Below are 230,686 nucleotides of genomic sequence, written 5' to 3'. Positions count from 1 at the left end.
TTAGGGGTAACGGGTCTTGGTTTTATTCCTATTCCACCAATTAATGCTACTATATTACATATACCAACCTTGATAGGCGCTCTCTTAGAAGGACCTAAAATTGGTATGGTTATAGGCTTCATTTTTGGTTGCTATAGCTTAGTTCAAAATATGATACAGCCAAATATAATGTCTTTTGTATTTTTAAACCCGATTGTGTCTGTATTACCACGTATGTTGATCGGACCTATTAGCTATTTAGTATATCGCTATTTAACATTTAAACGTGCTATTTGGCGAGTTATTATAGCTCTTTTTGTAGGTACTATGGTTCATACTATTTTAGTAATGTCCTTAATTTATATTATTTATGCTGAACCGTATGCAGCGGCTAAAGGGATTCCGATTGACCATGTTGCTAACATCGTAATTGGTGTAGCCGTGTTCCATGGTCCATTAGAAGCATTGGCGGCTGTAGTAGTAGGAACTCCCGTAGTAATGGCGTTACGGGCTAAACTTAAGAAAGCTTAATACATTTGAGACTAAGACTAGCCCTGACACTTTGTCGGGGCTTTTTAATATGACATATTGATACATGAGCAATTGTTGTTGTATTTTTGATAATGTGATAGAAAGGATGATTTTATGAAGAAATGGCGAATCTTGGGACTAAGAAGTTTATTAGCTATAGGCGTATTAACTAGTGCATTGTTGCTAGGCGGTTGTGGTTCTAATACTACAGAAACTAATAAAGAAGGATTGGCGGTAGTAACAACCGTGTATCCAGCGTATGATGTGGCTAAACAAGTTGGCGGCGACAAAGTTAATGTCACTATGTTGGTACCACCGGGGACAGAACCTCATGACTGGGAGCCAACTGTAAAAGACTTGAAGGCGGTCGGTAAAGCAAAGGTATTTATTTATAATGGAGCAGGCTTAGAGCCTACAGAAAAATTATTGGCTCCCGATATTATTAAAGATGCTAAGACTGTAGAATTGGCAGGGGCTGTAGAGGTACTTCCAATTACAACAACAGAATTAGACAGCACCGAGGAAGCACATGCGCATACACATAGTGACGAAGCCTCTCATAGCCACCAATCAGATAGTGTTCATCAAAATAGTGCAATGACTCATGAAGAAGGAGAACATGACCATCATCATGACGGGGTGGATCCACATATTTGGTTAAATCCTATGAATGTGGCTAAGGAAGTAGATTTAGTTGTACAAGCTTTTAGTGAAGCCGATCCAGCGAATAAAGCGTATTATGAAGCGAATGGTAAGGCCTATAAAGAAAAATTACTGGCATTAGATACGGCATATAAAGCGTTTGCCCAACAAGTGCCGAATAAGGAATTAGTAGTAACTCATGAAGCCTTTGGTTATTTAGCCAAGCAATATGGTTTTACTCAGCTCGGAATCATGGGCGTATCGCCAGATGCAGAACCAACCCCGGATCGTATGGCGGCTATTATTAGTTTTGTAAAAGTGCACAATGTGAAGGCTATATTTAGTGAGGCCTTAGTTAATCCAAAATTAGCCAATGCGATTGCGGCTGAGACAGGAGCTCAAGTATATATGCTAAATCCCGTGGAAGGCTTGACAGAAGAACAAATTCAAGGTGGTGAGAATTACATTTCTATTATGACTCAAAATTTAACCACCCTTCGTGACGCTTTGGGCATAAAATAAAGCGATATAAGAAGTCATAGATTATTATATTTTGAAATTACGGACGTAAGGCAATAGATAATTAGCACCGTTTAAAACCCTATAAAATAAGGGGATATCCATTTCTCAATGTCATGCTGGGTATTGATATTTATCATTAGAAACCTATTGCTCATCGGTAATTGACTATGATAAAATATGTGTAACAGGTAATAGTAATTTTAGGAGGTTGAAGCAAATGGCTAAACGTATTCGTACAATCAACACAGAATCTTTACAGAAAACCGCTAAAACTGGTGGCTGTGGCGAATGCCAAACTTCTTGCCAATCCGCTTGCAAAACAAGCTGTACTGTAGGCAACCAAGTTTGCAAACAAAAATAAGTTGTGAAGCACAATAGTGATGAGAAATGACCTAATTATTACCATGTAATGATTAGGTCTTATTCTCATATTGGGTTAAGAACTAATAGATGATGGAGTATAAATGCAAGGTTTTACCATATGGGAGAGAATTGGGGAAATATATTGTTGTTCCTATGTAATTCTTTCATATATGGTAGAACCTTTTTTTAAGACTAAAAATAAGAGGGATGTAGTATAATATAAATGTAGTAATAACTATTAAATATATGGAGGTACCATGTTAGAATTAAAACCAATGATTCACAAGTTCAAGATGAAGGATAAGTATTTCTGTCTTGATGTAAATAGTGGCATTATTCATGTAATCGACGAATTAACAGACCGCGTGCTAGATATTTATGATGGCACGAATCGAGCTGCGGTTCATGAAGCTCTTGATAGTGTAGAATCACCAGCAGAGCTTGACGAGTTGTTAGATGAAATCGATGGTTTAATCAAAGACGAAATGCTATATGCACCGATGTCGGAAGATTTCAAACTTGTAGCTGCTGAAAAGCCTATTGTAAAAGCCCTTTGTTTAAACATTGCTCATGATTGCAATTTAGCTTGTAAATATTGCTTTGCTAGCCAAGGGGACTATGGCGGTGTGAAACGTGAACTCATGAGTTTTGATGTAGCTAAACGAGCAGTTGACTTCTTAATTTCTATGAGTGGTCCTCGTCAACATTTAGAGATTGACTTCTTTGGTGGAGAACCTTTGATGAATTGGGACGTGGTTAAGCAAACCATTGAATATGCCGAAAAAGTGGGCGCTGAACACAATAAGATTTTCAAAATGACTATGACCACCAATGGTGTTCTGTTAACCCAAGAAAAGATCGATTACTTAAATGAACATAAATTAAGTATGGTGCTATCTATTGATGGTCGTGAAGAAGTTCATAATCATATGCGTCCAAGTGCTGGTGGTACAGATACTTATAAGACAGTGGCTAAAAATCTTATCAATGCGGTAAAACAACGGGATGGTTTAGAATATTATGCTCGTGGTACATATACGCATAATAATTTGGACTTTACTAAAGACGTCATTGCTATGTCTGACTTAGGCTTTGAACATTTATCTATGGAGCCAGTAGTAGGCCAAGAAGGCGAGTATGTACTTCGTGATGAAGATTTACCAGCGTTGATGGAAGAGTATGAAAAGCTTGCTGACTTATACTTGGAGCGTCAAAAAGAAGGTTGGGGAGAGAAGTTTAATTTCTTCCACTTCCGTATGGATTTATATCGTGGTCCTTGCATGGCTAAGCGTTTGCGCGGTTGTGGTGCTGGTCATGAATATATGGCTATTGTACCAAATGGGGATATTTATCCATGTCACCAATTTGTAGGCCGTGATGGGTATGTGTTAGGCAATGTTTTTGAAGGCCTTAAAAACTTTGATATTCCACGAGAATTCCGTAATACCCATGTATTCACTAAGCCGACTTGTGCCAAATGTTGGGCTAAGTTCTTCTGTTCTGGTGGCTGTCATGCCAATAATGAAACCTTTACGGGAACTATTCATGAGCCGTATGCATTAGGCTGTGAACTACAGAAAAAACGCATTGAATGCGCTATTATGATTCAAGCAGAATTGGATGAATTGCGTGAACAAGGCATTGTGCCAAAAGATGATCCAGCTTTCCAAGAACGAAAACAGCATAATTGGATGTAAAGAAAATCTTTGAATATAAGAATTTACAAGATTATATTCAGTAAGGATTATATTCAGTAAGTAGTTGGTCATTTGACACATATGATCACTATATAAAGTATACACAGATGTTATACATAAGTAGTAAAGGAACTAATTTATGAAGCGACAAGGTATACGATTTACAGGCATAGTACAGGGGGTTGGGTTTCGCCCCCTTATTGCCGTTATAGCACGAGAGTTACACTTAGTAGGTTTTGTATACAATGATGATGCAGGTGTGTATACAGAAGTACAAGGTAAGGAAGAAGCAGTAGACTTTTTTGTTGAGCAAGTACAAACGCGCAAAGGCCCTTTGGCTCGGATAGATAGTATAACTGTTACAGACTTATCATTAGGTGATGAAAACTTATTTGTTATTGCACCATCACCAGCGGGTAGACAGCCGGCTACCTTTATAGGCGCTGATACGGCTCCTTGTGAAGCTTGTAGACAAGAGTTACACGATCCTATGAATCGGCGTTATCGCTATAGTTTTATCAATTGCACTCATTGTGGGCCTCGTTATACTATTGTGGAAACAGTACCCTATGATCGTCAGTTTACGTCGATGAAAGGGTTCCCTCTTTGCAAAGCCTGTCAAACTGAGTATGAAACGGAAACAGATCGTCGATATCATGCAGAACCTAATGCTTGTCCCGTGTGTGGACCTCAATATAAGTTATATGAGGTAGTGAATGGTGAATGGCAATCTGTGAATAGCCGTCATAGTAATAGTGCGATTGACTCTGCTGTAGTTGATTGGTCTGATGTACAGTTAGATCCTTTAACTTTGGGGCGCGATTATGTAATGTCAGGTCATATTATTGCGTTTAAAGGTGTGGGTGGTTATCATCTTGTATGTGATGCAACAAATAGAGAGGCTGTACAACGTTTAAGAGAACGTAAAAGGAGACCCCATAAACCGTTGGCAGTTATGGTGGACTCTATAGCAACAGCACGGCAAATAGCACATCTCACGCCAGAAGAAGAAGCTTTATTACAATCGTCAGCACGGCCTATTGTGCTCTTACCACAGCGTCCAGAGGCTAATGTCGCTTGGTCTGTAGTGGCGCCCAATAATCACTATATTGGGATTATGCTGCCTTATGCGCCTGTTCATGAAGTATGGTTGCCACCTGGTGCAGTTTGGGCCATGACCAGTGGTAATCGCAGTGGTGAGCCAGTTATTTTTGAAGATGACGAGGCTAAGGAACAACTTATGAATGTGGTGGACTATTTCTTGGTTCACAATCGCCGAATTGTAGCGTCTGTAGATGATTCTGTGGTGGAAGTAGTGAAGGGGGAAACGTTACCAATACGACGCAGTCGTGGGTATGTTCCATTGTCGTTTAATGTGCGTTTGCCAGATCAAGGGGCCAATACTATACTGGCTATGGGTGGTGATTTGAAAAATGCCTTCGCTATGAACCGTGGTGAAGCGGTGCTTATGGGGCCACATATTGGCGATTTAGCCAATGAAGCCATGAATAATAGTTTAGTTCATACTATTGAACGCTATAAGGACTTATTTGGATTAACGCCTAAAGCAGTGGTGGCTGATTATCATCCCCAGTATTTTTCTAGTCAATATGGTAAATCTTATAGTGAAACACAAAGTATTCCGTTTATTCAGGTTCAGCATCATCATGCTCATGTTGCTGCTGTTATGGCTGAATATGGATTGCAAGAAGAGCCAGTGCTGGGGATTTGCTTTGATGGTACGGGCTATGGGCTAGATGGTACTGTTTGGGGTGGCGAATTTTTATTATGCCAAGGCGCTACTATGCAGCGCTTAGCTCATGTACATGGAGCCCCTTTACCTGGCGGTGAAGCGGCTGTAAAAGAGCCTTGGCGGCAAGCTTTATGGTATATTCGGGACACTTATGGCGATTCCATACCAACTTGGCTGGAGCCTTGGTTAGCTAAACTACCTGAAAATTGGCAATTATTGGATCAAATGATGACACATGGTATGCCTATGGTACAAGCCAGTAGCGCTGGTCGCTTATTTGATGCAGTAGGTTCTTTGCTTGGCCTAGGTAATGTACACACCTTTGATGGGCAGATTGCCCTTGGTTTAGAACAACTGGCCCATGGTGAACGTGGTAAGATTAAGGAATTTACTTTTGATGGTGAAATTCTTGATTTTAAACCCTTAGTACAAGATATTATAGGTCATCTGGGGGATGGTATTTCAAAACGAGTGCTGGCTGCATCGTTTCACAGAACCTTGGCTTATGGGATTACAGAAACTATGGAATATCTTTGTTCCTTATATAAAATTAAACAAGTTGTCTTATGTGGCGGGGTATTTCAAAACCGTCGCCTCATAGAAGAAATGATGAATATTAATCATGATCAAGTCATGTTATTGCCACGGCGAGTGCCACCTAATGACGGCGGCTTAGCATTGGGGCAGTTATGGCTCGGTCATCAACGGTTAGCGAATGACTATTAATTTGATAAAACGTAGATTCAATGAGCGTAGTTTGTTCCTAACAGATAGATTGGAGGAAAGCGTATGTGCTTAGCTGTACCAGCTCAACTCATTAAAGTAAATGAATTTATTGGCACTATTGAATTAACCGGGGTTACTCGAGATGTTAATCTAATGTTAGTGCCAGAAGCCAAAGTAGGAGACTATGTGTTAGTGCATGCTGGTTGTGCCGTGCAAGTAGTAGATGAAGAAGAAGCAAGAGCTACGATGGAAGCATTTAGGGAGTTGGAAGAACTTGAAGAAAATTACTTTGCAGGAAAAAACGCAGGTCGCTAAGGAACTGCTTAAAGAAATAGAAGCTTTACATACACCTGGTGAAACAGTCCGCTTTATGGAAGTATGTGGCACGCATACGGTGGCTATTTTCCGTGAAGGAATTCGTCAATTATTGCCTAAAGGTATTGAATTGGTTAGCGGTCCAGGCTGTCCAGTCTGCGTTACAGATCAAGTGTATATGGATAAAGCTTTAGCTTATGCGGTTATGGACGATGTGATTGTCGCTACTTTTGGAGACATGCTTAAAGTTCCTGGCTCGCATAGTAATTTATGGGAAGCAAAAAGTCAGGGTGCTCAGATACACATTATTTATAGCCCTCTTGAAATTATCGAGTTAGGTAAAGCTAATCCAGATAAGAAAATTGTATTTTTAGCGATTGGTTTTGAAACGACTATTGCTGTAATTGCTGCAGCAGTTAAAGCAGTGGCCTTATCAGGTCTTACGAATGTATTTTTCTTAGTATCTCATAAATTAGTACCACCCGCTTTGAGAGCCTTAGCGAATCAAAAAGAAGGGCATCTTGATGGGTTTATTCTACCAGGTCATGTGAGCGTTATTATTGGGGAAGAACCGTATAGTTTTATTCCCACTGAATGTCATATGCCATCTTGTATAGCTGGTTTTGATGGCCTTGAAATTTTAGCGGCTGTTCGTGATTTATTGGCACAACGTAAAAGTGGTCAATATTATGTAGGAAATCAATACAAATCAGTGGTTGCTAAGAAAGGAAACCCCGTGGCAGTAGCTCTTATGAATGAACTGTATGAAGTGATTGACGATACCTGGCGTGGTATTGGTACGATTCCTCAATCAGGCCTTAGGTTAAAAGGCGATTATGCTGCTCTTGATGCGGAGCGTGCTATACCACTTGGTCCTATTGAAAGTGGTGGTGTACCTAAAGGCTGTCAGTGTGGTCGCGTATTACAAGGCTTAATTCGCCCTGATGAATGTGGTCTATTTGGTAAATTATGTACTGCTGATCATCCTGTAGGTGCTTGTATGGTTTCTGTAGAAGGTAGTTGTGCAGCGTGGTATAAATATGGTCGTGCTAGTGGTGGTATGACTTGGGAAGAATAGGAGGCTATTAATGGAAGAAACAATTCGCTTAGTTCATGGTAATGGTGGTCGTTTTAGCCATGAATTAATGGAGCGATATATCATGCCTCATTTTAAAAATGATACATTAGCCAAGCTTCATGATGGTGCTCAGTTTGTTGTGCCGGCTGGTCGTATGGCTTTTACAACAGACTCTTATGTAGTGACACCACAATTTTTCCCTGGTGGCAATATTGGTAAATTGGCTGTTTGTGGTACTGTTAACGATTTAGCTATGAATGGAGCTAAGCCTTTATATCTTAGTTGTGGTCTTATTTTAGAAGAAGGGTTACCTGTTAAGACTTTAGATACCATTTTAGCTACTATGGCACAAATGGCTAAGGAAGCTGGTGTAACTATAGTTACTGGTGATACGAAGGTTGTTGAAAAAGGCGCTGTCGATGGATTATACATTAATACGGCCGGAGTTGGTATGATTCCAGACCATATTCACATTGATCCTGAGCGCGTTAAACCGGGCATGAAAATTATTGTATCAGGATCCATAGGTGATCATGCGATTGCTGTTATGGGGAGCCGTTATGAATTAGCTTTGCCTGAAACGATTAAAACAGATTGTGCGCCCCTTAATCATATGGTTATGGCTGTACTTGAAGCTGTAGGTGATAATGTAGCTGTTATGCGTGATCCAACACGAGGTGGTTTAGCCACGACTCTGTATGAAATTGCTGACCAAGGGCAAGTGGGAATACGTATTGATGAAGAAAAAGTGCCTATTCATGAAGAAGTTGTATCTGTGTGCAGTATTTTAGGATATGATCCGTTGTATTTGGCTAATGAAGGAAAAGCTGTTTTTGTAGTAGAGGCTGAAGCTGTTGAAACCGTACTTGATATCCTTCATAAGACTGAATATGGTCAAGAAGCTGTTTGCATTGGTGAAACATTAAGTAGTAACGTAGGCAAAGTAGGCCTTAAAACAGCTCTTGGTGGAGTGCGCTTGCTTGATCAGTTAGGTGAGGATCAGGTGCCTAGAATTTGTTAGCTAATTACGAAAGCAGATATAGTTAAAAAGTTTAACTTTAGCTTGATAGATCTTTACGTATTAAAAAAGTAAATAATACATAGAAAATAGTCGTAAAAAGAGTTTACGACTATTTTTTATGAATATACATTACACGATTCGTGTAATGTTAGACAGGGTGTATATGAAGACCTAATGAGTTGATAAAACCAATTAATATGCGCTTATTAAGAGCTTTAATTATCAGGTTTTATGAGTTTAATTTATTTATGTACACTACAAAAATACATCTGGGGGTAAAAAGTCTATTGGTAATTGACTATATTGAATTATTTAGTCTATGATAGTGGAGGAAGAGTATATGAAAATTTAGTTAATGAGATAATATACTCGCGTAGATTAAAAAATTAAAAACTTTATGTTACGAGGAAGGGATAGCTTAGTTTGGAGGGGATAGTAAAAGAGTTGGAAGGTAAAAATTTGTTTTATCTTTTTGTTGTGTGTCATGTATGAAGTTTTAGGATTAGGTTCAGTTTTGATTGTAATATTTAAATGAAAGTGTATTTACTTTTTATATTTAAAGTGAGGTAAAGGTATGAAGTCTAGTAAAGATAAACATATTTTATCTAAATTAATTGCTGCTACATTGATGGGGACTGTTGGATTATCTATGTATACTGTAGATGCTGTTGATACTTTGCAATATGTAAGTATTAATTCTACAAAAGAGGCGAATAAGGATAATTCTCAGGCTGGTGTTGAAGGCCAAGGTAGAGATGTAGTAATTATTGGTCCCAATACAATCGGTAATAATAATTTAAATTATAATGCTGTTATTGTAGGATCTAATAATACCGCAAAAAATTTGAATTATAAAAAGGAAACTAATGAAGTAACAGAAACGTTTGTTAATGGTCTAGCTATAGTAGGTAATAATAATTATGTAAAAGATGCCGCTTTGTTGGGTGATAAGAATATTGTTACGGGTACAAATGCGGTTGTTGTTGGTGATTTTAATAAGAATTACGGAGAACACGCAGTAAATATTGGCTATATGACAACAACTAATGGTGTAGACTCTATTGCTATAGGTCGTTTTGCTAAGGGGCCTACTACTTCAGCGATTGCAGTTGGTGCTTATAGTGAAACGCAGCAAGTGGGCTCTGTAGCACTTGGTAATGGAGCGATTGCAAAATCCAATGGTGTCGCTATTGGTTACAAGAGTATTGCGGATAGAACTGGTGGCGAAGTAGGGTATTTTTCTACGTATGATACAACGGATAGAGCTGCATTGGCAGAAAAAATTGGTAAAAAAGCTGATTATGACCGGATTGTTGCTACTATTCAAAAGCATGCTGATTTAGCGCAAAAAGAGAAAGAATATAATAACTATATTAGTGAACGACAAAAGAATCAGGATTTGCTAAATTCTGAGATGCAAAATTTATATAAATATGATAAAGATAAAGATAAATATCAAGCTAGCTTAGAAAAAATCAAAGAATATGGTCGTTTAGTTAATGAGCAAAGTGAAGGTGAAATTTCACTTAGACAAATTATATCTAAAACTAATAATCCTGATTATAAAGAATTAGATGATGCACGGAATGAATATTATAATTTATTTGCCCCTTATGCATCTATTATGGGGGCTGTTTCGGTTGGTAATCGAGAAGAAGGTATTTATCGTCAAATTACAGGTGTAGCCGCAGGCTCTGAAGATACTGACGCAGTCAATGTAGCACAATTAAAAGCTGCGCGTGTTGAAATAATAGCAGGTGAGAATATTAGTAGCGTTGAGAGTGATATTTCAAAAGGCTATACAGAATATAAAGTAAATGCAGTAGATACAAAGATTACTAATGTAGCTTTTGACAAAGATACTAACACCTTGTCAATTACTACTAATAATGATGAACAACCTTTTGCTGTTACGGATATTGCTTCGAAGGATGATGTTACAACGGCTGTAGGTAATTCATCGTGGACACTTGGTGTTGCAAAAGTTACTTCTATTACAACTGTTGGTGATGGTGAAGCAACTGCTGTTGGTACTCCTACAGAGATTAAAAATGGTAATACAGTAACGTTACGTGCAGAACGTGGTATTAAATTAAATCAAGATGGCACTAACATTGATATTGGTTTAAAATATATCGATGTTGATCCTGCTGTAGATGCGCAACCGCTAGCTATTTCTGATGCAAAAGCTTCTGGCGGTGGCACATTGGCTGTAGGTCAAAATAGCATTGCTGATGGTCACCAAGGTACAGCTGTTGGTCTTACTTCACATGCAGGGGAATATTCCTTGGCAGTAGGTGCTCATGCTGATGCAAGTGCTTTTCGTTCGATTGCATTAGGTTATAATACTCAAGCTGGTCAATATGGGGTAGCTACTGGTAGTCATGCAAAAGCAGTTGGAAATCAATCCGTTGCTATAGGTACTTTCACTGTGACTAATGGTACTAATTCTATTGGTATTGGTCTTAGTACTAAAAAAGATGGGGCTACTTCTGATGCTCCAGATCAATACTTACCTAAAACAAATAGCGAGAAAGCGATTGCGATTGGTGCAGGTTCTTATGTTGGCGAAAAAGCTACGAATTCAACAGTTATTGGGGTAGGCAATAAAATTATGGGCGGAACAACTAATACGTCTAATAATGCAGTACTTCTTGGTACCTTATCATCAATCACAGAAGGTCGATTTAGCTTATTATTGGGGAATATGGCAAGCATTAATAAATCTCAGAACGCTGTAGGTGTTGGTAGTCAATCGAATGTAGGTAACTCCCTTGCTGGTACAGCTGTAGGTTATTTAGCTACTGTTACAAATGCAGCGCAAGGTACTGCTGTTGGTGGCGGAAGTAAGGTAACTGCCGCTCAGGCTACAGCACTAGGTGGTAGTAGTGAAGTCTCCACGGTACAAGGCGTGGCAGTTGGTTATTCCTCTTATACAACTGGTGCACAAGGGGTATCGATTGGTTCTGAAACTAATACGACTGCTTCACGTGGGGTTGCATTAGGATATATGTCTAATGCGAATACTGAAAAAGGGATTGTTGGATATAATCCATTAACAAATACTGTCTTTGAAGGGGATACTGATGCGGCTCTTGCAGGTACTTTAGGTAAGGCTGAAGAATATAATGCTAAATCAAAAGTATATAATGAAAAATTACAAGTTTATTTAGAAAAAAATGCTGCATATGAAAAGAGCAAGACAGCTGCAAATAGAGAGGCTAGGGAGGCTGCGGCCATAGAATTTAATGCTGCTGATGCAGATTTAAAATCTCTTATATCAACTTACAAGAGTGGTTATGGTGCAGTATCTGTTGGTAAGGAAGGTTATACTCGACAAATTACCAATGTTGCTGCTGGTACAGCTGATAGCGATGCAGTGAATGTTATGCAATTAAAACAGCTTCGCGCAACCGGTATTAATTACTCTGGCGATGATACGACAGTTATTCACCGTGATTTAGGTGATGAGTTAACTATTGCTGGTGGGGCGGATGTATCCACTGCAGAAGCAAAAGCTAAGTTAACTACTGGCAATATTGGTGTGGTGGCTAATGATACTACTGATGGTTTAGAGCTTAAATTAGCTAAGGATATTAACTTGACTGCTGATGGTAGTGTGGCCTTTGGTACGGCTGCTACAGCACCAAAAGTAGATGTGTCTGGTTTAACTATTTCTGATCAGTTAAAATTCACTAATGCGGGCATTTTGGCAGGTAATCAGATAGTAGATAATATGAAGAGTGCTATTTCTGATAAAGCTGGGGACACATTCTCTGATAAGCTAGATGCAGCTCTTGCTACTAATGCTAATTCAGCAGTTAATGTAGGTGACTTAAATAGTGTAACTGATGAGCTAGCAGATAAAATTGGTGATGCCAATACAGCAGCAGAAAGTAAACTTGGCAAATTTACTGTAGGTACAGATGCAGCAGCACAAGAGAAGGGCATTGCCGTGGATAAAGATAATACACGTTTTGACATTTTAGGTGCTAATGAAAACATTACTACAGCAATAGAAGAACGTCAGGTTAAAATAGGTTTAGCTAATACATTAAATTTAACAGATGCTGGATCCATATCCTTTGGTAATGGCGCGAATGCACCAAAAGTAGATGCCACTGGTTTAACTATTTCTGATAAGCTAAAATTCACTACTGCTGGCATTTCAGCAGGTGACCAAACAATAGACAATGTGAAGAGTGCGATTGCTGGTAAAGATGGCGCTAAATTTACGGATAAATTGAATGCGGCTAATGAATCTAATCCTAATTCAGCAGTTAATGTAAGTGATCTCAAACAAACTGCTGAGGTCTTAGCAGGTCAGATTGGTGATATCAATACAGCTGCTAATAGCAAGTTAGAAAGCTTCGTAGTGGGGGCTGATAAAAATGCCACTGCTGCAGGTATTACAGTAGACAAAGGTACTGAAGGTAAAACAAATCGCTTTGATATTGTAGGAGCCAATGAAAATATTACAACAAAAGTTAATGATAACACGATTGAAGTGGGCTTAGCTAAGGATCTTACATTAACTGATGGTAGTATAACTACTACTACAAAAGATGGCATTACGACTAAAGTTGATGGCACAGGCGTAACAATTACACCAAGTAATGGTGATGCAACTAAAACTGTATCCTTAACTAATGAAGGCCTTAACAATGGTGGTAACAAAATTACCAATGTAGCAGATGGTGACGTAAGTGCTAATTCTAAAGATGCTGTAAATGGTAGCCAATTGCATGCTGTTAAAGAAGAGTTAAAGGGCGATATCAATAAGCTAGAAAGCAAATTGGGCGCAGCTGGTGATTTAACTAAAGTTGACCAGAATGGTAATCCAATTGATGACAGTAAACTGGTTACTGGCAATGATGGCAAGAATTACAACCCATCTGATGTTGATGAAAATGGCAACCCTAAAGATGGTGCTAAGCCTGTTGAGTCTACCTTAGGTTCTGGTGCTGGTACTAGTGGTCTAGGTCTAGATAATAAGGATAATAGTAAACCTATTACTGAACAAGAAGCTAAAGACATTGTTGGTGGCACGCCAGGTGCAGATGGACAACCAGGTAAAGATGGTCTATTAGACAAAATTGGCCCATCTTTGAGTAATTTAGCTACAATTAAAGACCTTCAAGCCGTAGCACAAGCTGGTCTTGACTTCGGTGGTGACACTGGTGATACAGCACATCGTGCATTAAGCCAAAAATTAACTGTTAATGGTGGCATTTCCAATGAAGAACAATTAACTGATAACAATATTGGTGTTGTTTCTAATGGTAAAGATACATTAACTGTTAAATTGGCTAAAGATATCAATCTTGGCAAAGATGGCAGTGTAACAACTGGTAATACAAGTATTAATAATGATGGTCTTACTGTAAAAGGTGAAGACGGCAACCCTGGCACTACTGTTGGTTCCGATGGTATGGTTGTTAATGGTGATGATGGCAAACCAGCTACAATTGTTGGTAAAGATGGCATTTCCACAAATGGCAAAGATGGTATCTCTGTTAATGGTGAAGATGGTTCTTCTACAACAATCAAGCCTGATGGTGTAACATCTAAAGATCCTAATGGCAATTCTACAGTTCTTGGCCCTAATGGCGTAGAAGTGAAGGATAAAGATGGCAATACTGTTGTAACAATTAATGACAAAGGTATTTCTAATAATAATGGCGGTCCAACTAACTTAAATGATGGTTTAAGTGTACCTGGTGGTTTAGTTGTTCTTCCTGGTGAACAAGTAAATGGTCAATACGTTCCAGGCACTGGCACAATTAGTGCTGAAGGTAATCGTATTCAAAATGTAGCACATGGCATTGAACCAAATGATGCTGTAAATGTAGGTCAATTAAGTGGTGTAAAACGTGATCTTAACAACCGTATGAATACGATTGGTGCTCACGCTGCTGCTATGGCTGCTTTACATCCAATGGAATACTTGGAAGAAGAAAAATTATCCATTGCGGCTGGTGTTGGTACATTCCAAAGCAAACAAGCTGTGGCAGTCGGTGCGTTCTACCGTCCAAATGATGATACAATGTTCAGTGTTGGTGGTTCTTTCGGTGGTAATGAAAACATGTTTAATGTTGGTGTTTCTTTACGTGTAGGTCAAGATAGTGACTATGCAAAAGGGGCACAGAATTATAAACAAGCTCCACTTAGTACGTTGACTGTTCTTGACGATAAAGTGAATACTCTTGAAAAAGAAAATGCTGCATTAAAAGATCAGTTAGAAGAACAACGCGAACAGATTAAATTGTTAATGGAACGTTTAGGTATGTAAATTAATCCATTTAGTTAAAACTATTATTTCATTCTAAAATAATAGGAATTTAGAGATTAAATGCAAAAAACGAAGAGAGTCACTCGATTTAAATCTAGTGACTCTCTTTTTATTATAAATTAACTAAAATTACGGATATTTAGATTATTCATTTCGTGGAAAAATAAATTTTAAAAATTTTTAATTGAAAATAAAGAAGTCCTGAAAATATTGAATTTAAAGCATTTTTTTAGATAGATGGTAGTGCGTTTTTGATAATTGAGAATTAAAATGATAAACGAAAAGTGGATTTTAAAATTAGTACATTTGACTTATGAATAATTAGTGATATACTTTATATCGTAAATAAAGATTATTCCAATTTAATCATCATTTAAAAACATGTTAACTAAAATGTACAAATTTAGTTGATAATAATATAAACGCTGATAATATAATAATTTTATAATAAAATGTAATTATATTATCAATTTATATTAGATGATGATTAAGTAGAAAAAGTGATGTGTGTCTGGTGAGGTGTGAAATGAAAGTGAAAAAGAATGTAAAAGTGACGTCTAAGTTTGTAGCAGCTATACTTGTTGGTGCAGTTAGTGCTGGTGTATATAGTGCTGATGCAGCCGGTTTAACTGGTTCCTATGTAGGTATTGGTATAGCGCCGACAGATGCTACAGTTGTCAAGAGTGGCAGTGAGTATAATGCTAAAGATATTGTTGGTTCTAGCAAACTTATTGACTATCGTCAAACAAAGCGTTTTAATAAAGATAAAGATGGCAATGAGATTTTAGAAGATTTTTCTCGCGTAGCAACTAACGACAATAAAAATGGTGAAGGTGTAGATGGTACAGCTACAGCTAATGATAGCAGAAAAGGGATTGGTACTACAGCTATTGGTTTTGGTACATATGCATCTCGTGGGTATGCTACAGCTATTGGTACTTATAGTAGTGCTATTAGTGGTAGTACTGCTGTTGGTTCTGGTTCATATGCAACTCAATATAGTGCAGCTTTGGGGCGTAATACGTATGCGAATAGTGCCGTTGCAGTAGGTGAAGCGGCTCGCGCTGCTGATGGCATAGCAATTGGTAAAGGTGCGTCTGCAGGGGTATTTTACCAATATATTCAAAACGATGGTACTCAAAACTATGGCGCTATTTTAAATAGTATTGCTATTGGTCCGGATGCGACTGCTGTAGGTGGTACTGCTATTGGTGCTAAAGCTCAAACTAATAGCTTATATGGTGTAGCTTTAGGTCAAGGTTCTAAAGTTTCATACAATGGCGTAGCTCTAGGTGTTAATGCTCAGGTTACTGCTAAAGGTAATGGTGGCATTGCCTTAGGTACATCTAGTGTAGCTAATCGTGGGGCGGGTACTATTGGCTATATGCCATTAGTTGATGGAGTTGAAGGCAAAATTGCAAAAAATGATACGGAATTAGCTACCTTTTTAGGAGCTAGTGATGACATTAAAAACTTCACTACTAAATACGCGGCTGAAATTTCAAAATATAATCAATTAAATAAAAAATACAGTGACATTAAATCACAGCAAGACGCACAAGAACAGATTATGATAGCCACTAAAGGCAATGATGATGCTGCTTATAAAGCTGCCAAAGCTGAATATGATAAATTAAGCAAAGAAGCTGTAGCAGCTACTAATGCACGTAATGCATGGACTGCTTCCCATCAAGATTTTACTCAAGCTATGGCAGAACAACAATCTGCATTAGCTGCTTTTAAAGCTACTGATGGTGCTGTTAGTGTTGGTTCCGATGCCTATGTTGATGCAAGAACTGGTAAAACAATCCAAAATACTCGCCAAATCATTAATGTAGCGGCTGGTACAGAAGATACCGATGCTGTTAACGTGGCACAATTAAAACATGTAGCTGATGAAACGGCTAAAAAAGTAAATATTGATGCAAGTAATATTACACCTGAGCAGGTTAATAATTGGCAGGTGGCATTAGGTATTAATCAAAATACAGTAGGTAATGTGGATGCGATTACTTTATCTGAAGGAGCTAATGTAAAAATTGATCCTACATATAATGATGATAAGTCTCGTGTTAATTATGAAATTTCTGTATCTGATGAAGCTATTAAAACAGCAGTAAAACCTGAATTGGATCAAAAGGCAAATCTTGATGGCTCTAATTTAACTCCAGACGCTATTACTAACTGGAAAGATCAATTAGGGGTAACAAATGTAACCAATGAAGTATCTGGTCTTAATAATCGAGTGGATGGTCTTGAAAGCAATGTATCTAACTTAAATAATCGCGTTAATAAACTTGATCAACGTGTAGATAAAGTGGGTGCTGGGGCTGCTGCTTTGGCTGGTTTACATCCATTGGAATTTAATCCAGATGATAAATTCTCTGCTGCAGTAGCTATGGGTAGCTATAAAGGTCAAGGGGCTGCTGCACTTGGTGGTTTCTACCGTCCAAATGCTGATACTATGTTCAGCGTATCTAGTACTATCGGTGATGATCCAATGTTCAATATTGGTTTATCTTTGAAGTTTGGTCAAAAAGGTGATGATATTTACCGCAATGCTAATGCAACAAATATTGGTGCATTAACATCTGAAGTAAATGCTTTGAAAGCTGAAAATAAAGGCTTGGCTGACCAAGTAGCTACACAAAAAGCTGAATTGGAAGAACAACGTGCGTTGATTCAACAATTAATGGCTAAAGTAGGTATGTAATTTTTTAAATAATAATAAAGTATAATATAGAGATTAATACTATAATAACTAAGAAGAGGTTCTTGCTAAATTAGCAGGAACCTCTTTTTTAGTAATATGTTTCAATAAATTTTCTTTTACTATGCTTTACTATTTATTATATTTTTTGATGTATAAATAATAGAATGATTTTTGATTTAATTAGATAAATGTTGAAAGTTAGATGTATTTTAATTATTGATTTATGAATAAATATATGATTAATTAGTTATTTTTTAGTAAAAAATGATTGATTTATTCAGTATGAAATTTTATCGATTGACTAAATTAATAAAAATGATAAACTTAAATTTGTTGCCATGAAGTATTCATTAAATAATGAACTTTAGGAGGATGATAGATATTCTAATGGTGTGACAGTTTTGTAATATATTAAATCTTTATTCTTAGTTGTTGGAATTAATGGAGGATTAATCAGCACATCAAAAGTATAAAGCAATAAATAACTAAACAAGAGTTGTATCATTTAATATTTTATATTTATTTTATTTTTATTAGAAGGCGGTATTATTTTATGGCTTTAAACAAAGAACGAAAAGCTCTTTCAAAGTTAGTTGCCACTTTATTAGTTGGCGGTATCGGCTCCACTTTATTTACTGTGCCAGTAGAGGCAGCTGTTGACGGTTCCTATACAGGTGTTAACTCTACAGCAGAGATTTACGGAAATACTAAAATTATTAAAAATGGTGATCAATATGCAACAGCCGATAGTGAGGCTAAAACATATATTGACTATAGATTAGATAGTAATAAACAAGCCACTCATAATATAAATGGTGAAGGTGCTACAGGTCACATGTCTACAGCGATTGGTTATGATGCAAGAGCAACCAATGATTTTACTACAGCAGTGGGCTCTAATTCATATGCCTATATGCGTAGTACATCTTTCGGAGCTAATTCATACTCTTCAGAGGATTCTGTTGCAATAGGCTTAGGTACTTATGCAGGTACAAAGTCTGTTACCTTAGGTAATGGCAGTCGCTCTCTATTTCAAAGTATTGCTATCGGCAACCGTGCTGTAGCAGGTAATTTTAAAGAGAGTATTGATTCCTCTAGTCCAACAGGTGGATCTAATGCGGCATCTATTGCTATTGGCAATAATACATTCTCTTATGGAGGGATTGTATTAGGACATAATGCAAGTACACTTCAACAAGGGATTGCCATTGGTACGCATGCTAATACAATTAGAAATGGTGTTGCTATTGGCTCCATATCAAGAACAAAGACCGCCGATGGTGTAGCTTTGGGCGGATATGCAACAGCCGATCGAGCAGCAAATGTCAGAGGCTATGTCCCATTTGTTTTTGAAGGGGAAAGCGCAACAACTACAGCTGAAGATAATAAAAAGTCTATCGAAGCTGTAGGGGAGAAGAATCCTGTATTTATGTCAAATAAATCAGCTGTCAGTGTAGGTAGTGACAATGAATATAATTCTACAGGCGGCATCATGACCGCAGGTATGCTTACACGTCAGATTACCTATGTAGCAGCTGGTTCAGCTGATACTGATGCGGTGAACGTAGCGCAGCTTAAATTAGTAGCCAATAAAGTGGCTGAAAATGAAGCGGCTATTGCCAATAATACATTGGAATATGTATCTATTAAGTCCACCGAAGCAGGAAACAAAACGAATGATGGCGCTCAGGGTGTAGACTCTATCGCTATTGGGCCAAATGCTACAGCTACACAGGAATTAGGTACGGCATTAGGCGCTAATACTGCAGCAACAGGTGTTAGCGCTACGGCCATTGGTGAATCTGCAAAGGCAGAAGACTTAGGTGCTACTGCATTAGGGGCTTTATCTGAAGCAACTGCATCGGGCTCTGCTGCATTAGGTAACAAGGCAAAAGCTAAAGGCATTGGTGCTACTGCTGTTGGTGTGGAAGCAGTAGCCACTGAGACAGGCGCTTTGGCAGTAGGAAATCTAGCCAAAGCGACAGTCCAAAATGCAACCGCTATTGGTATTCAATCTAATGCAGAAGGATTACAATCCGTAGCTCTCGGCGGACAAGCTAATAGCAAAGGTACACACTCTTTGGCATTTGGTTCTCAAAGCTTAGCAACAGGAATCCAAGATATTGTTATCGGTACTGCGGCTAAGACATTAGGTGCAGGAAACTCTATTGCCATTGGTACAAAGGCAATTACTTTAGATCAATCTTCTGTTGCTATTGGCCCATCAGCAAAAACTAATGTTTGGTACTCTGTAGCTCTTGGACAATCAGCTAATACTAATGGAGGTTTTGGTACTGCTGTAGGGGCTTATGCAGCAGCTGGTGGTGACTCTGGCGTAGCTTTAGGTAATCGCGCAGTAAGTCGTGGCTATCAAGCAGTTTCTCTAGGCTCATTTTCTAATAGCTATGGATATCGCGCGGTGTCTGTAGGCTCACAAGCATCTTCAAACGGAACGAGTGCTACTGCCCTTGGTGAACGTGCTGAGGCGCCAGCTCGAGAAGGGGTTGCCTTAGGTGGCTTCTCTGTAGCAAAAACAGAAGCTGGTGAACTAGGTTATAATCCATTAAGTGGCAAAGTTTTGGATTCTGCTAGTGATATTGCCGGTTTAACTGATGCAGAAAAAGCTAAAGTAAGTGAGCTAGCACCAAAGGTTGCTGCGCTTAAAGCTGATTATACTGCTAAAGAAACAGCTTATAATAGTCGCATAGCAGCATTAAATTCTGAGTTAACAACTGCAAGAAACTCTTTAGTAACGGCTACAACAGATGAGCTAAAAGCAGAGTTAAATCAAAAAATTACAGATTTAACTAAAGAACGTAGCAATTTAGAGTCAGCTATTAATTCGGCACGCAATGCTTATGTAAACAGTGATGATTTTACAGAGTACGCAAAACTAGTATCTGCTTGGGAAGCTACTAGTGGTGCTGTGTCTGTAGGCGATAGCGAGGCAGGTATTACCCGCCAAATTACAAATGTAGCGGCTGGTACTTTAGATACAGATGCAGTGAATGTAGCTCAGCTTAAACGAGTAAAAGAGGCTATTGATGAAGTAGGTAGCACTCATACTGAGATTAGAGTTAATGATACGGCAATAGAAGCAGGCGAGAATGGTGCTTATGGCGACTATGTTGATAGTAATGGTCTATCTGTTGGCGTTAAAGATGAGAATGGCAAAAAGATTTATGATATAAAACTTAGCAACAATATTACAGCCGGTACACCAGGTAAAGATGGCGAGCCAGGTCAAGCTGGTAGCATTGGTATTGTTGGGCCTGTAGGCGAAAATGGCGAAAATGGAATTGTTAAAATCGAAGTAAAACCAGGCACGCCAGGTGTTAATGGTCAAGATGGAGAGACAATCACTCGCATTGTTTACGAAACTGGTGAAACTGACGCTGAAGGTAATCCAGTTGTTACTGAAGTAGCTACTTTAGAAGATGGTCTAAAGTTTGCTGGCGATGATAATAAAGTAATTGCTAAGAAGCTTAACCAACAACTTGATATTAAAGGTGGTGCAACAACTACTACCGAAAATAATATTGCTGTTGTAGCAGATACTGATGCTGAAGGCAACACTACTGGTTTACATGTTAAATTGGCCAAAAATTTAACAGAACTTGAGAGCATTAATGTTGGTTCCACTAAAGGTGAAGATGGAACATACACTGGTGGTGTAACTATCAACAACAATGGCATTGACATGGGTGATACTAAGATTACCAATGTTAAACCAGGAGAGATTGCAGATGGTTCTAAAGACGCCGTAACAGGGGACCAAATCTTCGATCTTAAGACAGAAATTAACAATTCTGTAAGCGGTGCTAAAACTGAAGTTAAGTCTACCAACGGAACGGTAGACGTATCAAAAACAGTAGATACTACAGATAACCATGCTGTGTACGATTTATCCGTTAAAACAGATAAAGTAAATATGGCGTACAAAGCTAATGGTGCTGATGTTAAATCTGTCAGCTTAGCTAATGGTTTTGATTTTACAAATGGAACGAACACCACGGCTGTAGTTGAAGATAATGGCGTAGTTAAATACAACTTAAACAACAATATTACATTAGATAGTGTAACAGCTAATACAAGTGTAACTGTTGGCGGCAAAGTAACTATCAACAACAATGGCATCGACATGGGTGATACTAAGATTACCAATGTGAGACCAGGAGAGATTGCAGATGGTTCTAAAGACGCCGTAACAGGGGACCAAATTTTCGATCTTAAGACAGAAATTAACAATTCTGTAAGCGGTGCTAAAACCGAAGTTAAGTCTACCAATGGAACAGTAGACGTATCAAAAACAGTGGATACCATAGATAATCATGCTGTGTACGATTTATCCGTTAAAACAGATAAAGTAAATATGGCGTACAAAGCTAATGGTGCTGATGCTAAATCTGTAAGCTTAGCCAGTGGTTTTGATTTCACAAATGGAACGAACACCACGGCTGTAGTAGAAGATAATGGCGTAGTTAAATACAATTTAAACAACAATATTACATTAGATAGTGTAACAGCTAATACAAGTGTAACTGTTGGCGGTAAAGTAACTATCAACAACAATGGCATTGACATGGGCGATACTAAGATTACCAATGTTAAAGCAGGCGATATTAATGAAAAATCAACAGACGCTATAACAGGGAAACAAATCTACAGCCTTAAGACGATACTGGAGCAGAAGATTGACACTGCTGGTACTTGGGATTTACAAGTAAATGGTTCTAAGGTTAATACTATTACTAAAGGCTCTATTATTAATTTTGTAGGAGAGGGCGATGTAAGCGTAGTTGGTAAAGGTAATGATATTCAAGTTGATTTAAAGCAAGAAGTAAAGAATCAGATTAATAAAAATACTGAAAATATTAGTCTTATTGTAAATGAAAAAGGAAATCTTAATGTTCATGGTGATGCAGAAACTGGCGTTAAAGTTGAAGCTGTAGATGCTAATGATGCGAAAAAAGGCGTAAAAGTATCTCTTGGTGATAAAATCTCTATTGGTGGTCAAGCGGGTGTTGTAATTGGCCAACAAGAAGTAACTGCTAAAAATGCTGATGGCGCTGATGTTCTTCCTGCTGAAAAAGGAAATTACATTACAGGCCTTGATAATACAACTTGGAAGCCAGAAGAAAAAGGTATTGTAGAAGATCGTGCTGCTACTGAAGGTCAATTACGTGATGTGGCGGATAAGATCAATGGCATTGGTGAAGCAATTAGCAATGGGGGCCGCAATTTTGCTGGTGATAGTGGCTCTGCTACAGCTAAGTTAGGCCAAGTAATCAATGTGACTGGCGGTGCTAAGACAGATAACTTAACTACTGGCAATATTGGTGTTGTTGCTAAAGATAATAACTTATCCATTCAGTTGTCAAAAGATATTACTGGTTTAAACTTAGTAACAACAAAAGAGTTAACAGCTGAAAAGGCAACTATTGGCGACTTAAATGTAAACAATAGCATTACTGTTGGTAATGGTGATAATCAAACGATTATTAATAATGACGGCATTACCATTAAAGGTAAAGATGGTAAGGACGGCGTTAGCATTTCTGGCGAAGGTATCAATATGGGTGGCAATACAGTAAGCAATATTGGCGAAGCTGTTAATCCTGGTGATGCTATTAGCAAAGGACAATTTGATAGAGAATTGAATGATGTTGTAGGTGCTGTAAACAATGGCATGGGCCAAATGAATAACCGCATGGCTAAACTTGACAGCCGTATGAACAAAGTAGGCGCTGGTGCTGCTGCGCTTGCTGGTTTACATCCATTAGAATTCAATCCAGATGATAAATTCTCTGCTGCAGTAGCTATGGGTAGCTATAAAGGTCAAGGCGCTGCTGCACTTGGTGGTTTCTATCGTCCAAATGCTGACACTATGTTCAGCGTGTCCAGTACACTTGGGGATGAAACTATGTTCAACATTGGTTTATCCTTGAAGTTTGGTGACAAAGGTGATGACATTTATCGTAACCCTAATAACACATCCTTCCGTGAGTTAACTAATGAAGTAGCATCTTTAAAAGAACAAAATAAAGCATTGAATGATAAAATGGCTGAAAAGGAAAAATCATTCGAAGCAACCAATAAAGCATTAAATGATAAAGTAAGTGCACAACAGGCTGAATTAGAACAACAACGTGCATTGATTCAACAATTAATGGCTAAAGTTGGTATGTAAAATAACACAAATTTTATATTATAATAGTTTGTCGCTATTGATAATATAAAGTTAAGTAAAAAAGAGGAACTTGCTATATATGCGAGTTCCTCTTTTTTTGTCTTTAGTAATTGTTGAAATATCATGAATATTTAATACTTGCATTAAATAAATCTATACATAAAAATTTTGATTTAATTTAATTATTCAATTCGTGAAAAACATATGATTTAGTTATAAATTAATCATATATTTAATATGATAGTTAATAGTTCTTATTAATCTTTGTAAATATGAGCTTTTATGGAAAGTAAGAAAATTAAATTTATAAATAATCTTTATATTTGTGTAATTGTAACGCACAATAGGTTTTTATAAGTGTCCATTCTAGGTTGACCATTTTTAGAATTTGTACTATTATTAAGCAATGTTATATGAAAATTTCATTAATATATTATCTTGACTTATTAAATGGAAAGTCTCTAGAAGTTTAATTGGTGAAGAGTTAATTGTAATGGAATTTAAGTTAGTTAGTTTTTTAGAAGTGAGGGTAAAGTGATGAAGTGTAATAAAAATAAACAACTTTTATCTAAACTAGTTACTGCTACATTAGTAGGGACTGTAGGTTTATCGGCATTCGGTGTTCAGGCCGCTACGACAGCAACAAATACTGCCACAGCTGGCAAAGCAGCAAATACTGTTGATAGTACAACTGACAGTACACAATTAAAATATGTAAGTATTAATACTACTGAAAAAGCGTCAGGAACAAATTACGATAATGATGGTGCTACTGGTACAGATGCTATTGCTATTGGTGGAAAAGCTAAGGCAGAAGGTAAATCAACTGTAGCATTGGGCCATCAAAGTATGGCTAAACGAGGAAATGATATTGCCATTGGTGAACGTGCTGAAACCATGGGGATCCCAACTGATTTAAGTAAACCAGATAGTTATGGCGGTAGTGCTATTGCTATTGGGGTAGCAGCAAAAACCTTTCAATTAGCCAGCATTGCTATTGGTTCAGCATCTGTGGCAGGAGCCGGTAATACACTAGCTATTGGCCCAGCAGCCAAGGCTTATAGTGAATATGGTGTAGCACTTGGCTATACTACAGAAGCGGCTGGGCGTCGCTCTGTAGCGGTAGGTCATATGGCTAAAAGCCAAGCGTACTATGGTTTTGCTGGTGGTGATCGCAGTAAGGCTAACGGCTATGGTAGTATTGCCATTGGTTCAGAAGCAAATAGTACTGAAATGGGCACTATTGCTTTGGGGATGAACTCGAAGGCAAGTCTTATGGGCAGTGTAGCATTAGGTGAACTATCTGTTACCAATACAGCAGCTGGTATTTTAGGCTATAATCCAGCAACGAATGCAGCATTGGAATCACATAATGAAATTACAGGCTTATCTGAGGCAGATAAAACTAAATTGGCCGATTTAACCTCTAAAGTAGAACCATTAAAAGCAGATTATGTAACTAAAGAAGCAGCGTATCATGAAAATCTTACAAAGATTAATACACAGATAAAAAACTTAAAAGAGAGTCTAATAAAAACAGCACAAACTGATGAGCAGAAGCAAGAAATTAATAAAAGTTAGTGACTTAACTAAAGAAAGAAGTAAAGCTGAAGTGGATATTACTAAAGCGCGTAAAGCTTATTATGACAGCAAAGAGTTTAAAGAATATGCCGCTTTAGTGTCTACTTGGGAAGCTACTGAAGGGGCCATTGCCATTGGCGATACCGCAACAGGTATTACACGTCAAATCACTGGTGTAGCAGCCGGTACAGCTGACACAGATGCAGTGAATGTGGCACAGCTTAAAAATGCTCGTGTAAGTTTCGCTGATGCTAATACAAATGTTACAGTAGAAGATGTAACTGCTAATACACCAGATGCAGTGGGCACAGTATATAAACTTAGTGCAGAAAAAGCTGTAGTAGCAGCTAATTCTGAATCTTTAAAATTAACTACTAATTCAGACACAGATACTCTTACAACTACATATACATTAGATTTAGCAGATGGCATTAAAAATAAGATTGCTAATACAGCCGATACTTCTTTAAGTAATTTAACTCAAGAAGGGGAAGCAAAGCTTACAGCTCTTGCTAAGGACACTGCTGTAGAAGCTATTAAAGTGACAAGTGCTGATACAGTATTAGTTTCTGTTGCTCCTGATACAACGTCAGAAACTGGTGTAACAAATTATAAAGTAGGTCTTAGTGATGGCGTAAAAACTAAGCTAGATCGCGTAGAAACTGTAACTGTAGGCACTTCTGGCAATTTAATTTTAGATGATTCGAAAACTAATAGCTCTACAGGTAAAGAATTCCTTGTTGATTTAAATAAAAATTTAACTTTGACAGATGGTAGTCTTACATTAAGTAGTGTCGTAGAGGGCAATACAAAGACTGTAAAATTGACTAGCACCGGTTTAGATATGGGTGGTAATACAATTACTCATGTAGCACCTGGTCGCATTGCGGAGGATTCCACTGATGCCGTAAATGGCAGCCAATTACATGATATTGCCACTAAAGTTGACGCTATGACAGGTGATAAGGGTAGTATCTCTACTATTCAAGGGGATATTTCTAAAGTAAAAGATGATGTAGCTCAAGCAAAAGGCGATATTAATACTATCCAAGGTGATATTTATACTATTAATCAAAATTTAGATAATAAAGTGAACACTGACTTAGGTAATATTACAGCAGAGGGTAAGAATGTAGTTAAAGACTTAGCTCGTGAAGCAGTGACTGTTACAGCTGAAAAAGATAGCAAATACATTTCCGTACAACCAAAACCTAATGATGTAGCTTATAGCACTAACTATGAAGTGGCTTTTGATTATGAAGCACTAAAAACTGACTTAGGTGCTGGTGACACTGGCTTTGTGACAGGTAATACTTTACAAGATGCCATTGATAAAGCTGTAGAAGGTGTAGTAGCAGGTCAAGCAACTGATGACCATATTAAAGACTTAGCTAAAGATTCTGTAACACTTGTAGATGGCGCTAATACAACAGTTGAAGTTGTTAACGATGGTACTGATGGAGAAGCAAAAACTTATGCTGTGAATGTATCGGACGACGCTATCAAAGCGGCTGTTAAACCTGAGCTTGATAATAAGGCTAACATTGATGGATCTAATTTAGCATTATCTGATGAATCAGTAAGTAAACTTAAAGATCAATTAGGTGTAAATACTGTAGATGCTCAAGTTGGTGAAGTAACTGATCGTGTAAACAATTTAGAAAATGATGTTACAACCCTTAATGACAATGTAAACTCTGTTAATAATCGTGTAAATAAACTAGACAGACGTGTAGATAAAGTGGGCGCTTCGGCTGCTGCATTAGCTGCTTTACATCCGCTTCAATTTGATGAAAATGACAAATTTACAGTAGCTGCAGGTTTTGGTAATTATAAAGGTGAACAAGCTGTAGCTTTAGGTGGTTTCTACCAAGCTAATGAAGATTTACTTTTCAGCCTTGGTGGTACACTTGGTGACGAAAAAATGGTGAATGCTGGTGTGTCTGTTCGCTTTGGCCAAAAAGGTGAAGGCGTACGTGTAAATGCTCCAGACGCAGTTCGTCAGTTAAATTCCGAAGTGCAAGATCTTCGTGCTAAAAATTCTAATTTAGAAAGTACTGTGGCAGAGCAACAGAATCGTTTAGCAGCTCAAGATGCTGAACTTCAAGCACAACGTAAAGTTATTGAACAATTAGTAGCTAAAGTAGGTTTATAATTGTTTAATAATTTTTAAACAAAATATAACAACTTAATATAATACTATTAAGAGAAAACCTTCTATGATACAATATTGTACTATAGAAGGTTTTTTTGTTGATATTTGGCGAAAATTGAGTAAATTTTCTTCGTATCTTTTTATTTTAAGGACTATATATGAAAGCTGAAACTAAAATCAAAGTAATGGTTACTATATTAGCTGTAGTATTGCTAGGCAGTATTGAAGTATTTGTGCCTGGATTCTATGCTGATATGGTTGATTTATTAGGGACTGGTGATGTACAACACATAGCTGAAGTATTACAAAGTTATGGCGCTTGGGCTATTGTTATTAGCTTTATTCTTGATGTAATCATTAATATAGCAGGTTTTTTACCATCTATATTTTTCTCTACAGCAAATGGCTTGATTTTTGGTCTAATTCCGGGGATTATTATTTCCTGGTTAGCTGAAACGGTGGGCGTTATTATTAGTTTTATGATTATGCGTTATTTTTTGCGTGATTCTGCCGAAAAGTTAATTCAAAAGAGCCAATTTTTATTAAAAGTAGATGATTTCAGTAGTAATAATGGCTTAGCTGTTATGCTTTTTGCCCGGACCATTCCGTATTTTCCATCAGGGATTATTACAGCCTTAGGAGCTATTAGTCGTATCAGCCTTCGTGACTATGCCATTGCTAATTTAATTGGCAAGTTCCCATCTACTGCATTAGAGGTTGTGGTAGGGCATGATGCAGTAATGCTTCATGAGCATTTAGACCGATTGACAATAGTTATTGTGGGCGCCACTGTTGTGTATATTATTGCTTGGTTTGGTTATAAACGGTGGATGAAAAAGCGTGAACAAGGAAAATCTGAAAATAAAGAAAAGAAAGAAATTTCTTAATTGTGTAGCCAAGTATAGCATTTCATAGTAAAATAAATAATCATATTATCATAAGCGTGCTCTTAGGGGCACGCTTGTGTCATATAGTTAATAGTAGTGAAGTAGCATAGTAGGTTAAAGGAGAGAGTTACATGAGTTTTACATTTCAAATTCCTGAAAAAGCAATGTTAAAGGGTCCTAATTTCATTCGCAAAGTATTTGAACGAGGTGCAGGGATTCCTGGCTTTATTAGTTTTGGTATTGGTAATCCTGCATCAGAAGCGATTCCAGTGAAGGCCATTCAAGAAGCTTTTGACTATGTAGTAAATAATAATCCTATTGAATTACTACAATATGGGCCTATGGCAGGTGATGCAAAGTTAGCTCAGCAGACAGTAGACCGTTTAATTACCGTTAGACATATGCCCAGTGAAGGGCAACAGCTGCTTATTTCCATTGGTGCTGGTCAAGATTTAGGACTAGTACCGCGTACACTTTGTGAAGCTGGTGATGAAGTATATATGGATGCCTATACATTTACTAATGGCATTACGGCCGTTCGTAATGTAGGGGCTAAGGCAATTGGCATTCCAATGGATGATAAAGGTATGATTCCAGAAGCGTTAGCAGAACGGGCAAAATCAGGTAAGGGTCGTTATATTTATTTAATTCCTAATTTTCAAAATCCTACAGGCATTACTATGCCTTTGGAGCGGCGTAAAGAAATTTATGCAGTAGCGGCTAAATATAATTTATTCATCTATGAAGATGATCCATATGGGGAAATTAGTTTTACTGATTATAGTGTGCCTACTTTTAAAGAAATGGACACGGATAATCGTGTTATTTATGCAGGTTCGTATTCGAAAACCTTGTCTGCTGGCTTGCGCGTAGGCTTTTTATATGGTCCTAAACAAGCGATTGAAGCGATTCAAGCACTTAAAAATAATTCAGATGGACAAATGCCACTAGTTACACAGCGAGTTGTGTCTCGTTTATTAGATGTGCTTGATTATGATGCGCAAATTCAACATGTAGCTAAGGTTTATAAAGAAAAAGCGGACTTAATGATGGCGACATTCCGCGAACATGGTAGTGATAAAATTCACTTTGTAGAACCGACAGGTGGCATGTTCCTATGGATGACAATGCCTGAAGGGGTAGACTGTGATGCGTTCTTTGAAGCTTGTATGGAACATAAGGTAGGGATTGTACCAGGGGCGGCGTTTGCTGCTGACGGTGTGCCAGCAGGGCAATCTTTTCGTTTCAGTTTTACGTATCCATCCAAAGAAGATATCGTTAAAGGCATGACGATTGTAGGGCAATTGACAAAGGAATTTGTAAAATAATAAATTACTAAATAAAAGCAAATAATAAAAGTAAATAATACTACGGTAGATAAAAGTAAAATATATATGATTATGAGAGCGCAGGACATATGACCGAAGGTTATGATAGGCTTGCGCTCTATTATATTGAAAAAAGCCGATTAATATGCTAAACTTTAAAAGAAGATATATGTCTTCACTAATTATATATATGTAACAGCAATAGCTGATTGAAAGTAGGTGTTGATTATGGCATGTGGCAGTTCAGGTGGCTGCAGCGGTTGCTCGTCAGCTTCATCTTGCGGTAGTGCTCAACAAACCCCGCCAGATTTGACGGCAAAACTTAATGAATTAAGCAGTGTTAAACACGTTATTGGCGTAGTCAGTGGTAAAGGTGGCGTAGGTAAATCCTTAGTAACGTCTTTATTGGCCATTACTATGGCGCGTCGTGGTTTTAAAGTAGGGATTCTTGATGGCGATATTACAGGTCCATCAATTCCTAAAGTATTTGGTATTAAAGGCAAGGCTCATGTTGACGAATTGGGGATGTATCCGCTAACGTCAGAAGGTGGTATCGATGTAATGTCGGTTAACCTTTTATTAGAGAACGAAACTGATCCTGTATTATGGCGTGGTCCTATTGTGGGCAATGTGGTGAAACAGTTCTATACAGATGTAATCTGGAAAGACTTAGATTATCTATTTGTAGATATGCCACCAGGAACAGGTGATGTAGCCTTAACAGTATTCCAGTCTTTATCCTTGGATGGGATTGTAGTTGTAACTTCACCACAAGATTTGGTATCTATGATTGTAGAAAAAGCTGTAAAAATGGCTGAACTTATGCAGATTCCAATCATTGGGGTTGTAGAAAACTTCTCCTACTTCCATTGTCCAGATAATGGTAAAGATTATAAAATTTTTGGTGACAGTCATATTGACGATGTATTGAAACGATATGGTTTGTTATTATTAGGTCGTTTACCAATTGATCCAAACGTAGCAGCTCTTTGTGATGCCGGTAAGTTAGAAGAGATTGACAAAACGAACTTAGAATCCGTTGAATTGCCACAATAGGTAATTAATAGTCGGACTCTTATCACAGGTTGCTCATCTTTAAATTATGAAAGAAGAGTAGCCTGTGTTTTTTATATAACACATTATTCAAGTAACAAAGTTGTTATCAGAAAGAGGGCGTGTTCATGAAAAAGTATATGTCTTGGATTATTCCAATTGTGGTGGGGGTAGCCATATGGTTTTCTCCAGTACCAGAGGGATTAAAACCGCAAGCTTGGCATTTATTTGCTATTTTTGCAGGGACAATTTTAGGTTTTATTTTACAACCATTGCCAATTGGGGCCTTATCTATTATTAGTATTGTTGTTTCCGCAGTGACTAATACATTAAAAATTGGTGATGGCCTAGCAGGCTTTGCCAATACAGCCATTTGGTTGATTGTAGCAGCTTTTTTATTCTCCCGTGGCTTTATTAAGACTGGCTTAGGTAAGCGTATTGCGTATACTTTGATTACTGCAGTAGGTAGTAATTCTTTGAAATTATCTTATGCGTTAGTTATTAGTGATTTTATTTTATCACCAGCTACACCATCTAATACAGCTCGTGCGGGTGGTGTTATTTTCCCTATTACTAAATCGTTGGCATCGGCCTTTGGCTCTGAACCAGGTCCTACTGCTCGCAAAATTGGGGCCTTCTTAATCCAAACGATTTACCAAGGGAATACGATTACGTCGGCTATGTTTATGACCTCTATGGCAGGGAATACTTTAGTGGCGTCTTTAATTGCAGCATCCTTTGGGTATACTATTACTTGGGGTGACTGGGCTATGGCGGCTATTGTGCCAGGGCTTGTGGCCTTAATCGTTATGCCATTGGTTTTATACTTTATCTATCCACCAGAGTTAAAAGATACTCGTGAAATTCAAGCTCATATTGCTGAAGAATTAAAAGGCTTAGGGGCTATGAGTTTTGCAGAAAAAGTAATGCTTGGCGTATTTATTTTATCTTTGATTTTATGGGCCACTAGTCAATTTACTGGTTTAAATGCGACTACAGTAGCCTTATTAGGGGTAAGCATTCTTTTAATTTCTAAAGTATTGACTTGGTCTGATGTAACTGAAGAAAAAGGTGGCTGGGATACCTTAATTTGGATGGGGACTATGATGGCTTTAGCGTCTCAGCTTAATAAACTTGGTTTTATTCCATGGTTTGCGGATATGGTAGGTGCTGAAGTACAAGGTATTAGTTGGGTAGCAGCCTTCTTAATTTTGTTATTAGTGTATACTTATTCCCATTATATTTTCGCAAGTTTGACAGTACATATTACAGCTATGTATGTAGTATTTGTAGCGGTAGCTATTAGTGCTGGTACACCACCATACTTAGCTATGTTTGCATTTGCCTTTTTCTCCAACTTGTGTATGTCTTTGACACACTATGCGGCGGGACCATCGCCAATCTGCTTCAATGCAGGCTATATGACACAAAATACGTGGTGGCGTCTTGGTTTTATTGCATCGGTAGTAAACTTAATTATTTGGTTAGGTCTTGGTTCCGTTTGGTGGAAAGTATTAGGTCTTTGGTAGTATTAAGTTTGTCAGAGATGTATTAATTAGGTAGTGAATTGATAGTTACTTGAATTTTGAAAAGAGTATAAAAGAGTATAAACGAAGGCTTACTTCTTTGTTGATTGTAGTAGTATCACCGTTATTTACAATCCGTGGAAGGCAAGCCTTCTTTTTCGTTTTAATGGCAATTGTGCTATAATAGCTTTATAGTTGAACATATGAGGTGAACTATGAAAACAGTAGCAAGATTATTAGATTATATAGATAATAGCACATCGCCGTATCATACCGTGAAGGCGAGTGCTGATATTTTATTGGCTCATGGCTTTAAAGAATTACAATTAGAAGATATTTGGTCACTTAGTGAAGGTGACTATTTTATTAGAGTATATGATACAACGTTAATTGCGTTTCATCTTGGCAGTGATATGCGAGACTCTTTACGCATTGCATCGGCTCATACTGATTTTCCTGCTTTACGGGTGAAACCGAATCCTTTAGTGGAAACTAAAGGGTATGGCAAGTTAAATGTAGAAGCTTATGGTGGTTTGATATTAAATACTTGGTTAGATCGGCCTTTATCTATGGCTGGTGTAGTAGTGACACGGTCTAATGATCCATTTCACCCAGAATTACATTATATTGATATAGCTCGGCCTTTATTGACAATTCCTAATTTGGCTATTCATATGAATCGTGAGATTAATAATGGGGTTGCTTTAGATAAGCAACTTCATATGATGCCTCTTTTTATGATGTCAGAAGGAGCAGAACCTATTACTGTCAGTGGTGTAGACGGTAGTTCGGGAATAAATGCTGATGACGATTCAGCGGAAGCTGATGCATGGTTGCAATTTTTAAGCGAACAGGTGAAACGGCCTGTGGAAGATATTTTATCCTATGAATTGACCTTGTACCCTGTAGAAGGGGGCACTACCTTTGGGCGTTATGAAGAATTTATTAGTTCGCCACGTATTGATAATTTGACGTCCTGTATGGCTTGTTTAGAAGGGCTATTAGCCGCTCAGGTTAGCGATGCAGAGGGCTTACGCCTTATAGCCTTATTCGATAATGAGGAAGTAGGGAGTCGGACGAAGCAAGGTGGTGCTTCTACCGTATTAAGTCAAATTGTAGAGCGAATCTATATGGCTATGGGTTATACTAAGGAAGAATGCTATGCAGATATGGCTGGCGGCTTTATGATTTCAGCGGACGTAGCACATGGCTATCATCCTAATTATCCAGAAAAGAATGACCTTACTAATGTGCCTGTTCTTAATAAAGGATTAGTTTTGAAGGTCGCGGCTAGTCAGTCTTATGCTGGTGATGCCTGGGCTATGGCAACCGTAAAGGCTTTGTGTGAGACAAATCAAATTCCATATCAAATATATGTTAATCGTTCAAACATTCCTGGTGGATCTACAGTAGGTTCAATTTCATCTGCATTGATGGCTATGCGTACCATGGATGTGGGCGTTCCTATTTTGGCGATGCATTCGGCTCGTGAAACGATGGGGACTAATGACCAGGAAGCGTTGGAAAGCTTAATGAGAGCGTTTTTACGATAGGAGTCCTATGTTAACAGAGTATACAGTGCTTATTACAGACGCCCTAAATACGCCCTATGGTAAGCTCATTTTAATTATATTAATTTTTCTAGCTGGGCTAGGCATGTCATTAGTGCCAGAAACAGTGGCAACTATTTTGCCACGCTTAGCTGGGCACATTTATAAACGTATTTATTTTGCCATTGGTATGGCGGCCTCTATTATAGTAGTAGGGGTATTAGGATCTTGGATCTTAGGGCCGTATAGTATTGGTGGTGCAGCTTATATAATATGGGCTGTTTTATTAGTCGTCATGGCTTTACAAGCTTTTGAATGGGTTGCTTTTATTCATCCTTCACCACTGCGAGGGCGTGAAGAGCGACGTTTAGAACGACGTGGTACACCGTGGCAGCGGACGTTAGCCATAGTTCGTCAAGGCTTGTTAGTCGGTCTTTCATGGCGATATGATCGGTTGCCAATTTATATCTGGTTAGTTGCTACGATTGCGATTGCTGGTTGGAAATTGGCATCAATGTTAATCATATCCTTTATTATTGGATATTTAATCCCTGTATTTTGGTTGACGAATCGTTTAGAACGGCTAGCTAAATTAGTAACGCGACCTAATTACCGAACGGGTATTCTTTGGTTCAAGCGTTTAATGGGGATTGTTATGGTATTAGAAGCCTTGTATTTCATAGGCCTTTTAATTACCTATTACTAACAGGTTATCTCATGTATGTATTGTGTATACATGAAATATAAAGGTTGTATTCTGGAGGGAATACTTCTACAATGTAGAGAGGTAACAAAGTTGAGGAGGAAGTCTCATGAAAGAAATTAAATCTGTATTGGTTGCCAATCGTGGTGAAATTGCTATTCGCGTATTCCGTGCGTGCAATGAAATGGGAATTCGCACAGTAGCCATTTATTCAAAAGAGGATTCGCTTTCTTTGCACCGCAATCAAGCGGATGAAGCCTACTTAGTAGGACGTGGTAAAAAACCAGTTGATGCGTACTTAGATATTGAAGATATCATTCGCATTGCCCATGAACATGATGTTGATGCTATTCATCCTGGCTACGGCTTCTTGGCAGAGAATGCCCGTTTTGCTAAGCGATGTGAAGAAGAAGGGATTATTTTTATTGGTCCTCGCTTAGAGCATTTAGAAATGTTTGGGGATAAAGTAAATGCACGTATTCAGGCCAAACTAGCTGGTATTCCTATGATTCCAGGTAGTGATGGGCCTTTAAATAATTTTGAAGAACTCGAAGAGTTTGCTAAAACGCATGGTTTCCCATTAATGATTAAAGCTGTTAATGGTGGTGGCGGCCGTGGTATGCGTGCTGTTGAATCCATGGGTGAATTGCGTGAAGCTTATGATCGTGCTAAATCAGAAGCTAAGATGGCCTTTGGTGACGATGAAGTATATGTTGAAAAACTCATTGTTGAACCTAAACATATTGAAGTTCAAATTATGGGGGATAGTCATGGTAATGTAGTTCATTTGCATGAACGTGACTGTTCTGTACAACGACGCCATCAGAAAGTTGTTGAAATAGCACCAGCCTTTGCATTGCCACTTGAAACTCGTCAACGCATTTGTGATGCGGCTGTTAAAATTATGAAAAATGTTAAATACGTAGGGGCTGGTACGGTAGAATTCCTTGTTACTAATGATGGTAATTTCTACTTTATTGAAGTTAACCCTCGTATTCAGGTAGAACATACTATTACTGAGTTAATTACAGGTATCGACATTGTTCACACTCAAATTCGTGTAGCTGAAGGATATTCCTTATTTGATGAAGAAGTAGGCATTCCTACACAAGATAAAATTGAATGTAATGGTCAGGCTATTCAGTGTCGTATTACAACAGAAGATCCTAGCAATAACTTTATGCCTGATACTGGTAAATTAGTTGCTTATCGTTCAAGCGGCGGTTTTGGTATTCGTCTTGACGGTGGTAACGCCTTTACTGGTTCAGTTATTACGCCTTATTACGACTCCTTGTTAGTAAAAGCGTCTTCTTGGGCCTTAACACCAGAAGAGTCTATTCAAAAAATGCTACGTTGTTTACGTGAATTCCGTATCCGTGGTGTTAAAACAAATATTCACTTCTTGATTAATGTATTGGAAAGTCCAGAATTTATTGCAGGTACTTGCAATGTAAACTTTATTGATGAACATCCTGAATTGTTTGTCTTTAAACAAGTGCGTGACCGTGGTACTAAAATGTTGCGCTATATTGCTGATGTTACGGTTAATGGCTATCAAGGTTTGGGTCATCAAGATGTACCTGATTTTGAACCAATTCAGATGCCACCATTGCTTTCTATTAAACCACCAGCTGGGACAAAACAAAAATTTGATGAATTAGGACCAGAAGGTTTCTCTAAATGGTTGATGGAACAGAAACAAGTATATTTCACAGATACAACTTGGCGTGATGCGCATCAATCTTTATTTGCAACTCGATTGCGTACAGTCGATATGGCTCGTGTAGCTGGTGAAGCAGCTCGTGGGGTACCTAATCTATTCTCTTTAGAATGTTGGGGCGGTGCTACATTTGATGTAGCGTATCGTTTCTTACATGAAGATCCATGGGAACGACTTCGCATGTTCCGCAAAGAAGTACCAAATGTATTATTGCAAATGTTGCTTCGCGGTGCTAATGCAGTAGGTTATACTAGCTATCCAGACAATGTAGTGCGTCAATTTATTAAATTAGCAGCTGCTAATGGGGTTGATGTATTCCGTGTATTTGATAGCTTGAATAGCTTAGATAATATGCATGTAGCTATTGATGAAGTACGTAATCAGAATAAGATTGCGGAAGTTTCCTTATGCTATACAGGCGATATTTTAGATGCTAGTCGTCCAAAATATAATTTAGATTACTATGTGAAGATGGCAAAAGAAGTGGAAAAAGCGGGTGCTAATATCATTGCTATTAAAGATATGGCAGGCCTTTTAAAACCACAAGCTGCTTATAACTTAGTATCTGCGTTAAAAGATGCTGTTGATTTACCTATTCATTTACATACTCATGAAGGGGCGGGCAATGCCATTTATAGTTATGGTCGTGCTATTGATGCTGGTGTTGATGTAGTTGACGTAGCGTATTCTGCTTTTGCTAATGGTACAAGCCAACCTAGCATGAACTCTTTATATTATGGTTTATCTGGTCATGAACGTCAGCCTGAAATGGATGCAAACTATATGGAACACATGTCTCATTATTTTGCTTCCATCCGTCCATACTATAAAGGCGTAGATAAAACAAATCCATACCCTAGCACTGAAGTATATCAACATGAAATGCCAGGTGGTCAATTCTCTAACTTACAACAGCAATCTAAGAGTGTTGGTTTAGGTGATCGCTGGGATGAAGTTAAGACTGTATATCATCAAGTTAGCATGATGTTTGGTGATATTATCAAAGTAACACCATCCTCTAAAGTTGTAGGTGATATGACTTTATTCATGGTTCAAAATGATTTGACAGAAGAAGATATTTACAATAAAGGGGAAACATTAGACTTCCCACAATCCGTTGTAGAATTCTTCCAAGGATATTTAGGAGTTCCTTATCAAGGTTTCCCTGAAAAATTACAGAAAATCATTTTAAAAGGTAAGAAGCCATTGAAAGGTCGCCCAGGAGCTTCCTTAGAACCAGTTGATTTTGAAGATGTTCGTAAGAAATTGATTGATATGGGGTCTCCCGCTACTGATGAAGATGTTATTGCCTATTGCTTATATCCAAAAGTATATAGTGATTATGTAGAATTTAATGGTGATTATGATGACATTTCTGTACTAGATACACCAACATTCTTCTTTGGTATGCGCCGTGGTGAGTCTATTCATGTAACCATTGAAAAAGGTAAAATGTTGATTATTAAATTAATCCATGTTAGTGAAGTGGATGAAGATGGTAATCGTATTATTAGCTTTGAATTTAATGGTCAGCCACGTGATATTAAAGTGCGTGATAAACATGTTAAGACAACGGGTGTGGTACGTCATAAAGTGGATAAAACACAACCTGGTGAAGTGGGTGCTACTTTATCTGGCTCCGTTGTTAAGATTCTCGTTAAGAGTGGTCAAAGCGTCTTGAAGGGAGAACCTTTAATCGTAACAGAAGCAATGAAGATGGAAACTACCATTACTTCACCTATCGATGGTATCGTTGGCGAAGTATATGTGCGTGAAGGTAGTCGTATTGAAAGTGGCGATTGCTTGATTAAGATTCAAGACCGTTCTAACTCTTAATAGGTATATTTCAAATAATTGAATCATGTATGAATATATAACATCAATATTGTGGATATTGTGTTCATGCTAATTTAGAAGAGGTCCTAGGGCCTCTTCTTTTTATAGTTTTTATTTGACACTTGACTTAAAGTTAACTTCAAGGTGTAGTGTAAGTATATGAATAATATACCTTATGTATTTAGCTAATGTAAAAATGGAGGATATGAATGGCTATGAACACAAATAAAAAAGAATATACTAATATTAATGGACTTCCTATAACTGTTGCTACAACAGAAGGTGAACATGCAAAGTCTATGATATTCCCTATAGGGGAAGAAAATGTCGCCTTTGCTCAATATTTTGTTGGTACTAGTTATTTAGCACCTATTGAAACTAAGTCGTTGGGGATTTATAATGTGACCTTTGAGCCTAAATGTCGTAATGATTGGCATATTCATCATGGTGATAAAGGAGGCGGACAAATTTTAATTGGTGTAGGCGGTCGTAGTTTTTATCAAGCGTGGGGTGAAGAACCTCAAGAGATTTTAACAGGTACTGTGATTACCATTCCAGCGGGTGTAAAGCATTGGCATGGTGCTGATGGGGAACATTGGTTTTCTCATTTAGCTATTGAAGTGCCTGGTGAGAATACAAGTACAGAGTGGCTCGAACCAGTAAGTGACGAACAGTATTTGGCGGTAGTTAAGAAATAATTTATGTTAAATTGACTATAATTGACGGTTGAGGAAAAAGAAAATTACTGTTAACAAGACTAGTATCTAATTAAGATATTTATAAAAAGACTGTTACATAAAGTAACAGTCTTTTTTCTATGGACTTTGATAGTTCTTTTCGCCATTTCGTGTTACAATAGATTAGAAACCCTTTACCATATAAGGCGTTTTAAAAAATTAAGAATACAAGATATTGATAATTTGTGTATTTTTCTTCGGGGCATATAAAATGGCAAACTATTGATAGAAGGAGAGAACACATTAAAAGATAATACAATGTAGTGCAATGTAGTAATAGGTAGATGTGAGGAGTGTAAGTATGTTTTCATATGCAAAAAAACAATGGGCCTTAGGTCGTTCTATTTATGGTTATAAGAGCTGGCGTGAAAAGCGACGGATTACATTATTTGTAGGTCGCTCTTATAAAAATAAGAAGCAACTAACAGAATTAATAGAGTATTTTGATACCTATGCTCCATTACCTAATTTGTTATCACGGCATGAAGGTATTTATGAAGTGATTAATCGTGTGTTTTTATTTAAAAACTCTACGGCACAACAGCGCTTAGAAGCTATTAAAGAACACTTTGATATGTTACCTCAATATTTTCAGGCACAGGCTATTACTGAGATGTATAATCCTGATGTGAGCCATGCCATTACTATTTGGGAGAATGAGGAATTAAATTTAAAAAGTGAACTTTGGTTTCATACGGGTCAACGTAAAGAAGGTTTTTTAAGTTTATTTTTAAATTATGATGGCGAATGGGTGTATCATATTAATTTCCGCCTAGGTCATGGATTTAATGGTGAACCTTGTATTTGGATTGGTACAATTCAAGGGTCTCCAAATGGTTTAGAAAAAGCTAAAAAAATTACGAAAAAGATGCACAGTTATAGACCAAAGAATTTTATGTTCTTCTTGATGCGTCAACTTGCTACTAATATGGGAATTTCTTCCTTATATGCCATTTCTGATGAAGGTTTCTATACTAATAGCCATTTAATTCGAGGTAATCGTTCTAAAAAAGTTCAATTTGACCCATTTTGGGAAGAATTAGGCGGCGCAGTATGTCCGGAAGATAGTAAGTATTTTCGGATTCCACTAGCAGAAGAACGAAAAACCTATGAAACAGCTAAAACTCATAAACGCAATATGTATCGTAAGCGTTATGAAATGTTAGATCAATTTATCGATGAAATTGCTAATAATAGTAAAGCTTATGTTTTGTCAAAATAATAAGAAGTTAATATAACAATATAACCTAATTATAGGTTTTTATAGAGAAAAGAGGTGTACTCATGAGATGTCCGTATTGTAAGCATACAGAAAATAAAGTTACAGATTCTCGTGCTACTGATGATGATAATAGCATTCGTCGTCGCCGTGAATGTTTATCCTGTGGGCGTCGCTTCACCACATATGAAGTAATTGAAGATGTACCAATTATGGTGATTAAATCGAGTGGAAGTTATGAGATGTTTGATCGTAGTAAATTATTGAATGGTTTATTACGGTCTTGTAATAAACGAAACATCCCTCGTGAGACCTTAGAAAATGTAGTTAAAAATGTAGAGGATGCTATACGTAATCAATCAAAGCAGGAAATTAAATCTTCTGAAATTGGTGATTTAGTTCTTAAAGAATTAAAAGATATAGACGAAGTAGCCTATGTGCGTTTTGCATCGGTATATCGTAATTTTGAAGATGTGCAAGCCTTTGTTGCCGTGTTAAAAGATTTACGCAATCACGAGGAGTCCAAATGATAGATTTACATTGCGATACTATAATGATGCTCATTGACCATCCTGATAAAGGGGATTTAGCGCAGAATCCGTGGAAAATTGATATTCCAAGATTAAAAAAAGGTGGCTATACACTTCAAGATTTTGCACTCTTTGTAGAATTAGATCAAGAAGCAGATCCTTATGGCCGTTATGAAGCGATGCGTCAAATTTTTAACGAACAGATGACACGGTATGCTGATGATATTGTGCATGTTCGTTCTTATGATGAATTTGTGACAGCTCGTGAATCTGGTAAAATTAGTGCTTTATTATCAGTGGAAGAGGGCGGCGTTTTTGAGGGCTCTTTAGAGCGATTAAAAAAAGCGTATGATGATGGAGTTCGTTTAATCACTATTAGTTGGAATTTTCCTAATGGCTTATCCTATCCAAATGGTAAAGAGCATGAAGGTAAAGGGTTGACACCAAGAGGGATTGAATTTGTTCAGTATATGGAAGAACTGGGCATGATTGTGGATTGTTCACATCTAAATGATGCAGGCACATTTCAATTAGGTGAAATTCTTACTAAACCTTTTATTGCATCCCATTCTAATGCGCGAGCTTTGACGAACCACCCACGGAATTTAACGGATGATTTAATTCGTTTGATTGCTAATAAAGGTGGTGTAATTGGTCTTAATTTTGCACAAGCTTTTTTAGGAACGAACCGAGTTAGCCAAATTGCTGACATTGTTCGTCATGGTTTATATTTACGCAATATAGGCGGCTCTGATGTAGTTGCGTTGGGGACTGACTTTGATGGAATTCGGCCTGATACAGAAATTGCTGATGCCAGTGAAATGCCACGTTTACATGATGCCTTTCGGGCTGCTGGTCTTAGTGAGGCTGACACAGATAAAATTTTCAGTAAGAATGCAGAACGTCTATTGCAGACGATATTATAATAGGAGGCTAGTATGGAATTAGCAGGCGAAATTAATCCTTTAATTGCAGAACGGTTCACGGACCATTTAGATGTATTTGGTCAGACAATGGAACAAATGGAGATTATTCAGCTCATTGCAGAACGTTGTAAAACGGCATTAGCTTCTGGTAATAAAGTGTTGTTTTGTGGTAATGGTGGCTCTGCAGCAGATGCACAACATTTAGCGGCTGAATTGATTGGTCGTTTTCAAAAAGAACGTCGTTCTTTGGCGGCTATTGCCTTAACTACAGATACCTCAATTTTGACTGCTGTAGCGAATGACTATGGTTATGAAGAAGTATTTGCCCGTCAAGTTGAAGGCTTGGGACGAGCTGGTGATGTATTAATTGGTATTTCTACGTCTGGTAATAGTGGTAATGTAGTGCAGGCAGCTCTTAAAGCGCGTGATACAGGTATGCATACGATTGCTTTCACAGGTGAAGGGGGCGGCAAGCTTAAGGAGATTTGTGATATTACCTTGCCTATTCCGTCAAAAGTAACAGCTCGTATTCAAGAAATGCATATTTTGGTAGGCCATATAATCTGTGAGTTGGTGGAAGAAGAATATGATAAGTAAAACAATTAATGAGTTTTTGACACATAAATTGCCAGAACTTCGCATTGCCGTTATTGGTGATATTATGGTAGACCGCTATGTGTTTGGTGATGTAGGCCGAATTTCCCCGGAAGCACCAGTGCCTGTTAATCGCGTTACTGATGTAAAAGAAGTGTTGGGGGGGGCTGCTAATGTAGCTAATAATTTAGCTAATTTAGATTGCCATGTATTTCTTGGCGGTGTTGCCGGCACTGATAGTCATGGTGATTTACTGACACATTTACTAGAAACAGAACATATTAATCATGAAGGTGTTTTACGTCTTTCTAGCCGTCAAACTACTACTAAAATGCGGATTTTAGGTGGCCGTCAGCAAATGATGCGGTTAGATTTTGAAGAACCAGAGGCTGTGTCTGAGCAAGAGGCGAAGCAATTATTGGCTTGGTTAAGCGAATTATGTGAAATAGGCTTAGATGGGATTGTTATTTCTGACTATGGTAAAGGCGTTTGTACACCTGCTGTATTAAAGGCTGTCATCACTATGGCGAATGCTAAAGGTATTAAGACGATTGTAGATCCTAAGGGGAATGATTGGTCTAAATACAGTGGTGCTACTTTTATTACGCCGAATGTGAAGGAATTAAGTGAATATATAGGCCGTTCTTTAGATAATACAGATGAAGCCATTGTGACAGCTGCGAAAGAAACGCTTGCTCAAGTATCCTTTGATTATGTAGTAGCTACCCGTTCTGCAAAAGGCATTACTATTGTAAGCCAAGAAGGGAAAGTATGGCATAATCCAGCAACCCAACAAGACGTTTTTGACGTAAGTGGGGCTGGTGATACAGTAGTGGCTATGATTATAACAGCTATGGCGGCTGGGTTAACTGTGCGTGGTACTTTGCATGTAGCTAATGCAGCGGCAGGCGTAGTCGTCTCCAAAGTAGGAACATATCCCATTCATCGTCAAGAATTACTTGATTTGTGGGAGGCGATTCGCCATCGTCAGGCTGACCCGATTACGGCCTATAGCCGTGAAGAAATGGCGGCTAAAATTCGTCAATGGCAAAATGAAGGCCATACCGTGGTCTTTACCAATGGATGCTTTGATATTTTACACAGTGGACATCTTTCGTACTTGCGGGATGCCGCTCGTTTAGGGGACCATTTAGTGGTAGGACTTAATTCTGATGCCTCTGTGAAGCGCTTAAAAGGCTCGGCACGACCTATTAATTCTGAATCATCGCGAGCGGAGTTAATGGGGGCTTTAGGCTTTGTTGATGGAGTTGTTGTATTTGAAGAAGATACGCCGGCAGAACTATTACATGAATTACGGCCTAATATTTTGGTCAAAGGTGGCGACTATTCGGTAGATCAAGTGATTGGCTGTGAATTTGTGGATAAAGTTATTATTTTGCCATTCAAAGAGGGCTATTCCACTACAGGAATTATAGAGAAAATTAAGGCCTTAGTGCAGGAGGGATTATTATGATTATTGTTACTGGTGGCGCTGGTTTTATAGGCAGTAATATTGTAAAACAATTGAATGAACGAGGCCGTAATGATATTTTAATTGTAGATGACTTAACAGATGGTAGTAAAATCCGCAATTTACAAATGTTAGATTTCTATGATTATGTAGATTGTATAGACTTTGATGAAGCGGTGGCTGCCAACACATTTGATATTGGTCCTATTGAAGTTATTTTCCATGAAGGTGCTTGTGCAGATACTATGAATTATGATGGGCGCTATATGATGCACAATAACTTTGAAGGAACAAAGAATTTATTCCATTATTGCCAAGAACGACGTGTACCTTTTATTTATGCATCATCTGCTTCTACTTATGGTCATGGCACGCAGGGATTTACGGAAAAGCCAGAATGCGAAGAAGCATTGAATCCATATGCATATTCTAAATTGTTCTTTGATCGTTATTTGCGTCGCTTTGAGGGACAATTGCAATCTCAAGTAGTTGGGTTGCGCTATTTTAATGTATTTGGTCCAAATGAAAATCATAAAGGGAATATGGCTTCTTTAGTGCGCCAAATGTTTTATAAGCTTCGTGAAACAGGTGAAATCACTTTGTTTGAAGGTACTGATGGCTATGGTGATGGTGAACAAGTTCGCGATTTTATTTATGTAAAAGACGTTGTGAATGTTAATTTCTTCTTCTGGGAACACCCTGAAATTAGTGGTATTTTTAACTGTGGCACTGGTGAAGCTAAAAGCTTTAATCGCTTTATGAAAGCCGTCATTGCTTATAATGGTTCTGGCTCTCTACGCTATATACCATTCCCAGAAGTGTTGAAGGGGAAATATCAAAGCTATACAGAAGCAGATACAACTAAGCTTATGAGTGTTGGCTATGATAAAGGATTTACTAATTTAGAAGAGGCCGTAGCTGAATATTGTGAATTATTGGATAATAATGAAGGCTATGTTCGGTAATTATTAGATATAATCTATGTACGATAATTGTTAGGAAAGGGAGCCTATGCGTAAGGTTTTATTTTTAGATCGTGATGGCGTAATTAATGTTGATGTAAATTACTTATACCGAGTAGAAGATTTACAATTTGTTGCTGGTGCTCCAGAAGCTTTAGCAGCCGCTGTAAAAGCGGGTTATGACTTAATTGTTGTAACGAATCAAAGTGGTATTGCTCGTGGGTACTATACAGAAGCTGATATGAATAAATTACATGCAGAAATTAATCACCGCCTGAAAGCGCAGGGGGCTTCTATCCTTCATTTTTATTATTGTCCGCATCATGTAAAGGGGACTATAGCTACTTTTACTAAGGACTGTGATTGCCGTAAACCTAAGCCAGGCATGTTATTACAAGCTATGGCCGATTATGATATTGATGTAACGAAAAGTTTTATGGTCGGTGACAAGCCGTCTGATGTAGCTGCTGCTGAAGCAGCGGGGTTAACGGGTTACTTATTTGAAGGTACTAATTTAGAAGAATTTTTATTGCCTATTTTACAGCAGCGAGAAAATGTAACGAATGGGACGGTCAAATGAAAGATTATAAGCGCATTTTAATTGTAAAAATGAGTTCCCTTGGTGATGTTATTCATGCATTGCCCACTTTATATGCGATTCGTAAGAATTGGCCTGAGGCGCATATTACCTGGGCAGTGCATGAACAATTTAGTGGTCCTTTGCCAGGGAAGCCTTGGTTAGACGAGGTTCTATTTATTGATAAGAAAAAATTGAAATCCTTAGGGTATTTATGGTCTTTACGCAAAGTATTACATAGTTATCAGTTCGATATGTGTCTAGACTTACAATGTTTAGCTAAAAGTGCTATTGTAGCAGCCTTATCGGGTGCTAACGAAAAGTATGGATACTGGGAACTACGTGAAGGTAGTAAGCTTATTAATAAAGGGTTAGAGGGTCCTCATAAATATGGTCATGTTATTGAGCGTTATTTGGACACCGTGCGAGCCCTTGGCGGCACTGTGGCTGGGGTTGAGTTTCCTATTAAGGAATCTCCAGCAGCAGCTACTAGTTGTGAAGCAAAATTAAGTGAAGCGGGCCTTCCACACGGTCATGATTATGTAGTGATAGCACCTGGTGCACGTTGGTCTGTAAAAGAATGGCCCATTGATTCTTTTGGTGAGTTAGCAAAGCGATTGGTGGCAGCTAAGCAGTATGTAGTCTTAATTGGTGCTGAGAATGATAAAGAAAAGGCGCAAGCAATTAAAACGCAAGTTAGTAGTGAAGCTGTTATTGATATGACGGGACAAACGAATTTAGAAGAATTAATTGAACTTATTCGACGCTCCAAGTTATTTATTAGTGCTGATACAGGTCCTTTGCATATTGCCAATGCTTTGAAACGACCTTTGATAGGCTTATATGGTACAACTTCACCTGAGCGGACTGGTCCCTATGGTGGTGAGCATGTGCATTGCATTGTATCACCGACTTCAAAGGCAACGCCAGAAAATCCTCTTGTGGATGATCCAGCTTGCATGGCTCAAATTTCAATTGATCAAGTGTGGGATACAGCTAAAGCCCTACTTTAATAAAGGAGGTTTGTATGGAGTTAAATCATAAACGAATCGTAGTCACCTTCTTAATGCATTTAGGGGACGTTATTTTGACAACACCTTTTTTACACGTACTACGCCAAACAGCGCCAGATAGTCACATTACATTTGTAATGGACCGAAAATTAAAGGAAGTAATGCAATATAATCCCAATATTGACCGTATAGTATGTATTGATAAAAAAGGACGGGATAATAGTATTGCCGCTTTACAAAATATTGCTAAATATGTGCGCCAATCTGGAGGGCAACCAGATATTGTTATAAATCTTCACCCTAATGAACGGACTAGTTTCTTTGCTTGGGCTTTACGGGGGAAGATTACAACGGGAATGAGTCACTTTTTATTCCGTCCATTCATGGCAAAATATACACGGCTTGATCGTAAAACGAGGCATGCGGCTGATATGTATATTAATGTTCTTGAACAATTGGGAGTAAAGGATACCTCTAATAAAGGCTTAGAAATATATACTTGTCCTGAATGGGAACAGACAGTTGATGCGTTTTATCAGAAACATGGAATTTCTGAAGTAGATACTGTTATTGGTTTTAATGTAGGGAGTGCTGTGCCAGAGAAACGTTGGCCTCAAGAGCGTTTTGCTCAAGTGGCTGATTATTTCTGTGACAAAGGGTATAAAGTGATATTCTTTGGTGGCCCTATGGATGTAGATATGGTAGATTCTGTAGTCGTTCATATGCATCATAAACCTGTTGTGGCTACTGGACAGTTTAGTCTTGGTGAGCTTACAGCAGCTATTAAGCGTTGTAGCTTGTTTATAACCAATGATTCTGGACCAATGCATGTAGCGGTGAGCCAACATGTACCATTAGTAGCACTCTATGGGCCGTCTAATCCTAAATTTTATGGACCATATACGCAAAACTGTGTTGTCTTAGAATCTATGGATACCTATGAAGTAGGTAAGAGTATGAAACAGATTATAAAAGAAGGTAATTATAAAGGGGTTAGTGTTATTTCCACTCAGTCCGTCATTGAGGCAGCACAGTCGCTACTCTGTGAAACCGGGAATGAGGAAGCGTAATGGAGTATGTAATTTTCGATTTGGAATGGAATCAGCCCTTTGCGAATGATATTAGCTTTATGAAACGGACGGGTTTACCTGTATCAGGCGAAATTATTCAAATTGGTGCCGTTAAATTAGATGCTAATCTAGAGTTAATTGATACCTTTAGTATGCTTATCAAACCACAGTATCTAACGCGCATGCATAAGCATGTGGAAAAGTTGACTCATATTTCAGCTGCTGACTTAGCTTTGGGCGTTTCATTTGCGCAGGCCTATCGGAGTTTTGAAACTTGGTGTGGCTCTAATGCTGTCTTACTTACCTGGGGCTCTGACGATATTGTGATGTTACGGGAAAATTTGCGTCTCTTTGGTTTGCCTAGTCGCATTAAGCATACTTGGTATGACGCGCAATTAATTTTTGCCCATTTGCAACATGGTAATACACAGCAAGTTGCGTTAAGTAAAGCTTTAGAAGAGTTGGCTATTACCAAAGATGATTTACCAGCTCATGATGCATTAAATGATTCTATTTTTACTGGCCGCGTATGTAAAGCAATTCCTTTAGCTGAGGGCATTGCTCAATATGATGAGATTATTAAGCATACTTATTCACCAGCATACTTTCCCGAAGCCTTGAGTTTTTTTATTTATGAAAATTTTGCAGATAAGCGTACAGTATTACATGATAGCCGTGTACGTCATGCCCATTGTCCTCAGTGTCAAACCTTACTGGCTTTGGAAAAAATACAACGCCTTAGTGGTGATAAATTTATTAGTTTAGGTCGTTGTCGTAATCATGGCTTATTAGCTGTTCATTGGCGCATTGGTAAATATATGAAACGGGGTAATGTATTGCGGTATTATGTGACGAAGATGCTTACAGAAGCGCCAGAAAAATTGCAGACTTTATATGCAGAACGTACTGAGCAGAACCGTATTAAAGAGGAAGCCTATTTAGCACGTTTGTCAGCTCAAAAGAAAAAAGAAAGTAAATAAAAGTGGTCAATTACAATTATTTTGATAGTTGTTTATTATAGATATTAAATATTAGTTTATATACTAATTAGGAAGGGATGATACAATGGAACGTAAATATGCATGGCATGAATATACAGAGGCTGACACAAAAGCAATAGAAGCGTTGTGTCAAGATTATATGCGCTTTTTAGATATTGGTAAAACAGAGCGTGAATGTATTGATGAAACAATTCGTCAAGCAGAGGCGAAGGGTTATAAAAATTTAAAAGATTTACAAAAAGCAGGGCAGCCTATTAAAGCAGGCGATAAAATCTATGCGGTTCATATGAAAAAAATTATTGCCTTGTTTAATATTGGCAATGAATCTTTAGAACAAGGTTTTAATATTTTAGGCGCTCATATTGACTCTCCCCGTCTTGATGTAAAACAAAATCCTTTCTATGAAAATAGCAATTTAGCATTTTTTGACACTCATTATTATGGTGGTATTAAAAAATATCACTGGGTAGCTATGCCATTAGCTTTACATGGCGTAGTTGTCAAAAAAGATGGTACTGTTATTCCGTTAGCGATTGGTGAAAAAGATACGGATCCAGTATTTTGCATTACTGACTTATTGCCACATTTGGGGCAAGAACAGATGGAGAAAAAAGCTAATAAAGTTATTGAAGGGGAAAACTTGGATTTACTTATTGGCAGCCAACCTGTTAAAGGGGAATTGAAAGATGGGGTTACAAAATTTTTAAGTGATATTTTTGAAAAAGAATATGGTTTTACGGAAGAAGACTTATTATCTGCTGAATTAGAAATCGTACCAGCTGGTCGTGCTCGTGAAATGGGATTTGACCGTAGCATGATTCTAGCTTATGGACAAGATGATCGCGTTTGTGCTTATACTTCATTAGCCGCTATGTTAGAAGTAGACTCTGTAAAACGCACAACTTGTACGTTATTAGTGGATAAAGAAGAAATTGGTTCTGTTGGTGCTACGGGGATGCAATCTCGTTGGTTTGAAAATGTAGTGGCAGAATTATTAGCTATGGTTGGCCATAATTCACCATTGGCAGTTCGTCGCACTTTGGAGCGGAGTCGTATGCTATCTTCTGACGTAAGTGCTGGCTACGATCCTTTATATGCATCCGCTTTTGAAGCAAAGAATGCAGCCTTTCTTGGTAAGGGGGTAGTATTTAATAAATTCACTGGTGCGCGCGGTAAAGCTGGCTCTAATGATGCGAATGCGGAATATATGGGCTTTATTCGTCGTATTATGGATGATAATCAAGTTAATTTTCAAACAGCTGAACTTGGTAAAGTTGACCTCGGTGGCGGCGGTACGATTGCGTATATCATGGCTCTTTACGGTATGAATGTAATTGACTGTGGTGTGGCTGTATTAAGTATGCACGCGCCGTGGGAAGTAACAAGTAAAGCTGATGTGTATGAAGCTAAAAAATGCTATGTAGCCTTTTTACAGGCAGCAGGAGAGGAAGCGAGCCTATAATGACAGAAGCAAATAAAGAAAAGCGGACGGTACGAATTGATATTTTTGACATTGAAGAAGATAAAGCACAACAGTATTTAAAAGATCGTGAAGAATGTGCGACCGCCGCAGAGGATGTTATGGCAAAATATTGCCAAGAGGTAAAGCGTGAAACTCTCGATCCAGAAGAAGGGCAAGGGGTAGTCGGCTATTTTAAAACTGGTGAAATATTACTGACTGTTTTACTTGATCCTTTTGAAATTCCTGTTATGAAAATGGCTATCGAGCGTGGTAAACTAGAAGAATATGTGTTAGCGGCTAATGGCTTTACCTTAGAGAGCATCCAAGAGGTAATGAAGGAGGTAGTTAGCTAATGTTATTAGTAGAATATCCTACATGCACGACTTGTAAACGAGCAAAAAAATATTTAGAAAGTCATAACATTGAGTTTACGGCTCGGAATATTAAAGAAGAAAATCCTACTGTAGAAGAATTAGGTTTATGGCAGCCTAAAAGTGGCAAAGAGGTAAAGGCGTTTTTTAATACGTCTGGTCAAGTGTATCGCAGTGAAAATATTAAAGATCGTTTACCGGCTATGAATGAAGATGAGAAATTGGCTCTGTTAGCTACTAATGGTATGCTTGTGAAACGGCCTATTCTAGTATTGGAAGATACTGTACTAGTAGGCTTTAAAGAAGCTGAATGGGACGAAGCCTTGCGCCGTAATGGTTATTTAAAATAGTAGTAATATTTGTAGTGGTGTTATAACTGATAATTCATATCTAAATTGGTTATGGTAAAAATGTGAAATTTGCTTGTATTTCCTATTGAAATAGAATAGGAAACAAGCTATAATAAATGCAATATCCCGTGTAGGTGGATACATGTAGTATGGTAGAAGGGAGCATTTTATATGTGGAAAAAACGTGTAGTAGTGGCTGCTGCCACAGCTTTGATGGCTGTAGGTTTGCTTAGTGGCTGCGGTAGTGACAATGGTAGTGGTGCAGATAAGACGTACAAAGTGGGGGTTATTCAACTGGTAGAACATCCTGCTTTAGATGCGGCTAATAAGGGCTTTGTAGATGGATTAGCTTCTAAGGGCTATAAAGATAATGTCAAAATTGACCAACAAAATGCCCAAGCAGATCAATCTAATTTAAATAGTATTGCGCAACGCTTTGTATCAGATAAAGAAGATTTAGTTTTAGCGATTGCAACACCATCAGCACAGGCTATGGCAAATGCATCAAAAGATATTCCTATTTTAGGAACTGCTATTACTGATTATGTACAAGCTAAATTAGTAAATAGTAATGAAAAACCAGGTACTAATGTAAGTGGCACTACTGATATGAATCCGGTAGAACAACAAGTAGATTTAATTACTCGTGTATTACCAAATGCCAAAAAAGTAGGCTTAATTTACAGTGCTAGTGAAGTTAACTCACAATTACAAGCAGAACGTATGAAAGCTCATGCTAAAGCAAAAGGTCTTGAAGTAGTAGAAGCAACAGTTCAGAATGTAAATGATATTCAACAAGCTGCTCAGAATCTGGTTTCACAAGGGGTAGAAGCTATTTATATGCCAACTGATAATGTAGTGGCATCGGCTATGCCTAATTTAGTAAAAATTACTGATGAAGCTAAAATTCCTGTATTCCCAGGTGAAGATAATATTGTTAAAATTGGTGGTCTTGCAACTTATTCCGTTGATTACTATCAATTAGGCTTCCAAGCTGGCTTAATGGGGGCTAAAATCTTATCTGGCGAAGCCAAAGTAAGTGATATGCCAATTGAAAGTCAGAAAGAATTTAAACTTGTTATTAATGAAGACGTAGCTAAACGTCTTGGTATTACCCTTCCAGCTGATGTATTAGCGGAAGCAAGTAAATAATTCAAAAAGAAAAGGGCTTCGGCCTTTTTCTTTTTATAGATGGAGGAATATATGGAAAACCTAATTATTTCAACCTTAGGTCAGGGGTTATTATGGTCATTGTTGGCCATTGGTGTATTTATTACTTTTAGAGTATTGGATATTGCCGATTTAACAGTGGAAGGAAGTTTCCCTTTAGGGGCGGCCATTTCGGTAACTTTGATTGTAGCAGGCGTTAATCCTATTCTTTCGATTTTGGGCGCCGCCGTAGGAGGTATGTTAGCTGGTGTAGTGACTGGCTGGGTGCATACTAAATTAAAAATTCCCGCTCTATTGGCAGGGATTTTAACAATGATTGCTTTATATTCTGTCAACCTTCATGTAATGGGGAAAGCGAATGTTTCTTTATTGCGTATGAAGACGATTTATACCTATTTTGAATCTATGAATATTTCTGCCACTTGGGCACTAGCCCTTGTAGGTTTATTAATTGCCATTATTACAGGCATCTTCCTATTTTGGTTCTTTGGAACGGAAATTGGGGCTGCTATTCGTGCCACTGGGGTTAATCCACAAATGATTCGTGCTCAAGGTGTGAATACAGATTCAATGATTGTTCTAGGTTTGTTATTATCTAATGCCTTTGTAGCCGTAGCTGGTGCTTTAGTCGCACAGGGTAATGGGTATGCCGATGTCGGTATGGGCGTTGGTACGATTGTTATTGGCTTAGCCTCTGTTATCATTGGTGAGGTTCTTTTTGGCACAAAATCTTTCGTAAAAAATTTAGTGGCTGTAGTGCTTGGCTCTGTAGTATATCGTATTGTTATTGCTGTTGTATTATACTTAGGTATGCCACCAAATGACTTGAAATTATTTACTGCCGTGTTAGTTGCTATTGCTTTGTCTTTACCGACATTAAAGGCAAAATGGCAGAGTCGATAAGGAGGGCCTACCTATGTTAGAAGTGAAACAAATTGTAAAAACGTTCTTTAAGGGGACGGTTAATGAAAAAGTAGCCCTTCACGGAGTAGATTTGCGTTTAGAATCAGGTGATTTTGCTACTGTTATTGGTGGTAATGGGGCTGGTAAAAGTACCTTATTGAATTCGATTGCTGGTGTATTTCCTGTAGATTCTGGGTCCATTCATATTAATGATACAGATATTACTAAGATGCCTGAATATAAAAGAGCGGCTTTTATTGGTCGTGTATTCCAGGATCCCATGTTGGGGACTGCTGGTAATATGCAGATTGAAGAAAACTTGTTGTTAGCACTACGCCGTGGTAAACGAATGGGCTTGAAATGGGCTTTCGTGCCAAAAGAGCGCGAACTATTTAGAGAGCGTTTATCTTTATTGGGTTTAGGGTTAGAAGATCGTTTAACAGCTCGTATGGGGCTCTTAAGTGGTGGTCAACGTCAATCTATTACCTTGCTTATGGCTACCATGTTGCGCCCTGAGTTATTATTATTAGATGAACATACGGCAGCTCTTGATCCTAAGACAGCAGAAAATGTATTAAATCTTACTGATAAGTTAGTACAAGAGCATAACCTTACCACTCTTATGATTACTCATAATATGCGTGATGCTTTACGTTTTGGTAATCGATTAATTATGATGAATAATGGTCGAATTATCTTTGATGTACGAGGCGAAGAAAAGAAGAAATTGACGGTTCAAGATTTATTAGAACGCTTTGAAGTAGCCGGTGATACCGTGAGTGACCGCATGGTACTAGGGGCTAAATAGGATAGTCGATAGAATACTTGAATCAGATTCAAGTAGGTATTATCAGTTAAAGAGGATCGCAGAATTATATTCAAGTAGTAGAATTATATTCAAGTAATCCTTTACAAGTACTAGAATTATATTCAAGTAATCCTTTACAAGTACTAGTCTATATAGTATACTGATTGAGGTGCAAAGAGCACTATAACGCAAGCGAAGTATGCGAATCTCCAACGTTTACTTTGGCTTGACGAGGTTTTTATTTTTAGGAGGAAACAAAATGTTAACTACAGAAGCTAAACAAGCTATCATCAAAGAATTTGCTGTTCATGAAGGTGACACTGGGTCTCCAGAAGTACAAATTGCGATTTTAACTAACCGCATTTTATATCTTACTGAACATTTGAAGGAACACAAAAAAGATCATCACTCCCGTCGTGGTCTTTTAAAATTAGTTGGTCAACGTCGTAATATGCTTGACTACCTTCGTCGTAAAGATATTGAACGTTACCGTGCAATTCTTGAAAAATTAAACTTACGTAAATAATTGCGTAACTTAAAAGCGGCCTTGGCCGCTTTTTTTATATGTATTTTAGTATAGAGTAAGAAAAATAGAGACTTATTCTAATAAAAGTACGAAAAAGACTTTTATTTTATCCTATAATCCTTTACAATAAGATAGAATGTAAAAATTGTAGAAGAGTGATTCAGAGGAGGAATCGGAATGGAACAATTCCAAATGGACCTTGCAGGTCGTACCCTTACTATTGAAACAGGGGAACTTGCAAAACAAGCAGGCGGTGCAGCCTTAGTGCGTTATGGTGATACAGTAGTGTTAGTAACTGCTACAGCATCTAAAGAAGCAAAAGATATTGACTTCTTCCCATTGACCGTTGATTATGAAGAAAAAATGTATGCTGTAGGACGTATTCCTGGTGGCTTTGTAAAACGTGAAGGACGTCCGCCAGAAACGGCGATTCTTCATAGTCGTTTAATTGACCGTCCGATTCGCCCATTATTTGATAAAGGTTGCCGTAATGATGTACATGTATGTGCTACTGTACTGTCTGTAGACCAAGATAATGCCCCTGAAATTTGCGGCATGATTGGTGCTTCCGCAGCATTAGCGCTTTCTGATATTCCTTGGGCTGGCCCAATTGCCGGGGTTCGCATTGGCCGTGTTGGTGGCACTTTTGTGATTAACCCAACTGTAGCACAATTAGAAGCGAGTGATTTAAATGTAGTAGTTGCTGGTACTAAAGATGCTATTTTGATGGTTGAAGGTGGCGCTCAGGAAGTAGCTGAAGACGTATTGTTAGATGCTATCATGGCAGCTCATGAAGAAATTAAACGCATTGTAGCGTTCCAAGAAGAAATGGTAGCCGTAGCGGGCAAAGAAAAACGTGTATTGCCAACCCATGCGCTTAACGAAGAAATTTTAGCAGCTGTTAAAGAATATGCTCATGATGCATTAGATAAAGCTGTTCGTTGTGCTGATAAACAGCAACGTGATGCTCAACAAGATGAAGTATATGCTGATACAAAGGCTCATTTTGAAGAAATCTACCCAGACAATATGGCTGATGTTTCTATGGCTCTTGAAAAAATGACCAAAGAAATTGTGCGTCATATGATTACGGTAGAAAAAATTCGTCCTGATGGTCGTCAATTAGATGAAGTACGTCCAATTAGCGTTCGTGTTGGTGTATTGCCTCGGACTCATGGTTCTGGTTTATTTACTCGTGGCCAAACACAAGTACTTAATATCTGTACATTAGCTCCATTATCTGAAAAACAAACTATTGATGGTATTGGTATTGAAACAGAAAAACGCTACATTCATCATTATAATTTCCCATCTTATTCTGTAGGTGAAGCTCGTTCCTCTCGGGGGCCAGGTCGTCGTGAAATTGGTCATGGTGCTTTAGCGGAACGTGCTTTACTAGCTGTTTTACCAACAGAAGAAGAATTCCCATATGCTATGCGCTTAGTGTCTGAAGTATTGGAATCTAATGGTTCCAGCTCTATGGCGTCTGTATGTGGTAGTACCTTATCCTTAATGGATGCAGGGGTACCTATTAAAGCACCAGTAGCTGGTATTGCGATGGGTCTTGTTACACAAGGTGAACATTATACCATTTTGACAGATATTCAAGGCATGGAAGATGCTTTAGGGGATATGGACTTTAAAGTGGCTGGTACGGCAAAAGGTGTTACAGCTATCCAAATGGATATTAAAATTTCTGGTTTGTCCCGTGAAATCTTAAAAGAAGCATTAGAACAAGCTCATAAAGGTCGTATGCACATTATGGGTAAAATGTTAGCTGTTATTGAGGCTCCACGTGGCAATATGTCACCGTGGGCACCTCGCATTATTACAATGCATATTGATCCAGATAAGATTCGTGATGTTATTGGTCAAGGTGGTAAAGTAATTCGCAGCATTATTGAAGAAACGGGTGCCAAAATTGATATTGAAGATGATGGTACGATCTTTATTGCCGCTGTAGAAGAAGCATCTGCTAATAAAGCGATTGAAATTATTACTAATTTGACAAAAGAAGTAGAAGTAGGCGAAGTATACCTTGGTAAAGTAACACGCCTTATGAACTTTGGTGCTTTTGTTGAAGTATTACCTGGTAAAGAAGGGTTAGTACATATTTCTAAATTGGCTAAAGAGCGTGTAGAAAATGTAGAAGATGTTGTTAACGTAGGCGATGAAATTATGGTCAAAGTTATCGAAATTGATAAACAAGGTCGTATTAATTTGTCTCGTAAAGATTGTTTGAAATAAACTACCGATTGAAAGAGGAGTCGTTAGATGGATATACGTGGATTTGAAGTTGTCTCGCAGTATGATGATAAAGATATTGCATTACCTAGACGTAAAACAACGGAAAGTGCAGGGTATGATATTGAATGTGCCGAGGCTGTGACAATTAACCCTGGTGAAATGAAGTTAGTTGCTACAGGTCTTAAGGCCTTTATGAATTATGATGAATACTTGGCGATTCATATTCGTTCAAGTATGGCCATTAAGCGGCATCTCATGCTAGTAAATAGCACTGGGATTATTGACAGTGATTATTACAACAATGAAGAAAATGAAGGCCATATTTTAATTGCTCTTATTAATATGGGGCAAGAAGCAGTAAGTCTTGAAAAAGGTGAGCGAGTGGCGCAAGGTATTTTCTCTAAATATTTAATTACTAGTGATGATGATGCTACAGGTATTCGTACTGGTGGCATTGGTAGCACAGGTAATAATTAATTAAACAAATACTCCCAGAGTGAGTTCTGTTCTTATCTATTTTGCTTTATTGCATAAGTAATAAGAAATGAACATACTCTGAGGAGTATTTTTATTTTTCCTTTACCTTTGGTTGTAGTATGTTACAATAAATAGAGAATACCTTTCAATTTTGTAATTTTACAGTGTAGAGATTGTAAGTTTATTTAGTCGTAAATTGTTGTAAAATAGTGCTTGCGTTAACTTTTTATAACGTATAGGGCTTAGTAGGAGCGTATATATGAGTATACATAAAGAAAAACAAATATCTTCAGAAATGAAATTTGATGGGCGATTAATCAAAGTTACTTTTGATGTGGCGGAAGTAAATGGTAAAGAAGCCTGGCGTGAAGTTGTTCATCATCCGGGAGCCAGTGCCATTGTAGTTATTGATGAAAAAGGGCGCATTGTTATGGAACGTCAGTTCCGTTATGCGTTAGATTGTGGTTTATTAGAAATTCCTGCCGGTAAACTAGATAAAGGGGAAGATCCGCTGACTTGTGCTAAGCGTGAATTAGAAGAGGAAACAGGCTATAAAGCAGCAGAATGGATTTCTTTAGGACCTATTGCTACTAGCCCAGGTTTTTGTAATGAAATTATTCATTTGTTTATTGCTAAAGAGTTAAGCAAAGGGCAGACTCATTGGGATGAAGATGAGTATGTAGAGCTTGAATATTATACTTTAAACGAATTAATGGAAGCGATTCGTAACGAAGAAATTAAAGATGGCAAAACTTTGGCTGCTTTAGCATTAGCCATGCCCTATCTTAAATAACTGATAGTAGCAATAAGGCCTAATATTACATAATGTAAAGTAATAGAAAGTTGTAGTGACGTAAATAAGAATTGAGGCGTACTATGTTTAAACGAATAATTTTAATTGTCATGGACAGTGTTGGTATTGGTCACGCCGTAGATGCTAATTTATTTGGTGATGAAGGTGCTAATACTATTGGCCATATTGAAAAAGTCGGTGGGGTGTTACGTTGTCCTACGTTAAAACGTTTAGGTTTAGCAGAAATTTCTGATATTCAGCGTGATGAAGAACCCGTACAAGGGTTATTTGGTCGTCTTCATGAAAAGAGTAAAGGGAAAGATACGACTAGTGGTCATTGGGAATTATTAGGTCATCCTGTAGAGGTGCCATTTCCCACATTTTACGAAGGTTTTCCTAAGGAAGTGATGGATGCCTTTACGCGTGAAACCGGATATGGATATTTAGGTAATGAAGTGGCTTCTGGTACTGAAATTATAGAGCGTTTAGGAGCTGAGCATATAAAGACAGGCAAGCCTATTGTGTATACTTCAGCTGATTCAGTATTTCAAATTGCGGCACACGAAGATATTATTCCGTTAGAGGAGTTGTATCGCATTTGTAAGATTACTCGTGAAAAAGTATGTATTGGTGATTATTACGTGGGGCGTATTATTGCACGACCTTTTGTGGGTGAATTAGGTCATTTTAAGCGAACTGCTAATCGTCATGATTATAGTCGTATGCCAGAGAAAACCTTATATTGGGAAATTTTACAGCAGCATAAGCTACAAACTATTGGCGTTGGTAAAATTGGTGATATTTATGCTAATGTAGGTATTAGTGAATCCTATCCAACAAAATCGAATGCACATGGCATGAATGAAGCTGCTCGTTTATTAGGAGGTACTTTTAAAGAAGGCCTTATGATGATTAACTTAGTTGAGTTTGATAGCCTCTATGGCCATCGTCGTGATGTAATAGGCTATAAGCGCGCTTTGGAAGACTTTGATTACCAGTTAGGCGGTTTTATAGAATTATTACAGCCTGAGGATTTACTATTAATTACGGCAGATCATGGAAATGATCCTACATGGGCTGGCACAGATCATACTCGTGAATTAGTGCCCCTATTAGGTTATTGGAAGGGTTTACGTCGACCTGTTGCGTTAGGGGACCGTGATACTTTTGCTGATGTGGGGCAGACTATATTAGATAATTTTGGACTGGTTGGTCATATGGGCACAAGTTTTTTAGAATGTATTAAGGAGGCAAAATAGTATGAGTTGTACACATAATAAGAAAGAAATTCCTACGGATCCACAAGAAAGAGCACGCTATGATTGGGCAAAGCAGCAAACTGAAGTAGCTAAAGCACAAGGTATGGATAGTACAGAATTGCATGCTCTATTTAAATATATTATGGAGTTAGATGTAAACGCTGTGAGTCAATCTGGCACAGAGGAAGTGCATGCTGTATTTCGTCGCGCTTTAGGCCAAGCTACAACGGCGCTTGAAGCTGGTCAGCCAGTAGCTGTAGCGCTTAATTTATTCCGTTGCATTATGCATGGGGATTTGAAGAAATAATAAGAGTCGAAATGACAAAAGGAACTACGTCTCAGTTAATATTTGAGAGTAGTTCCTTTTTATATGCACAAATTAAAAAAAGCGCCGTAACTAGGTTACAACGCTTTTAGTGCCTTAGAATTATAAAGCATTCACTTTAGCAGCCAAGTTGGATTTTTTACGAGCTGCTGTGTTTTTATGAAGAACGCCTTTGGAGGCTGCTTTATCAATTACGCTAGTAGCTTGAACAAGTGCTTTTTTAGCATCTTCTACTGCGCCAGCTTCTACAGCTTCAACCGTTTTGCGTGTAGCTGTACGAATTTGAGATTTCACAGCGGAGTTTTTCGCACGACGTTCAGCGTCTGTTTTTACGCTTCTAATACTGGATTTGATATTTGGCAATTGAGTCACCTCCTTATGATTACAATAATATACCTGAATAATTATAGCATAGAGCGTATGGTTGTGCAATACCTTTGAAGGATTAGTTTTGTTATATATTTGTGATATAATAGTTTAAGATATAATAGACAGGAAAGTTTTCATACAGTATAGTTCCTATCCGTGAGAGGTGTTTTATGAAAAAATTAATGATTATAGATGGTAGTAGCTTGTTATACCGTGCTTTTTTTGCATTGCCACCCCTTAGCAATGCCCTAGGTGTACCAACGAATGCGGTGTATGGCTTTTTAACAATGCTTGTGAAATTATATAATGATTTACAACCTGATTATGTAGCGGTTGCCTTTGATAAAGGGAAAGAAACATTTCGTACAGAACTATATGCTGATTATAAAGGGAATCGGCCTAATGCGCCAGATGATTTACGTCCTCAATTTGGACTTATTCGTGAAGTACTAGAAGCTTTAGGAATTTCAGTTATCGAGCAAGAAGGCTATGAAGGGGACGATATTATTGGCTCCTTGAGTAAAAAATTAGGCAGTAAGGATACAGCTGTATATATTATTACTGGGGATCGGGATAGTTTACAACTTGTGGATGAGCATAGTACTGTGTATTTAACGAAAAAAGGGATTAGTGATATGCTCGAAGTGCGTCCTGATACAATGGCTGATGAATATGGTTATGGTCCAGAGCAAGTAATTGATATGAAAGCCCTTATGGGTGATAGTTCAGATAATATTCCAGGGGTGCCAGGTGTTGGTGAAAAAACGGCTCTTAAATTGCTAACTGAATATGGCACATTGGAAGGTGTGTATGAAAATATTGATGGCATTAAAGGTAAGTTAAAAGAAAAACTATCAGATAATAAAGAGCTGGCCTTTTTATCTCGTACATTAGCAACGATTAAAACTGACATGGATTTAGACTATACGCTAGAGGATTTTGTAACAGCGGCTCATGAAACAGAAATTGTGCCTTTGTTTGATCGATTAGGTTTTCATAATGTAACGCCACGTCTTATTAAAGCCATGGGGATTACAGCACCAGCACCATCTGATAGTGAGTCTTTATTTGCCGCTTTTGCAGATTCACCGATAGATACAAAAGAAACAGTGACTACTTTAGGGGAAACTGAAGTAAGTGCTGATTTTTATACAAATAAGGTATTAGCATTTCATTTAAAAACAGCTGGTAGCCATCCATTTAGAACGATTGATACAGTCTATGTAAGTAATGGTGAAGCAGTTGCTAAATTAGATGGTAGTACAGAAGCAATAAAAGAATTAGTGGCTTCTATGTTACAAAAGGCGGCTGGCATTGTAACGGAAGATGCTAAACTTCTTATGGAGGTAACGGGTGAAACGACACCAGGCCCGCTTGATTTATTTGATACATCTAAAGAGCCTCGAGTTTGGGATATAACCTTAATGGCCTATTTAGCAGATCCAACGCGCACTAACTATGGTATCTCTTATTTATGTGAACGTTTTGGTGCGCCTGTAGTACCTGCAAGTGGTGATGATGTAGAGTTTGTAGCTACTGTAAACGCTTTAGTCGATATGAAGTCCGTAGCTGTTGAAGTATTAACTGATAATGGCCTTTGGGATTTATATAAAACTATTGAATTGCCATTAATTCGTACATTATTGGTGATGGAAAAAAATGGCATTTATATTGACAAAGCGGCGTTAGAAGAAACGCAAGCACTCTTTGAAAAAGAAGCGGATGAACTTCGTGAGGCGATTTACAAAGAAGCGGGTGAAGAATTTAATATTAATTCACCTAAACAGCTAGGGGTTATTTTATTTGAAAAACTAAATTTGCCAGTTATTAAAAAGACAAAAACTGGATATTCTACCAATGCAGAAGTATTGGATTTATTGCGTAATGATCATCCTATTATTGAACTAATATTAAAATATCGTACAGTAGTTAAGTTGATTTCCACGTACTTAGAAGGCTTAAAACCACTGATTAATACTAAGACGGAACGTATTCATAGTACCTTTAATCAGATGGTTACAGCGACAGGTCGTTTAAGTAGTTCTGATCCTAATTTACAAAATATTCCTGTCCGTTCTGAAAAAGGCCGTGAAATTCGTGCGTTATTCTTGCCTGGTGAAGGCTATGACACTTTGGTAAGCGCTGACTACTCTCAAATTGAATTGCGAATCTTGGCCCATTTGTCAGAAGACCCTGCACTCATTAAAGCCTTTTTAGATGGTGAGGATATTCATCGTTTTACAGCCGCTGAAGTATTAGGCAAGTCTATTGAGGAGGTAACGCCTACAGAGCGTTCTCATGCAAAGGCTGTCAACTTTGGGATTATTTATGGTATCAGTGATTTTGGTCTATCCCGCGATTTAGGTATTACCCGAGGGGAAGCCAAAGAATATATTGACTTATATTTTAGTCGTTATCCAAAAGTTAAAGAATATATGGATGCTATGGTAGCGGAGGCTCATGAAACGGGGTCAGTACGTACTATGTTTGGCCGCGTACGAGCATTACCAGATATTAATAGTCGTAATTTTAATCGTTGTTCTTTTGCAGAACGTACTGCTATGAATACGCCTATTCAAGGTAGTGCAGCAGATATTATTAAATTGGCTATGAATCAAGTGGCACAGCGATTAGAAGCGGAGAAGCTCACATCTCGTTTACTTTTACAAGTACATGATGAATTAGTATTAGAAGTAGTAAAAGCAGAAGAAGCCATTGTAGAAACCTTATTAGCAGATATTATGGACAGCGTGGTAGAATTGGTTGTACCACTTATTGTGGATGTACATAGTGCTACGAATTGGGCGGATGTAAAATAATAGAGTAGATGTAAAATAATAGAGTATACGTGTTATAGATTATAAGCTAGTGAAAGAAGTAGGGTGATAGGATGCCAGAGTTACCAGAGGTAGAATTAATAAAGCGATATATTCACGAACATACAGCAGGTAAGACTGTGGCGTCCGTAGAGTCTTTGCTGCCCCGTATGTGGCGAAATTGTCCAGCGCCTATGGCAGAAGAACTTATAGTAGGACAGACCATTGAAGCAGTAAAACGGCGAGGTAAATATCTTATTATTACCTTTCAAAATACTTCTTTACAGCTTATTATTCATTTAAAGCTTACAGGGCGTTTAATCTTTAGACCTCAAGCTGAAATAGAACGATTTGATCGTATCTTATTTCATTTTACTGATGGCACTCTACTAGCCTATGGCGATGTGCGTACTTTAGGGGCTTTATATATTTTCGAATCCCCTAAGCAAATTGATTTAAAAGCTTATTTACATATGGGACTGGAGCCCTTGAGTCAATCCTTTACGAGTGGTAAACTATATGAGTTAACACGCCGTAGCAGTATGCCTATTAAACCTTTTCTATTAGGGCAACAGTATGTAGCGGGCATCGGCAATATTTATGCAGATGAAGCACTATTTTTAGCGCATGTATTACCTACACGGCCGGCAGATTCACTTACTGAAAAGGAAGTGAAAGCCTTACATCGGGCGTTACGAAAAGTATTGCGTGATAGTTTAGCGCGTGGTGGCACTAGTTTCAGAGATTATAAAAATGGTGCTGGTAATAAAGGACAAAATCAAGACTATTTGCTTGTGTATGGTCGTGGTGGCAAACCTTGTTTAGTTTGTAAACGACCATTACAAGATATGACATTACGTGGCCGCCATACTGTATTTTGTGGCCATTGTCAAAAATAAAATTAGTAGGTATAGTATATTTCTGTTAGTGAATATTTTTAGTATTAATTAGTATGACTGTCAGTACATAATATGACTTAGTATAGATATGGTGGCAGAATTATATAATAATTAATCTTCACAGTAGGAGATTGTATGTATAAAATTGGATTAACTGGTGGTATTGCATCTGGTAAGAGTACTGTTTCAGAATGGTTAGCCCAAAAAGGGGCGCCTATTATTGATGCTGATGTAGTGGCTCGTGAAGTCGTAGAACCTGGTACAGCTGGTTTAGCAGAATTAGTGGCTCATTTTGGCCCCAGCATATTACAAGGGGATGGCACCTTAGATCGGCCTAAATTAGGGGCTATTATATTTAATAATGAAGAGAAACGGCGTGAGTTAAATCAAATTTTACATCGCTATATTCATGAACGAATTGAAGAGTTAGCAAGTGAGTTTGCTAACGCGGGCCATGAAGCGGCTATTTATGATATTCCTTTACTTATTGAAACAAATTGGTATAAGGATATGGATGAAGTATGGCTAGTATCATTGGAGCCAGATGTGCAAAAAGATAGATTAATGGCTCGTAATGGATTTACGGAAGCTGAAGCGAAGGCTCGGATTGCTAGTCAGATGCCATTAGCTGATAAAAAGGCATATAGTCATGTAATAATTGATAATAATGGAACGTTAGAAGATTTAATGACTCAGCTAGCAGATTTATGGCAAGCGAAAGGTCATTTATTTGCTAAGGAGGATTCATGAGAGGCTCTACATTTTTTGCCTGGTGTATGGTCATTTTAGGAGGATATTACTTTTGGGTAGGTGAGCCATATTTAGCGCGCACCTATGCATATCCTTTAGAACATAGTGAACTTGTATACGCTGCAGCACAAGAAAATAAGGTGCCTTATTCCTTAGTGGCTGGTGTTATATTAGCAGAAAGTAAGTTTAATGAACATGCTGAATCAGCACCAGGTGCTTTAGGTTTAATGCAACTTATGCCAGAAACAGCCCATTGGATTGCTGAACAACGTAATGAAGCTAAATTAACAGATAGTGATATTCGCGAGCCGGCAACTAATATTAAGTTAGGGACATGGTATTTAGCGTATTTATTAGACGAGTTTAAAGGCAATAAAGTATTAGCGCTGGCTGCTTATAATGCAGGGCGTGGGCATGTGGAAGAGTGGATGACTCAATATGGTTGGAATTCTGATTTTGATACCATTGATGAAATTCCGTTCCCTGAAACGCGTGAATATGTGGCTACTGTGCTTAAGAATCAAGAGCATTATGAATCTCTTTATTCCGTGAAACGAGATTAGTATGCCATAGACTCTAATAGATATTTTTCATCTATTAAATCGTTAAGAAAGGACGTTCTCTTAATGGCTGATATAATAGCAGAGTGTAAAGATAGAATATATGATTTTTCATGGCTTCCTACTACTATTGGAGATTTCACATTAGTAGTGGATATAGCGGAAGATGAAGTCTTAGGTTTTCGTTTTTTTCACTATGAAAATCCTTTAGGCTGGCGTTGGGAAGCTGTATATGATAAAGAGGTCAATGATTTTACTGTTCATGTGGTTATGCCTTTATTTTCCTTTGTAGACATTAACTTTGTTTGCAACACTTGGGGTGAATTTGAGGCCGTATTACGTGAACGTGGGATAGACGGTATTACTAAGCGTTTGGTAGAACCGCAGCAAATGTTCACTTATGCGTATAAGCAAAAAGGCTTAGTTGATTGGGTCTATGATTCTGTATTACCTGAATCCATAGGCAGTTTTACTCGAGATATTGCGCCCAGTAATGGAATTTGTATGATTAATGGTTCTTTTATTATTGCTGAGTATTGTAAGTCTCAGGAGTCGTCGGGACTGCTCCTTTTCTATAATGTACTACGCGATGAATTCTTTGTAGAGTTGCGTCGTCATAATTATCCAGAAATTAATCACGATTTTGATGCGGTAACAATTCCAGAATTGGAAGAAAAATTGACAACACAATTAGAGCGTGTTTTAATCGACTTGGAAAATCGTTTGTAGTATTTGTGTTTTTGCAGTGTTCATGATATAATATACGTGATTTGATATAAGCTTTTTTAGAAGAGTGGGCCTTGGCTCACTCTTTACTTTATAGTAAAAACTCTATGCAAGTGATACGCATAGCCATGGATAACAAGTGTTACATCATATTAAAGGAGGCGATGACCATGAAAAGAGAAGCCGTCGAAGAGTTTGTGTCCTCTATTGTGGAAGGTATTGTAGAAGGTACTGATATGGAATTAGTAGATGTGGAATACGTTCGTGAACGAGATTGGTATTTGCGCGTTTACTTAGATAAGCCAGGCGGAGTTGACCTTGATGACTGTCAGCTAGTTAGTGAAAAGTTGAGCGAAGTACTGGACGCAAAAGATCCCATTAAAGAGAATTATTTGTTAGAAGTATCTTCTCCAGGACTTGATCGAGTGCTTAAAAAGGACAAAGATTTTGTACGCTATAATGGCGCCGATGTTGATGTACAACTATTTAAGCCAGTGGATGGGAAAAAACAATATACTGGTGCATTAGCTGGGTTTACGGATACGACAATTACCATTATGGTAGGTGAAACGTCGATTGAATTAGAACGTAGTGCGATTGCTCAGATTCGATTGCATTTTGAATTTTAAAACTAATAGGATATTGGAGGAATAATCAGTGAGTCAAGAATTAGTACAGGCAGTTATGGTGTTAACAAAGCAGAAGGGTGTTTCACCAGAAGTGGTGTTTGAGTCCTTAGAGGCATCATTATTGCAGGCTTATCGTAAAGAACCAGGCTCTAATCAGGAAGCATATGTAGAATTAAATCGTGAAACCGGTGAATATAAAGTATTTGCTAAGAAAACTGTAGTAGCTGAAGTAGCAGATCCTGAAAAAGAAATTGCTTTAGTTGAGGCACAACAAAAAGATATGCGCTTTGAAGTAGGCGATATTGTTGAAGTAGATGTGACGCCTAAAAACTTTGGTCGTAGCGCGGCTCATACAGCAAAACAAATGTTAATTCAACGTTTAAAAGAAGCAGAACGCAGCATTGTTTACGAAGAATATTTCAGCCGTGAAGGCGATATTATTACAGGTCTTGTTCAGCGCGTTGAAGGGCGTAATGTATTTGTCGACTTAGGTAAAACGGAAGCTATTTTACCACCAGCTGAACAAATTCCAACGGAAACATATAAAGCAGGCGATCGTATCAAATGCTATATTGTGGAAGTTAAGAAAACGACTAAAGGGCCACAGATTATGATTAGCCGTACACATCCTGGATTATTAAAGCGCTTATTTGAATTGGAAGTGCCTGAAATTTATGAGGGCGTTATTGAACTTAAATCAGTAGCTCGTGAGCCAGGAATGCGTTCTAAGATCGCTGTAGTGTCTCGTGATGAAACAATTGATGCTGTAGGCGCTTGTGTGGGTCCTAAAGGTCAGCGCGTTCAGAATATTGTGGATGAACTACATGATGAGAAAATTGATATTGTAAAATGGGATGAAGATCCAGCTATTTATATTGCAAACTCTTTAAGTCCGGCTAAGGTTATTTCTGTAGAGGTGGATGAAGAAGAGAAAACATCTCGCGTTGTAGTGCCTGATTATCAATTATCATTGGCCATTGGCAAAGCAGGGCAAAATGCTCGATTAGCAGCTAAATTGACTAATTGGAAGATTGATATTAAGAGTGAAACTCAAGCTGATACAGAAGAACCAAGTACAGCTGACTCCTCCGAATTTATCCTAACAGAGGATGGTGAGGCTTAATGAAGAAGAAATCACCACCAATGCGCATTTGTGTAGGTTGTGGCGAACTTCGAAATAAGAAAGACATGTTGCGCATTGTAGCATCTCCAGAAGGGGTTATCACTATCGACCGGACGGGGAAGGCCGCAGGTCGTGGCGCTTATATAGAGCCAAAGACAGACTGCTTTGAAACAGCCTATAAGGCTAAGCGCTTAGAGCGTTCTTTGAAACGTGCTGTTTCTGCAGATATATATGAAAATTTACGAGCTGAATTATTTCCAACTAAGGAATAAACGGGCTTATGGATAGTATTAAACTTAAAAACTTATTAGGCATGGCACAGAGGGCCGGTAAATTATTATCAGGCGACTTTGTAGCAGAAAAAGCTATCAAACGAGGGAATATCCCATTGGCTATATTAGCTTTAGATTGTGCAAAAAATAATGCTGAAAAATATAATTGGCTAGCTCAACAGCATAAGGTTCCTTTACGTGAGGTATTAACAAAGGCTGAATTAGGGCAAGCTATCGGAAAAGAACAACGAGCTATTGTTCTCGTTAATGACGCGGGATTTGCCAAAGCAATGCTCAAGGAAATAGATAATTGATTAAGGGGGCATGTAGATGTCAAAAAAAAGAATACGTGATTTAAGTAAAGAACTAAATGTAGAAAATAAACGAATTATAGATTTCTTAAGCCGCAATGGTTATGAATCAAAAACGCCAGCTAGTGGTTTAGATGAAGCCGGTGTAGCTTTAGTAGAAAAGCATTTTAAGAAAGCAGATACTTCTGTACCTAAAAAAGTAGAAGCTGCTACGAAAGTTGAAGCCCCTAAAGCTGAAGCACCTAAAACTAATTCAAAACCAGCTCATAAAACAGCAGAGCAGCCTAAGAAGCAGGATACTCATAAAGCTGCAGGTCATAAAACAGATGGTCAGAAACCAGAGAACCGTAAAGTAGCTGGTCAAACTCACAAAGGGTCTGAGCATAAGCAAGAGTCTCGCAATCAGAAACCAGCTAATAAAACTAATCAAGCTGGCCAACGTCAAGATAATCGCAATGACAATAAAGGGCAAGATCGCAATAATACTCGTCATGCGGATAAGAAGAACGAAACAAATAATCGCAATGACCGTAACGAACGTCCTAATGATCGGAAAAATAATCGTGATACCCGTGATAATCGCAATAATAAAGATGCTCGTAGCAATCGTGATGGCAATAATAACAATGATCGTCGCAATAAAAAAGATAAAAAGAATCGCAATGGTAACCGCCCGCAGTCTTTATTATCTACCTCTTTGGCAAAAAGCAAGAATCGCGTAAAACAGCGTAATGAACAAAATCGCCAACATAAAGAAGAAGAAAAACGTAAAGCAGAAGCAATGATTGCTACTCACATTGAAATTGGCCAAACATTAACAGTTAAAGAATTGGCTGAAACTATGGGCCGCGAAGTGAGTGAAATCATTAAAAAACTTATGCTTTTAGGTGTAATGGCGACAATCAATCAAGAAATTGATTTCGAAACGGCTGCTATTGTAGCAGAAGAGTTTGGTGTTAATGTTTCTGAAGCTGCACCAGAAGAAGATCCTACTGAAATTCGTGAAATTGAAGATTCTCCAGAAAGCTTACAACCTCGTCCAGCCGTTGTTACTATTATGGGTCATGTTGACCATGGTAAAACCTCCTTATTGGATGTAATCCGTCAGACTAATGTAACGGCTTCGGAAGCTGGTGGTATTACGCAGCATATCGGTGCGTATATGGTTCGCTATAAAGGGAATAAGATTACCTTCTTAGATACACCTGGCCATGAAGCATTTACAGCTATGCGTTTGCGTGGTGCTCAGTCAACAGATATTGCTGTATTAGTAGTAGCTGCCGATGATGGTGTTATGCCACAAACTATTGAAGCGATTAACCATGCTAAATCCGCTAATGTGCCTATTATTGTAGCGATTAATAAAATGGATAAACCAGGTGCTAACCCTGACCATGTAAAACAGCAATTAGCTGAACATGGTTTAATCCCAGAAGAATGGGGTGGCGATATCATAATGGTGCCTGTATCGGCTAAACAACGTCAAGGTATTGATGATTTATTAGAAAATATCTTGCTTGTTGCAGAAGTGATGGAATTAAAAGCTAATCCAAATCGTAATGCTCAAGGCGTGGTTATTGAAGCCAAGTTAGATAAAGGCCGTGGTCCTGTATGTACAGTATTAGTACAAAAAGGTAGCTTGCGTGTAGGTGACAATATCATTGCTGGCGTTGCTTATGGTAAAGTCCGTGCTATGACCAATGAACGAGGCGAAAAAGTTAAAGTAGCCCGCCCATCTATGCCAGTAGAAGTACTAGGTCTTTCTGATGTGCCACAAGCTGGTGAAATCATGGATGCCGTTGATGATAACGAAGCACGTACTATTGCAGAAAAACGTGTGGAAAAACAACGTATTGCTGAATTAGGGGCTACGCATAAAGTAACCTTAGATGATATTTTCAACCAAATTCAACAAGGTGAATTAAAAGATTTAAATATTATTATTAAAGCTGACGTACAAGGTTCTGTAGAAGCATTACGCCAGTCCTTAGAAGCTATTAAAAACCCAGAAGTGCGCATTGTTATTGTTCATGCGGCTGTAGGTGCTATTAATGAATCTGACGTAATGTTAGCTTCTGCTTCTAATGCAATTATTATTGGCTTTAATGTACGTCCAGATGCTGTGGTTCGTAAAGCCGCTGAGAAAGAAAGCGTAGATCTTCGTACATATCGCGTTATTTATGATGCTATTAATGACGTAGAAAGCGCTATGCGTGGTATGTTAACACCAGAATTTAAAGAAGTAATTCTTGGTCGTGCTGAAGTACGACAAGTAATTTCTACACCAAAAGCAATTGTTGCTGGTTCTTATATTACAGAAGGTAAGATTACGAATAAATCTGAAATTCGTTTAATTCGTGATGGTGTAGTTGTTCATGAAGGGGAAGTTGATTCCTTACGTCGCTTTAAAGATGAAGTAAAAGAAGTGAAGAGTGGTTTTGAATGTGGTATTTCCATTGAGCGTTACCGTGATATTAAAGAAGGCGACGTAATTGAAGCCTTCACAATGGAAGAAATTGCGCCACAGATTTAGGAGGCCTCAATGAGCGACGTACGTGTACGTAAATTACAAGAATTTATAAAACAAGAAGTGAGTAGCATGTTGATGCGTGGTCTTAAAGACCCACGCATCGGCTTTGTCACTGTTACTGATGTAGAAGTGACGGGGGACTTACGACAAGCAACTATTTATGTAAGTTTATTTGGTAAAGATGAAGAAAAAAAGGCTTCTTTGCAGGCTTTACGGCATGCAGCTGGTCATGTACGTAGCGAATTAGGTAAAGTATTACGTCTCCGCTATGTACCTGAAATTTCTTTTGATGCCGATACATCTTTAGATTATAGTATGCATATTGAGTCCTTGTTACAAGATATAAAAAAGGATGAAGACAATGGCAGCCATAACTAAAGAACAGTTAAAAGTTGCATTAGATGATGCACAGCATATTATTTTAACCGTTCATGTTCATCCAGATGGAGATGCTATTGGCTCCATGGTAGCCTTTTATGAAGCACTCACTAATGAAGGCAAAAACGTTACTATGGTAGTCGATGATATAGTGCCTGCTAAATACAGCTTTTTAGCACATAGCGATAAAATTAAGCAGCCTAAGGAAATGACTACTTGGGATGCAGATATGTTATTAGTGCTCGATGCCAGTACGTTTGAGCGTATTGGTGAAGTTGGTACTTATTGTAAAGCACCTATTTATAATATTGATCATCACATTTCTAATAGCCAATTTGCTGAGGCTTTATTCCTCTGTCCTGACTTTGCTGCTACTGGTGAAATTTTAGCTTATCTGTGTGATAGCTGGGGCTGGAAGATTACTGCGTCTATGGCCAATGCTTTATATATGGCGATTGCCACAGATTGTGGGTTCTTCCGCTTTAGTAACACTACGGAGCAAACCTTAAAAATGGGGGCTCTTTGCGTAGCTTGTGGGGCACAGCCTAATATTGTTTCAGAACATGTAGAAGTGACTACCATAGCGCGCATTGAAGTTATGAAAGAAGCCTTACAGACTATTCAGTTTTTTAAGGATGGAAAAGTCGCAGTTATTGCCCTTGATGAAGCATTAATGGCTAAAGTAGGGGATGATACAGATGGTTATGTTGATTTGATTCGTAATGTTGATACAGTTGATGTAGCTATTTTATTAAAAGCTGTAAATAAAAAAACGACACGGGTAAGTTTACGTGCCAAAGAAACTGATGTAAATGCTATTGCTAGCCAATTTGGTGGTGGTGGCCATGTAAAAGCTGCTGGCTGTACGATTCAGGCAGATATAGCTGGTGCGATAGCACAACTAATAGCGGTGATTCATTAATGGATGGCGTATTTCCGTTTTTGAAACCACCAGGGATCACGAGTCATGATGCTGTAGGCATTTGTCGACGTATTCTAAAAGAGCGTCGTATTGGTCATAGTGGGACATTAGATCCATTGGCCTATGGTGTATTACCTATTTTCGTAGGTAAAGCTACGCGTATTATAGAATATACTGAAAATGTAGCTAAAACCTATGTAGCAGAATGTCGCTTTGGTTATGGTACTGATACTGAAGATAGTACAGGCATACCTTTGCAGGAGGAAGTCGTGCCCAACGATGTGCCGTCTTGGCAAAGATTGGAAGATGTGATTCATTCTTTTATTGGTGAGAAAAGTCAGCAACCTTCAATATATTCGGCAATAAAAGTCAATGGTCGTCGTGCCTATGAATTGGCTCGTGAAGGGGTTGCGTTTACGCTGCCCAGTCGCACTATTACTATTTATGAATGCCAATTATTAGCCTATGCGTATCCTTATTTTACAATACGAGTAACTTGTTCGGCAGGTACTTATATTAGAGCTTTATTACGTGATATTACAACAGCCATAGGTATTCCAGGAACTATGACACAACTAGCTCGTACTGCTGTTGGTGCTTATACAATAGAGCAAGCTATTACAGCGGAGGAATTGCTAGAGCGTGGGGAGACCTGTGTTTTGCCTACAGAGTCGGCATTAAGTCATATGCCTATAGTTCAGGTATCTGAAGCTGGTTTATTAGCGTTAAAACAAGGCAAGCAATGGCCTTATGAAGCTATTGCCAATTTTGAAGGGGTAGCACAACAATTATATTGTGCCTATAGCTCAAATGGTTTCTTTGGTATAGTAGAGGGTACGGAAAGTACCTTAAAAGTAGTAAAAAATATTTTTTTATAGGAATTGATGTATGAAGATTTTAACGTCCTTTGCAGAGTTACAACAATTAAACACTAATATTGTCTATGCATTAGGTACCTTTGATGGCCTTCATCGTGGTCATCAATCGGTAATACAGCGTGCTGTAGCTGAAGCAAAGGCGGCGAAGGCTAGTACGGTAGTGGTGACCTTTGATCATCACCCTTTGCATATTTTAAATCCATCTCGTTGTCCGACCATGCTTTTACAGGCTGTGTTGAAAGGTGAAATTTTACACGACCTTGGTGTTGATTATGTATTGTGTTTGCCAATGACTAAAGAATTATTAGCTATACCGGCTGAGGAATTTGTAGTAGCCTTGACGGCTCATAATAATGTGATTGCTTTTGTAGTAGGACAAAATTTTACATTTGGTGCTGGCGGCAAAGGAACGCCTGCTTTAATTCAACAGTTATTACAAGATAGACCGATTGTTGTACACGCGCTGTCATTAGCACAATGCCAAGAAGTACAAGAACATGTATCCAGTACATTAATTCGACAAGCTGTTCGTAAAGGGGATTTAGCCTTTGCTAAAGCCTTATTGGGCAGACCCTACATGTTTCGTGGAGTAGTAATTGAAGGGGATCAGCGTGGGCGCACCTTAGGGTTTCCTACACTGAATTTCTTATTTCCTAAAGAACTTACCTTGCCACCTGATGGAGTATATGTGAATCGTGTATTTCTTGATGGTCAATGGTATGAAGGAGTAGGGAACTTAGGAGATAATCCAACCTTTGAAAATCAATATCACCGTTTTGAGGTTCATCTTTTTGATTTTAATCAAATGGTATATGGCCATGAAGCAACGGTTGAATTTTGGCAATTATTGCGTCCAGAACAGCGGTTTAATTCCTTAGATGAATTAATTGGTCAGATGAAGATTGATGAACAGCAGGCTAAGGAGTTCTTTAAAAATAAATAAAACGACTTCATTACTTATAAGGGTAATATTATTTCTGAAAGTAATGAAAAAGCAGTTAAGCGTCTGTTAAAGAATTGAATCTTTACAGGCGCTTTTGATTTTTATCATAAAAAAATCTTATAAAGTGCATAATAAAATATGTCCATTCTTTATACACAGTTGTATATTTTTAGTTGACATTTACCTATGATAAGAGTATGATAAAAACTACAATAATTTAAGGAGGTTATCATTATGGCTATACGTTTTTCAGATGCAGTTAATGCAATTAAGCACTCAGATACAGGAGATATTTTAAAGCTTATTGCGCAGCCAGATATGATTTCATTTGCTGGAGGGTTGCCAGCGGAAGAATCATTTCCAGCTGAAGAGATTAGAAAGGCTACGGAAATCGTCTTAAATGGTGATGCTGGTAAAGCCTTGCAGTATGGCCCTTCACTTGGTTATGAACCTCTTAGGGACAGTATTGCAAAGCGTATGAATCGCATTGTTAAAACTAATTTTACTAAAGACAATATTTTAATTACTTGTGGCTCGCAACAGGGATTAGATATGTTATGTCGCTTATTCTGCAATACAGGTGATACTGTACTTGTGGAAAAACCATCTTATTTAGGGGCTATTACCGCTTTTAATTTAAGTGGGGTTAATTATGTTGAAATTCCAGGCGATGGACAAGGTATGATTATTTCGGAGCTACGTAAAGCTTTGGAAACACATACGGTACGTTTAATTTATGTGGTAACAGATTTTCAGAACCCAACTGGCATTACTTGGTCGCGTGAACGACGGGAAGAATTCATGAAAGTTGTGGATGAATTTGAAGTACCCGTTATTGAAGATAATCCATATGGTGAACTTCGTTATGAAGGGGAGTATTTACCATCTCTTAATACCTTTGATACGAAGGGCTTAGTTTGTTCTTTGGGGACTTTTTCAAAAACGTTCGCTCCTGGTTTCCGCTTAGGCTGGATTGCGGGGAATCCATTATTTATTGAAAAGTGTGACTTGTTAAAACAAAATATGGATTTATCTACAGCACCATTTTCACAACGTATTTGCGAAGCTTGGTTACAAAATTTTGATTTTGATGCTCATGTACAAAGTATTATAAAATTATATCGCTCTCGTCGTGATGCTATGTTACAAGCCATTGATGAATTCTTTCCTAAGGAGGTCACTCACACCTATCCAGAAGGAGGCTTATTCATTTGGTGTACGTTGCCAGAGCATTTAAAATCCCGTGATATTTTACAGCAATGTATCGAGCGTAAAGTTGCCTTTGTTCCTGGGGAAGCTTTCTTTACATCAGAAGGTAATACGAATTTCTTCCGCTTAAATTATTCTTGTAATGATGAAGCGACTATTCGTGATGGTATTAAGCGAATTGCTGATGTTTTGAATGAGAATTTAAATAAATAGGTTTACCTTAAAGCTGTAGCAAATAATTGTTAATGACCTTTACAGAGTCCATGAGGATATGCGTAAGGGTCATTTTATTTTGCCTTGTTAGGAAATTCCCTCTTAATGCTACAAGAAAATTAGGGAATATGGTAAAATATAAGGGCATGAGAAGATACAAATGTTCTTCTCTATTAATGGTACCGTATAGCTATGTAGGAGCGAGGTAAGTATGAATTTACAAGAAGCACGTCAAAAAATTGATGCTATAGATAAAGAATTAGTTAAAACCTTTGAAGAACGTTTACAGGTTATTTTAGAGATTGCTCGTATAAAAGAAGCTGAAAATATTAGTATATATGAGCCTCAAAGAGAACAAGAAGTGTTGGCTAAGACATTAAGCTATGTAGAAGCTAGTGATCTAAAAGGATATGTTAATCAATTTGTAGAATCGATTTTAGATATTAGCAAAACTTGTCAGAAACAGCATATGCAACAACATATTTTCTTGATTGGTATGCCAGGCGCTGGTAAGACAACAGTAGGTAAAGCATTAGCTCAACATCAAGGAATGGAATTTTATGATTTGGATGCTGTTATCCAAGAAAAGACAGGTAAGTCCATTCAAAATATCATTATCTATGATGGCGAAGATGCTTTCCGTAAAGATGAATTTGAAGCCATTACTGATATTGTAAATCATAAGATGCCAGCTGTTATCGCTACTGGTGGTGGCACCGTATTATCTGAAGACACTGTTAATTTAATGCGTGAATCTGGCTTTGTAGTGTTTATTCATCGTGATGTAACTCAAATTCTTGATGATTTAGACATGGAAATTCGTCCTTTATTAAAAGAAAGCATTGAATATATTTTCCGTTTATATGAAGAGCGATATCCTTTATATGAGAAAGTTTGCCATGTAAAGGTACAAAATGCGAGTACAATTGCTGATTCCGTAGAGGAAATTGTAGCAGCATTGCCTAATGTGGTACGGTAATGGAAACAATTCGGGGCATTGTGCAACGATTAATTTATCACAATGAAACAAATTCCTATTGTGTATTTCTTATAGAAGATTATAATGAAGAACGAATCGTTTGTACTGCTAATTTAGAAGCTCCTAAAGAAGGGGACGATTTAGAATTAACCGGTCGTTATATTACCCATAAAAAATATGGTCGCCAATTTGAAACCAATACAATTGAACGACTAAAACCTGATACTTTGTATGGGGCCAAACAGTATTTAATTAACTTAGGTGTACGTGGCCTAGGCGAGAAGTCAATTGACAAGATTGTAGCGTATTTTGATGAAGCATTACTCGAGGTACTGCGAGCTGAGGATCCTGTAGAATTATTAGCTGTTCCTGGTTTGCGAAAAAGTGTAAAGGACGACTTGTATAATTCGTTGCGCGGCGAAGGTGTTTTGCAAGAAATTAATCGATTTTTAGAAGGGGCAGGCCTCAGTTCACGCTGGAGCCGTACATTGTATACTACCTATGGCGGTGCAGCCATACAAGTATTAGAAGATAATCCATTTAGATTAATGGATATTGATAGTACAATTTCTTTTTCTATGGCAGATACTTTACGATCAGCCCTTGATGTAGCACCTGATGATGAGCGACGAATTGAAGCTGCCGTTATCTATACGTTACGTAATATTAGTGATAATGGACATAGTTGTATGCCAGTAGATGAATTAATTGGCCTAGTCTTTGATATGTTAAGTGGTTATGCGGAAGAAACTGCTGCCCGCATTGAAGAATTGTTAGAGTATGGGCAAATTATTGGTGTAGAACATGAGGGATTACTGTATGTATATAGTCCTAATATTTATCATGCTGAGTCAGAAGCTGCCTATTTGACGCAACAATTAATGGCTGATGGGGCTGTTATTTCTTTGGACCTAACAAGTTTTATTGAGCAATTTGAGTTGCATAAGCAAATTCAATTAGGTGATGCTCAAAAAGAAGCTATTCAATTGGCGCTTCAAAATAAAATGGCACTGATTACGGGGGGGCCAGGTACAGGCAAAACGACGATTATACAGGCGCTTGTAGAAGCGTTTCAACAAACTTCGCAAAATCGTATTTTACTTTGTGCACCTACAGGGCGTGCGGCTAAGCGATTGACTGAGGCCACTGGATATGAAGCGACTACGATTCATCGCCTTTTAATGCCAGTTCAAGGAAGTGATTCTTATGATTTTACCAAGAATGAAGATAATTTGCTTGAAGCTGATGTAGTCATTGTAGATGAAGCATCTATGTTAAATGTACAGCTTTATTATTCTTTGCTAGCAGCTATTCCAGAGTCAGCGTATGTAATTATAGTTGGTGACGTAGATCAGTTGCCACCTATTGGCGCTGGCTTTGTATTACGTGATTTGTTGGATAGTGAAGTAATTCCTTATGTGCGATTAAATACTATATTTCGCCAAAAAGAAGGGAATCGGATAGTAACAAATGCACATGATATTAACCATGGAAAAATGCCTGAGTTGACATCAGCGGGCGAGTTTACTTTTATAGAAGTGCGCAGTGTGACAGATATGATGCACCGCCTTGTAAGTACTTATAAAGAATCCTTAGCTAGTACAGAAGATGAATTAGATGTGCAAATTATTTCCCCCATGAGACGTGGTGTAGCAGGGAGTGTAGCTATTTCCAAAAACATTCAAGAGGCTTTAAATAAAAAATCAACCTTGCGTAGTGAAGTTAAAATTAATGGTCAAGTGTATCGTGTGGGTGACAAAGTAATTCAAGTATTAAATAATTATGAGCTGGAAGTTTTTAATGGAGAAATAGGTGTTATTTTTGCTATTTCTAAGACAGAAGTATCTATTCGCTTTTTGGACAAAGAAGTAAAAGTGCCTATGGAAGATATGGTATCTTTTATGTTAGCCTATGCTATTACAGTACATAAAAGTCAAGGCAGTGAATATGGAACAGTAATTATTCCTTTTATTCCTACGTATCATCAAATGTTACAGCGAAACCTTTTATATACAGCTGTGACACGAGCACGTAATAAAGTAATTGTGATTGGTACAAAGGGGGCTATTCAAAAGGCTGTAGGGACTCAAAGCGGTATAGCTCGTTATAGTCTTTTTAAAGAGCGCTTGCAGGGAGTGATATAAGTGCAGTGGCGTGATTTTTTATATCCACCAACTTGTCCTAGTTGTGGTGTAGATGTGTGGCATGAGGGTGAGTGGTGTAAAATTTGTTTTGAAGAATTATATGATGTTCGTAAAGTTACAGATCTCGCTGGAGAGGATTTGGCGTATGCATATGTAATAGGACATTATGATAAGGGTCTTAAAAGTATATTACGAGATATAAAGTTTCAAGGAAAAAAGGAGCGAGCCATAGGGGCCGCTCCTTTTTTGTATTCATTTATGCTTGCCTTAGATGAGGACATATTGACTGCTGATTATGTAGTGCCTATACCTGTTAGTGACTCTAAGCGCCGAATAAGAGGATATAATCAAGTGGATATATTATTTAAGAAATGGGTTCAGGCAGTGTCTAAACAAATAACAAAGCCGCCATGTCATTGGCAATGGTTAGAGGCTTTACATAAAGTAGATTCTACACAGGCTATGTTTTCTTTAGGGCGAACTGAGCGCCATGAAAATATGAAACATGCTTTTACAGCTATACCAGAGGTAGAAAAATCAAAGTGTTTAAAAGATAAACGAATAATGATAGTTGATGATATATTTACAACAGGTGCTACCTTAGAAGCCGCTGCTAAAATATTAGTGACTGAATATGGGGCGGCAGAAGTTATGGGACTAGCCTTAGCAGGGGGGCATTAAAAAAGCAGTCTACTTTTGTAGACTGCTTATGTATGAATTGGATATTTATATGTTTGTATATACTTTAACCGATAATTTCAATGAAAGCTTTAACTAAATCAGGATCGAAATAGATGCCAGATCCGCTGAATAATTCTTGCTTCGCTGTTTTCTTACTTTTAGACCAGGACTCTGTAGATGGATTGATTGCAGAGTCATAATAATCAGCTATACCAATAATACGGGCCCCCAATGGAATATTACTACCGCAAAGATGTTTTGGAAAACCAGAACCATCCCAACGTTCATGGTGATAGCGAATATAAGGAATTATTGGTTGGCAACATGGATAGTTTTCAATCATGTTTGCCCCATTCGCAGGATGTTGACGATATTTAGACATTTCTTGCCGATTGAAGAATGGTGCTTTTTTTAAAACTGTAGAAGGCATCATAAGTAATCCCACGTCATGCAGTAATGCACCATGTCTAATTTGTTCTATTTCGTTGGCTGGTAGCCCTAGTTTAGCGGCAATACTGACAGAATAATTGGCTACATTGATGGAATGTGTATAAAGCTCATAGCTTTTCATGCGAATCATCTGAAGTAATTGGGCGCTAATGGCTTCTAAGCTATCTTGCTCCAATTCATATAAGCCTGATGGCTGCATTAAAGATAACATAAACATAATACTGAGTCCTTCCCTTTGTGTCCCCATTTAACAAGTAAACACATTATACAATATTATTGCACTTTTGGGTATAGGTCTATGTTGCTATCTAAGTATAGTTAGTTATGGCAAAGATGAAAGGATTTTGAGAAACTAAAAGAGAATACACTGAACAAGGGCTTTATAAAGATTGAATCCTTTAACTAACGAAAGTAGCAAGTGTAAAATATAAATTTGTCATATAATTTTTGTATAGACAAAGTAAAATTCTTTGCGTATAATTTCTTCATACGGGTCTGTGGTTGAAAGTCGAGGCCAGTCGCAGGCAAAACGATCCACGTAAGTAATGCAACGACATTATGAGCATGGTGCGGCTTAGATGTAAGACCTACCGATAAAATCGAGAGAAGTAGTAGTGGGGAGCGAGAGGCTTAGGAGCGAACCTTCCAGTAGGCGAGTGTGGGGGCAAAGACCAGGTCAGCCGTATATAAAAGACAGCTTTTTAGCTGTCTTTTATTTTTATGCAAATTTTTCTGAATTTTTATTCATTTACCTATTGACATGATTATACATTGTTATGTATAATCATGTCATACCAATTAGAGAAACTCAGATAAAGAGAGAGTTTGAACTTATTATTATACAGTAAAGAGTAGGAGATGGAGTTATGTTTACACAGAAGATGAAGAAACTTATGATTACCGGTATGGCAGTTTTGGCCATGGGGGCTTTAGTAGCAGGTTGTGGTAGTGATACAGCAAGCACACAAGCTGACAATGGCAAAAAAGTAATTAAAGTTGGGACTAATGCTACTTTCGTGCCATTTGAATTTAAAGATGAAAAATCACAGGATTTGACAGGCTTTGACATTGAGATGGTTAAAGCTATTGCAAAAAGAATGAATGCAGATGTGGAATTTAAAAATGTATCCTTTGATGCTTTGATTCCTAGTCTAGGTAATAAAGACATTGATATGGCTGCTTCTGGTATGACAATCACCAAAGCAAGAGCAGGTAAAGTATTGTTTGCTTCTCCATACTATGAATCTGGTATGGCTGTAGTGGTTAAAGGATCTTCGAATATTAATACACTACAAGATTTAGAAGGTAAAAATATTTCTGTTCAAATGGGGACTACCGGCGCTGATTTAGCGGCCAAAATTGCGAATACTACATTAAAACAGTTTGACCACAGTAGTGATGCTTTATTAGAATTAAATAAAGGCAGTGTTGATGCTGCTGTGTTAGATTTACCAGTAGCTCAATACTATGCATCTAAACACACTAATGAAGATGTAAAAGTAATTCCATATCCTAATACTAAAGAATATTTCGGTTTTGCTTTTGCTAAAGATAATAAAGAATTACAAGCTGCTGTAAATAAAGCCATTGCTGACATGAAACAAGATGGTGAATTAAATGCTATTTATCAAAAATGGTTTAAAACAGATGCACCTGCAGATATGCCAACAGAATGGTCTGGCAATTAATGATTGCAGTAAAGCTATAGGGGTTTCATTGTAAAATTAAAATAAATTTGATACCATAGTAACAGATAAACAGTACTATACTTAAGTCAGTTTTAGTGTAGTACTGTTTCTTTTATGAGTGGTATTTGTATACGTGTTAAAAAGATAGGTGGTAATCATATGAATTGGAAAAAAGGGTTAGCGATTGTAGGTACTGTGATGGCATTTAGTGCATTAGTTGTAGGTTGTGGAAGTGATACAGGTAGTAGTGATAAAAAAGTCATTACTTTTGCTGCAGAAACTACCTATCCGCCGTTTGAATTTGCTGAAGGTGAGACATATAAAGGCTTTGATGTAGATTTAAGTAATGCCTTGGCAAAAGAAATGGGCTATGAAGCAAAATTTGTGAGTATGGGCTTTGATGGATTAATTCCGGCTTTACAAAGTAAACAAATTGATGCTATTGCCTCTGGTTTAGTAGTAACGAAAGAACGGGAAGCGAAAGTTAATTTTACGAATCCGTATTATCACGTGAAATTAGTCATGGTAGTTCGTAATAATGAAACTAATATTAATGGTGAAGAGGATATTGCCGGCAAGCGAGTGGCAGCTCAAATTGGTACTACTGGGGCTATGTTAGCACAGAGTAAACCAGGAACTACGGTGAAAGAATTTGATGCGATTCCTAATATGTTACAAGACTTGAGTAATAATAGTGTTGATATTGTAATGTTAGATGAGCCTGTGGCTAAATACTATATTACTAAATTAAATATGAAAGACTTACGAATTGTGCCAGTAGGCTTGCAGGATCATACGATTGCTATTGCAGTTCGCAAAGAGGATAAGGAATTATTGGATAAAATGAATGCAGCGTTTGAAACATTAAAAGCTAATGGTGAATACGATAAGTTACAACAAAAATGGTTTGGCGATATTCAATAAAAGTGTCATTACTACATTTTAAATTATTATTGGATTACAGTGTAAGGAACTAATATATATGGAATATAAGGATTTATATGCAAAACGAGCAAAAGAGTTAGAGCGTTCAGCTATAGCTGCCTTAAAAGATGAAGCAGCCGGTATAGGGGATATATTATCGCTGGGCGAAGGGGTACCAGCGGCTGAATTATTTCCTACTCAAGCGCTAAGTCATGTTGCTAGTAAAGTTTTTGCTGAAGTTGGTCAAGATGTATTACAATATGGTGACACTAAGGGGTGGCTGGCTTTACGAGCAAAGCTCGTTGATATTATGAGTAAATATGGCGTTACTACATCACCAGCATGTATTCAAATTACTAGTGGTTCTATGCAATCCTTAGATATTGCGGCAAGATTATTATTAGATGTAGGTGATACTGTACTTGTAGAAGATCCTACCTTTATTGATGCTAAGAATTGTTTAGCTATGACAGGAGCTACTGTAAAAGGAATTCCTTGTGATTCACAAGGGATGAATCTAGGGCTATTAAAAGAAACTTTAGAAGCAGATAATTCTATTAAAGCTATTTATGTAATCCCTGATTATCAAAATCCTACTGGTCTTTGTTGGAGTGATGAGCGACGACAAGCTTTCATTGATTTAGTCAATGAATATAATATTATTATATTAGAAGATAATCCATACGGTGAGATTACTTATACTAATACTTATCGACGTGCTTTGGCAGCGTATGATAAAAAAGGGCAAGTCTTATTTATGGGCAGTTTGTCCAAGACATTAAGTCCTGGCCTACGAATTGGCTGGTTGAGTGGTGATGAAACACTCATTACTAATCTTAATTTAGTAAAAGAATGTTGTGATATTCATAGTTCATTGCCAGATCATGCCATTGCGGCAGAATTTATGAATATATATTCTTATGATGACCATGTTGCTTCTATGAATACAGTTTATAAAGAGCGGCGTAATACCTTAGTGGCTACCTTACAAGAGGAATTACCTGAATTTACCTTTACTGTACCAGAAGGAGGTTTTTTCTTGTGGCTAAAATTGCCAGCGACTATTAATGAATATGCTTTTTTTCAAGCGGCTATAAAAGAAAATGTGTTAGTTATTCCGGGGACGCCATTCTTTGTAAATTCACCTTCTGCAAGCTTTGTAAGACTTAATTTTACTGGTCTAGAACCGGAAAAATTACAAGAAGCTGTAAAACGATTAGGCAAAGCATATCAATCTATGATTAAATAACTATTGACATTGTATAAAAATACAATTATAATTACGTAAGCATAGAAATGAAATTCTATGCATTACTTGTTATTAATTTAAATAGAACTGTTAGGTTATTTATTTAGGATTGCAATTATTATGCATACAAAGGAAAGGGTTAATTATGAGTTTTGATTGGAGTTTAATTTGGGATAATATTCCCATATTATTACAAGGGGCCGTCATTACAATTCAGATTACAGTAATGGCTGTAGGTTGTGGCTTTTTTATTGGTATGATTGCTGCATTAGCTAATTTATCACGTTTTAAAGTTATTCGTATGCTAGTCAAATGCTATGTAGAATTATTCCGTGGAACACCATTATTAGTGCAAATTTTTATGATTTATTTTGCCTTGCCTATGGTAATCGGTCAATCTATCAATCCTTATGTAGCAGCTGTTACAGCATGTAGTATTAACTCTGGTGCGTATGTATCTGAAATTTTCCGTGCTGGTATTCAATCTATTGATAAAGGTCAAATGGAAGCTGGTCGCTCCTTAGGTTTAACTTGGGCCCAAACAATGCGGTATATTGTAATGCCACAAGCTTTTAAAGCAATTATTCCACCACTTGGTAATGAATTTATTGCTATGATGAAAGATACTTCCTTAGTATCTGTTATTGGTTTTGAAGAATTAACTCGTCGTGGTCAGCTTATCATTGCTCGTACCTATGGCTCTTTTGAGATTTGGACAGCTGTGGCAATCATTTACTTAGTAATGACATTGAGTATTTCACAGTTAGTAGCCTTCCTTGAAAGGAGATATAATATCAAATGATTAAGATGATAGATGTACATAAAAGCTTTGGCAAAAATGAAGTATTAAAAGGGATTAATCTTCATGTTGAGCGCGGAGAAGTGGTTGTTATTATCGGTCCTTCTGGATCTGGTAAAAGTACAGTATTACGCTGTATGAATTATTTAGAAGAACCTACGACTGGTGATGTTATTGTTGATGGCATGAATTTGAATAATAAAGAAAACATCAATCATGTACGCGCTGAAGTGGGGATGGTATTCCAACGCTTTAATTTATTCCCTCATATGACGGTTTTAGATAATATTACGCTCGCACCGCAAAAAATTCGTAATAGTTCTAAGGAGGAAGCAGAAGCCGTTGCTTTAGAATTGCTTGAAAAAGTAGGTCTAAAAGATAAAGCGCAAGCTTATCCAGAACAGCTATCTGGGGGACAACAACAACGTGTGGCTATTGCTCGTGCTTTAGCTATGAAACCTAAAGTTATGCTCTTTGATGAACCAACCTCGGCGCTTGATCCTGAAATGGTTAGTGAAGTACTAGATGTAATGAAGGAATTGGCTAACGAAGGTATGACAATGGTCGTAGTAACTCATGAAATGGGTTTTGCGAAAGAAGTAGGAACAGGTGTTCTTTTTGTTGATGAAGGTAAGATTTTAGAAGAAGGAACGCCAGTTGATGTATTTGAGCATCCAAAAAATGAGCGTACACAATTGTTTTTGTCTAAAATTTTATAAAGTATATGATGACGTCTTTCTTTTTGAAAGACGTCATTTTTAAAATTTATAAATAAAAGTTATTAAAATTTTTATTTTATGAATAAGATAAAGTGTGCGTATAAAAAGAATAAAGCGAACTTTTGGTTCACTGAATTAAGATGAATAAATAGTAATAATTTATAACTGTTTTGATTTAAAATTACATGTTAAATTGTTATTAGTATAGCCTATGAATTTTTGATTTGAAAATCTGAGGTTAGTCGCAAGAACCTTATAGTTTCAACATTTGTAGGACTTTATAAAATGATAAAGTCAAATTGAGAATCAACAAGATGTTTAATTTTGCATAATAGTGCCATAAATAATTGTATGTATACTTATAATGCATATACGGTATAATATCCTTGTTTTTTAACACTTACTATGCTAACATAGTTGAAGGGTACTATAGGTACTCTAATGCAGGGATTTTTTAGGAGGAATTTTTTATGCTCGGTAAAGTTAAGTGGTTCAGTGCAGAAAAAGGTTATGGATTTATTGAAAGAGAAGACGGTGGCGATGTATTCGTACATTTCTCCGCGATTCAAGAAGATGGTTTCAAATCCTTGAATGAAGGTCAAGAAGTAAACTTTGAAATCGTTGATGGTGAACGCGGCCCACAGGCTACGAATGTCACTAATGCATAAATAACTACACTGAAAGACCAGCCTAGGCTGGTCTTTTTTATTTTGCCTAAAAATCTATAGAGGTATGATAATTATTAATTATCATATAACAGACTTGTATATATACTGTAATTACAATTTGGATTTGGATATATTACTGAAAAATAAGAATTAAGCACAGCTAGATTTGTTTAATTTAAAAAAGTTGAAAAAAATTAAAAAATTTTTAAAAAATAAAAAGGACTTTTGTAACTCTCTGGAGAATTAGTATAATATAGACAAACAAGTTCTTAATTGGAACTTGGAAGAAAGGATGTTTGCATATGAAAGTAACAGTAAGAGGTAAGAATTTAGAAGTCACTACAGCACTTCGGGAATATTTAGAAAAACGTGTGGATAAACTTGCTCGTTATTTTGATGCACCATTTGATGTACAAGCCGTTCTTTCCGTAGAAAAAGAAAATCGAGTAGTTGAATTAACTTGTTTTGTAGAAGGTGTTGTACTTCGTGGTGTAGCATCGAACGCTGACATGTACGCAGCTATTGATTTGGTAGTAGATAAAATAGTTCGTCAAATTCACAAATATAAAACACGTCTAGCACGTCGCTTCAAGAAGGAAGCTGGTTTCAAACCAGATGCATATGTACCGGAAGTACCAGTACAAGAAGAAGAAATTGATGTAGTTCGTCGCAAACATTTTGCAGTACGACCTATGAATGTGGAAGAAGCGATTATGCAAATGAATTTAGTAGGTCATGACTTCTTTATGTTCTATAATGCAGAAACTGAAGTTATGAATGTTGTGTATCGTCGTAAAAACGGTTCCTATGGGTTGATTGAGCCTGAGAATTAGAGGCAACTCCAGAGGGAGATTAAACATAGGACGTTTATATAATTGAATAGTGTAAGCAAGGGCAGGTTGAGTATAACCTGTCCTTGCTTTTTTCTTGTTCATATTTAGCTGAAATTATGAATATTTTTATTTGTTACTTGACAAATGAGAATTTAAAACCTATTATATTAGTATGTTTTAAATTAAAACGCTATGAACAAAACAAGTACTTTTGATGAACTATACAGAGAGACGAGTCATGGCTGGAAGCTCGTTATAGTAGATTTAGGAGGAATGCCTTTGTGAGCGGGAGAGCTGAATGTAAGTAGGTTCTCACGGTTATCCACCGTTATGGGATTTGAGTGCAACTTTTGAGTTGCAAGCAGAGTGGAACCACGGGCCACCGTCTCTGTATAGGGGCGGATGGTCTTTTTTTGTTAATTTTTAGGAGGTGAATTATGATAGAACTAAGGCATATCAATAAAGAGTTCGTAGTTAAAAAGCAACGAGTTCAAGCCCTCCAAGACGTGTCATTAACGATTAATGATGGCGATATTTTTGGCATTATCGGTTTTAGTGGTGCTGGTAAGTCAACTTTATTGCGCATGGTTAATGCACTGGAAACTCCTACGAGTGGTGAAGTCCTTATTGATGATGTGAATATTAATTCATTGAGTCATAATGAGCTTCGACAAGTTCGTAAGGGAATTGGTATGGTGTTTCAGTCTTTTAACTTGCTAAATTCAAAGACAGTATATGACAATATTGCAATTCCATTACGATTAAATAAAGTAGCATCTGATGTTATTGATAAACGGGTTAAAGAATTATTGGAATTTGTTAATTTACCAGACAAAGCTAATGCATATCCAACTCAATTGTCAGGTGGGCAGAAACAGCGTGTAGGGATTGCTCGTGCATTAGCTACGAATCCATCCATTTTATTATGTGATGAAGCAACAAGTGCTTTGGATCCAGAAACTACAGAAGCTATTTTGGAATTGTTGAAGCGAATTAATAGAGAATTTAATATTACTGTTTTAGTAGTTACTCATGAAATTCATGTAATCAAAGAAATTTGTAATCGTGTTGCTGTTATGGAACATGGGCGCGTTGTTGAAACTGGCTCTGTACTCGATGTATTTAGTAAACCAAAAGAAAGTATTACTAAGCGTTTTGTGCAGACGGTTATTCCAGAGCGTATTCCAGATACGGTAGTGACTAGCTTACAGGCTGAAACAAGGCTGTATGAATTAATAAAGGTTCGTTTTTTAGGGGGTGCAGTCACTAAGAATGTAATTTATGAAATTAATAAAAATTTGTCAGTAGAAACGAATATTGTATTTGCTTCAGTCAATCAACTCCAAGATTCTGCATTGGGCATATTTATTTTACAGATCGTGGGCGCTGAAGATACGATTGCCACTGTGAAAAAATACATAACAGATAGTGGTTTAGAATGGGAGGCGGTGAATATATGATGCCAGATTTAGGTGTGCCTAATGAGCAAATAATCTTGGCCGCACAAGAAACCTTATATATGGTGTTTGTGTCTTTGATTATTGGTTCACTTATAGGTCTTATATTAGCGGTTGTATTAGTACTGACAAATAAAGACGGTATATTACGTCATGATTATGTATTTAACGTTATTAATACGATTGTTAATATTATCAGAAGTGTACCTTTCATCATTTTGATGGTATTTATTTTGCCACTTACAAAATTATTAGTAGGTACACGTATTGGTACTACAGCAGCTTTAGTGCCATTGGTGATTTTTATTGCGCCGTATCTAACACGTTTATTTGAAAACTCCTTATTAGATGTGGACAAAGGAATCATAGAAGCAGCTCAAGCTATGGGAGCCTCCCATTTTGAAATTGTATGGAATTTCATTTTGCCAGAGGCTAAAGCGTCTTTAATCTTGTCCGTGACTACTGGCACGATTGGCTTAATTGGAGCCACAGCTATGGCTGGTGCTATTGGCGCTGGTGGTATCGGTGATTTAGCGCTTACTTATGGGTATGAGCGATTGAACTTTCCTTTAATGTTATTTACGGTAGTAATTCTAGTTATTTTTGTGCAGATTATACAATCTGTAGGTAATCACTTTGCTTTTAAAATGAGAAACCATTAATTAAAAAATTATTTTGAGAAAGAGAAAGAAGGCATATTATGAGTATGAAACGTTTTAAAAAATTAGGAGCTTTAGCATTGTCAGTTGCGTTAGGGGCGGTATTGCTAGCTGGTTGTGGTAATGATTCAGGCTCGGCTGATAAAAAAGAATTAGTATTTAGTAAATCGCAAGGCCCTTATTCTGAATTATTTGAACAAGGGGTTCAGCCTATATTAGAAAAGAAAGGTTACAAAATTACAGCTCGTGACATGTCTGATTTAGTACAAGCTGATGTGGCCTTGAATGATGGTGAAGTTGATTTTAATGTAGAACAACACACAGCTTATATGGAAAACTTTAATAATAAACAAGGTGGTCATTTAGTGGCTTTAACAGCTATACCAACAGTACCAGCGGGTATTTATCCAGGCGCAAAAACTCAATTGAATCAAATTGCTAATGGTGATACTATTGCTGTGCCTAATGATGCATCCAATACAGCGCGGGCCTATGCATTATTACAAAAAGCAGGTCTTATTAAATTAGATCCAAGCAAAGATCTTTCGACGGTAACGAAAGCTGATATTGTTGACAATCCACACAATTTAAATTTTGTTGAAATGAAATCCTTAACAATTCCATCAGTTCGAACTGATTTTGCCTTCATTGTAATTACTGGTTCTATTGTGTATAATGCGAAAATTGATCCTGCTACAGCCTTAGTAAAAGAAGACATTTTACCACATCTTTTATTACAATTAGTAGTATTGGATAAATATAAAGATACACAATGGGCAAAAGACCTTAAAGAAGCTTATAACTCTCCAGAATTCAAAGAATATATGAAAACACATAATAATGGTTTATGGTATGTACCAGAAACTAAATAATAACTTGCAAGAATGCAATAAAAATAGCGACCTTCGGGTTGCTATTTTTTTGTTTTTTATAGACTTTGTGATATAATAAATTGAATATGTATATATGAGAATATACAGACTTAAGGAGTTGATTTATTTGTTCGGTTTTATACAACGTTTAATTGGTAATAACAGTGCTCGTGAAATAAAAAAAATGGGTGCTATTGTAGACGAAATTAATGGCTTAGAAGCTAGTTTAAGCAGTCTTAGTGATAGTTCGTTAGCAGGGAAAACGCAGGAATTTAAAAAGCGTTTAGCTGAAGGTGAAACACTAGATGATATTTTGCCAGAAGCGTTTGCAGTTGTTCGTGAAGCGTCAAAGCGCGTGCTAGGCATGCGCCATTTTGATGTACAGATTATTGGTGGTATCACTTTACATCGAGGCAATATTGCTGAAATGCGTACTGGTGAAGGTAAAACTTTGGTAGCCACTTTGCCTGTATATCTAAATGCATTAACTGGTAAAGGTGTTCACGTCGTTACAGTTAATGATTATTTAGCAACTCGTGACAGTGAGTGGATGGGTAAATTATATCGTGCGTTAGGCTTATCAGTAGGTTTAATTGTAGCTAATCTTGATTATAATCAACGTAAGATGGCTTATGCTGCAGATATTACCTACGGTACTAATAATGAATTTGGTTTTGACTATTTGCGTGATAATATGGTAATCCATGCTGAGCAAATGGTACAACGTCCATTGAATTATGCGATTGTCGACGAAGTAGACTCGATTCTTATTGACGAAGCCCGTACACCATTAATTATTTCTGGCCCAGGGGAACGTTCTACGGATAGTTACTATACCTTAGCTAAAGTAGTACCTCAATTAGTGGCTGGTGAAGACTATACTATTGATGAAAAGCAAAAAACAATTGCACCTACTGAATCTGGGATTGCTAAAGTTGAAAAATTGCTTAAAATTGAAAACTTGTATGATTCTGCTAATTTAGAGCTTAATCACTTATTAAATGCATCCTTACGTGCCTATGCAATGATGCATCGTGATAAAGACTATGTAGTGAAAGATGGTCAAGTTGTTATTGTTGACGAATTTACTGGTCGTTTGATGTTTGGGCGTCGTTATTCTGATGGCTTACATCAAGCTATTGAAGCTAAAGAAGGCCTCAAAGTTGAACGTGAAAGTCAAACTCTAGCGGCTATTACATTCCAGAACTATTTCCGTATGTATGAAAAATTGGCGGGTATGACAGGGACTGCTAAAACGGAAGAACAAGAGTTTAATAATATTTATGGTCTTGAAGTTTATGAAATTCCGCCAAATCGTCCTTTATTACGTAAAGATTTGCCAGACTTAATTTTTAAAACTAAAAAGGCAAAATATAAAGCGGTTGTAAAAGATGTAGTAGAACGCCATAAAAATGGACAACCAGTTTTGGTGGGTACAACTTCGATTACACAGTCTGAAGAATTAAGTGACATGTTACTTAAAAGTGGTGTACCGCATAATGTATTGAATGCTAAACACCATGAAAAAGAAGCTGAAATCGTTGCCAATGCAGGTCAACGTGGCATGGTAACAATTGCCACGAATATGGCTGGTCGTGGTACCGATATTTCCTTAGGAGAAGGCGTAGCCGACTTAGGGGGCTTACATATTTTAGGTACAGAACGTCATGAAAGTCGTCGTATTGATAATCAGCTACGCGGTCGGTCAGGACGTCAGGGGGACCCTGGCTCTAGTCAATTCTTCTTGTCTTTAGAAGATGATTTGATGCGTATTTTTGGTGCTGATAATATTTCTGGCATGATGGATAAATTGGGAATGGAAGAGGATGAACCAATTGAGCATTCCTTAATTACTAAATCCATTGAACGAGCTCAGAAAAAAGTGGAAAACCACAACTTTAACATTCGTAAATATATCCTTGAATATGATGATGTAATGAATCAGCAACGTGAAGTTCTCTATGATCAACGTCGTAAGATTTTAGGCAATGATTCCTTAAAAGAAACGATTTTAGACATGGTAGATTCTTTAGTTGTTAAAGCAATGGATCAATATGCGGATGAAAAATTGTATCCAGAAGAATGGGATTATGAAGGTTTACTCAAACATTTAGAGTTATTCTTCCTAGAACCTGGACAATTTACTGTGGCTGAAATGGAAGAATATGGCCGCGGTGAATTACAAGAAAAATTACTTTCTATTGCGCATGAAGAATATGAAAAACGAGAAAAACTTATTGGCGAAGCTAATATGCGTGAACTCGAAAAAGCTGTTATGCTAAAAGTTGTAGATAGCAAGTGGATGGAACATTTAGATTCTATGGATATGCTCCGCGAAGGGATTGGCCTTCGTGCATATGGCCAAAAGAACCCACTTGTGGAATACAAATTTGAAGCATATGACATGTTTGAAGCTATGATTGAAGCTATTCAAGAAGATACTATTATGTATCTCTATCGCATTCGCATTGAATTAAATGATGAAGTGATTGAAGAAGAAGCAACAGCAGATCCCCTGGCCAATGCGCAAACCCATCATGATGATGTGTTGGAACCACAAAATGTAGATTAGATAACGCAGAATGGTTCGTTGCCGGGAGAGTATTTTCGGCACGGCCATTTTCTGTTTTTATTGCTGTAAAATTAGAAAGAGGTGAATAAATTGTTAGAGGATTTAAAAGGCCCTATTGACAATTTAGAGGAGCGAATTTATGGAATGAGGGATTCACTTTAACATTGCTCAGAAAGAAGATAGAATTTTTACACTAGATGTTAAAATGAGTGATCCAGAATTTTGGAATGATCCGGACAAAGCGAAAGAAATTTCCCAAGAAGCCACACAGTTAAAAGATGTGGTAGAAGGCTATAAAGCACTTGTTGGTGAAATCGAAGATGTAAAATTAATGCTAGATATGGCAATCGAAGAGCAGGATACATCATTAGAAAGCGAATTAGCAGCTTCTATTGAGAAAATTCAAGAAGATGTAGAACGTCGTGAAGTATTATTGTTGTTAAGTGGTGAATATGATAAAAACAATGCCATTTTAACATTTCATGCTGGTGCTGGCGGTACAGAGGCACAGGATTGGGTGTCTATGCTGATTCGCATGTACTTGCGTTGGGCTGAGCAACATGGTTTTACTATTACGATGATGGATGAACAACCAGGTGATGAAGCTGGTATTAAGAGTGCGACCTTTCTTATTAAAGGCGAAAATGCTTTTGGCTATTTAAAATCTGAAAAAGGTGTTCATCGGTTAGTTCGTATTTCGCCATTTGATGCTAATGCACGTCGTCATACTTCATTCGGCGCTGTTGATGTTATGCCTGAAATTGATGATACAGTGGAAATTCAGTTGGATATGAAGGATGTCCGCGTTGATACATATCGTGCTAGCGGTGCAGGGGGACAGCATATTAATAAGACTGACTCAGCTATTCGTATGACTCATATTCCAACTGGCATTGTTGTACAGTGTCAAAGCGAACGCTCTCAGATTCAAAACCGTGAACAGGCTTTGAAGTTATTGCGCGCTAAATTATTTGAATTGGAATTAGAAAAACAAGCTGAATTAAAAGAACAAATTGGTGGTACCTATCAAGCTATTGAATGGGGGAGCCAAATTCGTTCCTATGTATTCCATCCCTATAATTTAGTAAAAGATCATCGTACGGGTGTGGAAACTGGGAATGTTCAGTCCGTTATGGATGGTAATTTAGATTCATTTATGGAAGGTTTCTTAAAAAAAGAAGCTAATTTAAAAGTTTAGGAGAGTTTAGACTTATGAAAAAGTTTATCGCTTTCATTGTTGTTGTTATAGTAGCTCTTGTTGTAGCGGCTCAATTTTTCTTACCTAGTTTTGTGGCTAAACAATTAGAGCGTGAAATTAGTAATAAATTAAATCCAGAAACGATTGCTTTACGCATTGAATCGTCACCAGCAATTACAATGCTAGGTGGCCATGTTGATACTATGCGTGGTGTGTTAGAAAATGTTAAGTTAGGCCACTTAAATTTTGCTGATATTCATATGGATGTAACCAATTTAGAGTTCAATCCAATTGCTTTGTTGATGAATCAAACTATGGAGATTAATCAATTAGGGAATGGGGAGATTGAAGGAACGGTAACAGCCAGTGATTTGCAGAATTTTATGGAGCAATCAGTTAAAGGTTTATCCATTAAAGATGTAGTAATCAATTCTAACGGTATCGAAGTTATTGGGTCCGTTGACATGGGTTTTGTTAAAGGGACAGCTAATATTAAAGGCTTATTAGAAATTAAAAATAATGCTCTTGTATTTTCACCACAGCGATTTGAAATCAATGGTGCTGGTATTGGCGGTTTAAATGCCTCTGTATTAAAACCAATTACTATTTATGATTTTGCAGAATTCCCAATTCCTGTAAAAGCGGATCGCATTGAAACAATGAATGATGAAATTCATTTATTTGTGAACCCTATAGCAAAGTAAGAAAGGTGTTATTGTGAAGGAAGCTATTAGAAAGAAAAGAAAACATTCGTTAATACTTATAGCCATTATTATTATTGGCTTACTGGCTGGTTTGTATTTAGTGCAGCAACGGCATCAAATTGAATCAGCTCAGCATCAGGTAGAAAACATTGTTGATTATGATGCAGCGCTACGAGCGGCTTCCTTTGAGAAACGCAGTACAGCTGAGGCCTTGCAAGCCTTAAAAGAAGCGGGCGTAACGGCTATGGCTATTTATGATCGCACTCTAGAGAAGGCCCGTGATGCTGGAGAAATTATTGTATATCAAGGGTTAGACGCTAATGCACTTCAGTTTTATGGTACACAACCCACTGCTGGATATACATATTTAGTAGCTGCTCATGGTAAAGAAGGGTATTTCAAAGAAATTCAAGATGATTTAGTGCAACGACTAGGTAAAGATAAAGTAACTATTTTATACTCTAATCGGGGGCCCGTCATCGCGTTAGCACAACCGTTTGAAGCCCTTATGGATATGAAATTAAGCATTTCACGCTTACAAGCTCAAGAGGTTAGTAATTTAGGCTTTAACGTTATTGTGAGACCAACTAATTTTAAGCATGTAACGCGGGATAATGTAGATCATGTATTTAGTCGTATTGATGGTATCCCCAATGTAACTGGCATGGTTTTTGTAGGCAAAGAAGCCTTAGGATATCCTGAGTTTATAGGTCTTACTAATGAATATTTACATAATTTAAGAATTCCTGTTGTTGGTATAGAGGCCGTAAATCAACTACAGTATGAAAATCAAGTCGGTTTTAATAATGACTTAGCTGTAGCCGATAACTACAGTATTGGACGTTTATATACGATTTCAAAAGAAGAACTTAAAAAATTAAGTCCTGAAGAAGTATCGCAGCGTTTCTTTATCAGTGATATTGAACGAAATATACGCTTTAATCTATTGCCAATCTATGAAGAAGGTAGCGATAACAAAACAGCGTTAGCAACTAGTATAACTTATATGAATTCGTTAAAAGAGAAATTAACGAATCGAGGTTTTACTTTTGGGCGTGCTTCTATTTATCCTGCCTATATGCCAAGCCCATTGGCAGTAGTATTAACGATGGCAGGTTCTGTGGCTTTGTTCACGTTTATGCTGAATTTATTCTACCCAATGCGTAAGTATAGTCAGTTAGTAGTTAACTTTACTTTATTGCTTATTACAGTCGTTTTATATGCTGTAACTGGGGGCACTTTAATTACTCAAATTTGGGCCTTAAGTGCAGCGATTTGTGCGCCTGTAGTTGCTATTATATTGATTATGGATTGTTGGGTACGTCGTGCTGAAGGCCCTATGGTAGGTTCATGGCGAGCTACTTTGGAAGCTGCTGTTTATTTGGTAGGGGCTGCTATTATAGCTGCTATAGGGGGCATATTAATTGCTGCTATGCTTGGCAACACACGGTTCTTTATGGAATTTTCTTTATTCCGTGGCGTAAAATTAGTGTTTGTTGCACCAATTATTTTAACAGCAATTGCTTATTTACAACGTTTTCCATTATGGCAAGGTCGCACAGTTGATTCTTGGCTTGAATGTCGTAGTTTTTTGCGTTCTTTCCTCACGCTAGATGTGAAACTATACATGATTATTGTGTTTGCGTTCTTGGGAATTGTAGGCTGGATATTTGTTGGTCGTAGTGGTCATACAGCAGGTGTACCAGTACCTAGTTTTGAAATTGCCTTGCGTCGTTTCTTAGAAAACACATTATATGCGCGTCCACGTGAAAAAGAATTTTTGATTGGTCATCCGGCACTTATGTTAGCATCTTTTGCGGTATTGCGCCGTTGGCCTATGGTATTCCATTTCCTTTGCACCATAGCAGGTGTTATTGGTATTGGTTCAATGGTGGAAACCTTCTGTCATTTGCGAACACCTGTGTTAATGTCAATCGCACGAGGTTATGATGGCTTATTTATAGGTGTTGTTGCTGGGGTAGTTGCTATTTTAGTATTCCGCTTTTTAGCATATACTATTGCCTGGGCCCGTCGTGGGGAGGTGTCTAATGACTAGACTTGTCATTTCTGGGTATTATGGCTTTGGTAATGCCGGTGATGAAGCTATGTTAGCTGCTATTCTAGAAGCTATTTTAGAAGTAGTGCCTGATGCTGATATTACGGTTATTTCAGGGAATCCTAAACAAACAGCAGCTAATCATGGCGTTAAAGCAGTAGGTCGCTTTGATATGTTTGGTATATTAAATGCCATTGGTCGTTGTGATTTACTCATCAGTGGTGGCGGTAGTCTGCTACAAGATGTAACTAGTAAGCGGAGTTTATACTATTATTTAAGTATCATTACGTTAGCAACTACTTTTGGGAAGCGCGTAATGTTATATGCCCAAGGTATTGGACCTTTACGGCGTAAACGAGCTCGTCGTATTGTAGGTCAAGTATTAAATAAAGTAACTATGATTACAGTTCGTGACGAGCGGTCAAAAGCTGAGTTACTTGATATGGGAGTTACGCAAGTTCCTATTGAAGTTACTGCTGATGCAGTATTAGCTATGCATCCTGTCGATTTAACTATTGGTAAACGCCTATTGAAACCGTATCAATTATCGGGAGTCCGTTATCGTGTAGGTGTATCAGTGCGTAATTGGAAACAATCCACTGCATATCGCAGTGAATTGGCGCAAGCCCTTGATCAGCTTCATGATGAATTAGGGGCGCAAGTTGTGTTCATTCCAATGCAACATCCTGCTGATACTAAAGAGGCATTGGCGATTAAAGCCCTTATGAAAAGTGAACCAGTTGTATTAGAGCGTATGTATAATACGACAGAGCTCCTTTCCCTTGAAGGCTGTATGGATGTATTGATAGGGGTGCGCTTGCATGCTTTAGTATTTGCTTCTCTCATGGAAAAGCCGGTAGTAGGTATTTCCTATGACCCTAAAATTACTAATTTCTTGCATATGATTGGTCAAGCGCCAGTAGGTACTCTTGATGAAATTAGGGCTGATACTATTTATGAAGCAACAGCTAATTTCTTAGAAAATACAGCGTTGCAACAGCAGGTAGTGCAACGAATTATTAAATTAAGGGAAGAATCTCTTAAAAATGCTCACATTGCTTTATCCCTCTTAGATTCGTAAAACTAGATTTTACTAAGATAAAGGGGTAGAATAAGAATTGATTCCTATCTTTTTTTGTATACGATTTTATATAATCTGTTTACTTATTTTCCAACTAGGAATGGAGGGTCTTTATGACAACATTAACAGCTGAACAAACTTCTTTAGTTCAGGAAAAAGCGACAGCGATTCGCGTAAGTATTTTAAAAGCTGTAACCGCTGCAAAATCAGGGCATCCAGGTGGTTCTTTATCGATTACAGACCTTATGTCGCTGTTGTATTTTGTAGAAATGAATGTAAATCCAGAGGACCCAAAAGATCCTAATCGTGACCGTTTTGTATTGTCTAAAGGGCATGCGGCACCAGCATTATATGCTACCTTGGCAGAGAAAGGCTTTTTCTCTAAAGATGAGCTTACCAATTTACGTAAGATAGATTGCATTTTGCAAGGTCATCCTGATATGAAACACACCCCGGGCGTTGACATGTCCACTGGCTCTTTGGGCCAAGGCATTAGTGCTGCCTGTGGTATGGCATTAGCTGGTCGAATCGACAAAAAAGATTATCGAGTATATGCTGTACTTGGTGATGGTGAATTGGAAGAAGGGCAAGTATGGGAAGCCGCTATGTTTGCCGGTCATTACAAATTAAATAATTTAACAGCTTTCGTTGATTTTAACGGACTTCAAATTGATGGTGATATTCGTGAAGTTATGTCTCCATTGCCAATCGGTTCAAAATTTGAAGCGTTTAATTGGAATGTAATTGAAGTAGATGGTCATAATTTAGATGAACTTCACAATGCCATTGAAGCTGCTAAGACTTGCACGGATAAACCTACTGTAGTCGTAATGAATACAGTTAAAGGTAAAGGTGTTAAAGAGATGGAAGGCCAAGCTGGTTGGCATGGTAAAGCACCATCCGCTGAAGAATGTGAAAAATTTGTAGCCGAACTTTTGGAGGTATAAGATGGGAAAAGCAACTCGTGAAGCATATGGTAATGCCTTAGTAGCAGTAGGGGCTACACATGAAAACGTAGTCGTATTAGATGCGGATTTATCTAAATCTACAAAGACTGATAATTTTAAAAAAGCATATCCTGATCGTTTCTTTAACGTAGGGATTGCAGAACAGAATTTAATTAGTGTTGGTGCTGGTTTAGCAGCAACTGGTAAAATTCCATTTGTATCTTCTTTCTCCATGTTTGCTACAGGTCGTGCTTTTGAACAGGTGCGTAATGCTGTATGCTATCCTAAATTAAATGTAAAAATTTGTGCTACTCATGCAGGGATTACTGTAGGTGAAGATGGTGCTACGCATCAAAGTTTAGAAGATATTGCTTGTATGCGTGCTATTCCTAATCTAACAGTTGTTGTGCCTGCTGATGAAGCTGAAACTACCGCTGTTGTAAAATGGGCTGCTGATTATGAAGGACCTGTATATGTTCGATTAGGTCGTGCTGGTGTGGATGATGTAACTCCTGAAGGTTATACGTTTACTCCAGGTAAAGCGGTAGAATTAGTATCTGGTACTGATGTTACTATTATTGCCTGTGGTGCTTTAGTAGGTCCTGCAGTACAAGCAGCAAAACAATTAGCTGATACTGGTGTAAAAGCTCGTGTATTAAATATGGCGTCTATTAAGCCGATTGATGCTGACGCTATTGTTAAAGCGGCTAAAGAAACAGGCGCTATTGTAACGGCAGAAGAGCATAATATTCTTGGTGGTTTAGGTGCTGCTGTAGCTGAAGTAGTTACTGAATTAGCGCCTGTGCCAGTAATTCGCGTAGGTACAAAAGATACTTTTGGTGAATCTGGTACGCCTAAAGAATTAATGGCAAAATATGGCCTAACAGCAGAACATATTATGGAAGCTGTTAAGACTGCAATTGAACGAAAATAGTAAAGGAAGTTATCAATGATTGAATTTAACCATGTCAACAAAGTGTACGACAATGGATCATTAGCTTTGGATGACGTATCTATACACATTGAGAAGGGTGAGTTTGTACTCATTTGTGGGCCTAGTGGTGCTGGGAAATCCACATTTATTAAACTATTGTCACATGAAGTAGTGCCTGATTCAGGAACGGTTGTCGTAAATGACATGGAAGTTTCTCATTTGAAAAAACGTAAAATTCCCTATTTACGTCGTCGCTTAGGCATTGTATTCCAAGATTTCCGTTTGTTACCGAATAAAACGGTATCTGAAAATATTGCCTTTGCGCTTGAAGTTATTGAAGAAAAACCAAAAGTTATTAAAGAACGTGTAGCTTCAGTTCTTGAGATGGTTGGGCTTAGTCATAAGGCGAATGATTTACCACAAGACCTAAGTGGTGGTGAACAACAACGCGTAGCTATTGCGCGAGCTATTGTTAATAAGCCATTAGTATTGATTGCTGACGAACCAACTGGTAACTTAGACCCTGCAACAAGTAAGGGAATTGTAGAATTATTTAAGACAATTAATAATTCAGGTACAACTATTGTTATGGTAACGCATGATATGGAAATGGTTAAGTATTTGAATAAGCGGGTTATTGCATTGGAAGATGGCCGCGTGACGAGTGATAGAATGCGAGGTGCTGAATTCAATGAAGCTTAGAACGTTTAGATACTTTGTGAAAGAAGCGCTTAAGTCTATGACCCGCAATGGTCTAATGACATTAGCGTCCATATCAACAGTGGCTTTATCGCTTTTTATCCTAGGTGTTTTTACATGCGGTGTAGTAAATTTAAACAACCTAGCATCTAATTTAGAAAGTCAAGTTGAAATCAGTATTTATATGAAAGACGGTTTGACTACTAATCAAGTTATGGAAGTTGGTAAAAAGTTAAAAGCCTTACCAAAAGTTAAAAATATTGAATTTGTCAATAAAGATGAAGCTATGAAACGCTTTAAAGAGCGCTTAGGAGATCAACAAGGTTTAGTAGAAGCGTTAGATGGTAACAATCCATTGCCATCGGCATATGTACTTACTTTCGAAGATCCAGAAGAAGTAAAAAATACAGCAAAATTAGTGTCTACTTTCCCAGAAGTTGAAAGTGCACATTATGGTCAGGATATTATTGAACAAATTTTCAAAATGACCCAAATTATTCGCATTGGTGGCATTGCTTTAATTGCCTTCTTGGCCGGTGCTACTTTGTTTATTATTTCCAATACGATTCGCTTAACAGTGTTCGCTCGTCGTAAAGAAATTGGCATTATGAAATATGTAGGGGCTACTAACTGGTTTATTCGTTGGCCATTTCTTATTGAAGGTATGCTCTTAGGGTTTATTGGTGGTGCAATCGCTACCGCTTGTGTATGGGAGTTCTATCATTTCATTACGGTGGAAGTAGAAAATTCCTTAGCCTTTTTACCATTAGTGCCTATGTTGCCATTCTTCTATGATTTAAGTGCTATTCTATTGGGCGTTGGTGTCTTAGTAGGGGCTATTGGTTCTACTATTTCGTTGAAACAATATATGAAAGTATAGTAAAGAAGGGTATGTATGGCAAATAATAAATTATCCATGCGTGTAGCAGCCGTTCTTTTAAGTACTACTGTATTAGCCTCAATTCCGTTTGGCACTATGAGAGCGGAAGATGAAGATTTAACTAATCAGCTAAGTGGCATTCAACAGCAAATGGAAGAAGCAAGTAACAAGAAAGCCAATGCAGAGATTACTATTATCAATGTATCTGAACAATTACATCAGATTCAGGTGGAATTAGATGAGGCAACAGCGAATTTAAAAAATTACGAACAGCAGCGCATGGCTGTAGAAAATGAAATTGTAAAAAATGAAAAACTATTAGCAGAAGCACAAGCTCGTTTAGCTACTCGTGAAGGAGTTTTTAATAAACGCGTTCGTGATATTTATATCAATGGGCGTCTTAGCTATTTAGAAGTTATTATTGGTGCTAAGGATTTTAGTGATTTTGCCAATCGTTTAGAAATGCTTAAACGCATTATTGATGCTGATATTAAATTAATTAGCAGTATTAAAACTGAGCGAGAAGAAATTGCTCAGCGTAAAGCTGAATTAGAGGCTGATCGTGCTAAAGTTGTTGAATTAGAAAATAAAGCACGGGAAGCTCAGGCTGTTATTCAGAAGAAAAAGGATGAACAGTCGGCTATTTTGGCCCAAGCACAAAATGATAAAGCTGTAGCAGAACAGATGCAAGCCGATTTACAAGCATCTTCAAATGCTATTAAAGCTATGTTACAGCAACGAGCGGCAGAACGTGCCGCAGCGGCAGCCGCGGCTGCACAAAGTAGTGGCGGTAGCAGTGGCGGCTATACATATGTACAAGGATCTGGTGTATTAAGTTGGCCTGTATCAGGGGTTATCACTTCTGATTTTGGTTGGCGTGAGCATCCTATTTTCGGTCGTCAAATCCTTCATTCCGGCATGGATATAGGTGTTGATGAAGGGACACCAGTACATGCTGCTGATGGTGGTTATGTAGAATACTCCGGGTGGATGGATGGTTATGGTTATGTTGTAGTTATTGATCATGGTAATGGTATGTCTACTTTATATGGTCATAATTCAGATTTAGCTGTATCCGAAGGCGAAACAGTAAGCAAAGGTTCTGTTATTGCCTATGCTGGTAGTACAGGGAACTCTACAGGACCTCATGTACATTTTGAAGTACGTATTAATGGTGATCCTGTAGATCCTCAAGGGTATTTATAAGATGAAAAATAATTTTCTTAAAGGTTGGTTGCCAGGCTCTTTAAAGTCTGGTATCCAATTTGCCATTAAATTTACAGTGGCTGGTCTTGTATTTTTGTGGCTTGTATTTTGGTATATTTCAGGGTCTCCAGCAGGGGCTATTAAATTCTTTTTTACCTATTTTGTAGCCAGTCATTTTTATATGGAGCCGGTAGCTAAAACGACCTTGTTTGAAGGTAGTCTGGCCGGTATGGTTGACTCCTTAGGGGAGCCTCATAGCCAATTCTTAAATGAAAAAGCCTTTAACGATATTTATATGCAAACGTCTGGCAGCTATAGTGGTGTCGGTATTGTGTTAGGTCAAGATAAAGAAGGGCTTATGAAGGTGGCTACGGCCATAGAAGGTCAGCCAGCAGCAACGGCGGGTATTAAATCAGGGGATATCATAGTGGCTATTGATGGGATTAAAACCAGTACCTTAGCCATGGAAGATGCCTCTAAAATGATTCGTGGTGAAGAAGGCACCCAAGTTGTACTAAGTGTAATGCGTGATAATGAAATTAAAGAGTTTACGATTACAAGACAACAAATTAGCCTTCCTACAGTAAAAGGTAAGATGTTAGACAATCATATTGGCTATATCCGAATCAGTCAGTTTGCTGAACCTACAGGTCCTGATTTTGCTAACATTTATAATGAATTAAAAGAAAAGGGCATGACTAAACTTGTCCTTGATTTGCGTGATAATCCTGGTGGATTATTAACGACGGCACAAGAAGTGTCGGACTATATTTTACCGGCTGGACCAATAGTAACGATTCAAGATCGGTCTGGTCGTATAGAATCTTATGATTCAAAAGGCTTAATGCCAACTATTCCTTTAGTTGTTTTAATTAATCAAGGTTCTGCTAGTGCTTCTGAAATTATTGCAGGGGCGGTGCAGGATGAAAAAGTAGGTACCATTGTAGGTACTAATAGTTATGGTAAAGGTACAGTTCAGACTGTATTAAGTATGTTAGGTGATGAAGGTATAAAAATTACCATTGCCAAATATCATACTCCAAATGACCGTGTTATTGATGGTACTGGTATTAAACCAGATGTAGAAGTAAGCCTTCCTGAAGGTGCTTCATCAGAAGCTGATGATACGCAACTTAAAAAGGCAATTGAGATTTTAATGACAAAATAATAGGTGGCGGTAGCTAACAGCAGTTACCGCCCATATTAGTATTAGTAAAGGATGAAAACTATGTTTATCGATCGTGCACGAATTTTTGTGAAAGCCGGTGACGGCGGCAACGGGATGAGTAGTTTCCGACGCGAAAAGTATGTTCCTAACGGCGGCCCAAACGGCGGCGATGGCGGTAAAGGAGCAGACATCATTTTAAAAGCAGACAGAAATATCAATACTCTTGTTGATTTTAGATATAAACGCCAATTTAAAGGGCCCGCTGGTGAAGGCGGGCAAAGCAGTAATAAATATGGTCGCGGTGCAGAGAATATGATTATTCCCGTGCCATTAGGAACTACTGTAAAAGACGAAGAAAGTGGCAAATTAATGGCAGATCTTATTGAAGATGGCCAGACTTATGTAGTGGCTAAAGGTGGTCGTGGTGGTCGTGGCAATGCTCATTTCCATACAAGTGCTAACCGAGCACCTACGTTTGCAGAAAAAGGTGAGCCTGGAGAGGAACGTTGGCTACAATTAGAATTGAAAGTATTAGCTGATGTAGGTTTGTTAGGCTATCCAAGTGTTGGTAAGTCTAGTATTATTCGTAAAGTATCCTCTGCTAAACCAGAAGTAGCAGCTTATCATTTTACTACATTAACACCTGTATTAGGTGTAGTATCTGTAGGAGAAGGTCATAGTTTTGTTATGGCTGATATTCCGGGCCTTATTGAAGGGGCTAGTGAAGGGGTCGGTTTAGGGCACTCTTTCTTACGCCATGTAGAACGAAGTAATATTTTAATTCATGTTCTAGATGTGTCTGGTATGGAAGGGCGTGATCCGATTGAAGATTTCCATACGATTAATGCAGAATTAGCTAAATATAGTGAAAAATTAAGTAAAAAGCCACAATTAATTGCACTAAATAAAATAGATATGTTACAAGATGAAGACACATTGCCTCGTGTAAGCGCCTATTTCACAGAAAAGGGTTATGAAGTTTTTCCAGTCAATGCATTGACTGGTGAAGGTTTACCAGATTTGGTTGCACGAGCTTGGTATTATGTAGAAAATTATGTACCAGAGCCAGAAGCTGTAGACGATACTGTTTTATACGAAGCAAAACCAGATACAGACTTTACGATTACTCGAGGTGATGATGCTTCCTTTATTATTAGTGGTGCTCGCATAGAAAAATTAGTTGCTATGACTAATTTAGATGATGAACAAGCACTTCGCCGTTTCCAAAAAATTTGGTCTTATATGGATTTAGATCGTCGCTTGAAAGAACGTGGCTGTAAAGATGGCGATGAAGTAGTCATTGGGGATCAACGTTTTACATTCCATGATTTATAAGGGTAGGAGATAGTATGACAGGGAAACAAAAACGATTTTTAAGAGCCTTAGCCAGTACGATGCCAGCTGTAGTTATGATTGGCAAGGGAGGCTTAGAAGATTCTGTGATTGATAGTGCTAGAGCAGCTATTACAGCACGAGAATTAATTAAGGTCAAAGTGCTGAATAATTCACCGGTAGATCCAGCAGAAACATTTGAAGATCTAGCAGATATGTTAGGTGCAGAATTAGTTCAAGTTATCGGTCATAATGGAGTTCTTTATAAGGCTAAAAAAGAACCTAAAATTATTTTGCCTCGTTAATGAGGCAGAAGGAGACGCCTATGAGTGAAAGAGAGCAAGTTGGAAATGTAGTAGGACGCCAAGAATTGGCGAATGCTAAGCGTATTGTTGTAAAAGTGGGGACCAGTACGCTTACCTATGCTAATGGTCGTTTGAATTTGAATCGTATTGAAGCTATTGTAAAGCAATTGGCAGATTTAGCCAATCAAGGCAAAGAAATGATTTTAGTCAGTTCTGGTGCAGTTGGGGCAGGCTTAGCACCCTTAGGTTTTAAAGAAAAACCTAAGGATATTGCTATGAAACAAGCAGCCGCTGCTGTCGGACAAGGCATTTTACTGCATATGTATGAAAAATTATTTCGCGAATATGGACATACAGTGGGCCAAATTTTATTAACACGTGAAGATAGTACTCATCGTTCTCGTTATGTTAATTTGCGGAATACTTTATTTTCACTTATCGACTTAGGGGTTATTCCTATTATTAATGAAAATGACGTAGTGGCTATTGATGAAGTTAAAATTGGTGATAATGATACTTTATCAGCTACTGTGGCCAGTATCGTAGAAGCTGATTTGTTGATTATATTGTCTGATATTGAAGGTCTATATACAGCGAATCCGCAAACTGATACGACAGCTACCTTGATTACTGAAGTAGCAACTATAACACCACATATTTATGAAATTGCTGGTGGAGCTGGTACAGCTCGAGGTACGGGTGGTATGTTTACTAAAATAGAGGCTGCTAATATTGCTGTTAATTCTGGGGTTCATATGGTCATTGCTTCTGGTGAACACAGTGACTCTATTCAAGTTGTGGCTAATGGTGGTTTACGGGGGACTCATTTTGTAGCGCGCCAAACAAAACCACATATGCGTAAACGTTGGGTAGCTTTTGGTTCTCGTCTTAAAGGATCAGTTACTGTAGATGCTGGTTGTGCTAAGGCGATTTTGAAAAATGGCTCAAGTTTGCTGCCAGTAGGGATTATTGCAGTGTCGGGTGAATTTTTTGAAGGGGAAACAATTAGTATTATGTATGATGGCGAAGAAATTGCCCGTGGGATGGTTAATTTTTCGTCACAAGATATTGAGCAGATTAAAGGCTGTAACTCTCACGAAATAGCAGAACGTTTACAGGTTCAAACAGCCCATGCAGAAGCTATTCATCGTGATAATTTAGTTATCCTCAGATAGGAGGTTCTTATGACCGATTATGCGACACTATTTGAAACCATGGGGCAGCAAGCTCGTATGGCATCAACTCAACTTCAAGTAGCTACAACAGAAACAAAAAACTCACTATTGGTATCCATTGCTGATATTTTAGAAGCTAATATAGCGGCTATATTAACAGCAAATGATGAAGATATGAAACAGGCTGACTCCTATGGTTTACCTGCTATGATGTTAGATCGTTTACGTCTTACCGAAGATAGAATTAAACAAATGGCCTTAGGCGTACGGCAATTAGTAGATTTATCGGACCCTATTGGTGAGGTTATAGAATCTAGTACACGACCTAATGGGATGGCTATTACTAAAGTTCGTGTCCCTTTAGGTGTAATTGCTATGCTTTATGAGGCACGCCCTAATGTAACGGTAGATGCAGCGGCTTTATCTTTAAAAACTGGCAATGCAGTTATTTTGCGTGGTGGTAAAGAAGCATTTAATTCCAATCAGTGCTTAGTAACTTTAATTCGTCAGGCATTAACAGAAAATAATCTGCCAGCAGATGCAGTACAATTAGTGACTGTAACTGATAGAGCAGCTGTTTCAGATTTATTAAAACAGCGAGAGTATATTGATGTCGTTATTCCACGTGGTGGGGCTGGACTTATCAAGCGCATTGTAGAAGAAAGCCGTATTCCTGTTATTGAAACGGGCAGTGGTGTTGTTCACGTTTATATTGATAAAGATTGTGACACTAATAAGATTGTACCAATTGTTATTAATGCAAAAGTACAAAGACCATCTGTGTGTAATTCTGCAGAAACACTACTTATTCATGAGGAAGTAGCACCTAAGCTCTTACCTGAAGTAGCGCAGGCTCTATTTGCTAAGCAAGTAGAATTACGTGGGGATGCTACTAGTCGTGCTATTGTGCCTGCTATTCACGAGGCTGATAGCGAGGCGTGGAGTACAGAGTACAATGATTTAATTATGAATGTTAAAGTCGTGTCAGATGTGGCCGAGGCTATTCATCATATTAATCAGTATGGCACTAAGCATTCTGAATGTATTATTACTGAAAACAAAACAACCGCACAAACTTTTTTACAACAGGTAGATGCTTCGACTGTATATGTGAATGTATCTACTCGCTTTACTGATGGTTTTGAATTTGGCTTGGGTGCAGAAATCGGCATCAGTACACAGAAGTTACATGCTCGTGGACCTATGGGCCTATTAGCTTTAACATCGTATAAATATTATGTTGAAGGGGATGGCCAAATTAGGTCATGAGTAAACAATGGTTTTATAAAGTGCAGGCCTATTGGCAGTACATGAAAAGTCCTAAAGGACGCTATGAGTGGCGCTCATATGGCATAGCACTTATATTGTGGATTATATTATCAATACTAGCTATGAGGATAATGGATAGTTTATGAAAGTGACAGGTAAGATTGGTATTATAGGAGGTACCTTTAATCCCATTCATTTAGGCCATTTAATGATTGCTGAAATGGCTCAAGAGGCGTATGAACTTGAGCGTGTAATTTTCGTTCCTGCGTATCATCCGCCTCATAAACATGATGATGTGATTGAAGCACATTACCGCTATGAAATGACAGCCGTTGCTGTTATGGATAATCCTAAATTTACCATCTCTGATGTTGAATTTAAACGAGAAGGTCCTTCGTACACCGTGGACACAATTAAATATTTTAAAGAATTATATGGTGATGACAAAGAATACTATTTTATTGCCGGGACAGATACCATTCAGGATTTACCCAATTGGAAATACATTCAAGAATTATTAGAACTTTGTCATTTTATAGGGGCAGTCAGACCAGATGGGTCAGCTGCTATTGAGCCAGTAATCCAGCATTTTGGCGAATTAGGGAAAGAACGAATTCACTTATTGGAAGTTCCTTTAATGCAATTGTCGGCTACTGATTTGAGGGCCCGTTTGCGTACAAAACGCAGTGTTCGCTATATGATTCCTAAAGCAGTAGTTCAATATATTGCAAAACATGACATTTATAAAAAGTGAGGCAAGATTTTACGCATGTATGAAGAAATAATCGAAGATTTAAAAAATTGTTTAAGTTCAAAACGTTTCGCTCATACCTTAGGTGTAGCACGAGCTGCTGTAGCTTTGGCCGAACGATATGGGGAAGATCCAGAGGAAGCTTATTTAGCAGGTTTATTACATGATTGTGCTAAAGAGATTCCCTTATCACAGATGCAAGCATTGGTAGATAATAGTGGCTTAACAATTGATGTAGATATGTATGTAAATGGGGCTTTATTACATGGTGTAAGTGGTGCTATTTTAGCACGCTCTCGCTATGGCGTGACCAGTACACATATTTTAGAAGCAATTCGTTATCATACAACGGGTCGTGTTGGTATGACAACCCTTGATATGATTATATTTTTAGCTGATTATATCGAAGAAACACGTAATTTTCCTGGCGTGGAAGAATTACGCTTAATTGCTTTTGAAGATTTAGAAAAAGCTGTACTAGCTGGTTATGATAATACGATTCGTCATTTGCTAGATCAAGGGCTAAGTATTTATTTTAAAACAATTTTAGGACGCAATGATATAGTACGTCGCATTAAAAGTCGATAGGATGAATTGTGATGGAACAAGAACAAAAAAGGCCTAAACGGCGCGTACGAAAAAAGAATAATGTCCGTTGGGGGCGAGTTATTATAGCTCTGCTTTTGGTTGCAGCCATAATAGGGGGGCTCATATTTGGCATTATGAAAGGATATGAAGCTGCTAAAGGTTATTTTACAGGGAGTGCTACTGAAACAACGAGTGTAAGTACAGAGGCGGCACCACCAGCGGATAATCCTAAAGAACCGACCGTTCCGTTAGAACAAAAATCTTTAGATAAACCTATGTATATTTTATTGGTTGGTAAAGATAGTTCCAATCCGGCACAAGGGGATGCATTATTTTTATTGTCTGTTAATGAACAACAGCGGAACATTGATGTTATAGGCATTCCTTCAAATACTAAAATTGATAGCCGTGATAAAAAGTCTGTAGCTATGATTAATACTATGTACAGCTCTGGTAATATTGAATTGACTAAAGCTGTAGTGGAAGATTTATTTCACATCCCTATTCCTTATTACATTGTTGTAGATGAGGCCGCTTTTAAAAAGACAATGGAAGTTATAGGCTCACAGGATATGTATGTGGAAAAAGAAATGGTTCATGTAGATAGTACGACTGGTAATGCTGATGTTAATTTAGCTCGTGGCTATCAAACATTGGATGCTGATAAAGCCTTGCAGTATGTGCGCTATGTAGATAGTGACAAAAATGCATTCAGTCGTACACAACGGCAAGAACGATTTTTGAAGCAGTTATTAGGTAGTCAAGAGGATACATTTACTATTTCGAGAATGTGGCATATTTGGCGTATTTGGAGTCACTTTACAAGTAATATAGCTACTTCTGATGCCATTAAATTAGTTATGAATTTAGGAAGTTTATCAGCAGAACAAATTCAATATTATATTTTGCCTGGTACAAAAGAAACAATTAATAATGAGATTTACTGGAATTATGATCCTGTAGAAGCGCAGCAGTTATTAGGTATAACCATGGGAAATACACCAATTGAAGGTGGTGGCGATGGCAGTACCGCTGATTCTAAAGGAAATAGTGAAAGTAAGGCGAAAGAAGGCTAATAATCGTAAGGTTAGAGCAGGATATATTGTAAGCGATAAAGGAGTATACATGAAAGAGAAACAAGAAATTAAACAAATTACCTTAGCATTAGCACAGGCTGGTTTTGATAAAAAGGGGACTGACATTGAAATTATGGATTTAGAAGGACTATCTAGTTTAGCGGACTATTTTGTTCTTGTTAGTGCTTCTAATGTAAAACAGGCCCAAAGTATTGCTGATGAAATTGAAGATAAAGGGGCCGAAGAAGGTGTTACCGTATTACACCGTGAAGGCTATCATGAAGGTGAATGGATTTTACTTGATTTTGGTGATATCATTTGCCACATTTTTGGTGGTACAGAAACGCGTACTTTCTATGGTTTAGAACAACTTTGGAACGATGCAACACGCGTAGAATTTGTAGGGGCTTAATATGGCAACACAATTATCAGAAAATACCTTAGCCACTTTAAAAGTGCTACGTGAAAGCGATCAAGGTGCTTTTTTAGACGGTGGTACAGGTAATACAAATGATGATATTTTATTGCATAAGGAGCAACAAACTGAACCAGTGGCTATTGGTGATGAAGTATCTGTCTTTTTGTATCGCGATCCTAAAGGTCGTTTGACAGCTAGCATGCGTTTACCTGCGATTAAAGAAGGTCAAATTGGCTATGTTGAAGTTATCAATACAACTCAATTTGGCTGTTTCGTAGAAGTAGGAACAGAACGTGGTATCTTTATGCCCCATGCAGAAATGCGTGGCCGACCACAATTAGGGGAAAAGGTTTGGGTCCGTTTATATACGGATAAATCAGGTCGTTTAGCAGTGTCAATGGATGTTGATGATGCGATGCGTCGTGCGGCTAAGCCAGCTATTGAAGCTACTGTAGGACAAATTGTGCGTGGTGCTATATATAACTTTACACCTGATGGGGCTTTCTTTATTACACCTGAACGGTGGATTGCCTTTTTGCATCGCAGTGAAATGACACGTCATTTAAAAGTTGGGGAATTGATTAAAGCACGGGTCACTTACAAACGAGATGATGGGCGAATTAATGTTTCTATGCGTCCCGTAAAAGAAACAGCCCTTACTATTGATGGGGATCGTCTATTACAGTATTTGTTACAACGTAATGGTCGCATGCCTTATAGTGATAAAACATCGGCTGAAATTATTAAAGAAAAATTTGGTTTTAGTAAAGCTGCTTTTAAGCGGGCAATAGGCCATTTAATGAAAGCCAATAAAGTGGTACAAGAAGATGGGTGGACTCTGTTGACGGAAACAGGTCGCCTAGCAGCAGAAGCAATTAGTGAAGTCGCAGATGGCTTAGAAGCGCCGAACGCGTCTATGCAGGTGAGTCAATCCACCAGTAAAACAAGTGAGGCGTAATAGAATTACGCCTTTCTTTGCTTTTCTGTAAATGTGTATGAGGGATTAATTATGAAAATTATTGTTGTAGGCGCTGGTAAAGTAGGCTATTCAGTAGCACAGCGTCTAGTGCAAGATGAACATGATGTATATATTATTGAAAAATCAGCTGAGCGTATTCGTAATTTAGAAAATAGCTTAGATGTTAGCTTAGTGCAAGGTAATGGTAGTAGTTTGCAACTGCTTAAAGAGATTGGCATGGATGATGTGGGCATGTTAATTGCCGTAACTGATTCCGATGAAGTGAATATGTTAGCTTGTTCAGTAGCTAAAATTGGGGGCATTCCTCGTACAATTGCGCGCGTTCGAGATAATGATTATCTAAAAGAAGAAAACCGTGAATTGCAAGAACAATTAGGGGTGGATTTATTTATTAATCCAGAAATGGTATCAGCCCAAGAAATTGTTCAAGTTTTGCAGACTCCAGCAGCGCTTGATGTAGAAGATTTTGCTAGTGGTGCTGTTCGTTTGATGGAATTTAAAATGCATGAAGATGTGCAGTATGTAGGCAAGCGATTACGAGATATTCGCTTTCCAGAAGGCGTTATTATTGTAGGTATCTTGCGTAATGGTGAAATGATTATACCTCATGGGGAAAGTCGTTTATTACTTATGGATAAAGTCTTTATTCTGGGAGCCCGTGAAGCTATTTTAAAAATTGCTGAAGATTTCCATGAAGATGCCATGTTAGAACAAACGAAACGCATTGTGTTAGTGGGAGCTGGTCTTATTGGCTGTAACTTAGCTATATTACTAGAAAAAGCAGGTTATATAGTAAAAGTTATAGAAAAGGATATGGAACGGTGTGAGCATTTAGCCGCTATGGTAGATAATGCCATGATTATCAATGGTGATGGCACTAATATGGAATTGTTAGAGGCTGAAGAAATTTCTGACTGTGATGCTATTATTTGTTTAACCGACGATGACAAACTAAATCTTTTAGTGGCTTTATTAGCAAAGCATCTGGGTGTGCCTAAGACTATTGTTCGTGTAGGTCGTCCTGAATATATTGTTCTTATGGAACAAGTGGGGATTGATATTGTATTTTCACCGCGTTTACTTACTTCGGGGGAAATTTTACGTATGGTTCGTAAAGGCGAAAATGTAGTGAGTATCTCTACCTTTGAAGGTTCAAAGGCCGAAGCGGTTGAAGTCGTATTAAGCCCCGTGTCACCTATTGTAAACTGTGCGTTAAAAGATTTAAAACTGCCAGGTAAAGCCTTAGTAGGTGCTATTGTGCGTGATGGTTCTACTATCGTGCCAACAGGGAATACGGTGCTTCGAGCAGAGGATCACATAGTATTCTTTACTTTACCGAATCATGTTAATAAATTGTTGACTTATTTAAAACCAATGTAGTAGAGGTGCTATATGCGTATACAAATTGTAATGCACTTAGTGGGGCAACTAATTCTAGTTGTAGCCGCCATTATGCTTGTGCCATTCTGCTATGGCTTGGTATTTGAAGAAATTTATGCATCTTTCTTGATAAGCTCTGTGTTGGCCGCTATTACGGGGGGACTACTTTATCGTTATGGTGAGTCCAGTTCAACTTACAGCTTGAGAGATGGCTTTCTAACTGTAAGTTCTATTTGGATATTTGTTTCTTTTTTTGCAGCCTTGCCTTTTTATTTTGGTGGGATTTTGCCTAACTTTGTTGATGCCTTATTTGAATCTGTATCAGGTATTACTGCTACAGGTGCTTCCGTAGTTTCTGATATCGACAGTTTGCCACCAAGTTACGTTCTTTGGCGCAGTTTGACACACTGGTTAGGCGGCATGGGGATTGTGGTTTTAGTCCTTGCATTTCTAAAGAATTTAGGAGCTGACTCGGCTCATTTGTTTAATGCAGAAGCCTCCGTTCCAAGACCGGGCGTTGTATTACCGCGAATTCGTTCTATGGCTTTTAAGTTATGGACTATTTATCTATTATTTACCGCTGTTTGCTTTATATCGCTTTGTTTGGCTGGTATGAGTTATTTTGATGCTGTAAATATGACTTTTACTACTATTGCTACCGGTGGATATACTCCGAATACAGGGGTGGCAGAGATTTATGCTGAAAATGGAATTATCAGAGGTTTATTGATGTTTTTTATGATTTTAGCAGGTGGTAATTTTACGGTATATTATGCTGTTTTTCAACGGGGATTGAAAGCAGTATGGCAAGATTTTGAGTATCGTATGTATTTACTTATTTTAGGAATTGGTATTTTTATTGTCACCTTAGCTTTATTTTTCGCTGGTGGTCAAAGTATTAATGACGCGATTAATAATGCTTCCTTTATGCTTGTATCTATGCAGACAGGTTCTGGCTTGGCTTTAGGTAATTATGATATTTGGCCACCATTAGCACAAATGATGTTATTTACAGCGACCTTTTTTGGTGGTTGTAGTGGATCTACAACGGGTGGTATTAAAATTATTCGAATTATTATTTTAATAAAAAGTGTGATTATCTATTTACGTAAAGCGATTCATCCAGATATTGTGCAATCCATTACCATTAATGGCAAGCGGATGCCACAAAAATGGGTGCAAATGACTCAGGAGTTCTTTTTCTTATATATGACAGTATTTGCTATTTCCGCCTTAGGTATTTCGGCTACAGGACTTAGTTTTGGTGAGTCTTTACAATGTGTAGCGGGCATTTTAGGCAATGTAGGGCTTGCTTTTGGTGCATTAGGACCAGAAGGCTCCTTTACTATATTGCATCCTATAGCTAAAGTCATTTGTATTGTAGATATGTTATTAGGTCGTTTGGAGTTATTTACTTTATTAGTATTATTGCATCCTGATTTTTGGCAGGGATATTTCTTAAAACGTCGTAAACGTAGTTATAAAGTATGGCAACCTACAGGGACTCATCGCCGTTTATAATTTTTACTATCATAGAAAGGAGCTTCTTGATGACACAAATAGTAAAACAACCATTAGGTCTGTATAAGGCGAATTGTTATGTGTTAAAAGAGGCGGGGCAGGCTATAGTTATTGATCCAGGGTTTCATGCACCCAAAGTATTGGACATGGTTGGTAATGATGAGTTATTGGCTATTGTACTAACTCATGGCCATTGTGATCATATATGTGCTGTTGATGGGGTACGACAAGTAAAGCCAGTACCAGTATATATGCATCCAGGAGATGACGAATTATTGCACACAAAGCGTCGCATGCCATCGGCGTATAAGGGATTATGTCAATCGCCTTATATACCACTTTCAGAAGGGAAATTAGAAATAGGACCATTTGAACTATCTATTTTTGAAACGCCAGGTCATAGTAAGGGCAGTGTAGTTATTCAATGGGAGAATCATATTTTTACAGGCGACACACTATTTAAAAATTCTGTAGGTGCTACGAATAACTATAATGGGGATGCTCAGGTGTTAGCTAAGTCTTTGCAACGAATTATGGGTTGGGATCCAAAGTTGATTATTCATCCCGGTCATGCAGAGGATACAACCTTAGAAATAGAGCTAATTCATAATCCCTACTTAAAAGCATAGGTTATATGTGTTTTTGATATAAAGAAAAATGTATAATACCTGTTGACAAAAATGTCTATATGAGGCATAATAACGTTCATAACATAGATACAAACGATGACCGAGATAAAGATATGCGTCACTGATACAGAGAATTGGCGGTTGGTGTGAGCCAATACACACGGATATGAAATACTCACTCGAGAGTTTCTTTTGCGACAGGTAGTAAAAGACGTCTAGCCCACGTTATGGGTGATAACCAAAGTATAATGTAGGGTGGTACCGCGTATTTAACGCCCCTATTCACAATTGTGAATGGGGGCGATTTTTTTCTCTATGAGTACAAGTTACATAAACCAACTTCAATAGTTATATTTTTGGTTACTAAAGTATAATGTAGGGTGGTACCGCGTTTTCACGCCCCTATTTGCAACTAGCAAGTAGGAGCGTTTTTTAGTAAAAGTTTTAATAGAATGGGGCTATATTTTTTTACTAAATATTGTCTTTCTACATTGTATATCTGTGTTGTGTTATGAGTTGTTAATTTATAATGTTATAGTTTTGCGAGAGAGGACGAGATGTATGAAAATGATGGGTATGAAACAAATGGGGCGGATGAGTAAGCGTATGATGCGCAATATGATTGGTCTTTCTTTAGTGACAGCCTTAGCAATTGGGGTAGCTGGCTGTGGTAGCTCTAGCGGAGGTTCTGGTAGTAGTGATGAAGCAAAAGTAGCTTTGCTGACGGTTACTTCTGGTGGGGCTGCTGCTTATGGTGAATCTGTAAAAAATGGGGCAGAGTTAGCCGTTGAAGAAATTAATAAAGATGCTAATAGCATTAAAATTAAACTTCAAGTGGAAGATACAAAAGGTGATAAGAATGAAGCAATTAATGCTATGAACAAAGTAATTCATAAGGATAATGTAGTGGCCGTTGTTGGTCCTATGCTATCTGGTGACATGTTTGCGGCAGGACCTATTGCCAATAAAAATAAAACCGTAGTATTTACTACAACTTCTACAGCCGAAGGGATTACAGAAATTGGCGATTATGCATTTAGAAATGCTGTGCCTGAATCAATTGCTGTAGCAGAAGCAATTAAACAGTCTCATGAAAAACTTGGTTTTAAAACAGCTGCTATTATGTATTCTAATAATAATGACCAAATGGTATCTGTTAATAAGACAGCAGAAGCGACTTTACAATCCTTAGGGGTACAAGTTGTCGATTCTGAAACATTTGCAGATAAAGATACAGATTTTTCAGCTCAATTAACTAAAATTCAGCGAGCTAATCCAGATATTGTCATCGTAGCTTCTTTGTACCAAGAAGGGATTTTAATTGTTAAAAAAATGCGCGAAATGGGTATGACTCAAAAAGTTATTGGTTCTAATGGCTTCAATACACCGGTATTTATTAAAGGTGCTGGCGCTGCTGCGGATGGGGCTATTGTAGGTACACCTTGGTTCCCTAATAAAGATGATCAAAAAGTTCGTGACTTTAGAGCCGCTTATAAAGCTAAATATGGTACGGAACCAGATCAATTTGCAGCCCAAGCTTATGATGGTATGTACATGGTAGAAAAAGCATTAAAAGATTCTGGTAGCACTACGGATCGTGAAAAGTTTAGAAATGCATTAGCCAATCTTAAAGATTTCATTGGTGTAACTGGTAAATTTGTATTTGATGAAAAACGCAATCCAAAAATGGAAGTGCAAGTATTGGAAGTTGTAAATGGTCAATATGATGCCCTTAAAGGTAAGTAGAATTTTTAAAATTTAAATCTTGTAGGTGCGGTGAACGATTCTAGTTCACCGCTACCTATTCTACCTATTATAGATGTATAGGAATTGAGAAAAAGGAGCGAAAGAGAGTGCTTATACAACAATTAATCAATGGCTTGACCCTCGGCAGCTCATATGCGGTTATAGCGTTGGGTTTAACCCTAGTTTTTGGGGTTTTAAATATTATTAATATGGCTCATGGTGGCATTTTTATGCTCGGAGCTTTTATTGGACTTTTACTGGTAACTGAATTTCATGTTAATATTTTTGTCGCTATTCTTGGTGCTATGCTTGGCGGTGCTGTTTTAGGGTATATACTCGAAGTATGTGCTTTACGACCTTTACGACGCAAAAAAGTATCTCATTTGGCACCTCTTATTAGCACTATAGGGGTGTCTATTTTTTTAGAAAGTATGGCCTTACTAATCTGGGGTCCACAGACACGTTCTTTCCCTACAGAATTTACTGGTAGTGTTATTGATTTTCAATTATTTAAAATTTCTACGGTTCAAATCATTAGTTTAGGAACGGCGATTTTATTGATGGTGGCCTTAAATATTTGGTTAAAACGCACTAAAATTGGTAAAGCAATTCGTGCCACGTCTTTAAGCACGGAAACAGCTTCTTTATTAGGTGTAAATACTAATTTTATTATTTCCTTAACGGTTATGGTAGCCTCTGCGTTAGGCGCTGCCGCAGGGGTATTAGTAGGTCTTACCTTTGATGCGATTGAACCTATGATGGGTGTCGTTATTGGCTTTAAAGGTCTAGCTGTACTGATTTTAGGTGGCTTAGGAAATATACCAGGGGCTATGGCAGGGGGCTTTATTTTAGGCCTTGCTGAAGTATTAACAGTTGCTTATGGTGATTCATCGTATCGAGATGCAGTCGCATTTGGTCTTATTATTGTATTATTATTCTGGCGTCCACAAGGGCTTTTTGGCGCTAAAGATAAAGGGGGTCGACCATAATGGATATTTTTAATCCCTATTATCTACAAATTTTTATGTTTATGATTATAAATGCTATTATGGGCATTTCAATTTATATTACATTGGCTACCGGACAGCTTAGTCTTGGCGCAGCAGGTTTTATGAGTGTAGGAGCTTATGTAGCGGCATTGTTAACATTAAAGCTATCTTTACCGATTAGTTTGGCTATTTTAATTGGAGGCCTATGTGCCATGTTAGTAGCCTTCGTTATTGGCTTACCAACTACACGTTTACAGGGTTTATATTTAGCGATTGCCACATTAGGGTTTGGTGAAGTAGTACGCGTTATTTTCCTTAATTTAGAAATTACTAATGGTGCTTTGGGCTTATCAGGTATTCCATCAATTGCACAAGAAATAACTGTCTTTTTTTATGAAATAGGACTTGATGGTATAGGCGATTTAGATGCACAAACATTAGGCAATATTGGTTTAGTCATTATATTGCTTGTTTTACTCGCTTTATTAATTTTCTTCTGTGTACGCATTAATAACAGCCGAATTGGTCGTGCATTTGCCGCCATTAAGGCGGATGCTCATGCAGCCGAATTGATGGGGATTAATGTAGTGTATTATAAAATGGCAGCCTTTATGATTGGCGCATTTATCGCTGGTATTGGTGGCGGTTTGTACGCGCATATTACATTCTTTATTAATCCTACTGATTTTAGCTATCACAAAGTAGTACAAATACTATTATATCCAGTCTTTGGCGGTTCAAATGTAGTGTGGGGTTCATTATTAGGTTCTTTTGTCTTAACCTTATTACCTGAAGTATTACGCTTTATGGCTGATTACCGAGATGTAATTTATGGTATTTTGTTAGTCGTGCTTATGGCTGTTCGCCCCGATGGTTTGATTACCGAACAAGTGGTTGATCGTATCGGTAGAAAATTTGGTTGGATTAAAGATTATCAACCAACTGGTGAGCAGCAGGTTTTAACAGAACGTTTTCAACGTATGAGGGCTGAACATTTAGAGCAGCCTAAAGAACATAAACGATAGGAGGATAGCCATGTTATTAGAACTAAATGACGTAAGTAAACGCTTTGGCGGTATTGCTGCTTTGACAGGCATATCCTTTGGTGTTGAACAAGGTGAAGTATATGGTGTAATTGGTCCTAATGGAGCCGGTAAAACAACCTTATTTAATTTAATTACTGGTGTATTTCCTGTATCAGACGGTGAAATTGTATTTGATGGTTTATCCATTGTTGGTATTAAGCCTCATCGTACGGTAGAAATGGGGATTGCGCGCACCTTTCAAAACATTCGGCTTTTTGGCAATATGACAGCTTTGGACACCGTATTTACTGGTATGCATTGTCGAACGGGTTCTGGCTTTTTAAGTAGTTTTTTACGAACTAAACGGCAGCGCATTGAAGAAGAACGCTGTCGTGGAATTGCCTATGAATTTCTTGAATTTGTAGGTTTAGCTGAAGATGCTAATACAGTGGCTACTTCTTTGCCCTATGGCAAACAGCGAAGACTTGAAATAGCGAGGGCTTTAGCAACACATCCGCAATTAATTTTGTTGGATGAACCTGCAGCGGGTATGAATGATAGTGAAACGGAATTATTGCGTCAATTGATTGGTAAAATTCGCGATTTAGGAATTACTGTTATTGTTATTGAACATGATATGTCATTAATGATGAATATTTGTGATCGATTAGTGGTGTTTAATTTTGGTAAAAAAATTGCAGAAGGAACGCCAGCTGAAATTCAAGCCAATCCATTAGTTATTGAAGCGTATTTAGGGAAGGAGGCATAAGATGCTAAAGTTAGAAGGTGTTGTAGCTGGTTATGGCAATATAACCGCTATAAAGAATATTAGCTTTGAAGTGCCTGAAGGTTCTATTGTTTCACTTATTGGTGCTAATGGGGCTGGTAAATCTACAACGATGCGTACCATTATGGGGTTATTAAATCCTTCTGAAGGGGCTATTACCTTTGATGGCGTGAATATCTGTTATAAGAAGACTCACGATATAGTAAAACAAGGGATTTCTTTAGTTCCAGAAGGCCGTCAAATATTGCAAGATATGTCTGTGTATGAAAACTTAGAAATGGGGGCTTATACACGCAAAGATAAGGAAATAGAGCAAGATATTAAAGCTGTGTTTCAAAGATTTCCTATTTTAGATGAACGCAGTTATCAGCTTGGTGGCACTTTGTCGGGCGGACAGCAGCAAATGCTGGCGATTGGTCGAGCCCTAATGGCACGGCCTAAGTTATTGCTATTGGATGAACCATCTATGGGACTCGCACCTTTAGTAGTTAATGATATTTTTAAAACCATAAAAGAGATTAATGAGGCTGGTACTACTGTGTTGTTGGTAGAACAGAATGCACGGCAAGCTTTAAAAATTTCTGACTATGCTTATGTATTAGAAACAGGTAAAATTGTGCTTCATGGTACTGCCCAAGAGATTGCTAATAATCCAAGAGTAATGGATGCTTATTTGGGCGGAAAATCTGAATAAGAGGGAATAGAATGTGGATGACTAGTGCAAATTAAAGATTTGAAATAAAATTTTAAATTTGCACTAGACAAAGTGGTTAGAAAAATGGTAGAATTATTTTCGTTGTTAAGGCTTATGTAAGTAGGAAAAAGAAGCTTAAAAATCTTTTAAAAAAGTTGCTTGACATTTACTGCTGAAACCCCTATAATAACAAAGTAACGTAAACGGCCCCGTGGTGTAGCGGTTAACATGTCGCCCTGTCACGGCGAAGATCGTCAGTTCAAATCTGATCGGGGTCGCCACGTTTGCCCCGGTAGCTCAGTCGGTAGAGCAAAGGACTGAAAATCCTTGTGTCGACAGTTCGATTCTGTCCTGGGGCACCATGTGTGCGGAAATAGCTCAGTGGTAGAGCACCGCCTTGCCAAGGCGGGGGTCGCGAGTTCGAATCTCGTTTTCCGCTCCACTTTTTTGGCGGCATAGCCAAGCGGTAAGGCAGAGGTCTGCAAAACCTTTATTCCCCAGTTCGATTCTGGGTGCCGCCTCCATATATATTCCACCCATGCCGGGGTGGCGGAACAGGCAGACGCAACGGACTTAAAATCCGTCGGTTGGAGACAACCGTACCGGTTCGATTCCGGTCCTCGGCACCATTTAGACTGAACATTCGTGTTCAGTCTATTTTTATTTTAAGAAGTTTTAATTCAAAAGAAGGAGTTTTAATCCTCCATAGCGAACTATATAAATGAAGAATTAATCATAGCCATAAAATGATTATTTTAGCAGCTAAGTCTTTAGCTGTTAGTTTTAAAAGGTAATTGCTAGGAATGGATTGCTTAGTAGCTGTAAGGCCTAGCTAAAGGAGGATTTTGTATGAACTTTGAACTTCGGGATGGTCACAAGTATATTGATGAAGTAAAAAAATTATTTGTCGATTATGTTCGGTCCCTTGGTGTAGCGGCCGATATAAAGGAATTTGAAGGATTAGAAGATAAGTACAAAGGGGAACGCGAAGCTTTATATATTGCCTTTGTAGACAATGTACCAGCTGGTTGTGTAGCATTACGTCATGTGAACTATGAAACAGCTGAAATGAAACGCTTGTATGTACGTCCAGAATTTCGTCGTACGGGCCTTGGTATGAATATTGCTCATATTATTGTAGAAGAAGCTAAAGAAAAAGGCTACAAGACTTTATTATTGGATAGTTTGCCTAGCATGGAAAGCGCTAAGGAATTATATAAAGCATTAGGTTTTAAGAGTACTGATAGAAACGTGAAAAAGCCTGTACGTACGGTTGTTCATTTATCCTTGCCATTGGCATAAAATTTTCAATCTGAAGTCTTGGTATATTCATTACTAGTGAGGGTTGTCTATAATTTGAAATAAAAAAGCGAAGTAGGCTGTTATAGCTTACTTCGCTTTTGTGGTTTATGGATCTACTGCTTCTGGATCATTCGTCAAAGGCTCTTGTCCCAATAAGGTTGTCAAATTATACTTGTCAAAGCGATAATTTGGATTGGAGAAGTCACGACTTCGATCATATCGATTGGAAGGCGCTTGTAGAATGCCTGATATAAAATCATAGAGTAAATCATTAGTAAAATATTTGTGTTCATGATCTCGTAGAATTGAAGTAGTTTCAGGGAAGGCCGCTTCATATTCTGGGGATACATATACCCAGAGCGGGATACGTGTCATATCAAAATCAAAAATATCTGGATTGTGAGAATGATGTAAACTTTCACCATGGTCGGAGAAATAAATCATAGCTTGTAAATTTAATTTGTTTTTACCATAGGTATAGATTTGCTGTAAGAGCCAATCTGTGTATAGTTGACTATTGGCATAGGCTTCTTTGCCACGAGGTACTTCGCCAACTTTCCATTTACTGAATTCATGCGGATAGCGATCATTATAATAAATGTGACTGCCCATAATATGAATTACAATAAAGTTATTTTTATAAGGCTCTATTTGATCAAGTAATGGTAATAATACGCCATCATATTTGTCAGAGAACATATATGCTTCATGGGCCCAGAGAGGGCGATCAGCTGTTTTAGCAATCAGTGAAATAGCCGTATCATATTCGCCATATACGCCTTGATTACTAAACCAACTTGTAAAGTAACCAGCTTTTTTAGCTACATCCAAAATGCTGGCTGATTCTAAAAATGGCTTATCGTCATATTGATTACGTTCTGTAAGTGCTCTTTCTAATGTAGGCACTGTTTGCACATATGAAGAATAGGCATTGCGGAAAAAGATAAAGTTAGGATTATTGGCAGCCATTTCACTTTGCCATGGGGTATCTTCATATTCGAAATTAGGATTGTATACTTTCATATAATTTTTTGAAGAAGATTCACCGATGACTAAGATTACGGTACCTGGTACTTTTTGCGCTGCTGTATCTGTATTTGTTAATTGTAACTCATTATATATGGCCTGATGTTTATCACTATATTGTTGTAATTCTTTCATATATGTGGCTACATCACACCAGTTTTTTACTATATCAGTTTGATAAAAGCCAAAGGGCAGATAGATAGCACAACTTAAACAAATAATACTTAAACCACCAAGGCGGAATTTACTCATCGCTTGACGGCGGGCAAGTTTACTCATGCCCTCATTTGACCAGTAGTAGAATAAAAATAGAAGAATGGCTCCTAAGGTCATAGCCATGAGGCCCCAGATTCCTCCAGCACTTTTTAAGAAACCAAATGCTTCTTCTGGATTCGTTTGATATAATGCCATAAGGGTTGCTGGCGTTAAACAATGCCAAGTCTTTATGTAGTAGCCAATCTGAATTATAGGTATTATAGAAAGGCTCCATTGTATTAGCGCTATAATAAGGCTTACCCTACGTCGATAGGGTAAGTGATAGGCTATAAAGTAATGGATTAAGCTAAGTCCCATAAAGAGCAAGGCGCCAAATAAGAAATCTGAAAAGAATTCATAAAAGTAAAATGGTTTTGTATACGACCAGTGATATAGTAGTGGATATGTAAGGGCCCAGCTAAAGCCCAATAGACCATGGCCTAAAAATACACGATGCCACAAGGTACTACGAATTAATTGCTGAAATAAAGCTAGACCTAAGATGGAAGGGATAGCCAGTAAAGTTATATCTTCCCAATCAAAACCCAAGGTAATAGGTTCGTAAATATAGTAAAAGACGGCAAAGATGAGGATACACCACAAGGCTGCCTGTAAGATGGCGTTGCGCCACCAAAAAGTAAGTGGTTTCATAGTCAAGTCCTTTGTAATATAATATCATCAATACGATAGCAGAATTAGGGCAAAATTACAAGGAGATAATAGGATTTTACCTATACTTTAGGTTGTTAAATAGTAAATTTCTATGATACAATGAGAAAAAGGTTATCGAGACTTCGTGATAGCAATAAGAGGGGCGTATAACCCCTCTTATTTGTTTGACTATAAGGTGAGGAGACAGGATGAAATCCTACGAATATAAGTTGGCTGTATTTGAAGGGCCTTTGGATTTATTACTCCATTTAATTGAAAAGCATAAAATAGATATATATGATATTCCTATTGTAGAAATTACTTCACAATACATGGCACAACTTGAATTATGGCAAACTTTTGATATTCAATATAGTAGTGAGTTCTTAGTCATGGCAGCGACTTTATTACAGATTAAATCTCGCATGCTATTGCCACGAACAGCCCCTTTAAATCCAGAGGAAACGGAAGATCCTCGTGATGAATTGGTGGCTAATTTATTAGAGTATAAACAAATTAAAGAGTTGACCGATGCATTGACTGCAAAGACAGAAATAAGTAGTCAAAGTTTTAGTCGTCCTGATGCGTTAAGTCAATGGGGACAAGAATCTGTATTTCGTTTTGATATTGCTCAATTATATACAATCTTTAAATCTTGCTATGAACGGGCACAAGAAGTAGTACCTGAACCGCCTAAGGTTAAAGTGGAAAAAGAAGCGTATAGTTTAGAGGAGATGATTGATTCCCTATTGTTACGAGCTAAACAAACACGTCGTTTTAGTTTTGTCGCATTGTTGGAAGAAACTACAGTAAGAGCTGCGAAAGTAACTATGTTTATTGCTGTACTCGAATTGCTGAAACGACAGATTTTTAGCATTAGTGCTCCTAATGAGGGAAATAATGATGGTTCTTTGCAAGATGTAACACTAATTAGTGAAGTTATTTAAGCCTTTGAATCAGTTTATGTATAAAGAAAGGTATGAAAATAGAGTATGACAGATGTGAATCAGCCTACGGAAGCGATGTTATTGGCCCATGTAGAGGCCGTTTTATTTTCAGCGGCCAAACCAGTACCACTCGCTCTTTTAAGTGAATTATTTAATCTCTCTGAAGATGAATTAGATCACTTATTACAACTCTATAATGAGCAATTAGTAAAGAATCAACGCGGGCTGCGACTTAAGATTAGCGGTGTAGGTGCTGAATTGGTAAGTGCACCTGAAAGTAGCGCTTATGTGAGTCAAATTCGACAGCGCGAAGATCGTTTGTCTCCAGCCGCAATGGAGACTTTAGCAGTGATTGCATTTAAGCAGCCTGTGACAAAGAGTGAAATAGAAGAAATACGTGGTGTAAATTGTGAAAAAGTGTTAAAACAGCTAGTCACGCGGGATTTAGTCATGGAATTAGGACGGAAGGAAAGTATAGGACGTCCTGTTATATATGGCACTACGGATACTTTCTTACGTAGTGTAGGGATTGAGTCTGTAGAGACATTGAAGCAAGAAGTAATTGAAGATATAGCAATTGAGCATAAGGAGGCGTAAAGATATACTGATGGAAACAGAACGTTTGCAAAAATATATTAGCCGTTGTGGATATGTATCCCGACGTAAAGCAGAAGAACTAATTGTAGCGGGCAAAGTGCAAGTTAATGGGCGCTTAGTTACAGAATTGGGTGTTAAAATTAATCCTGCCATTGATAGAGTAAAGATTGAAGGGCAGCGGATTGAACCTGAAGCATTGGAATACTATATTTTTAATAAACCAAAGGGAAGTATCACTTCAGTAGGTGACCCTCAAGGCCGAGCGACAGTTATGGATTATTTAAAAGATATAAAAACTCGAATTTATCCTGTAGGTCGACTTGATTATAATACAGAAGGCTTATTGCTTTTTACTAATGATGGGGCCCTAGCACAGGCTTTAATGCATCCTTCTCGAGGTATTACAAAGACTTATGAAGTTAAACTAAAAGGTCGAGTTCTGGATGAACATCTTGAGGCTTTGAGTAAAGGGATTACATTGGAAGATGGTATAACTTCGCCGGCAGATTTAGTTGATTATGGATTTGATGGCAAAACTAATACTACGACGGTAGAAATTACTATTCATGAAGGTCGTAATCGTCAAGTGCGTCGAATGTTTGAACATTTTAAATACAGTGTGTACAATTTAAAACGCATAGCTTATGGTGGTTTAACTCTATCTGGTTTAAAACGTGGTGCTTATCGCAAATTACAAGGCGAAGAAGTAAGACAACTAAAAGCTTTTTGCAAATTACCGTTTGGCAAGACTAGTAATAATGATGCAAATGGTAAACGTGTATTAACTAAAGACAATAAAAAGCAATTTGGTCGTAGTGGCGCTAATCGTGGCAGTCAACGCCATAGTAGAGGAGGCCGTTAATGAAACATATCCTTGTGATAGGTGCTGGCGCAGCAGGACTCATGGCGGCAACTATTGCAGCCCGTGAAGGAGCCAAAGTTACGCTTATTGAGAAGATGAATATGGTAGGCAAAAAAATGGGTATTACTGGCAAAGGGCGTTGTAATATTACTAATGATGCACCTATTGCTGATTTTATTGGTAAAACGCCTGGTAATGGCAAGTTTTTAATGAGTGCCTATCAACAATTTGATAATCGTGATTTATTGGATTTATTACATAGCTGGAAACTAGCAACTAAAGTAGAACGAGGTGGCCGAGTGTTTCCAGAGTCTGACTCAGCCTTAGAAGTACGCAATATGTTTATGCGTGTTTTTAAAGGGTATGGCGGTATACTTCATTTGAACGAAGCAGTAAAAAAAATAATCGTAGAAGCTGGTGAAGTAAAAGGTGTTGTAACCGATAAGGAGACTTATTATGGTGATGCTGTTATTTTAGCTACTGGTGGTTTATCCTATCCTTTGACAGGTTCTACTGGTGATGGTTATAAAATGGCAGAAGCGGTAGGTCATACGATTACAGATTTGCGACCATCTTTAGTGCCTCTAGAAACCAAAGAGCTATGGGTAAAGGATTTAATGGGTTTAAGTTTACGTAATGTTGAACTTTCTGTAGTAGCTAAAGACAAGGTGCAGAGTAAGCAATTTGGCGAAATGATGTTTACTCATTTCGGTATTACAGGCCCTATTGTGTTATCGTTGAGTCATACCGTAGGGAAGCTATTAAAGAAAAAGAATATAGGCACGATTTTGTTAGAGATTAATTTAAAACCAGCTTTGACAGTAGAACAATTAGATCAGCGTATACAACGTGATTTTGTAACCTATTCCAAGAAGCAATTAGCTAATGGTTTGAAAGATTTATTACCACAGCGGTTAATACCTGTCATAATAGAATTGGCGGAACTAGAATCAGATAAATTTATCAATCAAATCAGTCGGGAAGAACGGTTACGCTTAGTTCATGTTTTACAACATATGCCATTAACATTTAAACAAATGCGTCCGATTGCGGAAGCTATAGTAACGGCTGGTGGTATTTCCGTTAAAGAGTTTGTGCCTAAGACAATGGAGTCAAAGAAAATAAAAGGCTTATATGCAGCTGGCGAGGTATTAGATATTGATGCTTTTACAGGAGGCTATAATTTACAAGCCGCTTTTGCTACTGCGTATGTGGCGGCTCAACATGCTGTGTATAGTGATGAAATATAGTATTTTTAAGTCCATGCTTACTGCATGGCAAGGAGTTTTGCATTATGAGTAATAAGCGGATTGCTGTAGCTGTTGATGGACCTGCTGGGGCAGGCAAAAGTAGTATCTCTAAAGTAGTAGCAAAAAAATTAGGCTATTTATATATTGATACAGGTGCTATGTATCGCGCAGTTACTTGGGCAGTTTTACAGCAGGGAATTGATCCAACTGATGAAAGTGCTGTAACAACTTTGTTAGATAATTTAACTTTGCGTTTGGAACCAACTGTTGAGGCTTTTAAAGTATTTGTTAATGGCGAAGATGTGACTGATGCTATTCGCAGTCAAATGGTCAATAACTCTGTATCTCAAATTGCATCCATTAAAACGGTACGCCAATTTTTAGTGGCTCAGCAACGTGCTATGGCTGCTGGTGGTGGCGTTATTTTAGATGGTCGTGATATTGGTTCGGTTGTGTTGCCTCAGGCGGAATTAAAAATTTATTTGACAGCCTCAGTAGATGCGCGGGCTAAGCGTCGTTGGCTAGAAACTAAAGAGAAAGAATCTATTTCCTTAGAAACTATTAAAGCTAGTGTAATGGCGCGTGATGAGATGGATACCAATCGTAAAGAGTCTCCATTAGTTTGTGTACCAGAAGCGATTGTGGTGAATTCAGATAATTTAACTTTTGATGAAACTGTAGACCGTATGGTACAATTAATAACAGCAGCTGAACAGTAAAGGAGTATTGCTTTATGGATAAATTTTCAGAATGTTTATGGCGTTCTGCCTTTCAAATTGTATATGGTTGGATATACAAAACAGATGTAGTAGGGCGTGAGAATTTTCCTAAGGAAGGCCCTGTAATAGTAGCGCCAAATCATAAAAGCAATAATGATCCTTGTATTGTGGGGCATGCCTTGCCTAGACATGTAAGTTTCATGGCTAAGGAAGAATTATTTAAAAATCCTATATCCAATTTTCTTTGCCGCTGGTTAGGCGCTTTTCCGCTTAAACGGGGTGGTGTAGATAAAATCGCAATTCGACATGCTATGAATTTGCTAAAAGAAAATTTGGTATTAGGTATTTTTCCAGAAGGTACACGGCAAAAAAAAGATAAAATGTTAGGCCGTTTTCATGATGGTGTTGCTTCTATGGCTCTTCGCACGGGTGTACCAGTAGTGCCAGTAGCAATTATGGGCTCCTATGCAATACAACGGGGACAAGTAGCGGCTATAATTGGTAAGCCTATTCCTGTAGAAAAAGCAAAGCCCACAGCAGAAGCTATTGCTGCTTTAAATGAAGAAATTAAATCAGCCTTAGAAAGCCTAATGGAAGAGTATAGAGCTAGTCATCCTGACTTTAAACGATAAAGGAGACAAACGTGGAAATACGTATTGCAGAAAATTGTGGCTTTTGTTATGGTGTAAAGCGTGCTGTAAGCATGGCACAAGATACCTCAAACCATTTAGACCGTAGTTATACATTAGGTCCTATTATTCATAACCCTCAGGTAGTTGCCAATTTAGAAAATCATGGTGTATATGCTGTGGATTCCTTGGAAGAAATTCCTAAAGGCACTGTCATTATTCGTTCTCATGGGGTAGGGCCTGCTATTTATGATGAAGCTACTAATAAAGGCCTTCATGTAGTAGATGCTACTTGTCCGCATGTAAAAAAAGCGCAACAAGATGCTAAATCGGTAATTGACTCTGAAATGTCACTTGTTATTTTGGGCGAAAAAAAGCATCCTGAAGTAATTAGTATCAATTTATGGGCGCAAAACAAAGGCATAGTCATAGAATCGGAAGAAGAAGCTGAAATTCTGCCTTTCGTGGAAAATAGGGGTGTAGTTGTACAAACTACCTTTTCACAATTTAAATTTCAAAGTATAATAGATATATTAGAGAAAAAAACTCAAAATCTAAAGGTTTTCAAAACGATTTGCACAGCTACTCAAGAACGTCAAAATTCGGCAGTAGACTTGGCAAAAACGGTGGACCTTATGATTGTGGTAGGTGGTAAAAACAGCGGTAATACGAACAGATTAGCAGAGGTCTGTCGTGACGTTGGATGTACTACTTATCATATAGAGACCGCTGCTGAATTAGAACTGGCTTGGTTTAACGAAGTCAACACGGTAGGGGTTACAGCCGGTGCATCGACACCCGACTGGATAATTAAGGAGGTCATTGACACAATGAATGAATTTGAAGAATTGTTAGCCAAAGAAGCTGACTGGGCAGAAGACTTTAAGAAAGGCACTGTAGTAGAAGGTACTGTAGTAGAAGTTGACGACGACAAAGCGTACGTTTCCTTCGGTTATAAAACAGAAGCAACTTTGAACCGTACTGAAATCGCTTATCCAGCACCTGCCTCTGCAAAAGACGTGCTAAAAAATGGCGATCACATCAAAGCCGTAATCATGAACCACATCAAGGAAGATAATCCTATCTACTTGTCCATCACTCGTTTGGCTAAAGACGAAGATTGGCAGTATGTACAAGAAGCTCAGGAAAAAGACGAACCTATCATCTGTAAAGGTGTGGACGCAATTCCAGCTGGTCTTGTAGTAACTGTAAAATCCCTTCGTGGTTTTATTCCACTTTCCCAAGGGGATGTACACTTCGTTAAATCTCTTGATAGCTTAGTAGGTACTGAATTTGAAGCTAAGGTATTAGAAATCGACGAAAAGAAAAACCGTTTGGTTCTTTCCCGTCGTGCAGTATTAGAAGTAGCTCGTCAGGCTAAATTAGAAGAAGCCTTGAAAAATATTAATGTTGGCGACAACTATAAAGGTATTGTACGTAAAATTATGCCTTATGGTGCGTTCGTTGATATCGGTGGTATTGAAGGTTTGCTTCACATCTCCGATATTTCTTGGCACAAAATTAAACGCGTAGAAGACGTGTTATCCGTTGGTCAAGAAATTGAAGTTAAATTGCAATCCTTTGATGAAGAAAGCAACAAACTTTCCTTATCCTTAAAAGCATTAACTAAGAGCCCTTGGGATGTAGCTGAAGAAACTATCAACGTGGGTGATGTATTAACTGGTAAAGTTGTTCGTTTAGTAGCTTACGGTGCATTCGTAGCTGTTAACGACGACATCCAAGGTTTACTTCACATTTCTCAAATTACTAAACAACGTAATGCTAAAGTAGAAGACTACTTAACTCGTGGTCGTGAAGTAGAAGTTAAAGTTATTTCTCTTAACAAAGATGAAAAGAAATTGGGTTTAGCTTTAACTGAATTAATGGAACCAGTAGAATCTGCTGATTCTGACGCTGAATAATTTTAGCAATTAGCACATAGTGCTTTTATAAAGGAGCTGTAGGTGGAATTTCCACTTTACAGCTCCTTTTGTCTATTTTATGATGAAGTAAAGCAATTAGTTTGTTTTTTACGCTTATAGTGAAGGCTAAGTTCTTTATGGATTACGTTGAATATGTTACAATGTAAAGTGATATTTTATGTTTGATTGAGGTGACAATATGGCAAAACCATTAGTAGCAGTAGTAGGGCGTCCTAATGTGGGAAAATCTACGTTGTTTAACGCCATAGTAAATAAACGTATTTCCATTGTAGAGGATATTCCCGGTGTAACACGGGATAGAATTTATTTTGACGCAGAATGGCTAAATAGAGAATTTACTATGATTGATACAGGGGGAATAGAGTTTATTACCGCTGATAGTCATGAAATTCCTAAAATGATGCGTTTACAGGCACAATTGGCTATTGAAGAAGCTGATGTTATTCTATTTGTTGTAGATGGTAAACAAGGGGTAGTACCAGCAGACGAAGAAGTAGCCAATATTTTACGAGCCAGTGGCAAGCCTGTTATTCTAGTAGTTAATAAGATTGATAGTGTAACACAAGAAGCAAATATTTATGAGTTTTATAATTTAGGCATTGGTGATCCTATTGGCATTTCTGCAAAAAACTTAATGAATCTTGGGGATTTGCTAGATGATGTAGTTAAGCATTTTCCTGATGGTGCCACAGCAGTATCAGAAGAAGATACCATTCACGTTGCTTTGATTGGCCGACCAAATGTGGGTAAATCTTCTTTAACAAATGCCTTATTAGGGCAAGATCGTGTTATTGTAAGTGATGTAGCCGGTACTACACGAGACTCTATTGATACACATTGGACACATGATGGTCAGAAATTTATTTTGATTGATACAGCCGGTATGCGTCGTAAAGCAAAAATTGATGCACCAGTAGAGCGCTATAGTATTGTACGTTCTTTGCGCTCTGTTGATCGAGCTGACATTGTAGTGCTTGTACTCGATGGTGTAGATGGAGTGACTGAGCAAGATAAAAAAATTGCTGGTTATGCTCATGAAGCTGGTAAAGGTATTGTTATCGTAGTCAATAAATGGGATTTAGTTGAAAAAGATGATAAAACTACGATTCGCTATACTGAAGATATTTATGATGAAATGGGCTTTTTGCGTTATGCACCTATTTTATTTGCTTCAGCTTTGACTAAACAACGAATTCATCGCTTATCTGATTTGATTAAATTTGTATCAGAACAGCAGCATATGCGCATTTCTACAAGTGTGCTCAACCAAGTGTTATCTGATGCGCAAAATGTAAATCCTGTGCCATCTCGCAGTGGACGCTTGCCTAAGATTTATTATATGACGCAAGCTTCCGTAAAACCGCCAACATTTATATTATTTGTTAATGAACCAGAATTAATTCATTTCTCTTATATGCGATTCTTAGAAAATCGTCTTCGTGAATCCTTTGGTTTTGAAGGTACGCCAATTCGTTTAATTTTACGTGGCAAGAAGGGAAATGATGACGACTAATGTTTACAATGTATACGGTTTTATTGGCTTTAGTTGCCTATCTATTAGGCTCTATTCCTAGTGGGTTAATTATTGGTAAGTTATTTTTTAATACTGATGTGCGTCAGTATGGAAGTAAGAATATTGGTGCCACTAATACGTATCGCGTATTAGGCATGAAAGCAGCCTTACCGGTATTCCTTTGTGACGCGGCTAAAGGTATGGCAGGGGTAGCGATTTTTTCACCAGAGCCAAACTTAATGCTCTTAGGTGGTATTTTAGCAATGGTTGGTCATAATTGGTCTGTATTTTTGGGCTTTAAAGGAGGCCGTGGTGTAGCTACGGGATTAGGAGTACTTATTTTTTTAGTGCCTCTTATTTCTGCTATTTGTTTTGCTACCTGGGCCGTGATTGTCTACTTTACTAAGTATGTTTCACTAGGATCTATTGTAGGGGCTGCCTTGGTGCCTATACTTATGATTGTTTTTGGCGAACCATTTTGGTATATCATTTTTGGTGGCGTAGCCGCTTTATTTGTAATTTTACGACATCGTGAAAATATTTTACGGCTCTTGCGTGGTCAAGAACTAAAAGTAGAACGAACGGAGCGTGATGATTCCTAATGAAAATTGGTATTATAGGTTCTGGGAGTTGGGGGACAGCATTAGCGTGTAAAGCTGCTCAAGCAGGCAATGAAGCCTGGCTCTATTGTCGTCGTGAAGAACAAGTTCAAGCACTGCGAGCGACTCGTGAAAACGTGACCTATTTGAAAGGTGTTATGTTACCTGACTCTTTGCAGATAAGTTCTGATTTAGCAACGATTGCAAAAGATAGTGATATTTTACTGATTGTAACGCCTTCTATTTATGTACGGCACACATTAGAACAATTACACTCTTTTGTGAACAAGTCTACTACTGTGGTTATTTGTTCAAAAGGCATTGAACGAGAAACTGGTAAACGATTATCAGAAGTAGCTAAAGAGGTACTAAGTAGTATTACAGATCGACTAGCTATTTTATCGGGGCCTAATCATGCAGAAGAAATTGGCCGTGATTTGCCAGCTACCACCGTGGTGGCTGGTACTAGTAAAGAGACTGCGGAGTTTGTGCAAAAAGCTCTTAGCACCCATAATTTTAGAGTGTATGTTAACGAAGATATGACCGGTGTAGAATTAGCAGGTACCACTAAAAACATTATTGCGCTAGCTGCTGGGATTGCTGATGGTATGGCATTGGGTGACAATTGTAAATCGGCCTTACTTACACGAGGGCTTCACGAAATGACAAAATTTGGTGTTGCTTTAGGGGCAAGGCGCGAAACTTATGCGGGCTTAGCAGGGATGGGTGATTTAATTGCTACTTGTATGAGTCAACATAGTCGCAATCGCGCTGCCGGCCAAAAATTAGCTAATGGCGAAACTATGGATTACATTATGAATCATTCCAATATGGTTGTAGAAGGTTTTTTTGCAGTAAAAACGGTGTATGAAGTAGCCCAAGCGAAGCAATTAGATTTGCCAATTACAAGTGTTTTATATGAGGTGTTATATCATCAAAAAGCACCACAAGAGGCCTTAATGGATTTAATGGGACGAAATTTAAAAGATGAAATGTTCCTATAATTAATTTTTCACCGTACATGTACTTTTATTTTGTTATATAATATACTATAATTAAGAGACAAGTGTAGGCATAAAGAGGGAAGTATGAGAATTATTGCAGGTCGTGCCAAAGGCCATAGTTTAAAAGCACCTAAAGGGATGAATACACGTCCGACCCAAGATCGGGTTCGTGAAAGTATTTTTAATGTGTTAAGTAATTATGGTTTAGTCGATACGACAGTCCTTGATTTATTCTCTGGCACAGGTGCTTTTGGATTAGAAGCAGTAAGTCGTGGTGCCTCACTAGCCGTTTGCGTTGATAAACGGACAGCGCGTATTATTAAAGAAAATGTAGTTCATTGCCATTTTGAACAAGACGTGGAAATTTTACCAGTTACTATTGAAGTAGCAGGTAAACAATTAGCAGGTCGGCAATTTGACTATATCTTCTCAGATCCACCCTATGAGCAAGGTTTTGTAGGTGCTACGTTAGCTGTAGTAGTGAATCAACAATTACTAAAAGAAAATGGAATGCTTATTGTGGAGCATCATGAAAAGGAACCACTTGTGTTACCAGAAGGCTGGCATATACTGAAAGAGCAGCAATTTGGTTATACAAAGGTTACGTATTGTGTACCCTATGAGCTTGAAAGGAGCTAGTATAGTGCGTATTGGCATTTGTCCAGGGAGTTTTGACCCTGTCACAAATGGGCATGTCGATATTTTCGAACGAGCGAGTAAGCTTGTAGATACATTGATTGTAGCGGTTTTAGATAATCCTAATAAACATAGTTTATTCACGCAACAAGAGCGTGTGGAATTAATTAAAGCCTCTGTAGCCCATATACCAAATGTTGAGGTTGATTGTGCATCGGGATTATTAATTGATTATGCCAAGTCAAAGAATAGTTATATGATTATTCGGGGCTTGCGAGCGCTCAGTGATTTTGAATATGAGTTTCAGCGAGCTTTATTTTCAAAATATTTAGATGATGATATTGAAACTGTGTTTATTATGACAAATAATAAGTACTCTTTTGTTAGTTCAACAGGAATTCGTGAGTTAGCGAAATTTAATGGCTCTTTGGACGGTTTAGTTCCTGAAACAGTAAAAGAGGCTTTGAAAGCAAAGTTTGCAAATCGTAGTAAATAGTACTAATAGGAGTGGCGAGAATGAAAACAGAAAAACTTTTAGAAGATTTGGAAAATTTAATCGAAACCAGTGGTCGCATTCCTATGACCACCAAACGTGTTATTGAAGAAGAAGAAATTATGCGCGTACTAGACGCTATTAATGAGTCCTTGCCATTAGAGCTTGAAGAGTCTCGTCGCATTATGAACGAAAAAGACAAAATTTTGGCTGATGCACAACGTCAGGCAGATACTTTGATTGCACAAGCTAAAGATTACATTGCTAAATTGACAGAAGAAAGTGAATTAGTAAAGCAAGCGCAAACACAAGCAAACCAGATTATTATGTTAGCTAATCAATCCTCACAGGAATTGAAAGATAGCTCAATTCAATACGCTAGTGATGTAATGCGCTATGTAGAAAATAATTTAGAAAAAACATTAGAAAGCTTACGTCAAAATCGTGAAAGCTTAAAACAATCCAATCGAGAATAAGTAAATAAAGAGGCTCTCAGGAAGTAACCTTAGTATATAAGGTGTTTCCTGAGAGCCTTTTTGGTTTCTTATAGAATTATTCGTATAAATTTGTCCCTTCGTTGAGCTGTGGTTCTTTTGGATCAATGACCGCTGTTTTTTGATTTGTATAGATAACAAAACCCAGTGGCGAAGCAGGGGGCTTTTTAATAAATTTTATAGGCGCATAATCAACGGCCACTTTTGAAGACTCACGAGCTTTACTAAAATAAGCTGCATATTGAGCTGCTAAGGTAAGCATTTCATCAGTTGCCATAGTTCCTTCAATAGGCCGTAAAATAACATGACTGCCTTGAACTTGTAAGGTGTGGAACCAAATATCGGTAGGCTTGGCAAAACGATGGGTTAAATATTCATTTTGTTGATTATTACGACCTATAAATATTTCACCGCCATTGATAGGAAAGCGCATAAAATTATGTTTAGGTGCTTTGTAGCTAACAGGCTTCTTAGATTTTTTTAGTAAACCTGCTTGTTCGCATTCGTTATAAATTTCTTGTACTAACTCTTTACTATCGGCAATGGATAAGCTATATAAGACAGATTGAAGGTAATCTATGCGCTGTGCACTTTGATTTAATTGATATAAGCCACTTTGCATACGATTTTTTAATTTTGTATATTGTTTATAATAATGCTGTGCATTTTCAACAATTGTTAATTCTGGTTGTAAGGGAATCGTAATGGGCTCTACAGGTTCTACTAAAATATTATCCAAAGTAATTGTGGGCTTATATTGAGTATCTAAATAGGCATTAATCATTAATAAATCACCATATGATTTATATTCTTCGGCTTTATCACTAGCATCTAATTCCGCTTGAATCTTTGAATGGCGTAACTCTTCTTTTTTTATGGCCTGTTGCAAAGTTCGCTCTAACTCGTGAGTGGTTGTGTTAATACCTCCTTGTTTGACAACGGCTAATTCTAAAGGTTCTGATATAGAATCATAGGTAGTTTTTAATTGGCCACCTAGCGCCACTAAGTAAGTGAGGGGAATAGGGCTATAAAACTTCTTATGCTTTTCATTTTCATATTCTAATAATTGGGTTGCTATAGACAGATCGTTTTTTAGTGCAATTAAAGCCTGGCCTAATTCATTAATGGCTTCACTAGTTAAAGTGGTTAACTCTGTTTTTTCACTAAGATTAGCTTTATAACAAACTTCTTTTAATAAGGCTGGACCAAAGCCATTAAAAATGCGACGTACAGTTTCAGCTACTGTACCTTGACCAAAATTGTGCAATAACTCTAATATTTCGTTATCTTTAAACTCGAATAAACTACCACGTTCACTATTAGGGGGCAATTCATAAGGTAGTTTAGGGGCAATGGAACGTTCCCGATTCATTAATGGCGTTACATGGATTAAGGCTTCCAAAATAAGTCCATCTTGCACAAAGATACAATTTGAATATTTGCCCATTAATTCAATGTAAATTCGATTAGAAATAAGTGAGCCATCAAGGGCTAATTTATCAGCACTAACACGTAATATACGATCGCCATTAAGCTGTTCAATCGCAGTGATACGAGCGCCTTCTAAATGTTTGCGCAAGAACATGCATAAAGCAGTCGGTTCTTTTGGCAAATCTGTTATGCCATGACTTAAATAACAGGCAGGCATATTACCAGCCGTGATTACTAAATCTTGATTACCTTTACTTGTATTTACTTTAAGTACTAAAGTTGTTTTATCTATTTGCAATAGCCGCTGAATTTGGCCAGTAACAAGATGCTTGGCTAATTCTTTGGTTAAAACGGCTAAGGTTAAACCATCTAAATTCATAGTTAACTCCTTTGTAATATTCAATATAATAAGTATATCACATTTATAAACTATAGAAGGGAGTAGATTCCTTTACCCTGTGTAAGTAACGTGATAAAATGAAATAGAATATGAAGATTAAGACATATATGTGAAACAATATTATGTAGAAAGGATAACTGGTATTATGAATAGTATGACCGGTTTTGGTCGTGGCATTGGGGTTGATGAGAGTTTACAGATTACAATTGAAATAAAAAGTGTAAATTCACGATTTTTAGATCTTTATCTCAATATGCCATCAACCTTATATTTTTTAGAGAATACATTACGACGTCATATCAAAGAAACCCTTCAAAGAGGTAAAGTAGAAATTAATGTATCGCTTAAAAATACAAGTGATCGGGAGAAAGTTTTTACTGTAAATACAACGTTGGCTAATCAAATTCGAGATTTTTTAGTTGTCCAGGGTTTTTCACCAACTAAAGAACGAGTAGCCTTACGGGATATGATGAGTATTTCACAAGATTGGTTAGTTTTAGAAGATGTACCCTTTGAAGAGTCTAAATTAGAAGGCGCTGCTGTTAGCGCTTTAAATTTAGCGTTAAAGGGTCTTTGTGAAATGCGTGCTCTTGAAGGTAATAATTTACAAGTTGAAATTGAAAAACGAGTAAATACATTAGAGTCAGTATTGCAAGAAGTGACGGCTAACAAAGATATAGCTGTAAAAAAATACGAAGAGCGCTTATTACAGCGGATTCAAAACGTGCTAGATAAAACCGATGTAACGGTTAACATGGATCGTTTTCTGCAAGAAGTAGCCACTATGAGTGATAAAACAGATATTACAGAAGAAATTGTACGTTTTGGCTCTCATGTGGTACAATTAAGAAACACACTAAAAGAGAATCAACCGATTGGGCGTAAGTTAGATTTCTTATTACAAGAAATGAATCGAGAAGTAAATACAATGGGATCTAAAGGATCCGATTTAGCCATAACAGACCGTGTTGTAGTATTGAAATGTGAGTTAGAGAAAATTAGAGAGCAAATTCAAAATATAGAGTAGGTTGCAAGAGTAAGGAGTCACTAAGTATGAGTACAAAGCTTTTAAACATTGGATTTGGTAACATGGTTTCGGCAAATCGCCTAATTGCTATCATCAGTCCAGAGTCCGCGCCAATTAAACGAATGATTCAAGATGCGCGTGAAAAGAGTGTATTAGTAGATGCTACATATGGTCGTAAAACACGAGCTGTCTTAGTGATGGATAGTGGTCAGATTGTGTTATCAGCGATTCAACCAGAAACAGTAGCGCATCGTATTGTTCAAGCTACACCAGCTGAGTCTACGGAAGCGTAGGTGCTATTATGTCGGATAGAGGGATTTTGATTGTGTTATCTGGTCCTTCAGGGGCTGGTAAAGGGACTATTTGTGCCGAACTACGTAAACAAATGCCCAATCTTGTGTATTCAGTATCTATGACTACACGAGCACCACGCGTTGGTGAAGAAGAAGGGGTTAGTTATTTTTTTCGCAATAAGGAAACGTTTCAACAGCTTATCGAAGAAGATGCCTTCTTAGAATATGCTCAAGTATATGATAATTATTATGGCACGCCTAAGCAGCATGTAATGGATTTATTAAGCGAAGGCAAGAGCGTCATTTTAGAGATTGATATTCAAGGGGCTATGCAGGTAAAAGAGCGCTTTAGTGAAGCCGTGTTTATTTATATTGTACCGCCATCATTAGATATATTATCAAACCGTCTACGGGATCGTGGTACAGATGCTGCTGAGGTTATTGATAAGCGCCTTTCCAAAGCAAGCTCTGAATTAGCCTTAGCACATCGCTACGACTACATTGTGGTGAATGATATATTACCAGATGCAGTAGAAAAAGTGGCGTCCATTTTACGTGCTGAAGCTTGTAAAATTAAGCGAAATAAAGAAAAAATACAATATATTTATAAGCAATATGCGAAGTAAGGAGTAATGCGTTATGATGGTAAAACCTTTATTAAAGGATTTAGAAAAACATGTAGATAGTAAATATACATTGGTTACATTAGCAGCGAAGCGAGCTCGTGAATTAACCGATGGCGATGAAGCTATGGTTACCGGTCTTGATACAGATAAACCAGTATCAGTAGCGCTTCATGAAATTGCAGATGATAAAATTGGCTTTGCTCGTACTAAAGATGGTATTAAATAAAGCGTACGCTAAACGTGAACTATAATAGGTGTTGAGGATGAAAAATAAACACATAATCGTAGGTGTATCTGGTGGTATTGCTGCTTATAAAGCAGTAGAAGTAGTAAGTCGTCTTCGTAAATTAGGGGCAGAAGTAAAAGTTGTTATGACTGAAAATGCAACTAAATTTGTATCCCCTATGACATTTGGTGAAATTAGTGGACATCCAGTCGCTGTAAAGATGTTTGAAGATGTTCATGATTGGAATGTAGAGCACATTGCATTGGCTACTTGGGCTGATGCCTATGTAGTTGCACCTGCTACTGCTAATGTAATTGGTAAATTAGCATCTGGCATTGCTGATGATATGCTCACTACACAGCTTATGGCAACAAAAGCGCCTATCTTTTTATGCCCTGCTATGAATACTAATATGTATGAAAACCCTATTACGCAACGAAATATGAATACTTTACGAGAATTAGGCATGCATATTTTAGAAGCTGATAGTGGTCATTTAGCTTGTGGTGTAACGGGGAAAGGTCGTTTACCAGAACCAGCTCGCATTGTAGAGTGGTTATCTTTTCACATGATGAAAACTAATCTATTGTCTAATAAGACAGTAATCGTAACAGCTGGTGGTACACAAGAAGCTATCGATCCAGTGCGATATATTGGCAATCGTTCAAGCGGAAAAATGGGCTATGCTATAGCTGAACAAGCGGCCTTAGCTGGTGCTCGTACAATTTTAATTTCCGCGCCAACAAATTTGCCTGTGCCTTTTGGTGTAGAATTAGTTTCTGTTGATTCTGCTAGAGCTATGGAAGAAGCTGTAAATAGTCGCTATGAAGATTGTGATGCTGTTATTATGGCCGCTGCTGTAGCTGATTTTAGAGTCGAGAATATGGCTGACACAAAAATTAAGAAGATGGATACATTAGAACTTAAATTAGTCAAAAATCCAGACATTCTTAAAGGGCTAGGTGCGAATAAAACTCATCAAAAGTTAATTGGTTTTGCTGCGGAAACTCAAAATGTTATTGAATACGGCAAATCTAAGGTACTTAACAAAAATCTTGATATGTTAGTGGCCAATGATGTAAGTAAGCAAAATGCAGGCTTTAATGTTGACACTAATGAAGTTACCTTGATTTATCCAGGTGGTCAAGTTCGTCCATTGCCACTTATGACAAAAATTGATGTAGCTAAGCGAATTATTTCAGCCTTGGCAGAATTGTAATTCTATTGTATAATGAATCAGTGATATGAAGTATCACAATCAGTTTAATAATAACTTTTGTCTCATCAAGAGTAGTGGAGGGAAAGGCCCTGTGAAGCTACAGCAACCATTCATAATGAAAAGGTGCTAAGTCCGACGGTACTATGCCGAAAGATGGGGTTTGATTCCTCATCGTTTGGCTGATGAGGAATTTTTTTATGGAGGTATTGGGTAAATGGCTGAAAAACATGTTTTTTTCACATCAGAATCCGTAACAGAAGGTCATCCTGATAAAATTGCTGACCAAATTTCGGATGCTGTGCTTGATGCAATTCTTGCACAAGATCCAACGGCTCATGTTGCTTGCGAAACGCTCGTAACAACAGGTCAGGTTCATGTAGTAGGGGAAATTTCTACTAAATGTTATGTTGATATTAATCATATAGTGCGTGAAACTATTCGTGAAATTGGATATACTCGTGCTAAATATGGTTTTGATTGCGATACTTGTGGTGTTAATGTAGCGATTGATGAACAGTCCGTAGATATTGCTATGGGTGTTGATGATGCACTTGAAACTCGTGAAGGCGGAAGTGATAAATTTGATAAGATTGGTGCTGGTGACCAAGGTATGATGTTTGGTTACGCTACCAATGAAACAGAAGAATTTATGCCTATGCCAATCGCGTTGGCTCATCGTTTATCCCGTCAGTTAACTAAAGTTCGTAAAGATGGTACTTTACCATATCTTCGTCCCGATGGGAAAACTCAGGTAACTGTTGAATATGTAGATGGTGTGCCTAAGCGTATTGAAACTATCGTTATTTCTACACAACATGGTCCAGAAGTAACGCGTGAACAAATTGAAGCTGATTTAAAAGAATTAGTAATTAAACCAGTATTACCTGAAGGTTTTGTTGATGAAAATACTAAATTCTTTATTAATCCAACAGGCCGTTTTGTTATTGGTGGTCCTCAAGGGGATGCTGGTTTAACTGGTCGTAAAATTATTGTAGATACTTACGGTGGTATGGCTCGTCATGGGGGCGGTGCTTTCTCTGGTAAAGATCCTACAAAAGTTGACCGTAGTGCAGCGTATGCAGCTCGCTATGTAGCTAAAAACATTGTAGCAGCTGGCCTTGCTGATAAATGTGAAATTCAGATTGCTTACGCTATTGGCGTAGCAAAACCAGTATCCATTATGGTGGAAACTTTTGGCACTGCTAAAGTTGCGGAAGAAAAAATCGCGGAACTTGTTAAGAAACATTTTGACCTTCGTCCAGCAGGTATTATTGAAATGCTTGACTTGCTTCGTCCAATTTATCATCAAACAGCAGCATACGGTCACTTTGGTCGTACTGATGTTGATCTTCCTTGGGAACATACTGATAAAGCAGATATTCTTCGTAAAGAAGCAGGCTTATAATTAAAAATCGTCATACAAATAGGCATTCGACATTCTTAAGAATATTGTCGTTTCGTAATTTGTATGACGATTTTTTTATTGTATTCTAAGACTGTCTTTTATTTAAAAATATCGAAAAAAATGGTATAATAAAAAATACTGCAAAGGAGGGATAGTATGCGTGTAGCGGAGGTTATTATTAATCGCCCAGCAAAGAAAATGAATAGTCCATTCAGCTATGCTGTGCCGCCACAATTAGGCGAAATTGCCATTGGTACACGGGTAGCTGTCCCTTTAGGGCGAACAAAAGAAGAAGGTATACTTATTGGCTATCGTGAGTTAGATGAGATTCCTTCTTATGAAATCAAGCCTATTCAAGCAGTATTGGATAAAGAACCGTGGTTTACCCAGGAAATGCTAGCAACAGCAGAAAAATTAAGTAAATATTATTTATGCGCTTTATCGGAAGCGTTAAGTTTATTTACTATTGATAAGAAACAATTGAAAAGTTATGAACGGCCTAAAGAACAATGGCTAGTAGTGCAGCCCTGGTTTCAACCAGCGCATATTCCACTAAAACGGAAAAAGCAGCGAGAATTAGGTTTCTATTTACAAGAGTTAGGCACTGCATCGGTTCATAGCCTTCAAAAAGACGGTTTTACCTTACCGGTTATTAAACAAGTCATGATGTATGAAGGCATTACGGTAGAGGAGCGATATACTCAAACAAAGACAAAGTTTAATTCTTGTCCAATGAAAGAGTTATCCTTAACTGATGAGCAGCGCCAATGTTATGAACCGATTAAAACAGCGGTTACAAATTGTGTAGCTGATACTTTTTTATTACATGGTGTTACTGGTAGTGGCAAAACACAAATTTATATGAAAGCAGCCAGCGATTGCATTGCTATGGATCGTATTGCCATTGTACTGGTACCGGAAATTATGTTAACTAATCAAATTGTTACTCGGTTTGTAGAGGCATTTGGTGATGAAGTAGTGGTATTCCATAGTAAGTTAACGATTAGTGAGCGGTATAATAATTGGGAACGATTACGACGTAAAGATAGTCACATTATAATTGGTGCTCGGTCAGCTGTGTTTGCGCCTACTGAAGATATTGGGCTTATTATAGTAGATGAGGAGCATGATACATCATATAAACAAGAAGATATGGTCCGTTATCATGCTCGTGAAGTGGCTCAGTGGCGTTCTAAGGCCAATCATTGCCCTTTAATTTTAGGTTCGGCTACGCCATCTATTGAGTCGTATTATTTGGCTAAAGAGGGAATGTATAAGCTTTTAGAATTAAAGCATCGAATTTTTCACCAGCCATTACCTAAAGTACAGATTATTGATATGAAAGAAGAAATGATGTATGGCAATTATTCTGTATTTTCAGGAGCCATGAGTCATTTAATTCGTCAAACGCTAGCGAATAAAGAACAGATGATTGTTTTATTGAATCGTCGTGGGTATAGTACCTTTGTTATGTGTCGTGAATGTGGTGAACCGATTAAGTGTCCTCATTGTGATGTTGCTATGGTATATCACCAAAGTGGTGATGCGTTACGATGTCATTATTGTGAATATCATGAGCCTGTACCAAAAGTATGTCCTCATTGTGGTAGCCAGAAGATTAAATTCTTTGGTTCTGGCACACAAAAAGTAGAAGAAGAATTACAGCGTAATTTTCCAAAGGCTCGTATTGCCCGTTTAGATCAAGATGTCACCGCTAAAAAGGGCAATGGTGAACAAATTCTGGCTGATTTTGGTGCTGGGGCATACGATATTTTACTAGGTACTCAAATGGTGGCGAAAGGTCATGATTTTAAAGGTGTTACTGCCGTTGGCGTATTGACAGCGGACTCGGTATTAAATATTCCTTTATATAGTGCTTCAGAGCGAACCTTTGACTTATTAACACAGGTAGCAGGCCGTGCTGGACGAAGTACGGGGAAAGGGCAAGTAGTAATTCAAACCTATAATCCGCTACATTATGCTATAATAAAGAGTAAGGCTCATGATTATATTGGCTTTTATAATGAAGAAATACAGGCCCGTGAAATGCTCGGGTATCCACCGCTAGGCGCGATGATGCATTTTCGAATCCAGCATAAAGAGTCATCTAAAGCGATGGCCATTGCAGAAAAGATTGTTACTGCGTTGGAGCCTTTTGCAGTGCCAGGTGAGCTTGATATTATGGGGCCTTATGAAGAAGGTATCAAGAAAGTACGTGATTTATATCGTGTGGCTATTATGGTGCGAGGCAATAATTTAGAGTCCATAAAAGACTTTATATACAATTCATGGATTTTTACACAAGAAGGATTACATATTGATGTAGATCCTGTTTAATAGGAGGAAGTATGGCAGTTTTAGATATTGTAAAAGCGGGACATCCCGTATTAAAAAAAGTGGCAGAGCCAGTTGACTTTGTGAATAAAAAATTACGTCAATTATTAGATGATATGGCGGAAACTATGCGTGTTGCTGATGGTTGTGGTTTAGCAGCACCGCAAGTTAATGTTTCACAACGAATCATTGTAGTGGACGACGGTACTGGCTTACAAGAATTTATTAACCCAGAAATTGTTAAAGCCGATGGTGAGCAAATCGGTGTGGAAGGTTGTTTAAGTGTACCAGGGTATTTTGGTGATGTTAAACGTTATCAAGATATCGAAGTTCACTATATTGATCGTCATAATAAAAAGAAAAAATTAAAAGCGGAAGGCTTTTTAGCTCGAATTATTCAACATGAAATTGATCATTTAAATGGTATTTTATTCATAGAAAAAGTAGAAGCTGCTTATAAATTAAAAGATGAAAATGCAGTGGCTATGGCAGAAGCGGAAGCAGATATTGTAAAAGAATCAGCACAAGCATAGGAGGTATACATGGAGTCATTACGGGTTATTTTTATGGGAACCCCTGATTTTGCTGTACCTACTTTACAGGCTTTAATTGATGGCCCGCATAAAGTAGTCGGCGTTTTTTGCCAGCCAGATAAACAAAAAGGACGTGGCAAAAAAGTGCAAATGCCACCAGTTAAAGAGTGTGCTTTAGCAGCTGATGCACCTGTATATCAACCAGTTACGTTACGTGATGAAGAGTCTGAAACCTTATTGCGTTCGCTAGCACCTGATGTGGTAGTAGTAGTCGCTTATGGTAAAATTTTACCGCCATGGCTTATTCGTTTACCTAAATATGGATGCATTAATGTACATGCATCCTTATTACCAAAATATCGTGGTGCCGCACCGATCCATTGGGCTATTTTAAATGGCGATACGGAAACAGGCGTGACAATTATGCAAATGAATGATGGCCTAGATACAGGTGATATGCTTGAAATCATTCCGTTAGGGATAAAACCAGATGAAACAACGGGTGAATTATTTGACCGTATAGCACCTATGGGGGGCGAAGTCATTAACGAAGTGTTAGCAAAAGCTATAGCTGGCACTCTACAACCGGTTAAGCAGGACAATACATTGGCTACTTATGCTAATAAGATAACCAAAGACATGGGAGCCTTAGATTGGAATTGCAGCGCTGAGGAATTGGCTAATCAAATTAGAGGTCTTAGTCCAGCGCCAGGCTGTTTCACTTTTTTTGACGATGGTAAACGTATTAAAGTATGGCAAGCACATGTAGTTAAAGATACCACCTTACTATCCAATTTATTACCTAATGTAGCTACAACTATGCCAGGTACAATTGTAGCTGTAACAGAGAAAAGTTTCTTTGTAACTACTGGCAGTGGTGTATTAGAAATAGTAGAAGTACAGCCAGATAATAAGAAACGCATGAACGCTGGCGACTTTTGTCGTGGACATCAAGTAAAGGCAGGATTAACACTGAATGCGTAATCAACAAGAAAGCTTAGGACAATATCCTTTGTATTTTAAATTAACCTTTGCTGTATTTGTTATTCTCACTTTATTATGGGCAGTTTTAGGCTATTTATTATGGCCTGGGCTACATCGCTGGGGTGAACCTATAGCGATTACAGCAGAAATTCTTTTAGCTCTATTTCCTTTACTCTGTTGGATTATGTGGGGAAGTATGGCCTTAGCAGCAACGAGTCATTTACGAATTCATCCCATTTGGCTTCGTATTAGTAATCGTTGGCTCTATGCATTTTTTCCGTTTGTTTTATTAATCGGTAAAATTGTAGGTATCACTAAAGATAAGGCTAGTCAAGCACTAATTGATTTAATTAACCATTTAGTTGAGTTAAATTTGTATAAAGTACCAGCTGATCGAGTGCTACTATTAACGCCTCATTGTTTACAACAAAGTGATTGTGTGCATAAAGTAACAACGGATGTTCATAATTGTAAACGCTGTGGACGCTGTCAGGTAGGAACTTTACTTGATATTGCAGATACATATGGGTGTAAATTTGTAGTAGTTACTGGCGGCACTTTGGCAAGGCTTATGATTAAAAATATTAGACCTAAAGCCATTGTGGCCATTGCTTGTGAACGAGATTTAGTGAGTGGTATGAATGATGTATTTCCAATTCCTGTTATAGGTGTACTTAATGAGCGTCCTTGCGGACCTTGTTGTAATACACGGGTAGATACAGACCGAATTAAAGATGTAGTGGAGAAGTTAATTAATGGCTAACATGCAAACATCGAGGCAAACCTCGCAAGGACAAGTAAATATTCGCCGCTTAGCCGTACAAGCTTTATTAACGATTAATCGTGACGGAGCGTATGCCAATATTGTGTTGCAACAAATATTGGCCGAACAACACTTAGGAGATGTGGATCGCCGTTTTTTTACAGAACTTGTGTATGGTGTAGTTCGTCGAAAAAACTATTTAGATGCTATTATTGAAGGCTTAGCCAAAAGACCTTTACGCAAATTATCTTCGATTGTAGTTGAAATTTTACGATTAGGGCTTTATCAGCTTATTTATATGGATAAAGTACCTGATAGTGCTGCTGTCAATGAAAGTGTTAAGCTGGCTAAAAAAATGGCTAGAGGCCTTGATGGTTTTGTAAATGGTGTATTGCGCAATTTTATTCGTAATCGTGATAGCTTTAGCATTGATGAATTAGCTACAAGTGAAGTGGAGCGTTTAGCATTTATTTATAACCAGCCTCTTTGGCTATTAGAACATTGGCTAACTATTTATGGTGAAGAAAAAACCCTTGGTCTATGTGCTTGGTTTAACGAACGACCTAAACTGACCGCCCGCATCAATACTTTAAAGCTTTCCATTCCTGAAGCACTGAAGGCGATAGAAGAGGCTGGCTGGGAAGTAGAGCCAACGGGTAAACTGCCAGAAGCAGTACATATTACGCGCCATCATGGGTCTTTAGAAAACTCTTCATTAGTAAAAGATGGTATTTTAACCTTTTCTGATGAAGCTTCTATGGCCGTAGCCTATGTAGTGGATCCTAAGCCGGGTGAGCATATTCTTGATTGCTGTGCCGCTCCAGGGGGGAAAACAATGCATATGGCAGCTCGCATGAATAATGAGGGTCGTATTATAGCTGATGATATTCATGAGCATAAATTAGGGCTCATGGCTACAAATGCGAAACGATTAGGTGTTACTAACGCTGAGTTTAAATTGCAAGACGCCACAAAGCTACCTTCTGAGTGGCAAGAAACATTTGATAAAGTATTAGTAGATGCGCCTTGCTCAGGTCTAGGTATTTTACAGCGGAAGCTAGATATGCGTTGGCATAAAACAGCCGAGTCTTTACAATCATTACCGCTTTTACAGTTTGATATTTTAGAACAAGCTGCTAAAACAGTAAAGAACGGCGGTGTACTTGTATATTCAACTTGTACTATTAATGAAGCCGAAAACGAAGAGGTAGTTAATAAATTTTTAGCTACTCATAGTGAATTTGTCTTAGAAGATAGTGCTCCGTTTTTACCATTTCCTGTAACAGGTCCAATGATTACGTTATGGCCGCAACGAGATGAAATGGATGGCTTTTTTATAGCACGCCTACGTAAACAGGGTTAATACTTACAAAATTGATTACTTAAGGATATAATTATGATAGAATTATTAGGTAAGAACCTCACAGAATTACAAACCATAATTGTGGAAGCAGGATTTCCAAAGTTTCGTGCCAAGCAAATTATGGATTACATATATAAACGTTATGTTTTTGATTTCGAAGCGATGCAACAATTACCAAGCAATATGCGTGACTGGTTAGTAAAGGAGTGCGTAATTTCTATTCCAGAAGTGGTGACTGAAAAGACTGCGCCCGATGGTCTAACCAAAAAATTACTGTTAAAACTTTCAGATGGTAATCAAGTGGAAACAGTGTTAATGAAACAGCATTATGGTAATTCAGTTTGTGTATCTTCACAAGTAGGCTGTGCTATGGGTTGTGTGTTTTGCGCTTCTACCACAGGTGGCTTATACCGGAATTTAGAAACTCATGAAATTGTGGCACAAGTACTACTTTTTGGTGCTTTACTAAAAGAGCGGATTCACTCCATCGTAGTCATGGGAGCCGGCGAACCACTACAAAATTATACCAACACTATTAATGCACTTCGTCTGCTTCATGAAAAAGAAGCCTTTGATATTGGCTATCGTCGTATGACCTTATCTACTTGTGGTGTTGTAGAGAATATCTATTTGCTAGCTGATGAAGGTATTCCTATTACCTTAGCACTTAGTTTACATGCCCCAAATGATACTATTCGATGTGAAATTATGCCAATTGGTGCTCACTATAATTTAGAAGATGTATTGGCATCAGTAAAAACTTATTATGAAAAAACTGATCGTCGAGTTACATTTGAATATATATTAATTGATGGTATTAATTCATCTATTGAAAATGCACATGAATTAGGTGAATTGGTAAAAGATTTTCCAAATTGTAATGTTAATTTAATTCCTGTTAATGGGAATGAACATATTCAACTGTTTAAACCGTCACGACGCCAAATGGAAGCTTTTAAAAATATTGTAGCTTCTTATGGTGTAGCTGTAACTGTGCGTAAAGAAATGGGCGATGCTATTCAAGCTGCCTGTGGACAATTAAAAGTGCAACACGCTCAGAAACAGTCTGAATGATTGAAACATGTGTGAAGGAGGACCTATGAAAAGTATAGGCATGAGTAAAATTGGTTTAGTGCGTCAGCGCAATGAAGACCGATTTTATATTGGCGATTCCTTTTGTATAGTCACTGATGGAATGGGTGGCTATAAAGGTGGTGAAATCGCAAGTACCATGGTAGTCGATACTATATCGGCAGAATTACAGGCAGCAGACACTATTTCTGTAGACACGTTACGTCAAGCAGTGGCTAAAGCGAATATAGCTGTTTTTGATCGAGTACAAGCTACACCAGAATTAGAAGGAATGGGAACAACGGCTGTTGTAGCCTATGTAGTGGGGACTACTTTATATTGGGCTAATGTAGGCGATAGTCGGCTTTATGTTTTTCATGAGGGAGAACTTACACAAATAAGTATTGACCATTCGATGGTACAAGTTTTGTATGATGCTGGTGAATTAGCTGCTGACGATATGTTACAACATCCGCAACGCAATGTATTAACTCGTGCGGTTGGCGTAGGGGCAGTCGTCGATATAGATGGCGGTGAATATAAGTTAGCTCCAGGGGATAGAATTTTGTTGTGTTCTGATGGCCTCACTGGTTACATCGAGCAAAGTATAATTGAAGAAGCCTTCCGTAAGGAAGCAAAAGATGAACGTCTTATTGAGGACTTAATGACCTTAGTTTACGATCATGGGGCTCGAGATAATGTGACAATAGTGATAGGTACTGTTGACTAGGAGTGAGGTGAGAACATGAAAGAAACAGCAACAAAATTACAAGACTTAGTTCTTGATAATCGCTATAAAATAATTTCTAAAATTGGCGTTGGTGGCATGGCTGATGTATTTAAAGGGGAAGACTTATTATTAGGCCGTCCTGTAGCTATTAAAGTATTGCACCAAAACTTTGCTGGTGATGATGATTTCGTAGCCCGCTTCAAACGAGAGGCTCAAGCAGCTGGTAAACTAAGCCATCCTAATATTGTGAGCATGTACGATGTAGGATTTGATCAAGGATATCACTATATTGTCATGGAATACATTGAAGGGGAAACCTTAAAAGAATATATTACTCGACATGAACGATTGCCTATTGATAATGCAGTTAAATTTACAATCGCTATTGCTGAAGGGTTAGAACATGCCCATGCAATGGGAATTGTTCATTGTGATATAAAACCCCATAATGTATTAATAACTAAACAAGGTCGCATTAAGGTTACTGATTTTGGTATTGCCCGTGCTATGAATGCTGGCACAACTATGATGTATACAAATTCCATTATGGGATCTGCTCATTATTTATCACCCGAGCAAGCTAGTGGCAAGCCAGTTAATGGAAGCACTGATATCTATTCCTTAGGGGCTGTGCTTTATGAAATGCTAACAGGCCGAGTTCCTTATGAAGGTGAAACGCCGATTAGCGTTGCTTTAAAACATGTAAGAGAAAAATTAATATCCCCAACTCGTTATAATCCGAGTATTCCTACTTTATTAGAGTCAGCGGTTATTAAATCATTAGCGAAACGACCAGAGGATCGTTTTAATAATATATCTGAAATGATTTCAGCACTGCGCATGTCACAAGGCTTTGTAAGTAGTAATAGTGGTCGACGCGTACCGCATGACTTTGGTACTCAAGTTATGGTGCCTGTTAGTGAATCACCATATGGTGAATTAGAAGAGGATGATGTTTATTATGGAAACGAGCCAGTTAAAGAAAGTTGGCTTACTAAATTATCTCGCTTACCACAAAAATATATTTTGTTAGGGGCTTTTTTCGTCTTTTTATTAGCGTTTGCTTGGGCCTTTTTAAGTTTTGGTAATTTCTGGAGCAATGCTACTGTCGATGTACCAAATGTAGTGGGGAAACAAGTATCGGTAGCTAAACATATTTTAGAGGATAATCACCTACGTGTTTCTACAAGTGAAGTGTCTAATCCTGATGTTCCAGCAGGACAAGTTATTTCACAAAGCCCTGAAGCTGGCGAACAAGTTAAAGAACAGCGGACAGTTCATTTAGTAGTAAGTAAAGGTGTAGGCGATATTACTATGCCAGATATTACAGGGATGACCTTAGAACAAGCTAAGAGTCGTTTAAAAGGGCTAGGCTTAGTTGTAGGTAAGATAACAACAGCTTCTGAAGATGGCAAGGAAGATGGGGTCATTTTAATGCAATCACCACCGAGTGATTCAAAGGTGACTAAAGGAACCACTGTCGATGTTACTGTTAATCGAGTTAAAGTTCAAAAAATAGAATTACCTAATTTAGTAGGAATGACTATTAAAGAGGCTAAAGAAGCATTGACTGCTTTAGGCCTTACAGTAGGTCCAATTAGTGGAAGTAGTGAAGATACAGCAGTTGTAACACAACAAAATCCAGAATCGGGTAGTTCCTTAGATGCTAATACAGCCGTATCCTTAACTGGAGAAGTGAAGAAAAAGGCTGACCCAAAACCAAGTGATAGTTCCGTAACTAAGGGCACAGTAGATATTACAGTTCCATCTGGAAAAGCTAATCAATCCGTTCGTATTGTTGTAACCGATGATGCTGGCTCGAATACAGTCTTTGATGGAACAGCTCAACCGGGCGAACGAATTGTAAAAGATGTGTCGGGTACTGGAAAAGTTCAAATTCAAGTATATTTAAATGGCGCTTTAGTACAAGATCAAACATTATAGGAGGACTATGAATACAGGCATTGTCATTAAAAATATGAACGGTTATTTCTATGTACAGGATGAAGTGGGGAATGTTCATGAATGTAAAGTACGTGGTCGTTTAAAACAAGGACGTTACTCTTTATTAGTAGGTGATCGAGTAACATTTGACCCTGCTGGAACAATTGAAAAAATACTCCCACGTCATAATGAGTTGAAACGACCTCATGTAGCTAATTTAGATCAAGTAATTTTAGTAGTAGCAGCTCATGAGCCTGATATTAATGAATTATTACTTAATAAGCTAATTGTAATGATTGAGCATGCCGATATTCCGTTAGTACTTTGTATTAATAAATGTGACTTAAAAGATGAGAGTACCGCTGCTTTAGCGGCGGTATATCGTAAAATTGGTTATACTGTAATTCTTACTTCAACGCGAACAGGCGAAGGCCTTGAAGATTTAAAAGTGCAATTACATCATAAAGTAAGTGCTTTTGCAGGTCCTTCCGGTGTAGGTAAAAGTAGTTTACTTAATGGTATTGAACCGTCTTTTGCTTTTCAAACTGGGGAAGTGAGTGATAAAATAAAAAGAGGACGTCACACAACCCGTCATGCCTCTTTATATAGTTTAGACGGCGACTCTTTTATCATGGATACGCCTGGTTTTAGTGCTATTGACTTTAGCGATATATCTGAAGAACGTTTACCGTCTTTATATCCTGAATTCTTAGCTGCGGAAGAATCCTGTAAATTTAGCCCTTGCTACCATGAACATGAGCCTGTGTGTGGCGTAAAAGAAGCGTTAGAAAATGGTCAAATTAGTGCTGGCCGATATGAATCGTATTTAGTCATTCGCGAAGAAATTCGCAGTCAAAGGAAATGGTGAGAATATGGTAAAAATTGCACCTTCTATGTTATCCGCTGATTTTGCGCGTCTACAAGAAGAAATAAAAAGCATTGAATTAAGTGGAGCTGATTTATTACATATTGATATCATGGATGGACATTTTGTGCCAAATCTCACATTTGGTGCTCCCGTAATTAAGGCATTACGCAAACATACAGCATTGCCTTTTGATGTGCATTTAATGGTAACTAATCCTGCTGATTATGTTAAAGCCTTTGCTGATATTGGGACTGAATATTTTACATTTCATGCTGAGGCCACACCTCATATGCACCGCTTAGTACAGGAAATTAAATCCTATGGTATGAAAGCAGGGGTATCTTTAAATCCATCCACACCAGTAGCTGTATTGGAAGACATTGCTGGTGATTTAGATATGATTTTAATTATGAGCGTCAATCCTGGTTTTGGGGGACAATCATTTATTCCTCATGCAGTTCGCAAAATAAAAAAAGCAAAAGCTTTATTTGAGTATTTTGAAAACACAAATGCCGTTGTTGAAGTGGATGGCGGTGTTAATTTAGAAACGGCTCCTTTAGTTCGTGAAGCTGGTGCAGATATTTTAGTGGCTGGTTCAGCTGTCTTTGGGGCAACTGATAGAGCAGATATGATTCGTTCTTTACGCGGTTAGTGAGAAAAGCTCCTGATTTTCAGGGGCTTTTATTTTAGACGCAATGGGAAAGGTAATTCCATGAAAATTGGCACAGATATAATTGAAATTGCAAGAATTGCTAAGGCTGTAACTAAAGATAATTTTGCAAATCGTGTGTATACAGTAGAAGAATTAAAGTATGCAAATAGTCGTGGTAAGCAAGAAGCTGCGTCGTTGGCTGGGATGTATGCGGCAAAAGAAGCATTTGTTAAGGCCTTAGGAACAGGTTTTAGAGAAGGTTCTTGGCAAGATTTGGAAATACGCCGAGATAAACTAGGCGCTCCACATTTTATCTTGCAAGGTAAATTCAAAGATATATTTGAGGCTAGGGGATTTACTCAAATCGAAGTCACGATTAGTCATTGTCATACCTACGCAGTGGCTACAGTACTGTTGGTATAATTGCTTATCCAAGGGATGTATGCTTAAACAAATATAGTATATAAAAGATTGCTACAGGGTTAGAAAGGAGTTTTTATGCGTATTTTAGCCAAAGAAGAGGCTCAATTTATTGATCAATGGGCTCCCACAAAAGGTCATTTACCGTTAGCTGTGCTCATGGAAAATGCTGGACGTGGTGTGGCCGAAGCAATTGTAACTGCTTTTGAAGAAGTAGAAGGACCTTTAGAAGTCGTTATTGTAGCTGGTAAAGGTAATAATGGTGCTGATGGTTTAGTAGCGGCTCGCCAATTAGAAGAATGGGGGCACGAAGTTCGCATCGTTGTTCCTAATGATAATAAAGCAGGTTCCCCCTTATTTCAGGCACAACTGGCTACCATTGAAGCTTTAGAAATTCCTGTGCTCACCCTAGAGGACGGCGATGTTTTTGAAGCTGCTCATGTTATTGTTGATGGATTAGTTGGCACAGGCTTAAGTGGGGAATTACAAGAGCCTATTTTAGAATTATTGGATCGCATGGAAGCTCATGTTGATACATATCCAGATACTCTCTTAGTAGCGATTGATGTGCCATCAGGGCTTGATGCCAATACTGGTGCTGTCGCTACAGGAACGTTAGGCGTGGATATGACAGTTACCTTTGGGGCTCCTAAACAGGGAATGTGCCTGTATCCTGGAAAATCCTATTGTGGTGAAATTATTATCAAAGGTTTGGGCTTTGCGTGGGAAACTGCGCTCTTAGATGAGAGTAATGAATATTTTCCTACAGAATTGATTACAGCTGATTTAGTAGCTGCTTTATTGCCAGAACGCGAGCCAACAGCTCATAAAGGGACTAATGGTCATACTTTGATTATTGGTGGTTCAGATGGTATGATAGGGGCCCCATTACTAGCGGCAGAAGCTGCCATTTATACGGGCGCTGGTAAAGTAACTACAGTGGTTCCTTCTAATTGTTTGACTATGCTACAGACTAAAGTAATGCCTGAAGTTATGACCGGTTCTTTTGGCAATTTACTTCATTTACGCATGCATAGTGTGGATAAAGAAGCGGTTGTTATTGGCCCTGGCTTAGGCCGCAATGAAGAAACGACTACATTGGCTAAGAATTTTATGACAACCACAGCGGTTCCTCTCATAATTGATGCAGATGCTCTTTGGGCTTTAGGTCATATGGATATTATAGGGGCTGAATTTAGTAAGCGAGAGCGCCCTGTGATTATGACCCCTCATCCTGGTGAATTTGCTCGCCTTACAGGACTCACCATTGAAACGATAGAAGCTAACCGTATTGAAGCAGCACGTCAATTTGCTATAAAATACCAAGTCGTATTAGTTCTAAAAGGAGCTCCTACAGTTATAGCTTCACCAGATGGTTTAGTAGCTGTTAACAACAGTGGCAATGAAGGTATGGGCACTGGTGGTATGGGTGATGCGTTAACCGGTATTATTGCAAGTTTATTAGGTCAAGGCTTAGAAGAAGTAGAAGCCGCTATGGCCGGTGTATATCTTCATGGAGCTGCGGCTGATGTATTATATGAAGAGCGTCATCAAGGATTTACCCCGTCTGAAGTAAGTCGTCAGGTACCGTATGTAATGACAGCTTTAATGGAAGAAGAATAAGTCAGGTGAAGTATGCAATATTATATTAAACGTTGGCTTACGTATATTACACTCGTAATTGCTTTAGTTGTTGGCTCTTTAACAGTTAGTGGCTGTAATTTACAAGCTAATATTCCTAATTTAGGTCAAAGTGGTCATAGCACCGCATCAAGTCAAAGTGCTGACATATCAGGTACACTCGATGTATATACATTAGATATAGGGCAAGGGGATGCGCATTTAATTAAAGTAGGTGATGAGTATACCTTAATTGATACTGGTGAGGTTGATCATCGAGAGCGTTTAATTGCCTTATTAAAACAGTACAATGTAAAATCCTTAAAAAATGTAATTATTACTCATCCTCATGCGGATCATATGGGTGGTTTTTATGCCTTAATTAAAGCGGGGATTCCTATTAGTCACGTATATGATAATGGCATGGACGCTACTACATCCGTATATAAAACATATGTAAAGAATATTACTAATAAAAAAATTCCTCTTACAGCTCTATATAAAGGGGATACAGTTGATTTAGGCAATGGGGCAACCTTCACTGTATATGCGCCTACAAAAGGAGATTATATACTGGATAATAAAGGTCGATCTGATCCTAATGATAATAGCATTGTAGGTAAATTAGTGTTTGGCAAATTTTCTATGCTCTTTACTGGTGATGCCTCTCGAGCGGAAGAAAACCGTTTAACAAAAGAGGAAAATACTAAACTATCAAGCCGAGTTATTAAAGTAGGCCACCACGGTAGTGCTAGTTCATCACAAAAAGACTTTTTACGCTCTGTTCGACCAGAACTGGCTGTGATCTCGGTAGGCTTACATAATGATTATGGACATCCTACATCACAGGCCTTAAAACGTCTCAATTCTGAGAATATTTTAGTATACCGTACAGATACGCAAGGGACAATTCGCATTCATACAGATGGCAATACTTGGAATGTAACAACGGAACGATAAATCTTGTCAAGTAAAAACTAAAAGACTATTATTTAAAACATACGCTCCTATAGGAATGGTAAAACCCTTTTGAATCGGGCTTTACACGCTATAGGAGCGTATGTTTGCTTTGTGAACAGTCTATGAAAATCATGGGCTTTTCAAGAATCTTGGAAAACCTATGTTATAATAAACTAAACATGTCCATATGGTTTTCAGACTTTGTGTTGAACAATAGGGACTGTAAGAATATATGTGTTGTGTATGTAAATTACTTAGAAATCAAATAAGGGGTCTTTTTTACTATAAGGCCAGTGATAGGAGTGAGATTGTTGCGAAAACTATGGTTAGCCCTGTTGTTTACAGTAATAGCATTTCCCTTATGGGCTATGTCTGTACGCGCAGCGGATGTAACAGATGTTAATTGGGTGACACGAAATGATGCACCAATTCCTTTTGTACGGGTGGTTTTAAGTTTAACTGCGCCAGTAGAAGCTTCAGCTTCCATTGATAAAGCAGGGACAACAACAACAGTGCAATTAAAAAATGTAAAGTTAAAAACAAAAGAAACATCATTATCAATGGATCCAAAAATTGTATCCAAAGCTCAATTAAGCCAAAAGAGTAAACATGTTAATGTTGTTCTCAACACACCAACTGCTATTGATGTGGGAGATATTAAAGTCTTTTCCCTTAAAAAGGATAAGGTGAATAATAAACCAGATCGTATGGTTATTGATATTCAACAAAAAGGGGTTGCACCAAGAAGTGTATACTATGGTAGTACACCAAAAGTAACTACACCTAAAACAACAACCACAACAGTCAATACAGATAAGAAATCAAATAAAAAATCTAACCAAACTGCAAGCACTACGCAACCAGCTAAAGCGCCAACTGTTGTTGCTACGGCCAGTCAACCTAAGGCAATAACGATTGATTACAAAACAAGTGGTGGCATTGCAGGTAAAGTGATTACTATTGACCCTGGTCATGGTGGTAGTGACCCAGGTGCAATTGGTCCAACTGGTTTAATGGAAAAGAATGTTACCTTACCAATTTCTATGAAATTGAAAAAAGCCTTAGAAGCTAAAGGGGCAAAAGTTAACATGACTCGTACTACTGATGTCGATGTATACGGCCCTAATGCATCTGGTCCTGATGAATTACAGGCACGCGTTGATGTAGGTACAGCTAATAAATCTGATTTATTTATTAGTGTACATATTAATTCTTTCAGTAATCCAAATGTAGGTGGCATTTCAACTTATTATTATGATAAAACTCAGTATGATACGCGTTTAGCATCTCGTATTCAAGCTCAAATTGCTGATGAAACAGGCTTTGGTGGCGATCGTGGTATCCAACCAGGTAACTTATATGTGTTACGTCGCTCTTTAATGCCAGCTGCTTTAGTTGAATTAGGTTTTATCTCTAATCCTAAGGAAGAAGCTTTATTGAAATCCGATAAAGTACAACAAGAATTTGCTGATGAAATTGCCGATGGCATTGAAAACTATTTTAGGGGGTAATAATTATGTTTCATAATATAAAACTCGTATATACTACCCTCCTGGCAGTTATGCTATTTGTAATAGCTGGCTGTAGTTCAATTGCCACTGAATCAGCCGAGGGTTCTAAACAAGCTGTGACTACATCAAGTAGCCAAACTACAAATGACAAGGATGTTAAAGATTCCATGTCAAAAATGGTAGTTTATGTGCCTCGAGATGATGGTAAGGGTGTTCGCCCACAGACTATTACGGTAGATACAGAGAAGAAAACTTTAAAATATGCGATTTCTTTCTTGTTTGATGAAGATAGTCGTCAAAAATATCCTGTGTTTCCAAAGAAGGTAACAGTTAAAGATGTGGCAATTAAAGATGATGTAGCTCGTATTAACTTGTCTAAAGAATTCTTAGAAGGGGGCAAAGTAGATGGCTTATCTGCACAACTTCGCTTAGCCTCAATCGTAAATACGGCTACTAGTTTTGACTCTGTCAAAAAAGTTCTACTTCTCGTAGATGGTGAACGAATTGAAACCTATGGTGGCTATGATGTAAGTGAACCTATGAGTCGTATGGAACAACAAATTGTAAAATAAGAGTATCATACAACTCGTATATTTTAATCCTCACATAATTATGGACATATCGTTGGTTATGGTTTAAAAGTTTTTATAACTTTTGAATAACCAATGATGTGTCCTTTTTATCTGTTGTACGCTGAACCATTTTTTAAAGTATGCTATAATAATAACGATTCTATGAAATAGAAATATACTTATAAATACTTTTATAGTTAGGAGGGCGTTATGAAGGTTTCAGAAACAGGTGAATTTGGTTTTATTGATGCCATTAGTACAAATACCCTCTATGATACATCGTCGGTTATACAAGGCATCGGTGATGATTGTGCTGTTTATCGAGCCACGCCAGACTATGAGCAACTCATTACAACGGATATGATGGTTGAAGGCATACACTTTTCTGCTGAAACAACGAATCCCTTTGATGTAGGTTATCGCTTAGGGGCTGCTAATATTAGCGATATTGCAGCTATGGGGGGTGTACCTAAACAAGCCGTCATTGCAGTAGCCATTCCTCAGGCTACGGAACTAGCTTATATGGAGTCTATTTTTACAGGCCTAAAAGCTATCTGCAGTAAATATAAGGTAAATCTTATTGGTGGCGATACTGTAACAACGAAAGGTTCGTTAGCTTTGAATGTTACTGTAATTGGTGAAGTACCAAGCGGACAAGCTGTATTACGAAGTGGTGCTCAGGTAGGCGATATTGTGGTAGTTACAAATGAAATAGGTAGTAGTGCGGCCGGCTTAGCTGCTCTATTAGAGAAATGTGAAGGTTTTAATTTCTGTAAGAAAGCACATCAACAACCAGAGCCACAAATATATTGGGGTCAATGGTTACGCCAACAAGGAGTTACAGCACTAAATGATATTAGCGATGGCCTTAGCAGTGAACTTCATGAAATCGCTAAGGCTTCAAACGTATCAATTGAGATTGAAGCAGAATCAATTCCGCTTCATAAAGAAGTTATAACTTTGGCAGAGCAATTAAGTGTTGATCCTCTAAATTGGGCCTTATATGGAGGCGAAGATTTTCAATTAGTTGCTACTGTACCAGCTAAATTACGTCCTTTAATAGACGCTCAGGAGTCACTGCATTGTATTGGACTAGTTACCTCTAATAGTAGCAATAACGCAAATCATGTTATATTACGTACTGGCTCTAATACAACAATCTCTTTATACGCTAAAGGATATGATCATTTTAAACAACATCAATCAAAGGAGTAATGAAATATATGATAAATACGACTAAAGATACTCAAGTCCTACATTGTAATACTAATACTGTTAGCGATACGGAACAATTAGGGTATCAATTAGGTACTTTTTTAAAAACATATAATAAGCCCCTTTGTATTGCTTTAGTTGGTGATTTAGGTACGGGCAAAACTCATTTTTCACAAGGCGTAGCTCGTGGTTTTGGTGTAACTGATGAAGTAACAAGCCCAACCTTTGCATTAATGAATACATATGAAACAGAAGCCGGCACTTTATATCATTTTGATGTGTACCGTTTAGATGATGTGTATGAATTAGAAAATATTGGTTTTGGTGAATTTACTGAAGATACCTTAAGTTTGGTAGAATGGGCTGATAAATTCCCTGATGCATTGCCCTTAGAAGTATTATGGATTACCTTAATGGCGCAACCAGATGGCAGTAGAGAGAGCATTTGGCAGACATCAGAACTTACACAAGATGAACTTATAACAATAGGAGGACAATATGTATCTGGGCATTGAAACAAGCAGCGCTGTATCTAGCGTAGCACTCATGACTGAAGAAAAATTAGTCGGCGAGTTGACCATTCAAGCGGGTTTAACACATTCAGAGCAATTAGTACCTCATATTGAATTATTAATGAAACAATGTAGCGTCACAAAAGATGCCATTCAAGGGATTGCAGTAAGTATAGGACCTGGCTCTTTTACAGGATTACGAATTGGTTTAGGAACAGCTAAGGCGTTAGCCTATGCTTGGCAGGTACCTTTATTAGGTGTAATGACTATGGAAGTACTGGCTCATAACTTTTGGCAAGCTAATGGCTTATTAGCTGTTATGATTGATGCACAGAAAAAGAATGTATATGAAGGTTTATATCGTTGGCAAGAAGGGCATTTACAGTGTATTCAAGAACCAACTGTAAAAGTACGTGCAGAAGCCTTAGCAGAACTGGCTGAGCGTAACGAAATGGTAACTCTTGTGGGTGATGGTATTACTAAAGTAGCTAGTGCAATTTCTGAATATGGTTCACAACTTTTACTAAGCCCCTTGTCTTTGCGCATTCCTAGGGCTAGCAGTTTATTGCTTGCAGCTTTACCACGCTTTTTACAAGGTGCACCTGATGAAGCCAATGCTATAGCCCCTTATTATATTCGCCGTTCTGAAGCGGAAGTTGTTTGGGATGCTAAACATCCTGAATTAGCGGCTCAAATGAAAGGGCAAGAACCTACTGTAGTTGTTACTGAAGCAGCCTCTACATTGCATGATGAGGTGGATCATGCTTAGTTTACGGCTGGCTACATTAGACGATATAGAAGCTATTTTTGAAATCGAAAAAGCCTGCTTTTCTGTACCTTGGTCCTTAGACTCAATTACGACTGAACTAACGGAAACAGAACAACGTTTATATTTAGTAGCTGAAGAAGATAATCGAATTATTGGCTATGCTGGTGCTTGGCTTGTCTTAGATGAAGGTCAAATTACAAATATAGCCATTCATCCTGATTTTCGGCGCGAAGGATATGGCGCTATGCTTACGCGTAAACTCATAAAAGAATTATTTAAACGGGGCATGAATGAAATATTTTTAGAAGTGCGCATTTCTAATGTAGCAGCTCTTACAATGTATCGCCGTTTAGGTCTTACCGTTAAAGGGATTCGGAAGAATTATTATACCGAACCTATTGAAGATGCCTATATTATGTCTATTATAAGAGAGGAGGCCCTGGTGTGAACGATGTATATACCTTAGCCATCGAAAGTAGTTGTGATGAAACATCGGCGGCCGTATTAGTAAATGGTCGTCAGGTTTTATCGAATGTAATTTCTAGTCAAGTGCCCATTCATCAAAGATTTGGTGGCGTTGTGCCTGAAATTGCATCCCGTCATCATATAGAACAAGTTATTCCTGTAGTAGATCAAGCCTTATTAGATGCTAATGTGAAATTAGAAGATATGGATCATATTGGCGTTACCTATGGCCCGGGCTTAGTAGGCTCCTTATTAGTTGGCGTGGCTGCTGCTAAAGGCTTATCCTTTGCTACTGGCATTCCACTTATTGGGGTTCACCATATGGAAGGTCATATTTTTGCTAACTTTTTGGCTCATCCTGACTTAGAACCACCTTTTTTAAGTTTAGTTGTTTCTGGTGGCCATACTATGTTAGTCGTAGTTAAAGATTATGAAACGTTTGAAGTATTAGGCCAAACTCGTGATGATGCAGCAGGCGAAGCTTTTGATAAAATAGCTCGTGTTATGGGGTATCCGTATCCAGGAGGGCCACAAATTGAAAAAGTAGGTTCTACTGGAAACCCTTTTGCTATTGAATTTCCTAAAGCTTTACAAGAGAAGGGGAATTTTGAATTTAGTTTTAGTGGTTTAAAATCAGCGGTTCTTAATTATTTAAATAGTGCTAAACAAAAAGGGGAACCTATTAATGAAGCCGATGTAGCTGCCTCTTTTCAGCAAGCCATTATTGATGTGCTAGTTCATAAGACTTGTGAAGCTGCTCATGCCACGGGACAACTGAAAATTACCTTAGCTGGCGGTGTATCAGCTAATAAACATTTACAAGATGCCTTAGCTACTATGTGTGAACAAGAAGGCTTCACCTTTTATCGCCCAAGTGGTATTTTAGCCACAGATAATGCAGCAATGATTGGTTGTCGTGCCTATTATATGGCTAAGGCTGGCAAATTTAGTGATTTACATTTAAATGCCAAACCAGCTATACCGCTAGGTCAAGCATAAGGTATAAGCTATGAATGAAAAATCCATACTAGCAGAGCGATTACAACAATATACGGATTTATCAGAACCACAACAGCGCCTATTATTACAAGTGGCTCAATTATTACCATTTGGTGCTTCTTTGCCACAGCAAGAAGTTTGCATATTTACTGGCACTAACGATAAACAAATTTTAGTGTTAGGTTCCTTGAAAGACTGGCCGCAACAGCAGCTTGATGGTGAAACTATACTGTTAAACCCTTATGAAGTGAGTTTATGGCAAGAACTATTACAACAGGGACAACCGGTTAAAGGCTTTATGGAGCGTCATTATGGCCAATTAGCTCGATTATTGGCATTTCCTATTGTAGATAATGGGGGAAAATGTATTGCTGGGTTAGCTATCATTCACAATGGCTTAGAACCTCAAACAGATGCACTTTTATTAGCGGCTTCTGATGTCTTGGCAGAGACGACGTATATGGCCATGATTGTACCACAACAGAATCAAGATGATTTATATAAACCCTTATCGTATCAAGATGGCATTATTATCTTTGACGAGGCTGGAATCATTTTATATGCCAATGAAGCGGCTTCTCATTTAGTGGATTTATTAGGCTTTGATCGTCGTTTATTAGGAACTTCCATTTATGGTGGCGCTTTAAAAATGAGCTGGGTTAAACAAGCGATTCGTGAACACCGTGGGTCCATTGCCGAAGAAATTTATGGCGATATTATCGTAGAACAAACAATACTACCTATTACAGGTAGTAGTCGTACTAAACGAAGTTTTTTATTTTTAAAAGATAAAACAGCCTTACGCCGTAAGGAACAAGAATTATTGGTAAAAAATTCTGTTATAAAAGAAATACACCATCGAGTAAAAAATAATCTACAAACTGTGGCCGGCTTACTACGTATGGAAGCTCGTCGTTCTGACTCAGAGCAAGTGAAAAAAGCACTTCAAGAAGGGGTAAGTCGTATTGAAAGCATGGCCTTAGTCCATGAAGTAATTTCTCATTATGAAGAAGATTATATTGATTTACGAACTATTGCCGAAGAGCTCATTCGACTTTTAAAACGAGCTTTATTACAAGCTGATGATGTAATTAACTGTGAATATATAGGACCACCTATTTTATTGTCGTCTCATCGAGCGGGCTACATATCTCTCATTTTAAATGAACTAATTTCTAATAGCTTTGAACACGGCTTTGCTCTTGGTCGTTCTGCCTTATTAGCTAAACGAACTACCGCAATTACAGATGATATAAATAACTTAACTTCGCAAAATATACCAACTTTAGAAATACAAGGGAGCATACAGTCAGGTTTGATTACCCTAAGGGTTAGTGATAATGGACAGGGTTTACCTGCAGATTTTGACAGTATAGCTTCTAGTAGACTAGGCTTACAAATAATAAAAAATTTAGTCACTAATGAACTTGCTGGTACTTTTCAAATTGGACCAGGTGAGATTAAAGGTACTGTAGTTATAATTCAATTTCCAGAAGAGACTGAATTATAACGAAGCTTTAAAAGTGAGGTAATAGAAAAGTTAATAGTGAGTTAAAATTGAGGAGAATGTCATGAGAGTCCTTATTGTAGATGACGAATCTTTAATTCGTATGGATATACGCGATCAATTAGAAGCGGCAGGCTATGAAGTAATTGGGGAAGGTAAAAATGGGGTCGAAGCCCTTGCTAAAGCAAAAAGTTTAAAACCTGATGTGATTGTAATGGATGTTAAAATGCCAGAATTAGACGGCATTGAAGCGGCTCGACAAATTCGCCATAATCAGTGGGGACCGGTTGTACTACTAACAGCCTATAGTCAGCAAGATTTAGTCAAAAAAGCTGGCCAGTCGGGCGTATATGGCTATTTGATTAAGCCTGTGCGAGAAGATCAACTCATTCCTACTTTAGAAATGGCGTATCATCGGTATACCGAAGAGCAAACCTTAAAAACCAACATTGAGGCCTTAGAAAATACCTTAGAAGAAAGAAAATTAATTGCGAAAGCGACGGGAATTTTACAAAATCTTTATAAAATAAGTGAAGACGACGCCTATAAACGTTTGCGCTCTTTTAGTATGGATAAACACATAACAATTGTTGAAACTTGTCAAAAAATTATAGCCGCCGCTAAAAAGAGCAGTGTATAAGCACTGCTTTTTTTAGTGACAAAAAGTCAAAAAATCAAAAATAATACTTGCAATTATTTTCAATTCGGATATAATAATACTTGTAGTTAGCACTCGAGGTTAGTGAGTGCTAACAAAATAAAAATTTACAATCCATTAGTTCAAAGGAGAGATTGACAATGATGAAACCTTTAGGCGACCGTGTTATAATTCGTGTCCTTGAAAAAGAAGAAAAAACAAAAAGTGGCATCTTTTTACCAGATACAGCAAAAGAAAAACCTTCCGAAGGTGAAGTAGTAGCTGTTGGCGCTGGTAAAGTATATGACAATGGTCAACGTGTTGCTCCTGAAGTAGCTGTTGGTGACAAAGTAATGTTCTCCAAATATGCCGGTACAGAAGTTAAAATTGATGGTGTAGATCATCTAGTAATTAGCGAACGTGATATTTTAGCTATTTTATAATCTAGCAAGTAGCTACTATATATTCACTAATTTATATATTGAGGTTATGTAATTAACCTTAGGAGGTAATAGATTATGGCAAAAGAAATTCTTTTTAATGAAGACGCTCGTCGTGCTTTAGGCCGCGGCGTAGATGCATTAGCAAATGCAGTAAAAGTAACCTTAGGACCAAAAGGTCGTAATGTAGTATTAGATAAAAAATTTGGTGCACCTACTATCACTAATGACGGTGTTACTATTGCTCGTGATATTGAACTTGCTGATCCATTTGAAAATATGGGCGCACAACTTGTAAAAGAAGTTGCTACCAAAACAAATGACGTAGCTGGTGATGGTACAACTACAGCTACTGTATTAGCACAAGCTATGATTCAAGAAGGTATGCGCAATGTAGCAGCTGGTGCTAATCCAATGATCTTGAAAAAAGGTATTGAATTAGCTGTAAAAACTTTGGTAGAAGAAATTAAGAAAAAATCGATTAAAGTAAACGGTAAAGCTGATATTGCACAAGTAGCCTCTGTATCCGCTGGCGATTCTGAAATCGGTGGTCTTATTGCAGAAGCTATGGAAAAAGTTGGCAATGACGGCGTAATTACTGTTGAAGAATCTAAAGGTTTGCAAACAGATCTTTCTGTAGTAGAAGGTATGCAATTTGATCGTGGCTACATTTCTCCTTACATGGTAACTGATCCAGATAAAATGGAAGCTGTTATGAATGAACCATACATCTTGATTACAGATCGTAAAATCAGTGCTATTGCTGATATGTTACCAACACTTGAAAAAGTTGTAAAACAAGGTAAAGAATTATTGATTATTGCTGAAGATCTTGATGGTGAAGCATTAGCTACATTAGTAGTTAATAAATTGCGTGGTACTTTCAAAGCAGTAGCTGTTAAAGCTCCTGGTTTTGGTGACCGCCGTAAAGCAATGCTTGAAGATATTGCTATTTTAACTGGTGGTACTGTAATCACTGAAGATATGGGCCGTAAATTAGATAGCGTTGAATTAGAAGACCTTGGTACAGCTCGTCAAGTACGTGTAACTAAAGACGAAACTGTAATTATTGATGGTGCTGGCGATAATACAGCTATTAAACAGCGTGTAGGCCAAATTAAAGGTCAAATTGATGAAACAACATCTGAATTTGATAAAGAAAAATTACAAGAGCGTTTAGCAAAATTAGCTGGTGGTGTAGCTGTTATCGAAGTTGGTGCGGCTACTGAAGTTGAATTGAAAGATAAAAAACTTCGCATTGAAGATGCTTTAAATGCAACTCGTGCAGCTGTTGAAGAAGGTATTGTAGCTGGTGGTGGCACAACCTTAATTGACATCTTACCTGCTCTTGAAACTTTAAAAGAAGAAGGGGATGTACAAACTGGTATTAACCTTGTAAAACGCGCTGTTGAAGAACCACTTCGCCAGATTGCTTATAATGCTGGTTTAGAAGGTTCTGTTGTAGTTGAACGTGTTAAAAATACAGATTCTGGCGTAGGCTTCAATGCATTAACTGAAGAATATGTAGATATGGTTAAAGCTGGTATCGTTGACCCTGCTAAAGTGACTCGTTCTGCTCTTCAAAATGCAGCTTCTATTGCGTCCTTAGTATTGACTACAGAAAGCATTGTAGCTGATAAAGTAGAAGAAAATGCACCAGCAGCACCTGCTATGCCTCCAATGGGTGGCATGGGCGGTATGATGTAATCTAGATTATTTTATACCTAGTAATAGTTAGCTCAGCTAATATGTAATTATGCTGCTACATGGCATTTAATAAAATACCCACATCAATTGATGTGGGTATTTTTATTTTTTTCTATAGAATTGACGAACGCCAATAAAATTAAGTATAATCTTACATATACTTAAGATTCATTATTACAAAATAAAACAAGGGCTGACAATTATTACTAATTGCAAGGTCATTGAGTGAGGAGAAAGATTGATGAATGAGAAAAAATTACCCATTACAGCGGCCCGTTTAGAAGAAATTATTGCTGAATATCCGACACCATTTCATTTATATGATGCACAAGGAATTGTAAATAATATTCGTCGCTTTATTAAAGCCTTTAGTTGGGCTAAAGATTTTAAAGAGTATTTTGCCGTAAAGGCAACACCTAATCCATATATTATGCGTTTATTACAACGCGAAGGCGTAGGTGCAGACTGTTCTTCTATGGCAGAACTCGTATTGTGTGAAAAAGTTGGTATAATGGGGAATAATATCATCTTTTCATCCAATGATACACCGTATGAAGAGTATGCCAAAGCCATGGAATTAGGGGCCATTATTAATCTTGATGACATTACTCATGTCGCTTATTTAGAAGAACATGGTAGTTTACCTAACCGTTTAGCTTTCCGCTATAATCCAGGCTCTTTAAAGCATGGTGGTAATACAATTATTGGTCTTCCTGAAGAAGCTAAATATGGTATGATGGCAGATCAAATTATTGAAGCTATTAATTATTGCAAAACTCGTGGTGTATCCCGTTTTGGCTTACACACTATGGTAGTATCTAATGAATTAGATATCAAAGGGCTCATTGGCACAGCTGAGTTAATGTTTGATTTAGCTCTTCGTGTAAAAGAAGAAACAGGCATAGAAGTAGATTTCATTGATTTTGGTGGCGGTATTGGTGTAGCCTATCGACCAGAAGAAACACCAGTTGACTATGAAGCCTTGAGTGCAGGGATTAAAGAAGCCTATGACCGTATGATTATAGGTAATAATCATAGCCCTATTGCCTTGGCCTTTGAATGTGGCCGTATGGTAACAGGTCCTTATGGCTATTTAGTTACAACAGCCATTCACCATAAAAATATTTATAAAAACTATATAGGTTTAGATGCTTGTATGGCTAATTTAATGCGTCCTGCTTTATATGGTTCTTATCATCATATTACCGTAGTTGGTAAGGAAGATGCGCCCCTTAATCATGTATATGATGTAACAGGCTCACTTTGTGAAAATAATGACAAATTTGCCATTGATCGTAAATTACCGAAAATCGATAGAGGTGATCGCATTATAATTCATGATGCAGGTGCTCATGGACATTCTATGGGGTTTAATTATAATGGTAAACTAAAATCAGCTGAACTATTATTAAATGAAGATGGGTCCATTACTCAAATTCGTCGAGCTGAAACCTTGGATGATTTATTTGCAACATTAGATTTTACTGATTTATAAGGAAAAACTATCATTTCTAATGATAATATGTTATAATTAAAAGGTAATTTCAAAGTTTGCCCAAAAATCACTAGTTTAATAAAGCTAATGAGAGTCATATTTTTTGATAAAATTCAAAAAATTCGATAATATAAACAAATTCATAGTAAAATAGTAGAAATTAACTTGCACTGGATACAGTTAGATTGTATAATGTTTATTAGGAATAGATGTTGTAAGATTTGCTGTTTACCGAAGTGGTAGAATATTTTTGCTGTTAAAAGCGGTGTTTCACTTTGGTGGGATACCGCTTTTCTTATAAAATCTAACGAATACATAATATATAACTTAAAGACATAATTAAGAATAAAAGGAGTGACTGTACTGTGTCAGAATTACTTCGCGTAGAGAATCTACACGTGTCCGTTGAGGGCAAAGAAATCCTAAAAGGTATTGATTTAACTATTAATAAAGGTGAAATCCATGTTGTAATGGGTACTAATGGTGCTGGTAAATCCACATTAGCAAATGCTATTATGGGGAATCCTGTATATGAAGTAACCGAAGGTTCTATTACATTTGATGGTGAAGATATTACAGACGAAGCCGTAAATGATCGTGCTAAGGCTGGTATTTTTATGTCCTTCCAAAATCCAATTGCTATTCCTGGTATTACTGTAGAAAACTTTATTAGAACATCTAAAGCTACTGTAACCGGTGAAAATGTTCGTGCGTTAGCCTTCAAAAAAGAATTAAAAGAAAAAATGGATGAATTATCCTTTGATGCATCTTATGCACAACGTTATGTTAACGAAGGCTTTAGTGGCGGTGAACGCAAAAAGAATGAAATTCTACAAATGTCCATCTTGAATCCAAAATTAGCTATGCTTGATGAAACAGACTCTGGTCTTGACGTTGATGCAGTACGTATTGTATCAGATGGGGTTGATCGCTTCCATACTAAAGAAAATGCCGTACTTATTATTACGCATCATAACTCCATCTTACAAAAATTAAAACCAGATTTTGTACATGTTTTAATTAATGGTAAAATCGTAAAAACTGGGGACGCATCCTTAGTAGCAGACATTGAAAGCAAAGGCTACGATGCTTACAAAGCGTTAGTTTAGGAGGCACTCATGGAAACTAGAAAAAAAACCTATGTGGAGGATATGGACCGTGGCGTCTACGATATAAAGAATGAATTTGAATATTCTTTTAAATCGAATGCAGGCCTTACGGAAGATATTATCCGCGAAATTTGGTCAAATAAAAATGAACCGGAATGGATGCTTGACTTCCGTTTAAAATCTTTAAAAATTTATAATGAATTAGATATTCCAACTTGGATTCCTGATATTAGCGGTCTTGATATGGCTAATATTGTTACCTATGTTAAACCAAAAGTTGACATGAAAGGTGACTGGAATGAAGTACCAGAAGATATTAAAAGCACGTTTGATCGCTTAGGGATTCCTGAAGCTGAGAAAACATCACTAGCTGGTGTTGGTGCGCAGTATGACTCTGAAGTAGTATATCATAGTATTCAAGAAGATTTGGTAAAGCAAGGTGTTGTGTATACTGATATTGAAACAGCCCTTCATGAGCATGAAGATCTTGTACGTCAATATTTCATGACCTTAGTTCCGCCAACGGACCACAAATTTGCAGCCTTACATGGTGCGGTTTGGTCTGGTGGGTCCTTCGTATATGTGCCAAAAGGTGTACAAGTTGACATTCCATTACAGTCCTATTTCCGCTTAAATGCGCCAGGGGCTGGTCAGTTTGAACATACCTTAATTATTATCGAAGAAGGGGCTAAAGCTCATTTCATCGAAGGTTGTTCTGCACCTAAGTATAATGTAGCTAACTTACATGCTGGTTGTGTAGAATTATTTGTTAAAGATAATGCAACCCTTCGTTATTCCACAATTGAAAACTGGTCTAAGAATATGTATAACTTGAACACCAAACGTTCAACTGTCGGTAAAAATGGTACTATTGAATGGGTAAGTGGTTCCTTTGGTTCCAAAGTATCTTGTTTATATCCAATGAGTATCTTAGCAGGTGAAGGCGCTCACTGTGAATTTACTGGTGTAACCTTTGCTGGTGAAGGACAGTTCTTAGATACAGGTGCTAAAGTAGTTCATGTGGCTCCACATACTACATCCAATATTAATTCTAAATCCATTTCTAAGAGTGGTGGCGCTGCTATTTATCGCGGCGTGTTAAATATTGGTAAAAAAGCAGAACATGCGAAAGCTACAGTGTCTTGTGAATCCTTGATGCTAGATGAAATCTCTCAGTCCGATACAATTCCATCCATTTCTATTGAAAATGATAATGTTGACTTAGGTCACGAAGCAAAAATCGGTCGTATTTCAGACGAAGCTATCTTCTACTTAATGACTCGTGGTATTAGTGAAGAAGAAGCTCGTGCTATGTTAGTTCGTGGTTTCGTAGAACCAATTTCTAAAGAATTACCATTGGAATACGCTGTTGAAATGAATAATTTGATTTCCTTAGAGCTTGAAGGCTCTATCGGTTAGGAGGTACTGATGAGTAACGTACTATTTAATGAACTCCCTAGACCTACTTTCCGGTGGTTAAAGGTAAATCATACGGAAGGGGTAGTTGCTACTGGTAGTAAACCTGCGATTGTAACAGTAGATGCTAATCCGGGTGTAGTAACGGAGTTAAGTAATAATGCATTATTAAAAGCTGATTTTGAAGGGGCTGAAACAACCTCATTAGCAGCTGTTACTAATGACTATACTAAAGGTCTAGCTATTACCGTGCCTGCTGGGGCTTCTGAAAAAGTAGTCATCACCATTGATGCGGACAATGCTAGTGTAGGTGATAAAACTCGCTTAGCTATTGATGTAGCTGAGGGTGCTTCTTTAGAAGTATTATATGTAGTTAAAGGCAACGCCACTGAAGGTGGTTTAAACCTTTTAACAGAAGTAAATACTGCAGAAAATGCAAATGTAGTATTCAAAAAAGTTCAGCTATTGAATGAAGGGGTACAACAAATTGAACACCGTTATACAAAATTAGCTGACAACAGCCATGTTGCCTTTCTCAATGTAGAATTAGGTGGGGGCGAAAACTTCTTGCATTATACACAAGATTTAGTAGGTAAAGAAGCTCATATTGAACATGATTTAGCCTATTTAGGTGACAATGAACAGCGCTTTGACATTTCTATGTTGATGTCTCATGTAGCACCTAAGTCAGTAAGTGATATTCACGTATTAGGCGCTTTAGCCGATAATTCTAAAAAATCCTTCCGCGGTACTTTAGATTTCATTCGTGGTAGCGTAGCTGCTGAAGGGGCTGAAGAAGATACTTGTGTATTACTTGATCCAACAGTAAAATCTGTATCTTTGCCATTACTTCTTTGTAAAGAAGATAATGTAGTGGGGAATCATGCGGCTAGTGCCGGCCAATTGGATAAGACTAAATTATTCTACTTAATGAGCCGTGGTTTCAGTGAAGAAGAAGCTAAACATATCATTGTAGAATCTATGTTACGTCCAGTTATTGATCGACTCGAAGATGCTGAGTTAGAAGAAGTAGTATTAGCTGCGGTACGAGCTAAGATTTAATTGGGCCGTAGTAATAAGATAGAATAGAGAAGGTGTATTATGAAGTCGATTGCAGAAGCATATAAAGATTTTCCTATATTACAAAGAGAGCATAAAGGTCACCGTTTAGTGTATTTAGATAGTGGAGCAACTACACAAGTACCAGAAGTGGTTATTAATGCCCTTGAAACCCATTTAAAACATCATAATGGTAATCCTCATCGAGGAGCCCATGTGTTGGCTGTGGAAGCATCTGAGGCGTATGAAACAGCACGCGATGCGGTGCAACGTTTCATCAATGCCAAAGCTAGGGAAGAAATTGTATTAACACGCAATACGACAGAAAGCTTAAACTTAATCGCCTTTAGCTATGGCTTACATAATCTAAAAAAAGGTGATAAAATCGTCATTACCATTGCCGAACACCATGCTAATCTAGTAACTTGGCAACGTGTAGCGGAAACAACTGGGGCTATTTTAGAATATATGTACTTAGATGAAACGGGCCATTTGAAAGATGGTGAGATGGATAAGATTGATAGCCATACAAAAATCGTATCCTTCGCCCATGTAAGTAATGTACTAGGCATGGAGTTTCCTGTAGATGAGCTAATTAAACGAGCTCACGCTGTAGGTGCTATTGCTATTCTTGATGGTGCTCAGTCAGCGCCTCACAAAAAAATCGATGTGCAAGCCCTTGACTGTGATTTCTTTGTATTCTCAGGCCACAAAATGTGTGCATCTCAAGGTATTGGTGTTATGTATGGTAAACGCCATCTACTAGAATCTATGCCACCATTCTTATTAGGTGGTGATATGATTGAGTATGTACAAGAACAAAGTACAACCTATAATGAAGTGCCTTATAAATTTGAAGCAGGCACACCAAATGCACATGGGGCTGTAACTTTGAAGGCTGCTATTGAATATTTAGAAGAATATGGCATGGATAATATTAATGCCTACGAAAAGGAATTAGTAGCTTATGTATTGCCAAAACTATTAGCCATTCCACATGTTCATGTGCTCGGCTCTGAAGATCCAAAAGAGAAACATGGTGTAATTGCATTTACGATTGACGATGTACATCCTCATGATGTAGCTACTATTTTAGATAGCTATGGTGTTTGTATTCGTTCCGGTCATCATTGTGCTCAACCATTAGGTGCCTATTATAAAGTACCTGCTTCTAATCGTTTAAGCATGTACATTTATACCCGTAAAGAAGATTTAGATATTTTCTTAGATGCAGTAAAACAAGTACGACCTACAATGGGTCTTAAAGACTAAAGAAGACTAAAGTAAACCATATCCCTAAGTATTGACGAGGGGGAAATAAGCAAGTATAAAGGAGTTCCTACTTATGGAAATGGATCAGTTATATACTGAGTTAATTTTAGAACATAATCAAGATAAACGAAATAAACGTCTTTTAGACGTATTCACAGTATCAGAACATGGTCATAATCCAAGTTGTGGTGATGATTTAACCTTGCAATTAGATGTAGCTGATGGCGTAGTAAAAGATGCCGCTTACACTGGTTCTGGTTGTGCTATTAGTCAAGCATCGGCTTCTATGATGATTGACATTATTAAAGGTAAATCTGTGACTGAAGCCTTTCGTTTAGTCGATATTTTCTTAGGCATGATCAAAAAAGAAGTAACTGATGAAGCTGAATTAGAAGAATTAGAAGATGCTATTGCTCTTCAAAATATTTCTAATATGCCAGCTCGTGTAAAATGTGCTGTATTAGCTTGGCATACCTTAAAAGAAGCGTTAAAAAAGGAAGAATCTCATAGCTAGTTACTTAACATATAATCATGTATAATAAAAGGAGTTAACCAATAACAACTGCTGTTGCTATGAGTTAACTCCTTTTTTACCAAACCTATAAATTAGTCTTCTTTCGGTGCACCTGGTTTTGGCAATTTGCCCATGTCCTGTAATAGTTTAACAATACGGACACCACAATTTTTGCCACCACAAGATCCGGTACCAGCACCAGTACGCTCTCTAATTTTAGGGATCGTATCACAACCATCATTAATGGCTTCTTTAATGGTTTTACGTGAAATGCTACGACAAGTGCAGACTTTAGTATATTTGTCTAAAATACTATCGGGTACTTTTTGTTCTTCAAACTCCATCTGTATTACCTCCCTATACTACTTAGTATAGCTATTAATTTAATAGTAGTTAGGCTTATAATATCTAAAAATAGGAATAGGGTATACCAAATCCAATGTATAAGATATAAATAAGGGCTACTATATAAATTTATTGTACCACAGATTTTTAATTCTATGTATAGTTAAGAAAGGATTCAAATATGATTTGTGTTTTATTTGATTTGGATGGCACTTTAACAGATTCAGCCGAAGGTATTAAAAAATCTGTTATTTATGCATTAGAAAAAAAAGGTGTACCGGTACCGTCTGATGAAATTCTTACGTTATTCATTGGGCCACCAATTGTTGATTCCTTGCGAGAACATTGTCATATGAACGATGCTGATGCGGAAGAGACTTATGGATACTTCAAAGAACGGTATAATACAGTTGGGAAATTTGAAAATAAAGTATATGAAGATGTAGAACGCATGTTAGTAACTTTACGTCAAACTAATACGTATGTTGCTGTAGCTACTGCCAAACCAGAACCGTTGGCCAAAGAAGTGCTAGACCATTTTGGTTTAACTAAGTACTTTGAAATTATCAAAGGGGCTGATAATGCCCGTGGTATAGTGCATAAAGAAGATATTCTAAAAGAAGCCTTAGCAGACATGAAAGAAATTTCTTCAAATCGCACAAAAAAAGAAATTACAGGCTGGTACATGGTAGGGGACCGAAAATATGATATGGAAGCTGCTAAAAAGCTAAATTGTCGTGCAGTTGCCGTTACCTATGGTTATGGAACACAAGAGGAATTAGAAGCAGCTGGGGCTGATTATATTTGTCATACCCCTTCTGATGTAATTTTAAATATTGCTGTTGATACCTTATTATAATAATTAGAATTTATATAAAAAAAGACTATCCCGTTAGCAATTTGCTTTGGGATAGTCTTTTGTATTGTTTAATCTAAAGGTTGCTCATGGCGATTTTTTTTAGAAGAAATAACCTTGAATACTTTAGCTCCTGTAGACTTTAATTTTGTACCTGTTTGCTGTAAGCGCATCCGTGTTCTAGTCACGCGGGCTAGGGCAGAAACAGACGATTTCTTCCGTGGTTTCATATCTTTAACTGAGCCAAAATCACCACGATTAATGCTAGTCGCTTTTACTCGATCAGCACCAAAGGATTGTTTTAAAACACGCATAATCAAAGTGGCCTGCAAAGAAATATTAAAGGTGTAAATATCAACGGCTACATAGCCCATTTCAGGATACGCATGAACTGCAATATGGCAATGAGGGGATACAGCAAATAAAACAATTTCATCATCTAACACTTGGCAGCTAATTTCATCAATCGGCTGTTGGGCTGCTTCTAGGGCATTAGTAACACTTTCCTGAATAATAAGAGGGGAGTTAATCGCATCTTCTAAACAAGTATATAAATCAATAAGTAAATGAGTTCCAATTGAATTTGACACTGTGACACCTTCCTTATAAGCATTAATATATAGTGACAAGCTGATTCAACAGCTTGTGATTTATGAAAAACATACAACATATGCATTTTATGTATTTTTATATCATTATATTATACCGTGAACCTTAAAAATTGTAAAATATCAAATATATTTTTCATATTATAAAACGAATAATTTGAATATATAGTTTAAATTTTTCTTAATAACTTTTTGAAATATAATTTATAAATTTCCTATATTTATGGGACTTATAATGAGTTAGTGAGAAGATTTATTAATTAGATAAATGATGAGTTTCATGAATTATTGAAACAATATTTTTAAAAATTATTCAATTCGTGTAATTATTTATAAGAACATATTTTTTATTTTATGAGTTTATTAGGGATTTAATGGTAATTATTTATATATGACTCTAGAGCATAGGTATATCATTGATTTACATGATAACTTCAGTATGCTATTCTAAGTTTATATTAGACTATGCGTCGTGCTTAGTAGCATAACAATAGGTAGGAGGTCCTAACATATGAGCTTATATTTGAAACGTGATTTTGATACCTTTGTATCAGAAGCCAAAAAGATTTCACCAGATCGTGTTTTTACAGATTATTTATTACGTTATGCTTATGGCATAGATGCATCGTGTTATAGCTATTTGCCAAAAGTAGTAGTAAAACCAAATACGGAAGCAGAAGTAGTACAATTAGTTTTGTTAGCTAATCGCTGTGGCACACCTGTTACTTTCCGCGCTGCAGGTAGTTCCTTATCAGGGCAATGCTCATCTGAAGATGTATTAATCGTAGCTAATGACGGGTTCAAATATGCTCATGTATTAGAAAACGGCAATGCAATTCGCTTAGCCTGTGGCGTAATTGGGGCTGATGCTAATGAAGCTTTACTTCCTTATGGTAAAAAAATTGGGCCGGATCCAGCTACAATTACTACAGCCTTAGTAGGGGGGATTTTTAATAATAACTCCAGCGGTATGTGTTGCGGTACTGCTCAAAACTCCTATAAAACAGTTCGTTCTATGCGCGTCGTGCTAGCCGACGGTACTATTCTTGATACCGGTGATGCGCAAAGCGTTAATGACTTCATGCGTACTCATGGTAAGATGATTGAAGATATTCTTAACCTACGTAGTCAAATCATGGCTGATCAAGAATTAGTAGATTTAATTAACCGTAAATATAAAATCAAAAATACAACTGGCTATGGTATTAACTCATTAGTTGATTTTGAAAATATAGTAGACATTTTAAACCATTTATTTATCGGTAGTGAAGGTACATTAGGCTTTGTTAGTGAAGTTACATATAATTGCGTAGAAGACGCTAAATACAAAGGCTGTGGTCTCTTATTCTTTGAAAAATTAAATGATGCATCTCGCGCAGTAGTTGCCTTAGCTAATATGTCTCGTGAAAAGGTAGTAGCTGCTGAAATGATGGACTATTTAAGTCTAAAAAGTGTACAGCAATTGCCAGAAGTGCCATCATTTGTACGCGGTGTACCTGAAGGCACTAGCTGTATTTTATTCCAATCTGAAAGCAATGACGAAGCTACATTAGATCAAAACTTAGAATATATCAAAGAACATTTAAAAGATATTCCAACTGTAATCCCAAGTTTATATTCCAAAGATGCAGCTGAATATAACTCCTGGTGGATGATTCGTAAAGGTTTATTACCAATTGCAGCTGGTCTTCGTCGTCCTGGTACAACTGTTATTACAGAAGACGTATGCTTCAAAATTGAAGACTTTACTGACGGTATCGAAATGATTACTGAATTATTCCACAAATATGATTTTGTAGATAGTGGTATTATCTTCGGTCATGCTTTAAGTGGTAATGTTCACTTTATCATTACACCTAACTTTAATGAACAAAAAGAAATGGACAACTTTGCTGGTCTTGTTAAAGAAATGGCAGAACGAGTAGCTGGCGTAGAAGGCTCTATTAAAGCTGAACATGGTACAGGTCGCATGGTAGCACCATTCGTAGAATTAGAGTGGGGTAAAAAAGCATATGCTGTTAACCGTCGCATTAAAGAAATCTTTGACCCACTACGTCTACTAAACCCAGATGTTATTATTACTGATAACCCAGACGTTTATAAGAAAAATCTAAAAGCCATGAATGATATTGATCCACTATACAATATGTGTATGGAATGTGGCTTCTGTGAAAAGAACTGTCCAAGTCGTAATTTAACCTTAACACCACGTCAACGCATTTCTTTACTTCGCGAAGAACAACGCTTGCTTAAAGAAGGCAACACTGAAATGGCAGCGGAGCTTAAAAAAGGCTATGAATATTATGGTGTAGACACTTGTGCTGCTTGCTCTATGTGTTCACAACTTTGCCCATTAGGGATTGATACAGCTCAGATTGCTATTTCTATGCGTAAAATTGATCCTAAAGGACGTAGTTTGGCGCAAGCTATTTATAATAACTTTAGCACGACTTTAAAAGCGGCTAGAGTAGGGGTAACCTTAGGTGGGGTAGCAGGAAAAGTAGCTACTAAAACTTTATTAGCTAAGATTTCAGAAGATGCCCATCAATTAACTGGCTTAACACCTTATTTACCAAAAACAATGCCTAAGGCTAATACTTATAAATTGAGCAATAAACGGAATCCATTATTCCAGAAGAATGTAGTATATTTCAGTACTTGTGCTAACCGTGCATTCCGCCAAAATCAAGGCTATGATGATACTCGTAGCTTACAACAAGTATTTGAAAGTTTATGTGATAAAGCCGGTTATAATGTAATTTATCCACCACATATTGAAAATCTTTGCTGTGGCCTAAGTTTTGAAAATTATGAAGAAATTGATAAACAAGCGTTAGCAGATTTAACAGCTTCTTTAATGAAAGCTAGTGAAGGTGGCGTTTATCCAGTCGTTATTGACCATTCCGCTTGCTTTAACCATGCATTTAAACACATTAAAGGCTTAAAAATCCTTGATATTTCTGAATTCTTGTATACAATTTTACCAAACCTAAATGTAACTAAATGCAATGAATCAGTAATTGTCCACAAACAATGTAAAATTAAAACATTAAACAAAGGCGATTATATTGAAAATTTAGCTCGTGCATGTACAGATAAAGTATTCAATATTAAATCATTTGCTTGTGATGGTTTTGCTGGTCAAAAAGGTTTCTTTACACCAGAACTTAATAAATGTGCCACTAAAGATTTAGCTGATGAAGTTAAAAAATATGGTTGCACTTTAGGTGTAAGTTCCAGTTCCACTTGTGAAATTGGTCTTGGTGAAAATGGCGGTATTCCATTTGTAAGTATTGCTTACTTATTAGACCGTTGTTCTACAAGAAAATAAAATTTGAACAATTCATAAAAAATAGCCTTCGATACATGTCGAGGGCTATTTATATAGGTAATAGCTTAGAGCTTATTATTGAACTCTTTTTAGCTTTATGATATAATTACTTCCGATAACGATATATTATCGGAAGTAATTTTTAGGTTATTTTACAATGAATTAAGCAATATCAAGGTTTATTCGTATTTTACAACTATTATATACTATTATACTATCTTGGAATTTTATCGTATTATAAGGAGTTTCCTATTATGAGCGCTAACAAGCATTTTTACTTACGAGACAATGAAATCCTCAAGGCTAGCAGCAAACTCTCTGAAAAAGCTAAACAAAGCATTCTCTTATCTAAATCTGAAAATACAGTTGATGCGTATGAGTCAGATTGGGATGATTTTGTATATTGGTGTGAATCTCGGCACGTTTCATTTTTTCCGGCTACCCCTGAAACCATTGTTAACTATATTAATGACTTAGCTGATCATGCCAAAGCTAATACCATATCTCGCCGCATTAGTGCTATTTCTGAAAACTTTAATGCTTCTGGTATATCGGATAATCCTTGTAAATCTTCGCTAGTCAGTCAGGCTTTGCGTGGCATTCGTCGTGCTAAAGGAACCTATCAACAAGGTAAAACTCCTATTCTACTAGAAGATTTAGAAGATATTTTTCAAGAAATGGATTCTCTTGGCTTACCAGAGATTCAACTACTACGAGATAAAGCTATTCTATTAATCGGCTTTATGGGTGCTTTTAGACGAAGTGAAATTAGTGCTTTAACTGTAGAGGACCTTACCTTCTCTCCACAAGGCTTAGAAGTGTTTATACGCTCTTCAAAAGCCGACCAAGAAGGTCAAGGAGCCGTTGTAGCTATCCCTTATATAGAAAACGCTGAATTTTGCGCTGTAAGGGCCGTTAAGGCATGGCTCCGGTATACTGGTATTAAAAGTGGTCCAATTTTTAGAGGTTTTACGAAAAAAATGGACATTCGTAAGAATGCATTAAGTGATAAAAGTATTGCTGATATAGTAAAAAAATATATTTCCCTTATTGGTTTAGACCCGGCTATGTATGGAGCCCATAGCCTACGTCATGGTTTTGCTACAACAGCAGCTACTTATGGTGTAGAAGAACGTAATATTATGCGCCAAACTCGCCATCATAGTGTCAATATGGTACGAAGATATATTAATGAAGCCAATAAATTTGTCGATAACCCAATTAGTACTATATTTGGTAGTAGAAAACGCTAACATATTTCTATAGAATCAATACTATATAGTAACAATAGAAAAACGGTGATACCTAGCCGCCTAAGTATCACCGTTTTATTGTATTCAATTGTCTATATAAACCCTAGAGTAAAATAACTCATAGTGGATCTATTACTTTATTCATTCTGTGCTAAATAATCAACAGGTAATTTATGATTTGGTGTTTTAATAGTTGGCACTTTAATTTGGCTACCAGGTTCTAAATTAGCTCTTTCATCCAACTGATTCAGTGATTTTACGACATGAACCATTTCACGCACATCGATGTTGCTATTGCTGTGTTCAGTCGCAATACCCCAAACAGTATCGCCAGCTTTAACAGTTACAGTACGAACATTTTGTGTATCTAATTCAATAGTCGGTGTATTAATAAAATAACCCATTGTTAATGTTAAAAACATGCTGAAAACGATTAAAAAATCACGTTTCATACTATCACCTCATTAATAAACTAATCCCAGGCCCCTAACATACATGTATTATTATCTAAAATAAGAGCAATACTTACGAACATTTCAACGGTATGTATGTTCGTTTATGAAATTAGTATACCACACGAATAAATGTTCGGTCAATACTTAATCGAACAATTATTTGACAAAACTTTACCTTACGTTCTATAATAATGATGAGATTATTTATATATTTGCAACTTTTTACTACAGAATGAGAGGTTTTAACAGTGAGACGTCCAGCTACCGATATTAACTCCAAACAACAAAAGATTCTAGATTTTATTACTGAATCCCTACAGACAGAATATCGTTGCCCTAGTGTACGTGAAATTTGCAATCATATGGGCCTAAGCTCCACCTCTACTGTTCAAAGCCACTTAAATACATTAGAACGTTTTGGCTATATTAAACGGGATGTAAATAAAAACCGTTCTATTACGGTCGTTGGTATGAAGCCAAAAGTTATTCCTGAAGTTAACACATCTACAGATGGTCAAGTTACCTCTTCTGATGCCTTTGATTTTATGGATATGAAATTGAAAAATGTACCACTGATTGGGACTGTCCAAGCCGGTTTACCCGTAACAGCTTATCAAAATCAAGAAGCTCAAATTCCATTACCTATGACACTCATTGGTAACTCTGAATGTTTCTTACTTCGTGTTCGTGGTGAGTCTATGCGTGATATTGGTATATACGAAGGGGATTTATTAATTGTTCGCAATCAATCGACTGCTAATAATGGTGATATTGTAGTTGCTCGCATTGATGATGAAGCTACTGTTAAACGGTTCTATCGCGAAAGTAATCGTATTCGTTTACAACCAGAAAATAGCGATTTTGAGCCAATTTATACTGATAATTGTGTTATTGAAGGTAAGGTAATCGGACTTATTCGCGATCATATTTAGCCATATAGTTACAAAATATGACTAACTTATCCAGTAAATGTTAACTATTTTTGCTTAAATAAAACTATATAACAAGAAACATAAAAACGAACACCTGTTTGGCTGCCCTATTTTCAAGCAACTAAACAGGTGTTCGTTTTATACTTAGTATATTTACTATATTTACTATACTTACTATATTTACTGTATTTACTATACTTACTTCATATATGGTTTAATAGCGGCGTCCACTACAGCAACTTCTTCAGCTGATGGTTCACACATTGGTAAATGATATGGACCTGCTGGCAAGCCCATTTGACGGACTGCATATTTAACAGGAATTGGGTTAGTTGTAACAAACATAGCACTAAATACAGGATATAATTCCCGATGTATAGCTTTAGCTTTTGCTACATCGCCAGCTTCATAAGCTTGAATCATTTCATTCATTTCATTACCAACCACATGACCCGCTACTGAAATGACACCACAGCCCCCTACAGCTAACATAGGTAAGGTCAAACCATCATCACCACTATAAATCATAAAATCATCTGGTAGTAAATGATAAATTTCTGAAGCTACATTAATATCACCACTTGCTTCTTTTACAGCAGCTATATTTTCACAAGTAGCACGAAGTTTTGCTAAGGTAGCTGGCAAAATTTTACCACCTGTACGCCCTGGTACATTATAAACTATAACTGGTAAATCAGTCGCTTCAGCCATAGCTTTGAAGTGTAAAAATACCCCTTGTTGATTTGGTTTATTATAATAAGGTACGACTCCCATTACTGCATGAACACCAGTTTTACTAGCTTCCTTTGTAAAAGCAACTGTTTTAGCAGTATCATTAGACCCTGTATTGGCCACGATTGCACCAATATGACCACATTCTTGCGCAATAGTCTTAAAGAGCTTTAACTTATCCTCATTGCTGATAGTTGGGCTTTCCCCAGTAGTACCACATACAATAAGGCCATCAGAGCCATTTGCTAATAAATGCTTAGCAAGTACTACAGCGCCCTCAAAATCTACTGAACCATCTGCGTGGAATGGTGTAATCATAGCAGTTAAAACACGACCTAAGGTTTTCATAAGAACCTCCTCTAATAATTTCATTTAAAAAGATTGGTTTTCTACAAGGTATTCCGCAATTTGTAATGCATTAAGTGCTGCACCCTTACGAATTTGATCCCCTACAATCCAGAAATTCATACCTTTGTCATTATATAAATCTTTGCGAATACGGCCTATTTCACAATCATCTTTGCCAGACGTATATAATGGCATTGGATACTCTTGTTCTTGTGGATTATCTTTTACAATCAAGCCTGGGAAGTTATCACAAGCAGCTTTAAAATCAGCTACACTAACAGGTGCTTCTGTTTCTACTAGCACAGATTCAGAATGCGAACGATATACTGGAATACGAATCGTTGTTGGTACTACTTGAATTGTATCATCATGCAAAATCTTTTGCGTTTCTAGTACCATTTTCATTTCTTCTTTAGTGTAGTCATTATCCATAAATACATCAATTTGTGGAATTACATTAAAAGCAATAGGATAATGTTTTGGTAATGAACCACTTGGTAAAATATTAGCTACCATTTCTTCGCCAGCCATATGTGATTTTACTTGATTATCTAATTCATCAATACCCTCTTTACCGGCACCGGAAACAGCTTGATAGGTGCTGACTACAATTCGCTTAATTGGTGATAAATCATGAAGCGGTTTCAAACCTAATGCCATAATAATTGTAGAACAATTTGGATTAGCAATAATACCTTTATGTGTATCAATATCTTCTGGATTCACTTCTGGCACTACTAATGGAACTTCTGGATCCATGCGGAATGTACTGGAATTATCAATAACAATAGCCCCTCGTTTAACCGCTTCTGGTGCTAAAGTCTTCGAGATAGAACCACCAGCAAACAAAGCAATATCAATGCCTTCAAAAGATTCAGGTGTTGCTTCCTCAACGATATATGACTTACCACATACAGTTAATTCAGTACCAGCTGAACGAGCGGATGCCAATAATTTTAAGTCTGCAAATGGAAAATTACGTTCTTCAAATAGGTTAATAAACTCTTGACCTACAGCGCCTGTAGCGCCTAAAATTGCAACATTTGGTTTTCTCATGTGTATCTCTCCCACTAAAAATTATAAATAATGTTCTAAGCCATATGTAAGACCTGGTTTATCCATAATCTTTTTACAAGCTAAGATAACGCCAGGCATAAAGGATAAGCGACTAAGTGAGTCATGGCGAATGGTTAAGGTTTCATCATAACCCCCAAATAAAACCTCTTGATGAGCCACATAACCTGGTAAACGAACACTGTGAATCGTTACTTCATCTACTTTAGCGCCTCGTGCACCAGGTAGACTTTCTTTAGTTAAGTCTTCTGCCCCTTGAGCACCAGCGGCCTGTTTGGCTTCATTAATTAATTTAGCTGTTAATACAGCCGTACCGGAGGGTGCATCATATTTGTGATTATGATGTAATTCAATGATTTCTACATTAGGAAAATAAGGCGCTAAATTGGCAGCTGTTTTCATCATCATAACAGCACCTAGTGAAAAATTAGGAGCCACTAAACAATTGGCCTTATTAGCTTTACCAATAGCAGCTAATTCATCACGTTGCTCTGCCGTAAGACCAGTAGTACCAATTACAATATGAACACCTGCTGCTAACACAGTTTTGGCATTTTCAAAAATAATAGCAGGATTTGTAAAATCTACTACTACATCTGTTTTTTTATCAGCCAAGGCAGATGTAAGATCCTTATATAATGGAAGTCCCAATTCTTCTAAGCCAGCAGCCTTGCCAGCATCTTCTCCAGCTTGCTTTGGATCAATACCACCAATAAAGGTAAGCTCTGGATCATTATGAACAGCCTTTACTACTTCACGCCCCATTTTACCGGTGGCGCCACATACCATTACCGTAATCATATGCATTCCTCCTAAAAAAAAGACCAGCGCATAGCTGCCACTGATCTTGGTATGATTACCTGAACGAGCTATCTTACTTGATTACTAAGTATCAAGACTAGGATAGTCGGAACAATGAGCTAGCACTCCATCTAACGATGACAGTCATACACCTATTCGATGCACAACCAGCACTGTTTGTTGGCTCAAACAGGCTTCGGCGAAACTTCCTTTCTTCATACGTCTACATGTGCCTCACTCAATATGAATACTCTTAACCTTCGCGCCTCTATCTCCATCTATTCAATTAAAAAATGATTACTATTAGTATACATTTATTTTTTAATATCGTCAAATTTTATTATGTATACATTATAAATGCTTAATAACAATCTTTCTTAGGCCTGTTTATTTTTAAAATGAGCAATCATCTCTTTAGCTGTTGCTAAGGCTGTATGAGAAAAGTTTTGTCCTGACATCATACGTGCAATTTGCTCAACATGCTCTGTTTCAGATAGTTCAGTTAAGCTTGATACGGTACGCCCTTCTTCTTCATGTTTAGCTAAATGATAGTGATGTTTAGCAATACTCGCTGTTTGCGGTAAGTGTGTAATACAAAATACTTGTGTACTATTACTTAATTGTTGAATTTTTGCCGCCACTTGTAATGCTATATCACCACTAATCCCTACATCGATTTCATCAAACACTAGGGTTTTAAAGGTTTTAACATTAAATACAGATTTAAAAGCTAATGCAATACGAGAAATTTCACCACCAGAAGCTACTTTATGAAGCGGTAATAAGCCTTCACCTGCATTGGCACTAAAAAGTAATTCTATATGCTTAGCACCTAACGGTGTTAACTCTTCACTAAGTTCTAAGGCAAATTGTAACTCCGCCTTAGGCATCCCTAAATCAGTTAACTGTTCTTTTAATTGAGCCGCTATAATAGCACTATTAGCTTGACGTATAGTTGTTAAATTAACTAATGCAGCATTAGCTTTCTCTTCTGCCATAGCAACCGCTTTTTCTAAATCTTCTTTAGCAAAACTCTGTGCCTCTAATTCTTCTAAACGCGTTTGCGCTTGCGTTTCAAATTCTAAAATAGCCTCTATCGTATCGCCATATTTCCGTTTTAGTCCATAGATTAAAGAATCCCGTTCTTGGCAATAGGCATAGCGCTCTTCGTCATAAGAAATAGTGTCACGATAACGATCAAGACCTTGCGCTGCTTCTTCTAATTGAAAGTAAGCCGAATTTACCAATTCTGATAATTCTTTTAAACTGTCATCATAGCGAACTAAGTCCTGTACTTCAGCTTTAATACTATTAACAGCTTCTAAAATAGCATGACGATCACTATAAAAAGCATTATAACAAGCACCCAGTACTTTATCTAAATGCTCAAAACTATCCAGACGTTTCAATTCCGCAGTTAAGGCTTCATCTTCACCAACTTTTAATTGTGCTTCTTCAATTTCATCAATCTGAAAGCGCAACATATCTAATTCACGAGCTCGTTCAGCAGCCATGGCTTCCATACCATCCAACTGCTGTTTAGCTGTTTTATAGACTTTATACGCTGCTACATAGGTTTCAAAAGCAATCTGACCTTCTTGGCTATATTCGTCTAAATAGCGGTGATGTACCTCTGGATCCAAAAGTAGCTGATTACTATATTGTCCATGAATATCCGCCAAATAAAGTCCTATTTCACGCAATGCTTTTAAGGGGATTGCTTGGTCATTTGCTAAAATAGTAGATTTACCTTGACGATTAAAGGAGCGTGATAAAATAAGTTGATTCTCTTCAACTAAAATATTTTTACTCCCTAATAACTCTAATAAAGCCGAATCACCAGTTACGTCAAAAACCCCTTCTATCACAAAAGCGTCTTTACCATGGCGAATAAACTCACTACTAGCTCGTTCACCTAGCAATATACTGAAGGCGTCCATTAAAATGGATTTACCAGCCCCAGTTTCACCAGTAAAGATAGTAATTCCATCAGAAAATTGTAAATTCATCTGTTCTATTAAAGCAAAATTACGAATCCCCATATGTGTAAGCATAGTTTAATAGCCTTAGTCTTTCATTAAATCCGAAATACGTTTTAAAATTGGTTGCACATCTTCAACAGAACGAGCAATAAGTAAAATCGTATCGTCCCCTGCCAAAGTTCCAATTAATTCGCCCCATTTAGCATGATCAATAGCAAATGCTACTGATTGAGCCGAGCCTGGCAATGTATGCAATACCACTTGATTTAAGCTGTAATCTACACGAGTAATAGAGTCTTGGAATAGACGACTAATTCGATTGCCAATAAGCAAGACATTTTCTTCAGGTGATAAAGCATAGCGATAGTGACCATCACCGGTAGGAATTTTAATAAGCATCAATTCTTTTATATCACGAGATACGGTAGCTTGTGTTACTTCAATCCCTTCATCTGCTAAAGCAGCCGCTAACTCTTCTTGCGTTTCAATCGAGCGGGATTGTACGATTTCTTTAATCTTGTTATATCTGTAGCGTTTCATAGGTCACCGTCCTTTAATAATATATAAAATAGGAGGCTTGTTAATTTGATTAACTGGCATCCATGTTGCCACATCATAAGCTTGCTGTGGCAAGGTTGATAAAAATGTATGTACCGCCTTTGCTTCGGCCTCGCCTATAGCTGTACCTGGGTAGGCTACCACTGTAATGAGCCCCTTTGGTGCTAAACAAGTAAGCCCTTTAGAAATAGCTTCAATGGTAGTATCCGGTTGTGTCATTAATTCATGAGAACTACCGGGTAAATATCCTAGATTAAAAATAAGTAAGTCAATTGGTTGTGTTAACCAATCTGTAGTACCTAATAGAATTTCATGAGAACCTTCGATAAAGTAACAGTCAATATCCTTTCGCTCACATTCTCTTGCTAATCTAACAGTAGCAGTTTCAATCGCTTTTTTCTGTTTATCTAAACCATATAAAGAAGTTCCGGACTCACAATGAGTAGCTAAATAAAGTAAATCATGACCATTGCCTACCGTTGCATCTACAATAGTGCGTGCTTGTCGTAATTGATCAAGCCACAAAGTACGTTGAAATTGTACAGCATGATTAAAATTAATCATAATAATTCATCTCGCCGAGCCGATAACTTACGGAATAAGGTAGCAAAGAATTTTTGCTCGTAAAAACGTACATAACGGCTATAAAGAGCACTCGCTTCTATATGTAACGTATCTTCATTAGTAAATTCATAATCAAAAGTACCATCAATACAAATATGTAATTTTTCTTGACGCTTTGGCATGGTTAAATCAACGCGGGCACTTTCTTTAAGCACTAATGAGACACTCTGTAGTAGATGTGGTGCTATAGGTGTTACAATAATCGAATGATTATCTGGTGCCATTATAGGACCTCCAGCGGATAGATTGTACCCCGTTGAACCAGTCGAACAGGCAACAATCAAACCATCAGCGGGATACATTTGCGTATAGCCCTCATTAATTGATAAATTAATGCGAGCCATGCGACCTGGTTTTTCATGAGTAATAACGATTTCATTAATGATAGGGGTTAATTTCTTAGCCCCTTCGGCAGTCCGAATTTCAGCAGCTAAATGAATTCGATTTTCTACTCGATAATCACCCTTAGCAATCTTTGTAATCCTATCTTCCATATCTGCCAATTCTATTTGATTAAGAAATCCCAATTCACCAAGATTAATGCCACAAATTGGCACATCATGCATATAAATTTGGCGAGCTAAATGAATGAGCGTACCATCACCACCAAAACTAAAGGCAATATCTAAATGCTTAAAAATTTCAGGTCTTGGTAATACTTGATCATCGGAAACATTAAGCAATTTTGGCAAATCAAATTCTTTAAGATCTTCAGGAAGCCAAACTTCTATACCACAATTATCGCAAATACGTTTTGCTTCTTGTAGCACAGCTATAATATTCTCTTTGCCCATATTAGGGATAAAACCTACTCGCATATCATCACCTACATTTCATGAGCGGCTGCAACCACTGACTCTACTAATTCATCAGTTATTGGCAAAGCCCCTTCCTTTGTCTTCTTAAAAAATCCTAAAAATTCTATATTTCCTTCTGTCCCTTTAATAGGGGAATATGTAGCACCATGCAAATATAAGCCACAAGCTTCAGCCACTTGTAAGATACGTAATAATACCTCTCTATGAGTACTGGCTTCACGAACAATACCACCTTTACCTACTTTTTCACGGCCTGCTTCAAACTGTGGTTTAATCAAAGCAACTAAAGAACCGCTGTCTTTAAGCAAGGTAACCGCTACCGGTAGTACTTTATCTAAGGATATAAAGGCCACATCAATAGAGATAAAGTCAACAAGCTCCCCTAATTGTTCAGCTGTTACAGTACGGATATTTTGTTTTTCCATATTAACAACGCGTGGATCTTGACGCAGTGACCAAGCTAATTGATTATACCCTACATCAATAGCAAACACTTTAGCGGCTCCATTTTGTAAAGCACAATCTGTAAAACCGCCAGTTGATGCGCCAATATCTACCATGACAGCGTCTGTTAAATCAATGGGATAGAGTTGCAATGCTTTTTCTAATTTTAACCCACCACGGCTAACATAAGGCAACGTATTTCCCTTTACTGATAAATCAGCATCTATGGGAATTTTAGTGCCCGCTTTATCAACGCATACTGTGCCCATGAAAATTTGACCAGCCATAATTGCAGTTTTTGCTTTTTCTCGGCTTTCAAATAAACCACGGTTAACTAGCAGTACGTCTAAACGTTCTTTAGTACTCATAAAACTCCCTTACAATTAAAGAAAATTATAATAAATAATTGATGCTACTGCATAACCTAAAATGGCTCCGCCAAACACTTCAAATGGAGTATGACCTAATAGTTCTTTAAGCACTTGCCCTCCTTCAATATGAACAGGAATGTTTCGTTTCTTGAAATGTTCCATCAATTGATTGAGAATTTGTGCTTGGCGACCAGCTTCACGGCGCACACCAGATGCATCGTACATAACAATCAAAGAAAAGGTTAAGCAAATAACAAACAAATCAGATGTTGGTCCATGTTGATATGCCGTTGCCGTTGATAGAGCTACCACTAAAGATGTATGAGAACTCGGAAACCCACCAGACCCAATAAGGCGTTCCCATTGCAAACGGCGAATTTGTAATAGCACAATGACAAACTTTAAAGCTTGGGCTAAAAACCAACCCCAAAACGCACTAATAGCTATATAGTTACTAAAGAGTTCATTTAAGAATTGCATAATTAATTTGTCCTATGCACTAGATAATCTACTAAGGCTTCTAATATAGTAGTATCACCATCAATTTCTGAGAGGGCCGCTTTAGCCGCAGCTGCTGTTTCCGCTACTTTGGCTCTAGCACCAGCCTCACCTAATTCGGATACATAGGTGGATTTATCTTGTTTTTCATCACTTCCAGGCATTTTACCCAAATCTTCAATAGTTCCTGTTACATCAAGAATATCATCAGTGATTTGGAACAATAAACCTAAGTGATCACCATATGTACGATACGAAGCCTGCACTTGTGGGGTCGCATTACTTAAAATAAGCCCAATCTCTATGGCAGCTAAAAATAAAGCACCTGTTTTACCACGATGTAATACTTGTAATTCTTCAAGTGGTATATGACGACCTTCTGACTCTAAATCAAACGCTTGCCCACCAACCATTCCTTCTGGACCAGCTGCTTTGGCTAACGCCAATACACAAGACAATTGTTGACTAGGTGTGGCAACCGTATTTTGACACATTAATTGAAATGCATACGTCAATAAACCATCACCGGCTAGGATAGCAAGACCATCACCATATACTTTATGATTCGTTAAACTTCCACGACGATAATCGTCATTATCCATGGCTGGTAAATCATCATGTACCAACGAATATGTATGAATTAATTCAATAGCACAAACGATTTCTTTATAAGGTTCCGGCGAAACACCTAATGACTCCATAACCGCTTTTGTTAAAATCGGACGGATTCGTTTGCCCCCCATTAGTAAACTATAACGCATAGCTTCGTATAACTTAGCATACTCTGCATTGGGCGACTCTAATAGGGAGGCCAAATACGATTCTGTCCAAGCTTTACTGGCTTTTAAATATTCTGTTAGCATAGTTCCTCCTACCCTATAGGTATGCACCAGTAGATAACATTTTATGTATTAATAGATAGAAATTATAAATCTACATTTCATCGCCAATTCGTACTTCTTCAATAATCTGACGCACTTCGCCTTCTACACTTTGTAGCATATCAGAGCATTCTTTTACCAAAGTTAAGCCTTTTTTATATTGTGTTAGCAATTCATTGACTGATAATTCATTAGCATCCAATGTTCGAACAATTTCTTCTAAGGCTGCATATTTCTTTTCGTAGTTTTTTAATGTATTAGCCATTGCTATGAATCTCCTCTATTACAGCTTCTAATGTACCATCTTGCATGGTTATATCTATATGATTACCAGGGTTCAATTCTTTCGTAGATCGAATTGGTAAACCCTTATGCTCAACTTTTGTATACCCTTTTACTAATAGGTGAAGCGGATTTAGTAACTCTAGTTGTTGTGCTAATAGCACAATATCATTTTGCTTTTTCCCTAAGCCTTTAGTAAGGCTAGTCTGTAATTCATGTTGTAAAGCTGTTAATTTAGCACTTTCTTTATGAATAAGCGTAAGAGCTGGAATCCCTAACTTACGATTAAAAATTGCTTGTAAATCTTGCTTCTTCGACTCTATCATTTGCTTCATAAATTGGTGCAAATACTCTTCTTTGTCTTTGAGTTGTTGCCACAGTAAAGTTACAGGGTATACAGTTAATTCAGCAGCATGACTAGGCGTAACGCCTCGAACATCAGCAGCAAAATCGCATAAGGTATAGTCCGTCTCATGACCTACGGCTGAAACAATTGGTGTTTTACAATGATAAACAGCTTCTACAACAGCTCTATCATTAAAGCACCATAAATCTTCCATAGAGCCACCACCACGACCAACAATAATTAATTCTACCTCTTTATCTCGATCTGCCCGTTCAATGCCTTTGGCAATAATAGGACCTGCTTTATCCCCTTGCACTGGTACAGCAAATAATTTAAAGTGAACCCATGGATTACGTTGCTTCGCTACATGTAAAATATCATGCAGTACAGCGCCAGATTCAGAGGTAACAAGACCTATACAAGTAGGCATGACTGGCAATGGTTGTTTATGAAGATCATCTAAATACCCTAAAGCAGTTAATTCTTTTTTTAAAGCTTCGTACGCTAATTGGTAAGGACTCTTTTGGCCTATTTCCATATCATTACAAATTAAGCTTAAACGACCTGTTTTTTCATAAAAATTAATAGTTGCTCGCATGGTAACAAAAAGACCATTTTCTAAAGCACCTACTAAATTCTTTTTCTGAGCCGTTCCAGCCCAAAGAGCCACGTCTACAGAAGCATCTTCATCTTTAAGGGAAAAATAATAATGCCCCGTACTATGTCGTTTTAAATTTGAAATAGTGCCAGCAACATAACAATTTTTTAAAATATATTCACGCTCTAATACCCGTTTAATTAATGAATTTAAACGAGCTACAGAAAAAACATCCATAAAGACCTCTACTTTCCTAATAAAGCGGCGCCATAAGCTACACCCGTCGCATTATCTGAACTATATTGAGGTGGTGCAAACTCTAGTGTTACCTCCTGTTTCTGCCCAAAAGCGAGTAAAGCTTCTCGCAAATAGCTGTTAGCCATAACTCCACCAACAGCAATTAAACGATTAGCTGGTCGCTGAGACCACTCATAGGTAAGCATTTTGGTTAATGATTCACAAATACAATGAAACACAGCTAAGCTCATTTGTGCTTGTATATCTTCTGAAACCACATCACCTTGATGATCCTTATTTTTTAAGCGTTCAAGACGACGCATAGCTTCACTGCAAGGGCCGCCAAAGCTTAAAGCTCCCTTTTTGACCGCTACAGGCAATGGTTTAAACCGTTCTTCCTTAACTAAGGTTTTTACTGTTTCTGCTAAATTAGCTGGATTAGTACAAAGCGTTTTGGCTAATAACTCTAGCTTTGGTCCAGCAGGAAACGGTAATCCTAAAGCAACTCCAACACGATCTACGAATTGTCCGCCATGTAAATCTATAGCACCATTAACTAGTTGAGCCGTAAAAAAATGACCTTCATGAGGCACACAATATAAAAGTTCTGTCGTGCCCCCTGATACATGGAGACTAAAAAATGGTTCGGAAGGAATTGTCTGTAGTACACGCAAAGCTGCTAAAATATGATTTTCTTGATGAGAAAATTCAAATAAAGGAACATTATGCATATGACTCAAACTTCTACCTAAACCATGCCCCACAAGAAAAGCTGGCATATATGAATTAGCTTCCCGTCTAGGAAACGCACTCACACCAATGCCAGCTAGGGTATAGTCCTGAGGTAATTGCTCAATTAAACTAGGTAAAGCACGGGTATGTTGGAATACCATTTGCGATTGCTGAAGCCCACGGGCGCCAGGTTTCACCTCTAATAGTTTACGTGCTTCCCCTATTAACTTGCCATCTTCGCTTACAAGTGCACAAGACGTTGTATAACAACTAGTATCTATCCCTAAAAATACTTTCATAATAGCCTCTTAGGCCTCTGTAGAGGTAGATACAGTTGTTTTATTTTTAGCAATTGTATCAAGTACTGCATTTACAAATTTATAACTTTTTTCTGCACCATAGTCTTTAGTTAATTGAATGGCTTCATTAATAATAATGCGAGGGTCAATAGCTTCATTAGACAGGATAAGTTCCCATGTTGCTAAACGCAATACATTGCGTTCCACCGCTCCTAACTGAGAGATTTTACGCTTTGGTGAATAGCTTTGTAATAGTTTATCAATAGTCGTCTTATTGGCTTCTACACCTTGAATAATAGCTTCTGCATAGGCTACATCCATGCCTTGTGTTGTATGTACTTCTTCCGCTACAGGAACTGAAATAGTATCTTCTACATTATGAAATTCTTTTGCATATAAACTTTGAAATGCATACAATCGTGCTTGGCGACGATTACGATTTTGTTTCATTGCTTGTCTCCTCGAACTTTTGATTTGGATCAATAATATGTTCAAAATGTACGTCAATACGTACTTTATCTATGGCAGCCTTTTCTTTTAAATCTTTGCGAATTTGTTGACGAATTTGCTCTGCCATCGTCATTAAAGGATATCCGTAAAGGACATTAATATAAATATTAACTTCCAGACCTTCTTTACGATGTTTTACATTTACACCTGGTAAGCGTTTTTGCCCAAAATTACGAGCAATACCATCCACCATGCCATAATAAAAATTACTATTTAAGGAATGATAGCCAGGGATTAGTGTGAGTGCATGATTGGTAATTTGTAAAATAACCTCATCTGATACTTCAACCTGTTTATTTTTATTATCCACTAAGTATCACTCCTTCCATCAGTAGTAGTTGTGCCTAAGGCACTATCAAACGCAATATCTTGAATAAAAATATTAACACCCTCTACGGTAGTTCCCGTTAACGTTTCAATTCCAGTCTTTACATTTTCTTGAACGCGTAAGGCCACATCAGGAATACGATATCCATACCGAGCTACTAAATATAAATCTAGCGAAATTGACGTATCGGATACATGTTGTAATTTAACTCCTTCCCACTGGCTTTTCATACCAATAAAATTGGCAAAATCATCACCAGCAGTCGTACTCATAGAGGCAACTCCTTTAATCTCTAATGCCTTTAATAGAGCAATAGTACCATACACAGTGTCACTAATTTTGGTTTTTCCTTCAAAGAATGTAGTCTCTTCACTCATAGTACGCCAGCCTTTCTGTCATAGCATAAAAGCATTTGCCTCTCACATAGTGCGTTAAAGACAAATGCTTTTAAATTTAAATGAAATTACGCACGTTCAATGTACTGACCAGTGCGAGTATCAACGCGAAGCACATCGTCAACTTCGATGAACATCGGTACTTTAACTACATAGCCAGTTTCAAGCGTAGCTGGTTTGTTACCACCAGTGGCAGTATCACCACGGATACCAGGATCAGTTTCAACTACACGAAGTTCTACGGCTACTGGCAAATCAAGACCAATTACAATACCTTGGAAGAACATAATGCTTACTTCCATATTTTCAAGTAAGAAATTCTTAGCTTCACCTAATTGTTCAAGAGTTAGTTCAACTTGATCATATGTTTCGCTATCCATGAAGGTATAGGCACCATCAGCTTCGTATAAATATTGCATACGACGACGGTCTACATGAGCTTTAGGTACTTTTTCACCAGCATTGAATGTACGTTCAACTACAGCGCCAGTTTGCAAATTTTTCAATTTACAACGAACGAAAGCAGCCCCTTTCCCTGGTTTTACGTGTTGGAAGTCAACTACTTGCCACACGTTGCCATCGAGCTCAACTGTTACGCCCGGACGAAAATCATTACTAGAAATCATTTAAATCCCTCCGTTTAACCTTTTACTTCTATTAATTCTTTCGAGGTATGAGTCAATAGTTCATAACCCTCGTCAGTAACAATAACACTGTCTTCAATGCGAAGACCCATTTCACCAGGCAAATATACCCCTGGCTCTACAGTAACAATCATATTAGATTCTAATACTGTATTAGATTTTGGTGAGGCCACTGGCTCTTCATGAATATCAAGACCAACACCATGACCTGTGCCATGATTAAAATAGCCTTCATAGCCAGCCTTATAAATACTATCACGACAAGCAGCATCTACAACCTTACCAGTCACACCAGCTTTAACAGCCGCTAATCCCAGTAGTTGGGCCGTAAGAACTACGTCGTATAAATTACGTTGTATTTCTGAAGCCTCACCCATAACAATCGTACGAGTCATATCTGAATGATACCCTTTATAAACGGCCCCAAAATCAAAGGTAACAAAGTCGCCCCTTTCAATCACTTTATTAGACGCAACACCATGCGGCATGCTAGAGCGATGTCCTGAGGCTACAATGGTTTCAAAAGATGGTTCTTCAGAACCACGACGCATCATTTCAATTTCTAAAATAACACGCACTTCTTGTTCAGTCATACCTACTTTTAATTGAGGTAGCATAGCAGCAAAAGCTTCATCAGCAATCTGAGCCGCCTTGCGCATTAAAGCCAACTCATCCGGTCGTTTCACGGCCCGTAATGAAGTTAAATTCACTGACGCAAACTGACTATCAGTAAGCACTTCTGAAAAGGTTTGGTATGTATCTACTGGCACATAGTTCCCTTCAAAAGCACATACAGCTAAGGAAATTTGTTGCTCCTTGCATATTGTTGTAATACTGTCCCATACTGACGAAGTATACTGAATTACTTCATAGCCTTCGCATTGTTGCTGTGCCTGTTCTGTATAGCGACTATCTGTAATTATATACGCTTGTTTAGGTGTTACAAAGCCTACTGCCGTAGTACCTGTAAAACCAGCAAAATACCTAAGATTGGTCTGGCTAAGCAAGAGTATGCCATCATACTGGTGCGCAGTCAAATAATCCTGTAGGCGTAATAAGCCATTCATGATAAGACTCCCTTGCTATAAATTTTTTCATTTCATGATACCATAAATTACGTATTTTGACTATAGTTTTTCCACGTCTTCCTCATCAAGATATGCAAAATCACCTAAATTTTCAATTCCAGCTAAAGTTAAATGACCTACTGATAGACGCCGTAAATAAGTAACCTCACCACCAGCAGCCCCTATCATCCGTTTTACTTGATGATATTTACCTTCTTCAATACTGATTTGAGCTTTACCTGGCTCTAATACCTCGAGAATAGCTGGTTTACATACTGTGCCATCGCCTAGAACAATACCTTCTTGTATACGTGCCAAACCAGTGTCAGTGAGTTCACCGGCATATTCAATATAATACAATTTAGAAATATGTTTTTTACCATTTATAATACGATGAGCCCACACACCATCATTAGATAACAATAATAAGCCTTCTGTATCCTTATCTAATCGTCCCACTGGAACAACACCCATGGTTAAAAATTCAGGTGGCAATAGTTCCATTACTGTGGGATGACGTGCATCTTCTACGGCACATACATAGCCAGCTGGTTTATTGAGCTTGACATAATAATTCTGACGACTATCGATAACTTCACCATTTACAGCAATAACCTGTTCTGGAATATTAATGGCTTGGTCTTTTTTAGTAGCAACTATTCCATCAACAGTAACTAAACCTTGCTTAATTAAGCCATGAACTTCTTTACGACTACCCAACGCTTTATTAACAAGAAATTTATCTAAACGTAAACGCATGCTTCAACCTACTACTTTATAGTTAAACTTTCTAAATGTTTCGTATAGTTTAATAAACTTAATGTGTTATGATCATCTTCTGTTAAGCCATAGAATTCTATACGACTAATCGATGTGTTCCCTTGACTAAAATTCCAAGCAAAATGAAGTGGTAAATTTAACATTTTACAAATCAGTGTACGATTAGTACCGCCATGAGCAACAACTAGAATCGTTTTATCTTCACCTACTTGACTCATTTCTTCCCGTAAAGCTTCCCAAGCTCGAAGTTGCACATCTTGAAACGATTCACCATTAGAGATTTTCACTTTATCAGGGCTACGATACATTGTGTAAACAGCTTGTGGCCATTTAGCTTCAATTTGATCATACGTTAAACCTTCCCAATCGCCAAAATTAATTTCTCGTAAGCGCTCATCGGTACGGAATGGGATTTGGCGCTCCCCTAAAATTGTCTCAGCCGTAATGCGAGCTCGATCTAAGTCACTGGCAATAATCGTATCAAAATGAACAGAGGCTAATTCTTTGGCAACCGCTTCTGCCTGAGCAATACCAGTTTCATTTAAAGGAACATTAGTATAACCTTGATAAAAACCTGTACTATTCCATTCAGTTTGACCGTGACGTACTAAATAAATTGTGTGCATGGGCGAACTCCTTTACATATGAGATTAATAATTCATTATTAGCTCTATCTTTAACTGCTATACGAAACCAACCAGTTCCCAAACCTTCATAGGCCTCACAACTACGAATTAATAGATTTTTTGTCTCTAAAAATTCCATAAAGTCCTGCAAACTTGGAGACTCTGGTTGCCAATGCAATAGCATAAAATTAACACTTGGTGGTAAAACGGTTAAAAAGTGAAAGGCTTTTATAGCGCCATAAAGCCATTCCTTTTCTCTTGCCACTACAGCGCGACTTTTCTGACGATATACTTCGTCTTGAAGAGCCCCTATACCATACTGTGCCGCTAAATGGTTCACTGACCAAGCAGGAATAAATTGTTTTATAGCGTTTAAAATTTGAGGCTGTCCTAACAAAGCACCTAAACGTAAACCAGGAATGGCATAAAACTTTGTAAATGAATGAAGAACTAGGATATTGGGATTTTCTTCAATATAAGGCCGCAAACTATGACTTTCATTGGTAAATTCAATAAATGATTCATCCACCAGTAATAAACTACCGGATTCTTCAGCTAATTTAGCTAACTCAATTACTTCACTAACCATCTGTAAACTACCATCTGGATTATTAGGATTACCCAAACAAAGCAGTGTTTGAGTATTATTTTCTTTTGCTGCCACTAAATATTCACGCAATACATCGTAAGGAACCTCAAAATGATAGGTAGGTGACTCTTCCAATCGTAATGAATACGATTGAACTTTAATATTCTGGGCCATAGCAGCTAACGCATATTCTGAAAAACCAGGAGCTGGAACCAATACTTGCGCGATTCTCTGTAACTCCATTAAAGCATATAGCAACTGAGCGGCCCCATTACCAAATAAAATATTATCTTTTGGCACGGCTAATAATTTGGCAGCTACCTCTAATAAAGCCTCATTATTAGGATCTGGATAGTGAATAACTTCCTCCACATGCCCTAAAAGAGCTTCTTTTCCCTTAGGACTTAATCCTTGCGGATTAATATTGGCACTAAAATCAACAATATCTTGGGGATTAACGCCATGGGCTGCAGCTATTTTATAAATATTACCACCATGTATATTTTTCATAAGTTAGCACCTCCCTAGCGTTTCATAAACGTAATACCTTCATTCGTTGTCTCAACCGTATCTAAATAATGTAATGTTGGTAACGCTTGCTGCACTGCCGCTCGACAATCAGCTAACGGTGAACCATCTGACGGAAAAAGTAATCCCATTATAGTACCACTATGGGCAATAATAGTCCCAACGCTATTAAAATGATTTCCTATTTCATGAAATTCATAGAGCAAAGGCTTATATAGAATACGCTGATTAGCAAAGGCACTTAAGGTAGCAGCTTGACCAATAAGCGACACGTTATGCTGTGCTAAGCCCTCTTTAAATAAAGCCAATGATTCTAAAATATAAGGCTCTTTTTCAGCAATCAAATCATGCAAACCAACTTGAGCATTAAAAGCTACCGTATCAATTTCGCCACCTTCATCAAAAATCATGATTTTCATAGGCGGACACTGCCCCAATGGCTCTGTAATAACACCAGATATATAATCAAATTGAACAACACCAGGATAAAAGGATGCATCACTCGGTTCGATACTAAGACAAATATCTTTTAACTCTTCCAAAGTCAAAGGTCGCCCATGAGCTAATGCAGTAGCCATAGCAGCTACACTAATATCAGCACTACTCGAAGCCATGCCTTTCCCCTGAACAATATCTGATCGTACATAGACTGTAGGCCCTGGCGTTTCTTGGCTCCACATTACGGAATCAAAAGGACGTTCATTCATCAATAACCGTTTTACTTGTTGCGCCGCTAAGGCAGCCTTTGGTTGCAATGAACAAAAATAAGGCCGTAATGGTTGTTTGACCTCACTAAGAGCATACGAATAGCGATTGATTGGACAGGTAACCAAAAATGGTTGACCATCAATGGAACCTTGCAAAAATTCACCGCACGTCCCTGGTGCTCGCACATAATATGACACCTGTCGTTCCTCCATACTAATATACAAAAAAATATAAAATCACACAGTAAATAATCAGTAAAACTCTTGTAAACTGTTTTTATTGTAAAAACCCGAATCCCATTGCAATAGCAGCTAAAACTAATAATACTTCCGTAGTTTCAATAACGAACCCGTAAGTATCACCAGTCACACCGCCTAAATGTTTAGAAATATAAGTATTTAATATTATATTAAGAATAATACCAATTCCTAAAAAAGTAGCATACTCCCAATGAAAATAAAGAGCTGGTAAAAGTACAAATAAAGTAGACCACCAAAGAGTACTCTTTGGTGAATAAACGGCAAAGGCCTTCCCCATCCCTTCAGGTCTTGCATATGGGAATAAACGTATACTTAACACCAATGTATATCGGCTAATAATAGGTAAGAACAGTAACAAGGCGCATAAAAATTGTGGACTTACATGGGCTAATAATTGCCATTTTAACAAAGTAAGGAATACAAAGCCTACTACGCCATTAGAACCTACTCTACTGTCTTTCATAATTTCTAGCTTACGTTCTCGATCGCGACCAGAAAATAAGCCATCACAAGTGTCCATAAATCCATCAGCATGGAGGCCACCAGTAAATAAAAATTCAAAAATAACCAATAATAAAGCAAGTAATTGAATAGGTAATACATCAGCTAATAGCCAATATAATACTGCCATAAAGGCCCCAATAACCAAACCTACTAAAGGAAAAGAAATTACACTTTTGCCAAAATCATGAATATCCCATTCTGTCTGATTCACAATTTTAAGGCGAGTCAAAAATTGTAAGCCAATAAAAAATGACTTCATACTATCACCAAGATTCTAGAAATTAAGGCTGCTAAAACAACCCCTAATAAAGAACATACATACATCATACCAATAGTCTGTTGGATATGAATTCCTCTCATAGGCACATCAGGATTACCCATATATTCCCGAAATGTCATGGTATCACCATACTTGTTATAGCCACCTAAACGAATATGCAACGCACCTGCTACGGGTGCTTCTGCATAGCCACCATTAGGACTAGGATGTTTAGCCGCATCTCGTTTCGCTATATGCCAAGCATTACGCCAGTCATGGCGCAAAATATAAGCGGTTGCAATATATAGGAATAACGTAATTCGGGCAGGAATCCAGTTAACAAGATCATCAAAAAGAGCTGCTACCCTACCAAAATAAAGATAGCGTTCATTTTTATAGCCTAACATGGAATCCATTGTATTGGCTGTACGATAAAATAAAGCGCCTAATGGTCCAAAAACAGCAAAGAAAAGCAAAGGCGATATAATGCCATCTACAGTATTTTCAGCCACTGTTTCAATAGTAGCACGTGTAATCTCACTTTCATCTAATTCCGAGGTGTCACGTCCTACAATCCAGCCCACTTTGCGTCGTGCTTCTGGCAAGTTTTTTTGCTGTAACAAACGAGCCAATTCAAGACCTGCTTCAGCCAGTGACCGAGGGCTAATTGTAATATATACAATAATAATTTCCACTATATATGCAATCCATGGATGAATAGTACCAGCAATAAGAAGCACTATAAAACCAATTCCAGTGACCGTAAGAAGTGTTAAACATACAGTTAAAGCACCATATGCTATTTTCTTTCTAGACGAATCTGTTTGACCATATAACAAATTTTCATAAAAAGATATAACCTTACCAATCAATACAACTGGGTGATATTGACTTTTAGGATCACCTAACAAGCAATCTAATAAAAAGGCCCACACAGGAATAAAAAAGTAGGCATTATTTACAAACCACTCCATTAGGCTTGTTCCTCTAATAAACTATCAATATAATCCATATCTAAATGCTTTTCTACAATATCCGCTAAGCGGTTATAGGCTGCATCTTTGTGTTCAAAATAATGGAATACTTCATCAAGTGGTGCCAATCCTTTTTTAGTGCGTAACGCATTGATTAAATGACGGCGCAAACTATCATTATCTAAAATACCATGAATATAGGTACCCATAACTTGGCCTGATTCATTAGTAAACCCATCCATTACATTTACTGGTTGCTCACTTCTTGAAGTAATATTAAAGCACTCAGCTACAGCACCAACACCTCGCGTATCGCCCATATGAATTTCATAGCCGCGTAGTCCTTCGCCACTATAATTCATACCTAAAAATGCTAACTTTGTTGTATTAAATGTAACTTGATGTGTCATTTTAGTACCAGTCATAGTTGTTTCAGTTGGCAATAAACCTAGGCCGTTTAATTCTGGAATATCTCCTTCAACACCATCTGGATCATGTAGCTTTTCACCTAACATTTGGTAGCCACCACATACGCCAAGCACTGGAGTTCCCTTTGCGACTAAAGCTTGAATATCTTTATCATACCCACGATCCTGTAGATACTTCAAATCAGCCAATGTATTTTTTGACCCTGGTAAAATAATTAAATCTGGGTCCCCAATGGCATCGCCAGGTTTTACAAAGCGAACTGCTACATCCGGCTCATAAGCTAACGCATCAAAATCAGTAAAGTTAGAAATCTTAGGAGTCTGCATAACAGCAATCGTAATATCACGATTAATAGTAGTATGTTTACTTTCAAGCGCTACCGAATCTTCTTCATCAATATCAAGGTTTTCAATAGCAGGAATAACCCCTACTACTTTACGACCAGTTCGTTCTTCAATAAAATCTAAAGCAGGTTTTAATAAATTAATATCACCACGGAATTTGTTAATCACAATCCCTTTTACAAGGTTACGTTCTTCTGGTTCTAATAATTCTAAAGTACCTACAATAGAGGCAATAGCGCCACCACGATCAATATCAGCAATAAGCATAACTGGACAATTTGTCATCTTAGCTACACGCATATTTACAATATCATTGGCTTTAAGATTCACTTCAGCAGGACTGCCAGCCCCTTCAATGACAATCATGTCAAAATTTTCATCTAAAAATTGGAGACTTTCTTTCACCTTATCAAGGGCCGTTAAAGAATATTGTGTATGATATTCTTTAGCACTATAAACCCCTACAGGTTTTCCCATTAATACTACTTGTGAAGATTGATTACCTGTAGGCTTCAATAGCACTGGGTTCATCTGCACAATAGGGTCAATTCCTGCCGCTTCCGCTTGTGCTACCTGAGCACGACCGATTTCATCGCCCCAGCGCGTTACATAAGAATTTAAGGCCATATTTTGCGCTTTAAAAGGAACTGTCTTTAACCCTCTACGATAAAAAATACGGCACAGTGCCGTTGTCAAAATACTTTTACCAACATTAGAGCTTGTTCCTTGAAACATGATTTTCTTAGCCATTATATATGAACCTCCTTGGATTTAAGTTCTGTTGTAATACCACTAATGGTAAAATACACCTCATCAGCTGCTTTGGCTACGGCTTGATTAAGTAGGCCTGCTATATCACGGAAAAAACGAGCTAATCGATTTTCCGGTACAATGCCTAAACCTAATTCATTAGTCACAAATACAACTGTTTTTTGAGCTTCACGACTTTGTGAAAGAATTGTTTCGACTTGACCTACTAAGGCCTCTGCTATTTCATTACACGCAGCTTGCGTGTGAGGTTCTGATTTGAGCATGGCATTGGTAGCATACATTGTTAAACAGTCTACCAAAATGACATCGCATTGTTCTAAAACCTTTGGCCATGAAGCGGGCAGATCATAGGGAATTTCATAATTGTGCCATATTAAACCACGGCGTGCTTTATGCTTAGCTACCCGATCTTCCATTTCATCGTCAAAAATTTGACTCGTTGCAACATATCCCTTCGTTCCTGGTAATGATAATACTAACTGTTCCGCAAATTCGCTCTTACCGCTACGAGCGCCACCAGTGCATAGGATGATTTTACTCTTTTCATCTGTCATGAACCGCTATACTCCTACTGTTAATTAATAGACACTACTTGCTTTTTGGGTCGCTATAAGTATACAATAACTTCATATCAATACCCATATCTCCCATTATACACCGTTTAGGAAATCTAGGGAGAATAAAAAAGGAGTGTTTATTTTATGGAAATGAAAAATTTTTATGTTAAACTAATGGCCACTTTATGGGAGAATACCTATCGAGCTGTCATTACTGACCAAAATGAGCAATATGCTGCTACAGCTCGTGTCATCGTAAATATTCCCCTACCGCCTGAAGTATTACCTGATAACGCCCCTGCAGTAGAACCACAATTACTAGTGCTCATTGAAGATGGCACTATTGAACCAGAAAATTTAATTGAATTTGAAACTATTCTAGCGGCTAAAATCCGTGAAAAATTCCAATATGAAATTAGCACTGTATTTTTCTATTATCCAAGCCCTGAAGATGTACTCAATACAGGTACTATTGACTTAAAACCAGAATAAAGGTTCAATAAGATACAATACAACTAATTTTAGTCAATAATAAAAGCTATGTTACGCGAATAATTCGGTAACATAGCTTTTTTATATGGTTGACCATATTCCGTATTCACGCGTCCAGCAAGTATGAAGTTACTGCCACTTCAACTACGTGAAACACAAGAACACAATGAATACATAGAGATGGCCTATTATAGTTCAAACTCAGCACGAGCTAACATATAGCAACAATCAGATAAACGATTTAAATAACGAATATTTACATCGTGGATTGCTTCACCTGATTCAGCAGCTCGCCATAAAGCTCGCTCTGCACGACGCGTTACAGTACGACATTGATGCAATAAAGCCGAACTTTTCTTATCACCAGGAACGATGAATTTAGTAAGTGGCTCCATTTTAGCATCATAGCTATCGATAATTTTTTCAAGATTTTCAATATGAGCATCGGTAATGGTTGGTTCTTGACCTAAGCTAGCTACATCAGCCATTAATTGCCATAATTCTTTTTGGATTCCATAAATTACTTGCTGAATGTCATCATGCTCAGAGAAAGCACGAGCAACGCCCAACACCGCTTGAAGCTCATCAATCGTACCATAAGCCTCTACGCGAAGTGACGCTTTAGAAAGACGTTCACCAGTATACAAAGAAGTTGAACCTTTATCACCTGTTTTAGTATATACCTTTGCGTTCATACTATCACCTCTTGTAATATAAATAATTAAAATTCAGGGAACCACAACGCAATTTCACGTTTTGCTGTATCAACAGCATCAGAAGCATGTACTACATTTTCATCAATAGCCAAGCCATAGTCCCCACGAATTGAACCAGGATTTGCTTTTAATGGATCGGTAGCCCCATTCAACTGACGTACAGCAGCTACAGCGTTTTCACCACTCAACACCATAGCTAGTACAGGACCAGACGTAATAAAATCGATTAATTCTTGGAAAAACGGTTTTTCTTTATGCTCTGCATAATGTTCGGCCGCTAACTCACACGGTACTTGCATTAATTTTAGGGCACTAATTGTTAAGCCTTTGCGCTCATAACGAGCTAAAATTTCACCACAAAGTTTTTTCTTTACTCCATCAGGTTTTACGAGTACTAACGTGTGTTCCATGATTCCCTCCTAGCGCATACGCGCAGCTAATTCTTTTAACTTTTCAATACGAGATACTGTACTTGGATGAGTACTAAATAAAGAACTAGTAAAGTCCTTTACATTGCTTAATGGATTGATAATGAACATATGAGCCGTTGTACCTACTTGTGATTCACTAGTTGGCAGTGCACCATACTTAGCATAATAATCAATTTTGCCTAACGCTGATGCTAACGATAATGGTTTGCCACTCATTTCAGCCCCACCTTCATCAGCTAAATATTCTCTTGATCTAGAAATAGCCATTTGAATTAAAGCTGCTGCAATAGGTGCTAAAATAATCGTTGCCAACATAGCAATAGGATTAGCCCCTTCACGATCGTCACTGCGACCAAAGATAGCAAAAAATTGCATCATATTAGCAATCATAGTAATAACCCCAGCTATACTTGCCGCAATGGTACTAATTAAAGTATCACGATGCTTAATATGGGTTAATTCATGCGCTAATACCCCTTCAATTTCATCATCAGTCAACAGCTCCATAATGCCTGTAGTAACCGCCACAGCCCCATGTTCAGGATTGCGCCCAGTAGCAAAAGCATTAGGTACCTTAGATTCAATAATATATACCTTTGGCATTGGTAAATTACCACGCTTAGCTAAACTTGCTACCATATTATATAACTCGGGATTATCTGTCGCCGATATTTGACGTGCATTATACATGCTGAGAACAAGCTTGTCACTATTCCAATAACTGAACAAGTTCATCCCCATAGAAATAATAAACATCGTCAAAAGACCAGTCCTGCCAGCGACCAACTGTCCGATTACCATCAATAAGCCAGTCATTAATGCCAGTAAAACAGCTGTCTTTACATTATTCATAATTTATACTTGCCTCTTTCTTCAATGTATCCTTCATACACACATGGTCGGAACGACAAGATTTGAACTTGCGACCTCTACCACCCCAAGGTAGCGCTCTACCAAGCTGAGCTACGCCCCGATGAATAGTATTATATCAACAATTTTGAAAAATATCTATTCACACTATAATTATATAGTAATTGCCTAATTTTGGCAATTTACATACTTAGCACCCTCTGTATCAGCTTCTACTACATACGCATGGGACGCAATGCCATTTTCGGTAAATACTTGTGCCATAGCATCTTTTACGAGTTCAGCAGATGATCTAGGACAATAGGCAATTAACGTTGAACCAGAACCACTAATAGTCGCACCATACGCACCATTAGCTAAAGCAGCCGCAAAGACTTCCTCACAATGAGGAATTAAGGCTTTACGATAAGGTACATGAAGATAATCTTCTAGAGCAACGCTTAAATACTCCAACTTATGTTGCAATAAAGCCGTAACAAACAAAGTAGCGTGACTTACATTAGCTACAGCTTCCTTATGAGCAATTTCTTTAGGTAAAACGCTGCGTGCATACTCTGTTGCCACAGTTACTTCCGGTACAACTACAGCAAATACCAATTCCTCTGGCAAGTCAACAGTAGTATATAATAAACCACTTTCATGATTCACAGAACATACTAAATTTCCTAATAAAGCTGGTGCTACATTGTCAGGATGACCTTCAATTTCATTAGCAAGTATTAGTAAATCATGCGTGCTCAAAGGTGAACTTAACGTTGCATTAGCTAACATTAGGCCCGCTACAATAGCTGTAGAACTACTGCCAAGACCTCTTGATGGCGGAATAGCAGCTTCACTATGAATTGTGCCATATAAAGGCTTTACGTTAGCTTTTTTAAATACTTGCGCCATCGCAAAGCCAACTAAATTATGAGTCTGATCTTCTTTAGCTAATAAATTGGCATCAAAACCGGCAAAGGTATACGTATTAGTAGTAGCCATTTCATCAGGCGTGAAAGAAAATGTATTATATAATTCTAAAGCAAGGCCTAATGAATCAAAACCAGGACCACAGTTAGCACTTGTGGCTGGCACTTGTACAACAATAGATTCCATTCCTTGCCTCCTAATCTGCCATAATAGGAATAACACTGCCAACTTCACGAACTACACGCAAATTATTAAAGGCATTAATTACATTTACAATATAAGAACGTGGACAAGAAGAAGTAACAATCGCAATAGTCGATGTTGTTTCACTTTCGTTACGCTGTGTAACAGCTTGCACCGAAATTCGTTGTTCTGCTAATTTAGTTGCTACTTTAGCCAATACACCTGTAGAGTTATCTACTAAAATACGGATATAGTAGGACGATTCAATTTTGCCAGAAGAATACAGATTTTTCTCGGAAAAATAGAATGGCGCTAAGGCCCCTAAATGATTAGTGCGAATATTTTTAGCCACTTCCATAATATCGCCTACAATAGAACTACCAGTTGGTAAGCTCCCCGCACCCCGACCGTAGAACATAGCATCATCAATGCCATTACCTTTTACATATAAAGCATTATAAGAACCACGTACTGAAGCTAATGGATGATTACTCGAAATGAACGAAGGATGTACATTTAAGGACAACCCTTTTTTAGTCTCTTTAGCAATCCCCAATAATTTAATGGTATAGCCAAATTCTTTACCAAAAGCGATATCGGTAGCATCAATCTTAGTGATCCCCTCAACCGATACATCTTCGAAGAAAATACGTCGATTGAAGGCAATGGATGATAAAATAGCTAATTTACGAGCTGCATCAAGACCTTCAACGTCAGCAGTTGGGTCTGCTTCCGCATACCCTAAGGCTTGCGCTTCAGCTAGTACTTCCTGATAGCCAGCTCCTTTTTCAGTCATATTGGACAAAATAAAATTCGTCGTACCATTCAAAATTCCTACGATTTCCGTAATTCGATTCCCTGCTAACGATTCATAGAGAGTACGAATAATCGGAATGCCCCCTAAAACGCTTGCTTCATAGCGTAAATCAACGTTGTGCTTAGCTGCTAAGTCTAAAAGATAAGGGCCAGCTTCAGCTAATAAGTCTTTATTAGCGGTAACTACACTTTTACCTTTAGTGAGCGCTTTTTCGATACATTCGCGAGCAAAGGTGGTGCCCCCCATAACTTCTACTACCACTTGAATGGTAGCATCATCTAATACCTCATCCACTTGTTCAACAAAAACTGTATTAGCTGGTAACGCTACATGACTATATTTTTCTTTATTGCGCACATAGATTTTAGCTACTTCAACAGGCGCGCCTACTCGATTAGCAATTAAATCAGCATTTTTTACAAGTAGTTCAAAAGTCCCTTGTCCTACTGTGCCGAAACCTAATAAGGCTACTTTAATTGGTTCCATACTATCCCTCTCTCTTTATAGGAGTGCCCCGGCCTATTAATATAAGTCGGGGCTACACCTATATGTATAATTACTGTCTAACAATATACTCTAAGTTAACGTGATTAAGCTTGGCCTAAAATTTCTACACGTAAAATCCCACGAATAGAACGGATATTATTCAAGCATTCTTCTAATGGGGTGGATAAATCCTTAGTTTCAAAGGCAATCGTTACATTCGCAATCCCTTGTAATGGAATATCCTGATTAATTGTTAAAATGCTACCATTACTTTCAGCAATGGTGCGCAAAATACTAGATAACATACCAGCTTCATTAGACATAGAAATAGTAATTGATACGATTTTACCCTGTGCAATTTCATAGAATGGGAATACATAATCTTTATATTTATAATAAGCAGAACGACTTAAATCCATACGTTCTACAGCTTCATTAATTGTTTTAGCTTCCCCTAATTTTAAAATTTCTTTTACTTTAATTGTCTTTTTAATTGCTTCTGGAAGAATATCTTCTTGTACCAAATAGAATTTGTCTTTCTTTAACTTAGCCAATGTTCTTACCTCCATTTTCTCCTTCAATTGCCGCTGCGCCAGCTACGAATTGTCGGCCATATAATGTAAATACGGAATACATACCTATAAAAAACGGCAAATACTCGGCAATTACTCGCCAACCGACAGCAACGATGCCAACAGTCCCTACGGGCAAGAATGAAGTAAACAAATAAATAAATAATCCCTCTGCCACGCCAGTACCACCAGGTGTTGGCGCAAAATACAGAATTAAATTTAATAATATCATCCGACTGAGGACTTCCACAATCGGTATATCCCAAGTAAAGGCGCACATCAGTGCTGGAGCAATCGCATATAAAGCTAATAAACTAAGCCCTGATTCGATAAAAACTAATAATGATTGTAATGGTTTTGCATATAACAATGAAAACCCTTCATTAAGTTCAGTCAGTTTAGCTAACCACGCTTTAGGATTGCCTTTTTTGAATCGTTCTGCCAACATATAGACAAAACGCTTCATTAAATTGGTCCGCAATACATAGAGACCAACAATTGTGCAAACGACTAAAAATAAAGATATTTCTAGTAACGCTTCACGACTAATATAGGGAATTGTAATGGAACTATGTAAAAAGATAACTGGTAACATTACAATTAAAAACAAAATTGAAAATACAGTACGAATCAGTACAATGGGAGCCCCTTTCATGACTGGCACACCATAACTTTTAAGAATTAGCACTTGAGCTACAGCACCACCGCTAGCCCCGGGAGTTAACATGGCCATAAAATAGTTGCCAAAAATTACTCGCAAAATGGCAATAATCGGTAAATCATAACCACCGATATGCACGAGCCGTTGTAATCGCAAACCATCAAAATACATTCCTACTGCTAAGGCTACCAAAGCCAAAAGCAAAGAACTGAGATTGAATGTTTCAAGCGTAGCTAAAGAATCTAAATCAATAGTAAAGTAAATGGTGAGTCCTGAAATAACTACCAGCACCAAACCTAATATTAGGCCTCGTTTTAAAACTTTATTCATTCACACTCACCATAATTAACTAGCTGAATTTGGTGGAACTGAATAAATTGTTTTACTGGTTCTGCACACATTGCGGCTAATTCGCCTTCCCAATGATAATTCCATGGGTATAATGAATTAAGAAGTCTATCATTATTACCTGGATGAGTCATAATTTCATGACTACCACGTGTCGTAGCAATACGCTGAAGAATTTCCATCAATCGGTCTTCAGTTAACTGACCACCACTCATCATCCCCCAAAAATAACGGGGCGACCAAATCCCCATTTTACTGGATAATGTATAGGCTTTATCAGCCACTTCAGCTAACCCTACCTTACCAGCAAGACGTTCCCATTGCGTTATGCCATTACGGAAAAAACGATCTTCTGCAGGAATTCTCATTTTTTTAATCCCATAACGCCGCAATAGCGTAACCATAATCGGTGTTATTTGTGGTAACACATGAAGATGTTGATGACCATCCGCATGAGTAATAGGTAAACCAGAGGAAACAACTTTTTCAAATTGTTTGTCTAATTCCTTATACACTTCTTCAAAGTTAATGGCTCCCGTCATAGCTTTTTTTATAAAGTCTGGATAGGAGTTGAGAAAGCGTCCATTTTCTAACAAAGTAGGTACTTCCTCAGGGTCACATAGAGGCTTTAAACCACCTACTAAGGCTGTATGTACACCAATACCTAACTGAGGAACAGTTTTTGCAAGAGTTACAGCTTGATCAAAAGCCTCCCCATTTGCTAATAATGATGTACTTGTAATAATCCCCTCGGTATGCCCTTTAATGATACCTTCGTTGACAGCTTCATGTAAGCCAAAATCGTCGGCATTAACTATTAATCGAATCATACGCACCTTCTATTCTTTTAATCCTTGTTCATATAAAGAGGATATATGTTATTTTAACATATGTCTATTGGTAGTGTATAGTGTTATTTTGTGAATATACTATAATTTTAAGAATACTTGCAAAATAACCACAAAATTTAAAGTTCTTTCGGCAAAGCTTGCCAAACTTTCTGCTGTAAATCCTTTAAAGGAATTTGTAATACGTGAGATGCTTGCTTTAAATCTTCATACTCTAACGAAGTATTGACTAACTGCCCTTTATAATACGATCGCTTAATATGAATCTGTTGCCCTTCATAAAGAAACTCACTAAATTCCCGTTCACAAATAATACGATTAACAGGAAAAAAGCGAAAGCCAATCGTTGTGGTATTTTGAAAAATTATTTCACTTAGTTCATCCAACTGACTATGATTAGCTAATACACTTAACAAAATAGCTGGGCGACCTTTTTTCATAATAATCGGTGTTAACCATGCATCATTAGCACCAGCTTGTAATAAGATATCCAGTAAGGGACTATAAAACTCTGGATTCATATTATCTATATTCGCTTCGATTTGTATTAAATCAATCTCCTTACTTGCCTCCTTAGTTTCCATAGCCACTCCTTCCCTTACCGCTGACTATTAATAACATGGGCCAAACGTCCTGCGCCAAAGCCATTATCAATATTCACAACACCAACCCCAGCAGCACAAGAATTGAGCATAGATAATAAAGCCGCAAGGCCTTTAAAATTAGCTCCATAGCCAATGCTGGTAGGCACTGCAATAATTGGCTTAGTCACTAAACCACCTACAACACTTGCTAAGGCCCCTTCCATACCAGCTACTACGATGACAACATTGGCGGCTTGAATATCTTCAAGGCGATGAAATAGTCTATGAATCCCCGCTACACCAACATCATAGATACGGACTACTTCATTTCCCATAAGTTCAGCCGTTAAAGCTGCTTCTTCTGCTACTGGTATATCGCTAGTACCAGCTGTAACTACGGCAATTGACCGTGCTTCATTGTGCAACTGCCAATCTCTTCGGCAATATAAAATACCGCTCGTCTCATCAAATTGTAAATCGGGAATCTCAGCGCAAAGAGCTTCATAAATACTTTTTCGACCACGAGTCCCCATGTAAGTACCATAGTGATGATTTAATTCCTTAAAAATAGTAATGCATTGTTCATCTGTTTTACCTTCGCAATACACTACCTCTGGAAATCCTTGACGATTAGCACGATCTAAATCAATAACAGCTTCTTGTAAACTTGATACTCTAGCTTCATTACGAATTTCACAGCTTATAATCTCATTTATGTGTTTTTCACAGGACTCTAAGGAAAGATTTCCTTCTTTATAGGCCTCTAATAATTCACTAATAGATTTACTCATGTAACCAACTCTCTCTCACTGCATACATGCACAACGCACTTGCTATGGCCAAATTTAAAGACTCAATAGGGCCATACATAGGAATAGTAATGCGCTCTTGCGCTATTTGAAACCACGGCTCACTAAGTCCATTAGCTTCGTTACCTAATAAAAGCAATGTTGATGGTGCAAAGGAAACATCATAAATAGGTGATGCCTGCTCTAAAGCTGTAGCATACACAGCGATCTGATTCATTTTAATTATTGGCATGAGTTCGTCAATAGAAACATTCTCATAAATAGGCAATTTAGTTATAGCACTCATAGTACTGCGAACCGTTTTTTCATTATACGGATCTACACTACCTTTAGTTAAAAATAAGCCCTTTACACCAGCAGCAACAGCGGTGCGAATAATGGTGCCTAAATTACCAGGATCTTGAATTTCATCTAACAAGACATAAAGGCCATTACCAAAAGAAGACTCTGTTAACTGATGTGTTTGCTTCTTTACAATCGCAATAATCCCCTGTCCATGCACCGTACTTTCAATACTTTTTAGTAAGGCTGCCTTTACCTGATACACCATACTTCCTTGAGTCGCTGCTTGTTCAGCTATCTCATATGTTTCACTAGTAACTGCATATTCATCACTAATAAAAACAGTAGTCACTAATCCAGTAGCAATCATATCTGCTACAGTGCGCAAACCTTCTGCCAAATATTCGCCATGTAGTTTGCGATATTTTTTTCGTTGCAAGGATTGGGCGTATTTCAAAACCTTATTTTCTTTTGATGTAATACGTTCCATATATCCCTCCACAATAGTAATGAATACCGCACAGCAAATGTATGATTGCCTGTGCGGTATTAGTTAAACTTTCAAAGTTCAAAAAACTCTATATCTTAAATAATTATATCACAACTGACCGTGCTTCCCAAAGGGCAAAGAAAGAACCTTTTTGGGCAATGAGAGATTCATAAGTACCAGACTCAACAATTTCTCCTTGCTTAATCAAATATATCTGGTTAGCACTGCGAATAGTAGACAAGCGATGAGCTATACTGATGATTGTCTTTTCACCACGAATCGTTTCAATGGATTGTTGAATTAGTTGTTCCGTATGACTATCAATATGTGCCGTAGCTTCGTCAAAAATTAAAACTTGACGATCTCGCACCAATACTCTAGCCATGGCTAACAATTGTTTCTGACCAGTTGATAATAAGGATCCTAAATACCCTACCGGTGTATCATAGCCCTGAGGCAACCGTTCAATCATAGTATGTAAATGAGCCTTTTGAGCAGCTGTTATAAGAGCACTTTCTGGTATAGCATCATCATAGAGGGATAAATTTTCACGAATCGTACCTTTAAATAAATGACTATCCTGAAATACATAGCCCATTACCTCACGTAAAACAGCCGGTGCATATTGAGCCGTATCATAGCCATTAATACGAATAGTCCCTTTAGTAGGGCGGTAGAACCCCATAAGCAAAGCCATGAGCGTTGACTTGCCCCCGCCAGAAGGGCCAACAATACCAATGAACTGGCCGCCTTGAATAGTAATTGAAATATCCTTGAGTGCATAATTTTCAGAATTATCATAGGAAAACCATACATGATCAAACTCAATAGTATGAATGGTAGCAAATTCATCAGGCACAGTAATAGTTTCAATCGTTGTATCCGCATCTTCATTAATAATAGGTACTAAACGTTCTGCCCCTGCTAAAGCGCTTTGTAAATTATTATATTTTTCAGCAATCTCTTTTAAAGGCTGGAAGAATTTATCCATATACTGAATAAAGGCAAATACAGTTCCCGCCTCAGTTACTGAATCAAACCAATTAGTAAAACTAAAAATCGCAATAAAAATTACAAACAACATACCATCTACTATTGGTCTAAAAATGGCAAAGGTCTTTACTTCAAATAAACCGGCCTGTAAAAACTCACGACTAATACGATCATATTGCTTAGCCATAATACTTTCCCCAACATAGGACTTTATTATAACAATAAAGTTAAGCATTTCTTGAACAGATGTATTGGAAGCAGCCAGTTTTGTACGCACGCCACGAAAGGCCTTACGAGCATACTTTTGATACACAAAAATTAACACTGCCATAAGTGGTACCAATAAAGACACGACAGCTGCCAATTTTGCATTTAAAAAGAACATGGAAATTAAAATACCTATAATCATCAAGGTACTACTGCCAAGTTTTAAAACTACATCAGTATAAAGCGTACGCAAGGATTCGGTATCATTGGTAACACGAGTTACTAAATTACCAATTGGCAATTCACCAAAGTGGGCCGGCGTACGGGCTAAAATTTTGGCAAACACCGTATTGCGAATTTCAAAGATAATACGCTGACCAAATTGTTGTAAGGTATAATTGTGAACAAACATAGCGACGATACTCAATGTAATCGTCAAGAAATACAAGCCTGCATATTCTAAAATAATCCCCACATCTCGTTGTGGAAAGGCTGTATCAATAACCCCCTTAATAAGCATAGGGCGAACTAATTCAAGGCCTAATGCAAACAGTAAAAATAAAGCAGCCCAAATAAGCAAGAATTTATGAGGACTAATATACTGTCCCAAACGCCGTAACAATAAGATATCTTCATGTTTAGTAAGAGCTACTTCTTCCTGCACTGTATAGGAACTACTATGTTGCTTACTCATGAGACACCTCCTTTGCTAATGCCACCATATCCTCTTCTTCCAAGGGCTCATCAATTTGCTGGGCATATAACCGGCAATATTCACCATTGAGAGCTAATAACTCTTCATGAGTTCCTTGTTCTACAATGGTCCCCTCTTTAAATACTACAATACGATTGGCCTCACGTAAGGCTTCAAGACGCTGTGAAATAAATAATAAAGTTTGTTGGCGACCTTGACGCAAGGTTTTAATGATAGATCTAGCACTAATTGTATCGAGCGCCGAAAAACTATCATCTAATAATAAATATGGTGCATTTTTATATAGACCGCGCGCTATATTAACTCTTTGTTTTTGACCGCCTGATAAATCAGTACCGCCTTCTTTAAGTCGTTTAGCCGCCGGCGCTAAGCGTTCACTTAAATCACGTGTTAACGCAGCTCTTTCAGCAGCTTCAGTTAAATCGATAGTATGATTAGAAGCCTCACCAAAGGCAATATTTTCACCCAAGGTGGTGCCCAATAAAAATGGTTCTGGTGGCACATAGGCAATACTACGCCGCAATACTTGAAGCGGTAATTTCGTTATATCTTCATCCCCAATATATACACTATTAGCAGGTGTATCATGGAGACGTAATAACAATTTAAATAACGTAGACTTACCCGAACCAGGCCCCCCTACTATGCCGATAAATTCGCCAGGCTGAATCGTTAAATTAACATTTTCTAACATAGGAGCCGATGTTTCAGGGTATGTAAAAAATAAGTTACTAATCGTCATAGTTGTCAGTGGTAACTCACGAGTATCTTCCGTTAATTGTTCTTCCTCAATCATAAGAAAATCATAAATTCGATCTAAAGAGGCTAAGCCTTTTTGCAAGACCGATAGTAGCGAGCCTATACCCATAATAGGGCCAATAATTAAACTTAAGTACCCATTAACTGCTACGAAATCCCCTACAGAAATTTCATTGGCAATAATTAACCGTCCACATACAAAAATAGCTATGGCGTGACACATAAAAGGGGCTACAAAAGTTAATGGTGCTAAAATGGCATCTAATAGAGCCACTCTCATATTTTTTTCGTAGTTAATTTTATTAATATTTTGGAAACGCCATAAACTGCGCATTTCACGATTAAATGCCCGAATAACAGGCATACCTAAAAATAATTCCTGCGCAAATTCCGTTAAATCACTATAGGTATTTTGAGCTTCTTTTTGACGTTGACGCATGCGCCGACTTACATAGAGCATGCCAAATAAAATAAAAGGCATCGGCAATAACGTCATAATAGTCAAAGACACACTAATCTCTTTAGCCATTAAAAAGAACGAACAAATGCCAAAGAAAATGGCATCCACTAAAATCATAACACCAAGGCCCAGTGAAACTCGTAGGGACGTAACATCATTAGTCATCAAAGCCATAACCTTACCAGGGCCGTTCTTTTCATAATAAGCAGTAGGAATATATAAGGCATGATCAAAAAGACGACGCCGCAATAAAAATTCAAAACGACGAATAGAGCCTAATAGTAAATGGCGTGATCCAAATTTTAGAATGGTAACCGTTATACCTAACATAAAAAAGTACCCTATATAAGTAGTAAGGCCTTCCTTACCGTAATATAAGGTGTTAATTGATTCCCCAATGAGCCTTGGCACATAGAGAAATAGAATATTAATCGTAATCAATAGGACTATACCCAATAAATAAATGGGACCATAGCCTTTGAAAAACTGTGAAAAAATAGTAAGTTTTTTCATTATGTATATCTCCAGTTGTCATTCAGATATTTTTTGTATCTCTTAAGTTTACATTTTATGTTTCTATTGTATCATATAAAGTATAACATCGAAAATTATCAATTTTTATTTTACTTATGCAAAACACCATGATATACTTAATAGTGTCAAGTGAGTGTACAATACACTCGCTATTAAGAACAGAAATGAAATTTTGAAATTAATCTTTAGGAGGTTATTTATTATGGAAAAACGTACTGGCGTAATCACTTTCGCAGGTAATCCAATGACATTAGTAGGTAAAGAAGTAAAAGTTGGCGAAGCAGCTCCTAACTTTACTGTTTTAGATAATGGCTTAGCAGCAAAATCTTTGAAAGACTTCGAAGGTAAAGTAAAAATTATCTCTGTAGTTCCTTCCTTAGATACTGGCGTTTGTGATGCTCAGACTCGTTGGTTCAACAAAGAAGCAACTGAACTTTCCAATGATGTAGTTGTATTAACTATTTCCATGGACCTTCCATTCGCTCAAAAACGTTGGTGCGGTGCTGCTGGTGTTGAAAATGTAGTAACTCTTTCTGACCATAAAGATGCAAGCTTCGGCGAAGCTTATGGTTTCTTGATTGAAGAACTTCGTCTTTTAACTCGTGGTATCGTAGTTATCGACAAAGATGACAAAGTAGCCTATGTTGAATATGTACCAGAAGTAACTCAATCTGTTAACTTTGATGCGGCTGTTGATGCTGTAAAAAAATTAATCTAATATAAGTTTACTTGTTATCCCTGTACTACTGTAGTATTTACTATGGTAGACATGATGATATGTACGCCAAAAGGGCTGTAGCCATTGCTACAGCCCTTTTTTTATTTCACAAATAGTTTAATATCTAAAATACTTTCAAGATAAATTAATAGTTTTCAAAATCATAATAGGTTAATAGTTGTTGAATAGCATAGATATCAAATGCATCTAAATCCCCTATTTTTGATTTAAAGTCCTTTTCTTTTAATTTTAATGGTTGACTCAATCGAACAGTTGAAGGACGCTCCAAACCAGCTTCATTCCATTTCATTAAATCAAACTCTCCATTGAAATTTTTCCTAGGACCATGACTTGTTACTTTTAAAGATAAAATATAAGCTTGATTATTTTCTAAGACTATAACTGGTCTTGTTTTAGCTTGATTTGAATCTTCAAATTTAACTAACGCCCACCATACTTCCCATTCATTCGGCATAATCCATGTCCTTTGGCAAAACAAGTACATCATCTGCAGTATCTCTATGCCCTACAAATTGTGAATTAGCAAATAAAGGTTTAAAATCTTCTACAATATCTTTATCTTTAAAATAATCTTCTATAATTTCATTATCAATAATTTTGTGAGTATTAATTTTATAGGTTTTTCTCCACGGCCCATCACTTTCATGACTCATTTTAACTAGAGCTGAAGTAGAAATAGTATTATAAGTACGAAGTACGTCAATAAGATATAATTGTTCTTTACGCGATAATTTACTTCTATCAAATGGCTCACTTTGAATTCCATTTCTGCCAAAATGTTTATATCTTTCATAGACTTCTGGTAAAACTGGTCCAAATTGCCAAGCTTCAAAAGACTCATCAATTAGAGCATATCCAAGTTTTTTAAAACTAGCTGCTTGTGCAAAATATAATAATTTATTCAGACGTAAATTAGTCATAAGGTCTTCATTAGGATTATTATTAACTAATTCAATGAAAAATTTAGCAACATCAATCGCTTTAGCCATAGAAATACACCACCTTTCGTTGGAATGTATATACTATTTATTAATTTCAACTTTATTATACTCGTTCTTACTCTTTTAGTAAATCCATAATAAAAAGGCTGCAACTTAGACTCATGCTTAAGTTACAGCCTTACCATATTGTTTACTATTTCACAAACACTTTTGTTTTATTCATCACATCATAACGCAATTGTTCTTCGTCAATCGTCAATAATTCACGATCTTTCATAACAACTTTACCTGCAACAATAGTTGTCTGCACATCAGAAGAATTAGCTGCATAAACTAAAGAGGCTACATCATTATAACGTGGTAACCAATGCATACCCGTTACATCATACAAACAAATATCTGCACGATACCCTTCTTTAATGAGCCCCAAATCCTGATAATCTAATACTTTGGCCCCTTCTACAGTTCCAAGTGCTAAGGCTTGATGAGCCGGAATGGCTTTAGGGTCAAAATGAGTTGCTTTATGTAAAGTAGCTACTAAGCGAACTTCTTCAAGCATATCGGCATTGTTATTGCTAGCAGAGCCATCAGTACCAAGACCAACTGTAATCCCCTTGGCTAACATGGCTGGTACATCGGCAATACCACTAGCTAATTTAAGATTAGACTGTGGATTATGAGCTACGCGAACATTCTTAGCCTTCATAATCTCCAAATCGTCTTCTGTTAAATGAACGCCATGAGCCGCAACACAGCCCGTATCAAATACACCTAAATCATTGAAATGAGCAATTGGTGTTTTACCAGTAGCTTTAATTACATTGTCTACTTCCCCTTTTGTTTCACAAAGGTGAATATGAATTTGTGCGCCTATATCATGGCTTAACTCCATAACTTTACGCATATAGTCATCAGGACAAGTATATGGCGCGTGAGGCCCTAACATAACTTTAATGCGATCATGGTCAAAACCATGCCAGTTAGTAAACAACTCACGACTTTCTACAAGAGCTTGGTCAGCTGTTGGTGCAACCCCAGCCATACCACGGGATAAAACAGCACGAATACCGGTTTCTTTTACAACTCTTGCTGTATCCTCCATAAAGAAATACATATCACTAAAGCAAGTTGTGCCACTGCGGAACATCTCTGCAATACCAAGACGAGTCCCCACCTCTACTAAATCATTAGTCAATTTAGCTTCAGCGGGCCAAATAGCATTTTGAAGCCAGTCCATGAGTTCTAAATCATCTGCATAATTACGGAATAAACCCATAGCAATATGAGTATGTGTATTCACTAAGCCTGGAGCTGCTACACGCCCATTACCATCTAGTATATAAGCTGCATTTCCCGATTCTTTAGTAATCAGCTCTTGTCCAAATGGAGTTTTACTTTCTTCTTCTGTCAAAATTCTATCAATGTAACCATCTTTAATAATTAAAGTTACATTTCTTAGTATATCTTTCCCAGATTCTGCACGTTCCCCTGTAATACAATCAATGTTGCGAATTACAATATCAGCCATGTTATCTCCTTATTGTACTTTATGTAAATAGTCGTATTGTTCCTGTGTAAGTGCATCAATATCATAGCCCATAGAATTTAATTTAACCTTAGCAATGCGTTCATCTAATTCATGAGGCAAGATATGAACCGTATTTTCCATAGTTGCACCATGGTCTAATAAATATTCTGCCGCTAAGGCCTGCATAGCAAAGGATAAATCCATAATTTCAGCAGGATGCCCATCACCAGCGGCTAAATTAACAAGACGACCACCAGCTAGTAAATAAAGAATGCGACCATCAGCAAGTGTATACCCTTCAATATTCTTGCGAACGTTTTGATGCGACACAGCCACTTCAGCTAATTCAACACCATTTACTTCACAGTCAAAATGACCAGCATTACACATAATGGCTTTGTCTTTCATAACTTCATAGTGCTCTTTGCGAATGACGTCTTTACAGCCTGTAACTGTAACAAAAATATCACCAATTGGTGCTGCTTCAATCATAGGCATAACTTTGAAACCATCAAAAACAGCTTCAATCGCTTTAATTGGATCCACTTCTGTTACAATAACATGAGCGCCAAGGCCTTTGGCACGCATAGCTACACCTTTACCACACCAACCATAACCAGCAACAACTACATTTTTGCCCGTTACTGTCAAATTAGTAGTACGCATAATCCCATCCCAAACGGATTGCCCTGTACCGTAACGATTATCAAAGAGATATTTACAGTAAGAATCATTAACCGCAATCATTGGGAAGGTTAATTTCCCTTCATTGGCTAATGCGTGTAAACGATGGACACCCGTAGTTGTTTCTTCCGAACCACCAATAAGACGTTCTTTAGCATCTGTTCTTGTTGTATGTAACAAATTAACAAGGTCACCACCATCATCAATAATAATGTGTGGTTTGTGATCTAGCGCTTTATTTAAGAACATGAAGTATTCTTCTTCCGTACAATCATACCAAGCATACACGGTAAGTCCCATATCAACTAAAGCTGCCGCTACATCATCTTGCGTAGATAATGGATTAGAACCAGTCACGATTACCTCAGCCCCAGCTTCTTTAAGTACCGTTGATAAATATGCTGTTTTAGCCTCTAAGTGAACACTTACAACAACCGTTTTACCTTCAAACTTATGACTTGCTTTAAACTCTTCCCGCAAACTATTAAGGGCAGGCATAAAATTAGATACCCATTCAATTTTTTTACGACCTTCTGGGGCTAAAGCAATGTCACGAATTAATGATTTCATAGGGACCTCTTCTTTCATAATATAGAAATGTTTAATCTATGAACTATCATAAACTAAACAAGAAACTTCATTTTATACTTCATTTTATTTAACAATCTTTTTCTGTAAATTAGCAATTGCTTTATCATATGGTGCTGTCAATACCCCTTCTTCCGTAATAATAGCACTAACTAAGGAATGAGGCGTCACATCAAAAGCAGGATTTAATACTTCAATATCAGCAGGTGCTGTAGGAATACCACCAAAACAGAGCACTTCTTCAGGACTGCGCATTTCAATAGGAATATCCGAGCCTTTTTGTAAAGTAAAATCAAAGGTACTATATGGAGCAGCAACATAAAAAGGAATATTATGAGCCTTAGCGGCTAAAGCGACACCATAAGTACCAATCTTATTTGCCACATCGCCATCTGTAGTAATTCGGTCAGCGCCTACAATAACAGCATCAATTAAACCTTGTTGCATGGCATAAGCAGCCATATTATCGGTTAACAAGGTAACAGGAATCCCATCGTGGTGAAGCTCAAAAGCAGTTAAACGAGCCCCTTGAAGTAATGGTCTAGTCTCATCGGCATATACTCGTTCCAACTGTCCATTATTATGGAGCTCACGAACTACCCCTAAAGCCGTACCAAGACCGGCAGTAGCTAAAGCACCTGCATTGCAATGGGTTAAAATACGAATGCCTTGTTGGCCTTCAAATAAAGTAGCCCCTGCTTTAGCCATCGCTTCATTAAGACGTTGGTCTTCCAAATCAATAGCTTTAGCTTCAGCTTCAATAAGCGGTAACGCAGCTACCATAGTATCGCAAGGAAATACAATATTAGTCACGATACGATCAATCGCCCACGCCAAATTAATAGCTGTTGGACGGGTCTCCTTAAGAGTATTCGCAAAATCTAAGAAATTAGCACGTTGAGTCACTTCATCAGCCGCTGACTCTATGGCTTCACGGGCTGCTAAGATTAAACCATAACCAGCCGCTACCCCAATAGCTGGTGCACCACGAACACGCAACTTTTTAATAGCTTCCGCCACTTGACGCCAATCAGTACAATCAATATAAACTTCTTCCGTTGGTAATTTAGTTTGATCTAGCAAAATTAAAGTTTCACCATTCCACTGAATACTTTTCATAGACTGGCTCTTTAATGTATTTAATGAGTTAACTGCTTCATGTAAACTCATAGCAATTCCCCTTCTTTGCCTAACGCAGCTTTGAACCCACCGTATTCAGCCAAGCGATGATGGCAAGGCAAATCTTGATCGGGGTCTAAACGTTCAATTGTTTCAAGGATTAACGCCTTAAAATTATTTGACATTTCAGCCATAATATCCAATACTTCTTGATGAGTTAATTCAGTAGGTGAAATCCCTGCGGCATAATTAGTAACCATAGAAATCGTGGCATAGGCAATTTCAGCTTCCCCTGCTAATACAACTTCAGGCACATTAGTCATACCTACTGTGTCTGCGCCAAGCATTTTGAACATTTTGATTTCTGCTGGTGTTTCAAAACGAGGCCCTTCAGTACATACGTAAGTACCGCCATTATGAAGGGTGATATCTAATTTCTTAGCAGCCTCTTCAACGACTTTACGCAATGCTGGTGAATACGGATTACCTACACCAAGATGCACTACTTTTTTACCATCGCCATCAAAGAAGGTACTTACACGAGATTTGGTAAAATCTAAGAATTGGTCAACCAATACAAAATGCCCTGGTCCAAAGTCTTCGTTTAAGGAACCAACAGCAGTGGTAGAAATAATCATGGTAACCCCTAGCTTTTTAAGGCCCCAAATATTAGCTCGATAATTAATTAAATGAGGCGGAATCGAATGTTTCATGCCATGACGAGCCAAGAATACTACTTGCTTACCTTTATAACTGCCCTGTGTATAAGCAATGTCCCCATATGGTGTGGACATGGTTTTCGCTTCAATATTTTCAAACATCGATGGATCATACACACCAGTACCACCAATTACTGCGATTACACCCATTATAGTCACCTCTTTAATAAACATAACATACAGTGAGCCACAAAATTGTGAACTATCACCATTTACTATAGTCAAATACAATGTAAAACAAAAGAAAACTCCAGAGCAAGCCCTGGAGAATCCATACCTTAGTTACTGCTGCCCTAAGGCTCGTTTATTCTATTGTACCACATTATAAGTGATTGAGTTAATCATTTGTTTTTGCAAGGTTAACCTTGATTATCATAAAATACGATTAATTAAGCGGTGCCTTAGCAGCTTCATCAAATACTTTTTTTAACTCTTCACGACTGAAGTGGTATTTTTCATTACAATAATGACAAACTAATTCGGTTGTCTCATCTTTGAGCAACTCCTCTTTATCATGAAGCTGTAAAGTAGCTAAAATTTGCTCAAAACGTTCACGACTGCAAGTACAATTGAAATGAACTTCACCCTCATATACTTGTTCTTTCGTTAAACCAGCCAATACTTTGTCAACTAAGCCCGCTCCATCAGGATGTGCTTCTAAATACTTTGAAATAGGCCCTAAGTCATTAATATTAGCTTCTACCTGTGCTAATGCTTCATCGGTAGCATCTGGCAACGCCTGCACTAAGAAACCACCAGCTGCTTTAGTGGTATGATCTGTATTCACTAAAACACCTAAACTAATAGTTGCAGGGATTTGCTCCGACGTATACAAATAATAGGCTAAATCTTCGGCCACTTCCCCAGACTGCATAGGACTTTGAGACGTATAATCTTGGCGAAGTTTGGTAAAACGAGTCACTTGTACTTCACCATCATGACCAACAGCAGCTCCTACATCTAGCTTACCTTCGTATTTAAGAGGTACTTCCACATGAGGATTATCCACATAGCCACGCACTGTATTATCACTAAACGCATCTACATGTACAACCCCTAATGGCCCCTTACCATTCAATCGTAAACTAACATTTTCTTCATTTTTAAAATCACCAGCCATTAAAAGAGCCCCTGTCATGGCACGTCCTAAAGCAGCCGTAGCTACTGGACTTAACTCATGACGAACTCTTGCTTCTTCTACGGTATCCGTAGTAACAGCAAAAGCTAAACGAACCCCTTCCTTGGTGGTATAACGACGAATACTATCCATATAATTTTATCTTCCTTTATTCTTATACTTAAATTTGTTCTAATAAGTTAACCATTTCAATAGCACCCATAGCACAATCAAAGCCTTTATTACCTGCTTTTGTGCCAGCACGCTCAATGGCTTGTTCAATATTTTCAGTAGTTAATACGCCAAACATAACAGGCACCCCTGTTTCAAGGCTAATGTGCGCGATGCCTTTAGAAACTTCACTACATACATAGTCATAGTGTGTTGTGGATCCACGAATAACCGCTCCTACACAAATAATTGCATCATATTTACCGCTAAGAGCTGCTTTTTTAGCTACTACAGGAATTTCAAAAGCCCCTGGTACCCAAATTGTATTAATATCATCTTCTTTTACATCGTGACGAAGCAAAGCATCCATAGCGCCACCAATTAATTTAGAAGTAATAAACTCGTTAAAACGAGAACCAATAATCGCAAAGCGTTTACCTGTACCTAATAATTTACCTTCTGTAATCATTTGTAATTCCTCCTAGTTCGAATAGTCCGTTTCTACATGAAAAACTATTCTACATTATAATAAATGGCCCATTTTTTCTTTTTTAGTTTTTAAATAACCTGCATTTACATTATTAGCCTTGATAATCACAGGCACTCGTTTATTAACTTCAATGCCCCAGTGTTCTAGACTTTCACGTTTCAAAGGATTGTTAGTCAATAAATTAACACTTTTAATCCCTAAGAAACGAATAATTTGGGCCGCTAATGAATATTCACGCATATCTGGTGGGAAACCAAGTTTCACATTCGCTTCTACCGTATCTAAGCCTTTTTCTTGTAAAGCATAGGCTTTAATTTTATTTGTCAAACCAATGCCACGGCCTTCTTGGCGCATATACACGACTACACCACGACCTTTTTCTTCAATCGTACGTAATGCATTGTGAAGCTGCTCACCACAATCACAACGTTGCGAACCAAATACATCACCAGTTAAACATTCAGAATGTACTCGAACTAACACATCGTCTTGATCTTTTACATCCCCTTTAACAATGGCTAAATGCTCTTTATGGTCTAGGTAATTTTTAAATACGAAAATTTGAAAATCACCAAAAGCTGTAGGCAACTTAGATTCAGCGGCTAATGTAATAATTGGTTCATGCAATTTACGATATTCAATCAATTCAGCAACGGACGCAATTTTCAAATCATATTTATCAGCAAACTCTAATAAATCATCTAAGCGAGCCATACTACCATCATCTTTAGTAATTTCACAGATAACGGACGCCTCTTTAAGACCTGCTAAACGACATAAATCAATAGAAGCCTCGGTATGACCTTGACGAACTAAAACGCCCCCTTCTTTATATTGTAGTGGGAACACATGACCTGGACGGCGGAAATCATCTGGACGCGCTGTATCATCAACCAAAGTACGAATCGTCAATGCCCGTTCATAAGGGGAAACACCTGTAGTTGTATCAACATGGTCTACCGATACAGTAAAGGCCGTTTCATGATTATCTGTATTTTTTGTCACCATTTGAGGAATATTTAAACGTTCTAAATCTTCCCGTCTCATAGGTGTACATACAATACCCCGAGCTTCCTTCACCATGAAGTTTATATTTTCCATAGTGGCAAACTCAGCTGCTATCATGAGATCCCCTTCGTTTTCACGTTTTTCATCATCTACGATAACTACTGGTTTACCAATTTTAATATCTGCTAATACTTCTTCAATCGTATTCAACGTTCTTGTCATTATAATATCTCCTTTTATCCTCTAAATGAGTAGGTATCTATGGTTATATAAAGCCCTTAGCAGCTAGCCAATCTTTAGACAGCCCTGAATGTTTGGCTTCTGATTTTTTTGCGCTTGTAGAATTTGACCTTCCTGCTACACCATCAGCTGTAACAGGCTCAGACAAATTCATAAAATGGCGAATATAGCGCCCTGCAATATCTGTCTCTAAATTCACCACAGTACCAATCGTAGCCGTTGCCAAAATGGTATTAGCAATCGTATGAGGTATAATTGAAATTTCAAAATAAGTGGCTTCTCGCTTTGAAACAGTCAAACTAGCTCCATCAACGGCAATCGAACCTTTGTAAATAATATAATCTAACACATCAGCCGTTGTTTCAATGGTAAAAATAACCGAATTATCAAGTTTACGAATATTACGAATTCGGCCCTGTCCATCTACATGGCCAGCTACCATATGACCACCAAAGCGACCGTTGGCAGCCATAGCACGTTCTAAATTAACGGCTTGCCCTGCAGTAAACTTAGCTAACGTTGTCATATTCACTGATTCAGGCATAACATCCGCTACAAATTGTGTGCCAGAAAAGGCAGTCACAGTTAAACATACGCCATTAACAGCAATAGAACAACCGACTTCCATATCTTCGAAAATTTTATGACCTTCAATCGTCAGTCGCATAGCCTGAGCATTTCGTTGAACACTTACAACGTTACCGACTTCTTCAATTATTCCGGTAAACATGAGCGTCACTTCCTTCCTCTACATATGCTTCTAACCGAATATTATTATCTAGTATAGCAGCTGATTCAAAACGCAGTTGAACACCTTCCACTAATTGATCAATGCCTTGTCCATTAACTGCACCTAAAGCAGCTTGGCCACCAATAATCGTATTGCCAATATAGGTTACTATTTTGTTAAATGCTTTTGCTTCTACAAAGGAAGCAATCACATGACTACCACCTTCCACTAAAACAGAGGTAAAACCTAACTCACCTAGCTGTTTTAATATCAACGTTATATCAAGACCATTTACGGTAGACTCTACAGGAATTACCTTAGCCCCTCTATTAGTTAGAGCTTTAATTTGACAATCTTTACAAGCCGAACTAACAAAAATATAAACATCACGATTAGGTTGTTCAAATAATTTAGCATCTACTGGTGTTCGTCCTAAACTATCTAAAATCACCACATCAGGCTGATGTAATGGTGTAGCATTTAATTCTTGAATATTTTCTTCTGATAATTTACTATCGGCTTGTAAACGACAATTTAAACTTGGATTGTCACTTAATACTGTACCAATGCCAGTTAAAATCACATCATGAGTAGCTCGTAATCGATGTCCATCTTGCCGTGCCGTTTCATTCGTAATCCATTGTGAATGACCTGTCCGTGTAGCAATCTTTCCATCTAAAGACATGGCTGATTTTAACGTAACAAAAGGACGTCCTGTTTTAATAAAGGTCAAAAAGCCCTCAATTAATTTGGAGCATTGATCTATTAACACACCCGATGTCACTTCAATACCAGCGTCCAAAAGCATTTGAATGCCTTTGCCACCTACTAATGGATTTGGATCAACCACACCAATGACAACGCGTTGAAGGCCTGCTTCAATCACTCGTTTGGCACAAGGCGGCGTTTTACCATAATGAGCACAAGGTTCTAAGGTTACATACAAGGTAGCACCCTTAGCAGCTTCACCAGCTTGTTGCAATGCGTTTACTTCAGCATGAGCCTCGCCAGCTTTATGATGAAAGCCCTCACCTATAATCTGCCCATCTTTTACAACCACAGCCCCCACCATAGGATTAGGATGGGTCCGTCCTGTAGCTTGTGCCGCTAACGCTAGAGCCCGTGCCATATAGGTTTCATCAATTTGCTTTTGTAATTCTAGGTCTTTTATTTGTTCATCTGTCATACTATGAACTCCTAACATAAAAGGGACTATATGCATATAGTCCCTGAGTAAATTGCGTTATAAACTTCGCTTTCTATGCGACACCTCAAACAATCATTAATACAATAATTTGATTGTTCGTATTTCGTAAGAAGGCGAACTCATACCGTGTCTTTTCCCATCCAGACTATACTGTCGGTCTCGGAATCACACCGAGTCAACCCATTTCAGAGCTTGCGGACTATCACCGCCGGTCAGGAATTGAATGCGAATAATCAATTCTGTTATTCGATTCGCACCTTGCCTCAAAGACTATCCTTATTAATTTGTAAAATATATAAGGTAAAAATAATACTTAATTACAAGTTTTGTAAACTTGTAATGACTACTATTTCTATAGTTGATTATACTATCATTTATAGGATTCTGCAAGTGGTGAAACCAGATGCCCCTTTGTTTCACTACTTCTATGTATTTTTATATTCCCCCTTTGATCAATATAAGCACTTCCGTAAAGTAAAGTTAAAAAGTATAAGCCCCATTGAAGTGCTATAGTATTAATCGCCAAACTTTTTAATTGTTGTGCCACTTGCGTATATTGTGTACTAATTATGCTTCGAGTCAAAATCTTTGCTAAGGATTTTTCAAACATTTTATATTGATATTGCACATACATTAATTCACGCCGAATATGTGCTCGCTGAATCTTCACTTTCTTTGAGATAAAAACTGCTAAATTGTCTAATCTATATATACCTTCATGAAGTTGTAAAACTCGATATATAAGATGTTTTATATTATTATGAGAATTAAACGAACTTTCACAATAGAGGGACACCAATATTGTGTGAATAAGTTTTACACTGTATTGACAACCATTAACATACATATCACCACAACTAAATTCTGGATTTTCCTTTGATTTACAAGTACAGTCATCCATTTTTAGATTTGTTACTTTAAATAAATCTTGCCAGGAATACACCGCAAGCATTGTAGTAGCACTGGTGTGATGAAATAAATATCGCTGTTCATAACGAACTAAGTGACATAATTTACTAATGATAATATGTCCATATAGCTCAAACTTTACCTTCCCCTTAGCCGTCAGCCTATGGGGTCTTTCTAACACTAAAAAATAACCTTGGTTAAATATCTCCACTACCTCATCTACATGACGACGGGAATAGGAATTCTCTTTTAAATACGCTACCACTTCAAGATAGCCCTTATTAAATGGTGCCATCAACTGAGGAATAATAGCTTTATCTTGTAATGATTCTTCCAATAAATCCTCTAACATAAGTAAGAAAAAATGAATATATTGAGGAATTATGAAATCTTTACCACCATCAATAAATCGAGTTCTATCATTAGCAGTCTCAATTATAGATTCAGACATATTTATAACACTTCCTTACAAAAATTAATATAGATGGTAAGTTTTTTAAATTGTAATTCATAATATGGCCTTAAAATATTTATTAACGAAATAAAATATGTAAAAATAAAGGAACTTTTATTAAAAAACACGTCAACTGTGCTATTTAAGTCAAAGATGTTGACCAGTAAACTAGATATAATGCTGCAAAGAACCATCCTTTTGTGATTATTACATATATGTATAGCCATAGACCTGTTTCTAAAGGTAAAGTTAACAAGTTCTATCCTTAATTAAGATTATTTATATCTCCCTGCTATCAAACTCCTATATTACTAAGCAAATTCTATTAAATATGTGCAAAAATAAATTTTTTGGTATAGAATTTTTTGTTCAAAGGAAAAATTTAGACGATTGCAGCAAAATATTCACAATACTATACTGTTAATTGTGATTGCAATCACCTTTTATTCAAAATTAGTCATTAATATAAAGGAGATATAATGACAGAACCATTTTATGAAACAAAATATATTACATTAGCACAACAAGGCAATAAAAAAGCTTTTAACTAAACTTTGTCATCAGTATAAAGGGTTGATTCGCAAATATGCCCATGTAACAGCTGTAAAATGTGAGTCCGCTGATATGGAAAATCTTTTATGGGAACTATTTATCCGCGCCATTAAAGAATATAACACCAAAGGCTCCGTTCCCTTTTCAGGCTTTGTACAAAGTCGAATTCGGTATGGACAGTATAACGCCTTTAAAAAATTACGCCGTCAATGGCAACATGAGTCATTTATTATGAATATATCTACAGATGGCGAAGACACAGCCATGACCTTTGAAGATATTCTAGACCCAACGGTGAGTGCTGAGGATACAGTATTAGCACATGAAAATAAAACACGAATTACTAAAGCCTTTCATCGCTTACCCAAGCCACAACAAGCCTTATTATACGCATACTATGTGAAAGGTATTTCCCTGTCAGAATTAGCACGCCAACATGGTATCAGTCGTCAAGCAATGCAACAACATAAAAATCGTGCCCTTACCGCTTTGACAGTCTTTTTTAATGAATAGTATTAATAAACAACATAAATCAGGATTAACCATTATTTGTAAGAAATATACACTAAAAAGAAGGCGAAAACTCACATGAATAGTAACATAAATAGACCTAGTATAAAGTATAGCTTAGGCATAGATATTAGCGAGCATAATGGAGCCATAAATTGGAATGCGGTCAAAAAAGCAGGCGTAATATTTGCCATTATCCGCCTTGGCTATGGTCAGGGGCACTTAGACTCCTTATTTTATGATCATGTTAACACTGCTATTGCGGCTGGTATATCTATAGGTATTTATTATTATAGCTATGCTACAAATTGTGATCTAGCTGCCCTAGAGGCCCACTATGTAAGTAAAACCTTATTAGATTGTGGACTTCCCCTCGCTAAACTTCCTATGGGCGTATGGTATGACCTAGAAGACCCAAGTATCTTAACGGCTTGTGAAGTCAAAGGGTATCAAAAACAAGAAATCACTAATATAGCAAGTACCTTCGTCAATCACTTATGGCAAACAGGCTATACCTTCACAGGTATTTATGCCAATTTAGATTGGTGGCTTAACAATCTAGATACCTCTCAATTAAGCCGTCCTCAATGGTGTGCGCAATATAATACTACTTGTGATTGGCCTACTGCACATATGTGGCAGTATTCTAATTCACTTGCCATTGATGATGCTTTATTTGACGGTAATATATTGTTCAATTGATAGTAAAGAACTAGGAAAACCCCCATATATAATAAGGAGACTGTAGAGCGCCGAAGCATTCTACAGTCTCCTTTATTATCTTTATGATATGTGATTTTACTAAACTAACAGTATATTACGTTGTCAATATACAAACTTGCCATACTGGACAGTTTTATATTTAATTAGCCTTCAATTACATACCTAAGCGTTCCATGAGCAATTTAATTTGTTCACGTTGAGCTTCTAATTCTTGACGTTGTGCCTGTAATTCAGCTTTTTGACCAGCCACTTCTTGTTTCAAGGATTGATTTTCAGCATTGCTTGCTGCTACGGAATCCTTCAAGGATGTGTTTTATACTATCTTTATCTCTTTTTTATTGCTTCTCTAAATTGTTTCACAACTTCAACTACATTACTAGCTTTTGTAATAGCCGAAATTACGGATACACCATCGGCACCATGATTTCGAATAATAGCTGTCGTTTCCGCTGTAATCCCACCAATAGCTACAATAGGGATCTCTGAATCTACATTGCGTACGGCTTGAATGCCTTCTGGCCCTATAGGTGCTTTAGCATCACCTTTTGACTGTGTGCCATATACCGGTCCTACCCCAATATAATCAGCCAAATCTACTCTTGAGTGACTATATTCTTCTGGTGAATGAATCGATAAACCAATAATCTTATTAGAGAATCGTTGCCGAACGCTTTCAATTGAATCATCCTCTTGTCCAATATGAACACCATCAACATTTAATTGTTCCGCTAACGCCATATCATCATTCATAACGAATGGCACTTGGTAATTTTGACAAAGAGTTTGTACCTTTTTAGCAAACTCCAGTTTAGCTTCGCCTTGTAAAGAGTCCTCACCTTTTTCACGAAGCTGAAACATTGTAATGCCTGCTTGCAATGCTGTTTCTATACAAATCAAAGCAGCTTCTTCAGAATTTTGAGTTCCTTTAAAATCCTGTGTGCCACAAATAAAATATACTGCTAACTGGCTGCGGTTAAATACCATTTGCCAGTTCTTGCGATTTGTTACAACATCATCGGTAATACCATATAAGGCATTTAGAAACTCTATTTGAAAACTGCCTGGCTCTACTTGTCGATATATAGCCTTACAATTTTCAGCAGCCATTTCAGCAGCTACTGAATACGCAGTTAGCCCCCACAAAGTACGCGAAAACAAATCTTCATCAGTAGCATTGTCAGAAGACAGATTAAATTCCATAGAAGTTGAAGTAGAGCCAATAAAGGCTGCTAAAAATCCACCTAACAAACAACCTGTCCCCACTACAAGTGGCATCATAGAAGACCCATTAGTTATTTCAATCGTCTTGACTCCATTGGAAATACCATCTATGGGACCCGTTACTACAGTAAGTACATTAAAGGCCTTCGCACACTGTGTCGCTAACATACCAGGTTTAGCCACGCCAGCACTATCTACGCCTTTAGAGCTTACCGCCGTAATGTCTTTAGCCTGTGTTATTTCAAAATTACGTCCATTAGCCACGTCTAATTCCTGTTTCGCCTGTACTAATGACGCTATTTCACCCGCATTACCGCGGAGCAAAGTAATTTTATGTTCTAATAATAAATCAAGGGCAATGTTTCGTCGAAATGGCCCTGCGCTGCAAGCAACAGGATCCAATACAACGGGCACATTTAATTCATTAGCAAGAGCTACTGCCTTTTTATAAAAAGCTGCTAATTCCGGATTTACCGTGCCAATATTTACTAAT

At 37.6% G+C, this 230,686-nt stretch carries 216 protein-coding genes, 6 tRNA genes, 1 pseudogene, 3 riboswitches and 2 other annotated features (2 of these 228 running past the window's edge); of the genes and pseudogenes, 162 read left to right on the top strand and 61 right to left on the bottom strand.

Annotation, left to right across the window (positions count from 1 at the left end; genetic code table 11):
• The 43 genes from NFR44_RS02375 to NFR44_RS02155 all read left to right on the top strand — a co-directional run.
• Positions 1–510: the 3' portion of an ECF transporter S component gene (locus NFR44_RS02375; RefSeq protein WP_251440755.1), read on the top strand. It extends 186 nt beyond the left edge of the window; 510 of the gene's 696 nt are visible here — the last part of the coding sequence; its start codon lies beyond the left edge, outside the window; the stop codon is at positions 508–510.
• A 114-nt stretch (positions 511–624) separates the two neighbouring features.
• The gene (locus tag NFR44_RS02370) at positions 625–1,674 is read left to right on the top strand and encodes a metal ABC transporter solute-binding protein, Zn/Mn family (protein ID WP_251440753.1); all 1,050 of its coding nucleotides are present in this window, start codon (positions 625–627) and stop codon (positions 1,672–1,674) included.
• 217 nt (positions 1,675–1,891) lie between these two features.
• Entirely contained in the window at positions 1,892–2,035 is a 144-nt protein-coding gene (scfA, locus tag NFR44_RS02365; protein WP_004693318.1) for a six-cysteine ranthipeptide SCIFF, read from the top strand.
• A 259-nt stretch (positions 2,036–2,294) separates the two neighbouring features.
• Positions 2,295–3,734: a thioether cross-link-forming SCIFF peptide maturase gene (scfB, locus tag NFR44_RS02360; RefSeq protein ID WP_251440751.1), complete on the top strand. Its 1,440-nt coding sequence runs from the start codon at positions 2,295–2,297 to the stop codon at positions 3,732–3,734.
• Between the two features lie 139 nt (positions 3,735–3,873).
• The gene (gene hypF / locus NFR44_RS02355; RefSeq protein ID WP_251440749.1) at positions 3,874–6,213 is read left to right on the top strand and encodes a carbamoyltransferase HypF; all 2,340 of its coding nucleotides are present in this window, start codon (positions 3,874–3,876) and stop codon (positions 6,211–6,213) included.
• A 63-nt stretch (positions 6,214–6,276) separates the two neighbouring features.
• Positions 6,277–6,528 carry a HypC/HybG/HupF family hydrogenase formation chaperone gene (locus NFR44_RS02350; protein WP_251440747.1) on the top strand — a complete coding sequence of 84 codons (252 nt, stop codon included), beginning with the start codon at positions 6,277–6,279 and terminating at the stop codon, positions 6,526–6,528.
• On the top strand, positions 6,488–7,606 hold the full coding sequence (gene hypD / locus NFR44_RS02345) for a hydrogenase formation protein HypD (RefSeq protein WP_251440745.1): 1,119 nt from the start codon (positions 6,488–6,490) through the stop codon (positions 7,604–7,606). Before NFR44_RS02350 ends, hypD begins: the two co-directional genes overlap by 41 nt.
• Before the next feature lie 10 nt (positions 7,607–7,616).
• Complete coding sequence (gene hypE / locus NFR44_RS02340) at positions 7,617–8,627, top strand: hydrogenase expression/formation protein HypE (RefSeq protein WP_251440743.1); 1,011 nt, start codon at positions 7,617–7,619, stop codon at positions 8,625–8,627.
• 574 nt (positions 8,628–9,201) lie between these two features.
• On the top strand, positions 9,202–14,919 hold the full coding sequence (locus NFR44_RS02335; protein WP_251440741.1) for a YadA-like family protein: 5,718 nt from the start codon (positions 9,202–9,204) through the stop codon (positions 14,917–14,919).
• A 526-nt stretch (positions 14,920–15,445) separates the two neighbouring features.
• A complete protein-coding gene (locus NFR44_RS02330; RefSeq protein WP_251440739.1) occupies positions 15,446–17,632 on the top strand; it encodes a YadA-like family protein in 2,187 nt (728 codons plus the stop codon).
• A gap of 553 nt (positions 17,633–18,185) precedes the next feature.
• The gene (locus NFR44_RS02325) at positions 18,186–23,822 is read left to right on the top strand and encodes a YadA-like family protein (RefSeq protein WP_251440737.1); all 5,637 of its coding nucleotides are present in this window, start codon (positions 18,186–18,188) and stop codon (positions 23,820–23,822) included.
• 537 nt (positions 23,823–24,359) lie between these two features.
• The gene (locus NFR44_RS02320; RefSeq protein ID WP_251440736.1) at positions 24,360–25,403 is read left to right on the top strand and encodes a hypothetical protein; all 1,044 of its coding nucleotides are present in this window, start codon (positions 24,360–24,362) and stop codon (positions 25,401–25,403) included.
• Positions 25,372–27,558, top strand: a complete 2,187-nt coding sequence (locus NFR44_RS09435; RefSeq protein WP_277612517.1) for a YadA-like family protein — start codon at positions 25,372–25,374, stop codon at positions 27,556–27,558. Before NFR44_RS02320 ends, NFR44_RS09435 begins: the two co-directional genes overlap by 32 nt.
• A 158-nt stretch (positions 27,559–27,716) precedes the next feature.
• The gene (locus NFR44_RS02300) at positions 27,717–28,445 is read left to right on the top strand and encodes a TVP38/TMEM64 family protein (RefSeq protein WP_251440733.1); all 729 of its coding nucleotides are present in this window, start codon (positions 27,717–27,719) and stop codon (positions 28,443–28,445) included.
• Between the two features lie 131 nt (positions 28,446–28,576).
• Complete coding sequence (locus NFR44_RS02295; protein WP_251440731.1) at positions 28,577–29,773, top strand: aminotransferase-like domain-containing protein; 1,197 nt, start codon at positions 28,577–28,579, stop codon at positions 29,771–29,773.
• Positions 29,774–30,001: 228 nt separating this feature from the next.
• Positions 30,002–30,829, top strand: a complete 828-nt coding sequence (locus NFR44_RS02290; protein WP_251440729.1) for a P-loop NTPase — start codon at positions 30,002–30,004, stop codon at positions 30,827–30,829.
• 125 nt (positions 30,830–30,954) lie between these two features.
• The gene (locus tag NFR44_RS02285; RefSeq protein WP_251440727.1) at positions 30,955–32,355 is read left to right on the top strand and encodes an anion permease; all 1,401 of its coding nucleotides are present in this window, start codon (positions 30,955–30,957) and stop codon (positions 32,353–32,355) included.
• A 212-nt stretch (positions 32,356–32,567) separates the two neighbouring features.
• The gene (locus tag NFR44_RS02280) at positions 32,568–33,905 is read left to right on the top strand and encodes a M18 family aminopeptidase (RefSeq protein WP_251440725.1); all 1,338 of its coding nucleotides are present in this window, start codon (positions 32,568–32,570) and stop codon (positions 33,903–33,905) included.
• Between the two features lie 7 nt (positions 33,906–33,912).
• A complete protein-coding gene (locus NFR44_RS02275) occupies positions 33,913–34,608 on the top strand; it encodes a hypothetical protein (RefSeq protein WP_251440723.1) in 696 nt (231 codons plus the stop codon).
• A gap of 106 nt (positions 34,609–34,714) precedes the next feature.
• Positions 34,715–38,161 (top strand): pyruvate carboxylase, encoded by a 3,447-nt coding sequence (locus NFR44_RS02270; protein WP_251440721.1) that lies wholly within the window; start codon positions 34,715–34,717, stop codon positions 38,159–38,161.
• A gap of 209 nt (positions 38,162–38,370) precedes the next feature.
• Positions 38,371–38,859, top strand: a complete 489-nt coding sequence (locus NFR44_RS02265; RefSeq protein ID WP_251440720.1) for a cupin domain-containing protein — start codon at positions 38,371–38,373, stop codon at positions 38,857–38,859.
• A 340-nt stretch (positions 38,860–39,199) separates the two neighbouring features.
• Positions 39,200–40,120, top strand: a complete 921-nt coding sequence (locus NFR44_RS02260; protein WP_251440719.1) for a VirK/YbjX family protein — start codon at positions 39,200–39,202, stop codon at positions 40,118–40,120.
• A 62-nt stretch (positions 40,121–40,182) separates the two neighbouring features.
• Entirely contained in the window at positions 40,183–40,647 is a 465-nt protein-coding gene (nrdR, locus tag NFR44_RS02255) for a transcriptional regulator NrdR (RefSeq protein WP_251440717.1), read from the top strand.
• Positions 40,644–41,573: a dipeptidase gene (locus tag NFR44_RS02250; protein ID WP_251440715.1), complete on the top strand. Its 930-nt coding sequence runs from the start codon at positions 40,644–40,646 to the stop codon at positions 41,571–41,573. Before nrdR ends, NFR44_RS02250 begins: the two co-directional genes overlap by 4 nt.
• A 12-nt stretch (positions 41,574–41,585) precedes the next feature.
• Positions 41,586–42,170, top strand: coding sequence for a D-sedoheptulose 7-phosphate isomerase (gmhA, locus tag NFR44_RS02245; RefSeq protein WP_251440713.1), 585 nt, complete (start codon positions 41,586–41,588; stop codon positions 42,168–42,170).
• Entirely contained in the window at positions 42,160–43,641 is a 1,482-nt protein-coding gene (gene rfaE1 / locus NFR44_RS02240) for a D-glycero-beta-D-manno-heptose-7-phosphate kinase (protein ID WP_251440711.1), read from the top strand. The genes gmhA and rfaE1 overlap by 11 nt, the downstream gene beginning before the upstream one ends.
• Positions 43,638–44,603 (top strand): ADP-glyceromanno-heptose 6-epimerase, encoded by a 966-nt coding sequence (gene rfaD / locus NFR44_RS02235; protein ID WP_251440708.1) that lies wholly within the window; start codon positions 43,638–43,640, stop codon positions 44,601–44,603. The genes rfaE1 and rfaD overlap by 4 nt, the downstream gene beginning before the upstream one ends.
• A gap of 46 nt (positions 44,604–44,649) precedes the next feature.
• Positions 44,650–45,180 (top strand): D-glycero-alpha-D-manno-heptose-1,7-bisphosphate 7-phosphatase, encoded by a 531-nt coding sequence (locus tag NFR44_RS02230; RefSeq protein WP_251440706.1) that lies wholly within the window; start codon positions 44,650–44,652, stop codon positions 45,178–45,180.
• Positions 45,177–46,190, top strand: coding sequence for a glycosyltransferase family 9 protein (locus tag NFR44_RS02225; RefSeq protein ID WP_251440704.1), 1,014 nt, complete (start codon positions 45,177–45,179; stop codon positions 46,188–46,190). Before NFR44_RS02230 ends, NFR44_RS02225 begins: the two co-directional genes overlap by 4 nt.
• Before the next feature lie 14 nt (positions 46,191–46,204).
• Positions 46,205–47,260 carry a glycosyltransferase family 9 protein gene (locus NFR44_RS02220; protein ID WP_251440702.1) on the top strand — a complete coding sequence of 352 codons (1,056 nt, stop codon included), beginning with the start codon at positions 46,205–46,207 and terminating at the stop codon, positions 47,258–47,260.
• On the top strand, positions 47,260–48,240 hold the full coding sequence (locus NFR44_RS02215; protein WP_251440700.1) for a 3'-5' exonuclease: 981 nt from the start codon (positions 47,260–47,262) through the stop codon (positions 48,238–48,240). The genes NFR44_RS02220 and NFR44_RS02215 overlap by 1 nt, the downstream gene beginning before the upstream one ends.
• Before the next feature lie 85 nt (positions 48,241–48,325).
• The gene (locus tag NFR44_RS02210; RefSeq protein ID WP_251440698.1) at positions 48,326–49,723 is read left to right on the top strand and encodes an aminopeptidase; all 1,398 of its coding nucleotides are present in this window, start codon (positions 48,326–48,328) and stop codon (positions 49,721–49,723) included.
• A complete protein-coding gene (locus NFR44_RS02205; RefSeq protein ID WP_251440695.1) occupies positions 49,723–50,076 on the top strand; it encodes a hypothetical protein in 354 nt (117 codons plus the stop codon). Before NFR44_RS02210 ends, NFR44_RS02205 begins: the two co-directional genes overlap by 1 nt.
• Positions 50,076–50,444 carry an arsenate reductase family protein gene (locus NFR44_RS02200; protein ID WP_251440691.1) on the top strand — a complete coding sequence of 123 codons (369 nt, stop codon included), beginning with the start codon at positions 50,076–50,078 and terminating at the stop codon, positions 50,442–50,444. The genes NFR44_RS02205 and NFR44_RS02200 overlap by 1 nt, the downstream gene beginning before the upstream one ends.
• A gap of 171 nt (positions 50,445–50,615) precedes the next feature.
• Positions 50,616–51,596: an ABC transporter substrate-binding protein gene (locus NFR44_RS02195; RefSeq protein ID WP_251440689.1), complete on the top strand. Its 981-nt coding sequence runs from the start codon at positions 50,616–50,618 to the stop codon at positions 51,594–51,596.
• A gap of 51 nt (positions 51,597–51,647) precedes the next feature.
• A complete protein-coding gene (locus NFR44_RS02190) occupies positions 51,648–52,517 on the top strand; it encodes an ABC transporter permease (protein ID WP_251440687.1) in 870 nt (289 codons plus the stop codon).
• A gap of 13 nt (positions 52,518–52,530) precedes the next feature.
• Positions 52,531–53,325, top strand: a complete 795-nt coding sequence (locus tag NFR44_RS02185) for an ABC transporter ATP-binding protein (protein WP_251440685.1) — start codon at positions 52,531–52,533, stop codon at positions 53,323–53,325.
• A 259-nt stretch (positions 53,326–53,584) separates the two neighbouring features.
• Positions 53,585–53,851, top strand: coding sequence for a 30S ribosomal protein S15 (gene rpsO, locus NFR44_RS02180; protein WP_115309541.1), 267 nt, complete (start codon positions 53,585–53,587; stop codon positions 53,849–53,851).
• A 177-nt stretch (positions 53,852–54,028) separates the two neighbouring features.
• Positions 54,029–56,098: a polyribonucleotide nucleotidyltransferase gene (locus tag NFR44_RS02175; RefSeq protein ID WP_251440683.1), complete on the top strand. Its 2,070-nt coding sequence runs from the start codon at positions 54,029–54,031 to the stop codon at positions 56,096–56,098.
• A 27-nt stretch (positions 56,099–56,125) separates the two neighbouring features.
• Positions 56,126–56,575, top strand: coding sequence for a dUTP diphosphatase (dut, locus tag NFR44_RS02170; protein WP_251440681.1), 450 nt, complete (start codon positions 56,126–56,128; stop codon positions 56,573–56,575).
• Between the two features lie 259 nt (positions 56,576–56,834).
• On the top strand, positions 56,835–57,368 hold the full coding sequence (locus NFR44_RS02165) for an NUDIX hydrolase (RefSeq protein ID WP_251440680.1): 534 nt from the start codon (positions 56,835–56,837) through the stop codon (positions 57,366–57,368).
• 83 nt (positions 57,369–57,451) lie between these two features.
• On the top strand, positions 57,452–58,627 hold the full coding sequence (locus NFR44_RS02160) for a phosphopentomutase (protein ID WP_251440678.1): 1,176 nt from the start codon (positions 57,452–57,454) through the stop codon (positions 58,625–58,627).
• 1 nt (position 58,628) lies between these two features.
• Complete coding sequence (locus tag NFR44_RS02155; protein ID WP_251440676.1) at positions 58,629–58,934, top strand: hypothetical protein; 306 nt, start codon at positions 58,629–58,631, stop codon at positions 58,932–58,934.
• Between the two features lie 120 nt (positions 58,935–59,054).
• On the opposite strand, the gene rpsT is transcribed toward NFR44_RS02155, so the two are convergent.
• On the bottom strand, positions 59,055–59,315 hold the full coding sequence (gene rpsT / locus NFR44_RS02150; RefSeq protein WP_115309547.1) for a 30S ribosomal protein S20: 261 nt from the start codon (positions 59,313–59,315) through the stop codon (positions 59,055–59,057).
• Positions 59,316–59,491: 176 nt separating this feature from the next.
• On the opposite strand from rpsT, the gene polA reads away from it, so the two are divergent.
• The 18 genes from polA (at position 59,492) to NFR44_RS02060 (ending at position 78,284) form a co-directional block, all read left to right on the top strand.
• The gene (gene polA, locus NFR44_RS02145; protein WP_251440674.1) at positions 59,492–62,140 is read left to right on the top strand and encodes a DNA polymerase I; all 2,649 of its coding nucleotides are present in this window, start codon (positions 59,492–59,494) and stop codon (positions 62,138–62,140) included.
• 71 nt (positions 62,141–62,211) lie between these two features.
• Positions 62,212–63,036 (top strand): bifunctional DNA-formamidopyrimidine glycosylase/DNA-(apurinic or apyrimidinic site) lyase, encoded by an 825-nt coding sequence (gene mutM, locus NFR44_RS02140; RefSeq protein ID WP_251440672.1) that lies wholly within the window; start codon positions 62,212–62,214, stop codon positions 63,034–63,036.
• A 135-nt stretch (positions 63,037–63,171) separates the two neighbouring features.
• Positions 63,172–63,786: a dephospho-CoA kinase gene (gene coaE, locus NFR44_RS02135; RefSeq protein ID WP_251440669.1), complete on the top strand. Its 615-nt coding sequence runs from the start codon at positions 63,172–63,174 to the stop codon at positions 63,784–63,786.
• Positions 63,783–64,349: a lytic transglycosylase domain-containing protein gene (locus NFR44_RS02130; RefSeq protein ID WP_251440665.1), complete on the top strand. Its 567-nt coding sequence runs from the start codon at positions 63,783–63,785 to the stop codon at positions 64,347–64,349. Before coaE ends, NFR44_RS02130 begins: the two co-directional genes overlap by 4 nt.
• Before the next feature lie 63 nt (positions 64,350–64,412).
• Complete coding sequence (locus NFR44_RS02125; protein ID WP_251440663.1) at positions 64,413–65,075, top strand: hypothetical protein; 663 nt, start codon at positions 64,413–64,415, stop codon at positions 65,073–65,075.
• Between the two features lie 167 nt (positions 65,076–65,242).
• On the top strand, positions 65,243–65,701 hold the full coding sequence (gene rimP, locus NFR44_RS02120; RefSeq protein ID WP_251440660.1) for a ribosome maturation factor RimP: 459 nt from the start codon (positions 65,243–65,245) through the stop codon (positions 65,699–65,701).
• 28 nt (positions 65,702–65,729) lie between these two features.
• On the top strand, positions 65,730–66,824 hold the full coding sequence (nusA, locus tag NFR44_RS02115; RefSeq protein WP_251440656.1) for a transcription termination factor NusA: 1,095 nt from the start codon (positions 65,730–65,732) through the stop codon (positions 66,822–66,824).
• Positions 66,824–67,096 (top strand): RNase P modulator RnpM, encoded by a 273-nt coding sequence (gene rnpM / locus NFR44_RS02110; protein ID WP_251440653.1) that lies wholly within the window; start codon positions 66,824–66,826, stop codon positions 67,094–67,096. The genes nusA and rnpM overlap by 1 nt, the downstream gene beginning before the upstream one ends.
• A gap of 8 nt (positions 67,097–67,104) precedes the next feature.
• Positions 67,105–67,410 carry a L7Ae/L30e/S12e/Gadd45 family ribosomal protein gene (locus NFR44_RS02105; protein ID WP_251440651.1) on the top strand — a complete coding sequence of 102 codons (306 nt, stop codon included), beginning with the start codon at positions 67,105–67,107 and terminating at the stop codon, positions 67,408–67,410.
• 16 nt (positions 67,411–67,426) lie between these two features.
• Complete coding sequence (gene infB / locus NFR44_RS02100) at positions 67,427–69,940, top strand: translation initiation factor IF-2 (RefSeq protein ID WP_251440649.1); 2,514 nt, start codon at positions 67,427–67,429, stop codon at positions 69,938–69,940.
• A 9-nt stretch (positions 69,941–69,949) separates the two neighbouring features.
• Positions 69,950–70,315: a 30S ribosome-binding factor RbfA gene (gene rbfA / locus NFR44_RS02095; RefSeq protein ID WP_251440647.1), complete on the top strand. Its 366-nt coding sequence runs from the start codon at positions 69,950–69,952 to the stop codon at positions 70,313–70,315.
• Positions 70,299–71,237, top strand: coding sequence for a DHH family phosphoesterase (locus NFR44_RS02090; protein WP_251440645.1), 939 nt, complete (start codon positions 70,299–70,301; stop codon positions 71,235–71,237). The genes rbfA and NFR44_RS02090 overlap by 17 nt, the downstream gene beginning before the upstream one ends.
• Complete coding sequence (gene truB, locus NFR44_RS02085) at positions 71,237–72,115, top strand: tRNA pseudouridine(55) synthase TruB (protein ID WP_251440643.1); 879 nt, start codon at positions 71,237–71,239, stop codon at positions 72,113–72,115. Before NFR44_RS02090 ends, truB begins: the two co-directional genes overlap by 1 nt.
• A 10-nt stretch (positions 72,116–72,125) precedes the next feature.
• On the top strand, positions 72,126–73,058 hold the full coding sequence (locus tag NFR44_RS02080; RefSeq protein ID WP_251440642.1) for a bifunctional riboflavin kinase/FAD synthetase: 933 nt from the start codon (positions 72,126–72,128) through the stop codon (positions 73,056–73,058).
• A gap of 234 nt (positions 73,059–73,292) precedes the next feature.
• Positions 73,293–74,480 (top strand): aminotransferase-like domain-containing protein, encoded by a 1,188-nt coding sequence (locus tag NFR44_RS02075; protein WP_251440641.1) that lies wholly within the window; start codon positions 73,293–73,295, stop codon positions 74,478–74,480.
• Positions 74,481–74,691: 211 nt separating this feature from the next.
• The gene (locus tag NFR44_RS02070) at positions 74,692–75,459 is read left to right on the top strand and encodes a chorismate mutase (RefSeq protein ID WP_251440639.1); all 768 of its coding nucleotides are present in this window, start codon (positions 74,692–74,694) and stop codon (positions 75,457–75,459) included.
• Positions 75,459–77,603 (top strand): SF1B family DNA helicase RecD2, encoded by a 2,145-nt coding sequence (gene recD2 / locus NFR44_RS02065; RefSeq protein WP_251440637.1) that lies wholly within the window; start codon positions 75,459–75,461, stop codon positions 77,601–77,603. The genes NFR44_RS02070 and recD2 overlap by 1 nt, the downstream gene beginning before the upstream one ends.
• Positions 77,604–78,284, top strand: coding sequence for a ComF family protein (locus tag NFR44_RS02060; protein ID WP_251440636.1), 681 nt, complete (start codon positions 77,604–77,606; stop codon positions 78,282–78,284).
• Positions 78,285–78,348: 64 nt separating this feature from the next.
• Here the strand turns inward: NFR44_RS02060 and NFR44_RS02055 are convergent, their stop codons facing one another.
• Complete coding sequence (locus NFR44_RS02055) at positions 78,349–78,951, bottom strand: HD-GYP domain-containing protein (RefSeq protein WP_251440635.1); 603 nt, start codon at positions 78,949–78,951, stop codon at positions 78,349–78,351.
• Between the two features lie 649 nt (positions 78,952–79,600).
• Between NFR44_RS02055 and NFR44_RS02050 the strand changes: the two genes are divergently transcribed.
• The 44 genes from NFR44_RS02050 (at position 79,601) to NFR44_RS01835 (ending at position 120,013) form a co-directional block, all read left to right on the top strand.
• Positions 79,601–80,422, top strand: coding sequence for a basic amino acid ABC transporter substrate-binding protein (locus NFR44_RS02050; protein WP_251440634.1), 822 nt, complete (start codon positions 79,601–79,603; stop codon positions 80,420–80,422).
• A 159-nt stretch (positions 80,423–80,581) separates the two neighbouring features.
• Complete coding sequence (locus tag NFR44_RS02045) at positions 80,582–81,346, top strand: basic amino acid ABC transporter substrate-binding protein (RefSeq protein ID WP_251440633.1); 765 nt, start codon at positions 80,582–80,584, stop codon at positions 81,344–81,346.
• A 58-nt stretch (positions 81,347–81,404) separates the two neighbouring features.
• A complete protein-coding gene (locus tag NFR44_RS02040; RefSeq protein ID WP_251440632.1) occupies positions 81,405–82,595 on the top strand; it encodes an aminotransferase-like domain-containing protein in 1,191 nt (396 codons plus the stop codon).
• A gap of 145 nt (positions 82,596–82,740) precedes the next feature.
• Complete coding sequence (locus NFR44_RS02035) at positions 82,741–83,397, top strand: amino acid ABC transporter permease (protein WP_251440631.1); 657 nt, start codon at positions 82,741–82,743, stop codon at positions 83,395–83,397.
• Positions 83,394–84,113, top strand: a complete 720-nt coding sequence (locus tag NFR44_RS02030; protein WP_251440628.1) for an amino acid ABC transporter ATP-binding protein — start codon at positions 83,394–83,396, stop codon at positions 84,111–84,113. Before NFR44_RS02035 ends, NFR44_RS02030 begins: the two co-directional genes overlap by 4 nt.
• Before the next feature lie 470 nt (positions 84,114–84,583).
• Positions 84,584–84,781, top strand: coding sequence for a cold-shock protein (locus tag NFR44_RS02025; protein ID WP_251440625.1), 198 nt, complete (start codon positions 84,584–84,586; stop codon positions 84,779–84,781).
• Positions 84,782–85,083: 302 nt separating this feature from the next.
• The gene (gene hpf / locus NFR44_RS02020) at positions 85,084–85,614 is read left to right on the top strand and encodes a ribosome hibernation-promoting factor, HPF/YfiA family (protein ID WP_251440622.1); all 531 of its coding nucleotides are present in this window, start codon (positions 85,084–85,086) and stop codon (positions 85,612–85,614) included.
• A 183-nt stretch (positions 85,615–85,797) separates the two neighbouring features.
• Positions 85,798–86,007 (top strand) — a binding site (T-box leader).
• 44 nt (positions 86,008–86,051) lie between these two features.
• A complete protein-coding gene (locus NFR44_RS02015) occupies positions 86,052–87,074 on the top strand; it encodes a methionine ABC transporter ATP-binding protein (RefSeq protein ID WP_251440621.1) in 1,023 nt (340 codons plus the stop codon).
• Positions 87,071–87,733: a methionine ABC transporter permease gene (locus NFR44_RS02010; RefSeq protein WP_251440619.1), complete on the top strand. Its 663-nt coding sequence runs from the start codon at positions 87,071–87,073 to the stop codon at positions 87,731–87,733. Before NFR44_RS02015 ends, NFR44_RS02010 begins: the two co-directional genes overlap by 4 nt.
• 38 nt (positions 87,734–87,771) lie before the next feature.
• Positions 87,772–88,602, top strand: a complete 831-nt coding sequence (locus NFR44_RS02005; RefSeq protein WP_251440617.1) for a MetQ/NlpA family ABC transporter substrate-binding protein — start codon at positions 87,772–87,774, stop codon at positions 88,600–88,602.
• A 127-nt stretch (positions 88,603–88,729) separates the two neighbouring features.
• Positions 88,730–91,174, top strand: a complete 2,445-nt coding sequence (gene secA / locus NFR44_RS02000) for a preprotein translocase subunit SecA (protein ID WP_251440615.1) — start codon at positions 88,730–88,732, stop codon at positions 91,172–91,174.
• Positions 91,175–91,264: 90 nt separating this feature from the next.
• Positions 91,265–92,372, top strand: a protein-coding gene (gene prfB, locus NFR44_RS01995; RefSeq protein WP_251440613.1) for a peptide chain release factor 2 whose coding sequence is annotated in 2 segments (ribosomal slippage) — positions 91,265–91,321 and positions 91,323–92,372 — 1,107 coding nt in all. Because the reading frame shifts where the segments join, the coding sequence is not laid out codon by codon here.
• A gap of 14 nt (positions 92,373–92,386) precedes the next feature.
• Positions 92,387–93,076, top strand: coding sequence for an LmeA family phospholipid-binding protein (locus NFR44_RS01990; protein ID WP_251440611.1), 690 nt, complete (start codon positions 92,387–92,389; stop codon positions 93,074–93,076).
• A 13-nt stretch (positions 93,077–93,089) separates the two neighbouring features.
• Complete coding sequence (locus tag NFR44_RS01985) at positions 93,090–95,132, top strand: DUF5693 family protein (protein WP_251440609.1); 2,043 nt, start codon at positions 93,090–93,092, stop codon at positions 95,130–95,132.
• A complete protein-coding gene (csaB, locus tag NFR44_RS01980) occupies positions 95,125–96,213 on the top strand; it encodes a polysaccharide pyruvyl transferase CsaB (protein ID WP_251440606.1) in 1,089 nt (362 codons plus the stop codon). Before NFR44_RS01985 ends, csaB begins: the two co-directional genes overlap by 8 nt.
• Before the next feature lie 113 nt (positions 96,214–96,326).
• A complete protein-coding gene (locus NFR44_RS01975) occupies positions 96,327–97,160 on the top strand; it encodes a transketolase (RefSeq protein WP_251440604.1) in 834 nt (277 codons plus the stop codon).
• Position 97,161: 1 nt separating this feature from the next.
• Entirely contained in the window at positions 97,162–98,094 is a 933-nt protein-coding gene (locus NFR44_RS01970; RefSeq protein ID WP_251440602.1) for a transketolase family protein, read from the top strand.
• A gap of 15 nt (positions 98,095–98,109) precedes the next feature.
• On the top strand, positions 98,110–98,796 hold the full coding sequence (gene ftsE / locus NFR44_RS01965) for a cell division ATP-binding protein FtsE (RefSeq protein WP_251440600.1): 687 nt from the start codon (positions 98,110–98,112) through the stop codon (positions 98,794–98,796).
• Positions 98,786–99,673 (top strand): permease-like cell division protein FtsX, encoded by an 888-nt coding sequence (gene ftsX / locus NFR44_RS01960; RefSeq protein WP_251440598.1) that lies wholly within the window; start codon positions 98,786–98,788, stop codon positions 99,671–99,673. The genes ftsE and ftsX overlap by 11 nt, the downstream gene beginning before the upstream one ends.
• 15 nt (positions 99,674–99,688) lie before the next feature.
• The gene (locus NFR44_RS01955) at positions 99,689–100,879 is read left to right on the top strand and encodes a murein hydrolase activator EnvC family protein (RefSeq protein WP_371875159.1); all 1,191 of its coding nucleotides are present in this window, start codon (positions 99,689–99,691) and stop codon (positions 100,877–100,879) included.
• Between the two features lies 1 nt (position 100,880).
• Complete coding sequence (locus NFR44_RS01950; protein WP_251440596.1) at positions 100,881–102,047, top strand: S41 family peptidase; 1,167 nt, start codon at positions 100,881–100,883, stop codon at positions 102,045–102,047.
• 60 nt (positions 102,048–102,107) lie between these two features.
• On the top strand, positions 102,108–103,382 hold the full coding sequence (gene obgE, locus NFR44_RS01945; protein WP_251440593.1) for a GTPase ObgE: 1,275 nt from the start codon (positions 102,108–102,110) through the stop codon (positions 103,380–103,382).
• Between the two features lie 14 nt (positions 103,383–103,396).
• Positions 103,397–103,684: a ribosome assembly RNA-binding protein YhbY gene (gene yhbY / locus NFR44_RS01940; RefSeq protein WP_251440591.1), complete on the top strand. Its 288-nt coding sequence runs from the start codon at positions 103,397–103,399 to the stop codon at positions 103,682–103,684.
• Positions 103,685–103,704: 20 nt separating this feature from the next.
• A complete protein-coding gene (gene proB / locus NFR44_RS01935; protein WP_251440588.1) occupies positions 103,705–104,859 on the top strand; it encodes a glutamate 5-kinase in 1,155 nt (384 codons plus the stop codon).
• 9 nt (positions 104,860–104,868) lie between these two features.
• Positions 104,869–106,128, top strand: coding sequence for a glutamate-5-semialdehyde dehydrogenase (locus NFR44_RS01930; RefSeq protein ID WP_251440586.1), 1,260 nt, complete (start codon positions 104,869–104,871; stop codon positions 106,126–106,128).
• Positions 106,129–106,270: 142 nt separating this feature from the next.
• Positions 106,271–106,882: a nicotinate-nucleotide adenylyltransferase gene (gene nadD, locus NFR44_RS01925; RefSeq protein WP_251440584.1), complete on the top strand. Its 612-nt coding sequence runs from the start codon at positions 106,271–106,273 to the stop codon at positions 106,880–106,882.
• 15 nt (positions 106,883–106,897) lie between these two features.
• Positions 106,898–107,467: a bis(5'-nucleosyl)-tetraphosphatase (symmetrical) YqeK gene (gene yqeK, locus NFR44_RS01920; RefSeq protein ID WP_251440581.1), complete on the top strand. Its 570-nt coding sequence runs from the start codon at positions 106,898–106,900 to the stop codon at positions 107,465–107,467.
• A gap of 11 nt (positions 107,468–107,478) precedes the next feature.
• Positions 107,479–108,543, top strand: a complete 1,065-nt coding sequence (locus tag NFR44_RS01915; protein ID WP_251440578.1) for an LCP family protein — start codon at positions 107,479–107,481, stop codon at positions 108,541–108,543.
• A gap of 49 nt (positions 108,544–108,592) precedes the next feature.
• Positions 108,593–108,955: a ribosome silencing factor gene (gene rsfS / locus NFR44_RS01910; protein WP_251440575.1), complete on the top strand. Its 363-nt coding sequence runs from the start codon at positions 108,593–108,595 to the stop codon at positions 108,953–108,955.
• Position 108,956: 1 nt separating this feature from the next.
• Positions 108,957–109,919, top strand: coding sequence for a CvfB family protein (locus tag NFR44_RS01905; RefSeq protein WP_251440572.1), 963 nt, complete (start codon positions 108,957–108,959; stop codon positions 109,917–109,919).
• A gap of 51 nt (positions 109,920–109,970) precedes the next feature.
• A complete protein-coding gene (gene trkA, locus NFR44_RS01900; protein ID WP_251440570.1) occupies positions 109,971–111,320 on the top strand; it encodes a Trk system potassium transporter TrkA in 1,350 nt (449 codons plus the stop codon).
• A 12-nt stretch (positions 111,321–111,332) separates the two neighbouring features.
• Positions 111,333–112,841: a TrkH family potassium uptake protein gene (locus NFR44_RS01895; protein ID WP_251440568.1), complete on the top strand. Its 1,509-nt coding sequence runs from the start codon at positions 111,333–111,335 to the stop codon at positions 112,839–112,841.
• A 29-nt stretch (positions 112,842–112,870) separates the two neighbouring features.
• Positions 112,871–113,470 carry an MBL fold metallo-hydrolase gene (locus NFR44_RS01890; RefSeq protein WP_251440566.1) on the top strand — a complete coding sequence of 200 codons (600 nt, stop codon included), beginning with the start codon at positions 112,871–112,873 and terminating at the stop codon, positions 113,468–113,470.
• A gap of 87 nt (positions 113,471–113,557) precedes the next feature.
• Positions 113,558–113,753: a binding site (T-box leader), on the top strand.
• 323 nt (positions 113,754–114,076) lie between these two features.
• Entirely contained in the window at positions 114,077–115,216 is a 1,140-nt protein-coding gene (locus NFR44_RS01885) for an ABC transporter substrate-binding protein (protein WP_371875162.1), read from the top strand.
• Positions 115,217–115,323: 107 nt separating this feature from the next.
• Complete coding sequence (locus tag NFR44_RS01880) at positions 115,324–116,205, top strand: branched-chain amino acid ABC transporter permease (RefSeq protein WP_251440562.1); 882 nt, start codon at positions 115,324–115,326, stop codon at positions 116,203–116,205.
• Positions 116,205–117,230: a branched-chain amino acid ABC transporter permease gene (locus tag NFR44_RS01875; protein ID WP_251440560.1), complete on the top strand. Its 1,026-nt coding sequence runs from the start codon at positions 116,205–116,207 to the stop codon at positions 117,228–117,230. The genes NFR44_RS01880 and NFR44_RS01875 overlap by 1 nt, the downstream gene beginning before the upstream one ends.
• Positions 117,231–117,240: 10 nt before the next feature.
• Positions 117,241–117,999 (top strand): ABC transporter ATP-binding protein, encoded by a 759-nt coding sequence (locus tag NFR44_RS01870; RefSeq protein ID WP_251440557.1) that lies wholly within the window; start codon positions 117,241–117,243, stop codon positions 117,997–117,999.
• 1 nt (position 118,000) lies between these two features.
• Positions 118,001–118,711 carry an ABC transporter ATP-binding protein gene (locus tag NFR44_RS01865; protein WP_251440555.1) on the top strand — a complete coding sequence of 237 codons (711 nt, stop codon included), beginning with the start codon at positions 118,001–118,003 and terminating at the stop codon, positions 118,709–118,711.
• A gap of 205 nt (positions 118,712–118,916) precedes the next feature.
• Positions 118,917–118,992, top strand: a tRNA-Asp gene (locus NFR44_RS01860).
• Between the two features lie 5 nt (positions 118,993–118,997).
• Positions 118,998–119,073 (top strand) — tRNA-Phe (locus NFR44_RS01855).
• A gap of 5 nt (positions 119,074–119,078) precedes the next feature.
• Positions 119,079–119,153: transfer RNA gene (locus NFR44_RS01850), tRNA-Gly, on the top strand.
• Between the two features lie 7 nt (positions 119,154–119,160).
• Positions 119,161–119,235: transfer RNA gene (locus tag NFR44_RS01845), tRNA-Cys, on the top strand.
• Between the two features lie 16 nt (positions 119,236–119,251).
• A tRNA-Leu gene (locus NFR44_RS01840) sits at positions 119,252–119,340 on the top strand.
• A gap of 220 nt (positions 119,341–119,560) precedes the next feature.
• Positions 119,561–120,013, top strand: a complete 453-nt coding sequence (locus NFR44_RS01835; RefSeq protein WP_251440553.1) for a GNAT family N-acetyltransferase — start codon at positions 119,561–119,563, stop codon at positions 120,011–120,013.
• A gap of 105 nt (positions 120,014–120,118) precedes the next feature.
• On the opposite strand, the gene NFR44_RS01830 is transcribed toward NFR44_RS01835, so the two are convergent.
• Entirely contained in the window at positions 120,119–121,945 is a 1,827-nt protein-coding gene (locus NFR44_RS01830) for a phosphoethanolamine transferase (RefSeq protein WP_251440552.1), read from the bottom strand.
• A 209-nt stretch (positions 121,946–122,154) separates the two neighbouring features.
• On the opposite strand from NFR44_RS01830, the gene NFR44_RS01825 reads away from it, so the two are divergent.
• From NFR44_RS01825 to NFR44_RS01765, 13 genes and pseudogenes are all read left to right on the top strand, one after another.
• A complete protein-coding gene (locus NFR44_RS01825; protein WP_251440550.1) occupies positions 122,155–122,892 on the top strand; it encodes a segregation and condensation protein A in 738 nt (245 codons plus the stop codon).
• 45 nt (positions 122,893–122,937) lie between these two features.
• Positions 122,938–123,489 (top strand): SMC-Scp complex subunit ScpB, encoded by a 552-nt coding sequence (gene scpB, locus NFR44_RS01820; protein ID WP_251440548.1) that lies wholly within the window; start codon positions 122,938–122,940, stop codon positions 123,487–123,489.
• Positions 123,490–123,499: 10 nt separating this feature from the next.
• Positions 123,500–124,213 (top strand): annotated as a pseudogene (locus NFR44_RS01815) (pseudouridine synthase); the annotation flags it as partial.
• Between the two features lie 137 nt (positions 124,214–124,350).
• Complete coding sequence (locus NFR44_RS01810) at positions 124,351–125,601, top strand: BaiN/RdsA family NAD(P)/FAD-dependent oxidoreductase (RefSeq protein WP_251440545.1); 1,251 nt, start codon at positions 124,351–124,353, stop codon at positions 125,599–125,601.
• Between the two features lie 44 nt (positions 125,602–125,645).
• The gene (gene cmk / locus NFR44_RS01805) at positions 125,646–126,320 is read left to right on the top strand and encodes a (d)CMP kinase (protein ID WP_251440543.1); all 675 of its coding nucleotides are present in this window, start codon (positions 125,646–125,648) and stop codon (positions 126,318–126,320) included.
• Between the two features lie 14 nt (positions 126,321–126,334).
• Positions 126,335–126,952 (top strand): lysophospholipid acyltransferase family protein, encoded by a 618-nt coding sequence (locus NFR44_RS01800; RefSeq protein WP_251440541.1) that lies wholly within the window; start codon positions 126,335–126,337, stop codon positions 126,950–126,952.
• An 11-nt stretch (positions 126,953–126,963) separates the two neighbouring features.
• Complete coding sequence (locus tag NFR44_RS01795) at positions 126,964–128,871, top strand: bifunctional 4-hydroxy-3-methylbut-2-enyl diphosphate reductase/30S ribosomal protein S1 (RefSeq protein ID WP_251440540.1); 1,908 nt, start codon at positions 126,964–126,966, stop codon at positions 128,869–128,871.
• Between the two features lie 199 nt (positions 128,872–129,070).
• Positions 129,071–130,405 carry a ribosome biogenesis GTPase Der gene (gene der / locus NFR44_RS01790; protein ID WP_251440538.1) on the top strand — a complete coding sequence of 445 codons (1,335 nt, stop codon included), beginning with the start codon at positions 129,071–129,073 and terminating at the stop codon, positions 130,403–130,405.
• An 8-nt stretch (positions 130,406–130,413) separates the two neighbouring features.
• Positions 130,414–131,007 carry a glycerol-3-phosphate 1-O-acyltransferase PlsY gene (gene plsY, locus NFR44_RS01785; RefSeq protein ID WP_371875157.1) on the top strand — a complete coding sequence of 198 codons (594 nt, stop codon included), beginning with the start codon at positions 130,414–130,416 and terminating at the stop codon, positions 131,005–131,007.
• Positions 131,007–132,008 carry an NAD(P)H-dependent glycerol-3-phosphate dehydrogenase gene (locus tag NFR44_RS01780; protein WP_251440534.1) on the top strand — a complete coding sequence of 334 codons (1,002 nt, stop codon included), beginning with the start codon at positions 131,007–131,009 and terminating at the stop codon, positions 132,006–132,008. Before plsY ends, NFR44_RS01780 begins: the two co-directional genes overlap by 1 nt.
• 84 nt (positions 132,009–132,092) lie before the next feature.
• Positions 132,093–132,647 carry a 16S rRNA (guanine(966)-N(2))-methyltransferase RsmD gene (gene rsmD, locus NFR44_RS01775; RefSeq protein WP_251440532.1) on the top strand — a complete coding sequence of 185 codons (555 nt, stop codon included), beginning with the start codon at positions 132,093–132,095 and terminating at the stop codon, positions 132,645–132,647.
• 4 nt (positions 132,648–132,651) lie between these two features.
• Positions 132,652–133,140 (top strand): pantetheine-phosphate adenylyltransferase, encoded by a 489-nt coding sequence (coaD, locus tag NFR44_RS01770; protein WP_251440791.1) that lies wholly within the window; start codon positions 132,652–132,654, stop codon positions 133,138–133,140.
• A gap of 20 nt (positions 133,141–133,160) precedes the next feature.
• A complete protein-coding gene (locus NFR44_RS01765) occupies positions 133,161–133,613 on the top strand; it encodes an ATPase (protein ID WP_251440530.1) in 453 nt (150 codons plus the stop codon).
• Positions 133,614–133,689: 76 nt separating this feature from the next.
• On the opposite strand, the gene NFR44_RS01760 is transcribed toward NFR44_RS01765, so the two are convergent.
• On the bottom strand, positions 133,690–135,441 hold the full coding sequence (locus NFR44_RS01760) for an Rqc2 family fibronectin-binding protein (RefSeq protein ID WP_251440528.1): 1,752 nt from the start codon (positions 135,439–135,441) through the stop codon (positions 133,690–133,692).
• A 166-nt stretch (positions 135,442–135,607) separates the two neighbouring features.
• Between NFR44_RS01760 and NFR44_RS01755 the strand changes: the two genes are divergently transcribed.
• From NFR44_RS01755 to sufU, 36 genes are all read left to right on the top strand, one after another.
• Complete coding sequence (locus NFR44_RS01755; RefSeq protein ID WP_251440526.1) at positions 135,608–136,489, top strand: YicC/YloC family endoribonuclease; 882 nt, start codon at positions 135,608–135,610, stop codon at positions 136,487–136,489.
• A 26-nt stretch (positions 136,490–136,515) separates the two neighbouring features.
• A complete protein-coding gene (remA, locus tag NFR44_RS01750; protein ID WP_115309612.1) occupies positions 136,516–136,782 on the top strand; it encodes an extracellular matrix/biofilm regulator RemA in 267 nt (88 codons plus the stop codon).
• A gap of 8 nt (positions 136,783–136,790) precedes the next feature.
• Complete coding sequence (gene gmk / locus NFR44_RS01745) at positions 136,791–137,408, top strand: guanylate kinase (RefSeq protein ID WP_251440524.1); 618 nt, start codon at positions 136,791–136,793, stop codon at positions 137,406–137,408.
• Between the two features lie 13 nt (positions 137,409–137,421).
• Entirely contained in the window at positions 137,422–137,634 is a 213-nt protein-coding gene (gene rpoZ / locus NFR44_RS01740; RefSeq protein ID WP_251440522.1) for a DNA-directed RNA polymerase subunit omega, read from the top strand.
• A gap of 37 nt (positions 137,635–137,671) precedes the next feature.
• On the top strand, positions 137,672–138,853 hold the full coding sequence (gene coaBC / locus NFR44_RS01735) for a bifunctional phosphopantothenoylcysteine decarboxylase/phosphopantothenate--cysteine ligase CoaBC (RefSeq protein WP_251440518.1): 1,182 nt from the start codon (positions 137,672–137,674) through the stop codon (positions 138,851–138,853).
• A gap of 59 nt (positions 138,854–138,912) precedes the next feature.
• A riboswitch (SAM riboswitch) is annotated at positions 138,913–139,013 on the top strand.
• A 54-nt stretch (positions 139,014–139,067) separates the two neighbouring features.
• The gene (metK, locus tag NFR44_RS01730) at positions 139,068–140,258 is read left to right on the top strand and encodes a methionine adenosyltransferase (protein ID WP_251440515.1); all 1,191 of its coding nucleotides are present in this window, start codon (positions 139,068–139,070) and stop codon (positions 140,256–140,258) included.
• 156 nt (positions 140,259–140,414) lie between these two features.
• Positions 140,415–142,595, top strand: a complete 2,181-nt coding sequence (gene priA / locus NFR44_RS01725) for a replication restart helicase PriA (protein ID WP_251440513.1) — start codon at positions 140,415–140,417, stop codon at positions 142,593–142,595.
• An 11-nt stretch (positions 142,596–142,606) separates the two neighbouring features.
• Positions 142,607–143,125: a peptide deformylase gene (gene def, locus NFR44_RS01720; RefSeq protein ID WP_251440511.1), complete on the top strand. Its 519-nt coding sequence runs from the start codon at positions 142,607–142,609 to the stop codon at positions 143,123–143,125.
• A 9-nt stretch (positions 143,126–143,134) separates the two neighbouring features.
• Entirely contained in the window at positions 143,135–144,109 is a 975-nt protein-coding gene (fmt, locus tag NFR44_RS01715; protein WP_251440509.1) for a methionyl-tRNA formyltransferase, read from the top strand.
• Entirely contained in the window at positions 144,102–144,872 is a 771-nt protein-coding gene (locus tag NFR44_RS01710; protein WP_251440507.1) for a DUF116 domain-containing protein, read from the top strand. The genes fmt and NFR44_RS01710 overlap by 8 nt, the downstream gene beginning before the upstream one ends.
• Positions 144,865–146,235, top strand: a complete 1,371-nt coding sequence (gene rsmB / locus NFR44_RS01705) for a 16S rRNA (cytosine(967)-C(5))-methyltransferase RsmB (RefSeq protein WP_251440505.1) — start codon at positions 144,865–144,867, stop codon at positions 146,233–146,235. The genes NFR44_RS01710 and rsmB overlap by 8 nt, the downstream gene beginning before the upstream one ends.
• A 33-nt stretch (positions 146,236–146,268) precedes the next feature.
• Complete coding sequence (rlmN, locus tag NFR44_RS01700) at positions 146,269–147,309, top strand: dual-specificity RNA methyltransferase RlmN (protein WP_251440503.1); 1,041 nt, start codon at positions 146,269–146,271, stop codon at positions 147,307–147,309.
• Between the two features lie 25 nt (positions 147,310–147,334).
• Positions 147,335–148,036 (top strand): Stp1/IreP family PP2C-type Ser/Thr phosphatase, encoded by a 702-nt coding sequence (locus NFR44_RS01695; RefSeq protein WP_251440501.1) that lies wholly within the window; start codon positions 147,335–147,337, stop codon positions 148,034–148,036.
• A gap of 15 nt (positions 148,037–148,051) precedes the next feature.
• Positions 148,052–149,980 carry a Stk1 family PASTA domain-containing Ser/Thr kinase gene (gene pknB, locus NFR44_RS01690; protein WP_251440499.1) on the top strand — a complete coding sequence of 643 codons (1,929 nt, stop codon included), beginning with the start codon at positions 148,052–148,054 and terminating at the stop codon, positions 149,978–149,980.
• Positions 149,981–149,987: 7 nt separating this feature from the next.
• Positions 149,988–150,848, top strand: a complete 861-nt coding sequence (gene rsgA / locus NFR44_RS01685; protein WP_251440497.1) for a ribosome small subunit-dependent GTPase A — start codon at positions 149,988–149,990, stop codon at positions 150,846–150,848.
• Positions 150,849–150,852: 4 nt separating this feature from the next.
• Positions 150,853–151,500: a ribulose-phosphate 3-epimerase gene (gene rpe, locus NFR44_RS01680; RefSeq protein WP_251440495.1), complete on the top strand. Its 648-nt coding sequence runs from the start codon at positions 150,853–150,855 to the stop codon at positions 151,498–151,500.
• Positions 151,501–151,560: 60 nt separating this feature from the next.
• Positions 151,561–151,923 carry a holo-ACP synthase gene (acpS, locus tag NFR44_RS01675; RefSeq protein ID WP_251440491.1) on the top strand — a complete coding sequence of 121 codons (363 nt, stop codon included), beginning with the start codon at positions 151,561–151,563 and terminating at the stop codon, positions 151,921–151,923.
• 75 nt (positions 151,924–151,998) lie between these two features.
• On the top strand, positions 151,999–153,543 hold the full coding sequence (locus NFR44_RS01670; RefSeq protein ID WP_251440487.1) for an NAD(P)H-hydrate dehydratase: 1,545 nt from the start codon (positions 151,999–152,001) through the stop codon (positions 153,541–153,543).
• Between the two features lie 12 nt (positions 153,544–153,555).
• Complete coding sequence (locus NFR44_RS01665; RefSeq protein ID WP_251440483.1) at positions 153,556–154,500, top strand: ComEC/Rec2 family competence protein; 945 nt, start codon at positions 153,556–153,558, stop codon at positions 154,498–154,500.
• Between the two features lie 308 nt (positions 154,501–154,808).
• On the top strand, positions 154,809–156,011 hold the full coding sequence (locus NFR44_RS01660) for an N-acetylmuramoyl-L-alanine amidase family protein (RefSeq protein WP_443098517.1): 1,203 nt from the start codon (positions 154,809–154,811) through the stop codon (positions 156,009–156,011).
• A 50-nt stretch (positions 156,012–156,061) separates the two neighbouring features.
• A complete protein-coding gene (locus NFR44_RS01655; protein WP_251440480.1) occupies positions 156,062–156,583 on the top strand; it encodes a GerMN domain-containing protein in 522 nt (173 codons plus the stop codon).
• A 210-nt stretch (positions 156,584–156,793) separates the two neighbouring features.
• Entirely contained in the window at positions 156,794–157,798 is a 1,005-nt protein-coding gene (gene thiL, locus NFR44_RS01650) for a thiamine-phosphate kinase (protein ID WP_251440478.1), read from the top strand.
• A gap of 8 nt (positions 157,799–157,806) precedes the next feature.
• Positions 157,807–158,313: a tRNA (adenosine(37)-N6)-threonylcarbamoyltransferase complex ATPase subunit type 1 TsaE gene (gene tsaE / locus NFR44_RS01645; protein ID WP_251440474.1), complete on the top strand. Its 507-nt coding sequence runs from the start codon at positions 157,807–157,809 to the stop codon at positions 158,311–158,313.
• Complete coding sequence (gene tsaB, locus NFR44_RS01640) at positions 158,297–159,079, top strand: tRNA (adenosine(37)-N6)-threonylcarbamoyltransferase complex dimerization subunit type 1 TsaB (RefSeq protein WP_251440471.1); 783 nt, start codon at positions 158,297–158,299, stop codon at positions 159,077–159,079. Before tsaE ends, tsaB begins: the two co-directional genes overlap by 17 nt.
• Complete coding sequence (rimI, locus tag NFR44_RS01635; protein WP_251440467.1) at positions 159,072–159,527, top strand: ribosomal protein S18-alanine N-acetyltransferase; 456 nt, start codon at positions 159,072–159,074, stop codon at positions 159,525–159,527. Before tsaB ends, rimI begins: the two co-directional genes overlap by 8 nt.
• Positions 159,524–160,543, top strand: a complete 1,020-nt coding sequence (tsaD, locus tag NFR44_RS01630; protein WP_251440464.1) for a tRNA (adenosine(37)-N6)-threonylcarbamoyltransferase complex transferase subunit TsaD — start codon at positions 159,524–159,526, stop codon at positions 160,541–160,543. The genes rimI and tsaD overlap by 4 nt, the downstream gene beginning before the upstream one ends.
• Before the next feature lie 10 nt (positions 160,544–160,553).
• Positions 160,554–162,053 carry a sensor histidine kinase gene (locus tag NFR44_RS01625; protein ID WP_251440461.1) on the top strand — a complete coding sequence of 500 codons (1,500 nt, stop codon included), beginning with the start codon at positions 160,554–160,556 and terminating at the stop codon, positions 162,051–162,053.
• Between the two features lie 61 nt (positions 162,054–162,114).
• On the top strand, positions 162,115–162,690 hold the full coding sequence (locus NFR44_RS01620) for an ANTAR domain-containing response regulator (protein ID WP_251440459.1): 576 nt from the start codon (positions 162,115–162,117) through the stop codon (positions 162,688–162,690).
• Between the two features lie 158 nt (positions 162,691–162,848).
• Positions 162,849–163,130, top strand: coding sequence for a co-chaperone GroES (gene groES, locus NFR44_RS01615; RefSeq protein WP_115309637.1), 282 nt, complete (start codon positions 162,849–162,851; stop codon positions 163,128–163,130).
• A 75-nt stretch (positions 163,131–163,205) separates the two neighbouring features.
• Complete coding sequence (groL, locus tag NFR44_RS01610; protein ID WP_251440457.1) at positions 163,206–164,834, top strand: chaperonin GroEL; 1,629 nt, start codon at positions 163,206–163,208, stop codon at positions 164,832–164,834.
• 241 nt (positions 164,835–165,075) lie between these two features.
• Positions 165,076–166,329, top strand: a complete 1,254-nt coding sequence (locus tag NFR44_RS01605; RefSeq protein WP_251440454.1) for a diaminopimelate decarboxylase family protein — start codon at positions 165,076–165,078, stop codon at positions 166,327–166,329.
• 365 nt (positions 166,330–166,694) lie between these two features.
• Positions 166,695–167,438 (top strand): Fe-S cluster assembly ATPase SufC, encoded by a 744-nt coding sequence (gene sufC / locus NFR44_RS01600; RefSeq protein ID WP_251440452.1) that lies wholly within the window; start codon positions 166,695–166,697, stop codon positions 167,436–167,438.
• A 9-nt stretch (positions 167,439–167,447) separates the two neighbouring features.
• Positions 167,448–168,857, top strand: a complete 1,410-nt coding sequence (gene sufB / locus NFR44_RS01595; RefSeq protein WP_251440448.1) for a Fe-S cluster assembly protein SufB — start codon at positions 167,448–167,450, stop codon at positions 168,855–168,857.
• Between the two features lie 9 nt (positions 168,858–168,866).
• Positions 168,867–169,916, top strand: a complete 1,050-nt coding sequence (locus NFR44_RS01590) for a SufD family Fe-S cluster assembly protein (RefSeq protein WP_251440445.1) — start codon at positions 168,867–168,869, stop codon at positions 169,914–169,916.
• A 39-nt stretch (positions 169,917–169,955) separates the two neighbouring features.
• Complete coding sequence (locus NFR44_RS01585; protein WP_251440442.1) at positions 169,956–171,185, top strand: SufS family cysteine desulfurase; 1,230 nt, start codon at positions 169,956–169,958, stop codon at positions 171,183–171,185.
• A 73-nt stretch (positions 171,186–171,258) separates the two neighbouring features.
• Positions 171,259–171,699, top strand: a complete 441-nt coding sequence (gene sufU, locus NFR44_RS01580; protein WP_251440439.1) for a Fe-S cluster assembly sulfur transfer protein SufU — start codon at positions 171,259–171,261, stop codon at positions 171,697–171,699.
• Positions 171,700–171,791: 92 nt separating this feature from the next.
• On the opposite strand, the gene NFR44_RS01575 is transcribed toward sufU, so the two are convergent.
• Positions 171,792–172,043 (bottom strand): (2Fe-2S)-binding protein, encoded by a 252-nt coding sequence (locus NFR44_RS01575; protein WP_251440435.1) that lies wholly within the window; start codon positions 172,041–172,043, stop codon positions 171,792–171,794.
• A 182-nt stretch (positions 172,044–172,225) separates the two neighbouring features.
• On the opposite strand from NFR44_RS01575, the gene NFR44_RS01570 reads away from it, so the two are divergent.
• Entirely contained in the window at positions 172,226–172,903 is a 678-nt protein-coding gene (locus NFR44_RS01570) for an HAD hydrolase-like protein (protein ID WP_251440432.1), read from the top strand.
• 68 nt (positions 172,904–172,971) lie between these two features.
• On the opposite strand, the gene NFR44_RS01565 is transcribed toward NFR44_RS01570, so the two are convergent.
• A complete protein-coding gene (locus NFR44_RS01565; protein ID WP_251440427.1) occupies positions 172,972–173,490 on the bottom strand; it encodes an S-adenosylmethionine decarboxylase family protein in 519 nt (172 codons plus the stop codon).
• Positions 173,491–174,019: 529 nt separating this feature from the next.
• On the opposite strand from NFR44_RS01565, the gene NFR44_RS01560 reads away from it, so the two are divergent.
• Positions 174,020–176,839, top strand: a complete 2,820-nt coding sequence (locus tag NFR44_RS01560; RefSeq protein ID WP_251440424.1) for an FAD-binding and (Fe-S)-binding domain-containing protein — start codon at positions 174,020–174,022, stop codon at positions 176,837–176,839.
• A gap of 254 nt (positions 176,840–177,093) precedes the next feature.
• A complete protein-coding gene (locus NFR44_RS01555) occupies positions 177,094–178,092 on the top strand; it encodes a site-specific integrase (protein WP_251440420.1) in 999 nt (332 codons plus the stop codon).
• 137 nt (positions 178,093–178,229) lie between these two features.
• Here NFR44_RS01555 and NFR44_RS01550 read toward each other — a convergent pair whose 3' ends face one another.
• Positions 178,230–178,544, bottom strand: coding sequence for a LysM peptidoglycan-binding domain-containing protein (locus NFR44_RS01550; RefSeq protein WP_251440418.1), 315 nt, complete (start codon positions 178,542–178,544; stop codon positions 178,230–178,232).
• A gap of 251 nt (positions 178,545–178,795) precedes the next feature.
• Here NFR44_RS01550 and lexA point away from each other — a divergent pair, with 251 nt between their 5' ends.
• On the top strand, positions 178,796–179,479 hold the full coding sequence (lexA, locus tag NFR44_RS01545; protein ID WP_251440416.1) for a transcriptional repressor LexA: 684 nt from the start codon (positions 178,796–178,798) through the stop codon (positions 179,477–179,479).
• A 198-nt stretch (positions 179,480–179,677) separates the two neighbouring features.
• On the opposite strand, the gene dapA is transcribed toward lexA, so the two are convergent.
• The 26 genes from dapA to cobU all read right to left on the bottom strand — a co-directional run bounded on the left by dapA (position 179,678) and on the right by cobU (position 201,374).
• Entirely contained in the window at positions 179,678–180,559 is an 882-nt protein-coding gene (dapA, locus tag NFR44_RS01540; RefSeq protein WP_251440414.1) for a 4-hydroxy-tetrahydrodipicolinate synthase, read from the bottom strand.
• Positions 180,560–180,583: 24 nt separating this feature from the next.
• A complete protein-coding gene (locus NFR44_RS01535) occupies positions 180,584–181,615 on the bottom strand; it encodes an aspartate-semialdehyde dehydrogenase (protein WP_251440412.1) in 1,032 nt (343 codons plus the stop codon).
• A 21-nt stretch (positions 181,616–181,636) separates the two neighbouring features.
• Positions 181,637–182,434, bottom strand: a complete 798-nt coding sequence (gene dapB / locus NFR44_RS01530) for a 4-hydroxy-tetrahydrodipicolinate reductase (protein ID WP_251440410.1) — start codon at positions 182,432–182,434, stop codon at positions 181,637–181,639.
• Between the two features lie 112 nt (positions 182,435–182,546).
• Positions 182,547–182,713: riboswitch (Lysine riboswitch) on the bottom strand.
• Between the two features lie 98 nt (positions 182,714–182,811).
• Positions 182,812–184,488, bottom strand: a complete 1,677-nt coding sequence (gene recN / locus NFR44_RS01525; protein WP_251440407.1) for a DNA repair protein RecN — start codon at positions 184,486–184,488, stop codon at positions 182,812–182,814.
• A gap of 12 nt (positions 184,489–184,500) precedes the next feature.
• The gene (gene argR / locus NFR44_RS01520) at positions 184,501–184,956 is read right to left on the bottom strand and encodes an arginine repressor (RefSeq protein ID WP_115309655.1); all 456 of its coding nucleotides are present in this window, start codon (positions 184,954–184,956) and stop codon (positions 184,501–184,503) included.
• 3 nt (positions 184,957–184,959) lie between these two features.
• Positions 184,960–185,538: a tRNA 5-(aminomethyl)-2-thiouridylate-methyltransferase MnmM gene (gene mnmM, locus NFR44_RS01515; protein ID WP_251440404.1), complete on the bottom strand. Its 579-nt coding sequence runs from the start codon at positions 185,536–185,538 to the stop codon at positions 184,960–184,962.
• Complete coding sequence (locus NFR44_RS01510) at positions 185,535–186,416, bottom strand: NAD(+)/NADH kinase (protein WP_251440401.1); 882 nt, start codon at positions 186,414–186,416, stop codon at positions 185,535–185,537. The genes mnmM and NFR44_RS01510 overlap by 4 nt, the downstream gene beginning before the upstream one ends.
• Before the next feature lie 8 nt (positions 186,417–186,424).
• Positions 186,425–187,228: a TlyA family RNA methyltransferase gene (locus NFR44_RS01505; protein ID WP_251440398.1), complete on the bottom strand. Its 804-nt coding sequence runs from the start codon at positions 187,226–187,228 to the stop codon at positions 186,425–186,427.
• 15 nt (positions 187,229–187,243) lie between these two features.
• Positions 187,244–187,711, bottom strand: a complete 468-nt coding sequence (locus NFR44_RS01500) for a divergent PAP2 family protein (protein ID WP_251440396.1) — start codon at positions 187,709–187,711, stop codon at positions 187,244–187,246.
• 2 nt (positions 187,712–187,713) lie between these two features.
• On the bottom strand, positions 187,714–188,592 hold the full coding sequence (locus NFR44_RS01495; protein ID WP_251440394.1) for a polyprenyl synthetase family protein: 879 nt from the start codon (positions 188,590–188,592) through the stop codon (positions 187,714–187,716).
• 70 nt (positions 188,593–188,662) lie between these two features.
• Positions 188,663–188,875 (bottom strand): exodeoxyribonuclease VII small subunit, encoded by a 213-nt coding sequence (gene xseB, locus NFR44_RS01490; protein WP_251440393.1) that lies wholly within the window; start codon positions 188,873–188,875, stop codon positions 188,663–188,665.
• Positions 188,868–190,073 (bottom strand): exodeoxyribonuclease VII large subunit, encoded by a 1,206-nt coding sequence (gene xseA, locus NFR44_RS01485; RefSeq protein WP_251440391.1) that lies wholly within the window; start codon positions 190,071–190,073, stop codon positions 188,868–188,870. The genes xseB and xseA overlap by 8 nt, the downstream gene beginning before the upstream one ends.
• Positions 190,074–190,081: 8 nt before the next feature.
• Complete coding sequence (locus NFR44_RS01480) at positions 190,082–191,104, bottom strand: tRNA (adenosine(37)-N6)-threonylcarbamoyltransferase complex transferase subunit TsaD (RefSeq protein ID WP_251440389.1); 1,023 nt, start codon at positions 191,102–191,104, stop codon at positions 190,082–190,084.
• Between the two features lie 9 nt (positions 191,105–191,113).
• Positions 191,114–191,554 (bottom strand): transcription antitermination factor NusB, encoded by a 441-nt coding sequence (gene nusB, locus NFR44_RS01475; protein ID WP_251440387.1) that lies wholly within the window; start codon positions 191,552–191,554, stop codon positions 191,114–191,116.
• Positions 191,538–191,924 (bottom strand): Asp23/Gls24 family envelope stress response protein, encoded by a 387-nt coding sequence (locus NFR44_RS01470; RefSeq protein ID WP_251440385.1) that lies wholly within the window; start codon positions 191,922–191,924, stop codon positions 191,538–191,540. The genes nusB and NFR44_RS01470 overlap by 17 nt, the downstream gene beginning before the upstream one ends.
• Positions 191,924–192,319: an Asp23/Gls24 family envelope stress response protein gene (locus NFR44_RS01465; RefSeq protein WP_251440382.1), complete on the bottom strand. Its 396-nt coding sequence runs from the start codon at positions 192,317–192,319 to the stop codon at positions 191,924–191,926. Before NFR44_RS01465 ends, NFR44_RS01470 begins: the two co-directional genes overlap by 1 nt.
• 86 nt (positions 192,320–192,405) lie before the next feature.
• Positions 192,406–192,963 (bottom strand): elongation factor P, encoded by a 558-nt coding sequence (gene efp / locus NFR44_RS01460; RefSeq protein WP_251440380.1) that lies wholly within the window; start codon positions 192,961–192,963, stop codon positions 192,406–192,408.
• Positions 192,964–192,977: 14 nt separating this feature from the next.
• Complete coding sequence (locus NFR44_RS01455; RefSeq protein WP_251440377.1) at positions 192,978–194,048, bottom strand: M24 family metallopeptidase; 1,071 nt, start codon at positions 194,046–194,048, stop codon at positions 192,978–192,980.
• 60 nt (positions 194,049–194,108) lie between these two features.
• Entirely contained in the window at positions 194,109–194,807 is a 699-nt protein-coding gene (locus NFR44_RS01450) for a pseudouridine synthase (RefSeq protein WP_251440375.1), read from the bottom strand.
• A gap of 11 nt (positions 194,808–194,818) precedes the next feature.
• Positions 194,819–195,454 carry an alpha-ribazole phosphatase gene (gene cobC / locus NFR44_RS01445; protein WP_251440373.1) on the bottom strand — a complete coding sequence of 212 codons (636 nt, stop codon included), beginning with the start codon at positions 195,452–195,454 and terminating at the stop codon, positions 194,819–194,821.
• Positions 195,417–196,553, bottom strand: coding sequence for a pyridoxal phosphate-dependent aminotransferase (locus NFR44_RS01440; RefSeq protein WP_251440372.1), 1,137 nt, complete (start codon positions 196,551–196,553; stop codon positions 195,417–195,419). The genes cobC and NFR44_RS01440 overlap by 38 nt, the downstream gene beginning before the upstream one ends.
• 14 nt (positions 196,554–196,567) lie before the next feature.
• Positions 196,568–197,476 (bottom strand): GHMP family kinase ATP-binding protein, encoded by a 909-nt coding sequence (locus NFR44_RS01435; protein WP_251453926.1) that lies wholly within the window; start codon positions 197,474–197,476, stop codon positions 196,568–196,570.
• Between the two features lie 79 nt (positions 197,477–197,555).
• Positions 197,556–198,302 (bottom strand): adenosylcobinamide-GDP ribazoletransferase, encoded by a 747-nt coding sequence (gene cobS, locus NFR44_RS01430; RefSeq protein ID WP_251440367.1) that lies wholly within the window; start codon positions 198,300–198,302, stop codon positions 197,556–197,558.
• Positions 198,299–199,276 (bottom strand): adenosylcobinamide-phosphate synthase CbiB, encoded by a 978-nt coding sequence (gene cbiB / locus NFR44_RS01425; protein ID WP_251440365.1) that lies wholly within the window; start codon positions 199,274–199,276, stop codon positions 198,299–198,301. The genes cobS and cbiB overlap by 4 nt, the downstream gene beginning before the upstream one ends.
• On the bottom strand, positions 199,276–200,799 hold the full coding sequence (locus tag NFR44_RS01420) for a cobyric acid synthase (RefSeq protein WP_251440362.1): 1,524 nt from the start codon (positions 200,797–200,799) through the stop codon (positions 199,276–199,278). Before NFR44_RS01420 ends, cbiB begins: the two co-directional genes overlap by 1 nt.
• A complete protein-coding gene (gene cobU, locus NFR44_RS01415; protein WP_251440359.1) occupies positions 200,799–201,374 on the bottom strand; it encodes a bifunctional adenosylcobinamide kinase/adenosylcobinamide-phosphate guanylyltransferase in 576 nt (191 codons plus the stop codon). Before cobU ends, NFR44_RS01420 begins: the two co-directional genes overlap by 1 nt.
• 147 nt (positions 201,375–201,521) lie before the next feature.
• On the opposite strand from cobU, the gene NFR44_RS01410 reads away from it, so the two are divergent.
• Positions 201,522–201,869, top strand: coding sequence for a hypothetical protein (locus tag NFR44_RS01410; RefSeq protein WP_251440356.1), 348 nt, complete (start codon positions 201,522–201,524; stop codon positions 201,867–201,869).
• Positions 201,870–202,057: 188 nt separating this feature from the next.
• Here the strand turns inward: NFR44_RS01410 and NFR44_RS01405 are convergent, their stop codons facing one another.
• The 14 genes from NFR44_RS01405 to NFR44_RS01340 all read right to left on the bottom strand — a co-directional run bounded on the left by NFR44_RS01405 (position 202,058) and on the right by NFR44_RS01340 (position 214,522).
• Positions 202,058–202,564, bottom strand: a complete 507-nt coding sequence (locus NFR44_RS01405; protein WP_251440352.1) for a cob(I)yrinic acid a,c-diamide adenosyltransferase — start codon at positions 202,562–202,564, stop codon at positions 202,058–202,060.
• 26 nt (positions 202,565–202,590) lie between these two features.
• Complete coding sequence (gene ndk, locus NFR44_RS01400; RefSeq protein ID WP_251440349.1) at positions 202,591–202,995, bottom strand: nucleoside-diphosphate kinase; 405 nt, start codon at positions 202,993–202,995, stop codon at positions 202,591–202,593.
• 9 nt (positions 202,996–203,004) lie between these two features.
• Positions 203,005–203,868 (bottom strand): zinc metalloprotease HtpX, encoded by an 864-nt coding sequence (gene htpX, locus NFR44_RS01395; RefSeq protein ID WP_251440345.1) that lies wholly within the window; start codon positions 203,866–203,868, stop codon positions 203,005–203,007.
• Positions 203,869–203,912: 44 nt separating this feature from the next.
• Positions 203,913–203,989 (bottom strand) — tRNA-Pro (locus tag NFR44_RS01390).
• A 65-nt stretch (positions 203,990–204,054) separates the two neighbouring features.
• Positions 204,055–204,981: a homoserine kinase gene (thrB, locus tag NFR44_RS01385; protein WP_251440343.1), complete on the bottom strand. Its 927-nt coding sequence runs from the start codon at positions 204,979–204,981 to the stop codon at positions 204,055–204,057.
• Between the two features lie 10 nt (positions 204,982–204,991).
• Positions 204,992–206,281 carry a homoserine dehydrogenase gene (locus tag NFR44_RS01380; protein ID WP_251440340.1) on the bottom strand — a complete coding sequence of 430 codons (1,290 nt, stop codon included), beginning with the start codon at positions 206,279–206,281 and terminating at the stop codon, positions 204,992–204,994.
• Positions 206,282–206,385: 104 nt separating this feature from the next.
• Entirely contained in the window at positions 206,386–206,835 is a 450-nt protein-coding gene (locus NFR44_RS01375) for an ACT domain-containing protein (RefSeq protein WP_251440337.1), read from the bottom strand.
• A complete protein-coding gene (locus NFR44_RS01370; protein ID WP_251440334.1) occupies positions 206,828–207,844 on the bottom strand; it encodes a lysylphosphatidylglycerol synthase transmembrane domain-containing protein in 1,017 nt (338 codons plus the stop codon). Before NFR44_RS01370 ends, NFR44_RS01375 begins: the two co-directional genes overlap by 8 nt.
• Positions 207,841–208,692, bottom strand: a complete 852-nt coding sequence (locus NFR44_RS01365; protein ID WP_251440333.1) for a ChbG/HpnK family deacetylase — start codon at positions 208,690–208,692, stop codon at positions 207,841–207,843. The genes NFR44_RS01370 and NFR44_RS01365 overlap by 4 nt, the downstream gene beginning before the upstream one ends.
• Before the next feature lie 137 nt (positions 208,693–208,829).
• Positions 208,830–209,294 carry a nickel pincer cofactor biosynthesis protein LarC2 gene (larC2, locus tag NFR44_RS01360; protein WP_251440330.1) on the bottom strand — a complete coding sequence of 155 codons (465 nt, stop codon included), beginning with the start codon at positions 209,292–209,294 and terminating at the stop codon, positions 208,830–208,832.
• 14 nt (positions 209,295–209,308) lie between these two features.
• Positions 209,309–210,085: a nickel pincer cofactor biosynthesis protein LarB gene (gene larB, locus NFR44_RS01355; RefSeq protein WP_251440327.1), complete on the bottom strand. Its 777-nt coding sequence runs from the start codon at positions 210,083–210,085 to the stop codon at positions 209,309–209,311.
• Entirely contained in the window at positions 210,078–210,875 is a 798-nt protein-coding gene (locus NFR44_RS01350; protein WP_251440324.1) for a TrmH family RNA methyltransferase, read from the bottom strand. The genes larB and NFR44_RS01350 overlap by 8 nt, the downstream gene beginning before the upstream one ends.
• A 103-nt stretch (positions 210,876–210,978) precedes the next feature.
• Positions 210,979–212,769 carry an ABC transporter ATP-binding protein gene (locus NFR44_RS01345; RefSeq protein WP_251440321.1) on the bottom strand — a complete coding sequence of 597 codons (1,791 nt, stop codon included), beginning with the start codon at positions 212,767–212,769 and terminating at the stop codon, positions 210,979–210,981.
• On the bottom strand, positions 212,762–214,522 hold the full coding sequence (locus NFR44_RS01340; protein ID WP_251440318.1) for an ABC transporter ATP-binding protein: 1,761 nt from the start codon (positions 214,520–214,522) through the stop codon (positions 212,762–212,764). Before NFR44_RS01340 ends, NFR44_RS01345 begins: the two co-directional genes overlap by 8 nt.
• Before the next feature lie 223 nt (positions 214,523–214,745).
• On the opposite strand from NFR44_RS01340, the gene tpx reads away from it, so the two are divergent.
• Entirely contained in the window at positions 214,746–215,261 is a 516-nt protein-coding gene (gene tpx, locus NFR44_RS01335; RefSeq protein ID WP_251440316.1) for a thiol peroxidase, read from the top strand.
• Positions 215,262–215,406: 145 nt separating this feature from the next.
• On the opposite strand, the gene NFR44_RS01330 is transcribed toward tpx, so the two are convergent.
• The 12 genes from NFR44_RS01330 to NFR44_RS01275 all read right to left on the bottom strand — a co-directional run bounded on the left by NFR44_RS01330 (position 215,407) and on the right by NFR44_RS01275 (position 227,184).
• On the bottom strand, positions 215,407–215,736 hold the full coding sequence (locus NFR44_RS01330; RefSeq protein WP_251440314.1) for a type II toxin-antitoxin system PemK/MazF family toxin: 330 nt from the start codon (positions 215,734–215,736) through the stop codon (positions 215,407–215,409).
• Entirely contained in the window at positions 215,726–216,271 is a 546-nt protein-coding gene (locus NFR44_RS01325) for a Panacea domain-containing protein (protein ID WP_251440312.1), read from the bottom strand. Before NFR44_RS01325 ends, NFR44_RS01330 begins: the two co-directional genes overlap by 11 nt.
• Before the next feature lie 145 nt (positions 216,272–216,416).
• Positions 216,417–217,751 carry an amidohydrolase gene (locus tag NFR44_RS01320; protein WP_251440310.1) on the bottom strand — a complete coding sequence of 445 codons (1,335 nt, stop codon included), beginning with the start codon at positions 217,749–217,751 and terminating at the stop codon, positions 216,417–216,419.
• Between the two features lie 9 nt (positions 217,752–217,760).
• A complete protein-coding gene (locus NFR44_RS01315) occupies positions 217,761–219,005 on the bottom strand; it encodes an adenosylhomocysteinase (RefSeq protein ID WP_251440308.1) in 1,245 nt (414 codons plus the stop codon).
• A gap of 84 nt (positions 219,006–219,089) precedes the next feature.
• Positions 219,090–220,142 carry an S-methyl-5-thioribose-1-phosphate isomerase gene (gene mtnA, locus NFR44_RS01310; RefSeq protein WP_251440787.1) on the bottom strand — a complete coding sequence of 351 codons (1,053 nt, stop codon included), beginning with the start codon at positions 220,140–220,142 and terminating at the stop codon, positions 219,090–219,092.
• A gap of 47 nt (positions 220,143–220,189) precedes the next feature.
• Positions 220,190–221,011, bottom strand: a complete 822-nt coding sequence (gene mtnP, locus NFR44_RS01305) for an S-methyl-5'-thioadenosine phosphorylase (protein WP_251440306.1) — start codon at positions 221,009–221,011, stop codon at positions 220,190–220,192.
• A 235-nt stretch (positions 221,012–221,246) separates the two neighbouring features.
• Positions 221,247–222,131, bottom strand: coding sequence for an Hsp33 family molecular chaperone HslO (gene hslO, locus NFR44_RS01300; protein ID WP_251440304.1), 885 nt, complete (start codon positions 222,129–222,131; stop codon positions 221,247–221,249).
• Positions 222,132–222,159: 28 nt separating this feature from the next.
• Positions 222,160–222,618 carry a 6,7-dimethyl-8-ribityllumazine synthase gene (ribH, locus tag NFR44_RS01295; protein WP_162099949.1) on the bottom strand — a complete coding sequence of 153 codons (459 nt, stop codon included), beginning with the start codon at positions 222,616–222,618 and terminating at the stop codon, positions 222,160–222,162.
• Between the two features lie 54 nt (positions 222,619–222,672).
• Complete coding sequence (locus NFR44_RS01290; protein ID WP_251440302.1) at positions 222,673–223,869, bottom strand: bifunctional 3,4-dihydroxy-2-butanone-4-phosphate synthase/GTP cyclohydrolase II; 1,197 nt, start codon at positions 223,867–223,869, stop codon at positions 222,673–222,675.
• A gap of 43 nt (positions 223,870–223,912) precedes the next feature.
• On the bottom strand, positions 223,913–224,617 hold the full coding sequence (gene ribE / locus NFR44_RS01285; RefSeq protein ID WP_251440300.1) for a riboflavin synthase: 705 nt from the start codon (positions 224,615–224,617) through the stop codon (positions 223,913–223,915).
• Positions 224,598–225,803: a bifunctional diaminohydroxyphosphoribosylaminopyrimidine deaminase/5-amino-6-(5-phosphoribosylamino)uracil reductase RibD gene (ribD, locus tag NFR44_RS01280; protein ID WP_251440298.1), complete on the bottom strand. Its 1,206-nt coding sequence runs from the start codon at positions 225,801–225,803 to the stop codon at positions 224,598–224,600. The genes ribE and ribD overlap by 20 nt, the downstream gene beginning before the upstream one ends.
• Before the next feature lie 145 nt (positions 225,804–225,948).
• A riboswitch (FMN riboswitch) is annotated at positions 225,949–226,099 on the bottom strand.
• 95 nt (positions 226,100–226,194) lie between these two features.
• Complete coding sequence (locus tag NFR44_RS01275) at positions 226,195–227,184, bottom strand: hypothetical protein (protein WP_251440297.1); 990 nt, start codon at positions 227,182–227,184, stop codon at positions 226,195–226,197.
• A gap of 534 nt (positions 227,185–227,718) precedes the next feature.
• Here NFR44_RS01275 and NFR44_RS01270 point away from each other — a divergent pair.
• Both NFR44_RS01270 and NFR44_RS01265 read left to right on the top strand, forming a co-directional pair.
• Positions 227,719–228,252, top strand: coding sequence for a sigma-70 family RNA polymerase sigma factor (locus tag NFR44_RS01270; protein ID WP_277612519.1), 534 nt, complete (start codon positions 227,719–227,721; stop codon positions 228,250–228,252).
• Between the two features lie 75 nt (positions 228,253–228,327).
• Positions 228,328–228,951 (top strand): GH25 family lysozyme, encoded by a 624-nt coding sequence (locus NFR44_RS01265; RefSeq protein WP_251440292.1) that lies wholly within the window; start codon positions 228,328–228,330, stop codon positions 228,949–228,951.
• A 175-nt stretch (positions 228,952–229,126) separates the two neighbouring features.
• On the opposite strand, the gene NFR44_RS01260 is transcribed toward NFR44_RS01265, so the two are convergent.
• Positions 229,127–229,276 carry a hypothetical protein gene (locus NFR44_RS01260; protein ID WP_251440288.1) on the bottom strand — a complete coding sequence of 50 codons (150 nt, stop codon included), beginning with the start codon at positions 229,274–229,276 and terminating at the stop codon, positions 229,127–229,129.
• A 20-nt stretch (positions 229,277–229,296) separates the two neighbouring features.
• On the bottom strand, positions 229,297–230,686 hold the 3' portion of the coding sequence (thiE, locus tag NFR44_RS01255) for a thiamine phosphate synthase (protein ID WP_251440286.1). The gene runs 167 nt beyond the window's last position; the window shows 1,390 of its 1,557 coding nt (coding positions 168–1,557); its start codon lies off the right edge, out of view; it ends in the stop codon at positions 229,297–229,299.

This window comes from Veillonella intestinalis, from assembly GCF_943193155.1.
GTDB classification, from domain to species: Bacteria; Bacillota; Negativicutes; order Veillonellales; family Veillonellaceae; genus Veillonella_A; species Veillonella_A intestinalis.
Note: the sequence above shows the minus strand (reverse complement) of the source record. Positions and strands in the feature narration are given on the sequence as shown.

Coding starts and splice junctions, on each gene's coding strand:
- rimP (WP_251440660.1), top strand. CDS start 65,243: ATGAAAAGAGAAGCCGTCGAAGAGTTTGTGTCCTCTATTGTGGAAGGT.
- NFR44_RS01320 (WP_251440310.1), bottom strand. CDS start 217,751: ATGGCTGATATTGTAATTCGCAACATTGATTGTATTACAGGGGAACGT.
- NFR44_RS01325 (WP_251440312.1), bottom strand. CDS start 216,271: ATGGCTAAAGCGATTGATGTTGCTAAATTTTTCATTGAATTAGTTAAT.
- NFR44_RS01755 (WP_251440526.1), top strand. CDS start 135,608: ATGAATAGTATGACCGGTTTTGGTCGTGGCATTGGGGTTGATGAGAGT.
- rpoZ (WP_251440522.1), top strand. CDS start 137,422: ATGATGGTAAAACCTTTATTAAAGGATTTAGAAAAACATGTAGATAGT.
- mutM (WP_251440672.1), top strand. CDS start 62,212: ATGCCAGAGTTACCAGAGGTAGAATTAATAAAGCGATATATTCACGAA.
- cobC (WP_251440373.1), bottom strand. CDS start 195,454: ATGCACACAATTTATTTAGTACGTCACGGTCAAACTGAATGGAATAGT.
- NFR44_RS01905 (WP_251440572.1), top strand. CDS start 108,957: ATGGCAACACAATTATCAGAAAATACCTTAGCCACTTTAAAAGTGCTA.
- NFR44_RS01670 (WP_251440487.1), top strand. CDS start 151,999: ATGCGTATTTTAGCCAAAGAAGAGGCTCAATTTATTGATCAATGGGCT.
- NFR44_RS01585 (WP_251440442.1), top strand. CDS start 169,956: ATGAAGTCGATTGCAGAAGCATATAAAGATTTTCCTATATTACAAAGA.
- rfaE1 (WP_251440711.1), top strand. CDS start 42,160: ATGATAAGTAAAACAATTAATGAGTTTTTGACACATAAATTGCCAGAA.
- acpS (WP_251440491.1), top strand. CDS start 151,561: ATGAAAATTGGCACAGATATAATTGAAATTGCAAGAATTGCTAAGGCT.
- NFR44_RS01410 (WP_251440356.1), top strand. CDS start 201,522: ATGGAAATGAAAAATTTTTATGTTAAACTAATGGCCACTTTATGGGAG.
- NFR44_RS01810 (WP_251440545.1), top strand. CDS start 124,351: ATGAAACATATCCTTGTGATAGGTGCTGGCGCAGCAGGACTCATGGCG.
- efp (WP_251440380.1), bottom strand. CDS start 192,963: ATGATTTCTAGTAATGATTTTCGTCCGGGCGTAACAGTTGAGCTCGAT.
- dut (WP_251440681.1), top strand. CDS start 56,126: ATGGATATACGTGGATTTGAAGTTGTCTCGCAGTATGATGATAAAGAT.
- NFR44_RS02370 (WP_251440753.1), top strand. CDS start 625: ATGAAGAAATGGCGAATCTTGGGACTAAGAAGTTTATTAGCTATAGGC.
- rlmN (WP_251440503.1), top strand. CDS start 146,269: ATGATAGAATTATTAGGTAAGAACCTCACAGAATTACAAACCATAATT.
- NFR44_RS02090 (WP_251440645.1), top strand. CDS start 70,299: ATGGCAGCCATAACTAAAGAACAGTTAAAAGTTGCATTAGATGATGCA.
- csaB (WP_251440606.1), top strand. CDS start 95,125: ATGACTAGACTTGTCATTTCTGGGTATTATGGCTTTGGTAATGCCGGT.
- NFR44_RS01620 (WP_251440459.1), top strand. CDS start 162,115: ATGAGAGTCCTTATTGTAGATGACGAATCTTTAATTCGTATGGATATA.
- NFR44_RS02075 (WP_251440641.1), top strand. CDS start 73,293: ATGGCTATACGTTTTTCAGATGCAGTTAATGCAATTAAGCACTCAGAT.
- sufB (WP_251440448.1), top strand. CDS start 167,448: ATGGAAACTAGAAAAAAAACCTATGTGGAGGATATGGACCGTGGCGTC.
- NFR44_RS02325 (WP_251440737.1), top strand. CDS start 18,186: ATGGCTTTAAACAAAGAACGAAAAGCTCTTTCAAAGTTAGTTGCCACT.
- NFR44_RS02055 (WP_251440635.1), bottom strand. CDS start 78,951: ATGTTTATGTTATCTTTAATGCAGCCATCAGGCTTATATGAATTGGAG.
- NFR44_RS01555 (WP_251440420.1), top strand. CDS start 177,094: ATGAGCGCTAACAAGCATTTTTACTTACGAGACAATGAAATCCTCAAG.
- NFR44_RS01570 (WP_251440432.1), top strand. CDS start 172,226: ATGATTTGTGTTTTATTTGATTTGGATGGCACTTTAACAGATTCAGCC.
- NFR44_RS02070 (WP_251440639.1), top strand. CDS start 74,692: ATGAATTTACAAGAAGCACGTCAAAAAATTGATGCTATAGATAAAGAA.
- NFR44_RS09435 (WP_277612517.1), top strand. CDS start 25,372: ATGAGCAGAAGCAAGAAATTAATAAAAGTTAGTGACTTAACTAAAGAA.
- NFR44_RS01930 (WP_251440586.1), top strand. CDS start 104,869: ATGACCGATTATGCGACACTATTTGAAACCATGGGGCAGCAAGCTCGT.
- NFR44_RS02190 (WP_251440687.1), top strand. CDS start 51,648: ATGGAAAACCTAATTATTTCAACCTTAGGTCAGGGGTTATTATGGTCA.
- rsmB (WP_251440505.1), top strand. CDS start 144,865: ATGGCTAACATGCAAACATCGAGGCAAACCTCGCAAGGACAAGTAAAT.
- NFR44_RS01420 (WP_251440362.1), bottom strand. CDS start 200,799: ATGGCTAAGAAAATCATGTTTCAAGGAACAAGCTCTAATGTTGGTAAA.
- NFR44_RS02320 (WP_251440736.1), top strand. CDS start 24,360: ATGAAGTGTAATAAAAATAAACAACTTTTATCTAAACTAGTTACTGCT.
- NFR44_RS02035 (WP_251440631.1), top strand. CDS start 82,741: ATGAGTTTTGATTGGAGTTTAATTTGGGATAATATTCCCATATTATTA.
- NFR44_RS02280 (WP_251440725.1), top strand. CDS start 32,568: ATGAAAACAGTAGCAAGATTATTAGATTATATAGATAATAGCACATCG.
- NFR44_RS01835 (WP_251440553.1), top strand. CDS start 119,561: ATGAACTTTGAACTTCGGGATGGTCACAAGTATATTGATGAAGTAAAA.
- NFR44_RS01575 (WP_251440435.1), bottom strand. CDS start 172,043: ATGGAGTTTGAAGAACAAAAAGTACCCGATAGTATTTTAGACAAATAT.
- scfA (WP_004693318.1), top strand. CDS start 1,892: ATGGCTAAACGTATTCGTACAATCAACACAGAATCTTTACAGAAAACC.
- der (WP_251440538.1), top strand. CDS start 129,071: ATGGCAAAACCATTAGTAGCAGTAGTAGGGCGTCCTAATGTGGGAAAA.
- rimI (WP_251440467.1), top strand. CDS start 159,072: ATGCTTAGTTTACGGCTGGCTACATTAGACGATATAGAAGCTATTTTT.
- rpsO (WP_115309541.1), top strand. CDS start 53,585: ATGTTAACTACAGAAGCTAAACAAGCTATCATCAAAGAATTTGCTGTT.
- NFR44_RS01915 (WP_251440578.1), top strand. CDS start 107,479: ATGGAACAAGAACAAAAAAGGCCTAAACGGCGCGTACGAAAAAAGAAT.
- NFR44_RS02125 (WP_251440663.1), top strand. CDS start 64,413: ATGGCTGATATAATAGCAGAGTGTAAAGATAGAATATATGATTTTTCA.
- NFR44_RS01825 (WP_251440550.1), top strand. CDS start 122,155: ATGAAATCCTACGAATATAAGTTGGCTGTATTTGAAGGGCCTTTGGAT.
- NFR44_RS02030 (WP_251440628.1), top strand. CDS start 83,394: ATGATTAAGATGATAGATGTACATAAAAGCTTTGGCAAAAATGAAGTA.
- NFR44_RS02215 (WP_251440700.1), top strand. CDS start 47,260: ATGGAGTATGTAATTTTCGATTTGGAATGGAATCAGCCCTTTGCGAAT.
- rsmD (WP_251440532.1), top strand. CDS start 132,093: ATGAGAATTATTGCAGGTCGTGCCAAAGGCCATAGTTTAAAAGCACCT.
- NFR44_RS01455 (WP_251440377.1), bottom strand. CDS start 194,048: ATGAATGGCTTATTACGCCTACAGGATTATTTGACTGCGCACCAGTAT.
- NFR44_RS01505 (WP_251440398.1), bottom strand. CDS start 187,228: ATGAGTACTAAAGAACGTTTAGACGTACTGCTAGTTAACCGTGGTTTA.
- NFR44_RS01830 (WP_251440552.1), bottom strand. CDS start 121,945: ATGAAACCACTTACTTTTTGGTGGCGCAACGCCATCTTACAGGCAGCC.
- pknB (WP_251440499.1), top strand. CDS start 148,052: ATGAAAGAAACAGCAACAAAATTACAAGACTTAGTTCTTGATAATCGC.
- NFR44_RS02265 (WP_251440720.1), top strand. CDS start 38,371: ATGGCTATGAACACAAATAAAAAAGAATATACTAATATTAATGGACTT.
- NFR44_RS02295 (WP_251440731.1), top strand. CDS start 28,577: ATGAGTTTTACATTTCAAATTCCTGAAAAAGCAATGTTAAAGGGTCCT.
- nadD (WP_251440584.1), top strand. CDS start 106,271: ATGAAAGTGACAGGTAAGATTGGTATTATAGGAGGTACCTTTAATCCC.
- hslO (WP_251440304.1), bottom strand. CDS start 222,131: ATGGATAGTATTCGTCGTTATACCACCAAGGAAGGGGTTCGTTTAGCT.
- nrdR (WP_251440717.1), top strand. CDS start 40,183: ATGAGATGTCCGTATTGTAAGCATACAGAAAATAAAGTTACAGATTCT.
- priA (WP_251440513.1), top strand. CDS start 140,415: ATGCGTGTAGCGGAGGTTATTATTAATCGCCCAGCAAAGAAAATGAAT.
- NFR44_RS02195 (WP_251440689.1), top strand. CDS start 50,616: ATGTGGAAAAAACGTGTAGTAGTGGCTGCTGCCACAGCTTTGATGGCT.
- yqeK (WP_251440581.1), top strand. CDS start 106,898: ATGTATGAAGAAATAATCGAAGATTTAAAAAATTGTTTAAGTTCAAAA.
- NFR44_RS02185 (WP_251440685.1), top strand. CDS start 52,531: ATGTTAGAAGTGAAACAAATTGTAAAAACGTTCTTTAAGGGGACGGTT.
- NFR44_RS01975 (WP_251440604.1), top strand. CDS start 96,327: ATGACAACATTAACAGCTGAACAAACTTCTTTAGTTCAGGAAAAAGCG.
- NFR44_RS01950 (WP_251440596.1), top strand. CDS start 100,881: ATGAAAAATAATTTTCTTAAAGGTTGGTTGCCAGGCTCTTTAAAGTCT.
- polA (WP_251440674.1), top strand. CDS start 59,492: ATGAAAAAATTAATGATTATAGATGGTAGTAGCTTGTTATACCGTGCT.
- ribE (WP_251440300.1), bottom strand. CDS start 224,617: ATGTTTACCGGAATAATTGAAGAAGTCGGTAACGTTGTAAGTGTTCAA.
- NFR44_RS01510 (WP_251440401.1), bottom strand. CDS start 186,416: ATGCGAGTAGGTTTTATCCCTAATATGGGCAAAGAGAATATTATAGCT.
- NFR44_RS01340 (WP_251440318.1), bottom strand. CDS start 214,522: ATGAAAAAACTTACTATTTTTTCACAGTTTTTCAAAGGCTATGGTCCC.
- plsY (WP_371875157.1), top strand. CDS start 130,414: ATGTATACGGTTTTATTGGCTTTAGTTGCCTATCTATTAGGCTCTATT.
- ribH (WP_162099949.1), bottom strand. CDS start 222,618: ATGATTACAGAAGGTAAATTATTAGGTACAGGTAAACGCTTTGCGATT.
- rfaD (WP_251440708.1), top strand. CDS start 43,638: ATGATTATTGTTACTGGTGGCGCTGGTTTTATAGGCAGTAATATTGTA.
- groES (WP_115309637.1), top strand. CDS start 162,849: ATGATGAAACCTTTAGGCGACCGTGTTATAATTCGTGTCCTTGAAAAA.
- NFR44_RS01710 (WP_251440507.1), top strand. CDS start 144,102: ATGCGTAATCAACAAGAAAGCTTAGGACAATATCCTTTGTATTTTAAA.
- NFR44_RS01440 (WP_251440372.1), bottom strand. CDS start 196,553: ATGAAAAATATACATGGTGGTAATATTTATAAAATAGCTGCAGCCCAT.
- NFR44_RS01655 (WP_251440480.1), top strand. CDS start 156,062: ATGCTATTTGTAATAGCTGGCTGTAGTTCAATTGCCACTGAATCAGCC.
- NFR44_RS02025 (WP_251440625.1), top strand. CDS start 84,584: ATGCTCGGTAAAGTTAAGTGGTTCAGTGCAGAAAAAGGTTATGGATTT.
- NFR44_RS02155 (WP_251440676.1), top strand. CDS start 58,629: ATGAGTTGTACACATAATAAGAAAGAAATTCCTACGGATCCACAAGAA.
- gmk (WP_251440524.1), top strand. CDS start 136,791: ATGTCGGATAGAGGGATTTTGATTGTGTTATCTGGTCCTTCAGGGGCT.
- NFR44_RS01315 (WP_251440308.1), bottom strand. CDS start 219,005: ATGAAATCATTAATTCGTGACATTGCTTTAGCCCCAGAAGGTCGTAAA.
- rbfA (WP_251440647.1), top strand. CDS start 69,950: ATGAGCGACGTACGTGTACGTAAATTACAAGAATTTATAAAACAAGAA.
- yhbY (WP_251440591.1), top strand. CDS start 103,397: ATGACAGGGAAACAAAAACGATTTTTAAGAGCCTTAGCCAGTACGATG.
- NFR44_RS01760 (WP_251440528.1), bottom strand. CDS start 135,441: ATGAATTTAGATGGTTTAACCTTAGCCGTTTTAACCAAAGAATTAGCC.
- NFR44_RS01535 (WP_251440412.1), bottom strand. CDS start 181,615: ATGAGAAAACCAAATGTTGCAATTTTAGGCGCTACAGGCGCTGTAGGT.
- tsaE (WP_251440474.1), top strand. CDS start 157,807: ATGATAAATACGACTAAAGATACTCAAGTCCTACATTGTAATACTAAT.
- NFR44_RS01380 (WP_251440340.1), bottom strand. CDS start 206,281: ATGGAACCAATTAAAGTAGCCTTATTAGGTTTCGGCACAGTAGGACAA.
- NFR44_RS01665 (WP_251440483.1), top strand. CDS start 153,556: ATGCAATATTATATTAAACGTTGGCTTACGTATATTACACTCGTAATT.
- NFR44_RS01780 (WP_251440534.1), top strand. CDS start 131,007: ATGAAAATTGGTATTATAGGTTCTGGGAGTTGGGGGACAGCATTAGCG.
- NFR44_RS01450 (WP_251440375.1), bottom strand. CDS start 194,807: ATGCGTTTACGTTTAGATAAATTTCTTGTTAATAAAGCGTTGGGTAGT.
- NFR44_RS01290 (WP_251440302.1), bottom strand. CDS start 223,869: ATGACAAGAACGTTGAATACGATTGAAGAAGTATTAGCAGATATTAAA.
- NFR44_RS01495 (WP_251440394.1), bottom strand. CDS start 188,592: ATGCTAACAGAATATTTAAAAGCCAGTAAAGCTTGGACAGAATCGTAT.
- coaE (WP_251440669.1), top strand. CDS start 63,172: ATGTATAAAATTGGATTAACTGGTGGTATTGCATCTGGTAAGAGTACT.
- hpf (WP_251440622.1), top strand. CDS start 85,084: ATGAAAGTAACAGTAAGAGGTAAGAATTTAGAAGTCACTACAGCACTT.
- thiL (WP_251440478.1), top strand. CDS start 156,794: ATGAAGGTTTCAGAAACAGGTGAATTTGGTTTTATTGATGCCATTAGT.
- thrB (WP_251440343.1), bottom strand. CDS start 204,981: ATGGAATCTATTGTTGTACAAGTGCCAGCCACAAGTGCTAACTGTGGT.
- NFR44_RS01500 (WP_251440396.1), bottom strand. CDS start 187,711: ATGCAATTCTTAAATGAACTCTTTAGTAACTATATAGCTATTAGTGCG.
- NFR44_RS01885 (WP_371875162.1), top strand. CDS start 114,077: ATGATGCGCAATATGATTGGTCTTTCTTTAGTGACAGCCTTAGCAATT.
- xseB (WP_251440393.1), bottom strand. CDS start 188,875: ATGGCTAATACATTAAAAAACTACGAAAAGAAATATGCAGCCTTAGAA.
- NFR44_RS01890 (WP_251440566.1), top strand. CDS start 112,871: ATGACACAAATAGTAAAACAACCATTAGGTCTGTATAAGGCGAATTGT.
- NFR44_RS02010 (WP_251440619.1), top strand. CDS start 87,071: ATGATGCCAGATTTAGGTGTGCCTAATGAGCAAATAATCTTGGCCGCA.
- groL (WP_251440457.1), top strand. CDS start 163,206: ATGGCAAAAGAAATTCTTTTTAATGAAGACGCTCGTCGTGCTTTAGGC.
- NFR44_RS02050 (WP_251440634.1), top strand. CDS start 79,601: ATGTTTACACAGAAGATGAAGAAACTTATGATTACCGGTATGGCAGTT.
- NFR44_RS02250 (WP_251440715.1), top strand. CDS start 40,644: ATGATAGATTTACATTGCGATACTATAATGATGCTCATTGACCATCCT.
- NFR44_RS01265 (WP_251440292.1), top strand. CDS start 228,328: ATGAATAGTAACATAAATAGACCTAGTATAAAGTATAGCTTAGGCATA.
- nusB (WP_251440387.1), bottom strand. CDS start 191,554: ATGAAACAAAATCGTAATCGTCGCCAAGCACGATTGTATGCATTTCAA.
- mtnA (WP_251440787.1), bottom strand. CDS start 220,142: ATGAAAAGTATTCAGTGGAATGGTGAAACTTTAATTTTGCTAGATCAA.
- NFR44_RS02225 (WP_251440704.1), top strand. CDS start 45,177: ATGAAAGATTATAAGCGCATTTTAATTGTAAAAATGAGTTCCCTTGGT.
- NFR44_RS02275 (WP_251440723.1), top strand. CDS start 33,913: ATGTTAACAGAGTATACAGTGCTTATTACAGACGCCCTAAATACGCCC.
- dapB (WP_251440410.1), bottom strand. CDS start 182,434: ATGATTACGGTAATGGTATGTGGCGCCACCGGTAAAATGGGGCGTGAA.
- NFR44_RS02220 (WP_251440702.1), top strand. CDS start 46,205: ATGGAGTTAAATCATAAACGAATCGTAGTCACCTTCTTAATGCATTTA.
- ftsE (WP_251440600.1), top strand. CDS start 98,110: ATGATTGAATTTAACCATGTCAACAAAGTGTACGACAATGGATCATTA.
- infB (WP_251440649.1), top strand. CDS start 67,427: ATGTCAAAAAAAAGAATACGTGATTTAAGTAAAGAACTAAATGTAGAA.
- NFR44_RS02230 (WP_251440706.1), top strand. CDS start 44,650: ATGCGTAAGGTTTTATTTTTAGATCGTGATGGCGTAATTAATGTTGAT.
- metK (WP_251440515.1), top strand. CDS start 139,068: ATGGCTGAAAAACATGTTTTTTTCACATCAGAATCCGTAACAGAAGGT.
- NFR44_RS02015 (WP_251440621.1), top strand. CDS start 86,052: ATGATAGAACTAAGGCATATCAATAAAGAGTTCGTAGTTAAAAAGCAA.
- NFR44_RS01895 (WP_251440568.1), top strand. CDS start 111,333: ATGCGTATACAAATTGTAATGCACTTAGTGGGGCAACTAATTCTAGTT.
- NFR44_RS01605 (WP_251440454.1), top strand. CDS start 165,076: ATGAATGAGAAAAAATTACCCATTACAGCGGCCCGTTTAGAAGAAATT.
- NFR44_RS02040 (WP_251440632.1), top strand. CDS start 81,405: ATGGAATATAAGGATTTATATGCAAAACGAGCAAAAGAGTTAGAGCGT.
- NFR44_RS01465 (WP_251440382.1), bottom strand. CDS start 192,319: ATGAGTGAAGAGACTACATTCTTTGAAGGAAAAACCAAAATTAGTGAC.
- obgE (WP_251440593.1), top strand. CDS start 102,108: ATGTTTATCGATCGTGCACGAATTTTTGTGAAAGCCGGTGACGGCGGC.
- cmk (WP_251440543.1), top strand. CDS start 125,646: ATGAGTAATAAGCGGATTGCTGTAGCTGTTGATGGACCTGCTGGGGCA.
- trkA (WP_251440570.1), top strand. CDS start 109,971: ATGAAAATTATTGTTGTAGGCGCTGGTAAAGTAGGCTATTCAGTAGCA.
- gmhA (WP_251440713.1), top strand. CDS start 41,586: ATGGAATTAGCAGGCGAAATTAATCCTTTAATTGCAGAACGGTTCACG.
- fmt (WP_251440509.1), top strand. CDS start 143,135: ATGGAGTCATTACGGGTTATTTTTATGGGAACCCCTGATTTTGCTGTA.
- truB (WP_251440643.1), top strand. CDS start 71,237: ATGGATGGCGTATTTCCGTTTTTGAAACCACCAGGGATCACGAGTCAT.
- NFR44_RS02005 (WP_251440617.1), top strand. CDS start 87,772: ATGAGTATGAAACGTTTTAAAAAATTAGGAGCTTTAGCATTGTCAGTT.
- NFR44_RS02290 (WP_251440729.1), top strand. CDS start 30,002: ATGGCATGTGGCAGTTCAGGTGGCTGCAGCGGTTGCTCGTCAGCTTCA.
- NFR44_RS02330 (WP_251440739.1), top strand. CDS start 15,446: ATGAAAGTGAAAAAGAATGTAAAAGTGACGTCTAAGTTTGTAGCAGCT.
- NFR44_RS01625 (WP_251440461.1), top strand. CDS start 160,554: ATGAATGAAAAATCCATACTAGCAGAGCGATTACAACAATATACGGAT.
- NFR44_RS02285 (WP_251440727.1), top strand. CDS start 30,955: ATGAAAAAGTATATGTCTTGGATTATTCCAATTGTGGTGGGGGTAGCC.
- NFR44_RS02205 (WP_251440695.1), top strand. CDS start 49,723: ATGACAGAAGCAAATAAAGAAAAGCGGACGGTACGAATTGATATTTTT.
- mnmM (WP_251440404.1), bottom strand. CDS start 185,538: ATGATTAATTTTAATCATGCTGTACAATTTCAACGTACTTTGTGGCTT.
- NFR44_RS01365 (WP_251440333.1), bottom strand. CDS start 208,692: ATGATTCGATTAATAGTTAATGCCGACGATTTTGGCTTACATGAAGCT.
- NFR44_RS01865 (WP_251440555.1), top strand. CDS start 118,001: ATGCTAAAGTTAGAAGGTGTTGTAGCTGGTTATGGCAATATAACCGCT.
- NFR44_RS01870 (WP_251440557.1), top strand. CDS start 117,241: ATGTTATTAGAACTAAATGACGTAAGTAAACGCTTTGGCGGTATTGCT.
- sufU (WP_251440439.1), top strand. CDS start 171,259: ATGGAAATGGATCAGTTATATACTGAGTTAATTTTAGAACATAATCAA.
- NFR44_RS02300 (WP_251440733.1), top strand. CDS start 27,717: ATGAAAGCTGAAACTAAAATCAAAGTAATGGTTACTATATTAGCTGTA.
- NFR44_RS01955 (WP_371875159.1), top strand. CDS start 99,689: ATGGCAAATAATAAATTATCCATGCGTGTAGCAGCCGTTCTTTTAAGT.
- NFR44_RS02335 (WP_251440741.1), top strand. CDS start 9,202: ATGAAGTCTAGTAAAGATAAACATATTTTATCTAAATTAATTGCTGCT.
- NFR44_RS02080 (WP_251440642.1), top strand. CDS start 72,126: ATGAAGATTTTAACGTCCTTTGCAGAGTTACAACAATTAAACACTAAT.
- NFR44_RS02270 (WP_251440721.1), top strand. CDS start 34,715: ATGAAAGAAATTAAATCTGTATTGGTTGCCAATCGTGGTGAAATTGCT.
- def (WP_251440511.1), top strand. CDS start 142,607: ATGGCAGTTTTAGATATTGTAAAAGCGGGACATCCCGTATTAAAAAAA.
- rnpM (WP_251440653.1), top strand. CDS start 66,824: ATGAAGAAGAAATCACCACCAATGCGCATTTGTGTAGGTTGTGGCGAA.
- argR (WP_115309655.1), bottom strand. CDS start 184,956: ATGAAACGCTACAGATATAACAAGATTAAAGAAATCGTACAATCCCGC.
- NFR44_RS01370 (WP_251440334.1), bottom strand. CDS start 207,844: ATGAATAAAGTTTTAAAACGAGGCCTAATATTAGGTTTGGTGCTGGTA.
- cobU (WP_251440359.1), bottom strand. CDS start 201,374: ATGACAGATGAAAAGAGTAAAATCATCCTATGCACTGGTGGCGCTCGT.
- hypE (WP_251440743.1), top strand. CDS start 7,617: ATGGAAGAAACAATTCGCTTAGTTCATGGTAATGGTGGTCGTTTTAGC.
- recD2 (WP_251440637.1), top strand. CDS start 75,459: ATGGAAACAATTCGGGGCATTGTGCAACGATTAATTTATCACAATGAA.
- NFR44_RS01695 (WP_251440501.1), top strand. CDS start 147,335: ATGAAAAGTATAGGCATGAGTAAAATTGGTTTAGTGCGTCAGCGCAAT.
- ribD (WP_251440298.1), bottom strand. CDS start 225,803: ATGACAGATGAACAAATAAAAGACCTAGAATTACAAAAGCAAATTGAT.
- rsfS (WP_251440575.1), top strand. CDS start 108,593: ATGAAAGAGAAACAAGAAATTAAACAAATTACCTTAGCATTAGCACAG.
- recN (WP_251440407.1), bottom strand. CDS start 184,488: ATGCTTACACATATGGGGATTCGTAATTTTGCTTTAATAGAACAGATG.
- tsaB (WP_251440471.1), top strand. CDS start 158,297: ATGTATCTGGGCATTGAAACAAGCAGCGCTGTATCTAGCGTAGCACTC.
- proB (WP_251440588.1), top strand. CDS start 103,705: ATGAGTGAAAGAGAGCAAGTTGGAAATGTAGTAGGACGCCAAGAATTG.
- remA (WP_115309612.1), top strand. CDS start 136,516: ATGAGTACAAAGCTTTTAAACATTGGATTTGGTAACATGGTTTCGGCA.
- NFR44_RS02260 (WP_251440719.1), top strand. CDS start 39,200: ATGTTTTCATATGCAAAAAAACAATGGGCCTTAGGTCGTTCTATTTAT.
- NFR44_RS01800 (WP_251440541.1), top strand. CDS start 126,335: ATGGATAAATTTTCAGAATGTTTATGGCGTTCTGCCTTTCAAATTGTA.
- cbiB (WP_251440365.1), bottom strand. CDS start 199,276: ATGGAGTGGTTTGTAAATAATGCCTACTTTTTTATTCCTGTGTGGGCC.
- ndk (WP_251440349.1), bottom strand. CDS start 202,995: ATGGAACACACGTTAGTACTCGTAAAACCTGATGGAGTAAAGAAAAAA.
- NFR44_RS02130 (WP_251440665.1), top strand. CDS start 63,783: ATGAGAGGCTCTACATTTTTTGCCTGGTGTATGGTCATTTTAGGAGGA.
- htpX (WP_251440345.1), bottom strand. CDS start 203,868: ATGAATAATGTAAAGACAGCTGTTTTACTGGCATTAATGACTGGCTTA.
- NFR44_RS01480 (WP_251440389.1), bottom strand. CDS start 191,104: ATGAAAGTATTTTTAGGGATAGATACTAGTTGTTATACAACGTCTTGT.
- NFR44_RS01590 (WP_251440445.1), top strand. CDS start 168,867: ATGAGTAACGTACTATTTAATGAACTCCCTAGACCTACTTTCCGGTGG.
- NFR44_RS01345 (WP_251440321.1), bottom strand. CDS start 212,769: ATGAGTAAGCAACATAGTAGTTCCTATACAGTGCAGGAAGAAGTAGCT.
- dapA (WP_251440414.1), bottom strand. CDS start 180,559: ATGAAAACCTTAGGTCGTGTTTTAACTGCTATGATTACACCATTCCAC.
- larC2 (WP_251440330.1), bottom strand. CDS start 209,294: ATGGAAACTAAGGAGGCAAGTAAGGAGATTGATTTAATACAAATCGAA.
- ftsX (WP_251440598.1), top strand. CDS start 98,786: ATGAAGCTTAGAACGTTTAGATACTTTGTGAAAGAAGCGCTTAAGTCT.
- larB (WP_251440327.1), bottom strand. CDS start 210,085: ATGAGTAAATCTATTAGTGAATTATTAGAGGCCTATAAAGAAGGAAAT.
- NFR44_RS01560 (WP_251440424.1), top strand. CDS start 174,020: ATGAGCTTATATTTGAAACGTGATTTTGATACCTTTGTATCAGAAGCC.
- NFR44_RS01990 (WP_251440611.1), top strand. CDS start 92,387: ATGAAAAAGTTTATCGCTTTCATTGTTGTTGTTATAGTAGCTCTTGTT.
- NFR44_RS01875 (WP_251440560.1), top strand. CDS start 116,205: ATGGATATTTTTAATCCCTATTATCTACAAATTTTTATGTTTATGATT.
- scpB (WP_251440548.1), top strand. CDS start 122,938: ATGACAGATGTGAATCAGCCTACGGAAGCGATGTTATTGGCCCATGTA.
- NFR44_RS02160 (WP_251440678.1), top strand. CDS start 57,452: ATGTTTAAACGAATAATTTTAATTGTCATGGACAGTGTTGGTATTGGT.
- rsgA (WP_251440497.1), top strand. CDS start 149,988: ATGAATACAGGCATTGTCATTAAAAATATGAACGGTTATTTCTATGTA.
- xseA (WP_251440391.1), bottom strand. CDS start 190,073: ATGGATGTTTTTTCTGTAGCTCGTTTAAATTCATTAATTAAACGGGTA.
- rpe (WP_251440495.1), top strand. CDS start 150,853: ATGGTAAAAATTGCACCTTCTATGTTATCCGCTGATTTTGCGCGTCTA.
- scfB (WP_251440751.1), top strand. CDS start 2,295: ATGTTAGAATTAAAACCAATGATTCACAAGTTCAAGATGAAGGATAAG.
- tpx (WP_251440316.1), top strand. CDS start 214,746: ATGGAAAAACGTACTGGCGTAATCACTTTCGCAGGTAATCCAATGACA.
- NFR44_RS01405 (WP_251440352.1), bottom strand. CDS start 202,564: ATGAACGCAAAGGTATATACTAAAACAGGTGATAAAGGTTCAACTTCT.
- coaBC (WP_251440518.1), top strand. CDS start 137,672: ATGAAAAATAAACACATAATCGTAGGTGTATCTGGTGGTATTGCTGCT.
- mtnP (WP_251440306.1), bottom strand. CDS start 221,011: ATGGGTGTAATCGCAGTAATTGGTGGTACTGGTGTGTATGATCCATCG.
- NFR44_RS01550 (WP_251440418.1), bottom strand. CDS start 178,544: ATGAAACGTGATTTTTTAATCGTTTTCAGCATGTTTTTAACATTAACA.
- NFR44_RS01275 (WP_251440297.1), bottom strand. CDS start 227,184: ATGTCTGAATCTATAATTGAGACTGCTAATGATAGAACTCGATTTATT.
- NFR44_RS01970 (WP_251440602.1), top strand. CDS start 97,162: ATGGGAAAAGCAACTCGTGAAGCATATGGTAATGCCTTAGTAGCAGTA.
- NFR44_RS01350 (WP_251440324.1), bottom strand. CDS start 210,875: ATGGAACGTATTACATCAAAAGAAAATAAGGTTTTGAAATACGCCCAA.
- NFR44_RS02210 (WP_251440698.1), top strand. CDS start 48,326: ATGGAACGTAAATATGCATGGCATGAATATACAGAGGCTGACACAAAA.
- NFR44_RS01765 (WP_251440530.1), top strand. CDS start 133,161: ATGAAAACAGAAAAACTTTTAGAAGATTTGGAAAATTTAATCGAAACC.
- NFR44_RS02175 (WP_251440683.1), top strand. CDS start 54,029: ATGGAACAATTCCAAATGGACCTTGCAGGTCGTACCCTTACTATTGAA.
- hypF (WP_251440749.1), top strand. CDS start 3,874: ATGAAGCGACAAGGTATACGATTTACAGGCATAGTACAGGGGGTTGGG.
- NFR44_RS02045 (WP_251440633.1), top strand. CDS start 80,582: ATGAATTGGAAAAAAGGGTTAGCGATTGTAGGTACTGTGATGGCATTT.
- cobS (WP_251440367.1), bottom strand. CDS start 198,302: ATGAAGTCATTTTTTATTGGCTTACAATTTTTGACTCGCCTTAAAATT.
- NFR44_RS01330 (WP_251440314.1), bottom strand. CDS start 215,736: ATGCCGAATGAATGGGAAGTATGGTGGGCGTTAGTTAAATTTGAAGAT.
- NFR44_RS02165 (WP_251440680.1), top strand. CDS start 56,835: ATGAGTATACATAAAGAAAAACAAATATCTTCAGAAATGAAATTTGAT.
- NFR44_RS02105 (WP_251440651.1), top strand. CDS start 67,105: ATGGATAGTATTAAACTTAAAAACTTATTAGGCATGGCACAGAGGGCC.
- NFR44_RS02350 (WP_251440747.1), top strand. CDS start 6,277: ATGTGCTTAGCTGTACCAGCTCAACTCATTAAAGTAAATGAATTTATT.
- NFR44_RS02200 (WP_251440691.1), top strand. CDS start 50,076: ATGTTATTAGTAGAATATCCTACATGCACGACTTGTAAACGAGCAAAA.